The sequence below is a fragment of the Marinifilum sp. RC60d5 genome, assembly GCF_052400665.1.
GTDB lineage: Bacteria > Bacteroidota > Bacteroidia > Bacteroidales > Marinifilaceae > JBQTGK01.
In genome coordinates, this window is sequence record NZ_JBQTGK010000001.1 from 1 (window position 1) to 230,686 (window position 230,686).

Sequence of the window (230,686 nt, forward strand, 5' to 3'; positions counted from 1 at the left end):
CCGACCAAGTCTGGAAACTTTTGTTGATAGAACTCCTGGCTCGTTTATCGAAGAAAAAAACTATTCTCTGGTTTGGCTTTACAGAAAATCAGAACCTGAACAGGGAGAACTAAGAGCTAATGAATTAAAAGATGAACTTACAACAATGATTGCCAACCATAACCTTGAAATTCTTGAAGGGAATAAGGTAATTGAAGTTAAAAGTGGTGGAATTAACAAAGGAATGGCGGCAATTCAATTTCTTCAGAATCAAAATTTTGATTTTATTCTTGCTCTTGGTGATGACTGGACCGATGAATATATGTTTAGAGAATTACCTGAAAATGCAAATACGATTAAGGTAGGATTAAAACATACTGCCGCAAAATACAAGGTTGATTCGGTAAAAACTGTTCGCAGTTTCCTTACTGATTTAATTGAAAAATAAATACATTAAACACACAACGAAGGCGGCTTTTTAGTCGCCTTTGTTATTGGTATTTAATACAATTTACCTCTCCCCGATATAATTTTTCAGTAATTTTTGCCTTTGGATCAAATGAAAATCACTATTTTCGCACGAACCAAGATTTTTCAAAAATGTTACACAAAAAGTTCGATTTTCTGATAATCGGAAGTGGACTAGCAGGATTATATTCGGCTTATACCGCCGCACAGTACGGATCGGTAGCGATTTTAACTAAATCAAAAATAGATGTTAGCAACTCTTTTTATGCCCAGGGCGGAATTGCTGCAGTAACCGATTCTGATGATTTTCCCCAATACCATTTGGAAGATACCTTAACAGCAGGGCGAGGCCTTTGCGACTATACTCCCGTTGATATTCTGGTAAACGAAGGCCCTAAAAGAATTCAGGAATTAATTGATATGGGCATGCAATTTGATACCGAAAATGGAGAACTTTCATTGGGTTTAGAAGGAGGACATCATCGACGTAGAGTTTTACATGCAGGTGGAGATTCCACGGGCCGAGAAGTAATTCAATTTTTGATTAAAAAGGTTTTAGAAACAAAAAATATAGAAGTTTTCGAAAACCAAATGGTGTACAAATTGTTAGTTAACAATGGAAACTGTTTCGGAGCACAAAGTTACGATCCTAAAAACAACTCTAATCTTCATATCAGCAGTCGCTCAACGATATTAACACTTGGAGGAAGCTCAGCAATTTATCAGCGAACTACTAATCCAGAAACAACTGTAGGCGATGGAATTGCTCTGGGATACAGAGCAGGAACCGAAATTGAGGATATGGAATTTATACAATTTCACCCCAGCTCTTTTTACTCTAAAAAAGGATATACTTTTTTAATTAGTGAAGCTGTACGTGGCGAAGGAGCCTATTTATTAAATTCTAAAGGGGAAAGATTTATGACTAAAATTCACCCTTTAGCAGAATTAGCTCCCAGAGACATTGTTGCCCGATCAATTTTCGATCAAATGCAAATGCAAAAAGAAGACTATGTTAGGCTTAGCCTAAAACATCTCGATGCTGATAAAATTAAATCTCGCTTCCCTTCTATTTACGAAAATTGCAAAAAATCAGGAGCCGATTTATGTTCTGAAATTCCTATTGCTCCCGCAGCTCATTATACTGTAGGCGGAATTAAAACCGGAATAAATGGAAATACAAACATCTCAAATTTATATGCTTGTGGCGAACTGGCATCTACAGGAGTAATGGGAGCCAACAGATTGGCATCAAACTCATTACTTGAATGTTTGGTGTTTGGAAAAAGAGCAGTTCAACATGCTATCAAAAATAAGGTAACATCAAACCTCTCATTAAACAATAAAACAAAATTAGGCTGTAATCCTAAACTCGAAAATTTATTTCTAAAATATATAAATTCTCTGTCAATAGAAATGAATACCAAGGCAGGAATCGTAAGAAAGGAAGATAAATTACAGGAACTACTAGGCTTAATAGAAAAAATAAACAAAACTTTTCCTTACGAGGAAAATGAATATTTTAGCTTTCGGATGCAGAATCTAATTATTGTCTGCAAATTAATATGCAAAGCAGCTTTAGCTCGTAAAGAAAGCCGAGGCGGACATTATAGAGAGGACTTTCAATCTGAAAATGAAGACTTTCTTACTCACTCAATACAACAAATTAACAAAGAACTTACTTTTGTTCCTGTAGAACAGAAATCTTAAGAATAATTAATTAAGCCAACATGGAAGAAACCGGATTAAATATTCAGGAATTAGAATATATAATTGAACATGCTTTTCGTGAAGATATTCAGGATGGAGATATCACTACTAATAATTTGGTACCAGAAACAACAACCGCAAAGGCAAGAATGACCGCCAAAGCAGATGGAGTTATTGCTGGCTTACCTATTGCAAAACTTGTATTTAAAAAATTAGATCCGAATATAGAATGGACTCCAAATTTTAAAGATGGAGATTTCATTAAAAAAGGAGATGTTATTGTTGAGATAAGTGGCACATTTAGAGCCTTACTTAGTGGAGAAAGACTAGCATTAAACCTAATGCAAAGAATGTCGGGGATAGCAACCGAAACAGCGAAATACGTAGCCGAAGTTAAAAATACTAAAGTTAAAATTTTAGATACCCGTAAAACTGTTCCAGGCTTAAGAAGCCTTGATAAATATGCAGTTAAAGCCGGAGGTGGAACCAATCATCGAATTGGATTATACGATATGGTGATGATAAAAGATAACCATATAAAAATTGCCGGTAACATTACAACCGCAGTTGAACAAATCAGAAAATCGATCCCCAAAAATATTAAAGTGGAAGTTGAAACCACTAATTTAAATGAAGTAAGAGAAGCTGTAGCAGCTGGAGCTGATATTATAATGCTCGATAATATGAGTAATGAAATAATGGCACAGGCAGTTAAAATAATTAACAATACAGCCTTAAGCGAAGCATCCGGAAATATGAGCCTACCACGCTTAAAAGGAGTTGCTGAAACAGGAGTCGATTTTATCTCCATAGGAGCACTTACCCACTCTGTTGTTGCCTTGGACATTAGCCAGAATATTATTCTATAAATACAAACCTACTTTCCCAAATGGAAAATAAAGAAATAGTCAGACAAATTGAAATTCTGAAAAAAGAAAAAAATGCAATCGTTCTTGCACATTATTACACACATCCCGAAGTACAAGATGTAGCCGATTACATTGGAGATTCACTAGGTTTGGCACGAAAAGCCGGAGAAACAAAAGCCGATGTTATTGTTTTTTGTGGAGTACATTTTATGGCAGAAACAGCATCAATTATATCTCCAAATAAGAAAGTATTAATTCCTGCTAAAAATTGCGGATGTTCTCTTGCCGAAAGTATTACCAGCGAAGATATTCGAAAATGGAAAGCAAATAATCCCGATGGTGTTGTAGTATCCTATGTTAATACGACTGCCGAAGTAAAAGCAGAAACTGATTATTGCTGTACCTCTTCAAATGCAATTAAAGTAGTTGAACATCTAGGTAAAGATAAAAACATATTTTTTACTCCTGATAAAAACCTAGGTGGATATATTGTAAAAAAAACAGGAATTAACATGCACCTTTGGGATGGCGATTGCTGCGTACACGAAAAAATTAGCACAAAAATGGTTTTAGAAATGAACCAAAAATACCCCGAAGCAGATATTTTAATTCACCCTGAAAGTAATTGTGCCTGCGATGATAAAATTTTAAACCTTCCTAATGCCTACTTCTACTCCACTGCTGGCATTATAGAACATGCAGCCAAATCGAACAAAAAACAATTTATAATTGCTACAGAATTAGGTACGCTTCATCAATTAGAAAAGAAAAATCCGACAAAAGAATTTATAGTAATACATCCTAAAACAATTTGCGGATCGATGAAAAAAGTTAATCTGAAAGGAATATACGAAGCCCTTCTGAATGATAAGTATGAAGTAAAAGTTCCCGATAAAATAGCAAATAAAGCTATTCTTTCGATCCAACGAATGCTGAAAATAGGATAAATCATAAAAAAATCTTTCATAAAATATGAAAGATTTTTTTTGCGAAAATAGTAAGGATTACCTAATAAATATTTATCTCTTTTTTCTTTTAAGCAAAAAGAATAAAAACTATATTTGCACTTTAAATTAACAGATTACAACAAAATGAAATTGTATTTTTTAGAATAAAATATATTTCCTCCTATAGTAAGTATTCTAAATTTACATCTAAACAACCATTAACTTATTAGTCATAATTTTAAAGCATAAATAAATTATCATAATGCATCTCCCCCTAAAGCTAGTTTTATTACCCCTATTCATTAGTAAAATAGCACTGGCAACACCTACTCTAGATAAATTTAAAAAGCAAACTGTAGATAGTAAAGAAGAAATAGAATTATATTTGCAACTATCAAAACATTATCAATCTAACAATATTGATAGTGCTATAATTTTTGCAAATAAAGCCCTTGTGTTATCTATGGATAACAAGGATGATAATTTATTACTTAATTCATACTTTCAACTATTCCAAAATTACTCCTTAAATGGAGATAAGGCACAATCGAAACACTACCTCGATAAAGCTTACGTATATGCAGTAAAAACAAAAGATTCTGTAAATACTTCCAATATACTACTAAACTTAGCTGACTATTATTCAATTAAAGATCAGTACGATAGCGCTACTATTTATTATAATAAATGCTACTCACTTTCTAAAAAAATTAGCCTAACATTAAATCATGTTAATACTCTTATCGGACTTGGTGAAATTTCTTACGAAAGAGGCGAGTTGGATCAAGCTTTAAATAAATATCTGGAAGCATATAAATACTCTGAAAATCTGAAAAACGACAACGTAAAAATTAGCCTTCTTATTGACATGGGAAATATTTACGCTGATGATGCACAACTTGAAAAAGCTAAATCCTATTACAATCAGGCAAAAATTATTGCAGAACAACATAAACAAACAAAAGTTCTTTCTGCAATTTATAATAATTTGGCAACTATTTATCAGGAAGAAAAAAAGTATTTAAAAGCTCAAAATTATTTCGAAAAAAGTCTGGAAATAGAGAAAAATAATAAATATCAACCAGGTATAGCATTGGCTTTAAACAATATTGGTGAAAACTATTTTAGAATTGGCAATTATGAAAAAGCAATTAGCTCATTACATGAATCCTTATCTATAAACGAAAAGTTACACCAAAATATTTCTAAAATTTATAATCTGGGCACTTTATCTGAAATCTATTTAAAAACAGGTAATTACACACAAGCATATAAATATATTACTGAAGGAATTAAACTTAGCACAACTTATAAAACCAAAAAGAAAAAAAATGAGTTGTTGTTTCTATTAGCCAAATACTATCACAAAATTGGTGATAATGCAAAGGCTTATGCAACTATGACCAAACACGATGCATTAAAAGATAGTTTGCTAAGTGAATCTAAAACTCAGAAAATTGCTCAATTACAAGCACAATATGAATCAGAAAAACGAGAACAAGAGAATGAAATTCTACGTGTAAAGCATCAGTACGCACAAGAAAAACTAAAAAAAGAAAAAATAATTACCAATTTTTTTATCGTATTCTCAGTTATTGCTCTAGCATTATTAATTCTATCTTATTTTTTATATAAAGCAAAGACTCAAGCTAATCTTAGAATAAATAAGATAAATGGAATGCTTGAAGAATCAAATAAAAAAATGAAAATCTCCAATGCAACTAAAGATAAATTCTTTTCTATAATTGCACACGATTTACGATCTCCTTTTAATGCTATTTTAGGATTTTCAGGACTCGTTAAAGATGAAACCGAAAACTCTAAAGATATTGAAGCAATAAAAGATTATAATGATAATATTTATGAATCGTCGCATAACTTATATACACTTCTCGAAAACCTGCTACAATGGGCAAATAGTCAGCGAGGAAAATTAGAATTCTCTCCGGAACGCTTCAATTTGCATCAGTTAATTCAAGCTAATTTAAATTTGTTTAAATTAAAAGCTAACGATAAATCTATTGATTTGATTTCTGATGTCAAGCCAGAAACAATGGCTTATGGTGATGTAAACATGATAGATACTATCATTCGAAATTTAATTAACAATGCTCTGAAATTTACAAATATAAATGGCAGAATAGAACTACATACCTCTTTTGATAATGACTTTATATTGGTAAAAGTAAAAGATAATGGTATTGGTATAAGTAAAGAAAATCAAGCTAAATTATTCCGCCCGGATTGTAATTTTACCACCTATGGAACAGAAAATGAATCAGGAAGTGGATTAGGATTAATTCTTTGTAAAGAGTTTGCCAGAAAAAATAGTGGAGATATATGGGTTAAAAGCATACTAAATAAAGGCAGCGAATTTATTTTGAAGCTTAAATCAGTCTAAAAAATATTCTTCCTAAAAAAGGCAATTTCACATTGATAAATTGTCTTTTTTATTTTTATAAGATCTCGAATCATAACTTTACAGGGGAATTAATAACAAATGGAGTTAATTAGTATATATCTTATTGCATTAGGCTTATCAGTCGACTCTTTTGCTGCTTCGGTTTGCAGCGGATTAGCCATTAAAAATATTCGATTTCATCAGGCCGTAAAAATTGCATTTTTTTTAGCTCTATTTCAAGGAGGAATGCCAATAATAGGATGGTTTGCCGGCTGGGAATTAAAAGATTTAATAAAAGACTTTGACCATTGGATTGCATTTATATTACTTGCCGGCCTGGGAAGTAGAATGATATATGAAAGTTATAATAGTAAAGGATCTCAGCACAATTTCAATCCATTAAAAACATCCGTTCTACTGTGCATTTCTATAGCTACAAGTATCGATGCTTTAGTGGTAGGTTTTAGTATGGCAATAATTGCTGAACAAATATGGATTCCTGCAATTATTATAGGATCGGTTACTTTTATTGTTTCGATGACAGGCCTGCTTTTGGGCAAAAAAGTAGGATCAAGACTACGCCAAAAGTCAGAATTTTTTGGAGGTTTTGTATTAATCTGCATCGGATTAAAGATACTAATTGAACATTTATTTTTCACTACTTAAATTCGAAGTATTCTACCAATATCTTCTTTTTCACTATCAACTCGCCCTTACTAAGTACTACAAAAACACATACCTACATGTAGGTATTTTACATGCACTACTATAATTCTGTTCTTTGCAAACAACATACAGTTAAGATATTTTAATATTTTTGAAGTAATTGCAATTAATAAAAACCAAAAATGGAATACTTCAATCAATTTTTACGTGATTTTGTACAAATATTAAATGAAATGTCGCCCTATTTAATCTTGGGATTTTTCTTTGCAGGATTATTAAAAGTTGCTTTCCCACAGAAATTTATCGATAAGTATTTAGGTAAAAAAAATAGTAGATCGGTGCTCAATGCTTCTTTAATAGGAATTCCACTTCCTCTATGTTCGTGTGGAGTAATTCCTACAGGCATTTCCTTTTTTAAAAGCGGTGCAAGTAAAGGTTCGTCAGTTTCATTTTTAATTTCTACTCCGCAAACAGGTGTCGATTCCATCCTTGTTACTTATTCGCTTCTGGGATTACCCTTTGCAATTCTTCGCCCTATTATTGCCTTATTCACAGGATTTTTAGGCGGAATACTAACCAATAAAGTGGATGATGATGAATCAAACACTGTAAATACAAATAAAACTACTAATTTAAATGACTGCGACAATAATTGCAATTCAGATAGCAATACAATAGCGATTAAAAGATCTAAACTCTATATTCTTTTTAAATATGCATTTGTTGATTTTTTACAAGATATATCCAAATGGCTAATTATAGGTCTTTTACTTGCTGCTTTTATTTCTGTATTAATTCCCAACGACTTTTTCTCTGATTTTATCGGTAATGATTTTTTAGGAATGATCGTTATTTTAATTGCATCAATTCCATTATACATCTGTGCAACCTCATCGGTACCTGTTGCTGCAGTATTAATGATGAAAGGAATTTCGCCTGGTGCTGCTTTGGTTTTCTTAATGGCAGGCCCAGCAACAAATGCTGCTACCATAACAGTCTTAAATAAAGTACTTGGAAAAAAAACAATGTGGGCCTATTTAATTTCTATAATTACTGGCGCATTATTATTTGGTTTGCTTATTGATAATTTCCTACCTCGAGAATGGTTTACTCTAAGTGGCATTCATCATCATACTGCAGCACACGAAGGCCACTGGATAATACCAAAATACCTGCAATGGGCAAGTAGTATTTGCTTAAGTATACTCATTCTTAACGGATATCTGCAAAAATACCTTTCCCGTAAAAGAAATTTTAAAAACAATGATTCAGAAAAAACCCTTGAAACCTTAACTGTAACAGTTAATGGCATGAGCTGCAACCATTGTAAAAATAGTGTAGAAAAACACATAGGAGCATTAAAACAGATTAGTAATGCCGAAGTAAATTTAGAGCAAAAACGATTATTCCTAAAAGGAGAATCAATCGATATTTCTATCATTAAAAAAGAGCTTAAAAGCTTAGGCTTTGAATATGGCGGCACACTCAAAAATTAACATTTTGTAATCTCAAGATTACAGAAAATGACGTTGCAGTAGATAGAAACTACACCATTTTAGTTCCCAAAAAACGAATATCTCCAAATATTCTAAACTTAATAATTAAAATAAGTGCAAAATATAACCTGCTATTGAGCATGTTTGGCGTTTTTTACCCATTTTTAATATTTTTGGTAGAAACAATTTTACATCACACCTTCACAATACACACACACCTCTACTAAACAGACAATTACCATCATAAAACTGATGGTTATTTTCGATTAACGCATTCATACATCTTTATATTTAATTACTTGAAAACTTCGAATTTTTAATTACTTTTATGTGTTTTACAACACATTTGTGTTGTTCATTATCATTTTTAGTAAAACATTTCACTAACTAACAATAGAATTAATTGACTATAACCAAAGCTTTTTTAAGCTTACAACAAATAACCAAAAATGATCAAGAAAATTTCGAAAGTCCTCATTGCTAACCGGGGAGAAATTGCTCTGCGAGTGATGCGTTCGTGCAGAGAATTGGGAATTTTAACCGTTGCGATCTATTCTGATGCCGATAGAAAATCTATGCACGTTAGATATGCCAACCAAGCTCACCACATTGGACCTGCAGCTTCGTCTGAAAGCTATTTAAACATCGATAAAATTATCGAAGTAGCTAAACTTACAAAAGCTGATGCAATTCATCCTGGTTATGGATTTCTAAGCGAAAATGCTGAACTATCAAAAAGATGTCAGGAAGAAGGTATTATTTTTATTGGTCCCACACCCGAAGTAATTTCAACTATGGGAGATAAAATAACTGCACGAAAAACCATGATAAATGGAGGTGTACCCGTAGTACCCGGAACCAAAGATAATATGGATAATGATGAATCGGCGCTGAAAGCAATAAAAGAAATAGGTCTGCCAGTAATGATTAAAGCTACAGCAGGTGGCGGTGGAAAAGGCATGCGAATGGTAGACAAAGAAGAAGATATTCTTGAAAGTTTACGAGCCGCCAAATCTGAAGCAAAATCAGCTTTTGGTAATGATACGGTTTATGTCGAAAAATATATTACCTCTCCTCACCATATCGAATTTCAAATTCTGGGCGATCAACATGGTAATGTTATCCACCTATGCGAAAGAGAATGTTCAGTTCAACGAAGACACCAAAAAGTGGTAGAAGAAACCCCTTCACCATTAATGACACCCGAACTACGCGAACAAATGGGAAAACATGCTGTTGCTGCAGCAAAAGCCGTTAACTATCAAGGAGCAGGAACTATTGAGTTTTTAGTCGACAATGATCACAACTATTATTTTTTAGAGATGAATACCAGACTTCAGGTAGAACATCCAATTACAGAAAGAACAACCGGTTACGACCTTGTAAAAGAACAAATTCTAATAGCCGAAGGACATAAACTAAAGGTAAAACAAGAAGATGTTTTTCAATTTGGTCACGCAATCGAGTGCAGAATTTATGCAGAAGATACAGATAATAACTTTATGCCTTGTCCAGGCTTAATTACACACATTACCGAACCAATGGGCTTAGGAGTTAGAACAGATGGTTACGTGTACGAAGGGTACGAAATTCCAATTCATTACGACCCAATGATATCTAAACTAATTATTTGGGCTAGAACAAGAGACGAAGCCATTGAAAGAATGCGCCGTGCTTTGTACGAATATAAAATTACCGGAGTTAAAACATCAATTAAATTTCTGGAAAAAATAATGGATTGTAAAGACTTTAGGAATGGGAATTACGACACTCACTTTATTCAAAATAACGAAAAATTTTTATTGGCCGAAGACGAAGCAAAACAACAATTCGAAGATTTGGCAATTGTTGCAGCTTTCCTTGATTATCATCATAAGATAAAAAATGCACAAATAGATCAAACAAGTCACAAACAAAACAAGTGGAAAGAGTTTGGAAAACGAAGAGGCATGTATCGAAGTAGTGAAAATTAAATATTAACAATAAAAAAAGCGTTATGGCACTTGAAATAAAATTAGACGATAGAATTGCAAAAGTAGAGCTTCTTGCCGAAGATGAAAATTTTGTAAAGATAATGGTCGACAATAAAACATACGATTTGGATATGCAGCAGGTTGAAAAAGGTGTGTATTCTGTAATATATAAAGGACATTCCTTTAATGTTGAATTAATTGAAAACGAAACAAAAAAGAAATATAAAGTCAATACTTTTTACCACTCCTACGAGGCCGAAATTATAGATGCCGAAACTAAATATCAACAAGCCAGAAATGCAGGAAATTTAGAAACTGCAGAGAGTACAATAAGCTCTCCAATGCCAGGTAAGATTGTCAAAATACCAGTTAGTTTAGGCGATCAGGTTAAGAAAGGCGACACGGTAATAATTGTTTCTGCCATGAAAATGGAAAGTGAGTACAAAGCCATGAAAGATGGAAAAATACAAGAGATTTTCGTTAATGAAAATGATATTATTGATGGAAATCAACCATTGATATTCATCGACTAAGTGAATTATAAGTTACGATTTAATAATTATGAGACATTAATTATGAATTCCTAAATGAATCAGACTTTCATAATTTTTTCTCAGTTTATAATTGAAAAGAAATGTTGACATTAGAAGATAAAATCAAAAAATTTGAAGAATTAAATAAAGCAGCACAAACAGGTGGCGGACAAAGCAGAATAGACAAACATCATGCTGCAGGTAAAAAAACTGCTCGCGAAAGAATTAAAGACCTTTTAGATACTGAAACCTTTGTTGAAGTAGATAAAATGGTAACTCACCGTTCTACCGATTTTGGAATGGAAAAAAACAAAATAATGGGTGATGGTGTAGTTTGTGGATACGGAAAAATTGATGGTAGACTAGTATATGTATTCGCTCAGGATTTTACAGTTTTTGGTGGTTCCTTAAGTCGGGCTAATGCCGATAAAATTGTAAAAATAACAAAGCTGGCTATGAAAATGGGCGCTCCAATTATTGGACTAAACGATTCTGGTGGTGCCAGAATACAGGAAGGAGTGCAAAGCTTAGCTGGTTATGCCGATATATTTTATCAGAATGTAAGAGGATCTGGAGTTATTCCACAAATCTCGGCAATTATGGGGCCTTGTGCGGGCGGCGCAGTTTACTCTCCTGCCCTTACCGATTTTATAATGATGGTAAAAGATACCAGCTACATGTTTGTGACTGGCCCGGATGTTATTAAAACCGTAACTCACGAAGAGGTTACTAAAGAGGAACTGGGTGGAGCCATAACTCACAATTCGAAAAGTGGTGTAGCCCACTTTACCGCCGAAAACGACGAACAAGCAATGATGATGCTTCGGGAGTTAATTGGCTTTCTTCCTTCTAACAATATGGAAGATCCTCCAACTAAACCTTGCACCGATAATATTCATCGTGAAGATGAAAAACTGCAATCTATTGTTCCGGCCGATCCGAATAAACCTTACGATATAAAAGAAATAATAGAAACCGTAGTCGATGATCATAACTTTTTTGAGGTAATGCCACTATATGCTCCAAATATTACAATCGGTTTTGCCAGACTTGCAGGCAAGCCTGTGGGTATTGTTGCTAATAATCCTGCAAATATGGCTGGTGTTTTAGATATTAACAGTTCTACAAAGGCTGCTCGTTTTGTTAGATTTTGCGATGCCTTTAATATTCCATTAATAACTTTGGTTGATGTTCCTGGTTTCTTGCCTGGAACTGCTCAGGAATATGGTGGAATTATAAAACATGGAGCAAAATTACTTTATGCTTTTGCCGAAGCAACAGTCCCTAAAATTACTTTAATTACACGTAAAGCTTATGGTGGCGCTTATGATGTAATGGCTTCCAAACACATTGGTGCCGATATAAACTACTCATTCCCAACGGGAGAAATTGCTGTAATGGGAGCCGAAGGAGCCGTAAATATAATGCATAAAAATTTATCCGATTCTGAGCGTGCCGAAGCTATAGATGATTACCGGGAGAAATTTGCACATCCTTATAAAGCCGCAGAATTAGGGTATATCGATGAGGTAATTCTACCAAAAGAAAGTCGTTATAAATTGATTCAGGCATTGGAAATGTGCTCCAATAAAAGTGAACAAAATCCACCTAAAAAACATGGAAATATTCCATTGTAATATGTACAAATAAATCAATAGAAAAGCATGGCTGTAGAGTCATGCTTTTCCTATTTAAGCTCATCTTAAATAAGCCCCTGTACTATGCAAACCATTTAGATACACAATGCAAACAATTTCGATGTCAAAAATAACTGCATACATAAATATTTAACTGATTTGTAACATATTGTTAATCCATTAATCATCTGCTATTCGTAAATTTAGTTAACATTTTAACATTAAATCTATGACTATGAATGATCAAAATGAAAAATTACGAGATGTGTGCCTTGAAGCTTTAACCTGCTTAAATAAACCTGGCAATAAAGCTTACGATGAAGTAAAAGCGAAACTCGAATATGTTATTGCCAGCTATAATAACGATAAAAACCCTGTAGGATTATACGAAATTGGTAATATGGCCCTTAGTTCTTTAAAAGAAATTAGTGCCAACAAACCCCGAAAAGTAAAAAAAGTATTATTAAAAAACCTCGAAGATTGCTTAAAAGTTGAAACTCTTGCCTAAATGTTTCTCTTAAAAAAAGAGCTTGTTCCTAAGGAATGGGCTCTTCTTATGTCTACTAAATTTTATTTCTTTCTTTTCCGTCCCCTGCACCTCTAATTACAATATATAGCTGCAAATATTTGAGAACTTCGTATCTTTTTAGGTTAAAATAATATTTGTTACTGCATCTAATTCGGCTATATCCCCAATAAGAGCAAAACAATTTGCATCGTATAGAAGCAGAAATTTATGATATTAAAACAGTGATCTACAGTAATTCCAAACGATAAATATTTGTACTTTCATCGGTTATTTTAAATCTATTATCCATTCGATGCCCCACAACCCAAATAATTTTCCCGCCCGAACATAAAAGCCAGGTATTTTCTTTATCCTGAATTGAAAATTTTCGGTCTATAAAAAAATCTGATATTTTTTTACTCCCTTTCATTCCTAATGGACAAAAAACATCGCCCTCCTTCCATTTTCTTAATATCAGTGGAAACTTTAATTTATCAGCATCGAAACAGGCTATATTAGAATCTTTTGAAAACTGAAAAGAAGAAGTTCTGTCAACAAAAGTCATATTAACTTTTATAGGCACACTTATGTATTCGTCCAATTTCGACACTGAATACTCTTTCTTGTTAATCTCTTGTTTTTCGGTTAAAATTAGAAATTCTCTATCTCTAAGCAATTGATGTGTTGCAGAATAAAACAACTTACCCGATGTTGCATAAATAGAATCTACAATATTTTTTACATCGCGATGATGAAAACCATAAGAAGACAAAATCTCATGTAAATGTGAAATTGGACCTTTAATTTTCTTCAATTCGCAAATAGAAATTAATAAACTATTCTCTTTTTTAATCAGCAAATGCTGGTTATTCTTATCAATTAAATAATTATACATTTCCTCTACTTCGCGAAATCGAGCCACATTTTCGCTCATCGTATTGCGGATTGCCGGATTTATTTTTTCCAAAACTGGCATTACCTGATGACGAATTTTATTACGCACAAAATCGGTTTCCTTATTGGTCGAATCTTCGCGATAAGATAAATTATTTTCACTGGCATACTGTTCCAATTCTTTTCTGGTAAAAGGCAACAATGGACGAACAATTTTTCCCAGTTTAGATTTTATACCCGATAAACCATGAATACCTGTTCCTCGAACCAAATTAATAAGCACTGTTTCGGCTACATCATCGGCATGGTGTCCTACTGCAATATATTGATAAGAATTACTTTTACAAATTTTATCGAACCACTGATAACGCAATTCTCTTGCAGCCATTTCAATTGATAACTTTTTTTCGGCAGCGTATTCTTTTGTATAAAAGTCGATCGAAAAAAAAGGCATGCCGTAGTTTTTTGTAAGATTTTGCACAAAGTCAAAATCTCCATCCGATTCATTGCCTCGCAAATGAAAATTACAATGTGCAACACCACAATTAATTTCCATTTTTTTTAGCAAATGCAATAAAACAACAGAATCAATTCCGCCACTTACCGCTACCAAAATTTTATCATCCCGATAAAATAAATTTTCTTCTTCGACAAAACGGACCAATTTTCGAAACATGCCTTTTTAATTTTATGTAAATATATCTATAAAAATTAAAGCTTTAATATCAGCGTATTCTTATATATTACAAATTATTCTTTAAGTACTTTCATAATCGCTTTTGCCTTTAACAGGCATTCTTCATATTCTTTTTCAGGATTTGATTGCATGGTTATTGCGCCACCAACCATGAATGACAAATAATTCTTTTTCGCATTATATAGAATACTTCGGATTACCACATTAAAGTCGAAATTACCTTCGGGCGAAATGTACCCAACCGCTCCAGAAAATAACCCGCGCTTGCTAGACTCATACTTTTCTATCAGTTTCATAGCCCTAACTTTAGGAGCTCCTGTCATCGATCCCATGGGAAAACAATCACGTATCGCATCTACAAAATGAATATTCGCACGAAGCTCTGAAACCACAGTAGAAATCATCTGATGCACCTGTGGAAATGAATATATACCACACAATTCCTCAACCTTTACACTTCCTTTTGCTGCAGTTCTCGACAAATCGTTACGGACTAAATCTACAATCATAATATTTTCTGCTCTCTCTTTCGGATCCTCATATAATTGCTCTTTTATCAGCTTATCTTCAGCAGCATCGGCACCTCTTTTTGCAGTTCCTTTTATGGGTTGAGAAACTATTTTATTTCCCTCTTTCTTAATAAAACGCTCGGGACTGGCCGATAATAAAAATTGATCCCCTAATTTGTAAAAACAAGCATAAGGAGTTGGCGAAACCTTCATTAATTTTCGGTAAACCTGCTCTGGCTGCAAACTTGTATTATCAGCATAAAATTCCTGACAAAAATTAACTTCATAAATATCTCCTTTACGAATATGTTCTTTCAGCTTCTTTATGGATATAAGATACTCTTCTCTGCTAATTTTAAATTTAATATCATTTATCTTAACCAATTTAAGCTCAGGAATACTTAAGCTCTGAATATTTTGAATCAAAGCTAAAATTTCATATTCATTAAACTCCTCATCATAAAAATGAACAATTAATGTATTTCTATCTAAAATAAAAACCCAGCGAGGACGAAAAAAATTCATTTCAGGAAAATTTAATCCATCGTCATTCTTTGAATCGAGGCTTTCTATTTCATTTTTTAAATCGTAAGCCAGATAACCAAACCACCAATCTTTACTCTCTCTAACTGCTTTTTTTAAGCAGGTAAAACAATCCTTTTTAGGTTCAATAATTTCCATAGCATCAATACCAGCAAGCAGTTCGTAGGTATTGTATTCAACTTTTGAATTTGCTTTTTGGCTCGCATCATTACTATCCAGAATACTGGCATATTCGAACTTTTTGCTCCAAAACAACAATTGTTCTTTAAACTTCTGAGTATCGGGGATATGAAAAGTAAGCTTTTTTCGCATGCAGCAAATTTAAGTAAAAGATAAATAGAATTGCTTTTCGAATGCATCTTAGCATCTGTAAACCGTAAAAAACATTAACACAAAAACCCTTCCTGAATAAACAAGAAGGGTTTAAATATAAATCAGACTAATTTTAGCTACTACTTAGCCTTTGCATCCTCAAGGTGCTCAAGCCAGATTTCTCTGATTTCAGAATAATCTCCTAAACCTTTCATTATACAATTAACGGTATAACCATCAGCTTCTAATCTTTCTCTCCACGATTGCTCTTCTGGATCTGAACTTTCAGTTCTACCATTCATATCGTTATTTGCATGATCACCAGCAATAGACATAAGTGGGGTAATGGTTACCGACGAAGGTTTTGGTGAAATAGCATTTACTTTGGCTAAGATACCTCCAATAGAAGTTTTACCGGCCTCGAAACCAAGCCCTTCAACTGTTCCTACGAAGAAATTTTCATTTATTTTTTGCAATTCAGCCTCTAATTTAGGATACTGTCCATCGGCTTCGTGTGGTGTTCCGTGTCCCATAAACAATACAGGGCCTGCAGCAACTTCATTTGCAAATTTTGCAGCCATTACTTTTGCTACTGCTGCAATATCTTCATCGGTTTTTAACAAAGGAACACCAATTGAAAATTCCACACCCGCATTCTCTTTTTCAATTTTTTCTGTGGCTTCAAGTAATTCATCAAATTCCTCTCCTGGAATAACATGCAAAGATTGCACTGTAAACTTTGAATAACCATCCTCGATCATTAATTTCAATGCTTCTTCAGGAGTATTATTATCAATTACTTTTCCTGCTAAAGATTCTTCTCCATTACCTTTTCGTAATTTATTAATAATTAGATCGGAAGTAAATCCCCAACGAATTTCTTCTCCTGAAAATTTTTCTTTTGCAGCCTTATCCACATTGTCAAATGTAATTTGAGGATCAGGAAAAGAAGAACCAAAGGTAACAAGCAGTATTCCTTCTTTATCACCTAATTTTTTTTCGTCATCATTACTATCACTATCGCAAGCGGAAAATAACAAAGCGGATGCTCCAAGTACTAAAAAAGTTTTTTTTAAGAAGTTCATAATTTTAGAATTTAAATTAATATAGATTATTATTTATTTGATTTATTATCACGGTCTTCTTTTGTGAACTTAAAATTTAAGCCTATAAAAATAGTTCTGCCAGGATTAAGCGTTCCATAATGAGAACCGTAGGGTCTGTCATCTACATAATCAAAAATATTATCTACTCCACCATTTATGCTAAATTTACAGTTCTTAAACTTTTTAATGTTTAATGTTGTTGTCAGTTTCCATAACTGATAAGGATCAGCATAAGTTCTCTCCTCTTCTTCTTCCAAATAAAATTTATCCGATTTATAATTCCCACTTAGGTTCACATTTAACAAATAATTTGACCAATTTTTAAGCCATGTTAGTTTTAATGTTGCACTATGTTCCGATACCCCATTCAGTCTCACTTCCTGTGTTTTATTTCGGGCATCAACGTAACTATATCCGCCAGCAATCGTAAAATTTTTAAATAAAAACGCGTTAAAAGTCCAGTCTAATCCTATGTTTTGTGCGTTATTAATATTATAGCGAAACTTGGTTTCTTCAATTCCTCTTCTTTTGTAATCGTAAATTGTGGGTATAATTTTATAATCAATCATATCCTTTAATTTATTGATATAAAGGCTTAAACTGGTTCTGAATTTTTTATATTTAAATTCTGAAGAAATTGTATAATAATTAGATTTTTGAGGTTTTAAATCCTTATTCCCCAGATACAAACGATATACTCCCATGCGCTCACTCTCGTAGAAGTAATAAAGTTCTTTTAAAGTCGGACTTTTAAAGCCATTGGCATAAGATATTCGGTGGGTAAAATTTCCTATTTTGTACATAGCTGCAATTTTTGGAGTAGCTATTACACCAAACTGATCGTGATGAATAACACGCACACCACCTACAAAATTTATTTTTTTGGATAGTTTAAATTCATCCTGAAGATAAAATGATAAAGTATAAGCACTAGCATCATTATTTATTAAACGATACTTAGCCTCGAGATCGTCTCCTAAATATTCTAATCCGGAACTTATTGTATTCTCCTTACTCAAATGAAAAACCCCTTTTAACTGAAAAGTAAGATTTGTTTGATCTGAATTTTTAAATCGTTCGCCTGGATAGTACGTTTTTTTTACTACTCCATCTTCTGTTATATAACGCTCGCTGTATTTGTATGGATATTCGTTATAATACTTATAGTTACCAAAATCGAAACTAAAGTTGATAAAATCTTTATTCTTTAACTTATACCTAGCAGCAAGCGAAGCACTTTTATTATTGTAGTAATAGTTATGCATTCTTCCTTTAAACGGGAAATATAGCGTTTTTTCATACCATGAAGCATCGGTACTAAATTTCAAATTCTTATTAATATCGTACTTAAACGACTGACTTACTGTATACGATCGCTTTTTATTAACGGGCATATCATAAGTAGCAACCAAGTAGGGCAAGTCATGATTAGATTCCCATTTGGTATTTATTTTCATATTGTTTAACTGATATCCGTCGTTCTGTTTTCTTGAAAATGTTGTTTTACTCGACAAATTACCCTTATTGTAAGTAAAAGTATTTAACTGTTTCCATTCATTATTTGCACCAAATCGGCTACTGTTTGATATGCTGTATTTTCCTTTTGGGCGTTTGCTTATAATATTAATAACACCAGCAATTGCATCAGATCCATACAAGGTAGAAGAAGCTCCTTTTACAATTTCAATTTGCTCAATATCTTCCGAATTAATTCTGCTTAAATCTACTATTCCTCCTACGCTTCCTGTTAACCTTTTCCCATCTAGTAAAATTAAAACGTAGTCTTCTCCAAGTCCGTTAATTTTAATATCTGTACCCATTGAACTAGGCATAAAATCAACCGAAGATGACAAACTGGAAATGATTTCTTCTACACTTCTACCCGAGATTTCCTGAATACTCTTTCCTGAAATAATCTCAGTTTGCACAGGTACATTATCAAGACGATAGCGTGTTCCTGTACCTGTTACAACAATTGGCGAAAGCAATTCAACTGAAGGCACAAGGCTCACGTTTACAATTTTATGGGAAGTTTTTATTTGTATTTTTTGCTGATAAGGTTTATAACCAATACAAGATATGCACAAATTATAAATACCAGGTTTTAAATGTTCAAAGGAATAAGAACCGTCGGTTTTAGTGTAAGATATTACAGAACTAGACAAATAAACATTTGCATATTCAATAGGCTTATGCGATTCGGAATTACTCACCTTACCCGCTAAACCAAACTCCTGTGCATATAACACACTTGTGCATAAACATAATTGCACCAAGGCAATAATAATTAATCGCATCATCGATAAAATCAAAAAACTGTTGATAATATATGTCTACAGTATTAATCCTATCCCGAGACTAATTACTGACAAAAAAAGCATTGCTTTGTAGGTCTTCTGACTTACTCCTGTTTAATCTGCCTTCCCATCGTATTTATGAACAGTGGCTTTGTAGTATTAAACATTATTGCGGAGCTTACAGCTGCGGGTACAGTTTCGGATTTTCACCGAATTCCCTTTATTGATAAGCATAGAAACTAATCAATCACAAAACTGACACAAAAGTATATAAACTTTTTAAAATTAAAACAGCTACGATAAAATAGTATACCTGTTAAACAACACCCCAAAATAAACGCCTTATTTACTGATAATGGGCATAATAGTATAAAATATCCATTTCAATAACTTTATAGATAGTCTTCCTATTATAAAATTATACTATTGACTAAATGCTTAAGTTGGTAGAATAAATACACGAATTACACAAGAATAAATACTAAATTATTGTTAATTATTACGCATTTTTTTACAAATAACTTACTGATAAAATACAGCTTAATTTATCCGGATAAAACAAAATAGTGCATAAAAAAAGACAACCTGCAGGCTGCCTTTATCATACTATATAATTTATTTTCTACAATTTTACAATTACTCGTCCGCGACTTTTTTTCTCCAACATCAAATCGATATAAGTATCCAATTCTTCCAAACTTGATTCTATAACCTGTTCTTTATTTTTATAAACATTCCAATCGGCTGCCAGTTTATCCCAAACTTTTTGTCTTAATTCCATTGGGCAATTCTGCGAATCGATACCAATTAAGCTAATTCCATTTAATATAAAAGGATAAACGGTCATTGCCAAGTCGCCGGACCCTACATTACCACAAGTCGTCACATTTCCTAATGGTTTACAAGCCTTTAGTAAAGTGTGTAAGGTATTGCCACCAATAACATCAATGGCACCAGCCCACAATGGTCTTAATAGAGGTCTTCCCGATTTATCATCAGTAATATCAGTAGAAATTCTGCTAATAGCTCCTAACTCCTGCAATACTGTCTCCCCCCCTGTTGACTCAAAAGTTGCTGCAATTACTTCAAAACCTATTGATGATAATATACTAATGGCAATACTGCCTACACCACCTAAAGCACCCGTAACCACAACAGATCCCATTTCGGGTTTTTGTCCGGCTGCCAACAAACGATACACCGATAATGCTGCCGTAAATCCGGCTGTTCCATATATCATTGCCTGCTTAAAATCTAACTCTTTGGGCATTGCCACTACCCAGGCTTCGGGCACACGAATATATTCTGCAAATCCGCCATCGGTATTCATACCTAAATCGTAGCTAGTTACAATAACTTTATCGCCAGCTTTAAATTTACCACTTGCCGATGATTCTACCACTCCGGCAGCATCAATTCCCGGGGTATGAGGATAATTTCGTGTTACTCCTTTATTGCCTGTAACTGAAAGTGCATCCTTAAAATTTAAAGAAGAATACTTCACTTTTACAATTACATCTCCAATCGGCAGATCGTCAATTTTCAACTTTTCAATTCGTCTTACAAACTTCCCCTCTTTCTCGTAAATTCGAAGTGCTTTAAATTCTTTATTCATATCAGTTGTATTTTTTATTCTTATCTTGCAACAAAAATAAGTCTATTTAATCTATTAATCAAGAACTTACATTTAAGGCAATTACTAACATTTTGTTCTGATTTACTGATTATCAGCAAATAAAAAAAATTAAAAAATTGGAAAAAGGATCTTGTCCCATCGATACATTTATTAATTACGTAAAAGGAAAACGTAAGGCTACGATTGTTTTACACCTAATGCAGGGAACTAAGCGCTATTCTGAACTGGTAAAACTTATCCCTGATGTTAGCGACAGAATGCTCAGCAAAAATCTAAAGGAATTGGAGGAATCGGGATTTATTGAAAGAAAAGTATACCCTGAGGTACCACCAAAAGTTGAATATAGTTTAAGTAAGTTGGGTAAAGAAATTCATCCTGTACTACTTGCTATGTACCGCGCAGGCAGAGTTCTGGAAAAAGAAATCGATTAAATAAAATACTAAAAAAGGCAACCAACAGGCTGCCTTTCCTTACAAATTGATAAGTACAATTATTTTTTTGAAATAAGTTCTACAATTTTCAGAATCACATCAACAGCTTTCTGCATCGATTTTACAGGAACATATTCGAATCGACCGTGAAAGTTATGCCCTCCTGCAAAAATATTTGGACAAGGTAAGCCCATATATGACAAACGACTTCCATCTGTTCCTCCTCGAATAGGAATCACCATTGGATCTACGTCAACCTGTTTCATTGCTTCCTCGGCAATATCAACAATATACTTAACAGGTTCAACTTTTTCGCGCATATTATAATACTGGTTTGTCATTTCTATGCTAGCTGTTCCCTCACCATACCTTTGATTAAAGTCTCCACATAAATCCTTTACAAACTTCTTGCGAGATTCATAATTGTCCATATCGAAATCACGAATAATATACTGTAAACTGGAACTTTCAACTCCACCTTCCATAGAAATAAGATGATAGAATCCCTGATAGTTTTCTGTTTTTTCAGGTACATCTTCTTTTGGCAATTTTGAAATATATTCGTTTGCAATAAGCATTGAATTAATCATTTTATCCTTAGCCATTCCTGGGTGAACGTTGCGCCCTTTAAAAGTAATTTTAGCAAAAGCAGCATTAAAATTCTCATACTGCAACTCTCCTATTTCGCCACCATCCAGGGTATAAGCAAAGTCTGCTCCAAACTTTTGTACATTAAAAAAATCGGCACCTTTCCCTATTTCCTCATCGGGAGTAAATCCAATGTGAACAGGTCCGTGTTTTATCTCAGGATGATTGGCCAAATACTCCACCGCAGTAATAATTTCGGCAACACCAGCTTTATCATCTGCGCCAAGCAATGTTGTTCCGTCGGTAGTTATTAATGTTTGCCCAACATATTGTTTTAAGTCTGGAAAATCTGCCACTTTCATTACAATATTCTCAGCCTTATTTAAAACAAGATCTTCGCCATTGTAATTCTCCACAAATTGAGGGTTTACATTTCTTCCCGAAAAATCAGGGCTTGTATCCATATGGGCAATAAAACCAACTGCAGGAACCTCATAATCTAAATTCGATGGAAGAATACCCATTAGGTATCCATTTTCATCTAAACTCACATTTTCGAGCCCGATCTCTTCCATCTCTTTAGCCAATTCTTTAGCCAATACCATTTGTCCAGGAGTACTGGGTGTTAAACCTGTTTCTGTATCCGATTCAGTATCAAATTGTACGTATCGTATAAACTTTTCTATTACTTTATTCATTCTTATATTTTTTGATATCATTTTAGATACGAGATAATAAAACTGTCAATATCTAAAAAAAGTAATTCTATTTCTGAAACACTGCAATATTAATAAATTGATTGTGCAAAAAAGAATCAATCTAAATGTTCATTAACAAATTTCTAAAGAATTTAAACATCATCCGATTTAAACTGAAACCCCAATCGTTTACCAGTTGGAATGCGAGAATTCTGAATTTTCTCAAAAATCTGAGCTACTGACATAATTTTAACATTATCGTAAGGGGGCACCAGTAAATCGAAATTTAAGGAATAATTAATAGCCGTTTCGACAATTCTTTTCAAACTTTCCTTATTTGCTTTCGAAGCCGATAAATCGGTTTGTAACAATCCCATTTGTCGTTTTCCTTCTACAATAAAATGTTTTTCTTTATTAATAAATATACGTGCCACCAAGTATCCCAAATCATCATAACGAGTATATTTAAACGAATCAGAAAGGAAATTATAAATATTAATAATTCCTGAGTAGGCATTATCTGGATTTGCTTTTACATAGGCCTGTTCCCATACATTATGATCGCGATTAAACTGAAAAACATTGGTATGCAAACTAAACACCAAAATATCTGAAGCTACCTGTATCTGAAACTCAAACTCTCCTTTGTCTTCATATTTCAATATCACATCCTTACTCGAATCCTGCAATTCATCATTGTATTCTGTTACCAGTTCATCTAACACTTCGCGCAAATCTTCAAAAATAAGTTTCGTGTTATGATATACCAGTTGCTTTAAAGTAGCTTTTTCCCTAATGGTATTTAGAATAGCAGCTTTTGTATTTAATATGTTCATTATATAGTTGTTTAAGGTGATGAGTAAATATACAAAAAAACAGTCACCGAAATTCCGATGACTGTTTTATTATAATTGTGTATATTTTTCCTGACTAGTAAGACTTGGCAAAAACAACTCTTCTTTTAGAAGGTTTTCCTGTAATCATACACACACCTTCTTCCTCTTCGGCATCGAAAGGAATACAACGAATAGTTGCTTTTGTTTCCGATTGAATTTTCTCTTCTGTTTCTGGAGTACCATCCCAATGTGCCAAAAAGAAGCCTGTTTTAGTTTCCAAAAGCTCTTTAAATTCATCGTAAGAATCAACTTTAGTTGTTTTTTCTGCTCTAAAATCTAAAGCTTTCTGGAAAATATTATTCTGAATCTCTTCTAATAATTTCTCTATTACTTCTTCAACACCATCAATAGGTAAAGTTTCTTTGCTTAAAGTATCGCGGCGAGCCAATTCAATGGTTCCGTTTTCTAAATCACGGTTTCCAATTGCCAAACGAACAGGTACACCTTTAAGTTCATACTCAGCAAATTTCCATCCTGGCTTACGATTATCACTGTCATCAAATTTAACAGAGATGCCCATTGTTTTCAATTTGGCAACAATAGGATCAATCGCTGCTGTAATTTTTGCTAATTCTTCCTCTTTACGATAAATTGGTACTATTACAACCTGTATTGGCGCTAATTTTGGAGGTAAAACCAAACCTTTATCATCGGAATGAGCCATAATTAATGCTCCCATCAAACGAGTTGAAACTCCCCATGAAGTTGCCCAAACATAATCTTCTTTACCCTCTTTATTGGCAAATTTCACATCGAAAGCTTTAGCAAAATTCTGTCCCAAAAAATGAGAAGTACCTGCCTGAAGAGCTTTACCATCCTGCATTAAAGCTTCAATACAATAAGTATCTAAAGCACCTGCAAAACGTTCCGATTCAGTTTTGTGTCCCTTTAATACCGGAACTCCCATGTATTGTTCAGCAAAATCACCATAAATATCTATCATTTGCTTGGTTTCAACCAATGCTTCTTCTTTAGTAGCATGAGCAGTATGTCCTTCCTGCCATAAAAATTCGGCTGTTCTTAAAAACAAACGAGTACGCATTTCCCAGCGCATAACATTTGCCCACTGATTACAAAGAATAGGAAGATCACGATAAGACTGAATCCAATTTTTATATGTATTCCATATAATAGTCTCAGAAGTTGGACGAATAATTAATTCTTCTTCCAATTTAGCTTCCGGATCAACAACAACACCTTTTCCGTTAGGATCATTTTTTAAACGGTAATGAGTTACTACTGCACATTCCTTCGCAAATCCCTCTACGTGATCTGCCTCCTTACTCAAAAATGATTTTGGTATTAATAGTGGAAAATATGCATTTTGATGACCAGTATCCTTGAACATTTTATCAAGTTGTGCCTGTATCTTTTCCCAAATGGCATAACCATAAGGTTTAATAATCATACATCCTCTTACTGCAGAATTCTCTGCTAAATCTGCTTTGATAACCAGATCGTTATACCATTGCGAATAATTTTCGCTTCTGCTCGTTAAAACTTTTGCCATTCGATATAGTTTTGGTATAGTATTTGCTACTTTTAGGCTGAATAAAATTCATTACAAAAGTATAAAATTATCTTAGATATTCATTAATTGGAGGACAAGCTATGAAAGCCTATTTCAAAATTCTATTAATTACAGCCCTGTTTGCAACAGGATGTTCGCCTTCGTATATGGGAGCTTCCCTTTATGAGGACGATATTTACTTTAATCCCAACGAAGCACCAATGATTGTACAAAAAGCAGAATCGCATAAGGTTATTGTAACGAAAAATGATCCCACTCCTGCTATCTCAACACAAACTCAATCAAAAACCAATCCAAAAATCAGTACCAAAACTACTGAGGATAGAAGTTTTGAGGAAATTCAGGAACAATACACAGCAATATTAGCAGATGATTCTGTTGGTAGTATCGATACTCTTATTTATGAAAATGAAGATTCAGGTTACTATCTTGGAGGATTTTCGGGTTCTGATTACGATCAGGAAGAAGCTGAAAGGCTTAGAGACATGTACCCACAAGGTTTTGGATACTACGATAATAGTGGCTACAATCTGGCAATGTGGCTTGCCGGAGATTCGGACTGGAACGTTTATGTTGATGGCGATAATGTTTGGTGGACTCCTAGCTGGACAAACTACAGACACTATAATTCGTACAGTTACTCTCCAATGAGATATGGAAACTACTATGCTTATAGCTATCCATACGGATACTCAAGCTGGGGTATTGGTTTTGGCCTAGACTCGTGGTATTGGGATATGAATTTTGGCTGGGGAGGTCATTACCCATATAATTACTCTTACTATCACAACCCTTATGGGCCTTATTATGGATATTATAGTCATCAAGGATACTACGGACATGGACACCATAACAGCGGTTATTACAGCAACAGATATTATGGACGAAGAACAACAACTGGATCGAACGTAGGTACTTCATCGTATTATACGAACCGCAGTGTTAATGGCTCTGCAACAAGAACCGTCAATGCAAGTAGAACTGCAAACGCAACAACTACCAGAAATGCAAATGAAGTTAATTCAAGACGTTCGACGACAAAATCTTCAACTGCTGACATTAGAAGAACAAGAGCTGCTTCACGCTACAGTTCAGCAACAAGAAGCTCATATAGAAGTGGAAATGATGTAAGAAATAATTCAACTCGAAGAACTGTTGATGGAACTAACTCTACCAGAAGTAGTGTAAATAGAACAAGTACATCTGCTAGAACCAGATATGGAACTCAAAACAGAAGTACCAATACTAGATCAAGCTACACAAATACAAGAAGAACTAGTTCTCCCAGTTACAACAAAACAAGAAGTGCAACAAGACCAAGCTATAATTCTTCGAACAGTTCAAGAAGCTCAAGAAGTTCTGGATTTTCTAAAGGATCAACTACAAGGTCTTCCTACTCTAAAGTCAGAAGCAGTTCTTCCAAGTCGAAACCTGTCTACCGTTCCAGATCTTCAAGTTCTAGTTCGCGATTCAAGAGTAGTTCTTCCAGATCAAGCGGAAGTTCATATAAACCTTCAGTTCGCAGCTCAAGATCATCAAGTAGCTCAGTAAGATCTTCAAGTAGCAGCTCAAGATCTTCGGGAAGTAGCAGTAGATCTTCAAGCGGATCAACTACAAGAAGAAGATAAGAAATAATAAAAAGGGAATAGCTCCTCCAATATTCCCTTTTTTAATTTAAAATTATAGACAATTACGGAACACTAATCTGAGATTATTACAGACAAAGTTCTCTACTACTATCATAAAAATCTAACAATATGAAACGAATATATATTTTCATCTCACTACTGCTTATTTCGGGAATTACATTTTCTCAAACTGCAGATGACGCATTGCTTTATTCAAAACAATACTATAACGGTACTGCCAGATCTACAGCAATGGGTGGAGCCTTTGGTGCTTTAGGTGGTGATTTTACCGCAATTGCAATTAATCCTGCTGGTGTTGCCGTTTATCAAAGTTCCGAATTTACATTTACCCCTGAGTTTAGTTTTAACGATACGAAAAGTTTCAACATGGATGCTAAAACTACACTGAATGATGACAAATATTCATTTGGTATTTCAAATGTTGGCTTTGTTTCTGCAAACAAACAAAGGCTAAACAGTGGCTCATTAAAGAATTTCAATTTTGCCATTGGATATAACAAATTGAATAATTTTAGAAAAACAGCAATGTCTAGCGCCCCGAGTGCTCCATCATCATTATTAGATGTAATGGTTGCCAATTCTAACGGAAAAAGTCCAAATTCTCTTAATTCATTTAGAGAATATATGGCTTATGAAACATATCTAATTGATGTAATTGAAGATACAGATAATGAATATGAAGCCATCACTGGTGAAACGTTGAATCAGGCACAAACTATTGATGAAAAAGGATACTCTAGTGAGCTTTTGCTTTCGTTAGGAGCTAACTTCGATCATAAATTCTACATTGGTGCTTCTTTAGGTATTCAATCTTTATATTACAAATCAAGGAAAATATTTTCTGAGGAGATTCAAGCTGGTAGCGATTCTGATTTTAATGATTACTCGTTTGAAGAATCTTTTAAATCAACAGGAGTTGGTGCAAATTTCAAATTAGGTATCATTTACAAACCAACTCAAACTGTTCGTTTAGGAGCTTCTATTCATACTCCAACTTTTTATTCTATAGATGAAGAATATCACAGCTCAATGGTTTCTCACTTTAATACTTCTGATGAAAATGGTTATTCAAATTATGCTATAAAATCTCCTGAAGGTGAATATGGATACAAATTTCGTACTCCAATGCGTGTTAATCTAAGTGGTGCACTTGTTGTAAACAAGAGACTGATTCTTAGCGTTGATTACGAAATGCTAGATTATTCGAAAGCTAAATTCTCTGATGGTGATGATGGTGATGACTTCAACGGAAGTGTAGATAATCCTGATACAAATGATATCATTAAAAGTGCATATCAAAACACAGGAAATCTAAGAGCAGGATTAGAATTTCGTGCCACTCCTACATTAAGTGTTCGTGCTGGATATGCAAAAATGGGAAATGCTTTTGATATTTCCGAACTTGATGATTCCTTTGATATTTACTCTGGTGGTTTTGGATTTAAGCAGAACAACTTCTTCTTTGATTTAGCATATAGTTATACAGATAGAGAAAGACAATTCTATTACTACTCTACTCCAGATATCGTTTCTGATAAAATTCAGGAAAACAACAAAAATCATCAATTAAGAATGACATTTGGGTTTAAGTTTTAATATTAAACAAATACATAACTACTACAATGTGAGGGTGGCTTTTTAGTCACCTTTTTTTTGTGCATAAAAAAAGCTGATACCTAAAAAGATATCAGCTTATTATATATGAATTTTGATTTTTTACAAAATCATTCCTGCTGCTACAGTTTCATTAGTACCTTCATCAATTAAGATAAAACTGCCAGTAATTCTGTTCTTTTTATATGAATCAACAAATAATGGTTTTGCCGATTTAAAAGAAATACAAGCAATATCGTTTAAGCCAACTTGTTTGTCGTCTGTAACCTCTTCTAAAGTATTTACATTTACTTTAAATTTAACATCACGAATCATGCAACGAGCTTCGTTAGAAGTATGCTTAATCGTATATTTTCCTCTAGGCATCATAGCCTTTTCGTTCATCCAACATACCATTGCCTCAATTTCCTGCTCTACTCTTGGAGGTTTCGCTGCCGATACAATCATATCGCCTCTCGAAGTATCAATATCTTCGCTTAAATTTAGGGTTACTGATTGAGGAGGAAAAGCCACGTCGACATCGCCGTCGAAAGTATAAATAGACTTTATGGTGGTTTCTATTCCTGAAGGTAATACTTTTACTTTATCGCCTGGATGAAAAACTCCACTAGCAACTCTACCAGCATATCCCCGGTAATCATGATATTCATCAGACTGAGGTCGGATAACATACTGCACTGGAAATCTTGCATCATCATGATTTCTATCATCAACAATTTCTATTGTCTCAAGCAAGTTCAAGAGAGTTTCTCCCTTGTACCAATCCATATTGGTAGATGGATCTACTACATTATCACCATATTTTGCAGAAATAGGAATAAAACGAACATCAGGGATGTTTAATTTCTCAGCTACCTTGATATAGTCTTCTTTTATTTTATTGTAGGTCTCTTCAGAATGATCCACCAAATCCATTTTATTGATACAAACAATAGTATGTGGAATTTGTAGTAGATTTGCAATATAGGAATGACGAAGAGTTTGTTCAATTACTCCATTACGTGCATCAACCAAAATCAATGCTGCATTTGCTGTTGATGCGCCGGTTACCATATTTCTGGTGTACTGAATATGTCCTGGAGTATCAGCAATAATAAACTTACGCTTAGGAGTTGCAAAATATCGGTAGGCTACGTCAATCGTAATTCCCTGTTCGCGTTCGGCTCTTAATCCGTCGGTTAGTAAGGCTAAATCTACTTCTTCGTCGCCTCTTTTTTGGCTACTAATTTCGATAGCTTCCATTTGATCTTCGAAAATGGCTTTACTATCATATAATAATCTTCCGATAAGAGTACTTTTACCATCGTCAACACTACCAGCAGTGGTGAATCGCAAAAGTTCCATATCTAAATATCCTAATGTTTTCTCTGACATTTTTTTTAGCTTTTTGCTATTAGCGGTTAGCCATTAGCTATAAGTTTTATTGTTTAGAAGTGGTAATTTTTCAACCCCTTATATATAAATTCCTTTAAGCTTTTAGCTTAAAAATATCCTTCTTTTTTTCGATCTTCCATTGCTGCCTCGGAGCGTTTATCGTCATGACGAGTACCACGTTCTGTAGTCCTAGTTGCAGCAACCTCTTCGATAATATCCTCAAGAGTATGTGCTTGTGATTCAACAGCACCAGTACAAGTAGCATCGCCAATTGTTCTAAAACGAACAATTCGTTTTTCTACCTTCTCGGTATCTCGCATCGGAATAAAATCTGACACTGACAATAAGTTTCCATGACGTACAAAAACTTCGCGTTCATGAGAGAAATAAATATTAGGAATTTTAATATTTTCAAGATAGATATATTGCCAAACATCCATCTCAGTCCAGTTTGAAATAGGAAAAACTCTAAAATGCTCTCCCATATTCTTTTTACCATTAAAAAGATTCCAAAGCTCTGGTCTCTGATTTTTAGGATCCCACTGACCGAACTCATCGCGGTGAGAGAAGAAACGTTCTTTAGCTCGAGCTTTCTCTTCGTCGCGGCGGCCACCACCCATTGCACAATCGACTTGCAATTCTTCAAGTCCGTCGAGTAAGGTTACCGTTTGTAATTTGTTTCGACTAGCATCAAAACCAGTTTCTTCGATCGCTTTTCCCTGGTCGATAGAATCCTGTACATAACGAACAATAATACGAGTTCCGGTTTCTTTCATCAACTCATCGCGAAATTGTATTGTTTCAGGAAAGTTATGGCCGGTATCTACATGCATTAATGCAAATGGCACTTTTGCAGGGGCAAAAGCTTTTCTTGCCAAATGAAACATTATAATGGAATCTTTTCCACCCGAAAATAACATCACAGGATTCTCAAATTGAGCTGCTACTTCGCGAATTACGAAAATGGATTCCGCTTCAAGTTCTCTTAAATGATTAATATTGTATTCCTTCATTCGAAAATAATTTATTTACTTCTCTACGGGCTATTTGCATTGTTTTAAGCCCAATTAATTGTTTATTCGCGCGTTAGCTGAGGTAAAATTGCATTTACAACTTTTTCTACCGATTCCTCTGCTGTCATATCAGAGGTTTTGATTTCTAAAAAAGGATTTTCCGGAGCTTCAAAAGGAGCATCTAAACCAGTAAAATTCTTTATTTCGCCATTGCGCGCTTTCTTATACAATCCTTTTACATCTCGTTCTTCGCATACTTTAAAAGATGCGTTCACATAAATTTCTAAAAAATCGTCTTCACCAATTATCTCTTTAGCGATTTTACGAATATTGATCGTAGGACTAACAAAACAGTTAATTGTAACAATACCACAATTTAAAAACAGCTTCGAAACTTCGGCTATTCTTCTGATATTTTCGCTGCGATCTTCTTCAGAAAAACCCAGGTTTTTATTTATTCCTGTACGAATATTATCTCCATCCAGAATTTGAGTGAGAATACCTCTTTTTTGAAGTTCTTTTTCGACACCAATTGCAATGGTTGTTTTTCCAGAACCAGAAAGTCCTGTCATCCAAATAACCCTTGATGATTGATTTAGAAACTTCTGTTTTTCGTCTCTACCTAATATCCTGTCGAATACAGGATGAATATTTGTTGCTTTTGTGGTCATCAACAATACTGTTTATATCTGTAAAACTTCTATTAAGTTTTAGAAAATTATGGGCAAATGTACATATTATCACTAGATTTTAAAAATCTATTCCTTTTATAAAGTTTAAGTTTTTGAGTAAAAAAAAATCCAAGTTTAAAAACCTGGATTTTAAGATTAGTATTTAAAATATTTTATTCGTCATCATTGGTCTTAAAACTCTTATTATATTGACTCATTGCTCTAAAGCTCATTCCCATACTCGAAAAACCACCATCGTGAAATAAGTTTTGCATGGTCACTTTTTTAGTTAAATCGGAGAACAGAGTGATACAAAAATTAGCGCATTCCTGAGCATCGGCATTTCCAAGAGGAGACATTCTCTCTGAAAAATCGATTAAGGAATCGAATCCTTTTACTCCACTACCTGCTGTTGTCATTGTAGGCGACTGAGAAATGGTATTTACACGCACACGTTTTTCGCGACCATAAATATATCCAAAACTACGAGCTATAGATTCTAACATGGCTTTTGCATCGGCCATATCGTTGTATTCATACATTGTTCTTTGCGCTGCTGCATACGATAATGCCACTACAGAACCCCATTCGTTAATGGCATCTAGTTTTTTTGCCGCTTGCAAAACTTTATGGAATGATGTTGCTGAAACATCTAAGGTTTTTTTAAGATATTCGTAATTTAAATCATCGTAAGGATTTCCTTTACGAACATTAGGAGACATACCAATTGAGTGCAATACGAAATCAACTTTTCCACCTAAAGCTTCCATCGATTTAGTAAAAAGCTCTTCAAGATCTTTCGGGTTAGTCGCATCGGCAGCAATTACCTGAGCATTGCATTTTTTTGCCAATTCGTCAATTGTTCCCATACGAATTGAAACAGGAGTATTGGTTAAGACAATTTCGGCACCTTCTTCAACAGCCAATTCTGCAACTTTCCATGCAATTGACATTTCGTTTAATGCTCCGAATATAATTCCCTTTTTTCCTTTTAATAAATTATATGACATAAGTTGAATTTTTCAATTTTTCAGGCTGTAAAGATAACCAATTAATTTCATAAGCATTCTAAACAAATCCGTTAATTAAGACTGAATAAATTCTTTAATTAATATTCAAAACGATTACTTAACTATCTAATAGCACTTTAGCATTTTCAAGTGCTGCCTTTGTTAGATCTGCTCCACTAAGCATTTTGGCTAGCTCTTCGAGTCTGCTTTGTTTATCGAGAAGCACAATATTTGAGTAAGTTTCGTGTTCATCGTCTGCCTTATAAACTTTGTAGTGATATTTTCCTTTTCCGGCGATCTGAGGCAGGTGAGTAATGCTTATTACTTGAATATTTTCAGCCATCTGGGTCATCATAGCACCCATTTTATCGGCTATTTCACCAGAAACTCCAGTATCTATTTCATCGAAAACAATAGAAGGCAAAGCTGTAGAGGATGAGATTAAATACTTGATACTCAGCATTAATCGAGACAACTCACCACCTGAAGCAACGCGTTGTACTTCTTCTAAATTTCCATTCTTATTGGCACTAAACAAAAAGCTAAGTTTATCGGCCCCTAAATACTGAAAATCTTCGCTATTTAAAATCTGAACTTTAAAATTTGCATTTGCTATACCCAATTGTACCAATTGATTTACAATTGTTTTTTCGATATTAGGAATCGCTTTTTTCCTAGTATTAGTAAGGCTTACAGCTGCTTTTTCTAATTTTATTTTTTGCTTTTCCAATTGATTCTTCAGATCTTCAATTAAATCATCACCCGATTCAATTTTACTCACTTTTGACTCTAATTCTGTACGAATCTTAATTAAATCGTTAACAGAATCGACTCTGTGCTTTTGTTGTAAAGAGTAAATCGCATCCAAACGTTGATTTAAATAATCTATTCTAGCGGCATCGAATTCTATATTTTCATTTGCCCGATCGATCTCCTGAGCAAGATCCTGAAGTTCGATATATGAACTCTCTAGTCTTTCAAAATAATCGTCAGCATCGGGAAATACAGTTTGAATTTGGCTCAAACAAGTTCGCGCATCTCTTAATTGTGAAATAACTGAAGAATCTCCTTCGTACAAATGCCCGAGAGTAGTAAATAGTCCGGATTTAATTTCTTCAGCATGACTAAGCGTTTCCAACTCATTCTCCATTTCTTTCTGCTCATTTTCGACCAGGTTAGCTTCGTTTAACTGCTCTAACTGAAACTGAAAATAATCCAAATCAGCCTTCTCTTTTTCAGCAATTTCAACCTGTTTTCTTAATTCCTGTTTAAGAATCTGAAACTTATTGTAATGTTTCTGATATTTTAACAGGATATCAGCATTTTTTGCATAAGTATCGACTATTCCAACCTGATATTCAAAGCTTCCTAAAATCAAATTCTGATTCTGACTATGAATATCAACCAAACGTAAGCCTAATTCTTTTAAGGTTTTTAAATTTACTGGCGAATCGTTAACAAAAGCGCGGGTTTTACCATTGGGTAATATTTCCCGACGCAACAAAGTCTCCTCTTCGTAGTCGAGTTCAAAATCAGCAAAAAAAGTTTCCAGTTTATATTTTGAAATGGAAAAAGAACATTCTATAATACATTTTTTATTCCTATCCTTTAGCACATGTCCTTCGGCTCTTTGCCCTAGCACTAAAGATAAAGCTCCAAGTAAAATCGACTTACCCGATCCGGTTTCTCCTGTTATTACAGAAAAACCATCACAAAAATCTATTTCCAATTGGTTTATCAATGCATAATTTTGAATGGATATTGACTGAAGCATAAAATTTAAAATGAAGAATTATTATCGATAAAAATTAAGAATCAAAAAATACACCTGAAAAGGCATTTTTTTATTGACCTATAATTTTATTGTACTTTTTAATATTAGCCGGATCGATTTCACTTAGGATATTGTAAACTCGTTTTTTTTCGTCGTTAAACGACTCGGTAAATATATTTACGATTTCATCTGCTTTAGCATCGAAAAAAATCTGTAAAATAAAAGCCCCAGGTTTAGCTCTGTATGCTTTTTGCAATAGTTTCATACTATCTGCAATTTCGGCTCTCGATTCTGTTAAATGATCAGACATGCGATCTAATCCCAACCTATGATAACGATACAAGCACTCACGAACCGGACTGTAGGAATTATTCAATAAATTCTCAATCAGCCAATATCTGTTATCTCTACTTTCATAGGCTTTCCATCCTGTAACATTAGAGTTTTGCATTTTATTAACAATAGCTTCTGCTTTTGAGTAATAAGGAGCTCCTCCGTCCATTGCAAAAGTATCATAATCAAGACCTAGAATCAGATTTGCATAAAATGCCAGTAATCCGGTTAGGTTAGTAGGAGTAACGGTTTCATTAAAATCAATAGACTGATACTCTACATATTTAAATTGAACATCGTCATCCTTAAAGTTTAGTAAGACCGTATTGTAAGATGAATTAAAAACCGGACGACTTGCCTGAACCTGCAAACTACCTTTAAATTCGTCTGCAGAAATTTGTTCGGTAAGATTAAATAAAAAAGTACATTCTATTCTCTCATCATAACTATAAACATGGTTAGTCCATCTTCTGGAGTTCATAAACTCATTCACTGCCGTCTGCATGGTTCTAAAAACCTGTTTATTGGTTCCTTGTATTTTCTGACTTACAATTTGAATATTACATCTTAACTCTTGAGAAAACGAAGGAAAAGACAACAAACAAGTCAGGAGAAGAATAAAAAGTTTACGCATAGTTATTTTTCAAAAGATTACTGCTAAAGTTATAAATTTAAACGAAACAGTCGAATTATTATTTCTCACAAAAATCAATTAATTCGTTTACAATATCTTTTGCGACCTCTGATTTTTGTTTCAGTTCAAATTCTTTTGGCGCAGCATTAGAGCTAATTATTGATATTTTATTGGTATCGTGCTGAAAACCTGCCCCTTTATCATTTAAAGAGTTTAATACAATAAAATCAAGATTCTTTTTTTTCAATTTTAAATTGGCATTAAACTCTTCATCGTTTGTTTCGAGAGCAAAACCAACTAAAAATTGACTAGCGGTTTTTAGTTTGCCTAAAGAAGCTGCAATATCTTTTGTAGGAGTTAATTCGATTGAATAATTCTCTTTGCCCCTTTTTACTTTTTTATCCACAGGATTTTGAGGTGTAAAATCGGCAACTGCTGCGGTCATAATTCCTCCATCGCATTTCGAAAAGTTTTGAATCGAAGCATCGTACATTTCTTTGGCAGTAACAACATCTACCTTTTCGATATTTGGATGATTTATTTTTAGAGCTGTGGGCCCACTTATTAAAACAACACTAGCTCCTTTATTGGCTAGCTCCTCGGCTATGGCATATCCCATTTTTCCAGATGAAAAATTACCTATAAACCTTACCGGATCAATTTTTTCGTAAGTAGGACCTGCAGTAATTAATATCTTTTTGTTAGTCAGCTTTTTTTTTTAGTCTCAAAAAAATCGACTAATTTCCTAACAATAACTTCTGGCTCTTCCATTCTACCTTTTCCATATAAACCACTTGCTAATTCTCCACTCGATGGTTCAATAAAAATATCGCCATAAGATCTTAGTATTTCCATATTACGAAGAGTTGCCGGATGCTTAAACATATCCAAATCCATGGCTGGAGTATGAATTACCGGGCATTTTGCCGATAGGTAAGTTGTTAAGAGCAGGTTATCACAAATTCCGTGAGCCATTTTGGCCATTGTATTTGCAGTAGTAGGAGCAATTAATAAAACATCGGCCCATAGTCCAAGGTCTACATGACTATTCCAGGCTCCATCATCATGTTTAAAAAAATCGCAAAGAACCGTATTTTTTGATAATGTTGCCATTGTTACTGGCGAAATAAATTCTTTCCCGTAAGGTGTCATTATCACTTTTACAGTTGCACCTTCTTTTACCAATAAACGAACCAGTGTGGCCGCTTTATATGCTGCAATACTTGCAGTAACTCCAAGTAGAATATTCTTACCTTTTAACATAAACTTTCATTAAAATAAAAAAGGTTCCCTAATAAGAAAGGGAACCTGCTAATTATCTAATAATTACTCCTCTGTTTTAGTCTCTTTCGCAGGATTTCTGTAATAGATATCTCCATTGATAAACTCCTCAACTGCTATTAAAGTTGGTTTAGGAAGTCTCTCGTAATATTTAGAGATTTCAATCTGCTCACGATTCTCAAAGACCTCTTCTAAGTTGTCTGTATAAGATGCAAATTCCTGCAACTTCTTATTCAGTTCACTTTTCAGCTCAACAGCAATTTGATTTGACCTTTTTGCCATAATCATAACAGATTCATATACATTACCCACATCTTCACTTAGTTCTGTCATGTTACGGGTAATAGTAGAACTTGCTGCATTTGTTTTTTTGTAATCCATACTGTCTAAGAATTAGATCTATTTTAATTATTCGTATTAAACTTACTTAAGTATGATTCTATTTCTTCAATCATCTTTTCAGCACGCTTTAGGTACTTACTTTCAGGGTACTCATCTACAAAAGAATAATACTCTTCTTTTGCATTGTTATATCGTTCACGTTGTTTAGACGGAATACTTTTACTTGCTAACTGAAACTTCGATTCAAAAAGCATAAACATTAAATTTTCTCGATACGAAGATCCTGGATAATCTTTCAGGCCATTTTGTAAGGCTACAATTGCTGAAGGATATTTTTCTCTATCGTAATAGTTACTTGCACTTAAATAAGATTTATAAACCAATTTATCCTGTAACTCATCAATATACTCATTACATTTTGGTATTCTAGTAGAATTCGGATATCTATTAATATATAATTGTAATGCATCGATGGCATTTGTTGTTGGGCTCTGATCCAGACGAGGCTTAGGCGACTCTAAATAATAGCAATATGCACTCATATACAAACTCTCTTCTGAATAGGGACTATCTGGAAATGTTTTCAGAAAATTTCTAAAATAATACCCTGCCGAAATGTAATCTCCTTGTCCGTAGGAACAGTAAGAAATATAATAACTAATTGTTTCAGCTTTACTTGTTCCTCTGTAAATAGGAAGTAAGTCCTCAAAAAGAGTTGCGGCTTTTACATATTGCTCAGCATTATAATACTCCACAGCTTTTTTATACTTAAGGGAATTATCTGTACTTTTTAGCAACTTTTGATAATCACTACAGCCCGTTAAAACAAAGGCAAAAAGCACAAACAGGAAAATTATTTTTCTCATAGGTTCAGCTACTATATTTTTTTGCATTTTGCAAAGATAAAGTTTTCATTCGAATTATTAAATACTTTCTGTTCATATTATACAATTCTTTAATATTTATTGGTTTAATTTTAAAAAAGATTACTTTTGCAAGCATTATAAGAATATAACTCAAAAAGCATAAATCGTGGATATTTTTGACAAAATAAAAACCCAAAAAGGGAATATCGGACAGTACGCAAAACAAGCTCATGGTTATTTTGCTTTTCCTAAGTTGGAAGGTGAAATTAACTCAAGAATGAAATTTCGCGGAAAAGAGGTTTTAACATGGAGTTTAAATAACTATATCGGATTAGCTAATCACCCGGAAGTTAGAAAAGTTGATGCTGAGGCATCTGAGAAATGGGGTTTAGCATATCCAATGGGAGCCCGCATGATGTCGGGACAAACAAGTCTTCATGAAGAATTGGAATCTCAACTAGCTGAATTTGTAGGAAAACCAGATGCTTTCCTTTTAAATTTTGGTTATCAGGGAATGGTATCAATTATTGATGCTATGGTTGGTCGTCATGATGTTATTGTATATGATTCAGAATCACATGCATGTATCATGGATGGTCTTAGACTTCATCCTGGTAAACGTTTTGTGTTCCCACACAACGATATGGATAACCTTAAGAAGGAATTAGGACGTGCTACCAAATGGGTTGAAAAAACTGGTGGTGGTATTCTTGTAATTACTGAAGGTGTATTCGGTATGGCTGGTGACCTTGGTAAATTGGATGAAATCTGTGCAATGAAAGATGATTTCAATTTCCGTTTATTGGTTGACGATGCTCATGGTTTTGGTGTAATGGGAAAAACCGGTGCTGGAACTGTTGAACATTTTGGTGTTGAAGATAAGGTAGATTTACATTTCAGTACATTTGCTAAAGCAATGGCAGGTATTGGTGCTTTTATCGCATGTAGCGAAGAAGTTGGTACTTATTTAAGATATACAATGAGATCTCAGATCTTTGCTAAATCGTTACCAATGCCAATGGTTGAAGGTGCTATTAAGCGACTTGACTTATTAAAAACAGAACCAGGATTACGTGAACAACTTTGGAGCGTTGCTCATTCTCTTCAAAACGGGTTAAAAGATGCTGGATTAAATATTGGTGTAACAGAATCGCCTGTAACTCCTGTTTATTTATCGGGTAGTGTTGCTGAAGGTACTCAGGTTACTATGGATTTAAGAGAAAATTACAATATCTTCTGTTCAATCGTAGTTTACCCTGTAATTCCTAAAGGTCAGTTGTTACTTCGTTTAATTCCTACAGCTACTCACTCTCTAGAAGATGTTGAATATACTGTAAATGCATTTCAGGAAGTATCCAAAAAACTAAAAGAAGGTAAATACAGCAACGAAAAATTTGCTGATATTTTCAATCAGTAATTTAAGCTGAAGATATATTTGAAACGGTATTCTATTGAATACCGTTTTTTTTATAAAAAAATCCCTGCTATAATTTAGCCGGGATATTTGTTTAGATCCTTACTATTCAAAATCTAAATAATCATCTCATTCGCTTTATTCTCTTTCAGCAAGGAATCTCTCTGCATCCATCGCTGCCATACATCCAGAGCCTGCTGAAGTAATCGCCTGGCGGTAATGAGGATCTTTTAAATCTCCCGAAGCAAATACTCCTGGAACATTTGTCTTTGTTGTATCGGGCTCGGTAAGTACATATCCCTGTTCATCGGTATTAACATATTTAGCAAACACCTTAGAATTAGGAGTATGACCAATTGCCACAAAGTATCCATCAATCTTTATATCTACTTCACTCTCATCAGTTTCACCCATTCTTTTAATCAGCTTTGCTCCCTCTACGACTCCATCGCCATACAATTCTTTGGTGTTGTGCTCGAATAAAACTTCAATATTTTCGGTTTTAAACACACGATCCTGCATTGCTTTCGAAGCACGCAAGTAATCTTTACGTACAATTAAATACACTTTATTACATAATCCTGCCAAATAAGTTGCTTCTTCGGCAGCGGTATCTCCACCACCTACAACTGCAACATCTTTACCGCGATAGAAAAATCCATCGCAAGTAGCACAAGCAGAAACTCCCGATCCCATATATTTAGCTTCGGTTGGAAAACCTAAATATTTAGCAGTAGCTCCTGTTGCCAAAATTACAGTTTGAGCTTCGATTTTTTTCTTACCATCAACAATTACTTTGTGCGGATAAGATGAAAAATCTACTTCTGTAACTACACCCCAACGACAATCAGTACCAAAACGTTCTGCCTGCTTTTTTAAGTCTGCCATCATATCAGGACCTGTAACCCCATCAGCATACCCTGGAAAATTATCAACTTCGGTAGTAGTTGTTAACTGTCCTCCAGGTTGTAAACCCTCAATCACCACCGGACTCAAGTTAGCTCTTGCAGCATAAATAGCTGCCGTATAACCTGCTGGCCCCGATCCAACAATTAAACATTTTACTTTTTCTACTTCACCTTCAGGAGATACCGGCGCACTATCCTTCAAATTCATTGACTTAAATTCCATATATCTTTAATAATTGTGTTTCTAAATAAGATTTTGATAAGCAAATCTACAAAATATCTAGATAACTACAAGTGTGTTTATTTATAGAATAAATAGATATTAACATCAATTAAGTCTAATTTGAAGGCAATATTGTTTTGACAATTTATATACATAAACTATATTTGTTGCCTACAAATCGGGGCGTAGCTCAGCCAGGTTTAGAGTACACGTCTGGGGGGCGTGGGGTCGGAAGTTCGAATCTTCTCGCCCCGACTAGTAAAACCAAGGCTTTCAGAAATGAAAGCCTTTTTATTTTTTAAGAAGTTGCAACATGGTTGCAACAATTTTCTCATTTTATCGCTTTAAAACGTACAGTTCAGAACTTATTTTTGGAGCAACAAAATGCAAGATGTTCTTTTTACAAAATAATATTGAATTCATTTTTTACAAAAAAAATAAAAAGCTGCCACGAAATTTTCGCGGCAGCTTACAGAAAAATTTTCTTTCAAAAAATTAGGTCAGCATGATCGTTTCGTGCAAATCAGAAGAAAACTCACTTCCATCTGCAGCTCCAAAATATGCATACACATGTAACATACCCAGTTCAAAAGGCAGAGTCACATCTGCTGTTTCGGCAGAACGCAAAGTTCCGGGATGCAATACCTGCACCTGATCATCTTTCAGAATCAATAAATGCAACTGATCATCAGCCTGGCCAATTCCATTTGCACTTTCATCGCTCCAGGAAACAGTAATGCCGGAACTCACTTCGGCATCATTCACGATACTCAAATTACCCGGCAGAGCCAAAGAACCTACCGAAGCTTTAAAATCTTCGAACTTAGTTAGCCCACCACTTTCATCGAAAGCAGCAAGATTGGTTTTCACAAACAAATTGTAACCGGTTATTTTCCCGGCTGACAGATTCCATACCGGACGAATCAAACTTGCCAATAGCGAGGAGGCCATTTTGACAACAGACTTAAAGCGACTGCGCTGCACCTGTTGTCTCTCGGTATTGGAGGTGTTAGGACCTGGAAGTGATTTAATGTAATTCACTCCTTTCCAACTGGAACCCACAATGGCTCCAACTTTTCCTGAGAATGGGCCCAGGATCCCTTGAGTGTATTTTCCCATGATGTTTAAAATTAGGGGTTAGTAATTAATAGTTATTTAACATAGAATTGAGACAGATACGGACTTAATTCCCAGCAGGTTCAGACCGTTTTTTTCGTCTCTCTTCTCGTCTTTTCCACCTGCGTTTGAGCAGTGCGATAATTACAGTAGAAATTGTTCCTCCTATAAGCGAAACAATAGCTTCCAAACTATCAATGGGCATTGATTGAGCGGCATCTACAACTTCGGGGTGCAATCCAAGCGATTCAGCCATTCCTATAGTGGAAAGAGTTCCTACTGCAAATGAGGTAATGTTCTTCATAATTAAAATTTTAGATTAAACTCTTTACTTCAACCTACGTAGTTAAATGAAAGAATGTTTTTATAACACTCTCATTTACTTCACTATACACTTATCTACTTTGAATTTATTTTTAAATATGGAAAACGAACAAATTTTATGGCTGCGATTAATCCGATCAGGCTATACCGCTCATGCAACACCAGGAAAATTATATGTCGATGGTGCTTTTTTTGGCTACACGCTGGAGGATACTGTCAGGGCCTGGGGAATTAAGGTTGCTGGTCACACAGCTATTCCGGCCTACATCTACAAAGTAAAGATTAACTACAGTCCTCATTTTAAAAGAAGAATGTCTTTGATTTACAATCAGGATGATGGTAGTATTAAAGCAATGGGCCTGATATTTTCGGGCGTTCGTTTTCATGGGGGAAACCGACACAGCGATACTTCGGGATGTATTCTCATTGCCAGGAACCGGATTTCGGAGGAGGTAATCCAGGGCAGTCTGGAAAAACAACTAACTGCACTGCTTGATCAGGCCATAAAATCAGGAAAAGAGGTGGTGCTGGAAATTATCAACAGCTAAGCCTCATCCACAGTTTTTCCTGCTTTCTGATAAACATCCAAACATCATCCGAAATGCGTGGACTTGTCAAGCTTTTTGGTGGATTTTTTATGCCCCTGAAAATTGTTTGGATCAAAAAATCCATCAAAACTTTGTATAAGCTTGACTTGCTGGTACCATTTGGACCTGCAGACGGGAAAAAACTGTTGATATTGGAACGGACAGAGGAAATATCTTTGTTTATCCGGGAGGAGGAAATGCCTGAAAGGAAAACCTTCGAAGGTGAAAAATAAAAAGGTCAAAGGAAAAAGGGATAAGTAAAAAGTGAAAATATGAATGATAGATATTACTGCGATCAATTGGGAATGAATTATAAACCTGCTATTCAATTTAGAAGTATGATCAGTGTAATTTATTTTTGTTTTTAATGCTTGCATTAAAAATGGGTGGTGGTGGGGTTTGTGGTGGTGATAGGTGCTGTGTCATAAGGGGTGCGAGCCGCCCGCGAGTGGAAGGGTGTGACTGGCAAGTAAAACAGGTTGAAAACCTGTGATTGCCTGCCAGCAGTTTTTGGCGGTTTTTTTGAAGCGGTGTTGGGTGTAACCGGGTGAAGGATGGAGTTTGTGGTGTATCTGGATTTTACGCCTAAATTGACTTTGCACAGATATTTGATTTTGTGCTGATAATCCTTGACCCGGGTGCGTAGCGGAAGGGATTTACCCTGGTAGAAAATTTTGCCTGTAAATACACTTTACTTATTACTTCTCTCTCCTTTCCGATTTTAAACCGAGACGATCTATCTGCAGGATGCAAAATTTTACCAGGGGAAAGTACTGAGCGTGGCCGCTCAAAAAAGATGACAAAAACTGATAGCACCCGACCTAGCAGGCGAGCCTTAAGTGAGCAATGAAGGCTTTTTGCCTGGTGGTATTTTTTTCTAATTTGTATGTTTCCTTTCGATTTACTTCTCCCCTTTCTTTAGTCTACTTAAGTGCGAGGTTGAGACCACGAGGCCGGGAAGCCGGGAATTGCTGTGAGTGACGAGTGGTTGCAGCGCAAAAATTGTGACAGGGTTGCGGGCTTTCCTGCAATTAGCTTAAACATTTTATTGCCTTAACTCTCCCTACAATACTATAATTGACTGGAGATATAGCAATTTTGTGACAAATGCCTTTTGCCCATGAAGACCCTTTACTAGAAGAAGGACTGCCCGTGTTGAAAAACCAGCGAAATGGGCAAAAAGATTTTGGAACCCCTGGCAAAATTTTTGCCAAAACCCGAGGAATGAACGCCTTATTTCCTTTTCAATTCTAATTACATTTTACTGCATACGCAGGACACGAGCTAAAAAAGCTCGCACCATCTGGGGTTGAAAACTCACATTATCGGTGTATTTCAATATTAATTTTATCGATACCCCCGACAAGGATTGAAACGAACTTTAATCTAAAACAAAGCTGTGATAACAAAAGTTAATTATTCGATATTGTCTTTGAAAAATCCATTGTCTTTATCAATTAATAAGCCTCTGTCAAGGAAACTGTTAAATTCCTCACATGATGTTTCAGGCAATAACGAACATGAATAACATGCTGCCATATTTAGTCCTCCTACGCCTTGTCCGTCAATTGTGTTAAAGCAAACTGGGTCAGAAGCACAGTCAGTTGCTCTATAAAGTGCTGATTTTAGTATTCTTTCAAAAATCTCTTCTGTTCCTTGTGAGACTAATCCCCCAAAACTTCCTTCTGCACCTGCAACGGTATAAATTAAAACACCTGACATATCATTCTCGTCAATAAATAATCTTTCGTTTAGTGATGTTGCAGGATAACCAACCAAAAATTCAAATTCCTTGATAAGAATATGTGATAATGAGTGAATCAAAATAAACTTCCCCAAATGTCTGTCACTTTTGAATTTATCATCATCTACAAAATCGTTGTTTTGAATATTTCCTTTGATTGTCTGAATACGATTACTAAATTCTGAGTTCTCAAATACTGCATCAATCCAATCATTTATTTTATCATTGTCAAGGCTTATAAAAATTCCTTCACCAAAGCTTTCTACGGCAGGAAGATATTCGGTTTGATTTGCCCATTTTGATGTGTATTTAGCTTTAATTTTTATATCTTCATTATCACCTTGCAAAAATTCATTTTGGCTTAGTGGTTCTTGTCGAGTATATGCGACTTGAACTGTTGTTAATTTTAGCCGTTTTATTTGAGTTAAGTTTGAAATACCGTATTTCTCTAACACATCTATTTTCTGTCTCTCAAATATTAAATTTCTATTTTCGGTTTCACTTTCAGGATATTTATTTCGGTCAGGCAATGTTATAAAATTATATTCCTTTAAACGGTATTCTTCTTCCTTTTCAAAATCATCTTCTTTTTTACTGTTGATGTAATTTAGTATCGATTCTTCCGAATATTCGTCTTCATAAACTTCAACAATAAATTCTGGAGACTTACCCTTTTCTAACCATTTATCAATTTTTTTCAAATCGTTTCCTTTAATATTCAATTGAGCAGGAAGATAAATACTACTTACCAAAATTGGATAATAAACACTGTTACTACTTCTTATTACAACTTTTCGATTCAGTTTTGTTGATTCATTTACTATAAGGTCTAATTTGAATAAACCTGATAATGTATTTGATTTTTTACAATCAGGATTTGAACAAGATATTCTTATACCTGATAAATCTGAAAACTTTGTTGATTTATAGTATTTCAGTTGTTGATTTTCGCAACAAAGCTCATCATCATCAATTCTGATGGTCAAGCGAGATTCATTGTCTTGACTAACTTTAACTGCAACATTCCATTTTTCCCAAGGTATATCATAAATATCACCATTTGGATGAGTCATAATAAATCTTACTTGCTCTAAATCATAGTAAAATCGTCTTCGTTTTTTATCACCTTTCTGTTTTGATTTTGCACTATCATAGCAATAGAAGCATTTTGGAGCAGAGTAAAATAACTCCCTGATTTTTTCATTTGGCTCTTTATATTTAGCCAGTGTCCTTTTCCAACCTTGCCACCAATCGGAAATATGATGAAACCTTTCACACTTGTTACAATAGAACCATTCAGGAAAGAATTTTGAACTGATGAAGCGATAAGCATGTAAAGGGGCACTTTGATTATTGGGATTTGCAACATTTGATGGAACTCTTAAAAACGCTGATAGTCTCGGAAAACCTTTATCGTTATTTAATCTATTTAACAACCTTGGGTCTTCAATTACATAATCTTCAACTTCGAGTTTATTTTCGATAATAGCATTAAAAAATGGCCATAAATCGAAATTCTCAATCATCATTGCACCCGATGGAGTTTCAATTATTGAACCAACTCCACCATAAGAGCTTATTACTTTGCGGGATTGAATTTCAGTATGTGGCATAATTATTTGTTTCCTTTAATTTGAATGTAAGTATTGGTGTCAACTTCACGCATAGATTGCATTAAAATCCAATCTTCATTATCTCCGTCACGTTCCCCTGGCTTTAATAAAATTTCATCGTATTTTTGTAAATCAACTTGATTAATTTTTGTTTCCCATTCATCAGCCAACCGATTAATTTCATTTTCAAATAATTCAAAATCGTTTGTGTATTTCCCAAATCTATTTTTTATAAAATCTAATAAGGGCGTGATTTTATCTTTTGTGAAATAACCAGCCTGATTGTTTCGATTAAGTTCTCCTGGATAGTTCTGACGAATAAAAGCAACAAGCATACTTGATAACATTTTTTTGATGGTGTTTTCCGTAAATGGTGTAACACTCAATGGCTCCACTGCTTTATAAAAAGTTTGGTGGAATGTTTTAAAATGCTCGAAATATGACTTTTCTCTTGCTCTGTTTGGGTCAAATAAAGTTATTGCAAGTCCTTTTGTGCTGCGACCAACACGACTTGATGCCTGAATATATTCTGCAATATTTTTGGGCATGCCATTTAGCAACATTACATTCAAACGGCTAATATCAATACCTACTGAAATCATATTGGTTGCAAGAATCAAATCCACAACATTATTTAAGTATTTCCGTCCAGACTCATCGGTGCTAAAGCTTTTGTCAGAAAATGTTTTTTCGATTTCGCTTAATGTCTCCTTAATTTTTTCGCTTGGAATACGACTTGTAAGTTCCTTTGTTCTTGAATAAATACCTTGAAAATTGTATTTATAATCATTAATATGACCAGGAAATAAGGCTGATAAACGATTCTGTAAAAATCCTGTGTATGTTGTAATCTCATCCCCAACTTTATTGTTTGTACGTCCGACATCTCTTAAACTGTTGTAATAAGACACAAGGCTCCAATAATTGTTTGCTGAACCTTTTGTTTCTTTATTTAGGAAAACTTCTAAACGAGCAACAAGTAAATGAGCGAGTATTTGTAATTGTGTATCAACGGCAGTTTTTCCAGTAGGCATAAATCCTAAATACCTTCTCTTACTTTTACTTTCTTCTTCTTTAGCGAAGAAACTGTCATCTTGGGTTATACCAGTTGGAGGAAACACATTAACCTCTCGATTACCGTATAATTTTTCAATCTGAGAATCTGTATTTCTTGTTGTTGCTGTTGATGCAATAATTTTTGGAGCATAGCCATTTTTTGTGGACAATAATTCGATTACACTTTCATAGATTCCCGTTATTGACCCCAAAGGTCCACTTAATAGGTGTAATTCGTCCTGAATAATTAAATCGGGTGGAAGTTTGTTGTCATCGTGTGTATTGAAAAACATAAATGCTTTATCTTGCCACGCTAACATTGCAAATTTATCAACTGTGCCAAATAATAAAGTTGGTGGATTTTCATATAGCAGTTCATCGACGACCTGAACTGGAATTTTCTTGTGAAATGCACATTTGGGATTAATACAGTTTATTTTGAAGTCTTGCTTTTTATAATCAAAACCATAATCCCATACACCATTGTTTTTTGATATTAGTTTAGTTCCACACCAAGGACAAGCACTAATTTGAAATACATTTTTTTCTTTTGGGTTACCATTTTTACGGTCGCATTCTTTTTCTATATCATCGACTTTCTTTTTGGCTACTTCAAGTTTATTTGGTGTTGATGCCATTCCGACCCAAAGACCAATTGTTATCGGTTCAGATTTTAATATGTCTGAAAATACAGGTTGTTGGCGTAAAAACTCTAATGCAGAAATTAGTCGAGATGCTCTTTCAAATTGTTGGGCAGTTAAAAGTCGTAATGTATAACGCATTATTACTGTTGTTCCTTCAAAACCCGTTTCATTTACTAACCGTCTCCAAATTATTGTTAATGCTGTTACTGCGAGATATGCTTCGGTTTTACCTCCACCAGTTGGAAACCAAATCAAATCAACAAGTTCTTTTCTCGATTTACTTTGATTATTCACTATACCGTCAAGGCTAAGTAGCATAAATGCCAATTGAAATGGGCGATACTTGGGAATGAACTTAATTTTACCCTGTTTTTTTCTTTCTTCTGCCTTATATTCACTAAAAAAATCGAGGCTATTGTAATCAATTTGGTTGTTAATTTCCGAAAGTTCTTTTTCTCCCTTTCCGAAGTCTATATCATTTGATGTAATCAACTGAATATACATCGCTGTATTAGCTAATTTAAATGCTTTGAAAATATTATCATCTTTTAATAGTTCAATGCTTTCATTCAACCGGTCAAGATTCTGTTTTTGTTTTAAAATAATATCAGAACAGATTTCAGAATCAGCAGCATCAAGGTTTTGACTTTTATTTTCCTGACCAACAATCCATTGTTCGTAAAGAGAAACAAAGTATTTAAGATGTTCGAGAACTTTACTTTTATCAAACCCAAACGTAGAAAGGTTTCTTATGTTAAGGGCTTCATCAAGTTTTAAATCGTTCGCATCATCAAAGTTGTTTTTTACATCTTTAATGTCGGCATAAGGCAGAAAACTGGTTTTAATTTTTGATAAATTCTCATTTTCCCAAAGCACAGCACAATTATGACCAATAGCATACGACTTAATATCTCGGTATATAAAATTTAGCTTTTCAGCTTCTTTATCAAATGGAAATCTTTCGTATTGCGTTTTGTAAGGTAAAATTTCTTCGGATTCAATGCTAATTGCAGATTGAAATAGACATTTAGTGTTTAATTTTTCATTCTTGTTGGAGTACTTATTTTTTGGGTGTGGTTTAGATAGATTGACAAGTTGCACTTTAACATATTTTCTACCTTGGTGCATATACGTTTTAACATTATAACCAACCTTTAATTCTTTGTGAACTTTCTCTGGAAATGTTATTAGAATTGGTTCTTCTGTTGATTCGATTGATATTTTTTGCTTTTGTATGATATCCTTTCTTTTCCATGCCCTACTAATAAGTTTTTCAAGCAATTCTTTGTAATAAAATGCAGAAAAATATCCTCCTCCTTCTGTCTGCCTTTTTAAGTTATTTGTGCTTTTAAATGAATCCCAACCTGTATAATCACCACTACGCGTTTTATCTCGACCTCCTGAATGACCTTCTAAATCTTTTTCCAAAAACATGAATTCCCCATCGAACTTCAGTTTGTCTTTAAATGAAAGTGGTTGGGGAATCCCTTCTTCAAAAAATGACTCATAACCAGCCTGATTAATTCTAATTCTTTTTTCCTTATAACTTGGTTGGTAATAAATACCAAAAGAAAATTCAACATCAATTTCTTTTACAGAATCGGCAAGACAAACAGTTAATCCAATATTGTTGGGAAAGAAACTGTTTTGACTTAGTTTAAGTTCTTCGTGTTCATTTTCCTTAACGGGTTTTGCATCATTGGGAATATCTAAAATTTGCTTTTTTATATTAGATTCTTCAAGCTCATCATATTCACCGCTTTCATTCTCAACAGCTGCGATATCACTATCTAATTGCGAATTAGGATTTGTTTTTTCAGGAAATAGAACGCCAGTAAAATATCTTATTAAAGGATAGTCAGAAATAATTTCTTCCTTATCTTCAACTCCCCAAGTGTCTGAACCTGGACCTAACATTCCTTTTGTAATTCTATCATGAAACTTCTGTCTTGCTTTATTGTCGTCTATATTACTCATGTTCACAATTTTCAAGTATTTGAATATTCTTTACTGTTTGAAGTGGAGCACTCTCGTTTATAAATTTATCAATTTGTTCAGAATTAAAACGTTGTAAGATTTTACCGACAACTTTTTTGTTTGAAATAATATAGTCCATGATTTCATCACTAAGGTCTCGCCCCAACGCAATCATAATGCTCCTGTATGCCTTTTTACATCGCTTAATCTCATCAAACTTGCTGTTTAGTATATCGCAGTCTATTGTTCTCTTTATTGCAATCAAATTGATAATTTGAGATGGGAAAAAATCTTTATCGCTAATATTTAGCCATTTTTTTAGGGTTACTATTTGAATCTTTGCCCCATTGTCTAACAATTCTTTTAAAAGTTGCTCTTCATTATAAGTGTAGGATTTTTTATTGTTGTAGTAATTAATAAGACATTGTTTCCACGTCTTAGAGTTCTCTATGATTTCAACTAATTTCCCTTGTTCATCATTTTCAGAGGCAATTTCAAAAAGTCTTTCCTTTGATGTGTTTTCATATACTCGGACTTTGTCGCCAGAAACAATATTTGAAACTTTTTCTTTCCTTTTTTGATTGTCTGTTAATAATAAAACAGCCTTGCTTCCTTCTAAAACAACTATTTCATCATTTTTAAATGTCAATTTATATTCGATATTTTCAGTGTGTTCGTAGTGATATGTCCTATTTTCAAAGCTATCTTGTTCGTAGAATTTGGAAATTATATCAGAAATATCTTCGTCTTCTTTTATAATCGGATATTCAACATGACTAAGACTATATCTATGCTTTGAACCAAACTGTTCTATTGATTCGTTTTTACATTTATTCAATAGCTTTTCAACCAATTTAATTTCTTCGGGATAAAGAATAAAATAAAAATCATTTGAGGTTTGCTCAATAAAACGTAATATTTCGTTTGGACTATCTGCAAAGCCAAATATTGTGAGAAAGGCAATATTTTTTCTTGTTGTGAATCTATTGTGTAGATTTTTAAATTCCTTGAAACTTAACACCTTTATTTTTACAAGGCTTTTTAGTTCATATAACCAAGTATCTTTAAATCTTTCAGGAACAATTAATATGTCAGCTCTTTCAAGCTTTAAAAAGGAATCCCATTTATCTAAAGGAATATTTGCGATAATACTATTTGCTAACTCCGTTAAAATATCTATGTGAGGTTTTGGGTCTTCATTAATTTCAAAAAATGATTCTGAGACTATACTATATATCTCCTTAGAATAAATGTGACGTAAGTATTCTAATTGACTTACTAAACGGAAATTTTTATTTGGCAATACAGTTGAATAAAGAATCTTTTTTAATCTAAATAGAGTTTTAAGGTTAAAGCAATACTCAGTATCAATCTCTTGAATTTTTTGTTCAAATACCTGAATGCTATTAATAAAGTCAGATGGAGCTGTATTAATTAAGTTGAAAGAACTATCTTCAATTTCATTAAAATAATTCGTTTCAGATTGCGTCCATTTCCATGTTTTAAGATTCTCGATATTGTCGATACCGTTACTACCTATGAATATTGCTTTAGGAATATTACCCTTTCTTAAATCTCGTTTTATTTGTGTTAGAAAAGGTTCATACTTATTTTTTCCAATAAATACTACCGATTCCAAATTTTCAATTTTGTCAAACACAAACTCCTTAAAGGTTTCATAATCAGGCAATAAATAAATCATCGGTTCAATAGGTATAGAATCCGATTCATTTTTATCAAATCCTTTCTTTGTCACCCATTTAAATGGAATAGCTTTTTTTAAGTCAACCTCTGATAGCTTTTTATTTTTTAAGGATTCAAGAAAATCTTTCCTTTCAACAATTATCGCAGCTTTATAAGTAAATTTTGAGGGGACATAATCATCTCCAAATATTAACTTAAAAAGGTTTCTGTAATGATTAAATTTAGTTTTGACTTGTCTTGCTGTAAGAGCAGCTGTAGTAACAATATACTTTTTTATTGATTTGTTTGTTGGATATTTCACTGTTTTAGCAACATCTTCCGATATAATTTTAAAACCATCATCAGTTTTTCCAATAATCCTAAATCGTAATCCATCTTTCTGAACTATTTCACCAATAACATAATCAGTTTTATCATCAACATAATTTTGAAAGAATAAAGTAGATGTAACAGACAAAAGTACTGGTATGTAAAAGTCTCTTTTATCGTCTCTTTGCGGAAAATTAATAGCCAAATTGTAATTATCCTCATTTAGAGCTTTATTAATCAAGAAAAAATTAATAAATTCAAAATCATCGAATTCAAAATCATTGATGTTATAATTCTTTTCTAATTCCGATTTAGAATGGTTCAACAAATTAGAAAGATATACAGTATTAATCATAAACCACGTCTTCAATGTAAAAAATATATTCGTTTATAAAATTAAAAAATTGATCTTAATAAAAGAACTGTCAAGTTTGTCAAGTTTAATTCAATTAAAGTATAAAACCTGATAAGTTATTTTTTATGAAGGAGGCGTTCTTTTATGAGGTTTTATCGGTACTGTTTTAGGACCTGGTTTGGGTGCATGGGGATTTTTTCTTGGTGTTGGGGATGGTGTTGACCTTTTATAAGGTTTTACGGGTACTGTTTTTTTAGTCATCAGTTTGCATTTTTAAGATTTCACAAATTATTCATTTATTAATTCCTGTTTCTTGCCTAAAAAAGTGGTGAAAACAAGAAGAAAAACTCTCCCGAAGGAGAGCTTTAGAAATTTAGTGTAGCTATTCAGTAAATTCGACAACCTGTCCGGATACTGTAAGCTCATACTTTCTAAAAAATGGAAAAAGAGAATGTTTGATCTCCACTGTTTCGTTGATGATGGCTTTAGAAGAACCCATCATATCCGCTTTTCTAAGCATTTTTGATTTTGCTTCTTCTATCATTGCTTGTCTGGCATGTCCACCAATACCAAAAATATAAGTTGCTTTTGATTCTCCCTTCACATTTTTCACAAGCTTAAAGTTCTTTTTAGCTAAAACAACCTGTGTTTCATGGTTGTTTGAATTTGTTGTTAAGCCATTGTGAATGGCACAACTCGAAAATAGGAGTGTGACTCCCACTAGTAAAAAAGATATTTTTTTCAATTTTAAAAGATTTAGTTTTCCTACTCATAAGGCTTTTCGGATTTCGCCCCGTTTTTTATCGTGGTTTCTGGACTCCATCTTAGCAAGCTCATTTACAATCTAGTAAGCCAACTTGTCGTAGGTATATTTCTGCATAGAATAGTCATAAGGGTATTTGCGTACCGCCTTTGTTTTTGCAGAGTAATTGGTTACCGAGTTCATGTAATTCTTTGCTCCCAGTTGCTTATCGTAGGTGTACTTTTGCATGGAGAAATCATTTGGGTATTGGCGAAGGGAAAATTGCTTTACTTCCCTATCGGAGACCGTTTTCATGTAATTTTTTGCAGCCAATTGCTTGTTGTAAGTGTATTGTTGCATGGCGTAATCGTTATAATACTCTCTGGTTGCAATTTTTATCACCTCTGAATCGCTAACCGTTTGCATGTATCGATAAGCAGACATTTGCTTATTATAAACATACGTTTGCATCTTAGTATCTGAAGGATACTCTCTTTTAGCAAATTCTCGGATTTTTGATTCGATAGATTGTGCCATTAGAACACTAAATGAAAATAACAACAGCCCAATAATTAAACTTAATTTTTTCATGATAGATTGATTTTGATTAACACTATTTTTCTAGATATTTCCACTTATCCTCTTTGTGCATAAGTTGCGATTTGTCTTTGAAAACAATAAGAAGAGGTTCCACTTTTAGTCCTGCCATAAGAAAATCTCGCTCGACTTTTTCATCGGCTTTTTCTTTTCCCAATTCGTCCCTTAAAGCCTTTCTCGCATTAACCGGCACTTTGGTATACATAAACTCGGCCACATCATTATATTTTTCGGTGGTTGAGATTTCTATTTCCCCTTTAAAATCATCAGCAACACGATCGGTTAATTTAGATTTCTCATTGAAGAATTCAGAATCGTACTTATTTACATACTTGTAATTCAAAATCAGGTACAGAATTTCTTTATCAAACTGGTTATTAAATTTCAATTTCATATTTAAATATCCTTTGTACTTATCAATAGAAAGGGTTTTCGCATCTGTTAAACTGATAAAATCTTTCAGTTTCTTATTGTTTTCACGAATCAGTAATTTGGATGATCGAATGGAGTCAAAATCAAGAGATAAATCATCAATTTCCTCTTTAAAAGTTGAACTGTTGAGTTCATCCCCCTTCAAGGCTTTTCCTAATTCTGATAAATTGACAAGCATCTCCAACTGGTCGGTGATGTACTTTTTCTTCATGGACGTGTAATTTTCATTCGCCTTCAGAATTTCCTTTACTGCCGGAAAATCTTCCTTGCTTAGCGGTTTTTCCATTGTGTTTGTGCAGGCAGTCATCAATAGGATTGCCATAATCGATAGGCTTAAAATTTTTTGCTTCATTTGATTTTAGTTTTTGTAAATAGATTTTATTACTGGTTTAATTCTAATAACAAATGTCTACCTTAGCAATGCAGTCTTTTTGCATCTGTAAAAAAAACACATAAAAATGCCGATTAACAAAAATGCAAGCTACCGCTACAGACTTATAGATAGTTGCTTATCTCAGAAATATAAAAAATGGAAGTATAAAGATCTGTTGGCTCATGTTTCGGAAAAAGTGGCCGAAGAATTTGACATAGAAAAAGGAATCAGCAAACGACAGTTTGACTACGATATTCAATTGATGCGCAAGGATGCTCCCCAAGGATTTGGAGCACCCATTGTACGAATGAATGAGGAGATTTATTACGAGGATCCAAACTTTTCAATTCTCAACCAGCCATTGCGAGAAGATGAAAAAGCTCAATTATACGAAGCTCTTGGAGTTCTGAGTAGATTTGAAGGCATGCCTCAATTTGAATGGATGGAAGACATTCGCACCAAATTGGGTTTGGGTTTGGAGTCATTAAAAGCAGAGCTGGTTCAGTTTGAGAGTAATCCCTATCTGGAAGGACGTGAATACCTAAGTTTGCTTTTTGAGCACATCCGACAGAAAAACACCATTGAAATCTCCTATCAATCCTTCCGATCAGAGTCTGTGGAATCTTTTCCTTTTTCGCCCTATTTACTGAAAGAATACAACAACCGCTGGTTTCTGTTTGGTCATCGAGAAGGAATTGATATTCTCTATAATGTTCCCCTAGATCGGATCAAAAAAATCACCAATTCAGATTATCCATATATTGAGAATAAGACCCTTGACTTTAGTAAGTATTTTGAAGATGTAATTGGCGTAAGTGTGATGCAGGGCAAGGCGATTGAAAAAGTAGTTCTTTGCGTTTCAGCTCAACATTATCCATATATTAAAACAAAGCCTTTACACGGAAGCCAGAAGGAAATAGAGGTGAACCAAACAACTGCGACCATCAGCATAGAAGTAATTCCCAACTTTGAATTGGAGAAAAAGATTTTTGCGATGGGCGATGATGTTGAAATACTTAAACCAGCCTGGTTTCGCGAGAAAGTAAAGAATAGGATTGAAATTTTGTGGGGAAAATATTTGTAGATATGCAAAAAAAAATGCTCTTCGATCTAAATACGAAGAGCACTCTATTCAATAAAATTATTTTATTTTTTCGGATTTGCCATATCTTCAATTATCTCGGTAGGATTAATGATAGGCAAGTAGATCTTGTTCATAAAACTTCCAATCGTTCTGTTCAATATTATTCCTCTGATCGTTGAAAAGGAAACTCCTAAAACAGTAGCTAAGATTGTTTTATTTTCCAGATCCAAATCATCTTGTTTCACAAATTCAAAAACAGTATCGACATCAATTTTTAAAATTTCCTTTTTCTTGTATAAATAAGTAATCAAAAAGTTTACCTTAATTAGATTCAGTTTTTTATTAAAACCAAAACCTGGCTGAATATTAAATTCAACTAAATTAGGGTCAAAGTCCTGAATTTCTTCTTCAGATAAATTTTGTTCAGAAAACGAATTTGTTTTTAGATCAACTATCTTAAAAGGAAATCTATGTAGCAATTCTTTATTTTCCATTATCAGGCTTTTTTAAGATCAAATTGTTCAAATTCTGCATTTTGTAAAGACACAAAAGATGAGCTATTTTTATATTTAAGAGGCTTCATATGTACCACTTTCATTTGATTCGTTTTTTTAGATTCTATATTCTCAAACGATTCGAAGTTGATAACTGGCACTTTTCCAATTGCTAATGATAACTCAACTAGTTTTGAAATTTTATAATCAAAATCCCCATTTAAAACCTGTGAAATATATCCTTTAGAAACCCCTAATTGCTTAGCAAAAGCAGAGCGTGTCATTTCATTTGTTTCTAAATATTCTGTTAATTGTCGGTATAACTCATTTTGTATTTTACTTACATTATACCCTTTACTTCTAATTAGCTTTTCTCTTTTCATAACTACAAGGTTTTAATGTATTTATCTTTAATCGATCGAAACTTTTTAATATCTTTTTTTTGACGATTTTTATAGCCACCCATTATCACAACTTTTCCATCGGGTGCTTTAATCGCATAAACTCTGAGGTGTTTCGATTTAAACTCATATTCCTTGAATTTTTCTTTTTTGCTGATTGTAATGTCACGGAATTTTTCTTTGGGTAATAGTTTGTTATCGGCAACATCCTCCATCAAGCTATAGATAGCATATAATTCCTCCTCATACTGCCCTTTATTTCCAATTTCCTCTTCAAATTCATCAAACATACACAATTCATCTATATGTAGCTTATAGATGTTCTGTTTGCCCTCAATGCCTTCTATTTCGTTTAATGAATATTTGCTCATATCAAAACTAAAGTTTAGCTCTAACTAAACTTTCTGTAAAATAATACTAATTTATTTAATTTTCCAAATTTATTTTAGCTGCTGCACAAGCTTATTTATTGAGATTAAAAATCCGAAACTCATTACCTGCAGATTACAAATCTGCAGGAGCAGGGGAAAAACTAAACCAATGAATTACTAACAATAAAATACTTACACGTATTTATGTTTACATAATGACAAAAAGTCCAGCCTTTTTTGTCAAAGCATGACAGATATGCATAACACTACTATTAATTGTAAAATGTTAAAACAACACAAAACTTATGTTCGTCAACAATATTACATCTCTTAACAATTACTTAAAATTATTATACTACATAATTAATTTATGGCAAGGAGTTTGGTAAAATGACAGCAGACCGAAGAAATTGTGTTGGTCTGCTGTTTAATCATTTATGACTTTTGTTTTTAGCGACACAAAAATATCATTTTTGACTGAAAGTAAAAAAGAAATCACAATTGCTTGAAGTAAGCTACTTTACAAATTGAAAATCTAAATCTTTAGAATATGTCAAGCACAGGTGAAAAACCAGGAAAAGGTACATACACATGTACTAAGTGTGGACAAAAGGTAAAACTGGATGATAATTCGGATAAGTTACCTCCTTGCCCAAAATGTGATGGTACTGATTACAGACCATAACAAATAAATAGCTCATGGGAACATGAGCTATTAGAGCTTTTTATAGGTTAGTAGACTAGACCTGCAGCTAAGTCAAAAATGGTAAATTTTATAAAATGCCAAGATATTACGTTAATCGAAATGCACAAGCTAATGGAGATCATGAGGTGCATAAAGAGGGGTGCGATTGGATGCCTTCAAGTAAAATTGATTTACGTATTTTTTCAAATTGTGAGTCAGCAGTCGCTGCAGCTGAAAACTATTATAGTACTGCTGATGGGTGTGAACATTGCTGTAAGGCTTGTCACAATAGCTAATTGATCCATAAAAAATACAAGTATCTCAAAAGCTTGTATGTTTAAGCTTAAAATTGGAGAATTAAAAAATGGGATTGAAAAATCCCCTTTTATATTTAATCTTATTATCCTAGATTGTCACCTTGACAAAAACTCTGCGTAGAACACCATTTTTCTCAATATTGTGAACTGATAGATTTAGCTTCTTTTTAGCTGCATGAAATACATTACAATGAACCCTTTTTATGTGTCCTAAATATAACTCTCCAGTAAACACTTTAACCGCCTTAGGATCATTAGGATTATCAGATTCTAGCTCGTAACGTAAAGAGCTGCCCATATCCAAACATTTTGAGTCTACCTTAATTTTAGAAAACCCTGTAATCTCAGTAACAAAAGCTAAACTCTGAATTGGATTAAAATCAGCTAAAAACTCATAGTTATCGGTCGGTAATAAACCTTGAGTATAAGCAAGCATATAATACTTATCACTTATATATTTCCTATCAATCATCCAAAAATCAAGAAAATTACCAATATCGTTACGTTCCGTTTTTATAATGCGTTGCCCAAAAATATCAATAACATTTTCAGTATACTCTTTTTCCAGATCAGGAAAACCTTCATAAGCTGTGAAGCCTTGTTTTTGAGCTTCAGCAACTTCTTTCTGATTATATTGAAAGCGGATTCCTTCTGTAGCATTACGTTTGATAATACCTACAGAAAACCTACGACTCCCTTTGCCTTTTCTCCAAATAAGATGTATGTTTCCGATTGCTTTCATTCTACTAATATAAATAATTTTTCAAGGCGCAAAGTTATTAATTTATGCATTAGTTCTTTCCTTTGTTCACTTAATTTAAATGCATTTAACTTTTCAGGTAATTCTGAATCGATGTTAAAGATGATATTCTTTAATGTTTCCTTGTTGTATTTTTCTTTCACTTCTGCTATTATTTGCTTTACAATCGAGCTATTCTCAACCATTACAAGTTTAACTAAGTCGAAATGATTTACTTTTTTATTCGTATTTTCCCAACGAATTTCAGAACACCCTTTTTTAATGTAAGCCTCTAACATTTGTTCATTTTTCAACATTTCAGCGACCTTACTATCTACCTTCTCACGAGCTAAACAACATCCACTGTCATATATTGGAGCAAAAGAGTTAGGCGCTATCTCATTCTGCACAACCAAAGTACTGTGCTTAATCAGTTGAGGATTATCATGCTGCTTAATTGTTGTTTTAGTCATTGCATGCTTCATCTTCTTAAGAAAACGCTCCAACCAACCATCTTTACCAGCCTCTAAATCTCTTTCATAACTTGCAATGGCCTCTCTAAAATAAGATATTGTTCCCCAGTTCTCTTGATGTCTATCAGAATTCCCAATAATAGAATCGTAAATTATAATTTCAATAATATGGATAATGTATTTATCTAATTTAAAATGAGATAAGGTTTCGCAAATAAATTGAAAGGTGTATTTCTCTTGATCTAATTCAGGATCGTATTGGGCATTATATCCTCTTAAATAAGTTATTCCTTCGGTGAGTTTATTCTCGTCGAACTCAACCATAGATTTAGAAATACAGCCTACTTTTTGACGGTTATTTTCATTGTATGCTATGTTGTAATCCAACATATTAAAACCAAGCAGTTGCCCTATTTTAGATGAAATTATTTCTGACCAAAATTCAGTAGGATATTTAATATTATCGAATTTGTCAATTTTAGAAGCTTTAAAAAAATACTGTTTCTCTGTATCTGGATGGATTGCAATTTCTTTACTCCGTGTACCTCCTGTTCCCACATAACGATTTATGTGCCAAGAACTAATATCTATATAAGTCGCTTTATAATCTTCCATTTTCACTTTTATGAATACTAATTAAGACCTTTTAAAATTGGAAACGTCATGCTTTTTAACTGTTTAAACAAGCGGATGTTGAAGCTTACAAACTGAATTTTATCGACAGCTCCGATTACGGATTATAAATCCTGAACTCTTGCCTGCAAATTGCAAATTTGTGAGAATGTATTTTTCTGCATACGCAGAGCACGAGTTACAAACTCGCGCTAGCACTCTTCTTTTTACGAACCGTTTTGCGCTTAGGCTTAGCTTTCACCTCGGCTTCGCGTAGGGCCTTAATCTTCTCCAACAAAACAGAAGCTGGTTCATCTAAAGGGTTTTGTGCCACCAACTCGCCTTTAAAGGCTTTTGCCAAAATGGCCTGTGGTAGTGTATCTACCTTTTTCTTTAAGCTTTGGTATTGCGCCTCAATGGCATCGGCTTTGGCAAAAAGAGATTCTACTCGGCGGACGATTTCGGTTTGTTCTTGAATTGAAAATATAGGAAATAATAATTCTTTTATTTCTTGAGTATTTATATTATTAACTCCACTAGTAGATCTTGCTTTCTCTATTATTTGACCTCGGAGATAATTACTCTGTAATGCATAATTCAAATACACACCATCTAATCCATTACCTGGTCTTAATCTCACTAAATAACCTGCAAAAGAATAAGAAATATGTTTCTTTCTAACAACAGCAGTTTTACCAACAATAGATATACTTCCATTAGATCGAATAATTAAAACATCCCCCTCTTTTAAATTAAGTTTATCCAACTCTTTATTATCGAGAATAGAATATTTCAAATCTGCTACATTTATCTCCCCATGTTTTATATTAGGTATTCTTAATATAGGTACACCATCGATATTATAATCAGATTTTTTAGAAGTCCCATATTTAACACCCTCTAGCAAAGATCCTAAATTTACAATATCAACATCCTCCAACACCTTACCCTCGCGCCATTGCTCAGTGAGTTTGCCGGTAACGGCTTGGGTGAGGATGGCTTGTTTGAAGTTTTTGAGCAGAGTTGGTATTTTCTCTAAACGTGTTTTGGTGTTCTCCAAAGAGGCAAAAAGGTCATCCAATTTGGCGACTATGCGCTTTTGTTCGGCTAGTGGGGGAAGAGGAATTTTATATTTTCTTACATTATTAACATTTAGATTCTTTAATCCAGATCCAATAGCTCCAACATTCGCTTGAGATAAACCATGGCGACTATTTAAAAAAGCTACTAAATAATCAGCATCAATTAACTCATGAATTGGTTTTATTAATGTTAGACTAACATAAATAGCAAAGTCAAAATCAAAAGGAATTTTTGCAGCTTCACCGCAATTCCCTACACGAGTGTATAGAATATCATTTCTTTCTGGTTTCCCTCCAACTGTTAACGTTTTAAATTGCTTCTCACTAATAAATTTAATTTTATTCAAATTTGTCTTAAATGGTCTTGCGTTTTGAGCAGACAGAAATGGAATTCCCTCTTCAATGTAATCTGGTTTTTTTGCAACTCCACAAGTAACCAGCCACGTAACATCCAATATATTAACCTCCATCCAATTTGAAGGTAAACTATCATTAAAAGAAAAGAACCAATCAAGATCTTTAATTTTGCTTCTTAAATTTAACGATGAAGGAGTCTTTGTTTGGTTTAGAGCTTCAATATATTCTAACTTCAATAATTTTGCTTGCTCTCCCATTATTTCAATTCTTTAATGATGGCATTCAAATCTTTCATGATACTTTCCATTTCGGAAAGGGCTTCCTTGGCAATATCCTGAGGTTCTCCCAGCTCTTCTCCATTGCTTATGCTTTCGTCGGCTATCAGTCCTAAATCGAGAGAGTAGTTTTTCTTTTCGATATCAGCTATAGAAATACAAGAGAAACGTTCGTCTTTCAGCTTTCTACGATCGGCAGCTGTGTAGGCTTTTTCGAAATCGGCAAAGTGCTTTTCGGTAAAAGGGGTTCGCTTGCCAAACTTCGGCATGTTCGTACGCATATCGTAGTACCACACCTCTTTGGTATTGTCTTTGTCTTTTGTACCACGCTCAAAAAAGAGTACGTTGGTTTTTACTCCTGCAGCGTAGAATATTCCGGTAGGCAAACGAAGTATGGTGTGCAAGTTGCACTTTTCCATAAGGTCGCGGCGTATTTTTTGTCCGTCACCATCTTCAAACAATACATTATCGGGTAATACGACTGCTGCTCTTGCTCCACCACGTTGGTGCAAGCTTCGGTATATGCTTTGTAAAAAGTTGAGTTGCTTGTTAGAGCTAGGAAATAGTAAATCGGTACGGGTTGGGTTCTCTCCTCCTTTTTTTGTTCCAAATGGTGGGTTTGCCAATACCAAATCGATATTCTTTGTATCCTCGCCCAAACTGCTTAGCGAATCACCCAAGGTAATGTTACCTCCCATACCATGCAAAAAGGCATTCATCATGGCTAAGCGATGGGTATCCAATACCAACTCGCAACCACTGAACTGCTCTTCCTGTAAAAATTTACTTTTATCAGCTCCTAATGCATAAATATCGTTGTTCTTTAAAATGTGCTGATGAGCCGATATCATGAAACCATAGGTTCCGCAAGCCGGATCGTTTAGGCGTTCGCCTACTTTCGGATCCATCAATCGAACCATCACATTAATTAGCGGACGAGGTGTAAAATACTGCCCAGCACCCGATTTGGTTTCGGAGGCATTCTTCTCCAACAGGCCTTCGTACATATCGCCCAGGCCTTCTTCTCGTGCGTCGAACCAATCTAACTCATCAATATATTTAATTATTTTGCGCAAATTGGCCGGTTGGTTGATGGAGGTTTGTGCGTTGTTGTAAATTTTTTGCACCGCACCTTTTCCTTCCGTACCCAATTTCAGCAGTAATTCGCGGTAAAAGGTCGAAAGTTCAATGCCTTCCTTGCTTTTTAAATCTTCCCAACGGTAACCTTCGGTAATGTCTTCTTCCTTACTGGTTTCTTCTGCCATTTTCAGGAAAAGAATGTAAGTTAGTTCGTTTAGGTATTGGTGGTATGTAATTCCATCGTCGCGCAGTACGTTACAAAGGTTCCAAAGTTTGTTTACGATTTCTTGTGTGCCTAGGGCCATGTTTTATAATTATTAATTGGGCTTCGACAAGCTCAGCCACCGTTTTGTATTTTTTATTCTTATGCTTTGACGAGCTCAGCTACCGGTTATCCTTGGTCCCTGAGCTTGTCGAAGGGCTTTTCGATAAACCCGGTAAATCAGAAAATCGACCTTCTATCAAAGCTAATTTCTTTTTTCTACTCCAACCTTGAATCTGTTTTTCACGATAAAATGCATGGTCAACTCTATCATACTCTTCAAAGTAAACCAATTTAACTGGCAAGCTTTTTCGTGTATGGTAGGATCCCTTCCCTGTTTGATGTTCTTCTATACGACGATTTAAATCATTAGTACTACCTGTGTAAAAACTACCATCAGAACATTCTAATATGTATAGGTATCCTTTCATAGTGTGAACATTTGGGCTTCGACAAGCTCAGCCACCAAGTTTCGAACTTATCGAACGTCACGGTAGCTGAGCTTGTCGAAGCTAGGCATAAAGATACTCGTTTAGTTCATTAATAATGGTGCTAGTTTCGTTTTTGAATGCTTTTTCCATTCGTTTAAGTCCACCGTGTCTATCGAATGGCGCTTTATTTAAATCTTCTATTGTCACAATGTTCTCTGCGAACAATTGTACCTCAATTCGTTCAAGCCATTTTAGTTGAATGCTGTTCCACTGATGTGCTTTTTTTATTCTTTCTATGGCTCTTGTTATTCTTTCCTGATGGCTAATTAAGGGAGAACCCAGAGCTGATGTTCGCACATGCGCAATGATATCGGCCACAATATCCTGATTGGAAATATCTTTGTAAGCGGCATTCAAACTGACTCTGTTAAAGCCTTTCTCATCTAAAATAAGGCGCAATTCTTTTAAATCTTTGCGTGTTAAGCTGCTTGGCTTAGTGCACAAAATATTGATGGCTGCAATTGTATTCTTGTTCTGCTTTATGAAATCGGCAAAGGATTCCAGGTAATCTTTGGGTTTTAGATTCTTTTCGTAAGCTCTTTGCACATCTTCCACCACATCCTCGTGCTCGCTATACAAGGTCGCATAGTTAAAGGCTTTTCCTTTTTCACGATCGAGATAATTCCATAAATGTTCATATTCATTTATGGCTTTGGTCATTTCTGTTGTGTCAGCAGCTTTCAGCTTTTGTCCCAATTCGTTGGCCGTTAATCCCCCAGAAAGATTTTTAAACTGCTCCATTTGATCGCCATTTAGGGAACGTGTTTTGCGCTGTAGTTTGGCAATAATACGATCCAATTTCGCTTCTCGCAGATAGTCGTCTTCTATAATGGCCAACTCCTCGTTTAGATGAGCAAAAGATTTGTTTACGAGTGGTGCCACAGGCTTCATTACAGTCTCCTTAGCCATAATGTCGGTAACACCTACACAATCGTACACTTTAAAAACTTCTTTGCCTATTTCGTCGCATTTTCGGGTCGCTCGTCCCATCATTTGATCGTAAAGAATTCTGGAATTCACCCTTCGCAGAAAAACAATATTGCAGATTGCAGGCACATCAATACCTGTCGTTAACAGATCAACCGTTACCACAATACTTGGGTACTGATCGTTTTTATATCGGTTCAGTAAATCGTCTCTTTCGGGTACTTCTCCTGTAATCTTCACAATGGCATCTGCATCCACATTCTCACCCAGTTCTTCTAGTTCATCGCGAAGAATGGATACTATCATATCGGCATGAATATTTGTAGCTGCAAAAATCAATGTTTTCTTGGGATCATCGGGATGAATACCATAATCGGCAATTAATTTGTTCAGAATATTGCGGTTAAAACTGTCGTTGATTACCTTTTTATTAAAACTCTGAATCTCTACGTGAATTTCATCCTCGGTTACTCCTGCACTTTCAATGGCATTTTCCTCGGGATCGTAAACTTTTACTTCATCGCCTTTTTCCCATACAATGCCTTCTCTGCCAAGTTTTGTTTTGAACACATAAGGTGGTTCAAAATCGATTAAATAACCTTCGACCACCGCTTTTCGGTAAGAATAGGTATAAACCGGTTCCCCAAATATCTCAGCCGTATGAACAGCTGGCGTTGCGGTTAGTCCAATACGATAGGCATCAAAATAATCGAGGACCATTCGATATTTGCTTTGGAAATCTTTCTGGTCGCGAAGGATGAGTTCCTCCTCTTCCATTTCCTTATCTAGAGTGTAGCCACGGTGAGCTTCATCCACCACAATACAATCGTAATCACCTATACTTGGCGGATTTTCAGAATAAGCCACTCTTTTCACCATGCTCTGCACGGTAGCAAAATGAATTTTAGTATCTAGTTCGGCACTTGCTTGCTTTAGTTCTTGCAAGTCGTATATTTCAGCAAAAGTTTGTAAACCTTCAATTTTCACTTCTTTAAAAGAATCGGCTGCTTGCTTGCCCAACATTCTTCTATCTACCAAAAATAGGATTCTACGAAATCGCCCCGATTTAATTAAACGATAGCACATGCCTATCATGGTTCGGGTTTTTCCCGTTCCTGTTGCCATGGCTAGAAGGGCTCTTCGTTCATCTTTATCGGATAAAATTTTACTTTCAACGGCTTTAATCGCTTCAACTTGGTAATCGCGCAAGCTCAATCCATCCTTGTCTTGAAGATAATCGTAAGGACTTTTTGCTAGTTTGTCTTCCCCTTGACTTTGATCGTAATTAATCATTTCGATTAAATCGCGAGGAGAAAACCAATTACGCAAAGCTCGTGGGCTATTGCTTTGTATACGAGCATCCCAAAACCAAATACCCGACATGGTTTTTATTTGCTCTAAATATGCTTTCCCATTAGTTGAGAAAAGAAAAGGCACCTTAAATTTATCGCTATTGGCATGCTCAGGGAAACAGATATCGTTATTGTTATTCACCGAACGGCTGTACCTTTTGGCTTGTTCCAGCACACTCATCACATTTTTATTGTGCTTTTTGGCTTCAACAATTCCAATTAGTTCCATGCCGTTAAACAAAGCGTAATCTGCCCAATAATTATCACATCTCCATTCGGCTATAGCCTTATATTTTCCTTTTTCAGGAAGTGTTTTATGTATTTTATAGTTGATGGTATTGGTATCACACAGCCAACCAGCATCTCTCAGCTGCTTGTCGATTCTCTCGCGGGTTTCAGCTTCACTTTCCTCCATCTTCGAAACAATTCGATCGGCTCGCTCTTTTCTTTCTACTTTCTGATCCTTTGTTAGGGCAGTCAGTTTTTTGACTTTCTCTTCATAATTCTTTACTGCCTCCTTTACTCTTAACAACTCTTCTTCCAAGTCTTTTACCTTAGCAGTATCGTCTGCTTGTTCTAGGGGCATTATAAATTCTTCAGGCGCATTCAGGTTTTCGTAAACTGCAGAAAACCATTTTACCACTTTTACCGTTTGTCGCAAAATATATTTAGCTTCGGCAGCACTTCCTTCGCCAGTATGAGTCGCTTTGTTTCCAGATTTACGAATGATATGCAACAAATCGTTTATTTCTTGAGAAATAACTCCGTTGTTGAACAATAGCTGAATTCTCTTGACCTGATCGGTGTATTCTTGTTCCTCGATTCTTTCGTATTCGAGGATGAATTTTGAAAGCTTCTCGGTCAGTAATCTCAATTTGGAAAGAGAGGTACTGGGATCAATAAAGGTATTGCGTTCAGCTAATTGGCCAATCTTAGCCAATTGTGGGTATTCTTCGGCGAGATAAGTAAAATTTGATTGGTTCATGCGTACTGTCTATTTGATGGTAGATCAATATTCTATTTTCATATTTACAGATCGAAAATCAAAGTTAACAAAAGAAATTAATTGGCATAAAAAAAAGTCCCTCACTATACAAGAGACTAATATATAATATGCACAACTATAAGTGCTATTCAATTCTAATTTTAAAAGTTCTAGATCCATTTCCATCTGAAATTGTTACAGAGGTAGTTGCAGCTATAATATTTCCCTGATAATCTTTTTCAAAAAACAAAGTACCTCCATAATATACATATCCTTCGTTATTATAACCTGTATGAACAGAACCTCCATTTCCAAAATCAATAGCAGTAACAGAATTATACTTAACAGTTACATTTAAAGTGTAGGTTGAAGTCTTATATGTTTCTGCATTAAAATATTTAATTGTTGCCGTATACAATCCATCTTCAATACCATAGGTACCAACAGTAGAAGCAGGCGTTAAACAATTTGCATTAACTTTATTGAATGAAACTTGAAATATATTCAAGAGGATTATACTAAGAATAAGTATTACTTTTTTCATATTAGATTAAACTATTAATAATGAGAAGTTAATATTTTCAATTAAATTTATTTGACTGAATCAATCACATTCTGACTCTCCTTATGGTGTTTCACTTTCATCATCACATCCACAATCGGACGCATAGCTCAAGCATTACTTGCTGAACCCATAGCCTTTCTAGCATAATATTGGGCACCCTCTAGATCATCGTCATAAGATTGAACATTACTCATTTCATTCTAATAATCATCACATTGAGCGAAGACCTTAAAAAAACTACAAATGAATATTCCAAATAATCAGTATTACTTTCATAATTATTTTTTTTATTTTTAATTTTTACGAAAAATAGTTAAAAATAATTTATTTAAAGCCTGTCAAGTTTGCCAAGTTCACTTCTGTTATTATTCTATCAATTTCTACTGCCTCTATTTTAACGAGTTTTCAAAACAAAATTATCAGCCATTTCTTTGATTTCAGCACGAGACTTATAATAATTGCGGGTGAGATACTCATTCAATTGTTCTCTTTTAAAATAAATTTTCTTCCCCGTTTTATAAAAACCTAATTTACCCACTGATGTCAATTTATAAAGGTAACTTTTTGACAGACTAAGGTATTCGGAAGCTTCTTTAAGTGTTAAAATTTCTTTTTGCTGTAATGGAGTAAAGGTCTTCAGCTCATTCTCGATTCCGACCAAACGCTTATTAATAGCTTCGAGCTCATTAAAAAGAGCATGAGTGATTTCATTCGGTGTCATTTGATTTAGATCTTTCATCTTTACAAGTTTTTAGTTGAAAGATCAAGTTACAAAATTGTCATTTCTTTTCATTGAAAATCTTATTTTTCGATTTTTAGAATTTTGAGCGATGCAGCATACTGATTAAAACTCTCAACAATTTCTTCTGTTGATTGCTTTGATGTTTTTCTCTTGTAATTTGCTTGAAATGATGAGGTGTTTTGCTTGTAGAAATGGAGATTTTCGGAAGGAATTTCGGGTGTGATTTTTTGGAGCCACTGCTGGATGTTTTGGCTGTGTGTAGCCAATGATTTCACAAAGAGATGCATTTCCCTGGTGATTTGACGAAGTTCGCTGAGAATGGATTTAATGGCTTTTTGATTCTCTTCTTCAGTCTTGCCTTCTTTTAAAAAATTCAAAATAGTGGTGAGTGCCAGGATGTGCTCCTGGATTTCTTCCTGGAGCAAATCGTAATGGGATAATTCGAGTCGGGTGCTTCTCTCCTCTTCTGCTCCTAACTTTTCGAATTTTAGTTTGTAGAGGTGAATGGCCCGGATAAGGCGGATCTTGTTTTGGAGGTGGCGCAGTGTATTTAGGGTATGGGGTGGCATGGGGTTGAGTTTCGAGTAACAAGGGTGAAGGATAAAGGTTAAAGTAAAAAGGTTAAAGTAAAAAGGATAAAGTGAGAAGGAACAAGATAGAAATTCCAAAATTCAAAAAACAAATTTCAAAAAACAAATTTCAAATTCAAGTAAAAAGGGTAAAGTGAGAGAGTATATTCAGAATTTTTGGTTTAGGGTTGAGAGGATGAATTGCAGGGAGGTGTTGCTTTTGTAGGTATCGTAGAGTAATGTGGTGATGCGGATGTATTCGGCTACGAATACCTCGGGGTATTGGATTTCATAAACTATTTTGGCAATGAAATCGCGGAAGCCTTCTTGTTTGTTTTTCCTGCTTTTACAGATGATTGACTGATACAGGGGTGGCAGGTTTTCGATGAGCTGAATATTAGATTTGTGCATGCTGTCTGCAATTTTATTGGCATAGGCCAGGAAGGTGCTGAATGCGGGTGTTATCTTTCTGAAAGCATCTTGTCGGGTGTAGGTAGATATTAATTTTCCCGGTGAATCGACCATGAAGTATCGTGGGTAATTGGCTACTATTTCGATGGAGTTGATGAGGTATATTTTTCGATCTACTTCTTCTTTTATCTGCATGATGTCTTTTAAATCGAGCTGAGCCTGGTCCATAATCTGAACAAGCTGATGAGAAAGGAGTGCTTCGTTTTCCATATAAAATCCGATAAGGATATTAATTTGGCTTTGGAGGTTTTGGAGGTATGTTTTTAGGGTTTGCATGGTTTAAATAATTAAAAATTAATAATGAAGAATTGATAATTAGCTTTCAGATTAAGTAAAAAGGTTAAAAAAAAAGGATAAAGTGAGAAGGATAAAGTAATAAGGTTTCAAAATTCAAAATCCAAAATTGAAGGATTAAGGATAAAGTAAAAAGGTTCAAAATTCAGATTCTAAAATTTCAGGTTTCGAGTATAAAAGTTAAAGCCTACGGCTTTGGATCCTTGCGGGATTCCGGTATTCTACCGTCTTCCCTTAGGATCCCTTCTTATAACGGGTCCACTTTTTGCAGGTATCGAATGTACTTTTTGAGTGCGGGTTTTGTGCGCAAAACAATATAGGTACTAATAGCATTGGAAAGCTGCACTTTCACCTGGTTGTTGTGAATCACCAGTTGCCAGGCATCTTCATCGCCATAAACACGACAAAATCCGAGTTCTTCGATAGGCATAAAAAGTGGTTTGTACCGGTGCTTCATTTTTATGAATCCGGCATCCCATGCTTTTTGTCGGTATCGAACAATGGTCGATTTTCCGAGGTTTAAAACGGCAGCCAGATATTCTGCAGGCATATCGCGGTAGCTACAATTCGTAGTGGAACGCCCTTTTTTTCGTTCCGATTGTTTTGCCAACCTATGCTTGTACTGTAAATAATAAGTGACTACCGCCGCATAAATGAATGGGCGGAAATTAATAAAATATATGCTACTGAAAATTGCTCCGGTGGCAGAGCGGAATTGGAGCTTTTTGGCGAGCACCAAATAACTGACCACCCGGATTGATTTTCGTTTGGTATTGCTGGTTATCCACTTGTTTTTTAGTAACCACCTAAGGTTACGATCAATGGTCCGAACATCTTTAATGTCCAGATCTTTTTGCACTCTTTCTTTCACTTGTTTTGTCCATGGCAAATATCCCGTACTCTGACTTTTCAGGTATAGAAATAGTCGTACCTGACTGACCTTTCTTTTGGAAAGGGCGTAGACGAGTAGTTCTATGGGGATGTTCATGGTTTGCATTGCAAACAATTAGTAATTGGTAATTAACAATGAATAATTATCTTAGAAAGAGGTAAGTCTAAAGCGAACAGCAGACAGCTTAGCGATTGATTGCTTCCTGGTGATTTTTGTCGAGAACTTCTTTTATGTCGCTGAGTTTATAGAGGGTTTTTCCTCCGAACTGAATGTAGGAAATACTGGCTTCATCGCGATGTTTTTGCAGAGTGCGTTTGCAAATTTTCAGTAGGTCGCAAACCTCATCGGTATCGAGATAGGTATCGCCAAGTGGGTTTCTCTCGTTAAGAGATATTTTTCTGAGTTGCTCCTCTATGGTTTTGGTTTTCTCCAAAAGTGTAAGGAACATTTTTACTAATTCCTTTTCGTGTTGCATGTGATAAAATTTTAAACAATTCAGAACTATTGTTTCACTAAAAATGATATCACAAGTTTAGTAAAGTAAAATTTAACGAGCATGCAGCTTGCATATAGAAAATTTTTTCTGATTTTTTACATTGCAGTCTGTAATCCTAATAAAATAAGGCACTACAGAAGGTAAGATTTTTTTCAGAAAAAGCATATTTGCTTTTAAATGGCTTGATTTGCTTCGATGAATATGCAAGTTGCATACAGCTTGCATGCAAATTGAGGCAAGTTGACTGGGGAATTATGTAATACACTTACATTAATAATTATTTTTCCTATTTGAGATAAATTGAACTTTATCGCGTAAGCGATCGAGGAATGCGGTTGGATTTGCCCTCTTGCACAATTTTGTCATTCTGCTTTCGTAATCAGGTATTTTTTTAACTCCTAAAAATTTTGAAAACTCACTTACCAGCACCTTTTTAGATACGGGTGTACTCTTCTCATCGCCAATGGCTTTTGTGAGATCTAAAGACATTATAAGCTCGAGAAACTCGGCTCTGGATAAGCACCATCTAAGACCTTGTCTTTTATCTTTTTTACGTTTCTTTTTTTTCTGAAGAATAGACCGCCGGGAAGCTTCAATACTGGCTTCGAACCACACATTTATTGGCGAGCTGTAAAGGTCGATGGATTTTCCTCTAAATAGCGGAGTAATCTCTTGTCGCTTGCGTTTTAAAAACTTTATTTTCTCCTCCTGACTGTCTATATCACTTAAGGCTTCTCTGTACTTGCTGAGATAAGGGGCAAACTCAGCCATTACATGCATGCATGCATTATCTTTATTTTTTGCTTCTGTAATATTCTCTTTCATTTTTTGTTTGCAGGATTTAGCTATGCTAATACATTGATCTATAATATCCTTTTTAAGATAAACATAGTCTTTGTGCTGATTTATTTGAGCCTGATTGTAATGAATGTAAGATATATCATTCGACAGATTGTATTCTTCCTTCTTACTATAAATAATAGACTCAACCTCGGATGAGCAAATTAAAGCTTTAAGTATTGCTAAACTTGTTAGTAGCATTTCGAAATAAAGCTCCACATCCTTTTGCGAGGAAATCTTACGAAGATTGTTGTGTATTTCTGTGTTAAATTCAAGCTGCAAACTTATGAGCTTAGATTTAAAGCTTGTAAAAGATGGACATTCAATAACTTCGAGATTACTACCATTCGCTTGTTTTTTTAATGCAAAAACTGCCCTGGAAAGCTCTGCTTTCAGAGCTTCAAAACTCTGATTATTGATCATTGAAATATTTATTTTTAATTCACCATTTTCTTGACAGTTACATAATTTAGTAATTTACAATAAAGTATACAAATTTTATTTTTCAGCTAATTCATACATTATCAATAGATTTAACAAACAATACCCCTAAGATAGTTGAACATAGTTCGATTTAGTTTCTTAATTTAATTGCATAATTATGCAATAAGAAATGAAACAAACTATCTTAAGTTCAAGATATTTACATCACCCATATTACTCGAGTCTGCCTGGCTTTCTGCTAGCATTTTTTTGTTAAAACTTACGCTTTTTTATTGCATCCTGACATGGATCTTAAACAGGAAATTGGAAATTTATTGCTGATTAAAAACTGGAGTCTCTATTGGTTTCTTCTTGTGTGGAAAATTGAAATCTCCTTTAATTTCCCCAAAGGGTTTTTATGAAGTTTATCTTCAACATTTCATCTGACATATTTGAATTCATTTTGTCGTAAATAAGATGAAAATTTGTAACAGATTTAAAGCACGATAAGCTTATTGGCTTCGTCCAAAACTTCATTCTCAAAACTATCGAGATAAATCTGAGTTGTTTTTTCTGTTGTATGTCCAAGGCCTTCGGAAATTACAGCTGTTGGTATTCCGGAACGTTTTGCAATGGTCGCCCATGAATGTCTTGCGACGTATGAGGTTAATGGCAATGACAGATCCAATTTCTTCTGAATTTCTTTTAATCTTTTATTCTGATTTCGCATTTGGGATAAATACAAATCGTAAATACTTGGATGATTCTTGTCTAAAATTGGAAATACAAATTCGTCCTTTTCTTCCAAAGTTGAGTATTTATTGATAATCTCCATGGCAGGCTCCACAATGGCCATATTGTATACTTGTGTTGTTTTTTGCCTGGAATAGTTCAGTCGACCTTTATAAATATCTTTCACTTTGAGATAGGCAATATCAACAAATGCCATTCCCATACAATAAAAGCTAAACATGAATAAATCCCTGGCTCTTTTCTGTGCTGGCTTTTTATCCAAATTAATATCTCGTATTTGAATAATTTCATCTTTAGAAAGGGCTCTTTTTGCAGTCTTCTCTGTTTTTATTTTAATATTTTCAAAAGGATATAAATCTTTTCTGGCAACACCCTCTTTGATCGCTCTATTATATATGGCCCGGAGCGTTTTCAACTGATGAGCTACTCCATTAATACCATTCCCTTTTCGATAAAGTGAAGCCTCAAATTTTTTTACCAGTGAATAAGTAATTTCATCAAAACTGATATCCTTCCCCTTAATAAATTTAGAAAAAACATTCAAATTACTTTGGTAAACACGAGCATTACCATCTTTACCAAGTTCCTTTAATTGCTTTATTACCCGCTCTGTGAAGGAAATGTAATTTGAAGAAGTAACTCCCTTTAATTTTTCGATAACATTGTCTGAGGTATATGTCTTTTCATTTTTTTCAAAATCAAGAATTATACTTTTAGCCCTTACTTGCATTGAATGGAAATGCATATTCATTTCCTGCACAAATCTCTTTTGAGATTTATCAATAGATTTAATCTCTTTATTAATTTCATCCCATCTATCTTCAGTTGTTGAATGATTCAAAGAAAAAATACGTCGTACTCTTTTATGAATTATTTGAAGAACAATTGGAGAAGTTCCATCTTCAAAAACTTTGTGTTTGAAAAATATAATTTTTACTGATGCCATAACTTATGAAATTCTTCTAGTTGCAACATGGTTGCAACATTTATCTCACAAATATACATTTTATTTCTTTAGTAAAGCAAATAATAAAGCAACATAACGCATACAAAAGACTGATAGTTAGACGACAATACACTTCAATAAAATAAACCTCGCAAAAGTAAAAACTATAAATACAAGGCCTGGGGGGCGTGGGGTCGGAAGTTCGAATCTTCTCGCCCCGACTAGTAAAATCAAGGCTTTCAGAAATGAAAGCCTTTTTTAAATCTTCATAGTTTAAATATAGTTTAAACCTTTTTTGCTTTTTTAAACTAGCAAAATAAAAAGCTGCCACGAAATTTTCGAGACAGCTTACAGAAAAATTTTCTTTCAAAAGATTAGGTCAGCATAATCGTTTCGTGCAAATCAGAAGAAAACTCACTTCCATCTGTATCTCCAAAGTATGCATACACATGTAACATACCCAGTTCAAAAGGCAGAGTCACATCTGCTGTTTCGGCAGAACGCAAAGTTCCGGGATGCAATACCTGCACCTGATCATCTTTCAGAATCAATAAATGCAACTGATCATCAGCCTGGCCAATTCCATTTGCACTTTCATCACTCCAGGAAACAGTAATGCCGGAACTCACTTCGGCATCATTCACGATACTCAAATTACCCGGCAGAGCCAAGGAACCTACCGTAGCTTTAAAATCTTCGAAATTAGTTAGTTAACCGCCTTCATCGAAAGCAGCAAGATTGGTTTTCACAAACAAATTGTAACCGGTTATTTTCCCGGCTGACAGATTCCATACCGGACGAATCAAACTTGCCAATAGCGAAGATGCCATTTTGACAACAGACTTAAAGCGACTGCGCTGCACCTGTTGTCTCTCGGTATTGGAGGTGTTAGGACCTGGAAGTGATTTAATGTAATTCACTCCTTTCCAACTGGAACCCACAATGGCTCCAACTTTTCCTGAGAATGGGCCCAGGATCCCTTGAGTGTATTTTCCCATGATGTTTAAAATTAGGAGTTAGTAATTAATAGTTATTTAACATAGAATTGAGACAGATACGGACTTAATTCCCAGCAGGTTCAGACCGTTTTTTTCGTCTCTCTTCTCGTCTTTTCCACCTGCGTTTGAGCAGTGCGATAATTACAGTAGAAATTGTTCCTCCTATAAGCGAAACAATAGCTTCCAAACTATCAATGGGCAAAAGGATTTTGGAACCCCGGGCGAAATTTTTGCCAAAACCCGAGGAGGGAACGCCTTATTTCCTATTCAATTTTTAAGTCCAGGCGCTTTGCACGATCTTTAATTAAATCGACATAGGCTTTTTTCATTTCTGAGGGAAGGAAACTGATTTCAATAATTGTAAACCAGGATGAGATAGTTTTTTCGAATTTTACAAAAGTATTGTTTTGGGTTTTCTCAGGAATCTCGAAAAGATTGAATGCTGAAATAAAATCTTTGCGCTTTATTTTTTTCTTTTTTGCATTCAATGTTAAGGCTAAATCTTCATCGTCTTCCTCCATTACCAATTTCGTTGAAAGCATATCGTAAGCCGGTGTTAACACATATCCCAAAACAGGATTATTAATTAGGGAGAAATTTTTTAAATGCATATCGGCATTGCCTGTTAAAAATGAAAACAGAAGCTGCTCAAAGAAATTGATGAGATCCAAACCTGGGTTGGCAGAATATTTTTGAATGGCTTTTCCAATTTGCTCATAGGATCCACGGTATTTGAATTCTGTTAACCTTTCGGTGAGCTGACACATATCTTCCATGTGAATTTTATTGCCTTCTGTCCGATCGATTCGTTTTGTAATGTAAGCAAGTTTGCCATTATTCAATCGGATTAATGAATGTGGAACGGTATCAATCTTAGATAATGTTGCCAAATTCATGGTAAGATCTTCCAGCTCAGGCAAGGATGGAAATTGTTTTGTTGGTGGCTTTAAGATGTATCCTCCCCATAGACCAACAATTGTAAAACGTCTTCCTTTCTGATCGTCGGGATTCTTGGCAATTTCCAAAGAAAGTTTTGGCTGCACACCTGTTACGGCAATCTGACTTTTAATTACCTGATCGGCTAATTCCAGCATTTGATCTTCGGAGTAATCGAGTACCGGAACATTTTTAGTATTGAATATTTTCTTACAACAAGCTGGATGAAAATCGATTTGATTCTCTTTTAGTGGCTTGTAACAATATAGACAATTGTTCATTTACATGAGATTTGAGAAATGAGATATTAGAAAGTAATTATACTAACTGCACCGATACAATCTTTGCAGCAAGCCATTAAGAGCCCCATTCGATCCGTTTCGCGAAGTTTCCAGTTTTTCTCTGCAATATCAAGTAACCATCCTTCGGGAATCAATCCATCGAAAAATGGAAACATGGTTGCGCTTTTGTATAATTTTTCGCTTAAAGGCAAGGTGAGGCTGACTGATTTCGGATTATCAGACTTTAAATAATCCTCCTCATAAGAAAAGATAAATCCTTCCTCGTTTTCTGCAATGGTTCCTGCCCATTGATTATGCATGTACACTTTTGCTTTTCGCATGACTTAGAACTTTTTATTTACAGATACCGGTCCCAACTCCTGGCCAAACAGATTTAAAACCTGGTTAACTTTGTCCATTCTCAAAGTGAGCTTGCCTTGTTCCAAATCGCGTATGAATCGGATTCCAACCCCAGCTTTATCGGCTAAATCCTGCTGAGTTAGATTTAGTAATTTTCGTTTTTCTTTTATGAATTTAGGTAATGACATGTGCGAAATATTTATACAACTATACCTTATCGGGTATAAATATACGATATTTTGCCTAATTATACCTGTTCGGGTATAAAATATTGTTTTCAGGTGTAGATTATACCTTTTCGGGTATAGTTTAGTTTTTTAATGCTATTACTTAAAACAAAAGGAAGATTTGAATATTATTGATACCCTCACTAGAAGTGAGAACATGAAAATTAAATTCTGATAGTTCAAAATATGCTATTAGGTTGAAATACAGAATCCTGTCAGGAGATTGCTACCTGATAAGATTTTTTGTCAGTGACCAGACTTGGAGTTAGAGAACATCGAGGTTTAAATGTAAATAAACTATTGTTTTTATGAAAACTATAGTGTGTTAATATTATAGCATACGACCCCTTGTATTGTTGAATAATTAGCTCGATAAGCCATACTATTCAAATTTGAGTTTTGTTGTAGAATTATTCAGAGCCTCAACCGAAGTGAGGATCTGAACTATTACTAGTGGTGTAGCAATTTTGTGACAAATGCCTTTTACCCATGAAGACCCTTTACTAGAAGAAGGACTGCCCGTATTGAAAAACCAGCGAAATGAGCAAAAGGATTTTGGAACCCCTGGCGAAATTTTTGCCAAAACCCGAGGAGGGAACGCCTTATTTCCTGTTTATTTTTTCCAATATAGAAATTCTGAACTCATAACTCATAAATTACAAATTGATGGGAAACACTTATAGTAATTCTGCATGCGCAGAACAAGAAATGAAAACTCACGCTATAGTTGAAAGTTCTTAGAATAAATTAGTCAAATATTCTCTCTTTCCCCAATATATCGTTGATATCTTCAATGTGCTTTTCTTGAATATCTATATTTTCTCCGTTCTTTACGGCTTGCTTTAAAATATTTACTACTTCCCTCTTATTTGTATAAGGAGCGGGATCGTTTTCTTTTCGGATCAATTTTAATACCTCAAAGATGCGGGATGATTTTACAATATATGTTCCTTTGGGGACGTAATTAATTTCTTTTAATTCACAATCTCCATAAAAAACAATTATAGAATAAAAGGGAATATTTCTAAATTGCTTCAGCTTTTGTCTTAAGGTTCTTATGTGATTTGCATTTTGCTTGATGGGATTGTAGAAACGATACTTACGCTTACCATGCGCCATAACTTTAGTCCAATGCGAATAATTACCATTCCCAAAAATCCACCCATTGTAATCTTTTACTTCAAATACTATTATGCCCTCTGTAGTAGCCAAAACAACATCAATTTGAGCAAACTTATCATCCTTTCTTTTTATACATAAATCGTGAAATATGGTTTGTGAAGGTATTCCAAGTTTTAATAATTTTAAAACTAAATCACGTTCTGATTTTGTTCCACTATCTAAAGAAGTTACTGTTCTAAGTAATTTTCTATTACTAATCTTAGTGTATATAGGAAATAAAATCAGAAGGATAATTATACCAATAATTACCTCTGAAATAAGATTAGTATTTGTGCTAAAATATATGAAAACACTCATTTTAAAACCTTCAATGTATAAATTACTTACACTATATATATTATCCTTATATATTGTATAATACCAAGTTAAGTTTTGTTTTTTATAGCGACAAGAAGTTTTCTAATTTTATTTAATTCTGAATTAGACATATCTGTTTTACTTCTATTTTGAAATTACTCCTCCACTTCTCTTTCTAAAATAGAAAAAACAAAGAATTAAATAGAAATATAGACTTTACACATTTCAAATTTACGAAAATTGGTATGTTCAATTTGAACTATCTGGTATTTCCGGATAGTTCATTCTAATACCAAAATTAACAGTATTATAAAATAATGAAATAGCCTAAGAATTGCCTATCTATAAAATGGTTTGAAATATGGGATTAAATATCTGTAGATTTACCGTAAGGGTAACTACAGAATTGTTCTATGGAATTAAACATACATTAATATGAACCCTTATCCGGAATTACATGGCGAACACCTCCTTTGGGATTCGGGGTATCTCCTTTATATCTTGGTATAACATGCACGTGAACATGAAATATCGACTGGCCGGCTACCTCCCCAATGTTCACTCCTACATTATAACCATCTGGATGAAATTTTTTATCGAGATATTTTTTTATCAGATTCGTTACCTCGCAAATTTCTTTTTGAACATTCAATTCCAGTTTAAAATAATCGGACTGATGTTTCTTGGGAATAATGAGCACATGACCTTTACTTACTGGATAAGCATCGTATATACAATATAGGTTCGGAGATTCTGCTATATAATTTGACTTGTTTGTAGGTTTACAAAAAATACAAGAAGCATCTGATTCTCGATCTACAAATCTTTGCAAAGAGTAAATTTCACAAAAGTCATTTTTATAAATTGACTTAAATGGTAAATTCACATTTCGCTGATAGGTGGTTTTTTTATGAACTTTATGAGTTCTGTATCCTTCCCTAACGAGATCACGTCGAACGCAAATGTATGCTACTCCATTTTCTGCAAGGAGTTTAGAAATTCGCATAATTATCCTCAACTCATGTTCTTTTTCTAAAACATTAATTACATAATGACAAAGAATTGTATCAAACTTTTCATCAGGAAATTGAGGGTGATAATAAGGATCATATTCTAATGCATTGAACTTTCTTTTTTTTAACTCCTTAACATCTGTACCGTGTCCACTACCAAAATCGAGAACCTTCCCTTTTATTAAATGATTCCGAAGGAGCCAATTTGTTGGAAAAGACATTTTATCGCGTTCCTTAGCAGTTAAATGAAAATGATTAATAGCCATTGGATGATTCGTTAGTGTGAGGTGACCAATATTGAAATCCCAGCTGATTTGCTAAAATTATTTGAGGAGAAATTTGATTCTCGTATAATTCATACAGCTTATCATTACTTAAATTTAATAAATTAGGTATAGATTCACCAAAAATTGAATAATCTTCAAATAATTTATGTTTTTTATTTTTCTGATAGACAACATTTAAGCCAAGCCGCTGCAACGCTACAAATTGCCGTAAATACTCTTCTGTATTTGGCAACTTATTGCTCTTAGATGAATTGATTGACTGATCTGCCGGAATTAAATTCCACAACAAATTATGGGCGGTAAAACTCCAGGGTATATAGTGTTCAACTGCAAAGTCATCAGCTGTTAAAATCTGATTCGAATAAATACAACGAATAGATCCAACACTATCGAAAACCAGATTCCAATAATCACGTTGCTTATTTAAACTTTCCCTCACTGCTGGCTTAATCAGTTTACTTTGAAGACTTGGTACTCCTGGATTTTTATTTTGAAGATATTGTAACAAATTCCAATATCCATAATCGATTAAAATTTTAGAATTTATGCTTAAAAACTCTTTCCAGATAGGATTAATATCAATTGTGTTATTTGACCGATTTATAGCATAAGGTGCTTCATTTTTAAACATTTGAGAATCGGATATAACTTGTGCATCACTTTTATATTTTATCCATGGTGATAAAAAACGAAATGGGACTTGTCTTTTAAAATGCATTATCCAATTGATAATCTTTGAATCTGTTGTAGTATAGAGCAGATCTAAAAGCTCATTTTTTTTGATGTCTGCTTTTAAATTGAGATATTCTTTTATGTTTATGTTATTTTGGCTAATTAGATCTTGTAAACCAAATTTTAATCGAAAAAAATGAATTGGATACCATGAATTTACCAACATGCGTGAGCAAATATTACGTATGGGTATCTGATCCTGTTTTTCCTCAATAAAACATTCAACAAGACCAATCATCCAATAGGCTTTATAGCTAGCAGACATGCTATTAAAAACCATTGGCAACTTTGAGAAAGTATCTTTTTTACACATTCTTTAGTATTAAATAAAGCCAAAATCTGAGAAATAAAAGAAATTAATTTGTAAGATTATTCGAATGTACAAAATAGTTATGAAAACTTAAAGCATCTTAACTTACTCTATGGAACAAAGAGCTAAAAAATTAAATTTCAGACTTCTTTGTAATATTTTGCAAAGAAAATTTCTTTGATTTCATCTTTCTCGTATCCTATATGTTCCAGAAAAGAGTAAATCATTTTAGGAGAGAATTTATCATTCTCCTTATAAATTTTCTCATCTCCTAAATAGGTTTTAAATTCATCAGCTAGTTTTTTATAATTACGTTGATGTAAATATTCTACCAATTCAGCTTTTGTAAATGCTTCCAGTCTGTACCAAAATTCATCTTTTGCCCAAACCTTTACGATATCATAAGCCTGAAAAAGTGTAAAGGTTCTTTTGTTTTGATAGCCTTTTTCTTCAAGGCATTCCCGAAACTTGTGATTGAATGTGTTTTTTGACATTCCCAGATATGCCAAAATAGCTTTCTTTTTAAAACGGAAATTATATAGACTATCGATGATCTTTAATAAATCATCAATTTGAAGATTACGTGGAATTGAATGTTTTCTTAAATTAATCCATTTAGTCAAATGAAGAACATATAAGGTTAAGCGTTGAGAATTCCTAAATTTATCCACATACAGGAATCTAAAGTATAACCAAACTAATACAATCTGGGGCAAAGTTAAATCTGACTTTTCCATTATTCTGTATAAAAAATGCGCTATCAGTATTGAGAACGCATTAAATTTAATTAATTCTTTCGATCCATTCAGTTATTTATTACCTCTACCTTTTCCTGATGGATTTCCTGTTGTACTCGGCGCATTTGGCAAACCACTTGATTTTCTATTCATTTCTTTATGTTTTTAATTAATATTTAATACAAATATGCATGTCATAAAATAAACTGTTCTAAATTTTGATCGTTAGCTTTATTAAAAAACTCACAACAAATCCTCAACAGAAAAAGTAAAATCAAGTTTTTGACTGGCCTTATGCATTAACAAAAGAGAATTAGCATACTGATTAAAACTCTCAACAATTTCTTCTGTTGATTGCTTTGATAATTTTCTCTTGTAATTTACTTGAGATGATGAGGTGCTTTGCTTGTAGAGATGGAGATTGTCCTGAGGAATTTCGGGTATGATTTTTTGGAGCCAGTGCTGGATGTTTTGGCTGTGTGCATCGATTCGTTTTACAAAGAGATGCATTTCCCTAGTGATTTGGGGAAGTTGGCTGAAAATGGATTTAATGGCTTTTTGATTCTCTTCTTCAGTCTTGCCTTCTTTTAAAAAATTCAAAATAGTTGTGAGTGCCAGGATGTGCTCCTGGATTTCTTCCTGGAGCAAATCGAAATCGGATAATTCGAGTCGGGTGCTTCTCTCCTCTTCTGCTGTTAGCTTTTCGAATTTTAGTTTGTAGAGGTGAATGGCCCTAATGAGGCGGATTTTGTTTTGGAGGTAGCGCAGTGTATTTAGGGTATGGGGTGGCATGGGCTTGAGTTTCGAGTAACAAGGGTGAAGGATAAAGGATAAAGTAAAAAGGTTAAAGTGAGAAGGAACAAGATAGAAATTCCAAAATTCAAAAACCAAATTTCAAATTCAAGTAAAAAGGGTAAAGTGAGTGTGTATATTCAGAATTTTTGGTTTAGGATTGAGAGGATGAATTGCAGGGAGGTGTTGCTTTTGTAGGTATCGTAGAGTAATGTGGTGATGCGGATGTATTCGGCTACGAATACCTCGGGGTATTGGATTTCATAAACTATTTTGGCAATGAAATCGCGGAAGCCTTCTTGTTTGTTTTTTCTACTTTTACAGATGATCGATTGATACAGAGGTGGCAGGTTTTCGATGAGGGTGATGTTTGATTTGTGCATGCAGTCTGCAATTTTATTGGCATAGGCCAGGAAGGTCCTGAAAGCTGGATACCTCCATACACAGGCATTGCAACAAAAGAACAAGCCAAAAGAATGGTTTTTATACCATTAGATTCAACCAAATTTGCGACAAAAGTTCCCTTTCCAACTAGTTGCAAATCATAAAAAATTCAATCCTTTAGAGGGTTATTGGAGAGGTCCAGTTTAGTAAGATCAAGCTTACTTTGGTATTAAAGCTTTAGAACAATATGGCTACAATAAGGAAGCTGACGCATTAAGTCAAAAGCTCATACAAAATGCAGAAGGTCTGCTTGGTGATGCTCCTATTAGAGAAAATTACCATCCAACTAGTGGTAAGGGTTTAAATGCCAACCATTTTTCTTGGTCGGCAGCACATTATCTGGTGTTACTTAGCGATGAAAAAAATTAACAATTATAAATTTATTTCAAACTTAAATTCGAGTAACAAATACAACTGAAGTGATTTTAGATAAAAATGAGTTCCCAAAAAAATAGAATAACTTTACTTACACACTTTATGGGATACTACTATTTAAAACTTGAATTCAGGCCAAATTAGTTTTTCTAGAATATATATCGAGCGGAGATATTAATAACTCCGCCCAATAATCTAACGACTCACTTATGAAAAACGTGATTCTTAATTCAACCCTGTTTACAACTTAAATTTATGATATTAATTTTCTACAGGTCCCCAATGTTCGCTCTTCAACCAAAATTGAGATCCTGCTAGGTCTGGGTATTTTACTTTTAAAGCATCATACTCAGGGTTCGTAGCATTATCTCCCCATATACCAAGCATTAGTTTTAAACCTTCTTCGTTTTCAGGATATTGACCTTTATCATCTGTTTCTTTAATCCAGTTTTCTAAAATATCAGCATGTTTCTTTAATTCTGAAGCATATTTAGGATCTAAAGCAAGATTATGAATTTCGTAAGGATCATTTTTAAGATCATAAAGTTCTTCACTAATTCTTTTTTTGGCAAAGAATATTTTCTGGATACTATCTAATTTATTATCTCTATTTAACTCATTCATTGTTTTTACGAAAGCTATACCATCAACATCCATATAAGTAGGTTGAGTATAAGGACGATCTAACATGAAGTTTTTGATATACTTAAAATCCTTAGAACGAACAGATCTAATTCTATCAATAGTAAAATCACAACGGTCTCGAGTCGAAATTACAAATTCTCTTTCTGTGGCATTTTCAGTTAAAATGTCTTTTCCTTCAATATATTCTGGTATTTCAATTCCTGCTAAAGCTAGAGAACTAGGACCAAAATCAATACCACTAATTAAACCATCAAAAGTTTCTCCTGATTTAGTTATTTTTGATTTAGTAAAATCAGCAATAATTAAAGGAACTTTAATGCCTCCTTCGTATAAAAATTGTTTATGACGTGTTAAACGCATTCCATGATCTGAAAAGAAAAATACGATTGTGTTTTCTAAGATCCCATTTTCTTTTAATGTTTCAATTATATTACCAAGAATTTCATCCGTAATTTGAATAGCATCAAGGTGATTAGCATATTCTTCGATAATCACAGGATTGTTTGGTAAATATGGTGGAAGTTTAATAAGAGTTCTATTAACAGGAGTTTTTACTCTTCCTTCAAAATCACCATTAAAAATTTCTTTACCACCATCGAGTTGTATTTGACCAAAGAATGGTGTTTTGCTAGTTAATGAGTCAAGTGGAATTCTTGAACCACCTTTTCCATATAATGGATGAGCTTGATGTTTTTGTGTATAAAGATCTGATCTATTATAAGTGAAGTTATAATCATCTTTGCCATTATTGAAAGTAAAATATCCTGCATCTTTAAACAACTCAGGAATTGTTTTCATATACTCTGGCAGATAAATTGCAGACTCTTTAGTTCTTGCACTATGGTGATTATGACCACCAAATGTTGTAGACATTACTCCTGTAATCATACTAGATCTACTTGCAGAACAAACAGGAGCTGGCATAATCGCATTTGTAAATGTAAGCCCCTCTTTGGCAAGTTTATCAATATTTGGAGTTGAAATAATATCAGTTCCATAACAGCCCATAAGTGGAGCAGTATCTTCTAATACTATCCATAGGATATTTGGCTTTAGTTTACTTTCTTTCTGACAACTTGTAAATGCCATTTGTACGAATACAAACAGAAAAATTAGAATTGCATATTTTTTCATTGTACTGATTTTATAATTCATGAGAAAATCTCATTTTATTTTAACGATTCACGAATAGTATATTTCAAAAATTTCATGCCCCGATCCCAATGTAGATACCATCCGATTTTACACAACCTACTATTATATCCTGATACCAAATTAACCATGAGAACGCATCAAACAATCCGATTCCATATAATAAATACATTTTCATCAGTTTGTAACTTTACTAATTTGACATATAAAATTTATCATGCTAAGAGCTTCATTTCCTCTAAGTAAAAATTCACAATCCATGAATATATCATACGCATTTTTTTAGCAATTACTTTTATTTGATTCAAACCTGTAAAATTTTAAATCATTATAAAAGCAATTGCTATAGGTAATTATTTGATTGGATGAAGCATTGCTGCTATTCCTCCACCTGGATATAGTTTTATTTTTTTCTGGTAAGAACGATCTACTACAAGTTCCTCCATTTTAAAGTCATTCCCATCTCTATCTGCATTAATACCATCTGTATAAATTATCATCTTATACTTTTGCCCTACAGGCAAAAATGACAAATCAAGTTTCAATTCACGTTCTTCCCAATCGGTCATACCGCCAACGTACCACTTTTCACCATTCTGACGTGCCATTAACACATAATCGCTCACCTTTGCATCTAAAACAATTGTTTTATCCCAAACAGTTGGTACATCAGACAAAAAGCTCATACATGCCGATTCACGATAATAGCGAGTTGGACTATCACAAAGCATTTGAATTGGACTTTCGTAAACCACAAACATTGCTAATTGATGACAACGAGTACCATTGCTCATTGGCGTATCAAAAATTGGTTTAAAATCTTTAGCTTGAGCATTGGTCATCGCACCTGGTGTATAATCCATAGGTCCAGCTAACATCCGTCCAAAAGGCAATATTAAATCGTGCTCAGGAGTTTGACGTAAGCTCCATTTAAATTGCTCCCCTCCGTTCACTCCTTCTCTAGTCATTACATTAGGATACATGCGACGCAAACCACAAGGTTTATACGAACCATGAAAATCTACCATTAGTTCATATTCAGCAGCTTTAGCGGCAATACGATGAAAATAATTCACCATCCACTGATCATCTCGATTCATAAAATCAACCTTGATTCCTTTAATGCCTAATTTTTTAAACAAATCAAAAGCCTCATCAATTTGATCGTCCAGTGTTTTCCATACACACCACAACATAACACCCACACCTTTTTCATCGGCATACTGAATTAGCTCTTTCAAATTCAGATCCGCTTTAACAGCAGTAATATCTCCAAGTTCATACCAACCTTCATCAAGCATAATATTTTCTATTCCATACTTCGCTGCAAAATCAATGTAATACTTATAAGTTTCAGTATTAAACCCAGCCTTAAAATCAACCCCGTACACATTATTAGCATTCCACCAATCCCATGCAACCTTACCTGGTCGAATCCACGATGTATCGTCTACTTTGTTTTCTGAAGCCAATAAAAAAGTCAATTGATTCGTCAATAAATCTGCATCATTACGTGCAATGGCAAATATCCTCCAAGGAAAAGTTCTTGTTCCTTTGGTTTTAGCAACATAGCTTTCTCTTTTGGTAATTGGCAATTCCCGATCACTTAATTTATCGAAACTTTTTACTGCCTGAGCAGAAGTTCCACTCAACGAAAGACCTTGAGCTCCTCTTACCCACCATCCTGGGTAATCCACTAAATCTGTTTCTGCAATAACAATCTTTGGTCCATTTGCAGGATTCAATATTAGTGGTAAACTGGCTAAATCATCCTTACCTAACTGCTGTATCGAGGTGTAATCATAGTATACTTGATTATGAGATTGAAATGACCTTTCCCTTCCCCACCAACACATATAGTTTTCTGGAAAAGTATAATTACCCGTTTCGCTAACAACGGTTATCTCACCATCTTTCATTGTCTCAAAACGATAGGCTACCCCCTCATTGTAAGCTCTAAAACTCATTGCATAATTCCCCTCAAAACTAATTTTAAGTTCCTTGTAATTATCCAACACTTTAGCTTCTTTTATTTTCACCACAGGAACTATGGTTTCATGGATACTTTTCTTTTCAACATTCACCACCTTAGGATTCTGACCCAACACCTGATTATTAAGAGTTAAGGCTAAATCAGAAGGACTTATAATTTGTTGTCCATCTTGCTTCACAGCAATCTGAACCTTATTGGAAATGTGAATAATCATCTCAGTAGTATTATCTGGCGAGCTAACCCGATATATTTTCTCTTTTGCACTTCCATTCATAAATGAAAGTGAACAAACAAGAAGTAAAGCAACTTTTAAAATCTTTTTCATTATTGCAAATTAATTTCTATATAATTCTAACTTAACTGATTGATAAGGCGCTGGATATGCCGAAATCCACACTTCAGGTTTCAAATTGAGCTTTTCTTTTTCATAGCCCATTACATATACCTCTATTTCCTTACCAATATCTTCCTTACTAACAGGAATATAATAAGTATAATTCTTATCTCTTATGGCATTTACATACTCCCACGTATTTGACGGGTAAGAAACTGCTCTATCAGGGGCACCTCTTAACTGCCCATCCACTTTAATAGCTGCATATGCACCTTCGAAACCATGCTCCCCATTAATGGCAATACACAAATAACTATTATCTGCCACCTCATCCAGTTGAATTGTTGAAGTCCATGCTTTTTTAGCTATCATTTTATCGCTATGAGCAAATAAATTAGATGCTGTCCACATCTCTCTGTTCACGATACTACCATCTTTAACACCCTCAACTTCCATTATTCGTTGTGGAAAATCTTTAAAACGAAGGTATCGAACTGGCTCATCTAATTCTATAACACATTTCTTTCTGGCCAAATAAGTCAGTTGCTTCCAATTTTTTAAATCAGCCGAAACTTCAACATAGTTACCTTCATCCATTAAAAGTGGCTGCATAGAAAATGCATCTGGCACATACATAATAATTTGGTCAAGACTAAGTACTTCCCCAAAATCAATACGCAAGCAACCTCCCTTAATACGTTGATCTATTTTATACTTTGTAGATGGCCAGTAACCTGTTTTCATATCGCCATCAAACAAGTTCTTATCCCAAATGCCACGTTCAACAAATACTTTTTGCTTAAAAAATGCATCTTGTGCTGCTTTTACTTCTGGTATTGATGAATATCCGGAACGTTTAATTGAACGCGCTTCTAAGGCATTATTATCGGCAGAAAACACTGTTGCTTCATATAATGCCGTTGCGTCCAATGGCACTTCTGTAGCTTGTAGATCTGCTAATTTACGGTGTAACTTTTGAACTAATTTATGCCCCTCGAATTTTACCTTTACACTTTTCCCTTTTAACAGACTCTTATTGAACTTACCTTCCAGTATCGCATTGGAAAATTGACCACAGTTATTTAGAGAAACACTTGCTATTTGTCCTGGTTTACCAAGTAATTCCATCTGAATTGGTTCATTTTCAAGATTACGTATCACTTTATAATCCACACCATTTATCGAGGGTTCATCATATTTTTCGGAAGTAGCAAAAAGCATACATGCACGAAATGGATTAACCTCTATTTTAACTTGATCGCCAAAACGAAATGTTCCAATTACTTTTTCAGTTGGATGCCATTGTACAAGTTTTACTTTGCTTCCTTTTTCAAGACCAATTTCTTTGTCTAATTTTATGGTGTAAACAGTATCTACCCACGAAAGATTACGTAAAGTAATAATTCGCCTGCTCGCATCCCCTCTGCTCACAGCATTAGGTCCATAAGACTTCGGCAATTTCATTCCCTTAACAAGTATTTCTGAATACCTTTTGTGAAGATTAAAATAACGTGCCAATTGAGAAAATTCATCATCGCGAAGCAGCCAGGGATTTCCATAAAGTTCAGGAGCTAAAATCATGGAACGGTTAAATGCCTGTAGTACAATATCATCCTCCCAGTAATCAAGACAAGAGGAAAGACAAACTCCATGATCTTCCGTCAATCTATTCATTTGAGGAGGTAAACCCCTTGTTAATGCTCCAACTCGATGGTGAGGCGCAGTAACATCATTGGTCATAAATACATCAATATATGTTTCATGTCCCTCCCATAAAGATGTAGTAGCATAGGGTTTTGCCTTTTGCAAACCAAGCCTATGATTAAGTAATATCAAATCGGGACTATACTGACGGCACTTAGTCATCATTTCAATAAAGGCATCCTCTTTTTCGAAAGGAAGAGGACCGCAAACTTTATCAAATTTAAAAAGTGCAAACTGATAATCTTTACACAATTTAACCATTTGATCTATGCGTGCTTTTTCATCTTCAGGTGTACTTCCAAAACCATCAGGTCCACCCCAAACTCCCAAACGAATATTCAATTCTCTAGCTTTAGCATAAATTGGATCAAAACCATTAGGAAACTGTTCCTTAAAGCGATCTGAATATATACTCCCGTAAAAACGCTTTCCATCAATTGCACCCGCATCAAAAGCATAAATATCCAATTGCATGCCATAACTTTCTTTTAGCCATTCAAAAAAAGCTAAGTTTATCATGGTTTGCTGCTCGGTTGCCCCTTCGTTAGTATTGTTAATCCATGAAAAATACTGAGCTCTGGATAAAGACTGTTCGTTGGCTCCAGGGAACACCTTTTCCTGTCCTATGACAGGTCGAAAAATACATAAACAACTGATTATTAAAAATATTCTATTCATATTAATTTGTTTTCGTAATTTAATTCTTCTCGCTAACAACTATATGTTTAATAATTTTAGAAATATTTGTTGTTATTAAATATTCCTGAAGTTATCACCTCAGGAATATTTAGTTTAAATTACCAACCAGGGTTTTGCTCAATATGAGTCAAATCAATTTCTGTTTGCGGAATTGGCCACAAATAATGTTTCCCTGGATCAAATGTACGTGTTCCCCAAGAAAGAGTAACTTCTTCATTTGTATCTGGATCAGTATAAGTTAATCCTTTTGGCACTCCCGGCATTACATCTTCAGCTATTTTCCATCGGCGAATATCCAATAAGCGTAAACCTTCGAATGCAAGTTCTACTCTGCGTTCTCTTCTTAGAATTCTTCTAAGTTCTTCCTGATTTTTACCTGGAGTTATAATTGGCATATTAACATCAGCACGTTGACGCACTTCATTAATTGCATCATAAACTGACTGATCAATTTCATTAGCTTCTATCTTCGCTTCTGCATAAGTTAGTAATACTTCAGCATAACGGATCAGAATGTAATGAATGGAACCATTCCACAAATCACCATTATCAACATCCTCTTCAGAAATGTATTTTAACCAATTGTAACCAGTACCCGTTTTATTCCATTGACCGCCAGTTCCATCTGTTAAATCATCGCCAGGAACTATTTCTTTTCCAGGATAATTTGCTCCTGGTATAGAATTAAAAACTCCATCTCTCCAATCATGACCTGGATAAAGAATAGAATAAGTTAATCTAGGATCACGATTTGCATATGGATTATTAGGATCAAACAAGCTAGATTCACTAATAATATGACCATCGATACATTCATAATCATCAACAAGAGACTGCATTGGACAACCACTACTCCAACCTCCTACAGAATTTGGCCCATAGTTCTTTACCGTAAAATTGTACTGCTTTTCTTTTAATTCCTGAAGATCAAATATCACTTCTGAATTTCCAATCCCTTCGTAGGTAAACATCTTTTCGTAACTCGGATAAATTGTATAAACCCCTAAATCCATTACTTCTTTTGCCGCATTAGCTGCTTCTGTCCATTTTTCCTGATATAGAAGAATTCTAGCTTTCAGTGAAACTGCAGCACCTTTTGTTACTCTTCCTTTATCGTCGCTACCATATGAACTAGGTAAAATTATCGCAGATTCCGACAAATCTTTCACAATAGCTTCTAAGATAACATTTTTATCTATTCTCTTACTGTTTTCAGAGGCTAGCTTATTTCCTTCTGAATCTTCATTTGGTTTTGTATCTTCAGGAGTTAGACTAGAGGTTACAAATGGTACATCACCAAACAAATAAACCAAATCAAAATAGAAAAATGCTCTTAAAAATTTGGCTTCAGCTAGCAATCTAGCTTTGTAATCTGCATTTATATCTGTTACACCATCAGCACCTTCCAAAATACGATTAACTCTTTGGATTCCTTTATAGCGCTCCATCCAACGACTTTCAGCATACCAATCATATGCCGAAGCTGTACCATCTGCCAAACGATAACCAGCATTCCAAGAGTGATGATCAAGAGCATTATCTGTAATTGCTTCAATACGCAATAAATCTGTCGAATAACCGTAATTTACACCCCAGTTATTAAAACCAATGGATGAATAAGCACCATTAACTGCATAAACTAAATCTTTTTCTTGAGTAAAGAATGTTGCTGAAGAAACTTGATCACTGGGAGTTCGTTCCAGAAAATCATCACTACAGCCTGCGAATACCATCAAAAAAACTGTGGCTAAGCATATTATATTTGTTTTCATATAATCAATTTTTAAATAATCCGATAACAATCGGGAATTTCACTTATTTCTCTCTTACATTCCATTAAAAACGAACTTGTACTCCAACCGTATAAGTGGAAACAGGAGGATAGTAACTTGGTCTACCATTATAAGTTTCCGGATCAAGTCCTGATTCAACATCTGTAATGGTAAAAAGGTTGGTCGCTCCTGCATAAACTCTAAGTTTCTCAAGTTTTAATTTTTCGAGAACTGTTTCGTCAAAGGAATAGCCAATTTGTAGATTTTTAAGTCTAATATATGAAGCATCTCTAATCCAAAAATCATTATACAAATAATTGTTTTTGTTCGAAGCAGCTTGTAATCTTGGAAAAGATGCGTCTGTATTTTCAGGTGTCCACCGATCTAAAACCCTTTTGGTTGTGAATATTTCATATGATGGACCTTCGTTAGGAGCTCCATAGAAATAGTTCTCAGCGTCTAAAACACCTTGAACAAAAGCACTAAAATCAAAACCTTTGTATTCCAAATATAAATTCAAACCAAAGGTGTAGTGAGGAATAGATGAACCAATCACTTTCCGATCATCATCATTTATTTCACCATCCCCATTTTGATCAACCAACTTGATATCTCCAGGCCTTAAATCTGACTGATTTGGTTGAGTTGCATGTTGATCAATTTCAGCCTGAGTTTGAAACAAACCTTCAGATTCATATCCATAGAAAGAATTAATAGCCTCTCCCTCTTTTAATATATTAAAACCACTTATTGATGGTTCATTTCCTGCAAAATCAATCAATTCATTTTTTACATCAGAAATATTAAAACCCACTGAGTAAGTCAAATCCTTAATCTTATTTCGATGAATAATAGCTAGTTCCCATCCGGTATTTCGAACTTGTCCTGCATTGGTTTCAGAAGCATCTAAACCTGTTAAATAAGAAATTGGTAAATTTAATAACACATCTTTTGTGTCTTTCTGATACCAATCAGCTACAATTTCAATTTTACTATTAAATAAACTTACATCAAAACCAAAATCAATCATCTCAGTAGTTTCCCAGGTTACATCTGTATTCGCATAGTATCTCTGAGAATATCCATTAACCTCTGCATCATTGAAATTATATGAATAATCGGCATACACGGTTGATGTGAATCTATAAAACCCTATATTTTGATTTCCCAATTGTCCCCAACTTGCTCTCAACTTAAGATTATCTATCTTAGTAAAGCGATCCATAAATTTTTCCTCACTCATTCTCCAACCTGCTGAGAAAGATGGAAAAATGCCCCATTTATGTCCTTTTGCAAATCGTGATGATCCATCGTAACGAATATTTCCTTCAAGAAGATATTTCCCTTTGTAGGAATAATTAGCTCTCCCCAAATAAGATAGTAATGACCAATCTTCCTGATAACCATTATTAGTCTGACCTTCAGCATCACCTGTATTTAGCTCATCATAATTATCTGCATATATATTTGTTCTCATACCTCTAAGTACATAGGCTGTATTTTCAGTAACTTCAGAACCTGCTAATAGATCTAATTGATGATCTCCAAACGTTTTATTATAATTTAGTAGGGCTTTAAAATTTAACTCCTCTTGTTTCCAGCGTCTATCAACCAATCTACTCGGCGACCATTTCTGTATAACACTTTCAGTATCTTGTGGATCTACAAAATCGTATTCAGCTCGAAATTCCTTATAGCGATTGTTTATACTCTTGTATGAAAGATCTGTTTTAAAAGTCAAACCTGATAAAATCTCTAAATCAGCACCAATTTTCATATTAAGTGCTTCTTTTACAATCTCATTTGTTCCTCCCACCTCGAGAGAAGCAAGCGCATTTGTATTATCCTTATTTAACCCATAAGCTCCATTTGGATATTTTAATACCGTAACAGGCGATGTATTAATCATTTCATTTAAAGCTGAATTATACCTATATGGCCTTTCATTATCTTTACGACTAAATGAAATATCTGCTCTAACTTTTAAATTATCCTTTACCTGAAAGTCCGTATTCAATCGAAATCCAAATCTTTTTGCCTCTACATTTTTAAGCATTCCCTGTTGATCCATATGATTCAATGATAATGCAATTCTAGACTTTTCATTTCCACCACTTATACGAATTGATTGATTAAAAATTGGAGCCGTTTCAAATAATTCATCAAGAATATTTACATACGGATAGTTAATCGGATCATCTCCAGCTACTGTCTTTCTGATATATTCATCAGTATACTTAGCATTTAAACCGGCATTTACAAGTGCCTCATTAACAAGGTTAAGATAATCTTCAGCACCTACCAATTCAGGAAGTGTTGCGGGAGTTTGCCATCCATAATAGCCGTTATAATCAACTTTATACTCTCCTACTTTTCCTCTTTTCGTAGTAATTAAGATTACGCCATTTGCAGCTTTTGCACCATATATAGACGACGATGCTGCATCTTTTAATATAGATATACTTTCAATATCATTAGGGTTAACATCTCTTAGTAACATTTCAATACCATCAACCAACACTAAAGGTGCTGTTTTTGAAGCATTATTAGCATCTGGGATACTTGCAATTCCACGAATATTGATGTTAAGATTTTCATCTCCAGGAGCTCCTCCTCGATCAACAATTGTTACACCAGTAGAAACTCCTTGAAGAGCCTGACGAGCATCAGTCATTGGTTTCTTAACCATCTCATCTCCTTTAACAGCAGATACAGAACCTGTTAAGTTGGCTTTCTTTTGAGTACCATAACCAACAACTACAATTTCTTCCAATCCAAGAGCATCTTCAATCATAGTTACATTGATTGTGCTAAGATTACTTACATTAAATTCTTGTGTAACATAACCTATATAAGAAAATACCAAAGTTGAGTTCTGAGGAACTACTAATTCATATTCACCATCAATATTAGTAGTGGATCCTATGGTTTTTCCTTTCACAGTAACATTCACTCCAGGTAAACCAAGTCCAGTATTATCAACTACCTTTCCTTGAATGGTTTTTTCCTGACTAGGTTGAATTAAAACGTTTTCGTCATTAGAACTAGCTTTCGCTGGCATCGCCACACCCAATATTGCAATTAGAAACAAGCTAGGAATCCATGAATAACTTTTCTTTAGAAAGCAGATTTGCCTTACTAAACCTTTTAAGATTAGATTCATAAAAATTAGATTAGTTAATAAATAAATTACTTAAAAGAGATTAACTATCTCCTTATAAAATGATGTCACAAAATGACCAACTTGAATTATTCCTCATTTTATTGATCATTCCCAACGATTACAAAACACGCATATTCAGGGCAATTCGACTAGCACAAACTGACCAAAGTAAAGTAATTGCTGACCAATTGTAAGATTTTAAATAAAATAGCTTAAAAGTTGTGGGGGTATCTAAATATGTTCAGTGAATAATTAATCCTATTTCATTTCATCATGAAGAATTAATTCTGTACGATAAATCGACATCCTAAGTAAAAGATGAAGATGAATCATTTTAATTTTTTTGGGAGTTCAGATCAGTAGCTCATTAAAAAATCCAAAGACTGGTAAAGAGCATCCTTAACAAACAAATTTATAGAAATTAAAATTGGAGAAATCCAACATGCTTGTGATCGATCCTTATTTTATTTGTGATTTTTACAACTTGCTTCTCCATGGAACGGGAAACAATATACTCAGCTAATATAACTGTTTATACAAATTTTGCATTTGAAGATTCCTTCAGTCAAACATTCAAGCCTGCAATTTTAAATCTATTCCGGATTCTTAATGAAATTTTCGTAGTATTTTTTATACTCAGATGGTGCAATTCCATATTGTTGCTTAAAACAACGCGTAAAATAGGAAGGTGAATTAAATCCTCTATTGTATGCAATTTCATTGACACTATATTTTGCTTCAATAAGTAATTTAGTAGATCCTACAAGTCGTATAAACCGAATCAATTCATTAGGAGACAAATCTGTCTTTGTTTTTAGTTTACGATAAAAATTAGACTTACTCATTTGCATCCCATCATATAATTCGTTTACATTATAAGAAGTATCAGAGACCTTATTCTCAATTAAAGATATTGCTTTATTCATAAATTCATCGCTCATCCATTCTCTCAAAATTCGCTCTTCGGGAGATTCTAAATTTTCATTTTCCTCAACAACCAGACCGTGAGCATTCCTTCTTTTTTTGAAATTAAAAAACAAATAAGTACCAAGAACAATACAAACCACAAACCATAGTAAAGCAGACAGGTTAAATGAACGCTTAATTTTAAATTCAAAATGTTTTACCTTATCATTTATTATTCCATCTGAATTAATCGCTGTAATATCTATCTGATACTTTCCTTTACTTAAATAGGAAAAATCAAGAATATTTTGGTCTGATGGAAGATAACACCATGTAGAATCTGGATGACTAAAGCAATATGCAATTCCATTATCTTCCTGATTATTAAAAGAATAGTTCCAAATAGTAAAAATACAATTTGTTACTTTATCTTGTTCAACATCAAATAAAGGTTCAGATAAATAGCTATTTGTTTCAGGCGAAATTGAAATAACACCATCGTTACTTCCAAAATAAAATGTACCAGAATGAGTACGCAATAATTTACTATGGTTAAAACTATTTGCTTTGGCTCCTCCAGGAATCTGGTAACTTGCAAATAACTTTAGTTTAGGATCAAAACGATACATCCCCATTCTGGATCCTAACCAATACTGACCTTCTTTGTCTTTTCCAATTGATGTGAATTCAATCACTTTATTAGGTGGGTTAAAAAAAACAGGCTTCGGATTATCGGTTTGAATTAAGGCAAGACCTTTTGAAGTAGCAACCCATATTTCAGTAGGACTATTAATAAATAAATCAAACACTTCAGAACCAAAGTCAAATTTATGCTGGTTGTAATATAATTGAAAATCCCCTGATAAAATCCACGTGTTATTTAAGGAGTCCACATTAATATCAATAGAAGGTATGCTATCTATTTGTGATAAATCGCTGGATTCACCACGACAAACAAAACTTCCCTTATTGGAACAAATATATAATTTATCATTAAATTGTTTTAGTCCATAAATATAATCGTTTTTGCTCAAGCCGGCCTCTGAAGAGAATAATTGCCCAGATGCAACTATTTTATTTGATTTTTTGGGAGGGTAAGAGGCCGTAATAATCCCCATATGTCGTGTACCAATATAAAGTTTATCCTTAAAATGTAATATCGCCTCAATAAATAAATCATTCATATTCCCTTGTAAAATGGGAGCTGACTTTAACTCTTCTTCCTTCTCATTAAGCATATATAAGCCTTTGCCAGAAGTTCCTATCCATATTTTACCATCACGACTCTGGTTAAGCGCATTTATGTAACCTGCTTCACTTTCATTCTCCTGATTAGTGGCCTTGAATTTTCTATATGTAATTTTTTTTCGATCTATTCTATTTAAACCAGCACGATTTGTCCCTACCCAGACAGAACCTGAAATATCACAATAAAGGACATTAACTTGAGAATCATAATAGTCATTAAATGTTTCATTATCTCGATTAATATACTCTTTTAATGAATATTTATTATTTGAATAATAAACTTGCTGAACAAATTCATTGCTTGTTCCCACTATTATCTCATCGTTTAGTGAGATAGTTAATGATGAAAAAAAGTTTGAAACATCATTTTGTGAAATACTTAATGACGAAAATAAATTTGAAGCATCTTTTCTTATTTCTTCTTTACCAGAAATCCAAATCCCTTTTTCTGTTAAATATATAGGGACTCCATTACTCAAGTATTGAATGGATAAGACTTTTTCATTCTTAATATTAGTAAGATTATTGCTAAGAATAAGGACACCGTTATCAAAACTTACTTCTCGAATTCCATTCTTATTTGTACCCAAGAGTATTTTCCCTTCAGAAGAAATTTGTTTACAGGAAATAGATTCATTTGAAACTTTAACACCGATTTTAGTGAGTTTATTATATTCAAAAATTCCAGACTCACTACCGATGAAAATATGATTCTGAATTTGGAAGAGTGTTGTAATTGTAGAATGATTGTTTTCAGGCAGATAAAGTTTAGTATAACTTCTATCGGAAATAGAGAAAATAAAATTCCCTTTATTTGTTCCCAGTAGCAACTGGTTCTTCGAAACTTGATCAATAAAAGATATAGTATATCCTGAAATAGAATCGGACATTAAATAATTCGTAAATTCCTGACCGTTATAACTATTTAAACCTTCTAGAGTTCCAATCCATAATAATCCTGTAGTATCTTGAAATATTGATAAAATGGTATTGTTAACAATACCATGTTCTGTCGTATATTTGGCAAGTTTCTGGAAATACTGATCAGCTAGCAACTGTATACTACAGAGAAAAAATAATAAAAAAATAAAAAATGTTCTTTTCATCGTATACTCTAGGTTAAATTCAAAGGTAGAAAAATAAGAAATATTCACAACACGTACCAAATTGAAAAAATATCAACTTACCCTACAAACCTAATCTTTAAAATTTCATTTATGCCTATGTAATTTCAATTAATTCTCATTGTAAAACCAGTATTTTTCGACTGGATATATCGCTCAAACTTTGTTTTTCGCTTTTTAAGAAAAATCTTCATTTTTACAACTTTTTACAACTCAAATTATCTATATGTGTAAATTATAGTGTAAAAAAAATGTATAACAAAAACAAAAAAGGTACTCCCATCATCATGAGAACACCTTCATTATTTTATATAAACACCACACATACGAACAAATACAAGACAATATATATTTATATAATGATGGTGTTTACCCCTAAAGAACTACCCCCTTTTTCCCAAAGGGTTTTTATGAAGTTTATCTTCAACATTTCATCTGACATATTTGAATTCATTTTGTCGTAAATAAGATAAAAATTTGTGACAGATTTAAAGCACGATAAGCTTATTGGCTTCATCCAAAACTTCATTCTCAAAACTATCGAGATAAATCTGAGTAATTTTTTCTGTTGTATGTCCAAGTCCTTCGGAATATGCTTAGCTTAACTTTGATACGATATTTGCTTTTGCGCTGATAATCCTTGACCCGGGTGCGTAGCGGAAGGGATTTACCCAGGTAGAAAATTTTGCCCGTAAATACACTTCGCTTACTACTGCTCTATTATTTTCTATTCTGAACCGAAACGTTTTTCCTGCAGAATGCAAAATTTTTACCAGGAAAAAGTACTGAGCGTGGCCGCTCAAAAAAGATGACAAAAACTGATAGCACCCGACCTAGCAGGCGAGCCTTAAGTGAGCAATGAAGGCTTTTTGCCTGATGGTATTTTTTCTAATTTGTATGTTTCCTTTCGATTTACTTCTCCCCTTTCTTTATACTATCTATGTGCGAGCTTGAGACCACAAGGCTGTTTACTTACTAGGCAATAAATAGATGCGAAATTTTAAATTAGCACCTCTCTTTAAATAAGCTACATTTACTGTTGAATACTGCTTTTTCTATGAATCGACCATCTTAATATAATAAACCCCATAACTCCCGATACCAGAGAACCTGCAATAATTCCAATCTTAGCTGAATTTATATAAATAGCATTATCGAATGCTAAACCTCCAATAAATAGAGACATTGTAAAACCTACACCTGATAGTATTGCCACTCCCACTATATCAGTAAAATTTGTTTGTTGAGGAAATTCTGCAATCTTAAATTTAACACTTAGATAAGAAAAAAGAGAAACGCCAATTGTTTTTCCTACAAATAACGAAACTGCTATATTAAAAGCAAAGGAAACATCAATAAGCATATCACTTGAAAAATAAACCCCTGCATTTGAAAGTGCAAAAATTGGCATAATCATAAAAGCCACCCAATAATGTAAACGATGCTCCAACTGTTGCAATGGTGATTGTACTTTATTGGTCCATTCCTCAATATTATCAATCGCCACCAACTGGTTTGTTGATAAAATTGGCAGTTTATTTGTATTACTCGATGCTATCAATCTATTTACGATTTCCTGAAGTTGATGCACAAATCTAAATTCTGTTATCTTTTGTCTGATTGGCACAGCAAAGGCAAGTAATATTCCCGCAATAGTCGGATGCACACCCGATTTTAAAAAAAGTACCCAAATAACAAGACCAAAAATAAACAATACAATTTTACTGTGTATTCTTAGATAGGATAGCAAATAAAGAACTACAAGTAATATTCCGGCAACTAGTAACATTAACCACGATATATCGCCCGTATAAAATAAAGCAATAACCAGTACAGCTCCAATATCATCAATTATAGCAAATGCGGTAAGAAATATCTTCAAACTTATTGGCACTTTATTACCAAGCAATTTCAATATAGCCAATGTAAATGCAATATCTGTAGCCATAGGAATACCCCATCCATTTATTGTTTCGGGACTACTATTTAAAACTAAGAAAAGGGATAAAGGGATAAGCATGCCTCCTATAGCAGCAAAAATTGGCAAAGAAGCTTTTTTAAGAGAGTTCAATTCCCCAATCAGGATCTCTCTTTTTATTTCAAGACCAATTAGAAAAAAGAAAACTGCCATCAAGCCATCATTTATCCATAATATCAATGGTTTAACCAGTGTAAAACTATCCGATTTAATTCCAATTTCATAATCCCACACCGAGCTAAAATATTCTCGTATTGGCGAATTAGAAAGTACCAATGCAAGTGCCATTGAAATAAAAAGAAGAACACCACTAAAACTTTCAGCTTTAATAAATTTTTGAATTGGGTTTAAAAAGGTATCACTTTTCATGTAATCGTATTTTTTTATAAATTATTTAATCACACAACAATATATATTGTTTTTAAGAAGTGTGCAATAAAGTTTGATATCTTATGTACCCCATGGCCAATCTGATTCTGCATGAAATTTATAGATTCAAAAGTTCAAACATTAATATTCTCTAATTGACAAAGACAGCTCCCTGGCTGTACTCTGCTTATCTGTATAGCCTTATAAAATTAACGTCCGATTTTAAAACATTCCGCCCTAACTTATTTACATATACTTCTTACTACAAAAAATAGTAAAGGAAAATAAATTTCCCAGGTAAAATTAGGCTCATGAAATGGTATTTTTCGCAAAAAAAATCACAGCACAAAGCTTAGATCGCTTAGTGCTGTGATTCTAAAAATATTGTACGTTAATTGATAGTTTGCGTAACGTACTAATCTCACATAGTTAAGAACACGAATAGCATCACCTTATGGACCATGAACATCTGTCCAAGTATCGCTTCCCATATTTTCCATACAACAACCAAAGGCAACAAAAGCACCACAAATACTGTATCACTTGAACTTTATCCAGTCAATTTTCAAAGAACTACCCTTTTCCCCTTTCAACACAAAGTACAAATCCTTCTTTCCTTTACTACCTTTAAAACCAGTTTTAAATTCCCGAAAAGCTTCCGATGCTGATAATTTTAACTGACCAACAAGTTCACCAACAGGACTTCCCGATCTAATTTCAAGCTCCGCCTTTTTACCATCCAATACTACATTTAAGATAGCTGTTTCATAATCTTTATCGAAGGTAAGATTGGCAAATCTTATCCAATCGCCACTCTGAATATTCGAAAGCACAAAACCATCTTCTCTATTGCCTTGCTTTTTTATATTTCCTGATATTTCATAATACCATTCGGCTTCAATTTTATCCCATGAAGCATTATATTGCCCTACTCCATTTGAAAAATGGGCATCTAAAAATTTGGTGTCGGTAACAATTTTACCATCATCATCTATATGGCAATAAGAAATAACCGACTCCCGATATTTAAAGCCCTGTTTAATGTAATAACACCAAATGTGATAGAACTGACCTTTCCAGTTAAAAAAACTAGCATGAGCAAATTCATCAAGTTGATATCCATTTCCTACAGCTCCTACTGATGTATATGGACCATAAACATTATCTGAAATCGCATAATTGTGTCCCCAGCTTAAATAGTAAGTATCCTTATACTTAAAAATATAGTTTTTATCCATCCAGAAAGGTGCATTTTCCCACTCTTCGCCCTTAATTTTAATCAACCTGGGTTTTTCGGCAAGAGATATCATATCATCATTCAGTTTTACAATATGAAAACCATTCCCATGCTCCTTATCGCCATACACAAGATAAGGAGTTTGATTTTCGTCACTATCTATAAATATGGTAGGATCGTGCATTGGAGAAACAAGAGCCCTGTTAAGCGGATCATTAAAAGGACCATAAGGAGTATCTGCCATCATAACGCCTATTCCGCGCTTCCTGTCCGAAAAATAAAAGTAATATTTCCCATTCCTACTTGCAGCATCACTAGCCCAACAATCTGTGCTATTATCATCCATATAATTGTCCTTTGGAGAAATGGTGTCTTTACTAGTCCAATTAATCAGATCGGTAGATGAAAACACCCGCCAGTCTTTCATTACCCATGTTTTGTCATTAGGACTAGCATCATGCCCGCAATATAAAAATATAGTATCGTTAAAGACCCTAATATGAGGATCGGACATTCCAATATCGCGAATCACAGGGTTTTGGGCAAAGTTTATAAAATTTGAAAAAAGGCAAGCTAAAAAAAGCAGATAGTTTTTATATTTCACGATTCTTGATGTTTATTTAATTGTATCACTTAGTGTGCCACTCATTGCAGCAGGAAATGCAACAATAACTATTCTTTTTAGTGCCAATACATAGTCGATTCCCCAAGGACATTTTTCAAGTAAGCTTAGAATTAAAGCGACAACTAGTAGTGAAATAATATATGTTCCAATTACTCTTTTTATAAAGTCAATTACATATCCTTTTAAGGTCACCTTGTAAAAATTGAAATAAACAAAAACTGAAACCATTGTCAATGAGAGAATCGATATCAGACAAACATTTGAGATTGGCAAGGTTTTGCCAAGATCCCAAGCTTCTTCTGTTAGTGAAACAGGAATTGCCAGCAATGCTGAACCTATAATTACTTGCATTATATCTCGAGGCTTAAATTCAAGCATTAAAGGTTTAAGAGCATAGCTAATTATCTTACCTGATTTGTCAGCTATGGGAACAACTCTATGCAAATAACCACCAATTCTTTTTATAGTCGTTTCTTTAATTTCCACTTTTTGTTCCATTATTTAATTGTAATGGTTACCAATGGCAGTTTGTCTAAAAACTAAAAAAACTGCTTAATTAAAATCTAAATATAGCGGTTTTAAAAATACCTGAAAATTGAAAAAGCGATTTATTGTCTCAATTTCCAAACCATCTGCAATCTGAAATTCTCTCAAGTATAGACACATTTACGTATCAACAACTTATTAAGGTTTTTAGACAGTCTGACGGTTAATATAATAAATGTAAGTGATTTCCAAGCTCTTACCTGTCAAGTAGCACTGAGCCAAATTTGCGTTTTGACACAAATTTATAGTTTTAAACCAAACCGTCAAATCGCAGATTTGGCGGAGGTAATTAAATGCTCGAAAGCTTCGAAAACCACTGAACCACTTATGTTTTTATACATTGTTGCAGGTTCGTGCTTTTTATTTATCAATCAGTCACTTTGATTAATTCAAAAATCAACTTTTCTTTTTTATAATTCCGGTACACCATTTTCACAAAACCATATTCATTAGTAAAAAGTGAATATAGTGTTGATTTTCCAATTGAACTTTTTGATGTACTTTCAATAATCCAGCAATCAATTTTCAATGAAGACAATGTATATTTAGTTCGTCCAGTAATTTTATACTTATTGGCTATTTCTAAATTATTCCACTCTCCCCATCCTTTATTAATTGTCAAACTTGACTTCCATTTCTTTCCTTTTTCAAGCGGAAACCTAACTTCTGGAAATGGAGCTACTTCCGTAAACTTATATTGATTAACTCTGATTGGATGCATCCATACTTCCTCTACATTTTCAATAATTCCCTCAGATTGTTTTCCTGTCCAATTTTGTAGTTCTTTATTAATATTATAGTTACTCAATTTTATAGAATCACTTTTGTAAGTAGGAAATTCATAATAAATCAAATCTTGTTTTTCGGGTTGTTGCTCCCATCTTTCCCCAGTCGAATGAATATTTACTTCATTTTGAGATAATAGTTCACCTTTAGAATTCAGATAAGTTGCTTTATAATTATGAATTCTTCCCTTCTTGAATATGACTCTTTCCTTAGGGATTTTTTTCTCCACCGTTTCCATCCAGGTAGAATCTTCATTAGTCAGAATCTTCATATAACGATTTAAGTCGAACAGTGTATCTGATTTAGTTTGTTTCGTTTCTAGCGGTTGAATTGACTGTCCCTTTACTATAAATTGAAAACCTAAAATTAGAATAAAAAAAGTGGTTAAGATAATAGCTCTATACATCGTTTATTTATTTTTGAATGACCTACAACGGTTTTGCGGTATGAAACGTTGGGGAGTTTGGAGATACTTCACTTTCAAGGTACAACTACCGTTGATGCGAGAATAGAAGTTCAAATAACCACTTCTCCCCCAATGTTTTATGACCGCATGTTGGCGGTAGTTTTTAATTGTTTCATCTAATTAATTCAATTATCTAAATACTATTGTTTTTATAGTTTTCGAATTATTTTACATGGGTTTCCTGCTGCAAATACATCAGACGGAATATCATTTACGACAACACTGCCAGCTCCAATTACAGTGCGATTGCCTATGGTAACTCCAGGACATATAACTGCACTACCACCAATCCAAACGTCTTCTCCAATAGATATTGCTTTACCTAATTCAAGACCTTTTGCCCTTTCTTTAAAATTTATTGGATGAGTAGCTGTATATATTTGAACATTGGGGCCAAACATAGTTCGAGCTCCAATTTCAACTTTCATTACATCCAATACTACACAATTGAAGTTAAAATAGACATTATCTCCAATTTCAATATTTGTCCCATAATCACAGTAGAAAGGAGGTTGTATTGATAAATTATTTCCACTCAAAGGCAACAAATTCCTTAAAATAATTTTTCGCTCTTCTACTTCATCCTCTTTCGAATCATTTAATTCTTTTAAAAGTAATCTGGCATGCAATCGTTCATTAGTCAGTTCCGCATCAGCTGCATCGTATAGTTCACCCGAAAGCATTTTATGTTTCTCTGTTTTCATTTACACCGTTTTTTTAGTTACCGTTTCTGAAATTATCGACTGGAATATTTGAAACAGACATTTCCTCTATAACGCCATTGCAATTATCTCCCTTTGGCGATTGAATACCAAATCCAACAGATATTGATTTATTCATTTCTATTCCAAATGCTCTTACAAATCTCCAATTCGTTCCATCCATTGAATAGTGTAATCCGAAGAAATTATTTTTTCGAGTAATTCGTAACCAACAATTATTTCCTTCCAATAATTCCCCATTTGCATCATCAGACCATTTATCAGTAATGACTGAGACAGTATTGTATCTTTTGTCAACACCTAATTCTACAGCTACCTTTATCCATTTTCTGCTATCTTGACGCACCATTAAAAAAGCAGCGTCAAATGCGCTTGAACCTAATGTTGTTACTTTTGCTTGAATTGTAAAATCTCCCTCTTTTTCTTGATAGTATAATGATGCACTATCTTTAATATATTCCTCATACTTACAGATAAAATCAGTATCTGGATTTGCTCTTAATTTAAATGAATTATTTTCTTCGATTAATTTACAGGGATTTAAAGATTCCATATTTTTTAATTTCATTTTGAAAATGTAGTCTGTTTTTAAATTACCGCCAACTATTCAGCACCCCTACCCATACTATCGATACATTTTCTTTAGGAATGGTTGCTGTTTGTTTTTGTTATAAATATAATAACTATTTTATGTGGCAAAACTATTTTTTTATGAAAACTTTAGTGTGTTACTATTGTAGCATAATCCCCTTTGTATTCTTATAGAATGAGCTAATTAATCTACACGATTTCTAATGTGGGTTTTATTATGAGGCATGCTTTGGAGCCTCAGCTGAAGTAAGGTGGTGAAATGGAATGGTGGTGGTTTTTAATTGCAGATTGGAAATTCTAGACTTTTGCTAGCTTGTATTTTTACTTTTGCAAAGTAAAGCACGAGCTAAAAGCTCGCGCTATTAGTGTAAATAAAGGCTAATGGCATAGCTATGCCTGACATTAAAATTTTATGAAACTAAAACACAAAAAACTGCAAAACAAACTGCAGTTTTACAATGTTTTTTTTTAATGAGAGCTTCTTAAAAACTAATTATTCCCCAATTACAAGTTCCAAAAAGTCTTGTAAAATATATCATTCCCCATAAGCAGTAGATAAATCTCCGATTACGTCAACCCACCGACTGTTAGCTGTGCTGTTCTTCGAAACATGTTGGGCAGTCCCTGCCACACGAACGCTTAGTTGGTAGCATCTGTTATTGATTTCTAATTTTATTACCTAAAATAAACCCAAATATCCCTGTTAGAAGTATACCTATAGTCGTTTGAATAACATTTAGTATGTCTATAAGTGGATTTATACTTTTAATTTCATCAGGTGTCATTGCAACCATGTTTTTAAAGCTAAATCCTATTGCATCAATATATGATGAAATTGAAATAAATGGCAAAGCATAGTAAATATAAGCAAAAGCAACAATAACTATAATATATGTAGTTATCATTTTTCGAATACTTTCACCATAACCAAAAAGTCCATCTAATAAAAGGTTAAAGGCGGACTCAACAATCTTTTTAAATCTAAAATAAATAGGTTTTTTACTATCTTTTGATTCACAAAAAAATAAGCGATTACGTTCCATCCTTTTCCCCTGCACATAAGCCCAATTGGCATCACCTAAAAAACCTTTACTCATCCATAAGCCGTTTAGGTTTTTATAAATATCCTCTGCATCCGAAAATCGATTACTTAATGATTCCTGACCAGACCAATCTGATGTGCTATTTTTTAGATTGTTTTTTCGTACCCCTGTGCCACAAGAATTCCATTCAAATAAAAATTTTTCGTAATTGGACTTGTTTTGTTGCAAGATCTTTCCATTAACCAAATTCTCTTTCCTTATACATGCACCTTCATTAAAATAAGTATAGTAAAAACTACTATTTTGGATCAATGATTTTCTAAAAATCCCTACCCCTAGGAAGAACGCTCTATAAAAATCACAAAAATCTATTGATGCTTCTTCAAAAGTTACTTGGTTAATTTCTGAATACCTAAAATCACTCCAAACTATTCTTGCTTTACGAAAGCGACAATTTATCAACATACTTTTCCTGAAGGATACCTTGGATATATTATCTACTCCAAGATTCTCTGATAGATCAAAACTACAGTTTTCAAGAGTAGCTCCATCAAAAGAGACATTTTCTAGTGTAGAATCTTTAAAATTAATGTTACACAATTTTCTATCATTCTGATCCTCGGTAGCAAAAACTACATTTTTGATTACACATTTAGATAAATCATAACCATCCAAGTCGTGTTTTGAAATATCAGTATTTTCAATTCGTTTCCTTTTTATCTGTTCTTGTAAATTATCTGAATTCATAATCCTACTGCTCTTGGTTTAATAAATGGTAACGGATGATGATATGCAGCGTCTCTACGACGAAGGAGTAGATATGCTGTCATCACCTATTGTTAGGTCTTCGGCTTTTATTTTACTGTTTTTGAATAATCATATTATGTGCCTTGACTAAATTACTAAGTCCCGAGTCCATATTTTTATTCATGAGCCATAAACCTGTTGTTAGATAAGAATTACCTGTAAAATTTTGTTCTGCTGAGACTAAATTTTTACTTTGATTCAATATTAAAAATTTTTCTCCATAACCGTCTGCCCATATATTATTATCATTTGATGAAATCCACCACTGATACCCAAAACCGTCATAACGTCCATAGTTAATCTGGTTTTTCTTTAAATCACTGTAGGACTTGGTACTAGCACTTATCCATTTTTGAGATACTATTTTTTTTCCATTCCAGCGACCGTTATTTGCCACAACAGAACCAATTCTTGCTAAATCTCTTGTACTCAAATAGATGTAATACTGTTTGTGTTTAGATTCTTTTTTAGGGAAGAACCAAGGATCTCCCAGGATTACATTTTTTTCTGAAAAATCTTGAAGCCCAATGGGTTTTGCTAAGTATTCTTCCATAAATTTTCCTATTGTCATTCCTGTTTCTTTAATAAAAATTGTACCCAAGGCGTTAGCGTCAAAATTATTAGCGAAAAAATATTCACCTGGTTTATGACTTTCTCTTTTGGGTCTTTGTGTTATCTGTGAATCGTGCTCACCTTGAGATGGCAGATAAATTCCAGATTTAAACATTAATAGATGCTCAATAGTAGCTGATTTTTCATCTTCCGTTAATGGTACAACTTCATCGATGTTAAGTTCTTTTAGCGTCTTGTTTATATTTATTAATCCTTTATCAACTGCTATTCCATACAATAATCCAAGTATTGATTTACGTATAGAAGCGGTATTCATTATCTTATCTGTAGGTCCATACTCGTATATTATTTTTTCATCTTTAAGTATGATTACAGCTCTTGTTCTTTTGGGTTCTTTTTTTGGAGTTAAGATATTTTTGATTTCTTTATCTATTGGATTTCCACTTTCTAATTCAGTTTGAAATTCTGGAGAAGGATTAGCAACTCTTGGAACTAAAAGGTAAACAAAGGTTATTAAAATTAAAACCCCAATACTGTATGTACTAAATTTTATCACTTTTTTCATTCTAAGCCTTTGAATTCTTGGATAGTGTTTATTTTTCTTTTTTGCTGGGATCTAATGGTAAATTGTATGAGTAGTGGCAGATTGCGGGCTTCTTTCCTGTCAAACCGCTGCGCAGTTTGAGCGGGTTACAAACCTTGATATTTAATACTTTGCCTGCCATTACTTATACAAAATGTTGTGTGTAGTACTTGTTCTACTTCTCTTTTTCTAACTGTTTTAATTTCTCCTCAAGTTCTAGTTTATATTTTTCATCATCACATTTTTCACATGCTAATTTAGCTTGTGAAATAGCTAAATCAATCTTGCCAGAGTGTTTTGCACATTGGCTATATAAATCATGATAACTTGGAATATTGCTAGTTGCATATGAGTCTTTTAATGCAAGATTTAATGCCATTTCAGCAGATTCACAAGCATCAGGATTATTTGTTTTTAGTTGTGCTTCTGATTTTCTATAAATGAGCCAATGATTATGCTTTTCAGGAGGAACTTTATCAATCGCAAGAAGTGCTTTGTCTGGTTTACCACCAACATTATAGGCTTTTGCAAGTACTCTTCCTTGATAATCACTCAACTTCTTAAATTCAAGAATTTTATCAGCAAAAGATAAACTTGTGTCAATTACTCTTTTAGAAAGATTACCTTTTCCCTCTCTAATAGTTGCAATTGCGATATTTGTAAAAGCTTCACAAGCATTTACCCAATTATACTTTTCCAAAGATTCAGGAGGAATTGTTACTAGCTCAGGAAGATTCTCTATTAATTTGATGCAACTATCACTGTGATGGTAACCAAACATTGAAGTAAAAGCAACAAAAGCCTCATAAAATTGACCAAATCCTTCAAATGAAGATAACGCTACGATATTTGCTATCTTTTCGACTTGCTCCTTTGAATCATCTATCGACTTTTTCAGACTTTTATATGACCGGACCTTAGCAAAAGAACCAAGAGAGACTCTTAACGGAACTAATGAATAATCATCTAAAATACTATAAATTAAAGTCTTTAAATGTTCTTCTCCTTGAGTTTTTATAGATTCATCTACGCCATACTGAGAGCCAAGTTGAGCAATCTGAAGGCGTGTTGCGTGTAGGTATGGTGTGACAGAAATAACTTGAAGAAAACAATCTAAAGCTTCTTCCTGCATTCCACAACGTCTATATGTTTTTCCTAAATGATGTAACAATTCTATTTTCAATTCTTCATTAACTGAATTATCCTTTGCAGAAGAATACTCTGCAATACACTCCTTATAATATTTCTCTCTATCCTTTTTATCTTCTATTAAATATGCGTGAGCTTCTTTTGCATCAATTATTGATAAAACGCTTGAGAGTTCCATATCTGCAATAATGCTTTCGCTGGCTAAAGCTTCTTGAATCTCTGTTTTTTTATTTCCTTCAACTTGCAAAATTGCATATGTCAACCAATCTGGTTTACTCTTACCTCTTGAATCATATTCTTGAATAATCGTGTCATAGCACAAATGAATTTCTCTAATAACACTAGGAGACATTGTAGCATCATGTTTTTTTATATATGTCTCAATTGATTGAGATATTTCACTTGAGTTAAGATTATCCTGAACAGACAGACAAACTAAGTCATGAATCTTTAAACAACTAGGTACACTTGCAGGAAGTAATAATGAAAGACGTTGTAAATTACTCCGATTTAATATTTTCAAATAGTGCCCTAAAAACTCAGAATCATGAATTGTAGAACCAGAATTAGCTATTTTCTTTAGAGCTAAAAGCGCATTTGGTTCCAACTTACTTAGAATTCCACCCATGATTGACCTTCCATTATTGTCTATAATGTCATTAGGATATTTTAGAACCTCATTATACAAATCATCTCTTTCAACTCCATCTTCATCAGCAAGACTTCTAATTGTTGATAATATTAAAGGAGAACATTTACAAAAGCCAACCACCTCCTTACATAATTCCGATTCTTCATTTGGTATTTCACCAATGATTCTTACGGCAACCTCGTCAGCAAATTCAGGAACAGAAATGTATAATTCGCTATTCTTTGAAATCTGAGATGTTATTATAAGTTTGCTCCCAAGAGAAAAACCTAATGATAATTCAGATACTGAATTACTATCAATTGCTCTATTGCAATTATCAATAACTAATATAGTTTTAGAAGTATTAAATAATCCAGACACATTTATAGGTGCTCCACCTCTTGTTCTTTGAATACTTGAAAGTGAAGAGTCTTTTAACCAATCTTCACCAGATATCCATAGATAATTTTCATATTGATTTTTTTCTGTGTGGATGTAATCAATAGCCAATTGTGTTTTTCCTGATCCACTAATCCCTGATAGCACACAAATATTCTGATTACTAAAATGATTTTTTATTTGTTCAATTGCATTAAAATCTGAAATATGATTTTCACAAAAGGCAGGAACTTTTCCATAATATTCGTAATTGTCTAAATTTTGAGAGAAATTAGGAAAAAACTGCTTGTAGTAAGAAGCGTAATCAACAGATTCTATTGATTGTTCATATATAAGTTTAGCCAGTTCTCGACTGTCCTTTATTATTACAATATCATTATTTTGCTTAGCTATTGAGGTTGAATTATAGTCACTTCTAAATGAAGGTGGCTCGTTTTGTGAAGTTATTAAATATATCTTAGTTGGTCTTTGTTGACCAGAGTGTTCGTGTGCGTGCTTTATATCATTTTCAATTTTTTCGAAGAATGGAATAGTGTCTTTTTTCTTTTTTTTATCTTCAAAATAACTTTTGTCAGCACTATATTCTGCGATAATTGATGAATCATCTGAAAAACCATCCACCGTATAACCAGATGGTCTATAATCCTTATTAATTCCATGATGAATCATTCTTTTATTCTCAAGAATTGAAATTACGTTAATACCAACTAATTCAAGATGAGTCGCGTCAAGACATTCAATTTCTTCAATCAAACTCTTAACTATTCTTTGTTTAATAAATTCAAACATCATATTATCGTAGGTCTTTTCCTTGTATTACACACAACTATTCAGCACCCCTACCCATACTATCGATACATTTCCTTTAGGAAGAGTTGCTGTTTGTTTTTGTCATAAATATAATAACTATTTTATGTGGCATAACTATAGCGAAACTATTTTTTTATGAAAACTTTAGTGTGTTACTATTGTAGCATACCTCCCTTTGTATTCTTATAGAATGAGCTAGTTACTCTACACGATTTCTAATGTGGGTTTTATTATGAGGTATGCTTCGGAGCCTCAGCTGAAGTAAGGTGGTGAAATGGAATGGTGGTGGTTTTAATTGCAAATTGGAAATTCTAGACTCTTGCTAGCTTGTGTTTTTACTTTTGCAAAGTAAAGCTCGCGCTATCGGGGGCCTAAACTTCGAATTGGGCAGGCTTTCCGTATCTAAAAATAGATGTTCAGTTATACAGACTACTATTTGCGTTACCTGCAATTGTGTTTCCGTTGGTGAAAATAGGGCTTCCGCGACACAAACTTGCTCTTCCGTATGTCACGGAACAAGAAAATCGTGTCACGGAAGGGGTACCTCGTGTCACGGAAAGCAAAAACCCCTGTCACGGAAAGCAAAAAGCTTGTCACGGAACAAGAAAGTCGTGTCACGGAAGGGATACCTCGTGTCACGGAAAGGGGTACCTCGTGTCACGGAAGGGGTACCTCGTGTCACGGAAAGGGTACCTCATGTCACGGAAAGGGTACCTCATGTCACGGAAGGGGTACCTCGTGTCACGGAAGTGACTTCTCCTACAATAACTTCATTCAATCAAACTTTCAAATTAAATCAAAGGAACGCGATACAATCGCGCAACAGCAATGAGATGTTTATTGTTTTCTTGCTAGCGGGAACGAATCCCGAAGGGATTGCAGGTTTATAGTACCGGTTGATAGATGAGGAAATACGATGGCTATTTTTTTAGTTGAGATCTTCTGATTATTTTCACTCTCAAAAGAAGAGCTAAATGTTGTATACAATAATAGTAGTCTGAATTTTTGCAAGTTTGAGTGGAATTGACCGCAACAACAAAACAAGAGAAATAAATGCCAGAATTAAGTAAACTAATAAGTATCAAAATTTAAAAAGATGTAATTTTGTTTGCAGAAGTCTGAATATTGTGATTTTACCTAACACCGGCAAAATTCCCAATTTTTTACCAAATTCAGTTTTATTTTTACAAGATGAAGATTTTAGTTATTGAAGACGAGTTGGAATTGCAAGAGACCATAAAAGCATCTCTTTTACTAGAAAAATATATAGTAGAGGTAGCAGCGGACTTTTATGAGGCTCAAGATAAACTTTTTATTTACGATTACGATTGTATTTTATTAGATATTATGCTGCCTAATGGAAGTGGAATGGATCTCCTTCGAGAACTGAAGAAGATGGGAAAATCAGGAAACGTAATCATTATTTCGGCCAAGAATTCTATCGACGACAAGGTAAATGGATTGGAATTAGGTGCTGATGATTATTTAACCAAACCTTTTCATATAGCTGAGTTAACGGCTCGAATAAAAGCTGTGATTAGAAGAAATAATTTAAATGGTAAAAATCATATCGAAGTAGGAAATATTGTGCTTGATATTGGCGAAAGAAAATTGCTTGTAAGTGAAAAGAATATTCATTTAAACAGAAAAGAATTTGACATTCTGTACTACTTTTTGTTGAATAAAAATCGTTTGATAACCAAAGTTGCTTTAGCGGAATACGTTTGGGGAGATCATATTGATGAAGCCGACAATTTTGATTTTATCTACTATCAAATTAAAAATTTACGAAATAAACTCAGGAAATCTAAAGCTTTACTAGAAATTGAAAGTGTATATGGTATGGGTTATAAATTGAGTGAGAAATGAAATTACTGAACCAATCCTTACTATATGTTACTCTTGTTATGTTTTTTATTATTGGCATTTGGGCTGTGATATTTTACGTTAACTTAAAAGATGAAATTCGCGATAGCATTGATGATGGATTGGAAAATAATAAGTTGTTAATTCTTCAGAAAGTAAGGGTCGATTCAACGCTTTTGCTGCAAAATGAGTTTGGTGGAAATAATTTCGAAATTCACGAAATTTCAAAACAGCAGTCGTTCCAAATTAAAGATAAATACAAGGATACGTTAATGTATCGGCAAAATGAAGACGATTTAGAACCAGTACGTATTTTGCATTCTGCCTTTGAATATGATGCCAGGTATTATAGGCTAAACGTAATATCATCTTTGGTGGAGGAAGACGATTTAATAGAAGATTCCTTTTGGAGTGTTTTTTGGTTGTTTATCATTTTAATAGTTAGTTTAGTAATTATCAACAATATCGTATTCCGTAAAATATGGAAACCTTTTTATGAGATCTTAAACCGATTAAAAACGTATCGTTTAGATAAGAGTGAAACAACGATAAAAGTGCAAACAAATACCAAAGAGTTTATTCAATTGCAAGATGCATCGAATGCATTACTTCTTCATTCTAAAGAAACTTATACCTCCCAAAAACAATTCACCGAAAATGCCTCTCATGAGATTCAAACGCCAATTGCAATCATTATTAGTAAATTAGAATTGCTATTAGAATCGGATGATTTACAAGAAAAAGAGGGGAAAACAATTGTAGAAGTAATAAATATTTCAGAGAGATTAAAAAAATTAAATAATTCCTTACTACTTCTTGCTAAAATAGAAAACAACCAATTTCTAGAGCAAAAAATAATTTCTATATACGAAGTGTCTCAATATTTTTTATCCAGTTATCGGGATTTTATAAATTATAAAAATATTGATTTTAAGATTGATGGGGACGATAGCTTACAGGTTTCGATGAACTTTTCTTTACTAGAAACCCTTATTTCTAACCTAATTAAAAACGCTATTTTCCACAATAAAGAAAATGGCAATGTTAGCATACGCATTACAAAAAAGGAATTTACAATTTGTAATTCAGGAAAATCAACAGCTCTAAATCCTGAAATCATCTTTAATCGTTTCGAAAAAGATGCTTCGAATGGCAAAAGTACGGGTCTTGGTTTGGCCATTTGTCAAGCCATTTGTAAATCATATGGGATCCATTTAACCTATCATTTTAAAGAGAATAAGCATTGTTTTGCTATAAATTTTGACAATTGTAAGGTGTCCAATTAAATTCCAAATTCTTTCCAGTATTGACTTTTATATTTGTGTTATACTTACTTAAAAACATAAATAATGAGAGTAAAATCAATTCACTTAATGGCAATACTTCTTTTATCTACGGGAAGTATTCTGGCCAAGGACATACCTAAAAGTCATGTACCTTCGGTAATCTTAAACAACTTTAAAAAGGAATTTCCTAAAGTAAATGATGTTGAATGGGAACGAAAAGGCGACCATTATAATGTAGAGTTTGAAATAGGTTGGTTTACGGATTATGAAGTTACCTATAATGCAGCGGGTGAGGCTATTAAACACAAGCAAGAAATAAAAAAATCTGATTTGCCAAAAGTTGTACTAGAAGCCATAGAACAGCAATACACAGAGTATCGTATTGATGATGTAGAAAAAATTACAGAAAACGGAGTGGAAATGTACAAAATAGAACTCGAAAAGTGGGGCGAAGATTTTGATGTTATGTATTTAAAAAATGGAATATTAATTAAATAAATTACGATGAAAATAAACATGAAATTATTAGTGGCTGTCTTATTTATTTTTGTAACAAGCTTAAGTTCTTGTAGTGATGATGATGATAATTCAACTGAAGTTCTATTATCTGATACCGAGATACCAACAGAAATTGGTACTTATATTGAAACCCATTTTACAAGTAATACAATAATACAGGCCGAAAAGGAGACTGAAGCCAATACCATTACTTACGAAATATTTTTAAGTGATGATGTAAATTTAGAGTTTGATAGTGAATTAAATGTTACCGAAATAGAAAGCACGCTCGAATTGCCTGATTCGGTGATCCCAGAATTAGTACTCGATTATGTTGCTACTAATTATCCAGATAACTTTATTATAGAATGGGAGTTAGAAACCGATTATCAACAAATTAAATTAGATAATAATGTAGAGTTGGAGTTTGATATGGATGGGGCTTTTATTCGTATCGATAATGATTAAATAGATTTTAATTTATCGATTTATAGGTAAGCCATAGTGGATTTAGCACTACCATTACCTTGACTCGCTTGAAGAAGTGGAGTTACGAATCGATGCTCGATATTTACAAACGAATCACACTTGTTAAACCTGATATATTATTTTCCATAATTTAATGAACCGCCCGGTACGAAGCTTGTATGCTGGTTGGTGCGAGAGCTTTTCCGCCAGGCTAATAGCCTGGCGGTTGCCTACTCGATTGTGGTGTCGTTTTTTAATATTCATACAAAATAGTTTTATCACCCGTAGTGATATTCAATTGAACTTGGTTTCCCTCAACTTGTAAGTTTGAAATGTCAAAGGTGATTTCTTTTGTTATGTATGCTTCGCATAATTCCTCATTTTTTAATGACAATCTTAAATTCCTTTGAGGTGGAAGCGATTCTAGAATATCTCCTGAGTCAATCAATTTTAAGCCCCAGGTATCTCCACTACAACCTCCTGAACTAAAATTAATTTTCAAACAGTTATCGTTTATATCCAGCCTATTAATTGTTAGTTGGTCAGAAGGAGCATTTGCATATTGTTCTGAACTTATCACAGTTTCAAAATCACAGTTCACTGGATTTTCATCATCATCATCTTTTGAGCAGCTCAAGATTGCCAGTCCAATTAAAGTAAAAACCAGTATTTTTTCATTTTAATATGTTTTGTTTTTCTATAGATGACTTTTACATCATATGCTTGCGTCAAATGCACCACGACGGTAAATTGGTCGAATCGTAGCAAATTGCGTGGTACTTTCCTGTCAAACCTAGATATCTGACTCTTTCCCTGCCATTACTTATACAAAATGTTATACCATGTGCTTTATTCTCCAAAATACCTTTGTATCATCTCCTGTAATTCACTTCCATTAACCGGTTTAGTTATATAGTCATTACACCCTGCTTCTATTGCTTTGTCCTTGTCTCCTGTAAGAGCAAAAGCCGTTTGTGCAATAATAATCACGTTTTTATTGAATTTGCGAATTTCGCGAGTTGCTTGATATCCGTTCATTTCGGGCATTTGTATATCCATAAGTACTAAATCAATATCTGAATGCTGACGACAAGTTTCTATCGCATCTATAGCATTTGTTGCTTTAAGTATTTCTTTGCTGAACTTTTTCAGTTCTATCGACATTAACATTTCAGATGCTTCATCGTCCTCGGCGATTAATATTTTCAAGCCAGAAACATCCGAAATTATTGATTTTGTTTCGTTTTCGGGTATTTCATCAATTAAGATATCGTTTTGCACCTTTGAATTGATAATATGAGGAAGAGTAAAAAAGAAGCTTGAACCTTTAGCTTCTTCACTTTCTACCCAAATTCTACCCCCCAGCATTTCAACGTAGGCTCTCGAAATAGCCAATCCCAACCCAGCACCTTGACGAGCCATTTTGTCTGTAATATCAGCTTGAATAAACCGTTCAAATATGGTATCCAACTTTTCTTTTGAAATTCCTATTCCGCTATCTTTCACAAAAAATTCCACTTCTTCTCCTTTAGTAATACACCCAAATTCTATTGTTCCTTCATCTGTATATTTTATGGCATTTTTAACCAAGTTAGAGAGTATGCCATAAAACATTTCACTATCCGTATGAATCGTTGATTCCTTTTCTGGCAACTCACATGTAAAAGATAGTTTAAGATTTTTATAGTCGGCATCGAGTTTTAAAGAATCGTAAACAAATTGCAACTGAGTATTTATGTTTGTTTCGGAAAAGTTAACATCCACAATCCCCGCTTCTATTTTAGAAATGCTTATAATATTATTAATAATATTCAGCATGCGGGCACCGCTTTTTTCGATAATCTGAATATACTTCTGATGTTCTTTTTCAGTTAAATGAGGTTCTTTCAGTAGTTCGGCAAAACCAAGAATACCATTCATTGGAGTTCTGATTTCATGACTCATATTGGCCAGAAAAGCGGATTTTAATTGGTCGCTTTCCTGAGCTTTTTCTTTGGCTACAACTAAATCCTCAATAATTTTTTTTCTTTCCGTAATATCTTCGCTAACAGACACAAAGTTGGTCAATTCCTGGTCTTCGTAAATGGGTGAAATCGCCTTGCTTACCCAATAAAATTCCCCGTTTGTTTTTTTATTTTGAATTTCACCGGACCAGGTTTTTCCGGCAGTTATTGTATTCCACAATTCCTTATAAACCGTATTGGGAGTTTTACCTGATTTGAGCAAGCGTAAACTTTGACCAATAGCTTCATCGGATGAATAACCAGTTATTTTAACAAACGCCTGATTTACATACTCAATAATCCCCTTTCTATCAGTAATTATAATTGCAACCGGGCTTTGTTCAACCGAACGGCTTAGTAAGCGAATTAAATGCTCCTGTTTTTTCTTCTCACTAATATCGTGGACAATGGAATATAAATATTGTTTCCCAGAAATGTTGACAGTACTCGAAAAAACTTCCACGTCAGTAACATCACCATTAGCTTTTCTGTGTTTAAACTCTTGGCGCACTTTTCCTTTTTTTTGGGCCAGTGCAATAATTTTTTTTAGTTCTGAAATTGGCAATGTGTTAATATCGCCAATATTCATTTGGCAAAGTTCCTGTAAACTCCATCCATAAAATGCAGCAGCAGCATGATTGACATCGAAAATTTGTCCGGTTTCAGCACATATTAAAAGCTTAACTGCAGTATGTCCGTAAAATAGTTGTTTAAATTTTTTCTCGCCTTCTTCTGCTTTTAACTTGGCTGTGACTAAATCATGGTTTAATTTTAAAATATCCGAGTTCTGAATTTTAAGTAACTTTTCAATTTTTTTTCTTTTAATAATATTACCAGACAATACAGCAATTAAAACAAGCAATACCGATAAAATCAAAAGCGTAATAAGTATAGCTTGTTTATACTTATTCCAAAATGAAACGGGTTGATTCGTGATGATTGAATTATCGGGAAGTTTAGTAAGTGGAACATTATATCGTATTAGTTGATTGTAGTCAAACATAAAAACATTCGGACTCTTAGTAACTACCCTTATATCGGAAACAGATTTCCCTGAAAGAATATTGCTGACAACTTCTGCCGCTTTTTTTCCTTGGTCGAAATGCGAGATAATCTTCCCACCCAAAACACCATTATCCATCCCATGCTCCCATAAATGGAAAAGCGGTGCAGTAAGGTTTTCATGAAGGATGTGAATTGTATTGCGAAAATCAACGGTGTGATGTGTTTTATCGTTATAGGCAGAAAGAAGCAATACGGGGGTATTGGAGGAGATTGTTTTTAATTTGGCTTTATATTCGGAAAAGGTGAGCTGCGACAGGTTAATTTCTTTGAATTTTGTTTTAGGTATTTGTGCAGAGTGTTGTCGGTACGATTCTAAATCGGACAAACCACTACTAGTACTATCCGTTATACAATATACGCTGCCGGTTTCAGGAAAGAGTCGTATCATAAGTTCAATTGTCTCTTTCATCGAAACAGATTCAACTATTCCTGTTACATAGGGATTAGAATTTTGTTTTAGTGCTTTTTCGATGTTATTTACCCCAAAAAATACAATTGGAATAGATTTAAACAACTCCTCCTCGTATCGCAATACGAAGTTAAAAGCATCGTCATCCGCGGTAAGCACCGCATCATATTTTTCGCTGTTTGCGAGCTTGTTTTTTAGTGATTTGTAGAATAAATCATACGTTGCAGGCTTCGTAAATCTTTTACGATCCATAAACTCAACATCAAGATTAACATCAGTTGTATCTAGAATCGATTTAATACCGTTTATTTGCTGAAAATAAGTCGGGAATCGGGAATTATATGAACTTATAAGCAAAACATTCTTGTTCTCCTGCGCAGATATATCAAACGATAAATGCAGGAAAAAAAATACTAGTAATATGTTCCATTTTTTCATCGTCTTCTATCTTGGTTATAAAAATACGATTTTATCAATAAGCTTTTTATGTACATAATATTTTAGTTTATCTAAAAACACATTAAACGACCGACTTAAAGTATAAATATAACAGTTTTAAGGATACATAAAAATTGAAAATACTTATATTTCTGCGGTTTCTATTCGCAGCTCTTTTCCCGAAAACTACTATAACTTCTGCTGACTTCTCAATACAACTAACTCGTAGTTCTTGAGTCCTCCCCAGGTAAGCGTATTAACTTTCTCTCTATCGCTACCGCATCTACCTAGTCTGCTGTGCTGTAAAATTGGACTTCGGTGTGACGTGCTACCTTATCCTAAGCAAACACCCGCCTCTATATGCGATTTCTGTCCGTCAGTACAGAGGTTTGCAGTCTGGCTGCCTACATGCGACACTTCACAATGTTACACTTGCCACTTGCTAATGTTGAGTGTATGAGGCGTAGCTTGTGTTGCGCCTGCGGCAAGCTATGCCTTATGACCGCTTGTTACCATTCGTTGTTTTCTTCGTCAGTAATACAGTTGATTAATTTTAATTTGATTTCCTCTGAGTAATCTTCTTCATATACTAAAGATTCAACTAATTCTTGTAGAAACTCTTTTTCAATCCTGCCAGCCGCAAGATGATAACTGATAGTCTCCATTTTATATAAAAATCTTTGAGCTGCTTCTAAATAACCATTCTTAAGAAGAAACATACTTCCTAAAGAGATTGCTATTCTTTTATTCCCATCTTGGAAACAATGGCTTTTATTTGCTGCAAAAAATAGATGAGTAAGTTTCTCTATAAAAGTCGGATAATATAAATCATTCTGAATATGTTCTATTACAGATTCTAACAATCCAATATTAATAATCCCATCTGTTCCGCCGCCGCTTATTTCGATAGTTTTCCGATGGATATTAACAACCTCTTGTATGTCGGTAATGTAGATAATTTCACTCATTCTGCATCTTTTAAACGTTTGAAAACATCCTTTGCTTCCTCTAGTTGTTTTTCAAAGTCTACACTTTGTTCTCCAAGGAATCGTTCAAAATCAGCAGGAGATATTGAATGTATGTATTCTTCTAATTTCTTATGAAAAGCATCTCTAAAATGCAAATCTCGGGATGCCATTTTAGTCCGTGCATCATCTATATGTGGTCTTTGTAATGGATGCTCTGAGAAATATTTAAATATATTATCTACTTCTTTCTGTTGTAATTTACGTCCTATTTGTTGGTGTTTTTTTTCAAGTTCAAATGCAATTCCTGTTTCAAAAGAAGCAACAAGATTCAATATTTCTGAATACATTGTATCTCTTGCATTTTCTTTTGTTTCAAGTTTTAAGATTTGTTTATACTCCTTAGCATTCTCCTTAAAAATGCACTGATAGATTCTGTCTGTATATAGAGAGTATTTATAATTTCCCATATCTACATATCTGCTAAGTGCCGAGGTGAACTCTTTTCTGTATTTACTTTCTTTAATTGCAGTTGGCAAATAATCTGAGTCTTTTCGATTTATATATTTGGTTCCACCTCCTGTTTTTTCATTAATAGTTTCAATTACAATATCAAGCATTTTTGACCTAAGATGTTTTGCATTTTCGCTTTCTGCGAGTAACATTCCTAGATTTAAAAATGCTCTAAAGTTAAATAAGCCTAGTTGGGTTGTTTTGCTCGGGACATTGATGACATGACCAAATTGTAACTTCAACTCTTTTAGCTGTTTACCCTTGCTTAAAATATATCCATTGTGTTTTAACTCATGGTCATATTTTTCTAAATACCGTTTAACTGTTCTTTCATCAATATCATAAAAGTCAGCTACCATTTGGGTAGTAAATTTATATTCGCCCTCAAATAACAATCCAGGTAAACCAATATATTCTTGAACTTTTTCAATCGCAAAACGATTATTTAATATATTTTGTCTATCAATATTTGAATTTGTCAAATCTCTCATATAAAATCTTTTTTATAAAGATACATATTTCCTACAATGCTGTTTTCAATGAATGGTAACGGTTAGTATAAGAAACGTAAGTGATTTCGAAGCACTTAACTCTCAATTTACACTGAGCCAAATTTGCGTTTTGACACAAATGTATTGATTCAAAACAACCCGTCAAATCGCAGATTTGGCGGAGCTGCTTAAATGCCATACCGTTTCGTAAACCACTGAGCCACTTATGTTTTTTATATATTGTTACCGCCTGTTTGTTCTATAAATCAGGCAATTCCTCCTTCAATTTACTTTCAGCCGTATATGGCATTTCATCATTCAAATTTTCTTGTACTTTCTTTATATTTTCTTGTAGCCTTTCAACTTTTCGCTTTTTATAATCAGGTAGACCATATGTAGGTAGTCCATTTACAGCAGAGAAGAAATAGTCTTTCAAGTTTGTGTCAAAAAAATAGAGTTTATCAACAATATATTTTTCAAGTTCATAAGATGTATAAACCTTACCATTTAAAACATTCCAATATTTTAAAACTCGTACAAGGGGTTTGATTTTATAGTTGCAATTAGTATTCTTATTTGTTAAATCAGTTTTCATCTGACTTGGGTTTGTTGAAGTCCAGTCTTGATAATCTGATGAAGGAGCAGGAATATAAATAGTACCCCAACTTTTATAAGCAGGCACTAACTCAAATTTTATATGATTAAGTTTCAAAACCATAGTTGGCGAAGATTGAAAAACCTCAGATGTTGAATAATAAGTATCTACGAACCTTTTAAGCCTAGAGAGTAATGTCTGTGGTTTGAAATCACCTCCATCATTAAAAATAATCATATAATCTATATCACTATTAGAATCAACAGACCGAGGCAGAATTGTTACTCTGTCATATGAACCAAAAACAAAAGAAGATTCAATAGTGTTAAAATAGTAACCGAGCCTGGTTTCTAATGTTGAAATTGATGTTGTAATACTCGATTTTTCATTTGTGCTTAAAATTAAGTTACTACCTAATTTATCCAGATGTGATAATACTGACATATTTAATTATTTAATTTCGTTAATTTTCATTTTTATTGAACTATCAGTAAGTAATTCATAAGAATCTTTGAAATACCTATAAAACCAATTTGGAATTTTATTTACATGGACTCTCAATGAATAGATTGAATTTTGTATTTCACGTAAATCTGAATAGTCTGGTACACTTTTATCAATTTTATAATTAGAAAGCAACGAGTTTATTTTTCCAATAATTCGCTCCTTTTTCATTATTACTTCTTTTTGGTTACTTATTAATTGTATTTGAAATTTTAAGAATGTCAAGGACGGTAAAAAGATTAAAGTAAAAGATTCAAATGGCAGGTTTTTAATAAAACCAATTGTTATGATTGTCAAGTAATATAAGCCAAGTATTAGATACAGAGCTACACTATATTTCTTTCTTAAATCTTTATCCCAGAATACATTTGTTTTTTGACAGAAAAGCACTGCAATTTCATGTTCAAGTTCTTTCTTTATTTCTAACGAGTACCAATCAGTTAAATCACTCTTTTTATATTTTTGAGCAAGTCTTATTATATCTTCGTTCTCTACTTTATTTTCACATAAAAGATTATTCCATGCCAATTTAAAAAGGCTATTGTCAAACTGTTCTTGGATTTTTGCAGCAATAGAAGTTTTATTTTTCATCAAACTATCCAGTAAGATGGAGGCAATCATTAAAAGACCAGATAAAATTACAACACTACTTTGTTGATTTAAACTGGGTATAAAAATTAAAATCAAGGGAAAAATCATTGATATACTTATAATCAAATATTCAGTGATAGAGCAATTTTTTGAAATAGTATATGCTGTTCTTTGAGCTTTTAGTAACTGAATAAATTCAGGTTTATTTTGATTAAGTGTTATATCGTTCATTGTTTCTGTTTTCAAATTGGCGGTAACTAATCAGTAACCCTACCCATACTATCGATACATTTCCTTTAGAAAGAGTTGCTGTTTGTTTTTGTTATAAATATAATAACTATTTTATGTGTATAACTATAGCAAAACAATTATTTTTATGAAAACTTTAGTGTGTTACTATTGTAGCATAATCCCCTTTTTATTGTTATATAATGAGCTAGTTAATCTACACGATTTCTAATGTGGGTTTTTATTATGATGGATGCTTCGGAGCCTCAGCTGAAGTAAGGTGGTGAAATGGAATGGTGGTGGGTTTAATTGCAGATTGGAAATTCTAGACTCTTGCTAGCTTGTGTTTTTACTTTTGCAAAGTAAAGCACGAGCTAAAAGCTCTCGCTATCGGGGTTCCTGCCACACGAACGCTTAGTTGTTAGCGGTAGTTGTTATTTCTTTCAATAGTAATAGAATCTGTCCTTCACCCTTGCTATAATGATATTGCTCCGCATTAGGATTAGCAGCAAATATCGACATTGAGTGTAAAGAGTAATCCCTATAAGAGTTGTCTCTAAAAGACGCTTCTAATGCCTCTACTCTTTCTTCATTAAAGAAAACTCTTGCATAAATATCGTATTCCTTACTTTTATCAAGTTCTAAAAACTCTTCAAGTTGTTTGTTTTCAATAAATATATTCTCAAAATTATCGAAATTCACCTTTAATCTAGGCTTAATTATTTTCATTTTAGCACCTATTGTTTTCCCATAACTCAATCCAAATTTTGAACATAAATCTTTTGAGGCAGGAAAGGGCTCATCTTTGAATTTTACTTTCAGTTTAAGCTCTTTTCCAGAATAAATTTTGGGCGTTAAGAAAAACCTATTTATTAGCTTTTCACTTTTCTCAAAATCATCCTCATTATCAACATCTTCTATTTTTTCATCTAAATATTCTTTAAATTTTCGATTTAGCTTATCAACTAGATCAATGGAGTCTTTAAAGAAATCAACAGTATGATTTTCTTTTAGTTTGTCTTTAAAAATATTTAACTTTTCTTGTTGTGGAAAATCGAAATAACTAGGTGACACTTTAGCATTATCATTATCTATAAGATAGATAAGTACAGTTTTATTTAATTCTATTGCTTTTTCATATTCAAGTTGAGTGTATGATTTGTTTGTTTCTTTATCTATTGAACCAAATCTAACCCCTATTATTCCAATATAGATATCAGCTTGCTCTAATTCATTTAAACACGTTGTTAATGAGTCTTCTGGTCTAGCTCCAAAATCCTCCATGCCCTTCACTATTACATTAAATTTATTTAGAGCATTTCAAATTTCTTTTCTTTCCTCTTGTAAATCAAGAAATGTAGATGATATAAAAACTGTTTTTTCATTGGTTGTTTAAATTTCTATTACCGCTAACGTGTTTGTATATGGTTTGTTGCGTGGTTTAAGCATTAAAGTTAGCAAATAAATCACAGATAGAAAGTCCGCGAGGACTTTCGTAAGTATGCTTTAACTAGCAATGAATTATAAACGTTGTTGTGTGCTCGTGCTTTCTTACTTAGTTCCCATTAAAAAAAATGTTCTTGTTTTTAGAAAAAAAATCTATCAATTTTGGAATTTTCTAGACTTTTAGGAGCATACGATAATCCTATTTCTCTAAAATTCGTTGGTCCATCATGTTTTTTTATTTTAAACCCTGTCCAGTCACTTACAAAAAATTCTGGTAAAAAAGTAATTCCTAGGCCAGACATAAGTATGGTTAATACCTCGTTTTTACTTTGACAATTAGCAATTGAATTCCATTTCAGGCCTGAGTTATTCAATATGGAAAGGCTTTGTTGGTGTGCCTCACAAGGAGGACAATGAATAAATGGTTCTCCATTTAAATCCTTTATCTCTACGATGTCTTTTTTAGCCAATCGATGGTTTTCGGGAACACAAAGCACGTAGTTTTCTCTAATAAGTGGTAAGAATAAATGTTCTTCAAATTTCCACTCTCTAATTAGTAAATTTATTTCGCAATCATGACCAATTGGTCTAATATCCCATTCAATATTACCTAGCACTTTAGAAGCTGTCCTAAAAAACTCGTTTTTAAGTTGTTGAGGAAGACTATCTGCTATACCAATTATTATTTTAGGTTTAAAGTTTTCATCTTTAAACATTTCGGGTATTGCGTTTAATTCTCCCAATATTCTTTTAGCAATTGGATATAAATAATGCGCATCCTCTTTTATTTCTACACCTCTTTTGTTTCTTAAGAATAGTTGTTTTCCAATTATTTCTTCTAATTGTTTTAATCCATTTGATATGTTAGGTTGTGATACAAAGCACTTTTCAGCAGCTCTTGTTAGATTTTTTTCTTCGTAAACAGCAACAAAAAATCGTAGTAACCTCTCATCCATAAGTAATTGTTATAATAGCTATTTATAATTAGTATTTTGACGATGTAAATATACAGTCTATTTTCGCAAAATCTTTAAAAATAAACCTTATAGGTAGTAAAATCTGAAAATATTTATCATCATGAAAACTAATAACAAATTAATTGTAATCACGGGAGCAAGTTCAGGGTTTGGTTTAGAAATGGCAAAAGAATTTGCAAAAGATGGCTATTCATTACTTTTATTGGCACGAAGAATTGAAAAAATGGAAGCATTAAAACTTCCAAACACAATGTGTAGAAAAGTAGATGTTACCCATAAAGATGAATTCGAGGCTGCAGTTCGTGAAGCTGAAGCTAAATATGGCAAAACAGATTTAATTGTCAACAATGCAGGTGTTATGCTCTTAGGTGATATTGCAACACAAGATGCTAAAGAGTGGAAAACAATGTTAGATGTAAATATCATGGGCGTAATGAATGGAATGCAAATCGTTATGAATGATATGAAAGAGAGAAAAAGCGGAACAATTATTAACGTTTCTTCAATTGCAGGCGTTATTCCATTTGACAATCATGCAGCATATTGTGCAAGCAAATTCGGAGTAACAGGATTAACTAGAGTAGCGCGCGGAGAAATGTCTCCTTTTAATGTCCGAGTATTGTCAATAATGCCTGGAGCCGTTAAAACAGAACTTTTAGGACATACAACCGACCAAAGTATTATCGATGGTTATAATGATTGGAAAGAATCAGTTGGAGCGGTTAACATCACAGCTACTGATGTTGCCCAAACCATAAAATATGCCTACGAACTCCCTCAAGCAGTTTCTTTACGCGAAATTATTATTACCGATACCAAGCAAGATGCGTAATACTTAACATTATGCAGAGTCATTCTATCATTTTTTGATAGAATGATTTCTTTAGTTTCCTTTTTTTTGCATGAAACACAACGAGAGTATAAAAGAAGTACGGATTTGACAACTTCTACATCTTGCGTCTATTTATTAGTTAATTTAATTCGAGTCCAATTTAAGAAAATAATTGCTCAGCGAGAAATTAAATTAACGCTGGTTCAAACAACTACTACCCTTCCGGAAAGCACGTTTTACCGTATTTATTTTATACAGTGTTGTGGTTAGTTTTTTTGTGTTTTAAGTGAAAATATAAACCAATACCAATTATGGTTAATATTTCTGCAGTTACCGATAAAATAGACCCCTCAAAACCAAATGCTCCACCATTTAATAAATTCCCTTCGTAAATTTTGAACTCAACAATTGAATACGTTTCTTGACCACTGACATTAAATCCTAGTAGTGATTGAAACAAATTCCAACTTAAATGCATGGCAATAGGAAACCACAAATTTCTAGTATAAATATATGATAAACCAAGAACCAATCCCGCTAAAAATAGATCTAGCAGTGACAGTGTGCTAATGCTTGGATTAAAACTGTGCATTAAGGAAAAGATAATTGCTGATATAACGAGAGCAACATATTTATTAATTGAGTCCATGAGGTTTCTCAAAATATATCCTCGAATAAGGATTTCTTCAACAATAGCAACAATCACATAAATGATTATTAGAAAAATCAATTCTTTAATATCAAAATTGAATCTAATGAATTGTATTTCTTCCAATTGAACTAGGATAATGAATCCTAATATCATTATAACTAATCCAATAACGATACCCGCGATAAAATCACTTAATCTATTTTTTGTTTGAAACCCCAATTTAACAAATGGTTCCTCATCAATAAATTTCATAAAGAGCCATATCACAAGAAGATGTCCAAATAAATTAAATAAACTTAGAATTAACTGTTGAATAGAATTTCTTTCGGATTCTAGATTCATAAAATCCACATCCGCTATAAGTCCACCAATTAGTTGAAAGATTCCAACAATAATGAAATAAGGTATTATAATTAATAGTATTCTATGCCAACCTTTCATTGTATTTGCTATTGATTTTTTTTCAAATTAACCACAACTATTCAGTAACCCTACCCATACTATCGATACATTTCCTTTAGGAAGAGTTGCTGTTTGTTTTTGTTATAAATATAATAACTATTTTGCGAGGTATAACTATAGCGAAACTATTGTTTTTATGAAAACTTTAGTGTGTTACTATTGTAGTATAATCCCCTTTGTATTCTTACATAATGAGCTAGTTAATCTACACGATTTCTAATGTAGGTTTTTATTATGATGGATGCTTCGGAGCCTCAGCTGTGAGGTATCGGAATGGGAATGGTTTTAATTGTGGATGAAAAATCCGGGGCTCGTTGTTTGCAGACTACAAATCTACGGGAACTGTTTTTTATTTGACCTTCTTAAAAACCACTTATTCCGAATTATAAGTTCCAAAAAGCCTTGTAAAATACATCATTCCTCATAAACAGTAGATCAATCTCCGCTTACGTCAACCCACCGACTGTTAGCTGAGCTGTTCTTCGAAACCTATTGGGCAGTCCCTGCCAAACGAACGCTTAGTTGTTAGGCACTGGCTATTTCTTTATTTTTTCTAAGTTATTAATTAATGGTAATATTTCTTTTTCATAATTTTTTATTCCTGTGTTTCTTGCTATATATACAATGATAAAAAGAATAATTGTAGAAAAATGGAGCATTAGTCTATTTGAATTTTCAAATCCATTAAAAGCACCTAAAAAAGCAATGTTTAACCCTAAAATAAAAAATATGATAAAAATCAATAAGTAAACTTTCGGGATAAGTAATTTTTTTTTCAAATAATAAATTTGACTTTCAACATATTTATTTGTGCTTTTATTCTCGGTAATTTTGTTTCTAAATAATGGAACGCAAACAAATAAAAAACCTAAAAAAATTAGAACTACTGAAATAATATTATACCAATTTAATGAAAGGCGAGTAACCATTAAATATGTTGAAAATACTAAAACAAACAACCATAGGAATTTTTGGAATTTAGTAATTCTTTCTATTTTGATTAATTGATTTGATAACCTATCAATATCAATATCACTAGCTTCTTTTTTTTGCCACAAATATTCCCATTCGTGCATTTCATTTTCCATAACTATTCATTTTTTTAGTCAAGGTTTTTTTTATTCTACTTATTCTAACCCCTACATTGGATATATTCATTCCTATAATTTCAGCAATTTCAGAATAACTATTTTTTTCTAATAGTAAACTTATGATTATTCTATCCTTTTCTTTTAGATTTGATATTGTCTGGTATAATTTTACAATCATTTTATCTGAATATAAACTCTCACTATTATCATTAACCAATATCATATTTTCAACTTCTATTTGGTCATTTTTATTACTTAGCTTAGTTTGTTTACTGACGAATACAATTGCAGTATTTGATGCTATTCTATAAATCCAAGTATTTATATTGCTTTCATCTCTAAAGCTTTCTAAATTATTCCAAACTTTTATATATACCTCTTGAAATAAGTCGTCAGCATCCATCTTGTTTCCTGTAAACCCTAAACAAAGTCTATAAATTTTATCTTTCGAATTTTCGTAAACATTTTTGAATTTTGCTTTCTTATTTATCATTTAGCAATTAATATTCTTTCATTACCTGTTTGAAGTATTTTTTTTCAATTTAGTCACCTTGAATATGCCGAGAAACATAACTCCTAATATCATTCCAAATAGTCCACCATAAATATAATCTGGTGCTTCTATAAAATGTTGGATAATTTGTACTGCGGACATTAATAATAATCCACCAAAAACCATTTTTTTTATTTTACTTGTTTCCATATTTATTGTCTTTTAACTTGTTCTTTTACTCTTTAGATTAGTTTAGGCAAGATTTATTACACTTTTTATGGGGTATTTTTAGAATTCAGATTTTTTTTGCTTGGCGGTAACGGCAGTTTGTCTAAAAACTAAAAAAACTGCTTAAGTAAGATCTAAACATAGCGGTTTTAAGGATACATAAAAATTGAAAATACTTTTATTTCTGCGGTTTCTATTCGCAGCTCTTTCCCCGAAAACTACTATGACTTCTGCTGACTTCTCAATACAACTAACTCGTAGTTCTTGAGAGCTCCCCAGGTGAGCGTATTAACTTTCTCTCTATCGCTGCCGCATCTACCTAGTCTGCTGTGCTGTAAAATTGGACTTCGGTGTGACGTGCTACCTTATCCTAAGCAAACACCCGCCTCAATATGCGATTTCTGTCCGTCAGTACAGAGGTTTGCGATCTGACTGCCTTCATGCGACACTTCACAATGTTACACTTGATACTTGCTAACAGTTCCTTTTACCTAGGCCTGTTCGGGACTTTCACCCTATAGTTAATAGGCATGCTGGGCACACGGTTTGAATATGGGGCGTTTGGCATTTTGAAACTCCAACCTGTCAAACCGATATATATTTTATTAAATGTTACCATACTCAAATTTAGAACTATCCGCCAAATGACCTATATTTTTTGTTGTAGGGCGTTTTTGTTGTTTTTCTGAATTATAATTTTCAGTTAAATTACCTTTGCACTCTTACCAATATTTGAGTGATTTCGATCAGTATTTTATTTCTTAAACTTGCTAAAAACCAATTAAGTTATAACCTCACAACAGGCATGATTCGACATATCGTGTTGCTTTTAAAATTTGACTTAAAATTATCGTACTAGTTTCATTCTGTTTTTTTCTTCATCATCAACTTCTTCTTCTTACTCTTTTGCATAAAATAAACAAACCAACTTACAATACATGCAAGCAGGATTAACAATAGAATAAGATTACCTTCAAGTAATTCGGCACTTTTTCCAGATGGTGCTAAACTCCAAATTGTAATTAGTGTCATAAACACAGGTTGCCATATAGTTACTTTCATAATTAAATTATTTTATTAGTTAGTTATTCTGCCAATGAATGGCAACCATTCAGTAACCCTACCCATACTATCGATACATTTCCTTTAGGAAGAGTTGCTGTTTGTTTTTGTTATAAATATAATAACTATTTTGCGAGGTATAACTATAGCGAAACTATTGTTTTTATGAAAACTATAGTGTGTTACTATTGTAGTATAATCCCCTTTGTATTGTTATATAATGAGTTAGTTAATCTACACTATTTCTAATGTAGGTTTTATTATAAGGTATGTTTCGGAGCCTCAGCTGTGAGGTATCGGAATGGGAATGGTTTTAATTGTGGATGAAAAATCCGGGGCTCGTTGTTTGCAGACTACAAATCTACGGGAACTGTTTTTTTATTTGACCTTCTTAAAAACCACTTATTCCGAATTATAAGTTCCAAAAAGCCTTGTAAAATACATCATTCCTCATAAACAGTAGATCAATCTCCGCTTACGTCAACCCACCGACTGTTAGCTGCGCTGTTCTTCGAAACCTATTGGGCAGTCCCTGCCAAACGAACGCTTAGTTGTTATTTGCAGGTTTTTTACTTTTATATTCATCACGGTCAAGTTTCTCGATGGTTATTTGCATCAAACAAAAAAGCAAATCTCTTTATCTATTTTCTATTCTGGTAAGTGTCCAAATTTAGTTATTTCTTCCAACGAATCATCCCAACTTGCTTTGTTTGAGATGAAAATATGTGCATCAGGTCGTTTTTCTAATTTTGTATCTAAACATCCTGCTGGAACTACTAAAAGTTTACCATCCATTTGTAAATTAGGTAGAGCTGAACCACAATTTGTACAAAAAGCTCTCACATGATTACTCTTATATGGTTGATATGTTTTAATTTCAGTTTCTGTTTTTATCCATTCTAGTTTAGCTGTTGTAGAAAATAAATTTGCAGCATGTGCAGACCCTGTATCTTTCCTACAATATCTGCAATGACATAAATAAAAACTCTCAAAATCACCTATTACTTTAAATTTAATTCCTTTGCATAAACAAGAACCCAAGTATTCCATTTGATAAGTCCCTTCTTAAAATTATAATTTTAGTGAAATCTATTTTCAATTATTTTCTCACTTGCACTTTCCAATCTTTTCTTTTAGCAGTACAAGTCTCTCTGTTAAATTAAGCACAACGACTGAGTGTATGGTGCAGTAAGGGATTGCGGACTTTAAACCTGTCAAGTTACCACAAAAAATGATGCGGGTGATACTGCTCGAATACCTCTGAAACCCTTATGCACAATACACATTGTTAGCTTTTCGTTGTTTGTTATTCTAATTCATTTTCTTCATCGGCATTCTTTTCCCCAAGTTCTTTTGCATTAAGTGGAGATATTACGTTTTTCCCTGTCTTTTCTTCAATTTCTTTCCTTGTATTTCCAGCAATTGTTCCACCTTGTCTGGCAATATTCTTACTTTCTGAAAATGTATTTGGTTTCTTCTCTTTTGAAATTTCAGTTGTAGTGGCTTCTGCTAGCATATTCAAAACCAATTAAAGATTTGTCATATTATCCCTTAAGTTTTCTTTCTTCAAATCTTTAAGGTCTTTGTATTCTCTGGTTGTAAACCCAGTCCATGCTTTTGTAATTTCATCAGTTAGGATTGCATATTCTAATCCTTTTTTCACTCCTCTTGCTTCCCACTCATCAGTCAACTCTTTTCGGACTTCAATACTTTTCAGTCTTTGATTTATCCAATTCGTTGAATAGCCTTTTTTTAAGTAGGTTTCCATTGCTCTTTCAAAAGCTTTTTCGGGGTCTTCCGTTTCCTCAATCCGTTCGTAACCAACTTTTGCTAGCCATATTTTAAAAGGTTCAGCATTGGGCGAAGGGATTGATTGTATTAATCGCAATAATTGCTCTGTATCAGCAACATCTGTCATCCTCATCTTTCCATCAACTGCTTTCATTTTCAACCCGTGACAATTCGTCACGGTTTCATTTCCTTCCTTTTTAAGCCGCTCCTTTAGTTTTCTCCAGTATGCTTGAGGATTAACACTTCCTGATAAAACACCGACGACATCAACAATTGAAAAGTACCATTTTTCTTGGTCGTTATCCCAATGAACTCGTACCCTTTGGTCTTGAAATAATCTTATTGCAGTTTCTTTTGTCATATTATCAAACTTTCAATTCCAAAGATAAATAAACAATTCTTTATTCAGGAATTTTTCATTCTTGCAGTTTCGTTTTTGCAATGAAAGCTAACTAATCAGTAACCCTACCCATACTATCGATACATTTCCTTTAGGAAGAGTTGCTATTTGTTTTTGTTATAAATATAATAACTATTTTATGTGGCATAACTATAGCGAAACTATTTTTTTATGAAAACTTTAGTATGTTACTATTGTAGCATAATCCCCTTTGTATTGTTATATAATGAGCTAGTTAATCTACACGATTTCTAATGTGAGTTTTATTATGAGGTATGCTTCGGAGCCTCAGCTGAAGTAAGGTGGTGAAATGGAATGGTGGTGGGTTTAATTGCAGATTGGAAATTCTAGACTCTTGCTAGCTTGTGTTTTTACTTTTGCAAAGTAAAGCACGAGCTAAAAGTGCGCGCTATCGGGGGCTTAAACTTCGAATTGGGTAGGCTTTCCGTATTTAAAAATAGATGTTCAGTTATACAGGCTACTATTTGCGTTACCTGCAATTGTGTTTCCGTTGGTGAAAATAGGGCTTCCGCGACACAAACTTGCTCTTCCGTATGTCACGGAATAAGAAAGTCTCTGTCACGGAATAACTTTTTGCTGTCACGGAAAGCAAAAATCGTGTCACGGAACAAGAAAATCGTGTCACGGAAGGGGGTATCACGTGTCACGGAAGAGCAAAAGCTTGTCACGGAAAAGCTTTTTTATGTCACGGAAGAGGTAAGGTCTTGTCACGGAAGGGGTACCTCGTGTCACGGAAGTATTGGGAGCAGGGCGAGCACAGATAGGCTTTTCAACACAAACACATCGAGAATAGTTGGCTCTAAAGGAGATTTCACTATTGAGTTGACGAAGCTTGCAGGCCCTGGCAGGGATTGCAGCGGTAGCTTGCCGCAGCGCTTAAGTGTGACGACCAGCAGGTGTGAGCGACCAGAGGAGCTCCACAGCTGATGTTGTCGGAAGGGTAAAGCGCAAGGGAACTTTAGCGAAAAGCCCGGCAGCCAGCAAAAAATACTCAACTTTATTTATCACTCACTTCGCCTAAATTTAAACTGTTTTGGATAAAGGCAATGCTCAATTCTCGTGTTTCAAAATAGCTAAGGCTATTTCTGCGAGGCTTAACACTGTGCTTCGCTTTATTTGCTCCACCACAGGCAGAACAATTTGGTTTCGATAGCCATTTTGCTGGCAAACAAAAATGCATGGTTTCAACAAGCATTTTAACAAAATGTCGACAATTGTTTCAACTCGAAGAAGACCTGCTACCTACATTTTATCACGAACAAATTAATTCTGTGGCAACTTAAAAAAAATCATGGTTTAAAATAAGGTAGCTATTTTTAGAATACTGGGAATTTACGCTACCTTTGGCACATAAACTTCCTGTTGTTTTTAATCGATACTGCATGCATAAAAATACATCTATTAAAATTTGGCCATTACTTATCTTATTCCATTTGCTGCTCCTTTCAACGGATGTTTACAGTTTGAACCGTGCAATTACAAGCACCGACAGCTTGCGCACTTTATTGGCTACTAAAACGGGAAGTGCTAAAATTGCGATTCAACTCGACATTGCGCACCTCTTTAAAGATAGTGACATTGACGAGGCAAAAAGCCTAGCTCATGCGGCATTAGACAACGCAACTAAAGCCAAGGACAACAACCTGATAATGCGCGCTTATTTGGCCCTTGGAGATATCTATTTAAGAATAGACAATTCGCAGTCGGTTGCCTATTTAGAAAGTGCATTATTACTGGAAGAAGCGACCGAATACTCTTGGTACAAAGGAGAAATACTGTACAAAATTGGTGTGAATAAATACAGAATAGGTGAAAATATTGTAGCTCTTGAATCGTTTAATGCTGCTATCCAAGCCTGCCGGGAGTCTAAAAATTTCAGGACAATGGGTGCTTCGTACTCTATGATGGGCTCTACTTTTAGAATGAACGGGCTGTACGATCGTGCTATTGAATACATCATAAAAGCAAAATTAAATTATAAAAAAGCAAATTTTACTGAGGGGAGTGCATGGTCGGCTTATTTGCTGGGGCAGATATACTTTAATTTAAAAGTTCCAGACATTGCGCTCGACTATACGCAGGAAGCTCTTGCTATTTACCTGAAACAGGCAAGTCTCGATGGCAACCAGAATGGCGTTGCCATGTGTTACGAGCAGATCGCACTAATTTATTTAGAATTGGACAATTTCGAAGAAGCTCGTAAAAACATTGCTTACACGTTAAAAATACACACAAACGACTCCTCTGCCCTGGGCATATCGAATGTGCATAAAAATATGGGTAAAATAGAATATGCCATGGGTAATTATAAACTGGCAGAAAAGTATTTAAACCAAGCCGTACAGGTGCAAGAAGCAGGCAAATACCAACGAAGCCTCCCCAGCTCTTATGAATACTTAGGTTTAATCCTAATTAAAAGAGGCCGCGTAGAAAAAGGGTTCGAAACCATTTACCGAGGGTTAGAACTAGCCATATCGAACAACCAGAAAAAAATTGAGTTAAACATTTATTCAAAGTTAGGCGAAGCGTATTTAGCAGTAAAAGATTATAAAAATGCCATTCGTTGTAAAAACAAACAAATCGAGATTCAGAGTTTACTTCTTTCGGGTAATGCTTTTATAAAAACAGAACAACTGCAAACAATTTACGAAATTGATGAAAAAAACCAGCAGATAGCAGGACTCGAAAAGCAGAATAAAATTAATGCCTTAAATATTAAACAGCAAAAGACCACTCGCAATGCGATGATTTTAGTGATTATACTGATCGTTTTAACTGCAACAATCATATACTATTTTTACTATAAACTGCGCCAGAAAAACTTCGAACTACACGAAATTAATGCAGCCAAAGATAAATTTTTTGCAATTATTGGACACGATTTACGTGGCCCTACAGGAACGCTTGCCTCGCTGCTCGAGCATCTTAATTCCAGCTTCGATGATTTTAGCGTTGATGAACTTAAAAACTTGTTGTCTATTTTGCATAAATCGGCAGTAAATGTAAGTAAGCTTCTCGAAAACCTGCTTATATGGGCACAATCGCAAGTGGGTAAAATTGAATACACACCAACAGTGTTAGTGCTTGACGATGTTTTTCAACATGAACTAAAGAACCTAAAACAATCAGCCGACACTAAACAAATCGACATCAGGCTCGAATTAAACAAGCCAATTTCGGTACTTGCCGATTTAAACATGCTACAAACCGTAGTACGTAACATTATCAGCAATGCCATTAAGTTTACACACCGCAATGGTACAATCCTTGTAAAATCGAAGATCAAAAACAAGGATACAGCTCTCGTTCAAATTATTGATAATGGGGTGGGCATAGAAAAAGAAAACCTCTTAAAAATATTTGAAACAAACAACACTTTTCATACCAAAGGGACAGAAAACGAGCAAAGCACGGGGCTGGGCTTACTACTTGTAAAAGATTTTATTGAAAAAAACAAAGGGATTTTATCAATTGAAAGCGAATTTGGCCAGGGAACAACTGTTTCGTTTACCCTTCCCATAAACAACACCAATTCCACTTCTAAATAAGCAATAAGCTAAAGGATTCCTACATTTATCTATTCTGAATTCAGACTTCTTTAAACACTATATGTCGCAAGTCTGTGACTTGTGGTTTTAGAGCAAAACAAGATCAATTAATCCCTTTTCCTCTTGCATAATCTATTGCGCTACTGTATTTGTATTCCTTTATCCTTAATACAATGATATACCTATCTCCAGGTGTATTTTTGTATTGTACAAGGTCTAAATACTGCTATCCAATATACCGTAGCAAAGCTTATAAAATAAGGTTTTTCCTGATCTCGAAATTTGTAATTACGCCTTATTGTCAATGTTTAATTCTGGATATCTTCTTATAAGTAAACATTGAGCTTACACACTTTGTTATTTTCACAATTTACAGACTTGCGGCAGATTGGTGGCAGCTTTGATTTGATTGCAGATTGGAAATCATGCTCGTTATTTGCAGACTACAATCCTACGGGAACTGTTTTTTTTATTTGACCTTCTTAAAAACCACTTATTCCCAATTTACAAGTTCCAAATAGTCTTGTAAAATATATCATTCCTCATAAGCAGTAGATAAATCTCTGGAACCATCAACCCACCGACTGTTAGCTGCGCTGTTCTTCGAAACATGTTGGGCAGTCCCTGCCACACGAACGCTTAGTTGTTGGCAACTGGGCTTTGTTCTTACTTAACATCTTGATTCTGTCTTGTTTTATGTTTGTGTTAATGTTTTACAAGTCTGTCGAACAGTTTTAGAATATTGTTCTTTTAACGTCTATGTTTACCGAATTCTTTTCTGCCTTAGTCATATTCTTGTCGAAGGATGAGAATCATTAACGAAGAATGACGAACATTTCACCTTATATCAGAATCTATTTATTTTTTTTTAATAACCGAATTCCAACAGCTGGAAATGCTACTGCTGGAAAGACTACTAAAGGAATTGTTTCATTTTCAAATTCGTAAAAATGAAAGCCTTTTGCTAATAATAGAATCATCGATACTAAACCAATAATTATCAAGAAAAATCCTGTAGCCTTATTGTATTTTTTCATAGGCCTTAGTTTTGTTATTGTATTATTAAATTATTTTGTTTCTGCCTTGTTGCCTAACGGATGGCGGTATGAAACGTTGGATTGCGGGATACTTACTGTCTAATTACACCGAACTTGATGCGTGGTAGGATGTTTTATTATCCACCTAAACCCCAAAGTTTTATACCGTGCTAGGCTATAAATAGTTGCCGATTACGAAACACTAAATTTTCAATTTAATATGCACTTCATTCGAGCTGTAATGCCCAAATTTACTAATATTACGGCAATTATTTATGAGCCTGTGTTATGCCCTGTTTTTCTTTAAAATCTACTATCAATTTGTATATCTCTATCTAAACTATTTAATAGATTTTCAAATGTTTCGTTAGGTGATAATCCACCAGTTAAATTATTTACCATACTTTTTATATTAAATTTACAATAAGTACCCTTCCTTGGATTATATAACCCAGCATAATTCCATATCATATTATCTGACACCTGCCCTAAAGCAAGATAAATAAAAAGTTGTTTTAAGTCACTTGATTTAAAATTTCTATTTACTGTTTTAATCTCATAAAGAGTATCATCAATTGAGATATCTGCTTCTAAATCTGGGAAAATACCATATCCTTTTAATGTAGGCTTAAATTGGACTGATTCTTTTTTATTGATTTTAATAAACTCAAATATATTCTTACTTATTGAAGATATTTCTTCAATTTCCACTTTACTTAAAACCAAGTCTTTTTTAGTGTAATTACCTGATTTCCAGATTATGAATGCAGTTTGAGTTATTAAATCTAACAAATTAGTTTTATCTGATAAGAACTCTTCAATAGCACAATCATTTTCTATTAATTTATTAGTTAAAATAAATGCTGCTTCAGACACTAAATCGTATTTAATATTCTCCTTTATAGGAATAGGAATCTTATTTAGTTGTTTAACTTGAGATTCATTAAACATTCTCATAAAATTCGAATTCAACAGAGGAAAATGTTGCTTCCAAACAACACTAAATTTTTCTGCAATATCTCTTTCTGTAATCATACTAAAATTAGTTTATTGGACTGTTGCCTTTGTGAGCACCAGTCACGCATAAGTATTTCTTCTTTACTAAAAAGACTTTTATTGTGATTTCTCCAATGTTTCCCTTCATCACCAAGAAAATAGGATGCGTAAATAAATGCTCGCCTTTCCCAAATTGTCATTGTTGTAAATTGATTTTTAATATCAACAAGCCAATAATGACAATTCCAATTTGCCATAGCTATTATTATTTGTCGTTTAAGAAAATGATTTGGTACTGATTCATAAAGTTGAACAAATAATTCTTCTTTTTCCTGTGAATGAGTTATAGATAAAATCTGAACGATATAATTCAAATTTATCTCAACCTTAGTTAAATAGTTCTCGTTTTTAAAAAGTTCTAACAAGGATTTATCAATTAATTCCTTTCCACTCTTGTTAAGGTCATCATAAATACTTCTCATTGAACGCATAATCGTTGTAAATACTGACGAAAGAGTTAATAGATTATTTTGGTCAAGTAGGATTCTTACAGCCTGAATTTGGTTTTCCTTTGTTAAGGCTTTGATTGAGTTAATTGCTTGTTTTGTAACTGTTTGGTCTATCCTTGTTTTATTCACTTCTTTGGACAGAATACCAACAATATCAATTTCACGAACTGCTTGTTTTAGAGACTCGTAGTCATCAATTGCAGTTGCAGAATATGGGTCAAAACGAATTGAAATATTTAACAACTTTTGTTCTTCATCAGAGCTTTCCTCTTTTGGTTTTGGGTCTAAAAAATTATGAATATCTCTGAATTCATCAGTTTTCATAATTTTAGTTTTATTTTTTTGTAACCCTAATTGGTCATTTGAAAGTTTTTCAGAAAGAAGTATTAAGGTTTTATATGCTTCTGATTCAGAATTACAAAAGATTGTATAATCGTCAACATATCTACAAAATACAATACCTTTTGATTTAAGATGTGAATCAGTATGATTAAGAGCTAATTCTGCTAATATTCTCGATGCAGGCCCACCAACAGGTAATCCATACGATATTGTTCCTGAGAACAGTCCAAGTAGTTTAATAATTTTCTTTGCAATATCAGATGTATTATCAATTCTCTTTAATTCATTTTCCAATTTATGATGATTAATTCTTGGATAAAAATTTGATATGTCAGTTTGCAGCACATAATCATATGATTGAGATAATTCAATACATTGCTTTTTATAGTCAATCCAATTTGCATCTGTAAAAAGAGAACTCTTTTCATTATTCCATTTATATCGATACGAAAAAACTGTTTTATCATTTTCTTTAATTCTTGATTTCTCAATTTCTTCTGCTAATGAAATAACTAAACCTAAAAAATAAACATTCCAAAATGGCTCTATCAGAGTAGCACTTCTGAAACCATAGTAACCAACTTGACTTAATTTTACAATAGTCAATGGTGGAAACCTACTTAATGCATCATCAAGATTATTATGTATCTCCATTAGATTATCTAATGTATCTTCAAGTTTTTCATCAAATAAATATCTTTCGAAAGGAAAAGGAAATATGTCAGTATCTCCAAACCTAATTACATTCTGAACAGCTTTATTAAAATTATCTCTCATTGTTAATTGGTCTTTCAGTTTTGTTCATTTAAATAGGGCATAACGGTTAGGCTATGAAGCGTACTTTTTTGTGTTGCGCCTGCGGCAGAAAAGTATGATTTATGAGCCATTGTTAGCATTAGTTTTTGTTCATTTTTTCTCTTTCATATTGTCCCAAATTATTAATAAGTATCCAACTTTTACTATCGGGGTCAATTATACCATAAATAGTTCTATTTCTACTTGGTTCCAAATTGTTTAAATACTCAGTTAAAGAATTGTTTTTCGCATTTTCATAGTGGTCTTCAATTAGATGTAAAAAATCAATAGTTGATTGTTGCCAAGTATCTAAGTCAAGATTATTGTCATATAGTAGTTTAATCACAATTCCATTCTTGGTTTGAATGAAGATTGAAATTGCCTTCGATTGTGTATTTGAGGTGTCAATTTTATTTGTTGTTTCTTTGGCAGTTATTGTATTAACATTCATATTCTTAGTTTTCGCAAGAATGCTGTTAAGTTTATTCTTTAGCAACAAATAATGGTCTTTACCTGCTTCTTTAAGAAAAGCTTCAAAATATGGTTTAAGGATATATACTGCTACGATTCCTGGGATTATCCATTCGCTAGCTGCCCAAGCAGTTGGTTCTTTTCTTTCAACTCTTAGATCCAAAAGTTCGTTTTCAATTCCATCAACGATAAATTCATCAAAGTTATCAGGAAAGTAGTCTGGAAATTCAATTGCGATATGTGGTATGTCTTTTTTCATTTTTTAATAGTCTGATAAAATTTGCTCGGTTGAACATATTTTGCTTAACAAAATATCTAACTCTTTCCCTGAATACTGCTCATAATGAAGTTGTCTTAAAACTTTAACAACCTGAGGGATTTCTTCTGTCCTTTCTACAATTATATAAGAGATGTCTTGAATTTCAAATTTGTACCTACAATCAATTAGTTCTTTGTTGTATTTCTCTTTATCACTATTATATGCTTTCAGACTGATAGAAAAGGGTTTATTGTTTATTTTATCTTTTGGAGGGATTAATCTCCATTCTCTTTCGTTATAATAATTATAGTTTTTCTTATCAAGCTTTCCTGTTCTTTTTAATGTACCAGAATAATTCTTTGCATAACTTTTAATTTGCAAGATTTCTCTTTTTTGTGCTGATGTTAAGTTACTATCTGTTTTTCTTCTGGCTTTAATTAGATTGTAAATACTTTCTGCGATTAATGAATTTCTATCAATATATAAAACAGGGTTAACTCCATTTCTTACAGCCCATTCTTTTGTTAGTCCTATTCCATATTTGCCATATGCTTCAAAATGCTGTGACGAACTTGAAAGTGGAATATCACAAAAAGAAATCATTGGATGAGCTGCTAATGAACTTCCTTTTTTACCCAATAATAATACTTCAGCACAATATTTTATTCTAAATCCTTCTTTTAAAATTGACGAAAGGATGTCAAATGATTTAGTGTAATGTATTATTGAATTTGTACTTATTGCCATATCGGTCGTTTAAATTAATGCCAACTATTCAGTAACCCTAGCCATACTATTGATACATTCCCTTTAGGAAGAGTTGCTGTTTGTTTTAAATATAATAATTATTTTACGAGCAATAAAAGTAACCAAAGGATATTGTCTGTTAAAATTATAATCAATTAAACTAAAAATAAATTCAACTCGCTACCTACTACTAAAGAGCAGGGTAAGCGACCTTCATCGTTGTGAAATAGCATTTGAGCAGTAACTCCTTTTATTTTATGAATATTAAAACAAAAAAATATCCTTATAGTACTTAACAATACGAGTAGGCTGAATAAAGTTCTATACTCGAAAAATTAATACGATTTAGCTTTTAATCCTTCGGGAAGATTCGGAGCCTCAACTTAAGTAGAGATTCGAATTTCGATTAATTTGGCAACTAGAAGGCTTTACGACTAAGCTTTTATTGACAGCTTATTCGCGATACGGTAAGTCGATACCTGCAAATTGCAATTTTGCAGGAACAATTAAAAAAATAGGACTGTAGATTTGCGTTTATATCGGCGAAAGCTAAGAACATTTCACCAACTGATTAAAGAGATGCTTAAGAAGCACAAGACTATTCGCTAAAAAAAAGACTGAATATCTTATTTAAAGTTTAGATTACTTTTTGATATCGGTGATTTTCTATCCACGTTTCTACCTCATTTATGTCGGATAGGGGAAGTTTAAAAAATTTGAAAGCAGTTTTAAAGGTACTGGCAACTTTAATATTTATGGGTAAGTTTCTCTTTTGCATATCTACCCCCAGTCCTACTACAACCTGTTCTGGTGTTTTCGCTAAAACAATTGATTTTCTTTTGCCTACACATTTTGTATCGTTCTCTAAAAACTCTACATATTTGGTAATTTCATCAAAAGAAAAAAGAAATATAGCATCCCGTATATCATGAAGAACATGATAATTAGGATTGTATTCTTCATTGTTTGCAATATCAAATTTATGGGCAATCAACTCTTCAACCAAAAACTCTCCACAATAATATTCCACGATCAATTTTTTATCAGGATCGATAAAATACTCCACTTTATTTTCCATACCCTCTGTTTGGTTTCTTACAAAAATTAATTTTCCAATTAAAAATTGCTTTTCGTAATTGACTCATTATTATTTTGAGTGCAAAGATATTAAAAAACACAAATTACCTAGCAAAACAATGTACAATATTAAAAACACCCCCTGAAAATAAATTCAGGGGGTGTTAACTCAATAATTAAATAGTCATTAGGCTTTTGGCTCTATTACTAAAAGCAAATCGCCTTTAGCAACAGAATCACCAGAATCACATTTAATTTCTTTTACAGTACCTTCAGCTTTAGCATCAAGATTATTCATCATCTTCATTGCTTCAAGTACTACTAATGTATCTCCTACTTTAACTTCATCACCAACTTTTACTTTGCACTCAACAATCATACCTGGGATTGGAGCAACAACGCTACCTGATTCCATTTCGTCTTTGGCAGCATCCTTTTTCTTACGACCTTTAAATTGAGGTGTAGCAGGACCGTTAGGATCGTTAATTTCCACAGTAAAGGTTTCGCCATCAACAGTAACTTCAAGCTCACGACCGTTACCTTTTCCTTTAGAAGTAAGTTCTCCAGAAAGGGCTTTTCTTACAAGCTCCTGTTCTTTTTCAACCTCTGCCATAGTTTTAGCTTTTACATCAGCTGGAACTTCTTCTACACCATATTTCCATTTTAGGAAGCGTTTTCCTGTAATAGGGTAAAGTGCGCATAAAACTTCATCATCAATATCTTTGGCAAGATCTCCGAATTCAGCTTTCACAGCATCCATTTCTGGCTCAAGAATAGATCCTGGACGAGCTGTAATAGGCTCCTCACCACGAGGATAATCCTTAAGCGCTTTCTTCTGAACCTCTGGGTTGATTGGATGAGTAGTTTTTCCATACAATCCGTAGCAAAGATCTTTTACCTCTTTGGTAATTTGTGCATATTCTCCTTCGTAAGAATCGAATAGTACATTATTTACTGTTTGTACACCAACAATTTGAGATGTAGGAGTAACCAATGGAATATTACCAAGATCTTTACGAACTTTAGGAAGTAAACGATATACTTCTGGTAATTTATCCAATGCATCCATAGCTTTCAACTGATTTACAAGGTTAGAAAGCATTCCACCTGGAGTTTGGTGTAATAATACATTGATATCAGTAGTAGCATACTTAGGACTATTGTCTAAGTGCTTGTATTTAGGAATGTATTTCTCCATTTCAGCAGCAATCTCATTAATCTTATTAATGTCCATTCCTGAGTCGCGGTTTGTGCCTAATAATGACATAATCATTGGCTCAACTGCGGGGTGAGAAGTACGGTAAGCATAAGGTCCGATACAAGTATCAACGATATCTACACCTGCTTCGATAGCTTTGAAAATTGCCAGGTCACCCATACCTGAAGTAAAGTGTGTATGCAAGTTAATTGGTGTATCAGTAAATTTCTTGATTTCGCGAACCAAATTGTAAATATCATAAGGAGCTATCAATCCGGCCATATCCTTGATACATACAGAATCAACACCGAATTCGATAAGGTCTTTTACTTTATTAATGTAGTATTCCATATTGTATACTTCACCACCCAAACGAGGTTGGTTCAAAGTATAACATACCACACCTTGTAAATGTTTTTTGTTATCCTTAATAACTTTAGCTGCAGTTTCGAAATTTCTAAAATCGTTCAATGCATCGAAACAACGGAAGATATCCATACCGTTATCAATTGATCTTTGAACAAAAGATTGAACTACATCATCAGCATAGTTACGGTATCCTACCACATTCTGTCCACGAAGAAGCATTGAAAATGGTGTTTTAGGCATGTATTTTTTTAATACTCTTAGACGCTCCCATGGATCTTCACCCAAGAAACGGTGCATCGTATCAAAAGTAGCTCCACCCCATGTTTCAACAGCATTATATCCTGCTTCATCAATCATTTCTGCTACTGGCAACATATCTTCAGTACGACCGCGAGTTGCGAATAATGACTGGTGGCCATCACGTAAACTTACGTCGTTAATTTTAATTGGATTTTCAGCTTTTGGACGATCGCTGCCATAATTCATTTGGGTCATTTGTAAAACCCCGTGCTTATCGAATATCATGTTTTTATCTTTTTATTTTTCTTAAATTAATACGTTTCCCAATAAACAGGAAAATAGAATTATGCACTTCGCAAACTACGACCACGAAGCTGTACAATCTTACGTTTGGCCATATTCATTTTTATGCCCGTACGTGACCAAGAACCATTAGTCGAACTTTCAACTTTTACTACTTCAGCTTTCTCTAATTCTATGTGGTGAGCAACTGCTACAAGAACTGCTTTTTTAATCTTTTCTTCTCGTGTCATAATTATTGGTATTAATAATTAATTTATTAAAAGTCTTTTTTTTTACAATGGAATATTTCCGTGCTTCTTAGCTGGTAAAACTTCTGCTTTTGTATGCATAGCTTTCATCGCATCAATTAATCTTGCACGAGTTTCGCTAGGAAGAATTACATCATCGATATGTCCACGTTGAGCTGCCAAATAAGGAACGTTAAATGCTTCTTCGTACTCCTTAATTTTCTCAGCAGTTTTAGTTTGTCTATCATCAGCAGCAGCAATTTCTTTTTTATAAGTAGAAATTACTTCAACAGCACCCTTAGCACCCATTACTGCAATTTCGGCAGTTGGCCATGCAAATACCATATCAGCTCCTAATGGCTTAGCACACATTGCTAAATAAGCTCCACCATAATCTTTACGTGTTACCACAGTAAATTTAGGTACAGTAGCCTCAGCATAACTCCAAAGTAATTTTGCTCCGTGACGGATAATACCACCTAGCTCTTGCTGAACTCCTGGAAGATATCCTGGAACATCTACAAATGTGATCAATGGAATATTAAAAGCATCGCAAGTACGAACAAAGCGAGAAATTTTATCAGAAGCATCAATATCTAAACAACCAGCCTGAATTAATGGTTGGTTTGCGATAATACCTACCGATTGGTTGTCTAATCGACCAAAACCAACAATTGCATTCTCGGCATAGTACTCGTGTACCTCGTAAAACTCACCCTGATCAAGAACTGATTCGATAACAGCCTTCATATCGTAAGGTGTTTTTGGATCATCTGGAATCATTGTATCCAGTTCTTCGCAAACACGCTCAGGATCGTCACCCATTGGCAACTGAGGAGTTTCCTCTAAGTTATTATTTGGTAAGTAACCTAAAATATCGCGAATTGACTCAATAGTTTCTTCATCTGAATCGCAGGCAAAATGTGCGTTACCACTTTTAGTATTGTGGGCCATAGCACCACCAAGCTCTTCAAAAGTAGTTTCTTCACCGGTTACTGTTTTAATTACATAAGGAGATGTAATAAACATGTGACTTTGCTTTTTAACCATGTAAACAAAGTCAGTCATTGCTGGAGAATAAACTGCTCCACCGGCACAAGGACCTAAAATAGCAGAAATCTGTGGAATTACTCCTGAAGCTCTTGAGTTACGCATGAAAACATCACCATAACCTTTTAAAGCATCAACACCTTCTTCAACACGAGCTCCACCCGAGTCGTTAAGTCCAACAATAGGAGCACCAGCGCTTACTGCCAAATCCATTATTTTACAGATTTTTGCAGCGTGCATTTCACCTAAAGATCCTCCGCGAGAAGTAAAATCCTGAGAGTAAGCAAATACAGGACGACCATTAACTAAACCATGGCCAATAATTACACCATCAGCAGCGATTTCGGTTGCTTCAAAACCAAAATTTACACAACGATGTTCCACAAACATATCCAATTCTCTAAAACTTCCTTCATCAAAAAGCAAGTCTATTCTCTCGCGTGCAGAAAGCTTACCTTTTTCATGTTGCTTAGCAACACGAGCATCTCCGCCCATCTTTTTAACTTCTTCTCTTTTTTTCTTTAAGAGATCTAATTTTTCAGATACCTTCATTTTATATTTTTTTTCGAGTAATATGCTTAGAAAACCTCAAGGAATTTCTATTTTACTTCAATTGCTATTCTATTTTTACAATTTACATTTCAATTGCGGAACTAAACTTTTCACCTCAATTCATATAAATCTGCCTATTTAATCTTTAAAACCGTTTAAAGAATTATTTCATTATTTAATGGCGAATATATATACTTTCATTGTAGATACGAAACTGTTTAAAAACAGCAGTTTGCAAGCGTAAACGTTTGAATCCACATTTAGCTTCCCTTTTTTAGTATATAAAACACTATTTATCAATCCATTACGAGTATCTGTTCATATTCAAGAAAAAATTTAAAAAAAACACATAAGATATTGTAAAACATATAAAAAACGGGTTCAAAAAGGATAATATCCCTTGTTTTTAACTTCATTTTTTGTCTATGAAGGATAGAATTTATATTAATTTTTTCTCTTCGGATAATTAAATTCGATATGGAGGCAATTAATTATAAACTACCTACTAATGGGTATAATTACCCATTAGTATCAATCTAAGAGTAATTCAAATTTTTGATGCAAATTTATAGTGCACCAGTCTACAGATTAACATATAATGATGAAGTTATTTGAATTAAAAATCACTCCTAAGAACTAGAAAAAAAAAAGAATCAAAACATTGTGAATATATCCGAGGAGTTTATGCTATTGAAAGTCTAATAATTAAGGATTTTTTTCTTTATTAACTTGTGCCTTTCAGATGCTTTCTTTGTTCCTAAAGCCTTCTTTATCGATTTTTTAAGTTATTTATTTGAGCAGATAAATTAATGCAATCTAACGAAATAGTATCGCTCACTTCTATTTCTTTATGGCACATCATAAAATTCCCAAACGATTCTATTTTAGTCTTTGCACAATCAATCGTTTGGAATTTATAATCCACAAGTATAAAATGATACCTAGACTCTCTTAATTTTTACAAGCCCTTTGCGGTAAGCTTCGAGTAAACGGTTTAAATCCTGAATTTGCTGGCGCAGATTTTCACCAATTATGGTATCTCCAACACGAATTCGCGTAGTTGCATGTTCAATCATACTTCGCGTTGATACAATATCGATCTCGTCGAGTATGGCTCTCTGCTTCGATTCAAATGAGGTGTGTTCTGCAAGAATTAAACTATAAGAATCATAAATTAAAGTATAACCTGCAATACCAGTTACTTTTTGGTAGGGTTTCGACATACCACCATCAATCACGAAAAGTTTTCCTTCTGCTTTTACCGGACTTTCGCCTTTTGCTACTTTTACCGGTACATGTCCATTAATAATGTGTGAAACTTCAGGATCGAGACCAAATTCTTTTAGAATACGAGCACAAGCATCCTTATCGTCTCTTAATTTATAGTACATATTACTCTCCTCTCGCTGCGCATCTTTATCGTCTAGAAAATAACGTTCGAAAGTGGCCATTTTCTTTTTTCCGAATAATGGTGAATATGCACCACTCCATAAATACCACATGTAAGCCCGGTCTTTACTGGTTCTTTCGGGATGTTCGCGATTAAAGTACGCTCGGCGACAAATTAAATCGAACTGATCACAAAGAGATTTTCCCTTATAGGTTTCACCTTGCAAAGTCAATTCTTTAAATTCTGCATGTTCATCGAGAGGAATACATCCATGAAACAAAAGATTCGAATTATAAGAGAGATAAGTTCCGCCTTTCGAAAATAAGGTTTTGATGTGTCGCTGCAACTTTTCGCAATACAAAAAAGAATAACGAAGCTTCTCTGCCAGTTCTTCCTCCTCTTTTGTTAATTGATACGGATTTTGAGGATCTATGGTAGGAAATGATTTATCATTTAATGGCAATTCCCGGCCATCAATAGTAATGCTACCTTTTTCGTAATCGATTTGATCGAGAAGTAATCGATCGTCCATTTCCATTTCGGGACTACGCCTTATTATTTCACCAGCCAGTTTCATTTCAATCACCATTATGGCCTTGTGCATCTTACTCGTCAGTTTAATCTGCGTAGAGCCAGTGTTTTCCTTTGGTGTATTTTTAGGAATAAAAGCTTCACATGGATCGTTCTCATAAGCTTTCATTGCGAAAGTCGCCAATGGCATCAAATTAATTCCATAAGCATCTTCCAGGGTATCCAGATTATTGTATCGGGCACTTAAACGAATTACCGCGGCAATACTAGCGCGAATTCCCGTAGCAGCAGCCATCCATACAATATCATGATTTCCCCATTGAATGTCTACCGAATAATGATCATGAATCACATCCATAACTTTATCGGCAAATGGTCCACGATCGTATATATCACCAATAATGTGTAATCGATCGATCAGCAATCGCTGTATAAATTTACTGATTGCCACAATAAACTGGTTGGCACGATTCACATCAATAATAGATTGAATAATGCAATCGAAATACTTTTCTTTCTTGGCAGTAGGCTCATTCAGTAATTCATCGATTACGTAGGCAAAATCGGCTGGCATGGCTTTTCTCACTTTCGATTGCGTGTACTTGTCGGCAGATACACGAGCCACCTCTATCAAACGACGAAGTGTTATCGAGAACCACTCATTTAAATCACTCTGTTCGTTTGTAATGAGTTTTAACTTCTCTTCCGGATAGTATATTAATGTTGCTAGTTGCCTTCTCTCTTTCTCACTAAGAACACCTTGAAACACAACATCAATTTTCTTGCGCACCATTCCCGAAGCATTTCTTAATACATGACTAAAAGTCTCGTATTCACCATGGATATCTGTTAGAAAATGTTCAGTACCTTTCGGCAGATTTAGTATAGATTCAAGATTTATTATTTCGGTACAAGCCGCTTGAACAGTAGGGAATTTTTCGGCTAGCAAATTTAAAAATCGCAATTCATCTTCACTGTAATTGTTTTTCAACAATGGATCTTTCTCATAGTTATGCATCATTTCGCGTTGTATCTGTTCGTTTTTGAATCTAATCTGCTCACAAATAAAGCATAAAAATACATACTTTAAACCAATAGTAAGATGTTGAAGAAGTGAAATTATTAATTTATTGAAACAAAATCGGCATCCAAAAAATGCATTCCATCTTGCAGAGATTTTCAAATAAAAAATACAAAAAGATGGTTTACCTCGAAATAAAATCGGAATTCCCAAAACTGAAAATTCCGTTTCAAGCGATATTTATAATCGTTAACTTACAATGTTTTGGCAAACTCCTGACTTGCTTCCTGAAGATAAACTCCGGCCTTTTTAATGGAATCGTTCAAATTTTTAGCATAATCTACCATTTGAGAAATATAATCGATTTTTACTTTTTCAAGATCCTCTTTTTTTAAGTCAACCACTCCACAAAACAAAGCTAATTTTTGCGATGTGATAGAGTCTAATACTCCACGAATAACCTTGCCCGAGAAAGTTTGAGAATCCAGTTTTCCTTCCCCCGTTATAATCCAATCTGATCCCATAATTTGTTCATCAAACCTGGCTTCCTGCTTAATTAAATCGATACCAGAATTTAGCCTGGCCTTTAAAAACAGAATGCATCCAGCTCCCAGTCCGCCAGCTGCTCCAGCTCCTCTTACCAATTGAAAATCTGCATTAAATTGCTTCTTTACCACCTCATTAAAATTTTGTAATCCAGCATCTAAGGCCAGCACCATTTGGGGGCTCGCCCCTTTTTGCGGAGAATAAATATAGGCGGCACCATTTTCGCCATACAAAGGATTATCTACGTCGCAGGCTACTTCGAATTTTACCTCTTTTAATCTTGGGTGGATAGTTGAATTATCAATAGAATCTAAAGCAATTAAATCTTCGCCAAGACCTTTTAATTGTTCTTTATTCTGATCAAAAAATACGAATCCTAAAGCTCTTGCCATGCCCAAACCGGCATCGTTGGTGGCGCTACCTCCAATTCCAAGTATAATGTGCTGTACACCTTTGTCTAAAGCATCTTTAATTAGCTCTCCTGTTCCGTAGGTACTCGTTAGCATCGGGTTGGCTTCATCACCTTTCAGCAAGCTAATTCCTGAAGCTTCAGCCATCTCGATGTAAGCGGTCTTCTTCCCTTCGGAGTACAAATAAGAAGCTTTCACAGATCTTCCTAACGGATCATTTACATTTCGAAAAATTAACTCACCCTCTAAGTAGTATTTTAAAACCTCAACGGTTCCATCCCCTCCATCGGCAAGTGGTAGTTTCACTATTTCTGCATCTGGAATGTATTTTAGTAAGCCTTTTTCTACGGCATTGCAAAATTCCAATCCGCTTAAGGAACCTTTAAATTTATCGGGAGCTACAACTATTTTCATCAGCTTAGTATTTTCAATAAGGAAATTAATAGAAACAAGAATACAAAAAAAACTCACACATTATGCTCATATATCTATAAATGAGAAATTAAAAAATCGACCTAAAATTAAAAATGGCCATTCGATTTATTCGAACAGCCATTTTTTTAAGTTCTGTATTTTTTTATTCTTTTAATATTCCACCTGTCATTCGAACCAAGGCAGTTCTCGATTGAACCAAATTAAATATTGCATTCAATCTTCCAAGTGCAGCATTCTGATAAATAATTTGAATATCGCGGTAATTGAAGGAGTTAATGCTTCCCGACTCGTATTTATCTTTTGAGATCGAAAGATTTAATTCGGCAGCCTCCAAATTCTCCTGAGCCAACTTGTACAATTCTAAGCGAACATTATACAACTCGAACTGCTGAGCCAAAAGATTTGTTAAAGAATGCTTTATATCCTGGGTTTGAATTTTCCCTATTTCTTCTTCAATTTTTGAAATTTGAAGGGCACGACGGTTTGTATTGCCATTAAATATCATAAAACTAAGACTTACATTGGCATAAAAATAATGCGCATCGGAAGTACTCGATGATGATCCATCATATTTAAGTTTAGTACGGCTTCCCTGAAAACCGGTACCTAATGATAGGTTTGGATAAAAATTACTTCTTGCCAAATCAATATCTCGCTTTAGTATCATTTCCTGAATGTAGCGATTTTTCAAATTACTGTTACCTGCCAGCATTTTATCTAACAAATCAGCTAATTTAAATTCATCTACAACAGGTTTAAATTCATCGGTAAACTGATAAGTTTTACTCTCCTGAACTCCTAATAGAAAATTTAAGTCGCGAACAGAATTGTTAAAATTCACTTCTTGTAACAAGAAGGAAGAACGATCTTCCAACCAGGCATTTTTAGCTTGTAGTAGATCATAAGTAACCGAACTACCAATCTCTTTCCCAATTTTTTTTGTTTCATATCTATCAGCCGACAAATCCATAATTTTTCGACTCACTTCTACTCTTTCCTTCTCAAGTAAAATTTTGTGATAAGCCAGAATAATCAGTTCTATTTTATTTTCTATAGCAACAATCGTGTTTCCTTTAGAAAGTTGTTCTAAATCGTCAAACTTATCTTTTCGTATATTCACAGCAAAACCATCAAACAAGGTCCAACTCACATCCAGTGATGGTGTTAAGCTAAGACTATTATAATCATTTGTTTCATTATAATTTTTAATTTCTTGTCCCACAAGATTAAACTGAACTTTTGGGTAACGCCCAACGGCTCCCCATGAATTATTCAACTTGCTTATTTCCTCGTTTTTTCGGAATATTTTTAATTCATAATTATTCTCTAATCCTACCTGAATAGCTTTAGATAAACTTAACTCTTCCTGGGCATTAACTGCACAAAAGGCATAGATTGATAAGAATAAAAGGAATGATATTTTTTTTATCATTTAATTATTGTTTTATCCCCGAAACATAAGTTCGGGGAAATTGATTTTTAATCCATATTAACTTTCGATTCTCTAATTTTTGGCTCAACATCACGAGCTGTAATTTTTTCTCCTTCCCAAAAACTCTGAGTAATTCTTTTTACATCATTCAGAATCATAATTACAACAGGGAAAAACATTAAAATAAACATGGTTCCCACCAAAACCCCATAAGCCAATGCAATGGCCATAGGTTTTAAAAATTGGGCCTGAAACGAAGTTTCCAAAATTAAAGGATATAATCCTACGGTAGTTGTAATTGTTGTTAAAACAATGGCTCTAAACCTTGCTTTACCAGCCTCTTTTACTGCATCTACAGGTTCCAAACCTTCATCTAATAATGAATTATACTTGGAGAGAAAAACAACCGCATCGTTTATAATTACCCCCGAGAGAGCAACCATTCCCCATACACTTAACATGGAAACAGGAAACCCTTCTAAACCGTGCCCCCAAGCCGATCCTAACCAACCCAAAGGAATCATTAACAATACAATTATTCCCTGTGTAAAACTCCTAAAGTGAATCATCACAATAAAAACAATCAACATAAAAGCAATTGAAAAATAAATCTTCAGCTCCTCGATATCTTCGGCCGATCGCTTTTGCTGACCTTGATATTCGGGACGAATATCTGGAAAGCGGGCTTCCAATTCGGGTAAAATATTTACATCGATGTATTCTAAAATTGGCGGAACTGGCTCGCTAGGATCAATTAATTCGGCATCGACACGTATTTCTCGTGCTCCGTTATAACGCTGAATACTTACCGGGCCTCTTAGTATTTCATATTCGATTAACTCGGATAAAGGAAACTCTCCTTTTGGAGTTCGAATTCTCATATCTTCCATTTGACCAATAAAAACCCTATCGGTTTTTGGATAACGAACCCATACTTTAATTTCATCTTTTCCTTCCTGCAAACGCTGTGCTTGTCCTCCAAAAAATCCCTGACGAATTTGCGATGTAATAGAGCGTAAGTTCATTCCTAAATAGTAGGCTTTAGGCTTTAATTTTAAACGAACCTCTCTACTTCCTAATGGATTATTATCATTTATATTATACAGAGATGCCATTTTTCGCAGCTCTCCCTGAAAGAAATCATTAGCCTGATTTAATTGGTTTAAATCTTTTCCTAGCAGTGATATGGAAACAGGAGCTCCCCAACGATTATTGGCACCTATGGTAAATTTCTCAACTCCGGTTACTTCTCCAATTTTATCTTTTACCCTGCTGGTTATGTCGAAACTGGAAACGGGCGCTCCTTCCATATCACGCAAAGTTACCGATAGATTACCTGCATGTGGACCAGATTCTTGTCCGGAGAAGGCATTTCCGGAAGATAAGTTTGTGTATTTAATAAAAGTTGCAGTATCCTGAAACTCCTCCATTAAATCATCGTTTACCTCCCATACTGCTTTTTCGAATTCTTTTAATTTACCAATGGTAATATCCTTATTACTACCAGGTTTAAAGGCTATATTTATTGCAAAAGTATCGAACGACACATTTGGGAAAAATGTACTTTGTATTAGACCTCCACGAAACAATCCAACTGTTATAAACAAAAGAGCAAGTGGAATAAAAACAACAAACCATCTCCAGCGAACCACACGATTTAAGATGCCTGTATAAACATGATCCCGTACGTAAATAATTCCTTTTTCGATTTTCTTTCTAAACCGGTTAAAGAAATTATCCTTTCGGTTACGGTTTAAAACAACTTCGTTTCCTACGTGTCCGGGCAAAACAAAAAGACTTTCGAATAATGATAAACCCAAACAGGCAACAACTACAAAAGCCATTTCGTACATAAACTCCATATTCCCTGTAACCAATAGAAGTGGCGAAAACGCAACCATTGTGGTAGTAACCGATGTTAACACGGCAGGTACCACTTCAACGGTACCATCAACTGCAGCACGTCTTGGACTCTTTCCTTTTTCGAAATGGGAGTAAATATTTTCTCCAATCACAATTCCATCATCCACCAAAATACCTATGATGAGAATCATTCCAAAAAGAGAAATCATATTAATGGTAACTCCCATTAAATTTGCAAGGATAAACATTCCCAAAAAGGAAGCTGGAATTCCCCAGGCTACCCATAAAGACAAACGAAAACTTAGAAAAAGAGCCAAACAAACAACAACCAGAAGTAATCCGTATCCTCCATTTCTATAAAGCAAGGAAAGTCTGGATTGCAATAAATCAACAAAATCGAAAGTAATCTCTAAACTTGCATCATCATTTTTTGCATTGAACTTCTTCGCATATTTATTACAGAAATCTGAAATTTCATCTAAATCTTCATCATTCAACTTGTTAACGCTAATCGAAATCGCCGGATTTTTATTCATGTACGATGAATTGGGTACATCCTGAAACTGGAAATGAATATTTGCCACATCCCTGATTCGTATGTAACTACCATCGGGATTAGCTTTTAAAATAATCTCTCCAATTTGATCAGGATTAACCGAACGATTGCGTGTTCGAATTAATATTTCTTCGACTTCATTCTTTATGGCACCACCCGAAATATCAATATTATTATTGGCTATTGCTGCCGAAATCTCACTAAACGTAAGCTGATAACGGCGCAAATTATCTTCTTTTACTTCTACCGACAATTCCAATTGGGGAAAACCCGAAAGCGTAATTTGCGACATCACCTTAGAACGCATCAAATCGTCATAAATATCGTCAGCATATCTCTTTAAGGTTAGCAAGTCGGCATCGCCGGTCACTGCCATTCGTATGGCTGGTGTTGTTGCTCTTCGCTTAGCAATCACAGCTTTTTCGGCTCCAGAAGGAAAGGATGGAATCCCATCAACAGCGTTCTTAACATCGGCAAGCGTTTCGTCGAGATCATAATCCCCAGTAGTGGTTATGGTAAGACGAGCGTATCCCTCCGATGAAACAGAGTTCATTTCCTTTATGCCAACAATTCCCCGAACAGCATCTTCCATTCTGGAAGTAATTCCCTCTTCTACCTCTTTGGGTGAAGCTCCCGGATACACCATGGAAACGGAAATTGTTTTTGATTCATTCTCAGGAAAAAATGACTTTTTCATAAAAACTAAAGAAGTAGAACCAGCTATTACCATTAAGGCAATAATCATTTTTCCGTAAAACGGATATTTTACAAATTGTGATATAATATTTCTCATTATGCTCTATTTCTGAATTTTTACTTTCATGTTTTCAGTTGCTTTAACAGGAGGTTCAACCACAAGAATTTCACCCTCTTTTAGACCATTAAACACCAAAGTATTTTCATTTCGCTTAATAACCGAAATCTCCTTCTCTTTCATTACATCACCTTCAACAACAAATACTTTATTCGAACTAAATACTGCATTTCTAGGAATCTCCATTGCATTCGCAATCATTTTTCCATTAAAACGAGCAGTTAAAAATTGTCCCTGATATAATTCCTGATTGTTTGTTTTTTCAATTTTTACAAACACAGAAATCGACTGTGTGCCCTGATCCACAAAATCTGATTTTCGCACTAACTTTCCTGTACAAAGCACATCGCCATTAGCATTAAGAATATCAACTTTTTCGTTAAGATTTAGCCATCTAACATCACTAGATTCAAGAGGAACCTGAAGCTCTAAATTATTTGATTGAATAATTCCGGCAAGCTTAGATCCCATTCCAGCAACCGAGCCAATTTGCGTATTTACTGCTACATAAGAACCATCAAAGGGAGCATATATTTTTCTTTTCTCCAGCTTTACTTCGGCACTTTTAATTGCATAATAATCGGCTAAGATATTTCTGCTGGCCATGAATACTTTTTCCTGATCGGATTTTACTGTTGGCAATTCAGAAATTGGCAGATCCAGATTAATTGAATTAAAAAAGCTCATCCATTCGTCGAAATTGTCAGCATAATCAACTTTTATATCTGGTAAATTTTCGGCAAGTTTATTTAAAAACCGACTTTTCTGAGCACGCAGATCCATTTTTGCATCTTCCTCGTAAATACGAATCAACAACTGTCCTTTTTTAAATTTTTGTCCAACCTTCAAAGGAACTCCGGCTTCAACAATTCGCCCCGCTACTTCAGAACTTAAGTTCACTTCAAGATTGGAAGCCAATCGGCCTTTTTCCACAATTGGAGCAGAAATAGAATGGTAGGCAACCGGCTCAACTCTTACCACAGGAATTTTTTTCCTGTCGAGATTCTTCTTCGGATCCTTTTTTAATCCTGCTAATATTTCCATTACAAAAAATGCAACGACCAAAGTTACAATGACCGATAATACAATAATTACTTTTCTATTCATCTAGTATTTAAGTTAGTGTAGTTTTTATGTGGTATAAAAATAAATGACCTATTTATAGAAATGTAAAGATAATATTTAAAGGTAAATACATAACATTTTATACCCTCTTAACAAATAATTAAATAAAACCTCCCTATTACAGCAAAAACAAAGCATTAACAATTTATTCCAGTTTCTTCTAAAAAGTTATTGTGAGGATACAGAAAAAAGTGCGATTTTTGTTCTCTCTAAAAAAATCGATAAAATGGATAAGGAAAAATACAACAGAATTAAACAGCAATTATTTGAGTCGACAAAATGGCCTTCCCTATATATGTTTAAATTTATTGTTCCCAATAATGAAGACAAAATAAATGCTGTTAAAAATCTGTTTCCCACAGATACAAAATTCACATACAAAACATCGAAAGATATTCGTTATATTGGAATTACCGTAAAAAAAGTAATGAACTCGGCTGATGATGTTGTTGAAATATATGCCAGAGCACAAGGAATAAAAGGAATTATGGCTTTGTAAATTCATGAAACAAAATTTCACAATTAGGCTAAATTAAAATCAGTCTTTTTTTTGATTCTCTTTACAAACATGATATTTCTCAAATAAATTATCTAAATAGATATATCAGGAATATGAAAAATAAATTTTTCATATTATTACAACAGCAATAATACTAAGCATTTAATAATAAAATAAACTAAAAATTTAAATTTATTTTGACATTTTTTAACATACTAGTATGTACTGGTAGTTATTTTTATATATATTTGTTGCAAAGGTTTTCGTTTAAACCTATAATTGAATTATTGAGGTGAATTTTTAACTAATCATTTTCGTGAATTCATAACCATGCAAACACAGTCATTTATAAAACTTGTTTACAGACATTCTCATCGAGGACTTTTTGAATGTCTGATTTGTTGATACCCCTTATCATTTTTTTAGGTAGCTACCACCTAGCCTAAAAATTATTGCCATTCTTCAAAGGCAACCAATTCATTATACATATTAGTACTTAAATAGCATCAATATAATTGTTCTTTTTAAATAAGAACAATTGTATTTTACTAGGTATTATTTAAAGTAAAACGAAATTATAGGAAACAGAGAATGCTACCAACATTCTCCGTTCTCAAATACTAATCGTTTGTTGTTCTATGCTTGAAACTAAAGAACAACAAAACTAATTTTTAACGCATCTAAATATATGAAAAAAAATGCAAAAACTACTGTACATTGTAGATCTGTGCAGTCGAGCTATGTTTCATGGATCATGAAATTATGCATTCTAATCGCAGTTATTGGGATCTTCCCTTTTAATGCTGTAAGTTCCAACAATTTTACAAACCTGCAAGAAAATCAGAAAACAATTTCTGGAACAGTTATCGATGATCAAGATTTACCTTTAATCGGTGTTAACATCATTATAAAAGGCAGTTCCATTGGTACAGTTACCGACTTAGATGGTAATTTTCAACTATCAGTGTCTGAAAACTCTGTACTTAAATTCTCATTTATCGGTTACATCGATCAGGAAATTGTAGTAGGGAATCAGACAGATTTCAAAATTATTCTTAAAGAGGACGTACAAGGTTTGAACGAAGTTGTAGTTGTTGGTTATGGTGTTCAGAAAAAATCTGATTTAACAGGTGCTGTTGCATCTATAAAAGCCGAAGATTTGGCAAAAACACCATCTTCAAACCCTGTAAATGCATTACAAGGTAAAGTAGCGGGGGTAACCATTACCAAATATGGTGGAGCTCCTGGTGCAGGTTCTAATATTACAATCCGAGGAATTGGTACTATTGGTAACAACAATCCATTGTACATTATTGATGGATTACCTGGTTCAATGTCTCTGCTTAATCCTGATGATATTGCCTCTATTGAAGTATTGAAGGATGGAGCGGCTGCTGCAATTTATGGTTCTCGTGCTGCAAATGGTGTGGTTTTAATCACTACAAAAAAAGGAAAAGCTGGTAAGGTAAATGTTGATTTCAACATGCATGTGGGATCTGTTAAAGCAATTGATGAATTGGATTTATTGGATTCTGAAGGATATGTAAAAGTACATAGAATGATGTATGAGAATGCCGGAGAAGATTTAAAAGCCTATATTACAGATCCTATTATAGCAAATACTGACTGGCAAAAGGAAGTATCGAGAACAGCGATGCAACAATTCTATAACCTTAGCATTAATGGTGGTAACGATTTGGGTTACTTTGGTATTTCAGGAAGTTGGAACGATGAAGAAGGTACTTTAATTGGTGGAGAATACCTTAAGAAAACTCTTCGTGCAAAACTTGGAATGGAAAAAGGCCGTTTGAAAATAGATGCAAACATTTCTTATGCAGAAACCAACTCAGAAGGCCATAAATTCTCATTAAGGGACACTTACAACATTACCCCTTTAATTTCTCCATTTGATGAAGAAGGTAACGTACAATTAACTTCTGGTGATATGCCTGCCAATGCAAATCCATATGCAAACCACATCAACAATAAAGGAGAAAAAGATTTACAATATTTTACTGCAAATGTAACTGGTCGTCTTAAAATTACTGATTGGTTATCATACCAGGTAAACTTAGGCTTGATTAATAGCAATGATATTGAGTGGAGCTATCATCCAAAATTCCAACGAAGCCCGAAAGATGCTGAAGATTGGATTTACTATGGTGAAGAACGCAACAACTACTGTTCACAGATAATGGAGCACTTGATCAATTTCAATAAAGATTTTGAAAAGCACTCTGTAAGTGCTGTAGCTGGTTATACAGCATCGAAGGAAACTAACAAATGGATCGGAGCAAATGTAACTGGTAAAAAAACAGAGTATTCTGCAGAAGATGATAATGTAATTACAAACGATGTTCCTGCTGGCTTCCTTGATCCAAACTTTATGACCTTAAATGGAGGTGAAGGTGGTACCTATAATGCTTCTGGTAGCAATAATAAATACACACGTACATCTATTTTAGGTCGTATCAACTATTCATTTGATAGTAAGTATCTTGTACAAGTAACAGCTCGCCGTGACGGTTCTTCTAAATTTGGTAAAAATGAGAGATATGGAACCTTCCCTTCATTTGCTTTAGGGTGGAGAATTACAGAAGAAGATTTTATGTCATCATATGATTTTATCGACAATTTAAAATTGCGTGCTTCATGGGGTAAATTAGGTAATGAGATCACACTGGGATTGTACCAGTATGAGACTTTGATTTATTCAGGTACAGGCGAAAATACTGGATATGTTAGAGGTACCGGGGCTAACCCTTGGACGGGTAGTACAGCCTGGGATGTAGCAAATCCAGACCTTAAATGGGAAACTACTATTTCGAAAAACTTAGGTTTGGATTTTGCCATGTTTAATTCTAAAATTACTGGTACTGCAAACTACTACAACACAACCACAGAAGATATGCTAGTAGTTAATAAGTTAGCAGGATCAGCAGGTATAAATGATCCGATAGTTAACGTTGGGGAAATTGAAAACAAAGGTCTTGAGTTAGAGTTAGGATATCATAAAAACCAAGGTAATTTCACTTTTAATATTAATGGTACATTAACCACCATAAAAAATGAAGTTCTAAGTCTTGCTAATACAGATCAGGCTCTATTTGGAGAAGGTTTGAAATTTGGAACCTCTCACTTCCCAACACAAACTAAAGTTGGTACCGAGATTGGTGCTTTTTATTTATACCAAGCAGATGGAATTTTCCAATCAATGGATGAAGTTAATGCCCATGTTAACTCAGAAGGCACATTATTACAAAAATCCGCAAAGCCAGGAGATATCCGCTTTAAAGATATGAATGGTGATGGTGTAATCGATCCAAAAGATAAAGTATATTCAGGTAGTGGAATTCCAGATTTCACCTATTCTTTAAGCTTCGATGTAAAATACATAGGATTTGACTTTTCGATGATGTTCTACGGTTCTCATGGAAATGATTTGTACAATGGTAATCGCTATTATTTGGAAAACATGTCCGCAGGTCAAAACTTCCTTGCTTCCACTTTAAATGCATGGACCGAAGACAATCAAAACACAAGTATGCCTAGAGCAATTCTTGGTGACCCTAATAGAAACACCCGTGAATCCACCAGATATTTAGAAGATGGCTCGTTCTTAAGATTGAAGAACATTGAATTGGGATATACATTACCAAAAGAGGTGATTAGTAAAATTGGAATTACAAAATGTAGAGTATATGTAAATGCACAAAACATTTGGACAAAAACTGATTACTCGGGTATTGACCCTGAAGTAGGGCGCAGCGGAGTTTTAAATCAAGGTATTGATCGTAGCCTCTATCCTATTAACAAGTCATTCTTTGCAGGAATTCAATTATCATTCTAAACAAAATCGAAAACATGAAAAAATTAATATATCTACTTAGTGCCTGTGTCTTAATTGGGCTATCGTCGTGTGACGATGACTTCATGGAGACGAAGTCACCAGACAAACTAACAAGTGATAACTTCTGGAGAAATGCCAGTGACGCAGAAGCAGGGATGGCATCTGCATATTCTCACCTTGAATGTGCAACCGATTATTGGGGCTTTGCTGAGGTAAAGTTTCCAGTAGAGCTGTACCCTTCTGATTTGGTACAAATTGGAGGAGATGCATACAATTATGAAGATTGGTTAACTATTTATAATTATAATGTGAATTCTGCCAATACTCAAATTTCATCTTATTGGGATATTCATTACAGAGGTATCAACTTTACTAACCAAGTATTAGAAAATTTGATAAAAATGACCGACGAACAAATTGATTCTGAAAAAAAGAAAGAATTGATTTCAGAGGCCCACTTTTTAAGAGGCTATTATCACTTAAAATTGCTTCTTGCATGGGAAAAAATTGTTCTTCGTGATAAATATCCTAAAAGTATACCTGAAACTCACAAAACATTAAGTGAAAGATCTGCATGCTGGGATTTTGTTATAACTGATTTTGAAGAAGCTTCTAAAAATCTGCCAAGCTCTTATGATGCACAAAATGTTGGTAGAGCAACAAAATGGGCTGCCTTTGCATACCTTGGAAAAGCAAACCTTCATCGTGCTGGAGAAGATAACGCAAATGCTAAGCAATATTACACAGCTGCAAAATCAGCTTTAGCTAAAGTTGTAAATTCAAACAATTTCTCACTGGTAAATAACTTCATAAGCATTTTTGATGGTACCAATCAAAACTCAAGCGAAGCAATATTTGAATTACAATTATCAAATAATACGGATAATGGCGCTTGGTTCAAGTTCCCCCATCACAGATGGCTTAAACCTAAAGGTTTATTTGGTTGGGACGAAATTGCTGGTAGCCACTTTTTATTAGAAGAGTTTAAAAAAGAAGGCAAAATTGCTTCTGATGGTCGATATGATCACCGCTCGTATGCTACATTATTTTTTGATGATGAGTATTTTAACGATACAGATAATCCAAGGGTATACGGATATACATACAGAGATTGGTGGAATGCTAGTAATACTGCTTATGACTACACCGGTTTCAGAAAGTATTTACCTGCAACAAAAAGTGAACTAGATGCATCCAATCAAGGTAACAACATGCCATTAATGAGATATGCCGACGTATTGCTAATGTATGCAGAAGTATTAAACGAATTAGATGAAACATCAACAGCAATACCACATATTAATAATGTTAGAGCTAAACATGGTGGATTACCAGCTATGACAGGAAACAATAAAGCTGCAGTAACAACCCAAATTGAACATGAAAGAATTTGTGAATTTGCTATGGAAGGCTCACGTTTCCATGACCTACGTCGTTGGGGAAAACTAAATGAAACTATGACAGCACATGGAAGAACTGGAGTAGCTGATGCCTCACACTTCTTCCCAATTCCTGAATCAGAAGTAAACTCAAACAATGAAATAAATTAGATTAGGTAAGTATTTATGATTAGCTTGAAGTGCCCTCATAAAAGGAGGGCACTTCTTCTAAATTAATAGTCACTAAAATTTAAGTAAATTCACTCCTCAAAACAAAAAGATAAATTCATAATGATTACAGTTTTAGTATTAATGACCTTGGGTATTGGATTAGGATTTTTTGTTGGGAAGTTTCCCAAAATCATTAAAGGGGTTGATAAAATGACCACCTGGTCCATTTATTTGTTGCTGTTCCTGTTAGGAATAGGTGTAGGATTAAATGAGAAAATCATAAACAATTTGCATACAATTGGTTTGCAGGCACTAATACTAACCATAGGAGCAGTATTAGGCAGTTTGATTTTCGCTTACATTACCTACAGATTATTTTTTAAAAGTAAATAACCAAACTAACAGACTTCTCTGAACCATGAAGAACAGCTTAATTATACTTGGATTTTTTGCTTTAGGATTAGTATTAGGATTAACCAAATTTCTACCTGAAGTAATAATGGAATCTGATTTTTCTATGTACGCACTTTACTTGCTCATGTTTTTGGTTGGAATTGGTATAGGCGCCGACCGATCATCTTGGAAAGTAATTAAAGAAACCAACATTAAAATTATTCTCGTACCACTTTGTGTAATTGTTGGATCATTAGTTGGAGTAGGTGTAATTTCAATTTTCACTCCTGAAATTCAACTAAAGGAAGCATTGGCCGTTGGCGCTGGATTTGGCTACTACAGTCTGTCTTCAATTTTCATCACACAAATTAGTGGTGAAACATTAGGAGTAATAGCTTTACTTTCAAACATATTACGCGAAATAATAACATTACTTGCGGTTCCTATTTTTGTAAGATATTTTGGAAAATTGGCTGGCATTGCATCAGGTGGAGCAACTGCAATGGACACAACACTTCCTATTATCTCTAAATACACAGGAAAAGAATGGGCCATTATTGCAATATTTAGTGGAATTGTACTAACCATACTTGTACCATTTCTAGTACCATTTATATTGAAAGTACTTTAATTCCATCATTATTCAAACACACAACGAATCCGATTCTTTTTGTTTTTCAAATAAATAATGATTGTATTACAGAAAAAATTTATTCATCAGAACATTAATCTTGTATTTGGACTAGTAAACATGAAATAATAGTTTTTTAAGCCTTCCCGTTTAGGCAAAGTCGAAAATATTAATTTTTAAGCTTTACCAGTATGCTTACAACTAAAACATTTTTTAATAATTACCATTAGAATCGATATTTAACTATAATAACCCATGAATTATCAATTCAATAAAAACAGTAACTTTTTACCTGATTAATAAATATTTAATCGAATGTGTTTTTTACAAATTTAAAATTATTATTTGCGTTTTTTTTCTAAATTCACCTTGAACAAATTCAAATGTATGTTTCTTTTTAACGACTACATAACTCACTACAACAATTCGTACAAAGGTCTGTACGAATGCTGGATTTGTTAATCCCCCCTCCTTCTTTTTTTACATCAGAAGTATTTATTTCTTAATATTTTTTCAATTTCAGAGGAAAACTTATATCCCCTGGAATTTAACCAAACACCTTAAATCAAACTCTTATGTTCACAAGAGAGACTTATCAAAAACGCAGAGAATTACTAAAATCAACTATAAAATCAGGTATTCTACTATTTTTAGGTAATGATGAATGTGGAATGAATTATGCCGATAACACATATCATTATCGTCAGGATAGTACCTTCTTATATTTCTTCGGATCGGATTATGCAGGTTTAAATGCCATAATCGATATTGATGAAAATCGAGAAATTATTTTTGGCGATGAATTAACAATTGACCACATTGTTTGGATGGGAACCCAACCAACCATTCGTGAAAAGAGTGCTTCTGTTGGAATCAATGAAACTGCCCCTGCAGCTAATTTGAAATCTTATTTAGAAAAAGCCGTAAAACAAAACAGACTAGTTCATTACTTACCCCCTTATCGACCTGAGCATCAAATAAAACTATTTGATTTGCTACAAGTTCACCCAAATATTGCTGCTAAAAATTCATCGGTAGAATTTATTAATGCCGTTGTAAACCAAAGAAATTACAAATCTGCTGAAGAAATAATTCAGATAGAAAAAGCCGTAAACATTACTGCTGACATGCACCTTACAGCAATGAGAATGGCAAAACCCGGAATGAAAGAATCGGAAATTGCTGCTGCTATTCAGGAAGTTGCCATTGGAGCCGGAGGACAGCTTTCTTTCCCAACTATTGCAACAATTAACGGTCAAACACTGCATAATCATTATCATGGAAATACATTAAAAAGTGGTGATATGATGTTAATTGATTGTGGTGCTGAAAATGCCATGCATTATGCCGGAGACATGTCCAGTACTTTCCCGGTGGATAAACAATTTACTCAAAGACAAAAAGAAATTTATCAGATTGCTCTAAATGCTCACGAAGCAGCAATTGCAGAATTACGTCCTGGTATCAAATTTAAAGATGTGCATTTAAAAGCAGCAAGAACAATTGCTGATGGAATGAAGCAAATGGGTTTTATGAAAGGAAATTTAGATGATGCAGTACAACAAGGTGCTCACGCTCTATTCTTCCAATGTGGATTGGGACACATGATGGGAATGGATGTACATGATATGGAAAACTTAGGTGAAGTTTATGTTGGATACAATGGAGAAGCTAAAAGTACACAATTCGGATTAAAATCATTGCGTTTAGGCAGAGAGTTGGAACCAGGCTTTGTTTTGACCATTGAACCTGGAATCTATTTTATTCCCGAATTAATTGATATGTGGAAGGCCGAGAAACGCTTCACTGACTTTATTAACTACGATAAAGTTGAAGAATACAAAGATTTTGGTGGCTTACGAAACGAAGAAGATTTTCTAATTACTACAAATGGATCTCAACTTCTTGGTAAACCAATTCCTAAACGTATTGATGATGTTGAAGCTCAAAGAAATTAATCCACAAAAAAGATCAGATGAACAAACATATTATAAAAACAACATTACTACTATTTTTTCTTAGTATTGGCTTATCGGCATGCTTTCAGAGCAAACCTCTAACACTTGTTGAGAGTTTAAAACAAATTCCCAATGTAACAGTTAAGAAGATTTTGGGAGATACAACTTATACCAGTTATTACGAATTGTATTTTACTCAGCCGCTGGATCACGAGAATCCAGAAGCGGGTACATTTAAGCAAAGAGTTTTATTAGGTCATCATGCTGTAGAGAAACCAATGGTAGTTGAAATTCAAGGTTATAATATTTGGACAGAAAAAGCAGGTGAATTAAGTAAACTATTAAATGCAAATCAGTTAACTATTGAACACAGATACTTTAAAAATTCAATACCCGACAGTTTAGATTGGCAATACTTAAATATCAAACAAGCTGCTGCCGATCAGCATGTTGTAATTCAAGCTCTGAAAAAAATTTATAAGAACAAATGGATTACGACTGGAATAAGTAAAGGTGGACAAACAACCATGTACCATCGATACTTTTATCCAAATGATGTTGATGTTAGTGTTCCCTATGTAGGACCACTCAATTTCGCTCGTGAAGACAAAAGAATTCATAAACATCTTTCAACTGTTGGTAGTAAAGAGTGTAGAGATAAAATCTACCAGTTCCAAATGGCTTGTTTCAAAAATAAAAAGGAAATTCTACCATTGGCAAAAACTCATGTTAAAGAAAAAGGATATTCATTTTCGATGGGATTAGAAAAAGCTCTTGATTTAAGTATTTTGGAATACTCATTTGCATTTTGGCAATGGGGCGGCGTTAAATGCGAAGATATTCCTTCTTCAAATGCGAATCCTGAAGAACTATTTAAGCATTTAAAACGTGTGTCAGGTATGGATTTCTTCGATGAAAATAGTCTTAAACCAAGTCTTGCTTTTTATCATCAGGCACTTACTGAAATTGGAATGTACAGCTATAAAGTTGAACCTTTTAAGCAATACATCAATTACAAAAAAGATTTGACTTTTGATCATGTATTTCCGAATGATCCAATAAGGAAATTCAATCCTGAATCTATGCAAAAAGTAAACAAATGGTTGCAATCAGATGCAGATAAAATGCTTTTCATTTATGGAGAATGGGATACCTGGTCAGCAACTGCTGTTGATTTGAAAAACAATACCAAATGTAAAAAATTTGTGAATCCAAAAGGAGCTCATAGCACAAGAATCAGACATTTCCCTCCTGAAATGAAAAAGGAAATTATTCAGACTCTGGAAGAATGGCTGGAAATGTCAATTCGTAATGAATAATTAATATTAAAGAATACTGTCTAACGACTAATTACTCAAAACTAATTACTGATATTATGAATAAACTATTATTACTAAGCTTACTTACTTGCATACTTTTTCCTAGAAGTTACGCTTGCACAGATATCGTAGCTGGTAAAAAAGCAACTATTGATGGTTCAGTTATTACCTCGCACACCTATGGTGGTAATGATACCAGAATTCGAGTTGTACATGGTAAAAAGTATCCTGCAGGATCAAAAACTGCCGTTCACTATGGATTACAAGAAATTAATGGTGGATTAAACGAATATGGTGAAATTCTTGGATACATTCCTCAGGTTCAGCAAACTTTCACCTATTTCCACTCTGCTTATTCACATATTAATGAGTTCCAATTGGCAATTGCTGAAAGTACCTTGAGCCAAAGAAAAGAATTGCAAGTTGACCGTGAAAGTGGCAAACAAATCATGACTGTGGAACAAGCTCAGATATTTGCCTTACAACGCTGTAAGACTGCTCGCGAAGCCATTAAATTAATCACCTCTTTAATGGAAGAATACGGTTTCCTTCCGTCTTGTGGACCAGAATCAGAAGCATTATGTATTGCGGATCCTAACGAAGTTTGGGTTTTGGAAATTGTGGCGGTTGGAAAAGATTGGGAACCAAATTCAGGTAAGTCAGGTGCCATTTGGGCTGCACAACGTGTCCCAGACGATCACATTGCTATTGTTCCTAACTGGAGTATCATTAAAAAGATTGATTTGAGTCAACCAGAATGGTTCATGGCTTCAAAAAATTATCAACAAATTGCTATTGATAAGGGTTGGTACAATCCTAAATCAGGCAAACCTTTTATATGGCAAGAAGCATACAGTCCAACGCTACGCGAATGGTCAAGTGGCAGATTCTGGCTGTTCTATTCACAATTTTCTCCAAATCTTAAGGAATGGCCCAATAGAAAATTAAGTGATCCTTTTAAAGGACAAGATGCCTATCATCAATACGTTGAAGATATTTCTATGTATCCGTTCTCTGTAAAGCCAGAGAAAAAGATATCTGTCAAGGATATTATGGCTTTCCAGCGATCAACTTTTGAAGGTACCATTTACGACAAAACATCCGATCCTGATTGGTATGTTCCAAACAAAGAAGGTAAGCTGGTAAAAAGCCCAATGACCACCCCATTCCCAACCAAGGCAATGAGAGAATTATTGGATATTACCAATCGAAGAAATGTATCCAAGGGGAATTATGGAATGATTTGTCAGTTGAGATCGTGGTTACCTGATCCAATTGGTGGAATTTACTGGGTTTTTCAAGATAATCAGTACACATCGCCATACATTCCTATTTACTGTGGAACACAAGAAATACATGAATCTTACAAAATTTATGATCCCAATCAATATGATCCTCGATCGGCACGTTGGGCAATTGATTTTGTAGATAATCTTCTCTACTTACGTTGGCAAGATGCCGTTGAAGATTTATTTAAAATAAGAGAACCTCTTCAAAATGATTTCTTTCAGCAAATTGAAGAAAACGACAAGCAAGCAAAAGCACTTTACGATAAAAGCCCAAAAAAGGCAAAAGAATTCCTGACCAAAAAATGCCACGAAAACATGCAAAAAGTTGTTAACGTGTACAAGCAAATCAGGAATACATTAATTACTAAATACACAAACAACAAACAAGGATCTTAACAGATTCTAACACTAATGAAAGAAAAGGGATTTCCGGAAGCTTGCATTCATTTTTATCCGGAATTCTTTTTCAACTCAGCAAAAAGAAAATAGATAACTTCAAACTTGATAACGCAAATAATGAGAACACTTTTAACAATCATGCTAATTCTCTTCTACCAGGGTATTTTTGCCCAAGAGAAAACAAGCAACAACGACTGGGAAAATCCTCAAGTAGTTGGAATTAACAAAGAGAATGCAAGAGCTTCTTTCTTTGCCTATAAAACAGAGAAAAATGCGATTCTAAACGATAAGGAAAATTCACCTTATTTTATCAATTTAAATGGCATCTGGAAATTCAATTGGGTAAGAAAACCAGCCGATAGACCAGTAGATTTCTACAAAATGAACTATGATGTTTCCAAGTGGAACGATATCAAAGTTCCAGCTCACTGGGAATTGGAAGGTTACGGCGTACCAATTTATACCGATGTCTCCTACCCTTTTCCAAACAATGAGCCATACATTCCTCACGATTACAATCCTGTTGGATCATACAAACGTATTTTTACAATTCCTAAAAGTTGGAAAAGCGAAGAAATTTACATTCATTTTGGTGGAATTAGATCTGCGGCATACATATGGGTAAATGGTCAAAAAGTTGGCTATACTCAGGGAAGTAAAACTCCTGCTGAATTCAACCTAAGCAAATATGTGAAACCAGGTAAAAACCAATTGGCTGTTGAAATTTATCGCTTTAGCGACGGGAGTTACCTCGAAGATCAAGATTACTGGAAGGTAAGTGGTTTTGAACGAGATGTGTACTTGTATACCCGTCCTAAAACTCATATCAGAGATTTCTTTGTGCAAGCTGGATTGGACGAAAACTATACAAATGGAACATTCTCATTAGATGTTAAAGTGAATCAAACTTTAACCAAATCGAACAGCAGAGCTATTCATGTTAAAGTATTGGATGGAAATAAAACTCTTATCGATTTAAATTCAGAAATCAATTTAAAACTTGGAGATAACCTATTTACTTTTAAAGGTAACATCCCAAACGTTCGTAAGTGGACCGCCGAAACTCCAAACTTATACACCCTACAAATAAAATTAAAATCAGAAAATAAAACAGAAGAAGTAATCCGAAGAAAAATTGGTTTCCGCACAAGTGAAATCAAAAATGGATTACTTCAAATCAATGGTGTACCAATCACTGTTCGTGGAGTAAACCGACATGAACACGATAAGGATAACGGACGTGTAATTACTGAAGAATCAATGATTCAGGATATCTTGTTGATGAAGCAATTCAACATCAATTCGGTTCGTAATTCACATTATCCAAACCGTGAACGATGGTATGAATTGTGCGATGAATATGGTTTGTATATGATTGATGAAGCCAATATTGAAGCTCATGGATGCGAACCTTACAACAAAGAAAAAACCTTGGCAAACAAACCGAATTGGAAGAAAGCATTCATGGACAGAACGGTTTCCATGGTAGAAAGAGACAAAAACCACGCATCAATCATTATCTGGTCACTAGGAAATGAAACTGGACGTGGACAAAACTTCCATGCAACTTATAAATGGATAAAGGAAAGAGATAAAAGCCGACCAGTTCAATCGGAAGATTCGGGAAAAGAATTTAACACTGACATATTCTGCCCAATGTACGATCGCATGTGGGAGATGGTAAAATATGTTGAACATGTACAAAAAAGACCTCTAATCCAATGTGAATATGCTCATGCTATGGGTAATAGTGTAGGAAACTTAAAAGATTACTGGGATTTAATCTACAAACATCGTCAGCTCCAAGGTGGATTTATTTGGGATTGGGTAGATCAAACATTCAAAAAAGTAACTGAGAAAGGCGATACAATTTTTGCCTATGGTGGAGATATGGGCGTATACAAAGTAAAAAACGATTCTAATTTTTGTGCTAACGGATTGGTAACTGCAGATAGAAAACTTCATCCACACATTTGGGAAGTAAAGAAGGTATATCAGCCGATAGCCATTAAGAAAATTGACCACACTACGAATAGATTTAAGCTGATCAATCGATATGATTTTATCAATCTTGACAATATTGAAATTAGCTGGAATCTGAAAGAAGATGCAACAGAAATTGCAAGAGGAACAGTTAATTCTTCAGACTTGTCAGCTCATAGTAGCAGAGAGTTTGAAATTGAACTTCCTAAAATTGAAGCAAAACCTGGAAAGGAATATTTCATTTTATTTGAAGCGCACAGTACTCAGGAAGAACCAACAATTCCCAAAGGACATCGAATTGCCTGGGAACAATTCCAATTGCCAATTCACAAAGCTTTCAAAACGGTAGATGCAAATCAATTGAATGATTTGAAAATGAATGAAAATGCAAATGAAATCAAGATAAAAGGAAAAGATTTTAATCTTGTCTTTTCAAAAGAAGATGGTAGCATTACATCCTATAAAATTGATGAAACAGAATTAATCGAAAAAGGTTTGAAACCCTTATTCTGGCGGGCAGTTACCGACAATGACTTAGGGAATGGAACCCCTGCCAGATGTAAGATCTGGAAAGACGCTGGAGAAAAACGTAAGTTGGTTTCAATTGACATTAACCAAGGTATTCCTCAGCAAATTGAAATTCTTGTGAAGTTGGATCTTCCAACAGTATCCAGCAAATATGAAAGTAAATACATTGTTTCAGGAAATGGTGATATCTCTATTGAAAATACTTTTGTTCCTAAATCGAATGATTTGCCAATGATTCCACGTTTGGGAATGCAATTGCAATTGCCAAAAGAATTTTCCAAGCTGGAATGGTTTGGAAGGGGGCCTCAGGAAACTATGGAAGATAGAAAATCATCTGCTATTGTAGATCATTACAAAGGAAGTGTTTGGGAACAATATCACCCATACGTGCGCCCACAGGAAACTGGCAACAAAACTGATGTCCGTTGGATTGCTTTGACAAACAATAATGGCAAAGGATTAATGGCAATTGGAACACCTTTACTTTCTGCTTCTGCCTTAGGATTTGATTACAAGCAATTGTTCCATGGTGGCAAAGACAAGCCTAACAAGCATGGAAATGAAATCAAACAAGGAGATCTTATCAGTTTCCAAATAGATTATAAGCAAATGGGAGTTGGTGGAGATAATTCCTGGGGAGCTCCTGTTCATGCAGAATATTGCATTCCTTCACAAGCCTATCATTACAGTTTTGTTCTTAGACCAATTAATGGTGAAAAAAACTTGAATGATCTAAGTAAAAAAAGAATAAAATAATTTCTCACTCAAAATTCTATGTCCCCTTCTCTATAAGGAGAGGAGACATAGAATGAGATCAACAAAAAAAATGAAGAATATTAAAACAAAAATTAGCCTAAGTATATTAGCAATTCTTTCCCTTACTTCCTGTAAACAAGAGGTCAAAGAAAATCAACTAATAGATTTGCAGAATAAATACACCAACGTACTCAACATACAGGGAATTCCAGCAAATCAATACGATTTAAAACCATTTGGTTTTTCCGATATGGGTGCCTGGCATGGATACGCTTTACCTCATCAGGATAGTACAAAATATTATGGCGGATTTACTGGTCCTTTAAGTATGAAAATGTGGGGACAATGGCTGGGTAAAAATCTTTGTCAATTAAAACTGACCAATGCAAATAACAAGGAAATTATTGATCTGAGTACTGCCAAAGCGGAGATGATTTACAAGCCTGGAATGCTTCAGCAGATTCTTAAGCTTACAGATTTAACAATCGATATACGCCTGATATTTACAAGCAACAGAACTTCTTTATTGCAAACATCTATCATCAATAATTCTAAAAAAGAATTAGCACTGCAAATTGGATGGAAAGGAAGGCTGTTTGAAAAAAACTTGCAATTAGAAACAAGTACCAACGGCATTCTAGTAAGATATGAAAAGAGTGAAGAGGTATTCCTAATTCAAAACCACCAGGAAAAAGAAGTATTTGTCGCTGAAGACAAACTTTCTTATAAAATGAACCTGAAGCAAACACAGGAAATTAAAGCTGGGGAGCAATTGGAGTTAACTTTGCTTCACTCCCACTATTTCAACAATCAGGAAATCATAGCTGAAGCTAATCTATTAAAGGATTGGTTAGAAAATTCACAACAAGTATTTGCGGCAAACAAAACCCGTTGGAATAAATATCTTGCCAAAGCCCTAGATAGCAAAAACACTTTGCTTGATAAAGAAGAAAATAAACGCTTAGCTGTAAAGTGTGTGCAAACACTAACAAGCAACTGGAGATCTCCTGCAGGAGATTTACAACACGATGGTGTATTTCCTTCGGCAGCTTATCAGGGATTTTACGGATTTTGGTCGTGGGATAGTTGGAAGCAAGCTGTTGCCTTAGTTCGATTCAACCCAGAACTGGCAAAAAGTAATTTACATTCAATGTTCCAATATCAGGATGAAATGGGTATGGTAGCCGACTGTGTATATTTCGATCCAAAAGAGAATAATTGGCGCGATACTAAAGCACCTTTGGCTGCCTGGGCAGTATTGGAAATCTACAAAACAACTCAGGATCTGGAATTCGTTCGTGAAATATATCCCAAACTGGTAAAATATCATAAATGGTGGTACAAGTATCGCGATCACGACCAGAATGGATTGTGCGAATATGGATCAACAGATGGTTCTTTAATCGCAGCCAAATGGGAAAGCGGAATGGACAATGCAGTTCGTTTCGATAAGGCTAAAATGTTAAAGAATAACAATCACGGATGGTCTATGGATCAGGAATCGGTTGATTTAAATGCTTATTTGTTCGCAGAAAAAGAACAATTATCTCATTTGGCTACACTTTTGAACAAAACAGAAGATGCAAATACTTTTGGGATACAAGCTTTTAAATTAAAAGAAAGAATTGCCGCAAATTTTTACGATAAAAACAGAGGATTCTTCTACGACAGAACCATAAAGACTGGTAAGTTACTTACCGTTCAAAAAGGTCCTGAAGGATGGATTCCATTGTATACAAAAATCGCTAATCAGGAGCAGGCAAAGAATGTAAAATCTTTACTTACAGATAGTACAAAATTCGCAACAAAAATGCCATTTCCTACCTTAGTTGCCGATCACAAAAAGTTCAATCCTTTAAAGGGATATTGGAGAGGTCCGGTTTGGTTAGATCAGGCTTATTTCGGTATTCAGGCATTAAAAAACTATGGATTCGATAAAGAAGCTAAGAAATTAACTCTACAATTATTACAGAACGCTGAAGGTTTATTGCAAGATGCTCCTATCCGCGAAAATTATCATCCAATTACCGGAAAAGGCTTAAATGCTAATCATTTTTCGTGGTCAGCAGCTCATTATTTGATGTTATTGACAGACGAAAATTAAAATACAACAACAAGCACTGCTCAACTTTAATGAGCACAAAGTAGATTAGTTGCACCTTGATTTCCTTTCGAAATTGAGGTGTTTTTTTTATTGCTTTATATTTCTAGTTAAAACTATTTTAAGTATCTCTGGAAAAACCCATCATATCATTCTATTCCCCCAATGGGTAATAGATGCAAATAAAAAAAGGAGCATCAAACGATGCTCCTTTACTATTTAACAAGTGAAAATCTGTTTATTCCTCTTCTTTATTTTCTTTATCAGAAACATCTTCGAAATCGACAGTTTCGTTATTTCCTTCTACTTTTTTACCAAGATAAGTAGGCAATTCCATTCCTGCCATTTTAAACAATTCTTCCATTGGAGGAATCGATCCCATCATACCCTGCATAAAGTTAGCGGTTGATGTTTTACCATCTTTACCACCACCATTTTCCCAAACGGTAACTTTATCAATTTTAATGTTTTTGATTGCCTCAACCTGAGTTGAAACAAGCTCTGGCAATTTATCAGCAATCATCAACATTACAGCATCTTTTGCATCGCTACCAGCTGCATTTACAATCTTATCGAAACCATCAGCCTGCTTGCTCAAAATCTCATAAATACCTTTCGCTTCCGCTTCCATTTTCATATAAATTGCATCAGCCTCTCCTTTCGCATGTCGGCGAGTTTGCTCTGCAATTGCTTCTGCAGCAATCTCAATTTTCTCTTTATCGATTTGAGCAGGTACAACAATATCGGCAGTTTGCGATGCTTTATCACGAATAGCACGAGCAGTCTCGGCTAATTGCTCAGCTGAATAAGCTTCCTCTAAAGCACGGGCCTGAGCTACTTTCTCGGCAGCAACAGCCAAACGCTCTGCTTCTGCTTCTTTCTCTCGTCTGCCAGCATCTGAATTGGCTATGGTAATTTTCGCAGTATTTTCCCCTTCAACTGCCGACGCATCTGCAGCTGCAACCTGCACACGTTGTTCCTGATGAGCATTTGCCTCTCCAATAGAACCATCACGATTTTTCTCAGCAACCGTTTTTTTGGCATCATTAATTGCTTTTGCAGCAGCTTCTTTACCCAAAGCTTCGATATATCCCGATTCATCGTTAATATCGGTAACATTTACGTTAATTAGTTTTAAACCAATTTTCTTTAACTCGGCCTCTACATTTGAAGAAACAGCAGCCAGAAATTTATCTCGATTGCTATTTATTTCCTCAATATCCATGGTTGCAACAACCAAACGCAACTGACCGAAAATAATATCTTTCGCCAAATTACTGATATCTTCTTGAGATAAGCCCAACAAACGCTCTGCAGCATTGGTCATGATACCTCCTTCGGTAGAAACTCCAACCGTAAAACGCGAAGGAACATCAACACGAATATTTTGCTTACTTAAAGCATTAGTCAGGTTAATTTCAATTGAAATTGGTGTTAAATCAAGGAAAGCATAATCCTGAATTATTGGCCAGACAAAGGCCGCTCCACCATGAATACACTTGGCCGAACGCGATTCCTCACCACTGCCTTTTCCAACTTTACCATACACAACCAATACCCGGTCGGACGGACAACGCTTGTATCTTTTAAAAAAAGATACAATGAGTACGAAAATAAATATTACAATTGCTGTAACTAAAAGAACTATATATTCTCCCATAATGATTTATTAATTAATTGGGTTAAACTATTTTTTAAACTGGATATACAACCAGAATTTGATCATTTAAGATGTCAACAACTTCGACCACCGCCCCTGTCTTAATATCTTTCTCAGCATCGGTAATCGCTTCTAAAGTTTGCAAACCCTGCACTTGTATTTGAACCTTTCCCATTCCTTTTCTACCTGCCGGAATTGTTAAATAAACATTACCAACCTTACCAATGGCATTGCTTAACTTAAGTGTTCCTTCTTCGGTAAGCTTCCCCATAAAGTACAGAATAGAAGCCATTACAACCATCATTAATAATCCAGCGATACTGGCAATAAAAGTAGACAATACAGTCCCTAATCCTGAGTGAAGACAGATAATACCAGTCCAACCAAAAATAGTGAAAAAAGCAATTAAGTTTTTCAAAGTAAGAAACTGAAAATCAATACCTATATCTCCATCCACAGACGTGTCAGCATCAGCAGAAATATCATCAAGATCTCCTCCTATAAAAGTCATTACCATTTGAATGAGAAATAAAACAGAAAAAGGAATAGAAATTCCCCAAAATATTTTTTCCACCAAATCCATCGTACTCCACCAATCAGACATAAGTAGTATCATAATTTTAATTTATATTTTGGTCTAAAATAATAAGAAATGATGACCTAACACTAATTATGCTCAATTGATTTTCACTTTTTAGTCGTAATCTAATTTTTACATGTTTTAATTAGATTTTTGTGGGACAAAAATTAGTTAAGGTAATTGCAATAAAACCTCCTCTATAATTAATTTTGAAAAGAATAATTTGAACAAGAACTCTTACAACTTTTAATAAACTTTAGAAAAATACATAAGTATATTCTAACAAAAAAAAGGAGCATCAAACGACGCTCCTTTACTATGATATCAGCCTTTATTGAATAAATTTTAATTATTTCACATCTTCTTCGATCCATTCGGAACGATTTGGATCTGCTGGTGCGCTTATGTTTTTCTTAGGTGTATTTTCCAATTCTTTTAACAGCTCTTCTACTGCTTTTTTAATACACGGATCAATACCTTTGGCAACCAAATGTGGCTCATCGTATACTTCAATATCAGGATATACCCCAACACCTTCGATAATCCATTTCTGATTTTCATCAAAAATACCAAAACGAGGAACAGCAATATAACCGCCATCAACTAAACCAGCATTGCCCGACATACCAACTAATCCACCCCAGGTACGGGTTCCGATTAATTTTCCAAGGCCTTTCTTTCTGAAGTAATATGGAAAAGCATCTCCTCCCGATGAAGAATATGAATTAATCAACATGGCTTTGGGTCCGTCATGAGCAACACCTGGAGTTTGAGAAGCCTCTAATCCTCTACGATGCCAGTACGACAAAACATCTCTGTCGAGCAAATCAGCCATGTGATCTGGAATAAATCCTCCACCATTATAACGGTCATCAATAATTAAAGCCTCTTTATTGTGATAAGCATACATGCCCCGGTGTAATTCCCGGTTTCCTTCCACTGCCGTATTGGGAACGTGAATATAGCCAATTCTGCCATTCGATAATTTACTTACCATCTCGCGACGCTCGTTCACCCAATTTAGATACATTAATTCCAACTCACTTGCAATGGGCTTAATGGTATATGTTCTTGCACCTTCAAAACTTGGTTTACTATTAACCGTAATCTCAAGCATTTTTCCAACCTGATTTTCCAGATACAAATAAGGATTTACATCTGTACTTAAATTATGCCCATTAATACTAAGCAAATAATCACCTTCGCTCACCTTTACACCTTGCTCCGTTAAAGGAGAACGTCTGCTAGGATTCCAGTTTTCACCCTCAAATATTTTTGAGATAATATATTTCTTATTACCAAGATCAGCTTTAAGCTTTGCGCCCAACAATCCGGTTTCCACGGATTTTACCTTCTCAAAATCGCCATAATTCACATAAGCGTGACCAGTATTGGTTTCCGAAATAATCTCCCCTAAAATATAATCCAAATCAGCACGATGACTAACATAAGGCATTAACAAATTGTAGTTTGCTTTAATCTGAGCCCAATCTACACCATGCATATTTTCCACATAATAATAATCACGGAAAATACGCCATCCATCTGTATAAATCTGATTCCACTCTTTAACAGGATCTATTTTCATATCTAAATCATCCAAAGATAATTTTCCAGCATCTGGCTCTTGTCTTGCCGATAAATCGGTAATACCATAAGTGGAACCTGTACGATACATGATTTTATTAGCATTTCCTGACAGCAAATAGTCTGAAACACGATCAAAAATCACCTCATCTTTTTCCTTTTTAATATTGTAACTATGCAAACTACCATTTGTAGTGTAAAGAATTCCTCCTTCAATAGCATTTAAATTGCCATAATTACCCGATGAAAATGGGAAAGCAGTAATACGATTTGTGATGCCATCAAAATCAATCTCTACCTTTAATTTTTCTTCTTTAACTTCTTCTTTTTTTCCTTTTTTATTTGATTTAGGAGCTTCTTTTATTTCTTCTTTAAACTCTTCAACATCGTTCTTTAGAGGAAACAACTTAGGACCATCAGCTTTTAAAGCCATTGCAAAAATCCGAGTCGCTCTATTGTATAAATAATTAAATTCAAAGCTTGAGAAACTCAGGTTAAAATCTCGGTTAGAGGTAAAGAAAATAAAGTTTCCATCAGTTGAGAATACTGGTTCCGAATCGCTAAAAGTATCATCAGTAAGCTGAGTATTCCTGCCTGTAGATATTTCATGTACCCAAACTGCTCCCTGATCGTTTTTACTGTTCTTAACGTATGTAATCCACCTGGAATCAGGAGAAAAATTATAGTTATCAATTTCGCTTCTGGAAGCTACATCGGCCACTTTAACAATGCCTGTTTCAACGTTAAGATATTTTAATTTTAAACTACGATCGAAGAATAGCAAATATTTACTATTTGGCGACCATTTTGCATCGTACATCCAAGCCGTAGAACCTGTAGTAATTTGCTTTGCCTTCGCACCCTTTTTATTTTCTAAAAGGTAAATTTCATATTCCCCACTTGCATCAGAATAGTAAGAAATGTATTTTCCATTTGGCGACCAGCTTGGCGAAGTTTCTCTTACGCCTTGTGTTTGTGTTAGGTTTATGCTTGGACCATTTTTAGCTGGAACTGAAAAAATATCGCCACGAGCATCGAACAAGGCACGCTTGCCCGATGGGGAAACTGCCATTCCGTTAATAAAATCCTTTACATTTTTGAAGTAAGGAAGAATATTAGGATTATCGAAGTTGATATTTACAATTACGCGCTCCTCCTTACCTGTTTCCAGATTTAACTTAAACAACTGTCCTCCATTCTCATAAACCAACAGTCCGTTTTCCCCTGAAGGCCACATCACATCAAAAGTTTTGTGATGAGTCATTTGACTAATTTCTTTGGTAGCCAAATCGTATTTATAGATATTTAACTTTAGATCGCGATCGGAAGCAAAGTAAATAGCATTTTTATACCACGATGGAATTTGATCTGACCCTACAAATTTTGTAATTCTCTCCGACTGATCATTCTCTAAATCGTAAATCCATAAATCAGCAGCACGACCACCTTTATAGCGCTTCCAAGTTCTAAATTCTCTACTGATTGGTGCAAAACACATTTTTTTAGCATCAGGAGAAAATACACCAAATCCACCTTCAGGAATTTGCAATGGCTGTTCTAGTCCGCCATTAATACTCACCTTATAATAAGTACCATTTCGCTCACCAAAAGCAGTACGATTCATACGAACCAATATAGATTTGCTATCTGGTGTCCAGTCTAAAATAGCATTATCGAATCCTCCACGTGGAGGCATCATTTTAACCGAATTATAGTAAGTTAATTGTTTTGGAGTTCCTCCTGTGGCAGGCATTACATATACCTGTCTACTACCAGAATATTCTGCAGAAAAAGCAATCCATCTTCCATCAGGCGATATTTTAGGAAACAATTCCAATCCTTTGTGGGAAGTTAATCGTTTGGCATCGCCTCCATTTGAATCTACAGTCCAAATATCGCCTGCATATACAAAAGCAATTAAATTTTTGTTCACATCAGGATAACGCATTAAACGCACATCCTTTTTTGCAAAAGCACTTCCCATGGTTCCCAACAGGACAAAACAAAATGCTGCAATTCTTACATTCAATTTTAACATTGTAATTTATAGTTAGTAAATTAATATTGTTTGGTGTAAAACTTATCCTTTCTAAAAATAGAAAGTCTTGATTTTAAGTAGCATGTTAATTTATCTTCATAAAATTAAGTATGCGTGAAGCTACAAAAAAAGTGACATTCCTAAAAATATGGAATGCCACTTTTAAATTATTATACCAATTCGCATTAAAAATAAGGCCTATCAGCGCAAGCTTGCTATTAATTGATATATATTGGCATTATACCTGCGTGCATATATTTCAAAATGGTATAAAACTTTAAATATTATAATTCGATTAAACTAATAGCAGCTCCTCCACCTTCTGCCAAATGAAACTCTAAATTAGATTCACTGCTTACTTCTTTAGTAAGAACCTGAAACTCGGTAGGATTATTATTCCAATGTGCATTTTTGCCATCTAAATAAAGAGTTGCTTTGTATTTCTTTCCTTCCGTAAGAAAATCCAGTTTAATATTCATATCGCGAGCATTTTCATCGGTAATAGAACCAATAAACCAATTTTCCGATTCACGATCTTTACGTGCAATGGTAACAAAATCGCCAACTTCTCCATTAAGTACTTTGCTGGTTTCCCAGTTAACGGCCACATCGCGAATAAACTGAAAAGCCTCATTGCCTTTGTAATTTTCAATTAAATCGGGTACCATCTGAATTGGGCTGTTAATTACCACATATAATGCCAACTGCTGTGCAATAGTTGTATTCACCTGATTATTTGGTTTATGAGGAGTCAATTTGATATTAAAAATTCCTGGAGTATAATCAATCGGTCCGGCTAACATTCTTGTAAATACTACAATTGGCAAATGCTCAGGAGGATTTCCTCCATCGCTGGCCCAGGCATTAAATTCCTGTCCGCGCAAGCCTTCTCGAGCAATCACATTGGGGTAAGTTCTGCGCAAACCAGTTGCCTTAATTGGCTCATGTGCATTAACAGCAACTTTATATTTCGCACCCATTTCAACAGCTCGTCGATAATTATTTACCATCCATTGTCCGTGGTGATATTCTCCTTTCGGGATAATTTTTCCAACATATCCGGTTTTTACCGAATGTATTCCCAAGGAATTCATTAACTGATAGGCCGTATCCATTTGCTGGTTGTAAGTTCGTGGTGCCGCCGATGTTTCGTGATGCATGATTAATTCAACACCTTTTTCTTTTCCGTAACGCACCACTTCTTTCAAATCGTAATCCTTATAAGGAGTCACAAAATCGAATACGCCTTCGCGATCTTCAAAGCCGATCCAATGTTCCCAGCCAGTGTTCCATCCTTCAACCAAAATTCCACCAATAGTATTTTCAGCAGCAAAATCGATCAATTCTTTTGCGTACTTGGTAGTCGCACCATGTTTTCCACTTGCCATATCCCAGGATTTTGTTCCCAGATGCATATCCCACCATATACCAACATATTTCATGGGCTTAAAATAATCAACCGATCCAATTTTATTGGGTTCATTCAGGTTCACAATCAAATCGGATTCTATTAATCCTCCGGCATTTTCAGATATTTGAATGGTTCGCCAGGGAGTAGAAAACGGAAGCTCTCTCTTTACTTTATATCCAGTTCTGTCCGATCCTACCAACCCACTTTCCAGCATCAACTCTTCTTTGTTTACTTTCAAAGTCATGCCTGCGTAATTGGTTAAATTTGCTTCATGAAAACTTAAGTAAACACCCTCTGCTGTTTTCATGGTAACAGGAGTATTTACCGCATTTTCGGGAATCGAAGTCTGCGCTAAATTATCATTTGCGCGTAAAGCAGTTGCATCGATACCTGTAAACTGTGTTGTATGGTACAAATGCTCATAAATATCCCAATCGCCGGGAATCCACCATACTTTATGATCTCCTGTTAAATTGAACTGTGTATTTTCATCGGTAATTATCACTTCAGTCATGGCTTCCTGTTTGGGAAACTCATAACGAAATCCAAGTCCGTCGTTATATACTTTAAACACCAAATTCATTATTCTATTTGGAGCTTTTTCTTCTTTCAAATTAATTAATAACTGATTAAAATTATCTTCAACCACTCTTTTCTCTCCCCATTGCATTTCCCATGTTGACTTACTTGAAGAAAGCTTAGTAGAAACAATTTTCCACCCTTTTTCAATAGATGGCAAATTTTTAAAATCGAAACCCAATGTGGAAGGTTCAATTACTGCTTTTCCATTGAATGAAACCATGTAAGAAGCTTGTCCTTCTATCATACTTAATTGAACGCCAATTTTACCATCGGGCGATTCAACTTTTCTCACTAGTTGTTTATTGGAACAGGATGCCAATATCATTGCCAAACCAGCAATAAGCCAAAAAATTGTTTTAAATTTCATACTTGATTGAAACTAATTGTTAGTAATTAATAATATCCAAACCTTATGTTTTAATTGGTAAGTTCGGAATTTAGTTTCAAAATAAAGACAGAATAAGAGAATTAACTAAATACTAATAAGAAATATAGACTACCCTCCTCGAATCACAGAGTTAAAATAATATAGAACAACAAGTTACACCAAAGAGTATATTTAAAAAATATAGATAATGTATTGAGTTAAACGGATTTTATTTCCATGATTTTTTTCTCAAAATCGTCGTTTAGAACAAAAGAACGATTCTTAATCTTTGTTTTGTAGGTGTAAATAGTATTGACTGAAAAGTTAAGAATACTGGCAATTTTTTCATTGTCGTTTATGCCTAAACGTATCAAAGCAAAAATCCGCAAATCGGTATTTAAACTTTGATTATTTTTTAAAATAATTTTATTTTCCTCTTTAAATAAGAGATTAAATCTATGCACAAAATCGGGAAATAACTTTAGGAAAATACGATCAAAATCTTCGAATAAATATTTGCGTTCCTTCTTCGGATTGTAATTTTTTAATTCACTTTCAATTGCATCGTACTGCTTTGTTATTAACTGTCGGGAAATGGCTTTTTTCATTCCCTCCATTTTCTCGATAAACTGAGAACTAAAATTGAAATAATATCCTACGTACTCTTCCTTAATCTTGCTTACTTCGCGCAAACTTTCATTTACAACTTTCAAATTTTCGTTGCGTTCGATAATTTCTTTTCTGGCTCTTTTTAATTCCTGCAATTGTTTAAAAAATACCAGAGCCAAAACAATAATTACAAACAATAAAATTAAGATTACAAATCCTACCCTAATAACCTGCTTTTTCTCCTTCTCGAGCTCACCAACTACAGCTGCTTCAATTTCTGGTTGAATAAATGAAATTTCGAGTCTTCTAGCATTACTACCATAAAATTCAGCATCTTTTCTTGCCTCAGAAATATACAAATCAGCTTTCTCCAGGTCTCCTTCGTGAAATAGCATTTCGGCTAACATTTTAGCGGCCAATGTTTCTTTTGTAGCCGATAAAATATCTCCAATAACGGCTTTTTTCATGCACTTTTTTGCCTGCTCTAACTTTCCCAAGCGTCCAAAAGCAACACCCAATCCACTTTGGCAAATTGCTATTTGATGTGGTCCTAAATCAAACTCGTTTACTAACTTTTCGTAATACTTCACAGCTAATTTATCTTCCTGATGATTCAATGCTTTTAAAGCCCGAGCAAGATTGTACTGAAATGAATCAGGATTAGCTTCTCTTACAATTTTTGAAACATATTTATCACCCAACTTACGATATTTTGGAGCATAATATCCCCATCTGGAATTCGATAAATCGTAATATGCCCTATATGTTACCGCAAAAAAATCAATTCTTTTTTGCTGAGATAAATGGGAACTCTTAATTGATTGAAGCGTATCTATAGTTTCTTTGTACAATCCCTTAAGCAATAATACCAAAGCCAAATTCGATTTCGATTCTGCAATTTTTGTTTTATCATTTAATTGATAAGAAAGTTTAAGCGCACGATTTCCATAGTAAAAAGCCGAATCGTAAACAAAATATTCATATTCTTTGGCCAGTTTAGTTAGCAGATCTAGTTTGTTTCTATTTGATGATTGAGTACTGTAAAAGGATAATGAATCGGTTAAAATCTTAATTTTCTCCTTCTTGGCATTATCAATACTATCTTTTAACTGCAAATAATAACTTAAATTCTTTACCTGATTATTAGAACTGTTAAATTGGGAATACGAAGAATTTATTCCGTAAAAAATTAATAAAACTAGAACAAGTAAATTTCGGAGCATCTTTTAGCAGATTAAGTATCTATTGCTCTCAAAAGTATAATATTTCTTTATCATTGAAAAAATGATAAAGAAATAAAAAAGAGCTTATCCAATTAAGAAAAGCTCTCTAATTAAATCGTAAACTTATTTTTAAACTATAAACTGAAACAAATCAGTTTTATCATTTAAGTATTCGAACACAAAATTTCGCTCTGCCATTCGTTTTTGTAATCTCTTTAAATCCTTTGGATTTTGTACTTCAATACCAATAACAGCAGGACCTTTTTCGCGACTGCTTTTTTTGTAGTACTCAAAATGAGTTATATCATCGCCACTATCGAGAACATCGTTAACAAATTCTTTTAAAGCACCCGAACGCTGCGGAAAACGTACCAAAAAATAATGTTTTAAACCTTCAAACAAAAGGCTACGTTCTTTGATCTCTTCCATTCGGGTAATATCGTTATTACTTCCACTAAGCACGCAAACTACATTCTTTCCCTTAATTTTATCTTTCATTAAGTTCAATGCTGCAATGGAAAGTGCTCCGGCTGGTTCTGCAACAATTGCATCTTCGTTATACATTTGAAGAATTGTAGAACAGATTAAACCTTCGGGAACTACCACAACATCATCTAATACTTTTTCGCAAATTTTCCAGGTAAGATCGCCCACTTTTCGTACGGCTGCACCATCAACAAAACGATCAATGCTATCAAGTGCGACATTACAATTCTTCTCAAAAGCTATTTTCATGGAAGGAGCACCTTCTGGTTCGACACCAATAATTTTAGTATTCGGACTAAATTCTTTTATCCATGCACCCACACCAGAAGCTAATCCACCACCTCCAATTGGTAAAAACAGATAATCGATTGGCTCAGTTAATTGTTGCAGTATTTCAAGACCAATGGTTCCTTGTCCTTCTATAATTTTAGGATCGTCGAAAGGATGAATAATGGTTTGAGAATGTTCTTTTGCATCGGCCATTGCTTTAGCAGCAGCATCGTCGAAGGTATCGCCCGACAAAACAATTTCTACAAATTCGCCACCAAACATTTTAACCTGTTTAATTTTTTGACGAGGAGTTGTTTCGGGCATATACACTTTACCAAAACATTTTAGTTTATTACAGGAATAGGCCACTCCCTGAGCATGATTACCCGCACTGGCACAAATAATTCCCTTGGCTAATACTTCTTTTGTTAGAGATGAAATTTTAGTAAAGGCACCTCTAATTTTATAGGAACGAACCAATTGCAGATCTTCCCTTTTTAGGTGAACATTTGCCTGAAACTTGACAGACAAATTCATATTTTTTAAAAGAGGAGCTGTGTGTGCTACCTCCTGAACCACTCTACTTGCTTTTACAATATCCGCCATAAGCGGATAATAATTTTCTTTAGACATATTCCCCCTTTTTAAACTTAAAATAAGCCTGAGGTTAACCAATTTCCTCAGGCTTATGAGCACTTATGATGTGTACTAACTATATATTCGTAATGTAATTTGCCAGCCAATCGCCAACTTCACTTGTTGAGTATGCTTTTTTACCATCGGCAATATCTTCTGTTACTACTCCTGCTTCCAGAGCTTTATCAACAGCTTCGCGAATTAAGGCTCCCTCCTTCATCATGCCAAATGCATATTCAAACATCATGGCAGCTGAAAGAACCGTAGCACAAGGATTAGCTATATTTTTACCTGCTGCTTGCGGATAAGAACCATGAATTGGCTCAAAAACAGAGGTATGAACTCCAATGGATGCTGATGGTAGCATTCCCATAGAACCGGAAATTACACTCGCCTCATCGGTAAGAATATCTCCAAACATATTTTCTGTAACCATTACATCGAAACGTTTTGGCCAGGTAATTAACTGCATTGCTGCATTATCAACAAACATATATTCTACTTCAATTTCTGGAAATTCGGGCTCTATTTTTTGAGCTGTTTCTCTCCATAATCGAGATGTTGCCAACACATTTGCTTTATCTACAATGGTTAACTTTTTACGACGCTTCCCTGCATATTCAAATCCTAAACGCACAATTCTTTCAATCTCTTCTGCTGTATAAACACAAGAATCGTAAGCTGTTTGTCCATCTTCGGAACGCCCTTGAGGACGACCAAAATAAATTCCTCCTGTTAACTCACGAATACACATAAAATCGGCACCATCGACTAATTCTGTTTTTAAAGGCGATTTGTGAATTAATGATTTAAACGTATTTACCGGACGAAGATTAGCATACAAACCCAATTTTTTACGCATGGCTAATAAACCTTGTTCCGGACGAACTTTAGCTGATGGATTATTATCGAACTTAGGATCGCCAATGGCACCAAAAAGAACAGCATCCGATTTCATACACAATTCATGCGTATCAGCAGGATATGGATCTCCTACCTGATCGATGGCAGTAGCACCTACCAGTGCTTCGGTATATTCAAAATCGTGACCAAATTTTTTAGTAATCGCATCGCTTACTTTTCTTGCTTGTTCAACTATTTCCGGACCAATTCCATCGCCGGCCAATACTGCTATTTTATAAGTCATTTTATCTGAAATTTGAGATATGAGTTGTAAGTTTCTAAGAAAATCAACTCATTAAAATATTCATTTTATTTTGTACTGTTTACTAATTGTTTACTACACTTATTATCCTGCTGTTCGAGAAGATTAAGCATTCGGGAAGTTGCCTTTATTGCTGCTTCGAGTTGATCGGGATCCAAACCCCTAGTTTTAAACTCCTTGCCTTTATAATTCCAGGTGATTAGAGTTTCTACCAAAGCATCAGTTTTTCCACCAGGAGGAATACGCACCAAATAATCAGCTAAAATCGGACGATCTTTTCCCATTTTTTCATAAATACTCCATATTGCATTCATAAAAGCGTCGTACTGTCCATCGCCCGAAGCAGTTCCCTCGTGCATTTTTCCATTAATTTCGAGATTAACAGATGCAAAAGGGCGCATTCCTTTCGAAAGAGATAAAGAATAATGTTTAATTTGAATTGGCATTTCCTCAACTGTATGGTTCAATACATCAGAAACGATATAAGGAAGATCGTCGGTTGTTACCCTTTCTTTCTTGTCGCCTAATTCAATTACCCGCTTGGTTACCATTTTCATGATTTCCTCGTCGAGAGTCATGCCCAATTCTTCCAGATTCTTTTTGATATTGGCTTTCCCCGATGTTTTTCCTAGGGCATATTTTCTCTCGCGACCAAATCGTTCGGGCATTAATCGGTTAAAATACAAATCGTCTTTTGAATCACCATCAGCATGCACACCACAGGTTTGAGTAAACACATTTTCGCCAACCAAAGGTTTGTTTGCAGGAATTCTTATGCCCGAAAAAGTTTCTATAATACGGCTAACAGTATTAATTTTTTCTTCGTTTACATTAATCTTACGAGACAAATGATCTTTAACAACGCCTACAACTGATGCAAGCGGCGCATTACCTGCCCGCTCTCCTAATCCGTTAACAGTAGTATGAATTCCATGTACACCTGCAAGCACTGCCGAATACACATTTGCCAATGCCAAATCATAATCGTTATGAGCATGAAAATCGAAATGCAAATTAGGATACCTTTCGCAGCAGGCATAACAAAAATCGAATGATTGAACTTGATTCATAACCCCTAAAGTATCGGGCAACATAAATCTTTTAATATTTTCCTTCTGCAATTCGTCTATTAAATACCAAACGTAATCACGAGAAGTCATCATACCATTGGACCAATCTTCTAAATAAAGATTTACCTCTATTCCCAGACTATTCGCATAGGCAATAGCACTTTTAATATCCTTAACATGTTCTTCTTTCGATTTTTTTAGCTGTCCTTTCAAATGCTTTAAAGAACCTTTAGCCAGTAAATTAACAATTTTAGCTCCACTCTCATAAATCCAATCGATAGATTCTTTTCCATCAATAAAACCCAAAACTTCTATTCTATCTAAACAGTTATTTTCTTTGGCCCATTTGGTAATTCTACGCACTGCTTGAAATTCTCCCTCCGAAACTCTGGCAGAAGCAACCTCTATCCGATCAACTTTTAAGGATTGTAACATTAGTTTTGCAACCCCAAATTTTTCATCAGCATTAAAACTTACTCCGGACGTTTGCTCTCCATCCCGAAGAGTGGTATCCATTATTTCTAAGCTATGCAATTCGTTCATTTTTATTATTCGTTAATGAGTTTTGAATAAATGTTTTAAAGAGTAAGTGAAAAAAATTTGCAAGTGAATACTTCTTCGAAGTATTCTGCAATTTTTCCGTTCCCTAATTTTACTTTAAGAATACCTTACTCCATCATTCAATTCTTCTCAAATTGTACTATATTTTCTTTTTTATCTAAGAGATAATCGATATCATCGAAACCATTCAATAAGCAATTCTTTTTATAAGGATTTATTTCAAATTCCTCTTTTTCACCATTCAAAGAAATGCTTTGTTCCTGAAGATCAATAACAATTTTTTGATTGTTATCTTTCTCAACAGCTTGAAATATTTTATCAAGAAACTCAGCAGAAACAATTACAGGCAAAACCCCATTATTTAATGCATTATTCTTAAAAATATCTGCAAAAAAGCTACTCACAACTACCTTAAATCCGTAATCGTGAACTGCCCATGCGGCATGCTCTCGTGATGATCCGCTACCAAAATTTTTTCCGGCAACAAGAATTTTACCTGAGTAATTAGGCTTATTTAAAACAAAATCTTCAACCGGACTTCCATCGGGAGCAAATCTCCAATCTCTAAAAAGGTTCTCTCCAAAACCTTCGCGGCTGGTTGCTTTTAGGAATCGTGCAGGTATAATCTGATCGGTATCTACATTTTCTACCGGAAGAGGTACATAAGATGATTCCAGTACAGTAAATTTATCTATTGGCATTTTTTTATATTTTGAGCGATTAGCTTACAGCTATCAGCCTTCAGCTAAAAACTATGTATAAATATTTTATTAAAACAATTCTCTAGGATCTGTTATTACTCCTGTAATAGCTGCTGCAGCAGCCGTTAGCGGACTAGCCAGCATTGTTCTTGAACCCGGTCCTTGTCGGCCTTCAAAATTTCTATTTGAAGTAGAAACGCTATACTTTCCTGCCGGAATCTTATCATCGTTCATTGCTAAACATGCCGAACATCCTGGCTGACGCATTTTAAATCCTGCTTCCTCTAAAATTTCTACCAATCCTTCTTTTTGGGCCTGTTTTTCAACTTGCTTCGATCCTGGAACAATCCAAGCTGTTACAGATTCTGCTTTTTGTTTTCCTTTTACAGCCGAAGCAAGAACACGAAGGTCTTCGATTCTTCCATTGGTACAACTGCCTACAAATACATAATCTACTTTTTTGCCCAATAATTTATCGCCCAACTTGTAGCCCATGTAATCCAAAGATTTTTTGAATGTTGGCAATTCACTACTTTCAATATCTTCAGCTTTAGGAATGCTGCCCGAAATTGCTGTTCCCATTCCAGGATTGGTACCGTAAGTAAGCATTGGTTCAATATCCGAAGCCTTAAAAACATACTCTTTATCGAAGGTTGCACCCTCATCGGTTTTTAACTCCTTCCATTTGGCAACAGCTTTAGTCCACTCTTCGCCTTTAGGAGCAAATTCACGTCCTTCTACATAATCAAAAGTAGTTTGATCTGGAGCAATCATTCCTCCACGAGCACCCATTTCGATACTCATATTACAAACTGTCATGCGTCCTTCCATGCTTAGACTACTAACTGCAGAACCTGCATACTCTACAAAATATCCGGTTGCACCGCCAGTTCCCAGCTGCGAAATCACGTAAAGTGTAAGATCTTTAGCTGTAACCCCTTTTTGCAATTTACCCTCAACAGTAATTCGCATTTTTTTAGGTTTAGGCTGCAAAATACACTGAGTTGCCAATACCATTTCAACCTCTGAAGTACCAATACCGAAAGCTACAGCTCCAAAAGCACCATGCGTAGAAGTATGACTATCGCCACAAACCAAAGTCATTCCTGGTTGAGTATGTCCTAATTCGGGACCCACAACATGCACAATTCCATTGTATGGATGATTTAAACCGTAAAGAGTAATATTATTATTTTCACAGTTTGCTGTTAATGTTTCAACCTGCTTTCTCGAAAGCTCGTCTTTAATTGTTAGATGTTGATTTTCGGTAGGAATATTATGATCTGGTGTTGCAATGGTTTTTTCAGGGCGAAACACTTTTAATCCTCTTGCTTCCAGTCCGGCAAAAGCCTGCGGACTTGTAACTTCGTGGATTAAATGTTTGTCGATGTAAAATACGCTAGGACCTCCATCAATCTTCTCAACTACGTGAGCATCCCATACTTTATCAAATAGTGTTTTTGGTTCCATATTTTTATTAAACTGTTAAGCTTGATATTCTCAGTTATGGTGAGCTTATCAATTATTCAATATTAATTTTAATGAGAGCTTCGTAAGTAATAAGCATCTCATGAAATCGAAGATGACTAATAAACAATCTTCGCAAGTGCATCAACCAAAGCTTCGACCGAGGCTGTAATTATATCTACATTCGCGCCAAAACCATAGGCTACTTTTCCATTGTGCTCTACCTGAACATGAACTTTTCCAAGATCATTGCTACCGCGGGTTAGTGCCTGCACAAGGAATTCTCCCAATGTAAATTCCTGAGATATCAGTTTTTTAACAGCAGTAAAACAAGCATCAATAGGTCCATTTCCTTCTGCTGTAGCAGCACAACTTTTCCCTTTAATTTTAAGGTGAACTGTTGCCATTGGGATAGTTGATTTTCCCGAAACGACTTGCAATAATTCCAATTCAACTGATTTTTCAAGATCTTTAGTTTCTCCCATTAACTCTGAAAGATCTTTTTCTGTGATATTCTTTTTTTGATCAGCCATTACCAAAAATCTGCTGTAAGCATCATCCAATTGATCTTTTGATAACTCATAACCCATTTGGCTTAGGTGGTGATTTAAAGCTGCTCTTCCACTTCTGGCTGTTAATACAATTGCAGATTCTTGAATTCCAACATCAGCAGGATCAATAATTTCGTAGTTTTCTCTATTCTTTAAAACTCCATCCTGATGAATACCGGAAGAATGAGCGAAAGCATTTCTACCTACAATTGCTTTATTTGGCTGAACTGGCATGTTCATTAATGAAGAAACCAATCGGCTGGCACCAATAATTTCCTGCGACTTAATATTCGTTAAGAAAGGCAAATCGTGATGAGTTTTCACTGCCATAACTACCTCTTCGAGAGAAGTATTTCCGGCCCTTTCGCCAATACCATTAATGGTTACCTCAACTTGTCGAGCTCCATTAATAACCCCACTTAAGGAGTTTGCTGTTGCCATTCCTAAATCGTTATGACAATGAGTTGATAAAACTGCCTTATGAACATTTGAAACGTTCTCCATCAAATACTTAATTTTAGCACCATACTCCGACGGCAAACAGTAACCTGTTGTATCCGGAATATTTATAACTGTAGCTCCTGCAGCAATAACAGCTTCCACAACTCTTGCCAAATATTCATTATCTGATCTTCCAGCATCTTCGGCATAAAACTCCACATCTTCGACATAACGCTTGGCATATTTTACTGCACGAACAGCACGCTCAAGAATTTCATCGGGGTTAGAATTTAATTTCGATTTGATATGATAAGGTGAGGTTCCTATTCCTGTATGAATTCTTCCTCGTTTTGCAAATTTTAAAGCCTCGGCAGCAACATCAATATCTTTTTCAACAGCACGTGTAAGTGCACAAATTGTAGGATTACTTACTGCTTTAGCTATTTCGACGACCGATTGAAAATCTCCCGGACTTGAAACAGGAAAACCCGCCTCAATAACGTCAACTCCAAGAGCTTCCAGAGTTTTGGCAACTTCAATTTTTTCAATTGTATTAAGCTGACATCCCGGGACTTGTTCACCATCTCTTAAAGTGGTATCGAAAATAAATAATTTATCACTCATATTTCGTGTTTTGTTACGTGATTGACTATTAGTTTTTGTTGAAACACTCCTTTTCTATTGAATAAAAGTATGTTTCGCCGATCATTATTTTATTTGTTCTATCAGACTTACTATTTTTCTGATCGGTATAAAAAAAAAGTTCCTCCATTTTGGAAGAACTTAGTATTATGATCGTTTTCTATATTCAGATTATAACACAGTCTTCCTTATTGATCCATCAAGAATGAGGTCAAGAATGAGAATAAAACTTATAATAATTGAGTTCGGATTCATCTCGATTTTGTTAGCTGTGATTGTTTACTGAGGATTCTCTCAAATCCTTAACAAACCTATAAACTTAAGTCTGTAGTGGAAAACAATAATTCATTCACAATTACGATATTCAAATGCTGTAGCAAATTACTTACACCCAATTATTTTATCGCAAAATCACTAATTAACAAACACTTAAAAACTTCACTCCTTTTAAAAAAATGGGATATTCAAGGCCTATCAGCGTATTAAAAAATGTGAATAGAGTGAATGAGTTCAGAATCTATTTTTAAAGGTTCCATTAACACATTCACTCAATTGCTATTTAGTTGTTTTCCGGACGAAGCTTACGAACAGCAGTACCTGCCTGCCACATTTCGCTCTCACGAAGTTCTTTTAATTCTGCTTCTAATTTTACACGGTAATCTTCTTCGCTATTTGAGTCGATAGAACGCTGTGCTTCATTTCCTGCGGCAACTTCGCTATACAATTTCTCAAAAACAGGTTTTGTGGCATCACGGAAAGGCTTCCACCAGTCTAGCGCACCACGCTGAGCTGTAGTAGATGTATTTGCGTACATCCAATCCATTCCATTTTCTGCTACTAATGGCATTAAACTTTGAGTTAACTCTTCTACAGTCTCATTAAATGCCTCAGAAGGAGTATGTCCATTCGCGCGAAGCACTTCGTATTGAGCAGCAAAAATTCCCTGAATACATCCCATTAATGTTCCACGCTCACCTGTAAGGTCGGAATATACTTCTCTTTTAAATGTAGTTTCGAACAAGTAACCCGAACCCACACCAATACCTAAAGCTACCACTCTATCGAAAGCTTTTCCTGTAGCATCCTGAAAAATTGCATAAGAAGAATTCAGACCACGTCCTTCCAAAAACATTCTTCTTAAACTAGTTCCCGATCCTTTAGGAGCAACCAAAATTACATCAACATCGGCTGGAGGAACAATTCCTGTACGCTCTTTGTATGTGATTCCGAAGCCATGTGAAAAATATAATGCTTTACCTGGTTTCAAATATTTCTTAACTGTTGGCCAAACTGCAATTTGTCCTGCGTCAGATAACAGGTACTGAATAATTGTAGCTCTGTCTAAAGCCTCTTCTATTTCGAAAAGAGTTTCTCCAGGAACCCATCCATCAGCAACAGCTTTATCCCAGGTTTTAGAATCTTTTCGCTGTCCAACAATTACATTAAAACCATTGTCTTTTAAATTTAAAGATTGACCGGGTCCTTGAACTCCGTAACCAATTACTGCAATAGTCTCGTCTTTTAATACTTCGCGAGCTTTTTCCAATGGAAATTCTTCACGAGTTACTACTTGCTCTTCTACGCCGCCAAAATTAATTGTTGCCATTTTATTTCTTTTTAGATATTAGATTTGAGATATAAGATTTCAGATTAAAGAGGCGTGAAAAAGAGTTTCTCACATCACATTTCTCTTATCTCATATCTATTTTATTAATTTGATAATTCTTTTAAATAACTAGTGAACTCTTTCTTCTGACAGGAAACTGCCACTCTACCCGAACGAGCAAACTGTAATACTCCGTATTGTTCCAGTTCATTAAAAAGCTCCTGATTTTCTGCCTTATAACCTACTTTTTCAATAACTAAAAAATCGGGATTTACGGTTAATATTTTGGCATTCTGATTTCTCACCAAGGCTTCTAATTTTCCATTTAGCTTAGACGAATTGGCTATTTTAAACAAAGCAACTTCCTGATGTACTATCTCTTCCTCTTCGAAGTAAAGAGCTTTAAAAACACCTATAATTTTTTCAATTTGTCTAACTACATTTTCAATCAGATTTTCATCGATAAAAGCTACAATCGTATATCGTGATACCCCTTTTACTTCCGACTCGGAAACTGTCAAGCTTTCGATATTAATTTTTCTACGCGAAAAAACGATAGTTACCTCATTTAAAAGACCTATGTTGTTCTCAGAAAAAATCGTTATTGTATATTCTTTCATTTTAATTTAGTATTTAGTAACCAGTATCACGTAAAAAGATGATTTACAATCCATCTAATCACTTATTTATTATTAATTACTTATTCTTAATTACTAATTATTCTATTCAAGTCTCATTTCAGAAACTGCTGCTCCAGGTGCAATCATAGGCAGAACATTACTTTCTGTTTCAACTACTACCTCTAAAAAATAGGCTCCCGGTGTTTCCAACATTTCTTTAATGGCTGCTTGTAAATCTTCTCGTTTACTCACCCTTTTTGCTGTTATTCCATATCCATCAACAATTTTCACAAAATCGGGATTGTCCATTTGTGTATATGAGAATCGCTGATCAAAAAACAAATCCTGCCATTGGCGAACCATTCCTAAGAAAGAATTGTTCAATACAATTGCTTTAACCGGAAGTTTATATTGTCTGATTACGGCCAACTCTTGTATTGTCATTTGAAATCCACCATCACCAGAAACCGAAACAACAGCCGAATCGGGTGCTCCTACTTGCGCACCAATTGCGGCAGGCAAACCAAATCCCATAGTTCCCAATCCTCCTGATGTAACAAGTGTATTTGGGTTTTTAAATTGATAATAGCGAGCACTTGTCATCTGATGCTGACCAACATCGGTACACAAAATAGCTTCTCCATTGGTTTCTTCGGATAAGGTGTTTATCACCTCTGCCATATTAATATTATCACTATTTGAGTGAATTTGATTTTCGATTACTTTATCAAATTCTAACTGATAATAATCGGTAAAAGTCTTCATCCACTCTTTTCTATCACTTCCACTCACCAACTTATTTAATGAATTTAATGCTTGTTTTGCATCAGCCAATACTGGGATATCAACAATTATATTTTTATTGTGCTCCGATCTATCAATATCGATATGAATAATTTTCGCCTGTTTTGCATATTTTGAAGTATCACCAGTAACACGATCATCGAAACGCATTCCTACAGCAATTAAAACATCACATTCGTTGGTATTCATATTAGGACCATAATTCCCATGCATTCCTAACATTCCTACATATAACGGATGATTGGTTGGAAATGCCGATAAGCCCAGTAAAGTACAGGCAACTGGTGCCTGTGTTTTTTCTGCAAACTCAATTAGCTCTTTTTCTGCTCCGGATAACAAAATACCCTGTCCGGCAAGGATTAATGGTTTTTTTGCAGTGTTTATTAATGAGGCCGCTTCTTCGATTTCGGACTGTTTAAGTTTAGGTATTGCCTGATAAGAACGAATTCCTTCGCATTTTTTATAATTATATTCTGCTTTTGCAATCTGTGCATCCTTGGTAATATCAATTAATACTGGCCCCGGACGACCAGAACGGGCAATATAAAAGGCTTTTGCCATTATTTCCCCAATTTCGTCGGCTTTAGTTATCTGGTAATTCCATTTGGTTACCGGCATTGAAAGTCCAACCATATTTGTTTCCTGAAAAGCATCGGTTCCTAATAAACCACTTGCTACCTGACCGGTAATAACTACCATAGGAGTAGAATCCAAATAGGCATCAGCTAAACCGGTAATCACATTGGTTGCTCCCGGGCCCGATGTGGTAAAACACACTCCAACCTTCTTGCTTATTCTGGCATAAGCCTGTGCACTATGCGTAGCTCCTTGTTCGTGGCGCGACATAAAATGCTTTAGCTCTTCCTGATAATCATATAAAGCATCGTATACAGGCATAATCGCTCCTCCAATGTATCCAAACATTGTATCAACACCCTCCTGAATCAAGCTTCGAACTAATATCTCCGCTCCTGATATATTTTCACCGGTACTCTTCATCCCTTTTATATTTTCGGTTTTTGCTGCTATTTCCATAGTGTTTGTTTTATAATATTATCAACACTAAAAAGTTTTTGATTAAATAAAAAACCCCTTTTTGTTCTATCGAACATCCCCTTTATAAAGGGAGAACATGATGTTTTATTTTTTCTTTTATTCTTTTCACCATTTCCTTTAAACTTATAACTGGCGAATAGCTCCTTTATCTGCTGATGAAACCAACTTTGAATAAGCTTGAAGTGCTTTCGACACTTTTCTTCCTCTTCCTCTTGGTGTAAATGCTTTATCGCCAAAGCTCTCTTCCTCTTTTCTTCTTGCTTCTAATTCTTTATTTGAAATACAAATATTTAGCGTTCTATTGGGAATACTAATTTCAATTTGATCTCCTTCTTTTATTAAAGCAATAGCACCTCCTGCTGCTGCTTCGGGCGATACATGCCCAATTGATAATCCTGAAGTTCCTCCTGAAAAACGACCGTCGGTAATCAGAGCACATTTAGCCCCCAATCCCATGGCTTTTAAATAAGAAGTTGGATATAACATTTCCTGCATTCCCGGTCCTCCGGATGGTCCTTCGTAACGAATTACCACAACATCACCAGCATTAACTTTTTTTGTTAAAATTGCTTCGCAAGCTTCTTTTTGCGACTGATATACTTTTGCTACTCCTTTAAAATTAAAGACCTCTTCGGCTACCCCTGCTGTTTTCACTACACAACCATCGGGAGCAATATTTCCGAATAATACAGCCAATCCACCATCTTGTGTGTAGGCATTCTTCATATTACGAATGCAACCATTTTCTCTATCCCGATCTAAATCGGCATACTTTTCGTTCTGAGAAGCCAATTTTAGGTTACGTCCATTTTTCCCCGGAGCCGAATAATAATTCTCTAGAATTTTATCAGATACTTTATCAGAAAAAAGGTTACAATCCTGTAAAGCTGTTTTCAGGTTTGGATAATCAACACGATAGACCTCTGTATTTAATAAACCTCCATTTGCTAATTCCCCCAGAATACTCATAATTCCACCTGCTCGATTTACATCTTCGATATAATATTTTGGAGAATTTGGAGCTACTTTACACAGATTAGGTGTTTTTCGTGATAACTCATCCATATCTTTCATGGTAAAATTCACCTCTGCTTCGTTAGCAATTGCCAATAGGTGAAGTACAGTATTTGTAGATCCTCCCATTGCAATATCCAAGGTCATTGCATTTTTAAAAGCCTCGAAACTTGCTATAGATCTAGGTAAAACTTTATCGTCACCCTCTTTATAGTATTTGTTTGTGATATCAACAATACAAGCGGCTGCATCAATAAATAATTGATTACGATTTTTGTGCGTAGCCAAAACAGTTCCATTGCCAGGTAATGCTAATCCTAAAGCTTCGTTTAAACAATTCATTGAATTTGCTGTAAACATTCCCGAACAAGATCCGCAAGTTGGGCAAGCCGATTCTTCTATTTCCTGCATGCGTTCATCGCTTATGCTATCGTCGCCGGCTTTTACCATTGCATCCACCAAATCTAATCTCTCACCTTTCGATTCTCCTGCCTCCATTGGTCCTCCTGACACAAAAACAGCTGGAATATTTAAACGCATAGCTGCCATCATCATTCCCGGAGTAATTTTATCACAATTGGAAATACAAATCATAGCATCAACCTTGTGTGCATTACATACATACTCAACGCTATCAGCAATCACATCTCTCGAAGGCAAAGAATACAGCATACCATCGTGCCCCATGGCAATACCATCATCAATGGCAATTGTATTAAATTCAGCAGCAAAATATCCTGCTTTTTCAATTTCCTTTTTTACCATCTGACCAACATCTTTAAGATGAACATGTCCTGGCACAAACTGTGAAAATGAATTTACTACTGCAATAACAGGTTTACCAAACATTTCCTCTTTCATGCCATTGGCACGCCAAAGACTTCTGGCTCCGGCCATTCTTCTTCCCTGAGTAGTTTGATTGCTTCTTAGTTGATTTTTATACATTTTGGCTAATACATTAAATAGTTATTTTTTGTTTGTTTTCATTTATCTATCTCTTTTCAATAATAATTGAGATAAAAAAAGCGCCCCTTCCATTAGGAAAGAGCGCTTATAAATTCGTTTGTTGCGAAATTATTGTTTTAGCACATCTTTCCTCACCGTCCTACTAATAATGACGATGGAAATAATAATGACGATAATGACTACCTTAAATGATAACATACAATAACCTGATCAACAAAAAAGCCTCTTCATTTGGAAGAGGCTTATGATATTTTGTAAAATTAATTTCGTTTAATTTAAATATGCTCAGCCTCGATTCGTGTCCAGAAGGACGCGAATAATGACGTTAATAATAATGGCTGAATTAAATTGCATATTTTTTTTACTTGTTTGAATCTTTACAGATTCTTATTGTTTTTAACTTTGTCAACGAACATTTACAATCTCTCTTTCGATCCGATTACGCTAACAAATCTATATGACAAATGTATGTGAAAAAATCAATTATTTCCAATTCTTACGATTCCCAATAGCTTTTTAGATCTAAAAAAAATCTAAATAAGCAACCTATATATCTGCTAATCAGTATTTTTTATTTTAATAGACTTAACATTCAAATGTAATTTTCAATTCATAAAAATCTCACCAATTTTCATTGTTTTTTTTTATGCAAAGCATTGCAAAAACACAAGTTTCATTCAAATCTAATTTTTCCATTCAATTATTCAGCAAAAAAAAATTTTGATTTTTTATTGAGAAAAGAGGCGTTGATCTCTATCAGATTCAAACGCCTCCATTTTGTATTTTACTATATTTATTCACAATACTATATTTCTATTCTTCTAACTTTTGTTCCTGCCTACTTGGCTCTAAATTTGAGTTTCTCCAAATGAATCGAGTTACAAACTTAGCTATGTAACTGCCTACATTATCCTTAATTATATTTTCGAGTCGATAACTATTTCTTGTATTTCGATAAAAATATTTTAGTTTATGATTTACCAACTCTTTTTCAAGGTATAAACGATACCTCTCTCTTTCAATATCTTTAAGTGAATAATAACGCCTCATTTGATCTCTTTTTGTTACAAAATTTAATAGTTATGAACTTTCACAATAAAATACATTTCACAAACTCAAAGTTCGATTAATAAAAACAGTTTACTTTTCTGTTCTATCCTCTGCTTTGTATAAAAATCGATGAAAATACTTAATCAGCGGACGCTCTAATAATGGAGCTCTTAGCAAATAGATGATTAACAACAAAAGCAAGAAAAACAGAGCCACTAAAAAGTAAGCCAAAACATCGTTTTCAAGAATATTTCCAAGCCACATAGCAGCCGAAAATCCCATAAAAATAGATACAAGCATAAATAATACAAGAAATATTGCGGCAAAAGAAATTGCAATAACAAGTCTTATTAATTTTTCGAAACCTGCAAACTTGTAATATTCCACATTGGCATCGAAATATTCTACCAATAACTCTTTTAGCTGCCTGAATTGTTCTGTAATTTTTTCCAATTATTTTTTATTTTAGTACACTGTTTTAAACCAATCTAACTCATTTATACTATCTAAAAACTATACTAACTCCTCTTTTTCCTTTTCAGATTTTCTAAAGTCAGACAATTTTTTTTCAAGCTCTACAATAAGTTCGTCCATCTTTGTACGCATTTTCTCAACACTTTTGTCAAAGGCATCATCTAATTCATCTACCTTTTTTTTCGCTGTCTCTTTTACCTTTTTACGAGTTACTTCCCCTTTATCAGGAGCATACATAACCCCTAATCCAATACCAATAGCACAACCCGCTAACACACCTGCAATAATTCCTCCTGTACTTGACATATCGTATAATTTTTAAATGAAACAATAAAATAAGAATATAATAATCTGAAGTGTAACACTTTATATCAAGTTAAGAAATTTACAGGCATGAGTCAATTTTTTTTATCGGCTAATGATAATTTTTCAATTTATTTTATCTTTTTAAATAATTAAAAGCATCATACAATTACATACAAAAAGAGTCAATATCATAATGATATTGACTCTTTTAAAAATTTTAAATCAAAAAAAATTAATGAGTACAACTATGTCCATCTTCGTGGGTATGACTGCAAGAAGAACCACTATCGCTTACTTGTCCATCAACAAATAATTTTACTACCTCCTGAGCAGTTCCTGAACAACCACGAATTACTTCAATTCCATTTTGATTCAGGACATTAATAGCTCCATTCCCAATTCCGCCTGCAAGCATAACTTTTACACCTGCCTCGGCCAAAACAGATGCAATATTCGACTTGCAACCACACCCTTGTGGCGAATCCATTCTTTCTGCATCAACAATTTCATTGGTTTCGGAAATTGTATAAATATTATAAAACTCACAATGACCAAAATGACCATCGATTTGATTACTGCCTGTAACGGGAACTGCTATTTTCATTTTACTAGATTTCATGATTGATAGAACTGATTTTTTATTTTTTCAAAAATAAAAAAACAATAATGATAAGACTGAATTTTGATTCTCAGAATAGTTCCAAATAAGGAATGGTCAATTCGTTAAATACAACCATTAAGCAAATGCTTCTTGCCCAACTTTAGTTTTTCCATATTCTTCACGCAATGTTTTTATTGCAACAAGCCTAAGTGCTTCCTTTATAAAATCAATAATCTATTTTCAAAAACAAATCTATCAATCGCCTAGTATTAGTTTTCCCAATATTTATTTCAGTTGTTGTCCCAATTCAACTCCTAATTCAAATGCTTTATCCATCGTCTCATTTTGCTTTTTTACAGCTCCTTTTTCAAATGAATTAAATATTGGAATAGTTCCAACAATATCAAAACCTAAAGCTTCCATAGGCCTTTGCATTGCCTCAATAGCAAATCCCAAATCTTCTAAACTTTCTTGCTCACAAACAGCAGCAATTACAACTTTTCGATTTTGATTTGCCAAATTGGAACTCCATTTTCGTGGTCTTGTATTATTGTCAAATTCATAAAAACAATACAGACGATCGATAAAAGCTTTCATCCACGAAGTTATATTGTAATTATGGACTGGAGAAACTAAAACTAATCCTTTCGAATCAATAATACTTGGATACAAAACTGACATTCCATCTTGGAGCATTGTACAGATTTTATCCTTTCTACACTTTTCACAACCAATACATCCACTAAAATCTATACCCTTAAGACTTACACTTTCTGTTGGAATGCTCTCAGATTTCAATCCTGAAACAATTTGCTTCAGGATAATATCTGTATTTCCTCCTTTTCGTGGACTACCCGAAATGGCTAAAACTTGCTGAAGTGGATTTTCAATCTCTCTGGCTTTCTTTATAAGCTCCTCAAAATATGTCATATTTCCTTATTCTATTTTGTTTAAAACTACACTCCTTTTCAGGAATTCAATTCTTACCCCCCAATTCCTCTACCGTTTTAAGTCTTGACGCAAAAATATTAAATTCTTAACCAGAAAGAGATAAATAATGGCTATTCGTTTCCTTTCTTAAAAATCTTTATGCTCGTTTCTTTGAATAATTTCATTTTGTAGATCTTCTCCTAAATCATTAAAATAATCGCTGTAACCAGCCACCCGAACAATTAGATCTTTGTAATTCTCCGGGTGTTTTTGAGCGTCTCTTAAAGTATCTGCACTCACCACATTAAACTGAATGTGATGTCCGTCCATCCGAAAATAGGAACGCACCAAATTCATTACTTGCCTAATTCCTGCTTCATTATCCATAAAAGAAGGACTAAATTTTTGATTCAGCAAGGTTCCCCCTGTTCGTAAATGATCAATTTTAGATGCTGATTTTACCACCGCAGTTGGTCCTTGTGTATCGGCTCCCTGAAATGGAGATATTCCTTCGGACAATGGCTTTTCGGCCATACGACCATCTGCCGATGCACCCATTACATTTCCAAAATAAACATGACAAGTTGTTGGTAACATGTTTATTCTAAAAACACCACCTTTTGCTGTAGGTCTCCCATTTATCGCCGAATAGAAGGTTTCGAATATTGCAATTGCCTCATTATCGGCATAATCATCGTCGTTACCATACTTTGGAGTATTGTAAATCAAATTACTTCTCAGTTCATCGTAATCTTCAAAATTCTGATCGATAGCATATTTCAGTTCTGGCAGACTAAGATTTTTATGATCGAAAACCTGATACTTAATTGCCGAAAACATATCTGTCAAACTTCCCAAGCCAACTCCCTGAATATAGCTTGTATTGTAGCGAGCTCCTCCTGCATTGTAATCTTTTCCTTTCGAGATACAATCTTCAAGCAAAACCGATAAAAATGGAACAGGCAAATAATTGGCATACAAGCGCTCAATCACATTATTTCCTCGAATTTTGATATCCGCAAAGTAATTGACCTGCTTTTGCCAGGCAGTAAAAACATCTTGATAAGAACTAAAACTTTCAATCTTACCTGTTTCCAAACCAATTTGTTTCTTTGTTCGAGGATCGAAACCATTGTTCATTGTCAATTCCAAAATCTTAGCCAAATTAAAATAACCACTCAGCGAATAATTCTCGGTTCCAAAAGCCCCAGTTTCTACACAGCCACTGCACCCGCCGTTACGAGCATCTTCAATACTTTTTCCCTGTCGAAGCATTTCCTGAATAATTGCATCGGTATTAAATATAGATGGTTGTCCGAAACCGGTTTTTAAAATCTTTAAAGTGCGCTTAATAAAACGATCTGGATTTTTCTTGCTAAGCTGAATCATTGAACTTGGTTGCAACAATCGCATTTCTTCAATCACATCCAAAAGCACATAAGACATGTCATTCACAGCATCTGAACCATTTTCCTTTAAACCTCCCAAATTAATTAGGCAAAAATCGGTATACGTATTACTTTCTTGTGCAGTAACGCCCATTTTTGGTGGTGCCGGATGATTGTTGAATTTTATCCAAAACGCCTGAAGCAATTCGTACATATCCTCTTTCGATAGCTTATTGCTTAAAACTTCTTTCTCATAAAAAGGCTGTAAATGCTGATCTAACCTTCCTGGATTAAAGGAATCCCATGGATTTAATTCGGTAATTACACCCAAATGAATGAACCAATAATGCTGCAATGCTTCGTGAAACGTTTCGGGAGCATGAGCAGGAACCTTGCGACAAACTCTTGCCATTTGTTCCAATTCTATTTTGCGCTTTGCATCTTTTTCCAACTTAGCCAATCCCTCCAATTCTTCGGCATGACGATTCGCAAACAGAATAATTCCATCGCAAGTAATTGCCATTGCTTTAAGCTCTTCTTGCTTTTCGTATGCTTGAGGATCTTCGAAAAAATCCAATTGATCAATAGCTGTTTGAATTTCCTTTTTTACATCCAGAAATCCCTTTTGGAACATTTTTTTCCCTAAAACAGTATGTCCAGGTGCACGTTGCTCCTGAAATTCGGTAAATATTCCCGCTCCATAAGCATCTAACCATTCCAGAGTCATGTTGGAGATTAATCGATCGCGATTCGTTTTACCTTTCCAAAATGGAATGATAATGTCTTTATAAATCGTTCTGGTTTCCTCATCAACATGAAAAGATACCTTTTCGCGATCGTTCAAAATCTGTAAATCATCCAAAGAATGGATGCAGATTTCGGGAAAGGTTGGACAAGCTTTTGGTGCTGGTCCGCGCTCTCCAACAATCAATTCGTTGTCATTTATGCAAATTTTCTTGTTGGCAAATAGGTATTTAAAAGACAAAGCTCTTTTAACTGGCGTTGATACCATTTGTGCTTCATCTGATTTATAAAATTCTGTCGTTAACAATGCTCTTTCTGGGGATATGCTGTTAATGGCATTTATACTTTGATCGCGTAATTGTTTTATTCTTTTGTTCATCTTTTTAAGCATCAAATAGAAAGTAATAAGTCCAAAGTTGATTTACTTCTTCAAAAATTCTTTCGTTTATTATTAATTGATAACTGTTCTTTGTTAACTAAATTTCATCCTCCAATACTTACCTTAAATCCTGCCTGTTCGAAAAGCTCTTTAGCCCAAACGGTATCTTCCTCTTTCATTGAAGGTATTTCAGGCATCCTATTTTCTTTATTAAAACGAGCATACTTATCTTTCCCTATTCGGTGATAAGGTAAAATATGAATTTCGGCCTGTGAAGTTAGATTTGTTAAAAATTCTATCATTTTCATGACATTGACTTTAGAATCATTAAAACCTGGAATCATAGGAAAACGAATAATTAAATTTGTTTTCTGCTCGATTAGGTAACTTAAATTATCTAAAATTTGTTGGTTGGATACACCAGTTAATTGACGGTGATCCTTATCATTCATTTGTTTTAAATCGAACAAAAAGAGATCTACATTTTCACTAATTCGCTGCAAATTTTCCTTGGGTGCAAAACCCGAAGTATCAACAACTGTATGAATATCCATTTGCTTGCATTCCTTTAGCATTACTTCTAAAAAATCCAGCTGTAACAATGGTTCTCCGCCAGAAAAAGTTACTCCTCCTTGCGACTGATCAAAAAACAATTGATCCTTTTCAATTTCTTTAACTAATTGATTCGTCGTATATTCTTTCCCAATTTTAACTCTAGTCGTCACCGATTTTTCAGCCAATCTATTCGTTTGATTGAATTCTTCGATTTTCGGAGAAAAACTTTCTGGATTGTGACACCACAAACAGCGCAAAGGACAACCTTTCAGGAATATTGTTGTACGAATTCCCGGGCCATCATGTACAGCATATCGCTTGATATCAAATACGATACCATTCATATTATTTTGTCATTAATACATTAGACAATAGAATGCAACCAAATAAACTTGGACATTCGTTAAACTGTAAAAAATGTAGATAGTTCCCTCTTATTATGGGAATAGAAGTATTACTAGATCAACAAATCCAGCATTCGAATAGGCCTTTGTAAGAGTGCCTGTGGAGTATGGAAAGAATTCTATTCATAAATTTATTCTCGCTTGCTGTAAATCTATGATTTTTTTTTAATCTAACAAAGCATGATAATTTGCTAAGATATTGATTTAAACTGGTTCTAATTAAACACCTTATCTCCTAAGGGATATTCATTATACTAAGCATTATTTTCTATAGCTCTGTCTTATAGCTAGATGGGCTTCTACTTTTTGATTCATTCATAATTGTCACGAGTATTCATGATCTTACTTCGTTCGGTACATGGATAAAAGAGTAGATAAAAAATCATTAACAAAGTACTCAATCACCCGTTATCAGTTTTATGACTAAAAAAAGAAGCTTCCCTTTCGAGGAAGCTCTTCAAACTATATTACAATAAAGGATTTTATTTGAACTCTTTTTTTAATTGCTCAACCCAAGCTTCAATTCTTTCAGGCGATAATGCTGCCTGATTTTCAATATCAAGAGCTAGTCCTAAAAATTTGCCATCACGTAAAGCAACCGACTTTTCAAATTTATAACCTTCTGGAGATGTTAAACCAATTACTTTTGCACCTCTATCTTCCAGTGCAATTGCCAAAAGACCAATGGCATCTACAAAATTTTCAGGATATCCGACCTGATCACCCAAACCAAACAAAGCAACTGTTTTGCCTTTTAGTTTTAGATCTTCAATAGCAGGCATAAACTCGTCCCAGTAGTTTGGCAATTCTCCATCGAACCAAGTTGGCACACCTAGCACCATATTGTCGTAGGCCAGAAAGATATCTTCATCCACTTCCTCAACATTTACACTTTCAACCTCTACGGAAGTACCAAAAGCTTTTTTTATCTTTTCAGCATTCTTAGCTGTTTTGTTTGTATTGAAACTATAAAATAATCCTATTTTTTTCATGTGTTATTTTTTAGAAGATGAGGTTTAATAATCGATTAGTTCTTTAGCTGCTGCATAAATTTTATCATTATTCGGTAGAACTGCTTTCTCCAAAATACGATTAAAACCAACAGGTGTAAATTCTGAACCTACGCGTTTTACAGGTGCATCTAATTTACTAAAAGCCAATTCGGTAATGGTAGCTGAAATTTCAGCTCCAAAGCCTGAAAACACTTTATCTTCATGCACAATCATCACTTTGTTTGTCTTACCTACAGATTTTACAATTGTGTCTGTATCCATTGGTACCAGTGTGCGAAGATCAATAACCTCAATCTGTTTACCTGTATCTTCGGCTAATTTATCGGCAACCTCAACACACATGTGAGTTGTGTTACCATAAGTTACGATTGTTAGATCTGCACCTTCTCTTCTTACTCTTGCTTTTCCAAAAGGAACTTCGAAATCCTCTGGTACTGCAGCCGATGCTTTGGGATCATTATACAAAGCTTTTGGCTCCATAAAAACAGTCATTCCTTTCGAACGAATACTTGTACGTAACAAACCTGCTGCATCATCAGCATAAGAAGGATAAACAATACGAACACCAGGGAAAGTTGCCAAAGCACCTTCGATATTCTGAGAGTGATACAAACCACCACCAATGTATCCGCCAGAAGCTAAACGCACGGTAATATTTGGAGAATATTGACCCTTGGTTCTCCAGTATTCATGAGTCGTTTCTACAAACTGCTCCATAGCAGGCCAAAAATAATCTGCAAACTCTGCACCTTCAACAACAATTCTAATTTTGTCATTGAAACGACTCATTCCATTTGCTGTTCCCATAATGTAGTCTTCGGCAATAGGAGCGTTAAATACTCTATCTTTACCGAACTCTTGTTGCATTCCTTTGGAAACATTAAAAATCCCACCTTTATCTTTATTGGCAATATCCTGTCCCCAAATAAATGTATCTGGATTATGACGGAATTCTGCTTTTAAAGTCTCATTTAATCCTTCGATTAATTTCTTATTGTTACCATCAAAATTGTGTAATCCTTCAGGATATTTTTCAGAAACATAAGGCTCTGGGATAACAAATTCGTGAATTGATTCAGGTGTTGGATGGGGAGCCGCTAAACCCGCTTTGTGAGCCTTTTTAACTTCCAACTTTACTTCTGCTTCGATAGCTACCAACTCCTCTTCAGTAAAACGCTTGTAACGAACTAATAGTCTGCGAAACTTTGCCAATGGATCATATTCGGTTACGTAATTTAATTCTGCGTTATCGCGATACAATTCATGCTTATCAGAATTAGAGTGCGATCCCATTCGAACGCAGTTTGCCTGAACAATTACAGGTGTTGAAGTTTCCAAAGCAATTTTCTTTGCTTCTGTCATTGCATTCATAGAATCGAAAACATCTTTTCCATTGCAATGAATGATTTTTAAGTATTTCATTCCACGGAAGTTATCGGCAACTTTTCTATTAGCTGTCTGATCTTTTTTAGGAACCGAAATTCCATATCCGTTATCCTGAAATACAAATACCACAGGAAGCTGCTCATTTGTAGCTCCGTTAATAGCCTCGTACACGTATCCTTCCGACACGGATGATTCTCCCTGAGAACTAAAAACAACTCCTTTGTGATTGTATTTTTTTACTGCACGTCCTAAACCAACTGCATGAAGCGTATGGTTACCCGTACATGATGATACATTGTGAACATTCCATTCTGGTTTTGCAAAATGATTCGACATGTGTCTACCACCTCCTGCTACATCAGTATCTTTTGATATTCCATTAAATATGATCTCTTCAGCTGTTAATCCTGCCGAAATGGAAGTAAGCATGTCTCTATAATATGGAAATAAATGATCTTTCGTACGATCAAAAACCTGCCCTATTGCAAGTTGAATTCCATCGTGACCTGCATAAGGAGCATGGTAAGACCAACCCATTGCCTGCTTAAGGTAATTGGGTGCTTTTTCATCTAATGCTCTTCCCAAAGTCATCATGTGAAACCACTTCGATAGCAATTCCTTTGACGTCTTTTTAATGCTAAATTTTTTACTTTCAGTCATCTTTTCAGTTTTGTTTGTTTTGTCTACGGATTTTATTTCAAGTGTTTCCATGATTTAAAATGCTCGGTTACTATCAAAATCTTCCAAATAATCTGCAATTTTTCTTAAGAATGCTCCACCTAAAGCTCCATCGACAACTCTATGATCATAGGAAAGGGAAAGAAACATTTTCTGGCGAACAACAATTGCATCTCCAGCTGGAGTTTCAACTACTGCAGGTTTCTTTTCAATGGTACCTACCGCTAAAATTGCCACTTGTGGTTGATTGATAATTGGTGTTCCCATTACATTTTTAAAAGATCCGAAATTGGAAATCGTAAATGTACCTCCCGAGATATCATCAGGACCCAATTTATTATTTCGTGCATCAGTTGCCAAACGATTCATATCACTTGCCAAACCAATTAAATTTTTCTGATCAGAATTCTTTATTACAGGAACAATTAAATTTCCACTTGGAAGAGCCACAGCAACACCAATATTGATGTTTTTTCGAAGAATAACATTGTACCCATCAACAGAAGCATTTACTCCTGGAAATTCACGTAATGCCTTCGAAACGGCTTCGATAATAAGAGGCATAAAGGTAATTTTTGTTCCTTCTCGTTTCAGGAAAGCATCTTTTACTTTATTTCTCCAATTTACCATATCGGTAACATCGGCTTCGACCATTGCGGTTACGTGTGGAGACGTTTGTTTTGACATTACCATGTGATCGGCAATAATTCTTCTCATGCGATCCATTTCCACAATTTGATCTTGTGCACCAATTGACATGGACACCTTTGGTTTTTCTGCAACAGGAGTTGGTGCTGGCTCAGAACTTACTGCTATTTCTTTAGCAGGTGCAGAAACTGTAGAAGCATTGCGCTGAGCAAGAAAGTTAAGAACATCTTGTTTCTGAACTCTTCCATCGATTCCATTTCCACTAATTGATTCTAATTCCTGAACGGAAATATTTTCACTAGCTGCAATACTTTTTACTAAAGGAGAATAAAAACGACCCGAAGTTGACTGAATATCGGATGTGCTAACACTTTCTACCGATTCTTGAGTAGAACTTTCTGCAGCAAAATCATTTGTAGATTCTGCTATAGGTTCGTCAATATCATCAACATCGCCCAAAGCTATTAATGCAACAACCTCGCCAACGGGAACAACATCACCTTCATTAAATCGAATTTCAATTACTTTTCCATCGACTGGGCAAGGGATTTCAGAATCCACTTTATCAGTAGCAATTTCAAAAAGCATATCATCTTCTTCTACTTGATCATTCAACTTCACGAGCATTTTCGTGATAGTAGCCTCTTGTACACTTTCACCTAATTTAGGCATTATGATTTCAAAGCTAGACATATATCTTATGGTTTAATATTTATACTCTTATCTAAATGTATCGATACAAATATAAAAAATTATTCTTATTTAGACTGATTTAAAACTAAATATTTTGTAATCTCTAGATTACAATTATTTAATTGTTGATTTTTTCTAATCTAGAATCATATTTCCTTTACAAAAAATGATCGTTTTTTAAATAATTCGAACTAATTTTGGAGCTGCTAATCCTACTTACTACTATGAAAGAATTTAATTGTAATTATAATATCGGCGCAAGCCAGGAAGAAGTTTTTAATGCTTTTACCAATTCGTTCCAAATTGAGCTATGGACAGGCTATCCTGCAAAAATGGACGACAAAGTTGGCACAATATTTTCTTTATGGGAAGGAGATATTACCGGATGTAATCTTGAAATTGTTAAAGATTATAAATTGGTACAAGAATGGTTCTTTGGTGAAACAGAACATCCTTCTATTGTAACTATTCTTCTTAAAAAATCAGGAAAAGATACTAGAATTGAATTAAATCATACTAACATTCCTGATGATGCTTATGAGGAAATTGTTGAAGGTTGGGAAGAGTATTACTTAGCATCGATAAAGAACTTTTTAGAGTTTTATTAGATCGATATTACTATAATAATATAATAGATTTTTATTACTAAAAAAGCGCAAATACAATAAAGTACTTGCGCTTTTTTAATTTTTCAGGATGAATTATTCTACAATAATTATCTCATCGAAAATTTCTATTTTATCTCCAGGACGAATTTTAGCTCTTTTTCTGGTTTCAATTTCTCCATTTCGAATTACAATACCATCCTCGACAAAAATTTTCGCCTGCGCTCCGCTTTCACTAATATGAGTAGCTTTTATCAATTTAATCAACTCTATATATTCTGTTTCAATTTTAAACTTTATCATATCCATATTTTTAAGGGGAGCAAAGGTAAGTCAAATCCTTATTTAATGAAAGAAAAGATAAGCAATTGCTATGGCTGCAATTATTCCTGCAAAATCGGCAATTAAACCACAGGTAACAGCATATCTTGTATTTTTAATTCCTACTGAACCAAAATAAACTGCAATAATATAAAAAGTGGTATCAGTAGCTCCTTGTAATGTCGATGATAATTTTCCTACAAAACTATCTGCTCCATGAGTCTGCATTGCATCCACCATCATTCCTCTGGCACCACTACCACTCAAAGGTTTCATCATCGCAGTAGGAAGTGCTTCCACAAAATCAGGATTTACACCTAAAGCCAAACAAATCCAACGTGCGCCATCTATCATCAGATCCATTGTTCCTGATGCTCTAAATACCCCAATGGCAACCAATATTGCCACTAAATACGGAATAATTTTAATTGCTATGGTAAAACCTTCTTTTGCACCATCTATAAAGCTTTCGTATACATTTACTTTTTTCCGAACTGCCAAAAGAATAAATGCGATTATAATAGAAAACAAAAACACATTACTTACTACTGTGGAAACTGCGGTTATTTGTTCCTTTTCTAAAGATGAGAAATAGGCAATAACAGCAATAATAAAAGCTGTTAATCCTCCCAAATAAGCAAGAACCACCTTATCCCAAAGTTTTATTTTCTGCATGATGGCAACACTTATTAATCCAGCAATGGTAGAAAAATAGGTAGCCAATAGTATAGGAATAAATATATCTGATGGATTTACAGCTCCCAATTGAGCACGATAAACCATAATAGAGATTGGAATAATTGTTAAGCCTGAGGTATTTAAAACCAAAAACATAATTTGCGCGTTAGAGGCAACATCTTTTTGTGGGTTGACCTCTTGCATTTGATTCATAGCTTTTAAGCCTAAGGGCGTTGCTGCATTATCCAAACCAAGCATATTAGCTGCCAAATTCATCATGATTGAACCATGTGCATCGTGTCCTTTAGGGATTTCGGGAAATAGCTTGTTAAAAAAAGGCCCAATTAAACGAGAAAATACTTTAATAATTCCCCCTCTTTCGCCAATTTTCATAATTCCCAACCAAAGCGTTAATACTCCTGTTAATCCAAGAGAAATATCAAAACCTGTTTTGGCCATATCGAAAGTTGCGTTTACCATATCGGGAAATACTCCCATATCTCCCCAAAAAATCAGTTTAATTAAACCAACTACGAAGGCAACAACAAAAAAGAATATCCAAAGGTAATTTAATGCCATAAAGTGTATTTTTAATAGAGAATGTGATGCAAAATTACTTTTTGCTTTGTTTTGATCGAATCATTTTCAACTTTTCTTTAGGATAAGTTTCATTTGGTTTTAAGCTCAAAGCTTTTTTATAATAAAACTTAGCTATTGTTAAACTACCTTTATTAAATGCATTATCCGCTTTGTGAATTTGTTCCTTATACTCATTATCAATTTTCTGATTCTTCTGATAATTTACCAATTCATCAATTTTAAGCAATTGTGATTTTGGATATTTCTCGGATGAATTTAATTGAATTGCTTTTTTGTAATAGAATCTGGCAACCGAATATTGTTTATCAACCAACTCTTTATCGGCAAGAGCAATTAGTCGGCGATATTCTTTTGTAAGAACAGAATCTTTACCTTCCCGAATTAATTTTTCAATCTCTTTAACCTTATTTTTAGGATATTCGCGATCGAATAAATTCAGAGCTCTCTCGAACATTACCTTAGCAACCGTATATTCTGATTTTTTTATCGATTCGTCTCCTTTTTCAATAAAATTAGCATATTCCCGCTCTCTTTTTATGGAAAGTTTATTTTCAAAATTTGTAGGATTATCCTCTATAGCCACTTGCTCGGATAATTTCAATGCTTTTAATCGATCTACAATTTCGGCCAACTGTTCTTTTGGATATTCAGCTTCTTGTTTAATCTTAAGAGCTGCTTTATAATGATATCTGGACACACTATATTTCTCCTCGCTAAAAAATCCATCAGCTAATTCAATCTCCTTGTCATATTTCTGATTTAATTCTTTTTTCTTTTTCTCAGCAAGTGCTTCTCTTTCCATTAAAACCTCAATTCTTTTGATCTGATTTTTCGGATAAGATTCTTTGGGTTTTAATTTTAAAGCTTCCTGATATTTTAAAACAGACAAGGAGTATTCTTTATTTTCCAGTCTTTCATCTGCCTCTTTTATAAACTCGGCATATTTATATTTTAAAGTTTCTTTTTCCTTATTCTTGCGCTCTATTTCAGCCAAAATTATATTAATTTCTTCCAGCTTATTTTTCGGATAAACTTCTTCCGACTTTAATTGTAATGCTTCTTTGTAATCTTTTGCCGCAGACTGCCATCTCTCGTTATTAAAATATTTATCGGCAGTTTGAATTAATGAATTGTATTTAGCATCATTCAATTTCTGTTGAGCTAATAATTTGGCCTTTTCTTTGGCTTCCAATTCTAACTGCAACAGTAAATCATCAATCTTTTCAATTTGAGTTTTAGGATAAACTTCATTAGATTTTAGTTTTAAAGCATCGGCATAACTTAATTTAGATGTGCTATAATCGGCAGCTTCAAATTGTGAATCGGCCTTACTAATTAGTGCATCATACTTTTGATCCAAGACTTTTTGCTCGGCTGCTAATCGCGCTGCTTCTTCTGCCTGTTTTTGCTGTTGGGCCAGTAATTTGGCCTTTTCTTTGGCTTCCAATTCTAATTGCAACAGTAAATCATCAATCTTTTCAATTTGAGTTTTAGGATAAACTTCATTAGATTTTAGTTTTAAAGCATCGGTATAACTTAATTTAGATGTGCTATAATCTGCTGCTTCAAATTGTGAATCGGCTTTACTAATTAGTGCATCATACTTTTGATCCAAAACTTTTTGCTCAGCAGCTAATCGCGCTGTTTCTTCTGCCTGTTTTTGCTGTTGGGCCAATAAAACATCAATCTTTTCAATTTGAGTTTTAGGATAAACTTCATTAGCTTTCAGCTTTAAAGCATCGGTATAATTCAATTTAGACGCATCAAAATCGGACAATTCGAACTGCGCATCAGCCTTAGCAATTAAGGCTGCATACTTCTCATTCAAAGCTTTTTGCTCAGCAGCTATTCGCGCTGCTTCTTCGGCTTGTTTTTCTTGTTCTGCCAATAAAACATTAATCTTTTCAATTTGAGTTTTAGGGTAAACTTCATTGGCTTTTAATTCTAAAGCACCGGCATAATTTGATTTAGAGTCACTATAATCAGCTGCTCCAAATTGTACATCGGCCTCAGCAATTAGTGCATTGTATCGCTGATCTATTGCTTTTTGCTCAGCTACCAAACTTGCTGCTTCTTCGGCTTGTTTTTGCTGTTCCGCTAATAAAGCATCAATTTTTTCAATTTGAGATTTCGGATAAACTTCATTGACTTTTAGTTTTAAAGCATCGGCATAATTTGATTTAGATGCATTATAATCAGCTACTCCAAATTGTGCATCGGCCTGAGCAATTAATGCATCATACTTCTCATTCAAAGCTTTTTGCTCGGCAGCTAAACGAGCTTCTTCTTCGGCTTGTTTTTGCTGATCGGCCAATAATTTATCAATTTTTGTAATTTGTTTTTTCGGATAGGGCTCCCCTTCTTTGATACTTAAAGCATCGGTATAACTAGTTTTCGATGTATTATAATCTCCGGCTTCGAATTGGGAATCGGCTAAAGCAATAATAGCTGCATATTTTTCGTCGATAGCTTTTTGCTCGGCAGCCAAACGCGCTGCTTCCTCTAATTCTGCTTGCATTCCAATTAGTAACTCATCAATTTTTGCAATCTGAGATTTCGGATATTCTTCATCTGGTTTTATTACTAACCCCTCATTATAGGCCAATTTAGATTCCTCATATTTTTTAGCCCGAAAATTAATATCTCCCTTTTGAATTGCCTCTTTATATGCTTTCTCTCTTGCCAATCGCTGAGCTTGAAGCTCTTCAGCACGCTTTCTAGCTTCCTCCTCAGCTTTGCGTATTGCATCTCTAATTTGAGAATCATAATCGCGATCATAATCAAAATCATCCAGCTCCTTATCGTACATAATTATCCCCATTGGCTGATCAAATATGGATAAGTCTAAACCTTTATATGCTGGAAATAGAGAAATTTTGAATTTAAAGGGAGGAAATTGACTATCTCTACTTAAGACTTCATCTGGTACAAATGTAGATATGCTCACTTTTTTTGTGACAAAACCCTCTTTTGAAAATTCAAAAATATAATCATTTCCAAAATCTAACTCATAACTAAATTTACCAGTGCTTTCAACGACTTTACTTCCCTGTTTTTCGGCATTTTTAAATAGGCTTATAATTGTATTTTCAATAGTTCCATGCTCTATTATAACCTTACCTGTTATAGAATATTTTTCTTGAGCCGAAGCAAATAGCCCTCCAATAATTAAGCTAAATAATAATATAAATTTAAAAATCGAAGTATAATTATATCGAATACTATTCATATTTCCTGTTCTTTGTTTAGGGACAACGGAAGTTAAGTAATATATATTACTTAGGCATAAAAACGCTAAATACTCTAATTTTATTACCTGGTAATCATATAAAAAATCACAAAACAATACTAATTTTTAATTGCCTGTGAGTGTAAAGTTAAAATTTTGAAACGGAAACAAAACATATAAACAAAATAAAGCTGCTTGCAAATGCAAACAGCTTTATTTAGCGTGAAAATTAATAGGTTATTATACTGATAAAGCATCTAAAGCATAATCCGAAGGATGATTTTTTAAAATTCTACGTTCTTCGGATAAGCAGATATCTTCTTTTACTTTCTGATTAATGGTGTTATAATAATTGGCCATTTTCCTGTGCAATCCAGTAGTACACAAATGATAATTTGCATATTCGCTTATCTCAATTGCCTTATTAAAATATTCCTCTACTTTTAAGTAGTGATTTCCTGCTAAGGAACAACTGCTTAAAAATGAATAATAGTAAATCTGCAAATAATAATTATTTGAAGATTTTACAATTTGCAAATTAGTTAACAAATAATCTATTTTAGGCTTATCGATTTCTAAACCTAAAGCTTTCTGAGCAAATATTTTATAACATTGTAATAGTTTATAATTATTAGAGTTTCGCTTTCTTCTATCTTTATAATACAAATGCTCTGTATCATCAATAAGCTGAATAACTTTATGATATGATTTTATATAAATTAAAGCCATACACATTATTAATTCAAACTCACCATCGGTACCACTTCTATTTTCATCGTAATTAACAAAAGCCATTTCTCTATAATAAAAAAGCCTTAACAACTCAACACAAGTTTCTTCGTTATCTATAAAATAACGATACATAGCAATACTAGCTAACCTTATGGCAATTGCAGATCCGGAACAGGATGTATCTGCTTCCTCTGTTAATAATTCCTGTAAATATTTTTTTGCATTTTTCACATCAAACGAAAAAATTGCAGAAGTCAAAAGCAAACCTATTGATTTTATTTTCAAACTCTTACTGATAGCATTTCCCGCTACAATATCTAATAAATATTTATCATTAACATTTAGCGAAAGCTTTTCTTCGAAAGCCTTAGATAACAATCTATTAACTTGTTTATTTAGGGCTTTTTCTCCAATAAAATCGAACTTAAATTGATCTGTATGAATAGCTGATTTTAATATCGTTTCGAGCACATAAGGATCTGAGAGAGTATCCTCACTTAAAAGTAAAATATTATCAAGACTTAAATATTTTTTATTAAATAATTCAGATGAGATTAAAGATGATATCAAGCGATTTTTTAACTCATACCCCTGATATCTTTGATCTACTTTTTTAACCAGCTCAAAATCAACTCCTTTATTTTCCTCAATAAGGCTAGTCGTAATTAAAGCCTCGAATAGCATTTCATTGGTAATTTTTACATACTTACAATAACTATTGAATTCGTTTGTTGAAGTGTATTCCGAAATTATTCCGTAGGATACTAACTCCTGATAAGCATTATAATAGTTCCCTGCAGTTTTTAAATGTATTGGAAATAGTTCTCTTAAAGCCCATTTTTTTGCAGCTGTACCATTTATTCCGTGTTCGATTAAATCTAATATTCCGTTAAGAATATCTACTTTTTCTTCCGAGAAACGCGAATAGAAAATCTTATTTTTTATGTATTCTTTCATTAATTCTCCTCCCTCACTTAATTTATAAGTTCGGTTAGGAGAATAAAGTTTAACAAACAGCTCTAAAAAAAATGGATTTGATATCACCCTTTTATGAGGATATGCCAATTCTTCAACTTTAAGTATAGATTTATATTGACAATTTATCGTATTATTAAGCACGAACTGTATTTCATCTTGCTTTAGAGTGTAAAGGTTAGCCTCGCTAATTTCTTCTAAATTATCATACAAATCGTACCAACAGTCTTTTAACTCGTTGCCTTTCATAACAAAAGGCATAGCAAATTTTCCCCAGGTTGAATTCCGGGATGTAATAATCAGTTTAAATTTACTGGAATCTTTATAATTTAAAATAAACTGATTAATTTGAATAAAAAGTCGTTCTAATTTTAAATTATCGTAGGTAATTTCATCTAATGCATCAATAACAAAAATTATTCTACTTTCACACTCTTCGGAATGCTCCAAATAAAATTTAAGTGCATCTTGATTATCCAAGCCTAATTTCTCCTGTATCCAGGTATCTAACTTAAAATCGACATTTAAGAAATTAATCATTAAGGATGCATTCAAAAATAATATCGCATCATTACTTTGCTTTTTTATCCAATTATTTTCGAACCACTTGGCTAGCATACTAGATTTTCCAAATCCTCCGGGAGCGATAAAACTGAGTGCAGAATTAGAAGAGTTTAAAAACCGATCGATTCGATTCTCGGCATCCTTTCTGCTTACAACGGCATTAAAAGGTATTCCCGACTGACCGGCAATCATCTTATAAGTTTCTTTACTAAAAGAGAGGGCTTTGTTATGAAAATCAATCCAATTTTCTTTAGATATGGCAGTAGATCTTGGTTGTTTCTGCTTATACTTACAATATTGCATCCAATCTTTAAATCCAACAAAACCGGCTAAAATATTTAAAGTATATTTTCCAGGTACCGTTGTCGATTTTAAAAATCCATAAAGTCTTCGAATTGTTGTAGTACTTATTCGGCTTCCTGTTTCCTGACAAATTGTATCTGCCAAAATTTTACAATCTTTCGTATAAACGAGCTCCCTTCCAAACTTCTGAAGAATTTCCTCTTTAATGCGTTCAATCATACTTATTATTTGATAAAATCAAGATTATTTGATCTCAACGACCAAAATAGATAAGAAAAACAATCAAATCAACCTAAAATTTATCAATGGGGGAAATAAGTTAGTATCTGTGTAGTTTCATCCAATAACTGCGTAATGAAAAAAACCCAATACTATTTCATAATTACACTATCATTCTCTTTGGAAAAAGAATATGCAATACTTTTTAAATGTTCTAAAAACTCTTTTTTCTTCCTTTCAGATACATCTACAGAACTTCCATCATTTAGAATAATTATACCACCTCGTCCTTTTATGTATTTATTAACATAATTTAAATTAACTAAATGCTTGTTATGAACCCTACAAAACGTTTGTTTGGGAAGAAGATGTATAAAGCTTGACATAGGTTTCGATACAACAATTCGTTCGTCATCTACCATATGAAAATTTGTATAACAACTATGTGCCTCACATCTTATTATATCATTGGTATTAACTAATCTGAAACCAAACACATCGGGTAACATTATACGAGTAGAATCCAGATTTTGCTTTTCAAATAAATTTTCTAATTGTTTAACAGAATAACTTGACCGCTTAATTTTAAAACGATTGACTGCATTTACAAACTGCGATTGCACAAACGGTTTACTGATACAATATAAGGCTGAATATTTAAATGCTTCAATTGCAAATTCTGAATCTTCGGCAATAAAAACGATTTCGAAATTTCTAAAACCATGCTTAAGAAATGGTAAATCAGCCCCCATAAGCATACTTGCATCCATAAATACAAGGTCAGGCGAATGCGCAATCACAAGATCCTCTATACGTTCCAGTTGCGTATCGCCACCAACAACATTTACATCATCGCATTCTTGTGCAAGAATTTCAGCAATGATTTCAATATTAGTTTTATTACGATCAAAAATAAGAATTGAAATTTTATTCCTAATTTCCATAACCAAAAATTTTCCCAACCTTATAGTATAAGGCTGGGAAGTTTTAATAAATTAGTAAATACACTACTACTACTAAAATATCTTAAATCCTATTTTAAATTTAGGATAAGAGAAAGCATTCATCGATGTAGTACTTTGATCTGCTCCCTGAACCCCTGGTGCGATTACAATCTCGGTATGTTGATACATGAAGTTAAAGGCATTCACTTCTAATCCCATGTATATAGCATTCGAAAAATAATAATCAACACCGGCAACAATAGCTCCACCAAGCCCTAAAGCTTCGGCAGTTGCGGTTCCAGCATCACCTGATTCAACCAAGTATCCCTCTTCTCCACTAGTCAACCATGAAGTCTGAGTTTTTTCTAAACGTTCATACGCATAGTTAACACGGACTCCTAAATAAAAATCAACATTTTTTAATGCTTTAGCATCCTGCTCGAATTTAAAATGATAATCCGCACCTGCAGAAATATAAAGTTTATAATTATCTGTTTCTGGACTTCCCTGTATTGCAGGTATCTCAGTTCCACTAATAGAATGACCGTCTGTATCTATTAATGCTTTCACTCCTGAATAAGCATCTTCTCCTGCCACTGAACGTGAACCATAAGATCCAAACAAGCTTAAGGAAATTTTATCTGTCAAAAAATAATTTAACGAAATACCAGCCATATTCGTAATTGAAGCTGCTTCCTTCACTGAAAAAGTATCATCAGCTCCCAACCTATTTACAACAGATTCCCTACTACTATAATAGAGTGAATGGTTTGGCAAAACATTAGAATTGATTGCAGTAACATTATTGTTGCCCAATACCAAAGATGCGGTAAAATTGCCTTTTTTTGGTACAAAACTCAAACCTTCATCTACCGAATTAGTTTGCGCAAAAATAGCTGAGCCACACAAAAGTGATAGGGAAATCAAAGAAATAATTTTTCTATACATAACTCTTTGTTTTTGAATTTGATTTCAAAAGAGTCTCCTCATAAAGAGAAGACTCTATATTTTCACTTCTAGTTTAATAATGCTTGATATGCTGCTTCTGCAGTATCTAATTTTGTTTTAGCAACCGCAAGTTCTGCAGTAAGCTTAGATATTTTTGTTTCCAATATTTCGATAGCAAGTTCTGCATCTCTAACAGCATCAGCTTGAGTATAATTACCTGCTTCTAAATTTGTAAGCACGTCATTAGCATCTACAATAGCTTTTTCTACAACAAGAATATCACTTTTTGTATCATCAATCAAATCAGCCAACTTCTCAGAAGCATCTACAGTACCTTCTGTAACATCAGTATCGATAACAAATTGCAATGCTTCAAGCTTATCAATATCAGCAGATAGTACGTCTAATTTAGCGCTATTTATAGCTAAGTCATCGCTTATAGGTTCCATAGAATTAAGCGCAGCAACATAAACAGAATTTAAAGATCTTAGTACTGCACTTGCAATAGTATAATTATATGCATTAAGCTCTGCTATTGCCTCATTGTATACTACTAATGCATTATCATAAGCTTCTTTAATAACATTATAACTACCATCAGTAGTCTCTACAGCTTCTAAATTTGCTTCTGCAGCTTCCAAGTCAGCAGCTGGAGCAATTGTATCATTAACCAAAGCATCTCTATGAGCATTAAATGCAGCAGCCATTTCGATGATTCCTTTATCTGAATCAATTGAAACATTACCTACTAGATCATAATCTTCAATCCATTGTTCTAGTGATTCATAAGCAGTATTAACTTTTACAGATGCACGACCAAGACTTGCCATAAGGTTATCATTCTCAGCTTTCAATTCTGCTTTTTCTAGTTTTTTTGCAGCTACTTGCTCAGCAACAGTAGTCCATTCGTTAGATGCCTGCAATGCTTCATAAGCTTCTAGTTGAGCATTCAAATCAGCTAATTCGCTAGTTTGAGTAGTTACAAGCAAATTTTTAGCAGCAGTTTCTGTAGCTACAAAATTTACATCAGCCATATTTGCACTAGCCAAAGCCATATTTGCACTTACCAAATCATTCTGTGCTGTCAACAAATTATCTGATGTAGTATTCCAATCATCATAAGCTGTTGTATAATCAGCATAAGCACTTGTCAATATGTTATCCTCTAAATTTAACATATTCTGTTTTTGCTGTGCAATTTCATATTCAAACTCAGCTTTTGCTTCTTCAAGAGCAAGTCTAGCCTCTTCTAATTGCAATTCCAATTCTTCAATTTGCTTAGCATTTCTAGCTTCTGCATAAGCATTTGCCACCAATTGTCCTGCTGTTTGTGCTTCTTGATATGCAGCTTGTGCATTTTTATAAGCTGTTTGTGCAACAACATACTCAGTTCTTGCATTTCTCATTGCTGCAACTGATTCTGATTCTTCGTAAGAATCACAAGCAACAATACTTAATGCTAACAATCCTAGAGATAAAAATTTTAACTTCATGGTAATTTAAATTTTACATTAAAAATCTAGATAAATAAAGAATCTACATGAATAAAGGCAATTAGGATCGCCTCTATTACATTTGATTCGATGCGAATATACACTCTCTTACTTCTGTAGACAACCTATATTATGTAGATGAGTAATATAAAACAATAACTGCGTAATTTATTTAGTTAACTGCGTAATCTCTAAAAATAAAGACTTAAATGTATTTATATTTTAGAAGAATAAATAACACAAATAACTATATATCAATCAACAAAAAAAATTAACAACTATAAATTAAGGCTAAAAGTACAATTTATATTTATATATAAAGTATCATACACCCCTCATTTAATCAATAGATTTGTTAAACACAAAAAAAAGAAGCGCTAACGCTTCCCTTCTTATGATATATAAAACAGCTCTTACCTTTTTCCATTTGCTAAAGAATGAGCTAATTCCTTTAATTTTTTTAAAAAATCTTTCTTTCTACTTTCCGAAACTTCAACTTCCTTATCATTTAATAAGACAATACGTCCCCCTCTACCTTTAATATATTGGCTGATATAATTTAAATTTACCAAATGCTTACTATGTACCCTACTGAACAAATTAGGAGGCAATAATTCTTCAAAACTTGATAAAACTCTTGAAACCATTATTACCGAATCATCTTCTAAGTGAAAATTAGTATAACTACCATCCGCTTCACAACGAATAATTTGATTTAATTCGATTACCCTAAGACCATTTAAAGTAGGTAAAATAATTTTTTGATATTGATTATTTAAGCTATCATAAAGCACTCTAATTTTCTCATTTAAATCTATATCTTTTGAATTTTCCTGATACCTATTTACAGCATCCTGAAGTTCCAGATAGTTAATAGGCTTTAATAAATAATGTAGCGCCGAATACTGAAAAGCCTTAATTGCATAATCATTAAATGCGGTTGTAAAAATAAGTTCAAAATTACGATTTTTGACACCTTTTAAAACGTCAAAACCATCTCCATCGGGCATAGAAATATCTAGAAATACCAAATCGGGTGTTAATTTATTAATAGCCTCTATAGCTGTTTTTACGTTATTAGCAAATCCAATTACCTCTACCTCTGGACAATACTTGCTTATTAGTTTATTGAGAGTTGTTTGACTTTTAATTTCGTCATCAACTATTAAAGTTCGAATCATATTTGTAGTAGCCTTTATATTCTGGATTTAAAGATACAAAAAAAGCACCCAATTGGGTGCTTAAATTGAACATTCAATTATTTATTATTCATTTATTCCTACAAGATCCATTACAAACGCATATTCTAATGCAACTTCGTGCAAACGCTCAAATCTTCCGGAAGCTCCGCCATGACCAAAGTCCATATTGGTTTTTAACAGTAAGCGATTATGATCTGTTTTCATGTCTCGTAATTTTGCGACCCATTTTGCCGGTTCCCAATACTGAACCTGAGAGTCGTGCAAACCGGTTGTTACGAGCAATGCCGGATAATCCTGAGCTTTTACATTATCGTAAGGAGAGTAGGACAGCATATAATCGTAGTATTCCTTATTTTTCGGATTTCCCCATTCATCAAATTCACCAGTTGTTAAAGGGATTGATTCATCTAACATTGTAGTGACAACATCAACAAAAGGAACAGCAGCAATTACCCCTTTATAAAGCTCGGGCTTCATATTAACAATTGCGCCCATTAATAAACCTCCTGCACTTCCACCCCATGCGAACACCTTATCTTTAGAAGCATATCCTTCGGTTATTAAATATTCAGCACAACTATTAAAATCAGTAAATGTATTTTTCTTTTTTAAAAGCTTTCCATCCTCATACCAATATCGTCCCATTTCCTGTCCTCCACGAACATGTGCAGTCGCTACAACAAACCCTCGGTCCAGCAAACTTAAACGAACAGAACTAAAATACACATCAGAATTTGAACCATAAGAACCATAGGCCGACAACCAAAGTGGATTTGTACCTTTTTTAAACTTATCCTTACGATAAACCAATGAAATTGGCACTTTTGTTCCATCCTTAGCAATTGCCCACAAACGCTTCGATTCATAATTCTCTTTATTAAAATCGCCCAAAACTTCCTGTTGTTTCAAAAGAGTTTTCTCTTTGCTTATCATATCATAATCGATAGTAGAGGAAGGAGTGGTTAATGAAGTATATCCATAACGAAGAATATTTGTCTCAAATTCAGGATTTGCTGAAATCCACGCATCATAAGTTTCTTCACCAAAATCTAAATAGTGTTCTTCATCGGTCTTCCAATTTCTTATTCGCAGTTGATTTAATCCATTTTTTCTTTCTCCAACTACTAAATAATTCTGAAAAATCTCAAAATTACTCAAAAATACATCCTCTCGATTTGGAATCATTTCTACCCAATTATTCTTATCTGTTTTATTAACTGGTGTTTTCATTAACCTGAAATTCTTGGCCAAATAATTTGTTCGAATATAAAAATGATCTTTAAAATGATCTATTTCATATTCTAAATCTCTTTCTCTTGCCTGAAATACCTTGAATTTACTATTAGGCTTACTTGCATCAATATATCTATATTCGGTAGAAACAGTGCTACTTACTCCTATCATGATATATTTTTTTGATTTGGTTTTATAACAGAAAGTATAAAATGTATTATCCTTTTCCTCGTAAACCAATTCATCTTTATCGGCCGAAGTTCCTAGTACGTGCTTATAAACTCTATAGGGTAATAGGGTTTCTGGGTGCTTTACTGTATAAAAAATTGTTTTGTTATCGTTCGCCCAGGTAATTCCTCCTGTGGTATTTCCAATTTCATCAGAATATACTTTATTATCAATCAAACTTTTAAACTTAATTGTATATTTTCTGCGGCTTAAGGTATCTTCTGAGTAAGCTAAAATTTTATTATTCTCACAAACCGAATAATTTCCGATACTAAAATAACTATATCCCTTAGCCATTTTTGGAACATTTAGCATGATCTGCTCATCGGCTTTCAAACTTTCTTTTTTCCGACAATAAAAAGGATATTCTGCATCACCTTCTGTTCTGCTATAATAATAGAATCCATTTAACTTTACAGGTACCGATTCATCTGTTTTTTTTATACGAGCCACCATTTCATCAAACAATTTGGTTTGAAAATCCTCGGTATGCTGCATTATTGCATCGGTATATTCATTTTCGGCAGTTAGATAATTAATTACTGCAGAATCTTCACGCTGATTTAACCAATAATAATTATCGATTCTGGTATCGTTATGAATCGTAAGTTCTTTAGGAATTTTTTTTGCAACCGGAGCCTTAGGCATAGTAGCTTTTTGAGTACAAGCAACTGCCATTAAACAAAGGACAGCAATACTTAAAATAGATTTAGTGTTCATGTTTAGTTAAATTTTTAAAAAGTATTTAGTTCATATCAGAAAATAAATCTTCGATAAAATGGTTCTAATGAGCCAAATACTAATTTAACAAAAACATTTCTTCAATCAGTAAAAATTTCGACAGAAAGCTTATGATAACGATTAAAGTCTACTATTTCACGATGAAACCACTTTTAAATACGATATTACCAAACGAATTTTATAGTACTCTACTTCCTCATTCATGTAAAGATAAAGTTCTTTTATATTCTCGGTTTTGTTTAATGATCTATAAGCATTTTCTATTTGTTCCAACTCCGAAGAATTAAAAAATTCAGAAAGGTCAACATCAGCACCTTTTTCATAAAGAGATGCCAAATGAGAATATATGGTTACAGGGTTTATTTTTCGGATATTTGCAATCTCATTCACAGAAAATCCCTGTTTGTAATATTCATAAGTTTTATAAAATGACTCGCCACTTTTCTTTGCCTCCTTATTTTTAGCTTGCACATATCCTAATATCTCATTTATAAACAAAGCGCCATACAATTGATATTTTCTCACACCAACCCCCGAAATCAATTTCATCTCAAATTCACTTGTGGGCTTTTCTTCGGTCATTTGCTTCAATGTTGCATCAGAAAAAACAAGATAAGGAGCAATATTTTCTTTGCGCGAAATGCGAAGTCTTAGTTTTCTTAATTCCTCAAACAATCCTTCCCTTGCCAATTGTTTCTCTGTTTTCACAATTGGTTTTACCTGAGGGTCTGATTTCATCGAAGAAAGATGTACCAGATTTACCAAACGCTCACCTAACAAAACTTCACGTCCTTGCTCACTTAATTTTAATGCATTCCCATTTTCATAAGCAACAGATATATACCCAAGATTTAACAACTGTAATATATATTGCTGCCAATCGGAATGGGCAATATCTTTTCCTGCTCCATAAGTTTTAATTCGATTATATCCTTTATTAATAATCTCCTGTCTAAGTGATCCTCTTAGTACATCAATCAAAATACCAGCTGCAACTTGTTCTTTTAAGCGAACAATTGCCGAGAATGCTTTTTGAGCAATTATTGTTCCATCGAACAAGCGAGGTGGATTTTTACAAACATCACAATTGCCACAATCTTCTTCGAGATGCTCACCAAAATAGCTTAATAGAATCTTTCGTCGGCAAATTTGGGCATCGCAAAATTGTTGTATTCTTTCCAATTTAGCATTAGACACTTCTTTTAATGCCGATTCTTCAATAAACCTGCGATGCACAATAACATCCGAAAAACTATAAAACAGCAAAGTATCTGCTTTTAAGCCATCTCTTCCGGCACGACCAATTTCCTGATAGTACGACTCGATATTTCGCGGTAAATTGTAATGAATTACCCAACGAACATTAGATTTATCGATTCCCATTCCGAATGCAATGGTTGCACAAATAATTGGTATCTCATCATTTATAAAATCCTCTTGTCTTTTGGCACGATCGTCGGGTGATAAACCAGCATGGTAATGCGATGCATTAATTCCTGCATTTCGTAATTTTTCGGCCAGACTTTCGGTAGCTTTTCTACTTAGGCAATAAATAATTCCAGATTGATGCGGACGCTGCCGTATAAAACCAAGAATGGATTTAAACTTATCTCTCCCTGGTGCCACAGTTAAACTTAAATTAGGCCTGTCGAATGAAGAAATAAACTGTTCAGGATTTTCCAGTCCTAACTGATTAATAATATCTTTCTGCGTCAAGTTATCGGCTGTTGCTGTTAAAGCAATAACCGGAATGTGTGGAAACTGTTTCTTCAGATAAGACATTTTTGTATATTCCGGACGAAAATCGTGCCCCCAAACCGAGATACAATGTGCCTCATCAATGGCAAATAAATTTACTTTCATTTGTAAAAGCAAATAGTAAAAGTCCTGACTTACCAGTTTCTCAGGCGAAACATATAAAAGCTTAATTTTTCCTGCTGTGATATTCTCCAATACCTGTGCCTGCTGATACGAAGTTTGTGAGCTATTCAAATAATCGGCATAAACTCCATTGGCACGCAATCCTTCTACCTGATCTTTCATTAGGGCAATTAAAGGAGAAACTACAATAGTAACTCCCTCCATTATAATTGCGGGAATTTGATAACACATCGATTTTCCACCTCCCGTAGGCATAATTACCATTGCATCGTTGCCCTTAAGCACCGACTGAATAATTTTCTCCTGTAAAGGGCGAAACTGATCGTATCCGAAATATCTTTTTAAAGCGTGTTTTGCTGCCGACATTGATAATATTTAATTGGGAAGACAAAGCTAGCATATTTCAACAGAAGAATAAAGAAGATTTTATCAACAAATTATATCTAAACCTTATTCTATTGATGATAAAAAATGGAATTATAAATATGTATTTGCAACATATTTATTTATTTCTAAAACTGATAAAGATCATGTAAAAAAAAGTTACGGAAACCATTGCAAAAATTTACATTTGCAGCAAACAAACACACAAAAACAAGAGTACTAAAATGAACGCAATTAAGTCGATTAAGGAAACGAATTTTTTGAAGCAACGGCGCTACGAAGCAGTTCTGTTTCTTCTAACATTTTTCGGAATTTTCGGGTATATGGGTCACACCATGGGCGTATCCAACATGCTGAACACTATAATGAACACAGCATGGGATCTTTTAATGAATACGGTATTCTATATTATGGGAATTACCGTTCTTTCGGGAGCTTTAGGAAAACTTTTAATTGAATTTGGAGTCGTTCGTCTGCTCGAAAAAATTCTTGCTCCTTTAATGAAACCCCTGTTTAATTTACCAGGTGTAGGTGCACTTGCGGGAGTGTTAACTTTCTTATCGGATAATCCTGCTATTATTAGCCTTGCAAACGATAAAAATTTTAGCAAATACTTTAAAAACTATCAGCTGGTTTCCCTAACCAATTTCGGAACTGCTTTTGGCATGGGTTTAATCGTAATCACCTTTATGTCTACTTTAAGAATTCCGGGAAGCGAAGAAAATTTATTTATTCCTGCATTAATTGGACTTGTGGGTGCTTTATTCGGTGCTATTGTATCAACTCGATTAATGCAACGATTAATTAAAGGTCATATTCCTGTGCGCGAAAACAAGAATTATGAAGGAGCTACTGAAAAAATCAGTTTTAAATCGGAAGGTAGTGTATTTCTACGATTTTTAAACTCAATTTTAGATGGAGGAAAATCGGGTGTTGATTTAGGACTTGCAATTATTCCCGGAGTTTTAATTATATCAACCATGGTAATGATGCTGACTTTTGGTCCGAAAGATGCCGTTGCAGGATATCAGGGATTAGCATACGAAGGAGTGCCAATTTTACCAGAGCTGGCTGGATATGTTTGGTGGTTTTTTGAAGGTTTATTCGGTTTTAAACATCCCGAATTAATTGCTTTTCCTGTCACATCGCTAGGAGCTGTAGGTGCTGCCTTATCACTTGTAAAAGCTTTTCTTGCCAAAGGTATTATCGATGGAAATGTTATTGCAGTTTTCACAGCAATGGGAATGTGCTGGAGTGGTTATTTAAGCACACACACAGCAATGCTTGACACATTAAACTATCGCGAATTAACATCCAAAGCTCTTCTTTCTCATACCATTGGAGGAATAATGGCTGGTACATTTGCACATTATCTATACTTACTCTTAAGTATATTTATTTAAAAATACTTCACACCAATTACTTTAGGGCCATTTCTTTATGAATGGCTCTTTTTTCTACCTCACATTTTAAACCCAAACCTGCAAATAAAATTATATTTCCAGATACCTGACAGAAACATAAAAAAAGGAAATCAAATTCCTCTGATCTCCTTTCTCGCCTCCTATCTTTTTCAAATTATTCCATAGTTACTACCGTAATTCCAGAGCCACCCATCTGAAGTTTTTCATCCCTGAAATTTCTTACCAAATCAACAGTTTGAAGATAATCCCGAATTAACTGTCGCAAAATACCATGGCCAGTACCATGTAAGATTCTAAATTCACGAACCTCAAGCATTATTGCTTCATCTACATGATCCATTACAATTTGTAAAGCTTCATCTCCTCTCATCCCTCTAACATCAATATCCTGACGAAAACTAAGTTTTCGTTTCGATATACGTTCCTGCACCAATGCCGAAGTTTGATTGTAGGTTTTTTCCTCTTTTTTTAATTGCGATTTAGAAACCTTTGACAAACGAGTTGCTTTTACAGAAGTTAAAATACTTCCAAACGCAACTACTGCAGTTTTATTATTGATTTCGATTACCTCTCCCACCGAAGTTTGGTTATCGAGTTTTACCATGTCACCTTTCTCAATAATATCAGGATTAAATTGCTTATTAAGTTTTACGATAGATTTGTTAAGATTCGATTTTTCTGTTATTTCTGTTTGCTTAGTGCCTTTATTTTTTCGCTTTTCGCGATTCTTCAACTTCTGAATCTTACGATTAATTCGATCTTCCTCCTCCAATTCGGTTTGAGTAAGCTCTACTTTCGTTTCTTCAAACGCTTTTCTTACTTTTTTGGTTTTCTCTTTTTCGGCTTTGCTTTCCTTAATTTCGCGAATGGTTTTTTCTATCGTTTTATTAGCATTTTGAAGCAAATCTTTTGCCTCTTGCTGAGCCTTTTCGATAATATCCTTTCGCAGTTTACTGGCATCTTTTAACTCCTTATCATACTGTTCTACCAGCTGATTTAATTTCTTTTCGTTTCGTCGAATTTTATCTCTTTTGCTCTCCCAGTAACGCTTATCCCGGACAATATCACGCAAATGCTTATCGAAATTAATATGATCTTCACCTACTTTATCGGTAGCCGATTTCAAAATTTCTTCGGGTAATCCAATTTTTCTTGCTATTTCGAAGGCAAAAGAAGAACCAGGTTTTCCGACCTGCAACTGAAACAATGGGCGCATTTGATGCGCGTCGTAAAGCATTGCTCCATTTTCGATACCATCTGCCTCTGAAGCAAAGTGTTTTAAGCCTGAATAGTGCGTTGTAATTACACCACGAACTTGCTTTCTATTCAGTTTATCAAGTATTGATTCGGCGATTGCCCCTCCTAAAGCTGGTTCAGTTCCGGTTCCAAATTCATCAATCAGCACCAAGGTATTCGTATCAGAATTACGAAGGAAATGCTTCATATTCATCAGATGAGAACTATAGGTACTCAAATCGTTTTCGATGGATTGCTCATCACCAATATCAATGAAAATTTTATCGTATATTCCAATTTTAGATTCCTCTTCTAAAGAAACAAGGAAACCACACTGAAACATATACTGCAGTAAACCAACTGTTTGCAAACAAACCGATTTACCACCTGCATTGGGACCCGAAATTAAAATGATCCTCTGATTATCGTCAATCTCAAGATTTAGAGGAACAACTTTTCGGCCTTCATTATTTAAAGTAAGGTATAAAAGCGGATGCACAGCTTTTTCCCATAATAATGTTGGTGTTTTTACCATTTTTGGCAAAAGAGCATTCACCTTAATGGCAAACATTGCCTTTGCACGGATAAAATCCATATTTGCCAAAAACTCATAAGCCAAAAATAAATCGTTAATATACGGACGAAGCTGAGCTGTAAATTCCTGTAGAATTTTTATTATTTCTCTGCGTTCGGCATATTCAAGTTCGCGAATTTCGTTGTTTGTTTCTACAATTTCGGCAGGTTCTATATAACTTGTTTTTCCGGTTGCCGATTCGTCGTGAACAATTCCTTTTATTTTTCTTTTGTAAGCCGATGGAATCGGAATCACAATTCTGCCATCACGAATAGAAAGTGACATATCTTTGTCGACCCATCCTTCTTTCTGTGCAGCTCTCATCATCGATTGCATTCGCTTAGAGATAGAAGATTGTTTCTGAATTAACGAACTGCGAATATGCTGTAATTCGGAAGATGCATTATCCTTAATTCTACCATTCTTCGTGATAATACCATTAATTCTGTCAAAAATGTAAGGATACATTCTCACATTACCTGTTAATTTTTGAAGATATGGATATTCGTCTTGTTCCTTCTTTTGAAAAAAACGAAGTATGGCCGAAATTGATTCTAAAGATCGCTTTAAATTGTACAATTCTTCCAGTTCCAGATAAGTTCCGTCAATTCTAATTTTCTCTAAACTTCCTCTTACATCAATAAAATAACCAATTGGGAAAGCCTCCTCTTCCTGACAGATGGTTTTAAATTCGTTGGTTTCATTGACCAAACGCTTTACTGTGTGGTAAGAATTCGAAAAACGAATTTCATCGACCAAATCTCGCCCAAGCGAACTTAGGCATTGTTTTTTAACTAGTTCTCTAACTTTATCGAACCTAAGTTTTGTTTCAAAATTTTCCGGATATATCACGTGCTAACTTTCAATCTTTGTTAATTCTCTGCAAAATTAACAAAACTGACGGATAGGCAAAAAGAAAAGGAATAGCACACCAATACTATTCCTTTACTATTCTAAAGTTTAATTAACTTCTTTTACCTGACAATTCTTTTCCCAATACTGCTTTGCAGTATCGGATCCTAACTCCATAGCAGATTTCCAATCGGAACAAGCATCTTCAATTTTCCCTGATTGAAATAAACTAATTCCCCTATTTATATACGCTTGAGTATATTCCGGCTTTAGCTGTAAAGCATAAGAATAGTCTACGACAGCAGAAGAAAATCTATTCTTTTTAAGTAATATTGTAGCCCTGTTAAAATAATAATGAGGAACTAAATAAAAATCAGAGCCATTTATTTTACTATAAGCTATTGCTCTACTGTATTCCATTATTGCTCTATTCAAGTCTCCTTGCATTCTATAAACCTCTCCTACATAATAGCAAATCTCATCATCTTGCTGGAATAATTGCTTTGCTTTTTGTAAGAACATCATTGCAGAATCTCTAAATTCTTCTTTTTCTGTTGCCAATGTATAAAGATACAAGTATGGCTTTCTCAATGTTGAATCCAAAGAAATAGCTTTTACCATCAATGGAATAGCAGCATCATAATTTTGCTTTTGAATATTTCTTATGGCACTATCAGCCATATCAATAGCCATATTCCTCTCTTCGCCTGTAATTGTTTTTTGTTGGCTAATAGCTGATGAATACATAAATATTAATAGAAAAGATAGTAGTACTTTTAGTTTCATTAATTATTTTTATATGTATAATACTATTAATATATCCCAAAATATTATTTATTCTCAATATGAATAAAATAGAAAGTTTGTACAATTAGACAAACTTTCCATTACTAATATTTAATGACTAGCAGCTTATTTCTTATTTTTCACATACGTTTCCAGCCACTTATCCTGCTCCCAAAGCATGTGCATAATATTTTCTTTAGATCGGTAAGAGTGACTCTCTTTGGGTAACATTACCAAACGAACTGTTGCTCCTAATCCTTTTAAAGCATTAAAATATCGCTCACTTTGCATAGGATAGGTTCCTGAATTATTATCGGCCTCGCCATGCACCAAAAGAAGTGCGCTCTTCATTTTTTCGGCATGCATAAATGGTGACATATTGTAGTAAACCTCAGGTGCTTCCCAATAGTTTCTTTCCTCACTCTGAAAGCCAAAGGGAGTTAAAGTTCTGTTGTAAGCCCCACTGCGCGCAATACCAGCTGCAAATAAATCAGAATGAGTTAATAAATTAGCAACCATAAATGCGCCATAGCTGTGTCCTCCGCAAGCAACTCTTTTTCTATCAATATAACCTAATGCATCAACCGCATCGATAGCTGCTTTGGCATTTGCAACCAATTGTGTACGGAACGAATCATTTGGCTGTTCATCTCCTTCTCCAACAATTGGGAAAGCTGCGTCATCTAGAAC

176 protein-coding genes, 1 tRNA gene, 2 pseudogenes and 1 riboswitch (1 of these 180 cut by a window edge) are annotated in these 230,686 nt (G+C 34.1%); of the genes and pseudogenes, 41 read left to right on the forward strand and 138 right to left on the reverse strand.

Translation table 11 applies throughout. The annotated features are described in order from the left end of the window. From otsB to ACT3CE_RS00055, 11 genes are all read left to right on the forward strand, one after another. A partial coding sequence (gene otsB / locus ACT3CE_RS00005; protein ID WP_444707711.1) for a trehalose-phosphatase occupies positions 1-427 on the forward strand: 427 nt, incomplete at its 5' end. Positions 428-579: 152 nt separating this feature from the next. Beyond that, positions 580-2,157: an L-aspartate oxidase gene (gene nadB / locus ACT3CE_RS00010; protein ID WP_444707712.1), complete on the forward strand. Its 1,578-nt coding sequence runs from the start codon at positions 580-582 to the stop codon at positions 2,155-2,157. Between the two features lie 20 nt (positions 2,158-2,177). Then, a complete protein-coding gene (nadC, locus tag ACT3CE_RS00015) occupies positions 2,178-3,026 on the forward strand; it encodes a carboxylating nicotinate-nucleotide diphosphorylase (RefSeq protein ID WP_444707713.1) in 849 nt (282 codons plus the stop codon). Positions 3,027-3,046: 20 nt separating this feature from the next. After that, positions 3,047-3,973, forward strand: coding sequence for a quinolinate synthase NadA (gene nadA, locus ACT3CE_RS00020; RefSeq protein WP_444707714.1), 927 nt, complete (start codon positions 3,047-3,049; stop codon positions 3,971-3,973). 262 nt (positions 3,974-4,235) lie between these two features. Continuing rightward, positions 4,236-6,374, forward strand: coding sequence for an ATP-binding protein (locus tag ACT3CE_RS00025; protein WP_444707715.1), 2,139 nt, complete (start codon positions 4,236-4,238; stop codon positions 6,372-6,374). Positions 6,375-6,473: 99 nt separating this feature from the next. Further along, complete coding sequence (locus ACT3CE_RS00030) at positions 6,474-7,040, forward strand: manganese efflux pump MntP (protein WP_444707716.1); 567 nt, start codon at positions 6,474-6,476, stop codon at positions 7,038-7,040. Between the two features lie 182 nt (positions 7,041-7,222). Next, positions 7,223-8,536 carry an SO_0444 family Cu/Zn efflux transporter gene (locus ACT3CE_RS00035; RefSeq protein WP_444707717.1) on the forward strand — a complete coding sequence of 438 codons (1,314 nt, stop codon included), beginning with the start codon at positions 7,223-7,225 and terminating at the stop codon, positions 8,534-8,536. Between the two features lie 449 nt (positions 8,537-8,985). Then, entirely contained in the window at positions 8,986-10,509 is a 1,524-nt protein-coding gene (gene accC, locus ACT3CE_RS00040) for an acetyl-CoA carboxylase biotin carboxylase subunit (protein WP_444707718.1), read from the forward strand. A 23-nt stretch (positions 10,510-10,532) separates the two neighbouring features. After that, positions 10,533-11,042 (forward strand): biotin/lipoyl-containing protein, encoded by a 510-nt coding sequence (locus tag ACT3CE_RS00045; protein ID WP_444707719.1) that lies wholly within the window; start codon positions 10,533-10,535, stop codon positions 11,040-11,042. Between the two features lie 101 nt (positions 11,043-11,143). Beyond that, positions 11,144-12,679 carry an acyl-CoA carboxylase subunit beta gene (locus ACT3CE_RS00050; RefSeq protein WP_444707720.1) on the forward strand — a complete coding sequence of 512 codons (1,536 nt, stop codon included), beginning with the start codon at positions 11,144-11,146 and terminating at the stop codon, positions 12,677-12,679. 235 nt (positions 12,680-12,914) lie between these two features. Continuing rightward, entirely contained in the window at positions 12,915-13,187 is a 273-nt protein-coding gene (locus ACT3CE_RS00055; RefSeq protein ID WP_444707721.1) for a hypothetical protein, read from the forward strand. A 247-nt stretch (positions 13,188-13,434) separates the two neighbouring features. Here the strand turns inward: ACT3CE_RS00055 and tilS are convergent, their stop codons facing one another. The 5 genes from tilS to ACT3CE_RS00080 all read right to left on the reverse strand — a co-directional run bounded on the left by tilS (position 13,435) and on the right by ACT3CE_RS00080 (position 21,160). Further along, complete coding sequence (tilS, locus tag ACT3CE_RS00060; RefSeq protein WP_444707722.1) at positions 13,435-14,757, reverse strand: tRNA lysidine(34) synthetase TilS; 1,323 nt, start codon at positions 14,755-14,757, stop codon at positions 13,435-13,437. 74 nt (positions 14,758-14,831) lie between these two features. Continuing rightward, positions 14,832-16,142, reverse strand: a complete 1,311-nt coding sequence (gene pabB, locus ACT3CE_RS00065; RefSeq protein ID WP_444707723.1) for an aminodeoxychorismate synthase component I — start codon at positions 16,140-16,142, stop codon at positions 14,832-14,834. A 140-nt stretch (positions 16,143-16,282) separates the two neighbouring features. Next, positions 16,283-17,227, reverse strand: coding sequence for a sirohydrochlorin cobaltochelatase (locus tag ACT3CE_RS00070; RefSeq protein WP_444707724.1), 945 nt, complete (start codon positions 17,225-17,227; stop codon positions 16,283-16,285). A 29-nt stretch (positions 17,228-17,256) separates the two neighbouring features. Beyond that, the gene (locus ACT3CE_RS00075) at positions 17,257-19,548 is read right to left on the reverse strand and encodes a TonB-dependent receptor (RefSeq protein WP_444707725.1); all 2,292 of its coding nucleotides are present in this window, start codon (positions 19,546-19,548) and stop codon (positions 17,257-17,259) included. A gap of 69 nt (positions 19,549-19,617) precedes the next feature. Then, positions 19,618-19,815: riboswitch (cobalamin riboswitch) on the reverse strand. Between the two features lie 352 nt (positions 19,816-20,167). Further along, entirely contained in the window at positions 20,168-21,160 is a 993-nt protein-coding gene (locus ACT3CE_RS00080) for a YhdH/YhfP family quinone oxidoreductase (protein WP_444707726.1), read from the reverse strand. 137 nt (positions 21,161-21,297) lie between these two features. Here ACT3CE_RS00080 and ACT3CE_RS00085 point away from each other — a divergent pair, with 137 nt between their 5' ends. After that, positions 21,298-21,612, forward strand: coding sequence for a winged helix-turn-helix transcriptional regulator (locus ACT3CE_RS00085; RefSeq protein WP_444707727.1), 315 nt, complete (start codon positions 21,298-21,300; stop codon positions 21,610-21,612). A gap of 59 nt (positions 21,613-21,671) precedes the next feature. On the opposite strand, the gene pepT is transcribed toward ACT3CE_RS00085, so the two are convergent. From pepT to proS, 3 genes are all read right to left on the reverse strand, one after another. Beyond that, entirely contained in the window at positions 21,672-22,898 is a 1,227-nt protein-coding gene (gene pepT, locus ACT3CE_RS00090; protein ID WP_444707728.1) for a peptidase T, read from the reverse strand. Between the two features lie 152 nt (positions 22,899-23,050). Next, positions 23,051-23,734, reverse strand: coding sequence for a hypothetical protein (locus tag ACT3CE_RS00095; protein ID WP_444707729.1), 684 nt, complete (start codon positions 23,732-23,734; stop codon positions 23,051-23,053). A gap of 94 nt (positions 23,735-23,828) precedes the next feature. Beyond that, positions 23,829-25,304, reverse strand: coding sequence for a proline--tRNA ligase (proS, locus tag ACT3CE_RS00100; protein ID WP_444707730.1), 1,476 nt, complete (start codon positions 25,302-25,304; stop codon positions 23,829-23,831). A 101-nt stretch (positions 25,305-25,405) separates the two neighbouring features. Between proS and ACT3CE_RS00105 the strand changes: the two genes are divergently transcribed. Both ACT3CE_RS00105 and ACT3CE_RS00110 read left to right on the forward strand, forming a co-directional pair. Beyond that, positions 25,406-26,953, forward strand: coding sequence for a hypothetical protein (locus ACT3CE_RS00105; protein WP_444707731.1), 1,548 nt, complete (start codon positions 25,406-25,408; stop codon positions 26,951-26,953). A 129-nt stretch (positions 26,954-27,082) separates the two neighbouring features. Then, on the forward strand, positions 27,083-28,570 hold the full coding sequence (locus ACT3CE_RS00110; RefSeq protein WP_444707732.1) for an OmpP1/FadL family transporter: 1,488 nt from the start codon (positions 27,083-27,085) through the stop codon (positions 28,568-28,570). Positions 28,571-28,690: 120 nt separating this feature from the next. Here the strand turns inward: ACT3CE_RS00110 and cysN are convergent, their stop codons facing one another. The 10 genes from cysN to ACT3CE_RS00160 form a co-directional block, all read right to left on the reverse strand. Further along, positions 28,691-29,962: a sulfate adenylyltransferase subunit CysN gene (gene cysN / locus ACT3CE_RS00115; protein WP_444707733.1), complete on the reverse strand. Its 1,272-nt coding sequence runs from the start codon at positions 29,960-29,962 to the stop codon at positions 28,691-28,693. Between the two features lie 107 nt (positions 29,963-30,069). Then, positions 30,070-30,975 carry a sulfate adenylyltransferase subunit CysD gene (gene cysD, locus ACT3CE_RS00120; RefSeq protein WP_320118677.1) on the reverse strand — a complete coding sequence of 302 codons (906 nt, stop codon included), beginning with the start codon at positions 30,973-30,975 and terminating at the stop codon, positions 30,070-30,072. A gap of 62 nt (positions 30,976-31,037) precedes the next feature. Continuing rightward, positions 31,038-31,646 (reverse strand): adenylyl-sulfate kinase, encoded by a 609-nt coding sequence (gene cysC / locus ACT3CE_RS00125; RefSeq protein WP_444707734.1) that lies wholly within the window; start codon positions 31,644-31,646, stop codon positions 31,038-31,040. Between the two features lie 173 nt (positions 31,647-31,819). Continuing rightward, entirely contained in the window at positions 31,820-32,656 is an 837-nt protein-coding gene (locus tag ACT3CE_RS00130; protein WP_444707735.1) for an enoyl-ACP reductase FabI, read from the reverse strand. Positions 32,657-32,774: 118 nt separating this feature from the next. Beyond that, positions 32,775-34,430, reverse strand: coding sequence for a DNA repair protein RecN (recN, locus tag ACT3CE_RS00135; protein WP_444707736.1), 1,656 nt, complete (start codon positions 34,428-34,430; stop codon positions 32,775-32,777). A 70-nt stretch (positions 34,431-34,500) separates the two neighbouring features. Continuing rightward, entirely contained in the window at positions 34,501-35,397 is an 897-nt protein-coding gene (gene porD, locus ACT3CE_RS00140) for a type IX secretion system protein PorD (protein WP_444707737.1), read from the reverse strand. Positions 35,398-35,455: 58 nt separating this feature from the next. Then, the gene (locus ACT3CE_RS00145) at positions 35,456-36,106 is read right to left on the reverse strand and encodes a phosphopantothenoylcysteine decarboxylase domain-containing protein (RefSeq protein WP_444708531.1); all 651 of its coding nucleotides are present in this window, start codon (positions 36,104-36,106) and stop codon (positions 35,456-35,458) included. Beyond that, positions 36,103-36,660, reverse strand: a complete 558-nt coding sequence (locus ACT3CE_RS00150) for a flavoprotein (protein ID WP_444707738.1) — start codon at positions 36,658-36,660, stop codon at positions 36,103-36,105. Before ACT3CE_RS00150 ends, ACT3CE_RS00145 begins: the two co-directional genes overlap by 4 nt. Before the next feature lie 63 nt (positions 36,661-36,723). Continuing rightward, positions 36,724-37,059, reverse strand: coding sequence for a DNA-directed RNA polymerase subunit omega (locus tag ACT3CE_RS00155; protein ID WP_444707739.1), 336 nt, complete (start codon positions 37,057-37,059; stop codon positions 36,724-36,726). 23 nt (positions 37,060-37,082) lie between these two features. Beyond that, a complete protein-coding gene (locus tag ACT3CE_RS00160) occupies positions 37,083-37,886 on the reverse strand; it encodes an outer membrane protein assembly factor BamD (protein WP_444707740.1) in 804 nt (267 codons plus the stop codon). A gap of 166 nt (positions 37,887-38,052) precedes the next feature. Between ACT3CE_RS00160 and ACT3CE_RS00165 the strand changes: the two genes are divergently transcribed. Next, on the forward strand, positions 38,053-39,303 hold the full coding sequence (locus tag ACT3CE_RS00165) for an aminotransferase class I/II-fold pyridoxal phosphate-dependent enzyme (RefSeq protein ID WP_444707741.1): 1,251 nt from the start codon (positions 38,053-38,055) through the stop codon (positions 39,301-39,303). A 135-nt stretch (positions 39,304-39,438) separates the two neighbouring features. Here the strand turns inward: ACT3CE_RS00165 and trxB are convergent, their stop codons facing one another. Beyond that, positions 39,439-40,431: a thioredoxin-disulfide reductase gene (trxB, locus tag ACT3CE_RS00170; RefSeq protein WP_444707742.1), complete on the reverse strand. Its 993-nt coding sequence runs from the start codon at positions 40,429-40,431 to the stop codon at positions 39,439-39,441. Between the two features lie 179 nt (positions 40,432-40,610). Between trxB and ACT3CE_RS00175 the strand changes: the two genes are divergently transcribed. Next, positions 40,611-40,686: transfer RNA gene (locus ACT3CE_RS00175), tRNA-Pro, on the forward strand. A 240-nt stretch (positions 40,687-40,926) separates the two neighbouring features. Here the strand turns inward: ACT3CE_RS00175 and ACT3CE_RS00180 are convergent. Further along, positions 40,927-41,550, reverse strand: coding sequence for a DUF6266 family protein (locus ACT3CE_RS00180; protein ID WP_444707743.1), 624 nt, complete (start codon positions 41,548-41,550; stop codon positions 40,927-40,929). Between the two features lie 64 nt (positions 41,551-41,614). After that, positions 41,615-41,851 carry a hypothetical protein gene (locus tag ACT3CE_RS00185; protein ID WP_444707744.1) on the reverse strand — a complete coding sequence of 79 codons (237 nt, stop codon included), beginning with the start codon at positions 41,849-41,851 and terminating at the stop codon, positions 41,615-41,617. 118 nt (positions 41,852-41,969) lie between these two features. Here ACT3CE_RS00185 and ACT3CE_RS00190 point away from each other — a divergent pair, with 118 nt between their 5' ends. Beyond that, positions 41,970-42,419: a DUF5675 family protein gene (locus ACT3CE_RS00190; protein WP_444707745.1), complete on the forward strand. Its 450-nt coding sequence runs from the start codon at positions 41,970-41,972 to the stop codon at positions 42,417-42,419. 53 nt (positions 42,420-42,472) lie between these two features. After that, positions 42,473-42,691 (forward strand): hypothetical protein, encoded by a 219-nt coding sequence (locus ACT3CE_RS00195; protein WP_444707746.1) that lies wholly within the window; start codon positions 42,473-42,475, stop codon positions 42,689-42,691. Between the two features lie 1,183 nt (positions 42,692-43,874). Here ACT3CE_RS00195 and drmB read toward each other — a convergent pair. The 6 genes from drmB to ACT3CE_RS00225 form a co-directional block, all read right to left on the reverse strand. After that, complete coding sequence (gene drmB, locus ACT3CE_RS00200; protein ID WP_444707747.1) at positions 43,875-45,815, reverse strand: DrmB family protein; 1,941 nt, start codon at positions 45,813-45,815, stop codon at positions 43,875-43,877. A gap of 2 nt (positions 45,816-45,817) precedes the next feature. Further along, positions 45,818-49,492 (reverse strand): helicase-related protein, encoded by a 3,675-nt coding sequence (locus ACT3CE_RS00205; protein ID WP_444707748.1) that lies wholly within the window; start codon positions 49,490-49,492, stop codon positions 45,818-45,820. After that, positions 49,485-51,860, reverse strand: coding sequence for a hypothetical protein (locus ACT3CE_RS00210; protein WP_444707749.1), 2,376 nt, complete (start codon positions 51,858-51,860; stop codon positions 49,485-49,487). The genes ACT3CE_RS00205 and ACT3CE_RS00210 overlap by 8 nt, the downstream gene beginning before the upstream one ends. 382 nt (positions 51,861-52,242) lie before the next feature. Beyond that, on the reverse strand, positions 52,243-52,605 hold the full coding sequence (locus ACT3CE_RS00215; protein ID WP_444707750.1) for a DUF6567 family protein: 363 nt from the start codon (positions 52,603-52,605) through the stop codon (positions 52,243-52,245). 99 nt (positions 52,606-52,704) lie between these two features. Beyond that, complete coding sequence (locus ACT3CE_RS00220; protein ID WP_444707751.1) at positions 52,705-53,193, reverse strand: hypothetical protein; 489 nt, start codon at positions 53,191-53,193, stop codon at positions 52,705-52,707. Between the two features lie 22 nt (positions 53,194-53,215). Beyond that, positions 53,216-53,983, reverse strand: coding sequence for a hypothetical protein (locus ACT3CE_RS00225; protein WP_444707752.1), 768 nt, complete (start codon positions 53,981-53,983; stop codon positions 53,216-53,218). Between the two features lie 106 nt (positions 53,984-54,089). On the opposite strand from ACT3CE_RS00225, the gene ACT3CE_RS00230 reads away from it, so the two are divergent. Next, positions 54,090-55,088, forward strand: coding sequence for a helix-turn-helix transcriptional regulator (locus ACT3CE_RS00230; protein ID WP_444707753.1), 999 nt, complete (start codon positions 54,090-54,092; stop codon positions 55,086-55,088). 62 nt (positions 55,089-55,150) lie between these two features. Here the strand turns inward: ACT3CE_RS00230 and ACT3CE_RS00235 are convergent, their stop codons facing one another. The 3 genes from ACT3CE_RS00235 to ACT3CE_RS00245 are packed head-to-tail and all read right to left on the reverse strand — an operon-like array spanning position 55,151 to position 56,354. Further along, complete coding sequence (locus ACT3CE_RS00235; protein WP_444707754.1) at positions 55,151-55,582, reverse strand: hypothetical protein; 432 nt, start codon at positions 55,580-55,582, stop codon at positions 55,151-55,153. Positions 55,583-55,584: 2 nt separating this feature from the next. Beyond that, entirely contained in the window at positions 55,585-55,965 is a 381-nt protein-coding gene (locus tag ACT3CE_RS00240) for a helix-turn-helix domain-containing protein (RefSeq protein WP_444707755.1), read from the reverse strand. Positions 55,966-55,967: 2 nt separating this feature from the next. Then, on the reverse strand, positions 55,968-56,354 hold the full coding sequence (locus ACT3CE_RS00245) for a hypothetical protein (protein WP_444707756.1): 387 nt from the start codon (positions 56,352-56,354) through the stop codon (positions 55,968-55,970). A 550-nt stretch (positions 56,355-56,904) separates the two neighbouring features. Between ACT3CE_RS00245 and ACT3CE_RS00250 the strand changes: the two genes are divergently transcribed. Next, positions 56,905-57,039 carry a zinc ribbon-containing protein gene (locus tag ACT3CE_RS00250; protein ID WP_444707757.1) on the forward strand — a complete coding sequence of 45 codons (135 nt, stop codon included), beginning with the start codon at positions 56,905-56,907 and terminating at the stop codon, positions 57,037-57,039. Positions 57,040-57,134: 95 nt separating this feature from the next. Continuing rightward, positions 57,135-57,335 carry a hypothetical protein gene (locus ACT3CE_RS00255; protein WP_444707758.1) on the forward strand — a complete coding sequence of 67 codons (201 nt, stop codon included), beginning with the start codon at positions 57,135-57,137 and terminating at the stop codon, positions 57,333-57,335. Between the two features lie 109 nt (positions 57,336-57,444). Here ACT3CE_RS00255 and ACT3CE_RS00260 read toward each other — a convergent pair whose 3' ends face one another. From ACT3CE_RS00260 to ACT3CE_RS00345, 18 genes and pseudogenes are all read right to left on the reverse strand, one after another. Next, positions 57,445-58,098 carry a hypothetical protein gene (locus ACT3CE_RS00260; protein ID WP_444707759.1) on the reverse strand — a complete coding sequence of 218 codons (654 nt, stop codon included), beginning with the start codon at positions 58,096-58,098 and terminating at the stop codon, positions 57,445-57,447. Next, positions 58,095-59,183: a hypothetical protein gene (locus ACT3CE_RS00265; RefSeq protein ID WP_444707760.1), complete on the reverse strand. Its 1,089-nt coding sequence runs from the start codon at positions 59,181-59,183 to the stop codon at positions 58,095-58,097. The genes ACT3CE_RS00260 and ACT3CE_RS00265 overlap by 4 nt, the downstream gene beginning before the upstream one ends. A gap of 196 nt (positions 59,184-59,379) precedes the next feature. Further along, on the reverse strand, positions 59,380-60,876 hold the full coding sequence (locus ACT3CE_RS00270) for a restriction endonuclease subunit S (RefSeq protein ID WP_444707761.1): 1,497 nt from the start codon (positions 60,874-60,876) through the stop codon (positions 59,380-59,382). Beyond that, positions 60,876-62,279, reverse strand: coding sequence for an N-6 DNA methylase (locus tag ACT3CE_RS00275; RefSeq protein WP_444707762.1), 1,404 nt, complete (start codon positions 62,277-62,279; stop codon positions 60,876-60,878). The genes ACT3CE_RS00270 and ACT3CE_RS00275 overlap by 1 nt, the downstream gene beginning before the upstream one ends. A gap of 79 nt (positions 62,280-62,358) precedes the next feature. Continuing rightward, positions 62,359-62,667, reverse strand: a complete 309-nt coding sequence (locus ACT3CE_RS00280) for a GIY-YIG nuclease family protein (protein ID WP_444707763.1) — start codon at positions 62,665-62,667, stop codon at positions 62,359-62,361. Between the two features lie 81 nt (positions 62,668-62,748). Further along, positions 62,749-65,991, reverse strand: coding sequence for a type I restriction-modification system endonuclease (gene hsdR, locus ACT3CE_RS00285; protein WP_444707764.1), 3,243 nt, complete (start codon positions 65,989-65,991; stop codon positions 62,749-62,751). A 145-nt stretch (positions 65,992-66,136) separates the two neighbouring features. Further along, positions 66,137-66,535 carry a hypothetical protein gene (locus ACT3CE_RS00290; RefSeq protein WP_444707765.1) on the reverse strand — a complete coding sequence of 133 codons (399 nt, stop codon included), beginning with the start codon at positions 66,533-66,535 and terminating at the stop codon, positions 66,137-66,139. A gap of 415 nt (positions 66,536-66,950) precedes the next feature. Then, positions 66,951-67,295 carry an excisionase family DNA-binding protein gene (locus tag ACT3CE_RS00295; RefSeq protein WP_444707766.1) on the reverse strand — a complete coding sequence of 115 codons (345 nt, stop codon included), beginning with the start codon at positions 67,293-67,295 and terminating at the stop codon, positions 66,951-66,953. A gap of 62 nt (positions 67,296-67,357) precedes the next feature. Further along, entirely contained in the window at positions 67,358-67,867 is a 510-nt protein-coding gene (locus ACT3CE_RS00300; protein WP_444707767.1) for a hypothetical protein, read from the reverse strand. Between the two features lie 168 nt (positions 67,868-68,035). Next, positions 68,036-68,548 carry a hypothetical protein gene (locus ACT3CE_RS00305; protein WP_444707768.1) on the reverse strand — a complete coding sequence of 171 codons (513 nt, stop codon included), beginning with the start codon at positions 68,546-68,548 and terminating at the stop codon, positions 68,036-68,038. Between the two features lie 331 nt (positions 68,549-68,879). Next, entirely contained in the window at positions 68,880-69,242 is a 363-nt protein-coding gene (locus ACT3CE_RS00310) for a hypothetical protein (RefSeq protein WP_444707769.1), read from the reverse strand. A gap of 466 nt (positions 69,243-69,708) precedes the next feature. After that, the gene (locus ACT3CE_RS00315; RefSeq protein ID WP_444707770.1) at positions 69,709-69,999 is read right to left on the reverse strand and encodes a helix-turn-helix domain-containing protein; all 291 of its coding nucleotides are present in this window, start codon (positions 69,997-69,999) and stop codon (positions 69,709-69,711) included. Positions 70,000-70,290: 291 nt separating this feature from the next. Continuing rightward, positions 70,291-71,283 carry a hypothetical protein gene (locus tag ACT3CE_RS00320; protein ID WP_444707771.1) on the reverse strand — a complete coding sequence of 331 codons (993 nt, stop codon included), beginning with the start codon at positions 71,281-71,283 and terminating at the stop codon, positions 70,291-70,293. A gap of 496 nt (positions 71,284-71,779) precedes the next feature. Further along, entirely contained in the window at positions 71,780-72,982 is a 1,203-nt protein-coding gene (locus tag ACT3CE_RS00325) for a phage integrase SAM-like domain-containing protein (RefSeq protein ID WP_444707772.1), read from the reverse strand. A 374-nt stretch (positions 72,983-73,356) separates the two neighbouring features. Then, a pseudogene (locus ACT3CE_RS00330) lies at positions 73,357-73,980 on the reverse strand (DUF6266 family protein). Positions 73,981-74,243: 263 nt separating this feature from the next. Next, positions 74,244-75,197, reverse strand: coding sequence for a HipA domain-containing protein (locus ACT3CE_RS00335; RefSeq protein WP_444707773.1), 954 nt, complete (start codon positions 75,195-75,197; stop codon positions 74,244-74,246). A gap of 26 nt (positions 75,198-75,223) precedes the next feature. Next, positions 75,224-75,538 (reverse strand): HipA N-terminal domain-containing protein, encoded by a 315-nt coding sequence (locus tag ACT3CE_RS00340; protein WP_444707774.1) that lies wholly within the window; start codon positions 75,536-75,538, stop codon positions 75,224-75,226. A 3-nt stretch (positions 75,539-75,541) separates the two neighbouring features. Beyond that, positions 75,542-75,745 (reverse strand): helix-turn-helix transcriptional regulator, encoded by a 204-nt coding sequence (locus ACT3CE_RS00345; protein ID WP_444707775.1) that lies wholly within the window; start codon positions 75,743-75,745, stop codon positions 75,542-75,544. A 515-nt stretch (positions 75,746-76,260) separates the two neighbouring features. On the opposite strand from ACT3CE_RS00345, the gene ACT3CE_RS00350 reads away from it, so the two are divergent. Next, positions 76,261-76,467, forward strand: a complete 207-nt coding sequence (locus ACT3CE_RS00350; RefSeq protein ID WP_444707776.1) for a hypothetical protein — start codon at positions 76,261-76,263, stop codon at positions 76,465-76,467. 64 nt (positions 76,468-76,531) lie between these two features. Here the strand turns inward: ACT3CE_RS00350 and ACT3CE_RS00355 are convergent, their stop codons facing one another. The 6 genes from ACT3CE_RS00355 to ACT3CE_RS00380 form a co-directional block, all read right to left on the reverse strand. Continuing rightward, positions 76,532-77,263 (reverse strand): nuclease-related domain-containing protein, encoded by a 732-nt coding sequence (locus ACT3CE_RS00355; RefSeq protein WP_444707777.1) that lies wholly within the window; start codon positions 77,261-77,263, stop codon positions 76,532-76,534. Between the two features lie 430 nt (positions 77,264-77,693). Beyond that, positions 77,694-78,542, reverse strand: a complete 849-nt coding sequence (locus ACT3CE_RS00360) for a bifunctional class I SAM-dependent methyltransferase/HIT family protein (protein WP_444707778.1) — start codon at positions 78,540-78,542, stop codon at positions 77,694-77,696. Further along, on the reverse strand, positions 78,532-79,608 hold the full coding sequence (locus tag ACT3CE_RS00365) for an HNH endonuclease domain-containing protein (RefSeq protein ID WP_444707779.1): 1,077 nt from the start codon (positions 79,606-79,608) through the stop codon (positions 78,532-78,534). Before ACT3CE_RS00365 ends, ACT3CE_RS00360 begins: the two co-directional genes overlap by 11 nt. Before the next feature lie 137 nt (positions 79,609-79,745). Next, the gene (locus tag ACT3CE_RS00370; RefSeq protein WP_444707780.1) at positions 79,746-80,342 is read right to left on the reverse strand and encodes a hypothetical protein; all 597 of its coding nucleotides are present in this window, start codon (positions 80,340-80,342) and stop codon (positions 79,746-79,748) included. 243 nt (positions 80,343-80,585) lie between these two features. Beyond that, entirely contained in the window at positions 80,586-81,134 is a 549-nt protein-coding gene (locus tag ACT3CE_RS00375; protein ID WP_444707781.1) for a hypothetical protein, read from the reverse strand. A gap of 268 nt (positions 81,135-81,402) precedes the next feature. Next, the gene (locus ACT3CE_RS00380; RefSeq protein ID WP_444707782.1) at positions 81,403-81,675 is read right to left on the reverse strand and encodes a hypothetical protein; all 273 of its coding nucleotides are present in this window, start codon (positions 81,673-81,675) and stop codon (positions 81,403-81,405) included. Positions 81,676-81,746: 71 nt separating this feature from the next. On the opposite strand from ACT3CE_RS00380, the gene ACT3CE_RS00385 reads away from it, so the two are divergent. Then, entirely contained in the window at positions 81,747-81,947 is a 201-nt protein-coding gene (locus tag ACT3CE_RS00385; protein WP_444708532.1) for an MGH1-like glycoside hydrolase domain-containing protein, read from the forward strand. Positions 81,948-82,214: 267 nt separating this feature from the next. Here ACT3CE_RS00385 and ACT3CE_RS00390 read toward each other — a convergent pair whose 3' ends face one another. The 15 genes from ACT3CE_RS00390 to ACT3CE_RS00460 all read right to left on the reverse strand — a co-directional run bounded on the left by ACT3CE_RS00390 (position 82,215) and on the right by ACT3CE_RS00460 (position 109,990). After that, positions 82,215-83,753, reverse strand: a complete 1,539-nt coding sequence (locus tag ACT3CE_RS00390; protein WP_444707783.1) for a sulfatase family protein — start codon at positions 83,751-83,753, stop codon at positions 82,215-82,217. Between the two features lie 350 nt (positions 83,754-84,103). After that, entirely contained in the window at positions 84,104-86,068 is a 1,965-nt protein-coding gene (locus ACT3CE_RS00395; RefSeq protein WP_444707784.1) for a glycoside hydrolase family 97 protein, read from the reverse strand. A 9-nt stretch (positions 86,069-86,077) separates the two neighbouring features. Beyond that, entirely contained in the window at positions 86,078-88,459 is a 2,382-nt protein-coding gene (locus ACT3CE_RS00400; protein ID WP_444707785.1) for a hypothetical protein, read from the reverse strand. A 119-nt stretch (positions 88,460-88,578) separates the two neighbouring features. Next, a complete protein-coding gene (locus tag ACT3CE_RS00405; protein ID WP_444707786.1) occupies positions 88,579-90,252 on the reverse strand; it encodes a RagB/SusD family nutrient uptake outer membrane protein in 1,674 nt (557 codons plus the stop codon). A 64-nt stretch (positions 90,253-90,316) separates the two neighbouring features. Beyond that, positions 90,317-93,415, reverse strand: a complete 3,099-nt coding sequence (locus ACT3CE_RS00410; protein ID WP_444707787.1) for a SusC/RagA family TonB-linked outer membrane protein — start codon at positions 93,413-93,415, stop codon at positions 90,317-90,319. Positions 93,416-94,008: 593 nt separating this feature from the next. Further along, positions 94,009-96,723, reverse strand: coding sequence for a helix-turn-helix domain-containing protein (locus ACT3CE_RS00415; RefSeq protein WP_444707788.1), 2,715 nt, complete (start codon positions 96,721-96,723; stop codon positions 94,009-94,011). 1,003 nt (positions 96,724-97,726) lie between these two features. Then, the gene (gene nhaA / locus ACT3CE_RS00420) at positions 97,727-99,040 is read right to left on the reverse strand and encodes a Na+/H+ antiporter NhaA (protein WP_444707789.1); all 1,314 of its coding nucleotides are present in this window, start codon (positions 99,038-99,040) and stop codon (positions 97,727-97,729) included. A gap of 539 nt (positions 99,041-99,579) precedes the next feature. Then, complete coding sequence (locus tag ACT3CE_RS00425; RefSeq protein ID WP_444707790.1) at positions 99,580-100,881, reverse strand: family 43 glycosylhydrolase; 1,302 nt, start codon at positions 100,879-100,881, stop codon at positions 99,580-99,582. A 12-nt stretch (positions 100,882-100,893) separates the two neighbouring features. Further along, positions 100,894-101,400, reverse strand: coding sequence for a DUF2391 family protein (locus ACT3CE_RS00430; RefSeq protein WP_444707791.1), 507 nt, complete (start codon positions 101,398-101,400; stop codon positions 100,894-100,896). Between the two features lie 415 nt (positions 101,401-101,815). Next, on the reverse strand, positions 101,816-102,505 hold the full coding sequence (locus ACT3CE_RS00435; protein ID WP_444707792.1) for a hypothetical protein: 690 nt from the start codon (positions 102,503-102,505) through the stop codon (positions 101,816-101,818). Positions 102,506-102,849: 344 nt separating this feature from the next. Beyond that, positions 102,850-103,404 (reverse strand): sugar O-acetyltransferase, encoded by a 555-nt coding sequence (locus ACT3CE_RS00440; protein WP_444707793.1) that lies wholly within the window; start codon positions 103,402-103,404, stop codon positions 102,850-102,852. 13 nt (positions 103,405-103,417) lie between these two features. Next, entirely contained in the window at positions 103,418-103,990 is a 573-nt protein-coding gene (locus ACT3CE_RS00445; RefSeq protein WP_444707794.1) for a DUF1349 domain-containing protein, read from the reverse strand. A gap of 679 nt (positions 103,991-104,669) precedes the next feature. Beyond that, on the reverse strand, positions 104,670-105,803 hold the full coding sequence (locus ACT3CE_RS00450; protein ID WP_444707795.1) for a pentapeptide repeat-containing protein: 1,134 nt from the start codon (positions 105,801-105,803) through the stop codon (positions 104,670-104,672). 112 nt (positions 105,804-105,915) lie between these two features. Further along, positions 105,916-107,001 carry a serine hydrolase domain-containing protein gene (locus ACT3CE_RS00455; protein WP_444707796.1) on the reverse strand — a complete coding sequence of 362 codons (1,086 nt, stop codon included), beginning with the start codon at positions 106,999-107,001 and terminating at the stop codon, positions 105,916-105,918. Between the two features lie 193 nt (positions 107,002-107,194). Beyond that, positions 107,195-109,990: a hypothetical protein gene (locus ACT3CE_RS00460; protein WP_444707797.1), complete on the reverse strand. Its 2,796-nt coding sequence runs from the start codon at positions 109,988-109,990 to the stop codon at positions 107,195-107,197. Between the two features lie 1,209 nt (positions 109,991-111,199). Here ACT3CE_RS00460 and ACT3CE_RS00465 point away from each other — a divergent pair. From ACT3CE_RS00465 to ACT3CE_RS00480, 4 genes are all read left to right on the forward strand, one after another. Next, positions 111,200-111,877: a response regulator transcription factor gene (locus tag ACT3CE_RS00465; RefSeq protein ID WP_444707798.1), complete on the forward strand. Its 678-nt coding sequence runs from the start codon at positions 111,200-111,202 to the stop codon at positions 111,875-111,877. Further along, positions 111,874-113,160, forward strand: coding sequence for a sensor histidine kinase (locus tag ACT3CE_RS00470; RefSeq protein ID WP_444707799.1), 1,287 nt, complete (start codon positions 111,874-111,876; stop codon positions 113,158-113,160). Before ACT3CE_RS00465 ends, ACT3CE_RS00470 begins: the two co-directional genes overlap by 4 nt. Positions 113,161-113,223: 63 nt before the next feature. After that, complete coding sequence (locus ACT3CE_RS00475) at positions 113,224-113,658, forward strand: PepSY-like domain-containing protein (RefSeq protein ID WP_444707800.1); 435 nt, start codon at positions 113,224-113,226, stop codon at positions 113,656-113,658. Positions 113,659-113,664: 6 nt separating this feature from the next. Continuing rightward, positions 113,665-114,126, forward strand: coding sequence for a PepSY-like domain-containing protein (locus tag ACT3CE_RS00480; protein ID WP_444707801.1), 462 nt, complete (start codon positions 113,665-113,667; stop codon positions 114,124-114,126). A 253-nt stretch (positions 114,127-114,379) separates the two neighbouring features. On the opposite strand, the gene ACT3CE_RS00485 is transcribed toward ACT3CE_RS00480, so the two are convergent. The 8 genes and pseudogenes from ACT3CE_RS00485 to ACT3CE_RS00520 form a co-directional block, all read right to left on the reverse strand. Further along, positions 114,380-114,763, reverse strand: coding sequence for a hypothetical protein (locus ACT3CE_RS00485; RefSeq protein WP_444707802.1), 384 nt, complete (start codon positions 114,761-114,763; stop codon positions 114,380-114,382). A 212-nt stretch (positions 114,764-114,975) separates the two neighbouring features. Beyond that, positions 114,976-118,041, reverse strand: coding sequence for an ABC transporter substrate binding protein (locus ACT3CE_RS00490; RefSeq protein ID WP_444707803.1), 3,066 nt, complete (start codon positions 118,039-118,041; stop codon positions 114,976-114,978). 509 nt (positions 118,042-118,550) lie between these two features. Then, entirely contained in the window at positions 118,551-119,009 is a 459-nt protein-coding gene (locus ACT3CE_RS00495; protein WP_444707804.1) for a type II toxin-antitoxin system death-on-curing family toxin, read from the reverse strand. After that, positions 119,006-120,010: a hypothetical protein gene (locus ACT3CE_RS00500; protein ID WP_444707805.1), complete on the reverse strand. Its 1,005-nt coding sequence runs from the start codon at positions 120,008-120,010 to the stop codon at positions 119,006-119,008. The genes ACT3CE_RS00495 and ACT3CE_RS00500 overlap by 4 nt, the downstream gene beginning before the upstream one ends. Positions 120,011-120,269: 259 nt before the next feature. Next, positions 120,270-121,049: an SMODS domain-containing nucleotidyltransferase gene (locus tag ACT3CE_RS00505; protein WP_444707806.1), complete on the reverse strand. Its 780-nt coding sequence runs from the start codon at positions 121,047-121,049 to the stop codon at positions 120,270-120,272. Between the two features lie 6 nt (positions 121,050-121,055). Further along, the gene (locus ACT3CE_RS00510; protein WP_444707807.1) at positions 121,056-121,931 is read right to left on the reverse strand and encodes an S-4TM family putative pore-forming effector; all 876 of its coding nucleotides are present in this window, start codon (positions 121,929-121,931) and stop codon (positions 121,056-121,058) included. A gap of 411 nt (positions 121,932-122,342) precedes the next feature. Continuing rightward, positions 122,343-123,233, reverse strand: a pseudogene (locus ACT3CE_RS00515) (DUF4062 domain-containing protein); the annotation flags it as partial. Between the two features lie 281 nt (positions 123,234-123,514). After that, positions 123,515-124,330 carry a LysR family transcriptional regulator gene (locus tag ACT3CE_RS00520; RefSeq protein WP_444707808.1) on the reverse strand — a complete coding sequence of 272 codons (816 nt, stop codon included), beginning with the start codon at positions 124,328-124,330 and terminating at the stop codon, positions 123,515-123,517. A gap of 121 nt (positions 124,331-124,451) precedes the next feature. Between ACT3CE_RS00520 and ACT3CE_RS00525 the strand changes: the two genes are divergently transcribed. Then, on the forward strand, positions 124,452-125,183 hold the full coding sequence (locus tag ACT3CE_RS00525; RefSeq protein WP_444707809.1) for an SDR family oxidoreductase: 732 nt from the start codon (positions 124,452-124,454) through the stop codon (positions 125,181-125,183). Positions 125,184-125,433: 250 nt separating this feature from the next. On the opposite strand, the gene ACT3CE_RS00530 is transcribed toward ACT3CE_RS00525, so the two are convergent. The 9 genes from ACT3CE_RS00530 to ACT3CE_RS00570 all read right to left on the reverse strand — a co-directional run bounded on the left by ACT3CE_RS00530 (position 125,434) and on the right by ACT3CE_RS00570 (position 132,578). Continuing rightward, on the reverse strand, positions 125,434-126,276 hold the full coding sequence (locus ACT3CE_RS00530; RefSeq protein ID WP_444707810.1) for a lysostaphin resistance A-like protein: 843 nt from the start codon (positions 126,274-126,276) through the stop codon (positions 125,434-125,436). A gap of 557 nt (positions 126,277-126,833) precedes the next feature. Then, positions 126,834-127,385: a hypothetical protein gene (locus ACT3CE_RS00535; RefSeq protein ID WP_444707811.1), complete on the reverse strand. Its 552-nt coding sequence runs from the start codon at positions 127,383-127,385 to the stop codon at positions 126,834-126,836. Continuing rightward, a complete protein-coding gene (locus ACT3CE_RS00540) occupies positions 127,375-127,881 on the reverse strand; it encodes an RNA polymerase sigma factor (RefSeq protein WP_444707812.1) in 507 nt (168 codons plus the stop codon). The genes ACT3CE_RS00535 and ACT3CE_RS00540 overlap by 11 nt, the downstream gene beginning before the upstream one ends. A 21-nt stretch (positions 127,882-127,902) precedes the next feature. Further along, entirely contained in the window at positions 127,903-128,091 is a 189-nt protein-coding gene (locus ACT3CE_RS00545; protein WP_444707813.1) for a hypothetical protein, read from the reverse strand. 879 nt (positions 128,092-128,970) lie between these two features. After that, positions 128,971-129,171, reverse strand: coding sequence for a hypothetical protein (locus ACT3CE_RS00550; RefSeq protein ID WP_444707814.1), 201 nt, complete (start codon positions 129,169-129,171; stop codon positions 128,971-128,973). A gap of 648 nt (positions 129,172-129,819) precedes the next feature. Continuing rightward, positions 129,820-130,221 (reverse strand): GFA family protein, encoded by a 402-nt coding sequence (locus ACT3CE_RS00555; RefSeq protein ID WP_444707815.1) that lies wholly within the window; start codon positions 130,219-130,221, stop codon positions 129,820-129,822. A 256-nt stretch (positions 130,222-130,477) separates the two neighbouring features. Then, entirely contained in the window at positions 130,478-130,687 is a 210-nt protein-coding gene (locus ACT3CE_RS00560) for a hypothetical protein (RefSeq protein WP_444707816.1), read from the reverse strand. A 12-nt stretch (positions 130,688-130,699) separates the two neighbouring features. Further along, on the reverse strand, positions 130,700-131,323 hold the full coding sequence (locus ACT3CE_RS00565) for a BRO-N domain-containing protein (protein ID WP_444707817.1): 624 nt from the start codon (positions 131,321-131,323) through the stop codon (positions 130,700-130,702). Between the two features lie 1,057 nt (positions 131,324-132,380). Further along, positions 132,381-132,578, reverse strand: coding sequence for a hypothetical protein (locus ACT3CE_RS00570; RefSeq protein ID WP_444707818.1), 198 nt, complete (start codon positions 132,576-132,578; stop codon positions 132,381-132,383). Between the two features lie 187 nt (positions 132,579-132,765). Between ACT3CE_RS00570 and ACT3CE_RS00575 the strand changes: the two genes are divergently transcribed. After that, positions 132,766-134,931, forward strand: coding sequence for a tetratricopeptide repeat-containing sensor histidine kinase (locus ACT3CE_RS00575; protein WP_444707819.1), 2,166 nt, complete (start codon positions 132,766-132,768; stop codon positions 134,929-134,931). 854 nt (positions 134,932-135,785) lie between these two features. Here the strand turns inward: ACT3CE_RS00575 and ACT3CE_RS00580 are convergent. The 14 genes from ACT3CE_RS00580 to ACT3CE_RS00645 all read right to left on the reverse strand — a co-directional run bounded on the left by ACT3CE_RS00580 (position 135,786) and on the right by ACT3CE_RS00645 (position 155,208). Beyond that, positions 135,786-135,968 (reverse strand): hypothetical protein, encoded by a 183-nt coding sequence (locus ACT3CE_RS00580; RefSeq protein WP_444707820.1) that lies wholly within the window; start codon positions 135,966-135,968, stop codon positions 135,786-135,788. Between the two features lie 303 nt (positions 135,969-136,271). Further along, positions 136,272-137,003 (reverse strand): hypothetical protein, encoded by a 732-nt coding sequence (locus ACT3CE_RS00585; protein ID WP_444707821.1) that lies wholly within the window; start codon positions 137,001-137,003, stop codon positions 136,272-136,274. Then, positions 137,000-138,592: an RNA-directed DNA polymerase gene (locus ACT3CE_RS00590; protein ID WP_444707822.1), complete on the reverse strand. Its 1,593-nt coding sequence runs from the start codon at positions 138,590-138,592 to the stop codon at positions 137,000-137,002. The genes ACT3CE_RS00585 and ACT3CE_RS00590 overlap by 4 nt, the downstream gene beginning before the upstream one ends. Before the next feature lie 118 nt (positions 138,593-138,710). After that, positions 138,711-139,340 (reverse strand): hypothetical protein, encoded by a 630-nt coding sequence (locus ACT3CE_RS00595; RefSeq protein ID WP_444707823.1) that lies wholly within the window; start codon positions 139,338-139,340, stop codon positions 138,711-138,713. 3 nt (positions 139,341-139,343) lie between these two features. After that, entirely contained in the window at positions 139,344-140,087 is a 744-nt protein-coding gene (locus tag ACT3CE_RS00600; RefSeq protein WP_444707824.1) for an abortive infection system antitoxin AbiGi family protein, read from the reverse strand. A gap of 637 nt (positions 140,088-140,724) precedes the next feature. Next, positions 140,725-141,165: a hypothetical protein gene (locus tag ACT3CE_RS00605; RefSeq protein WP_444707825.1), complete on the reverse strand. Its 441-nt coding sequence runs from the start codon at positions 141,163-141,165 to the stop codon at positions 140,725-140,727. Between the two features lie 186 nt (positions 141,166-141,351). Then, positions 141,352-143,256, reverse strand: coding sequence for a pyruvate carboxylase subunit B (locus ACT3CE_RS00610; RefSeq protein ID WP_444707826.1), 1,905 nt, complete (start codon positions 143,254-143,256; stop codon positions 141,352-141,354). A gap of 59 nt (positions 143,257-143,315) precedes the next feature. Then, the gene (locus ACT3CE_RS00615; protein ID WP_444707827.1) at positions 143,316-143,504 is read right to left on the reverse strand and encodes a hypothetical protein; all 189 of its coding nucleotides are present in this window, start codon (positions 143,502-143,504) and stop codon (positions 143,316-143,318) included. 42 nt (positions 143,505-143,546) lie between these two features. Further along, positions 143,547-145,103 carry an acyl-CoA carboxylase subunit beta gene (locus ACT3CE_RS00620; RefSeq protein ID WP_444707828.1) on the reverse strand — a complete coding sequence of 519 codons (1,557 nt, stop codon included), beginning with the start codon at positions 145,101-145,103 and terminating at the stop codon, positions 143,547-143,549. A gap of 941 nt (positions 145,104-146,044) precedes the next feature. Further along, positions 146,045-148,045 (reverse strand): fructose-1,6-bisphosphatase, encoded by a 2,001-nt coding sequence (locus tag ACT3CE_RS00625; protein WP_444707829.1) that lies wholly within the window; start codon positions 148,043-148,045, stop codon positions 146,045-146,047. 254 nt (positions 148,046-148,299) lie between these two features. Continuing rightward, complete coding sequence (locus ACT3CE_RS00630) at positions 148,300-149,415, reverse strand: glycerate kinase (RefSeq protein ID WP_444707830.1); 1,116 nt, start codon at positions 149,413-149,415, stop codon at positions 148,300-148,302. A gap of 163 nt (positions 149,416-149,578) precedes the next feature. Continuing rightward, positions 149,579-150,868, reverse strand: a complete 1,290-nt coding sequence (locus ACT3CE_RS00635; RefSeq protein WP_444707831.1) for a TolC family protein — start codon at positions 150,866-150,868, stop codon at positions 149,579-149,581. A gap of 47 nt (positions 150,869-150,915) precedes the next feature. Beyond that, complete coding sequence (locus ACT3CE_RS00640) at positions 150,916-154,080, reverse strand: efflux RND transporter permease subunit (RefSeq protein WP_444707832.1); 3,165 nt, start codon at positions 154,078-154,080, stop codon at positions 150,916-150,918. Positions 154,081-154,086: 6 nt separating this feature from the next. After that, on the reverse strand, positions 154,087-155,208 hold the full coding sequence (locus ACT3CE_RS00645) for an efflux RND transporter periplasmic adaptor subunit (protein WP_444707833.1): 1,122 nt from the start codon (positions 155,206-155,208) through the stop codon (positions 154,087-154,089). 244 nt (positions 155,209-155,452) lie between these two features. On the opposite strand from ACT3CE_RS00645, the gene ACT3CE_RS00650 reads away from it, so the two are divergent. From ACT3CE_RS00650 to ACT3CE_RS00695, 10 genes are all read left to right on the forward strand, one after another. Next, entirely contained in the window at positions 155,453-155,725 is a 273-nt protein-coding gene (locus tag ACT3CE_RS00650) for a hypothetical protein (protein ID WP_444707834.1), read from the forward strand. Between the two features lie 688 nt (positions 155,726-156,413). Next, positions 156,414-159,575: a SusC/RagA family TonB-linked outer membrane protein gene (locus ACT3CE_RS00655; RefSeq protein ID WP_444707835.1), complete on the forward strand. Its 3,162-nt coding sequence runs from the start codon at positions 156,414-156,416 to the stop codon at positions 159,573-159,575. Between the two features lie 14 nt (positions 159,576-159,589). After that, complete coding sequence (locus tag ACT3CE_RS00660; RefSeq protein WP_444707836.1) at positions 159,590-161,125, forward strand: RagB/SusD family nutrient uptake outer membrane protein; 1,536 nt, start codon at positions 159,590-159,592, stop codon at positions 161,123-161,125. A 120-nt stretch (positions 161,126-161,245) separates the two neighbouring features. Further along, positions 161,246-161,518, forward strand: a complete 273-nt coding sequence (locus ACT3CE_RS00665) for a LysO family transporter (protein WP_444707837.1) — start codon at positions 161,246-161,248, stop codon at positions 161,516-161,518. Positions 161,519-161,543: 25 nt separating this feature from the next. Continuing rightward, on the forward strand, positions 161,544-162,149 hold the full coding sequence (locus tag ACT3CE_RS00670; RefSeq protein ID WP_444707838.1) for a lysine exporter LysO family protein: 606 nt from the start codon (positions 161,544-161,546) through the stop codon (positions 162,147-162,149). Between the two features lie 575 nt (positions 162,150-162,724). Then, positions 162,725-164,107 (forward strand): aminopeptidase P family protein, encoded by a 1,383-nt coding sequence (locus ACT3CE_RS00675; protein WP_444707839.1) that lies wholly within the window; start codon positions 162,725-162,727, stop codon positions 164,105-164,107. 17 nt (positions 164,108-164,124) lie between these two features. Then, the gene (locus ACT3CE_RS00680) at positions 164,125-165,426 is read left to right on the forward strand and encodes a S28 family serine protease (protein WP_444707840.1); all 1,302 of its coding nucleotides are present in this window, start codon (positions 164,125-164,127) and stop codon (positions 165,424-165,426) included. Between the two features lie 56 nt (positions 165,427-165,482). Further along, on the forward strand, positions 165,483-167,111 hold the full coding sequence (locus ACT3CE_RS00685) for a dipeptidase (RefSeq protein ID WP_444707841.1): 1,629 nt from the start codon (positions 165,483-165,485) through the stop codon (positions 167,109-167,111). A gap of 120 nt (positions 167,112-167,231) precedes the next feature. After that, positions 167,232-170,381: a glycoside hydrolase family 2 TIM barrel-domain containing protein gene (locus tag ACT3CE_RS00690; protein WP_444707842.1), complete on the forward strand. Its 3,150-nt coding sequence runs from the start codon at positions 167,232-167,234 to the stop codon at positions 170,379-170,381. Between the two features lie 70 nt (positions 170,382-170,451). Beyond that, the gene (locus ACT3CE_RS00695) at positions 170,452-172,485 is read left to right on the forward strand and encodes an MGH1-like glycoside hydrolase domain-containing protein (RefSeq protein ID WP_444707843.1); all 2,034 of its coding nucleotides are present in this window, start codon (positions 170,452-170,454) and stop codon (positions 172,483-172,485) included. A gap of 235 nt (positions 172,486-172,720) precedes the next feature. Here ACT3CE_RS00695 and ACT3CE_RS00700 read toward each other — a convergent pair whose 3' ends face one another. The 25 genes from ACT3CE_RS00700 to ACT3CE_RS00820 all read right to left on the reverse strand — a co-directional run bounded on the left by ACT3CE_RS00700 (position 172,721) and on the right by ACT3CE_RS00820 (position 207,844). Beyond that, positions 172,721-174,142, reverse strand: a complete 1,422-nt coding sequence (locus ACT3CE_RS00700) for a flotillin family protein (protein WP_444707844.1) — start codon at positions 174,140-174,142, stop codon at positions 172,721-172,723. 34 nt (positions 174,143-174,176) lie between these two features. Beyond that, complete coding sequence (locus ACT3CE_RS00705; RefSeq protein WP_444707845.1) at positions 174,177-174,758, reverse strand: hypothetical protein; 582 nt, start codon at positions 174,756-174,758, stop codon at positions 174,177-174,179. Positions 174,759-175,071: 313 nt separating this feature from the next. Then, a complete protein-coding gene (locus ACT3CE_RS00710; protein ID WP_444707846.1) occupies positions 175,072-178,347 on the reverse strand; it encodes a S41 family peptidase in 3,276 nt (1,091 codons plus the stop codon). Between the two features lie 284 nt (positions 178,348-178,631). After that, a complete protein-coding gene (locus ACT3CE_RS00715) occupies positions 178,632-180,707 on the reverse strand; it encodes a glycoside hydrolase family 97 protein (protein WP_444707847.1) in 2,076 nt (691 codons plus the stop codon). 218 nt (positions 180,708-180,925) lie between these two features. Beyond that, positions 180,926-182,539, reverse strand: coding sequence for a DUF6377 domain-containing protein (locus ACT3CE_RS00720; protein WP_444707848.1), 1,614 nt, complete (start codon positions 182,537-182,539; stop codon positions 180,926-180,928). 129 nt (positions 182,540-182,668) lie between these two features. Further along, the gene (ilvA, locus tag ACT3CE_RS00725) at positions 182,669-183,928 is read right to left on the reverse strand and encodes a threonine ammonia-lyase IlvA (protein ID WP_444707849.1); all 1,260 of its coding nucleotides are present in this window, start codon (positions 183,926-183,928) and stop codon (positions 182,669-182,671) included. Positions 183,929-184,007: 79 nt separating this feature from the next. Beyond that, the gene (gene leuB, locus ACT3CE_RS00730) at positions 184,008-185,078 is read right to left on the reverse strand and encodes a 3-isopropylmalate dehydrogenase (RefSeq protein WP_444707850.1); all 1,071 of its coding nucleotides are present in this window, start codon (positions 185,076-185,078) and stop codon (positions 184,008-184,010) included. A gap of 65 nt (positions 185,079-185,143) precedes the next feature. After that, entirely contained in the window at positions 185,144-186,709 is a 1,566-nt protein-coding gene (locus ACT3CE_RS00735) for an alpha-isopropylmalate synthase regulatory domain-containing protein (protein WP_444707851.1), read from the reverse strand. Between the two features lie 137 nt (positions 186,710-186,846). Continuing rightward, entirely contained in the window at positions 186,847-187,428 is a 582-nt protein-coding gene (gene leuD / locus ACT3CE_RS00740; RefSeq protein ID WP_444707852.1) for a 3-isopropylmalate dehydratase small subunit, read from the reverse strand. Positions 187,429-187,497: 69 nt separating this feature from the next. After that, positions 187,498-188,898: a 3-isopropylmalate dehydratase large subunit gene (gene leuC, locus ACT3CE_RS00745; RefSeq protein WP_444707853.1), complete on the reverse strand. Its 1,401-nt coding sequence runs from the start codon at positions 188,896-188,898 to the stop codon at positions 187,498-187,500. 116 nt (positions 188,899-189,014) lie between these two features. Next, positions 189,015-190,511 (reverse strand): 2-isopropylmalate synthase, encoded by a 1,497-nt coding sequence (locus ACT3CE_RS00750; protein ID WP_444707854.1) that lies wholly within the window; start codon positions 190,509-190,511, stop codon positions 189,015-189,017. 577 nt (positions 190,512-191,088) lie between these two features. Further along, on the reverse strand, positions 191,089-192,135 hold the full coding sequence (gene ilvC, locus ACT3CE_RS00755; protein ID WP_444707855.1) for a ketol-acid reductoisomerase: 1,047 nt from the start codon (positions 192,133-192,135) through the stop codon (positions 191,089-191,091). A gap of 104 nt (positions 192,136-192,239) precedes the next feature. Beyond that, positions 192,240-192,755, reverse strand: coding sequence for an acetolactate synthase small subunit (gene ilvN / locus ACT3CE_RS00760; RefSeq protein WP_320118613.1), 516 nt, complete (start codon positions 192,753-192,755; stop codon positions 192,240-192,242). A 102-nt stretch (positions 192,756-192,857) separates the two neighbouring features. After that, on the reverse strand, positions 192,858-194,594 hold the full coding sequence (gene ilvB, locus ACT3CE_RS00765; RefSeq protein WP_444707856.1) for a biosynthetic-type acetolactate synthase large subunit: 1,737 nt from the start codon (positions 194,592-194,594) through the stop codon (positions 192,858-192,860). A 144-nt stretch (positions 194,595-194,738) separates the two neighbouring features. Continuing rightward, positions 194,739-196,574 carry a dihydroxy-acid dehydratase gene (ilvD, locus tag ACT3CE_RS00770; RefSeq protein WP_444707857.1) on the reverse strand — a complete coding sequence of 612 codons (1,836 nt, stop codon included), beginning with the start codon at positions 196,572-196,574 and terminating at the stop codon, positions 194,739-194,741. An 834-nt stretch (positions 196,575-197,408) separates the two neighbouring features. Beyond that, positions 197,409-197,645 carry a hypothetical protein gene (locus ACT3CE_RS00775; RefSeq protein WP_444707858.1) on the reverse strand — a complete coding sequence of 79 codons (237 nt, stop codon included), beginning with the start codon at positions 197,643-197,645 and terminating at the stop codon, positions 197,409-197,411. A 90-nt stretch (positions 197,646-197,735) separates the two neighbouring features. After that, positions 197,736-198,098 carry a hypothetical protein gene (locus tag ACT3CE_RS00780; RefSeq protein WP_444707859.1) on the reverse strand — a complete coding sequence of 121 codons (363 nt, stop codon included), beginning with the start codon at positions 198,096-198,098 and terminating at the stop codon, positions 197,736-197,738. 60 nt (positions 198,099-198,158) lie between these two features. Further along, positions 198,159-198,425: a YtxH domain-containing protein gene (locus tag ACT3CE_RS00785; RefSeq protein WP_444707860.1), complete on the reverse strand. Its 267-nt coding sequence runs from the start codon at positions 198,423-198,425 to the stop codon at positions 198,159-198,161. 232 nt (positions 198,426-198,657) lie between these two features. Then, positions 198,658-199,029 carry a NifB/NifX family molybdenum-iron cluster-binding protein gene (locus tag ACT3CE_RS00790; protein ID WP_444707861.1) on the reverse strand — a complete coding sequence of 124 codons (372 nt, stop codon included), beginning with the start codon at positions 199,027-199,029 and terminating at the stop codon, positions 198,658-198,660. Between the two features lie 282 nt (positions 199,030-199,311). Next, on the reverse strand, positions 199,312-199,956 hold the full coding sequence (locus tag ACT3CE_RS00795; RefSeq protein ID WP_444707862.1) for a flavodoxin family protein: 645 nt from the start codon (positions 199,954-199,956) through the stop codon (positions 199,312-199,314). A gap of 147 nt (positions 199,957-200,103) precedes the next feature. Beyond that, positions 200,104-202,467, reverse strand: coding sequence for a trans-4-hydroxy-L-proline dehydratase (hypD, locus tag ACT3CE_RS00800; RefSeq protein ID WP_444707863.1), 2,364 nt, complete (start codon positions 202,465-202,467; stop codon positions 200,104-200,106). A gap of 104 nt (positions 202,468-202,571) precedes the next feature. Continuing rightward, a complete protein-coding gene (locus ACT3CE_RS00805; RefSeq protein ID WP_444707864.1) occupies positions 202,572-203,366 on the reverse strand; it encodes a glycyl-radical enzyme activating protein in 795 nt (264 codons plus the stop codon). Between the two features lie 542 nt (positions 203,367-203,908). Further along, positions 203,909-204,418, reverse strand: a complete 510-nt coding sequence (locus ACT3CE_RS00810) for a flavodoxin (RefSeq protein WP_444707865.1) — start codon at positions 204,416-204,418, stop codon at positions 203,909-203,911. Positions 204,419-204,442: 24 nt separating this feature from the next. After that, positions 204,443-206,536: an alpha-ketoacid dehydrogenase subunit alpha/beta gene (locus ACT3CE_RS00815; protein WP_444707866.1), complete on the reverse strand. Its 2,094-nt coding sequence runs from the start codon at positions 206,534-206,536 to the stop codon at positions 204,443-204,445. Positions 206,537-206,539: 3 nt separating this feature from the next. Beyond that, positions 206,540-207,844, reverse strand: a complete 1,305-nt coding sequence (locus ACT3CE_RS00820; RefSeq protein ID WP_444707867.1) for a dihydrolipoamide acetyltransferase family protein — start codon at positions 207,842-207,844, stop codon at positions 206,540-206,542. A 224-nt stretch (positions 207,845-208,068) separates the two neighbouring features. Here ACT3CE_RS00820 and ACT3CE_RS00825 point away from each other — a divergent pair, with 224 nt between their 5' ends. Continuing rightward, entirely contained in the window at positions 208,069-208,452 is a 384-nt protein-coding gene (locus tag ACT3CE_RS00825; RefSeq protein WP_444707868.1) for an SRPBCC domain-containing protein, read from the forward strand. A gap of 93 nt (positions 208,453-208,545) precedes the next feature. Here ACT3CE_RS00825 and ACT3CE_RS00830 read toward each other — a convergent pair whose 3' ends face one another. From ACT3CE_RS00830 to recQ, 10 genes are all read right to left on the reverse strand, one after another. Continuing rightward, a complete protein-coding gene (locus tag ACT3CE_RS00830) occupies positions 208,546-208,752 on the reverse strand; it encodes an RNA-binding S4 domain-containing protein (RefSeq protein WP_444707869.1) in 207 nt (68 codons plus the stop codon). Between the two features lie 42 nt (positions 208,753-208,794). Then, positions 208,795-210,027 (reverse strand): nucleoside recognition domain-containing protein, encoded by a 1,233-nt coding sequence (locus tag ACT3CE_RS00835; RefSeq protein WP_444707870.1) that lies wholly within the window; start codon positions 210,025-210,027, stop codon positions 208,795-208,797. A 34-nt stretch (positions 210,028-210,061) separates the two neighbouring features. After that, on the reverse strand, positions 210,062-213,277 hold the full coding sequence (locus tag ACT3CE_RS00840) for a hypothetical protein (protein WP_444707871.1): 3,216 nt from the start codon (positions 213,275-213,277) through the stop codon (positions 210,062-210,064). 240 nt (positions 213,278-213,517) lie between these two features. After that, the gene (locus ACT3CE_RS00845; protein WP_444707872.1) at positions 213,518-216,070 is read right to left on the reverse strand and encodes a hypothetical protein; all 2,553 of its coding nucleotides are present in this window, start codon (positions 216,068-216,070) and stop codon (positions 213,518-213,520) included. 152 nt (positions 216,071-216,222) lie between these two features. Then, on the reverse strand, positions 216,223-217,014 hold the full coding sequence (locus tag ACT3CE_RS00850) for a LytR/AlgR family response regulator transcription factor (protein WP_444707873.1): 792 nt from the start codon (positions 217,012-217,014) through the stop codon (positions 216,223-216,225). A 72-nt stretch (positions 217,015-217,086) separates the two neighbouring features. Further along, positions 217,087-217,962, reverse strand: coding sequence for a BT1926 family outer membrane beta-barrel protein (locus tag ACT3CE_RS00855; RefSeq protein ID WP_444707874.1), 876 nt, complete (start codon positions 217,960-217,962; stop codon positions 217,087-217,089). A 68-nt stretch (positions 217,963-218,030) separates the two neighbouring features. Then, entirely contained in the window at positions 218,031-219,455 is a 1,425-nt protein-coding gene (locus ACT3CE_RS00860) for a hypothetical protein (RefSeq protein WP_444707875.1), read from the reverse strand. A 413-nt stretch (positions 219,456-219,868) separates the two neighbouring features. Further along, on the reverse strand, positions 219,869-220,636 hold the full coding sequence (locus ACT3CE_RS00865; protein WP_444707876.1) for a LytR/AlgR family response regulator transcription factor: 768 nt from the start codon (positions 220,634-220,636) through the stop codon (positions 219,869-219,871). An 84-nt stretch (positions 220,637-220,720) separates the two neighbouring features. After that, entirely contained in the window at positions 220,721-222,838 is a 2,118-nt protein-coding gene (locus ACT3CE_RS00870; protein ID WP_444707877.1) for a S9 family peptidase, read from the reverse strand. A gap of 156 nt (positions 222,839-222,994) precedes the next feature. Next, on the reverse strand, positions 222,995-225,106 hold the full coding sequence (recQ, locus tag ACT3CE_RS00875) for a DNA helicase RecQ (protein ID WP_444707878.1): 2,112 nt from the start codon (positions 225,104-225,106) through the stop codon (positions 222,995-222,997). Positions 225,107-225,348: 242 nt separating this feature from the next. Between recQ and ACT3CE_RS00880 the strand changes: the two genes are divergently transcribed. Next, positions 225,349-226,527, forward strand: coding sequence for a CD0519/CD1768 family membrane protein (locus tag ACT3CE_RS00880; protein ID WP_444707879.1), 1,179 nt, complete (start codon positions 225,349-225,351; stop codon positions 226,525-226,527). Between the two features lie 175 nt (positions 226,528-226,702). Here ACT3CE_RS00880 and ACT3CE_RS00885 read toward each other — a convergent pair whose 3' ends face one another. From ACT3CE_RS00885 to ACT3CE_RS00895, 3 genes are all read right to left on the reverse strand, one after another. Then, on the reverse strand, positions 226,703-229,210 hold the full coding sequence (locus ACT3CE_RS00885) for an endonuclease MutS2 (RefSeq protein WP_444707880.1): 2,508 nt from the start codon (positions 229,208-229,210) through the stop codon (positions 226,703-226,705). Positions 229,211-229,318: 108 nt separating this feature from the next. Continuing rightward, the gene (locus ACT3CE_RS00890) at positions 229,319-229,996 is read right to left on the reverse strand and encodes a tetratricopeptide repeat protein (RefSeq protein ID WP_444707881.1); all 678 of its coding nucleotides are present in this window, start codon (positions 229,994-229,996) and stop codon (positions 229,319-229,321) included. A 126-nt stretch (positions 229,997-230,122) separates the two neighbouring features. Continuing rightward, positions 230,123-230,686, reverse strand: partial view of an alpha/beta hydrolase family protein gene (locus ACT3CE_RS00895; protein ID WP_444707882.1) — the 3' portion only. It continues 1,851 nt past the right edge of the window; 564 of the gene's 2,415 nt are visible here — the last part of the coding sequence; its start codon lies off the right edge, out of view — the gene reads right to left on this strand; it ends in the stop codon at positions 230,123-230,125.

Bases quoted from the DNA above. Each gene is read 5' to 3' on its own strand.
- ACT3CE_RS00030 (WP_444707716.1), top strand. From the start codon at position 6,474: ATGGAGTTAATTAGTATATATCTTATTGCATTAGGCTTATCAGTCGAC.
- ACT3CE_RS00490 (WP_444707803.1), bottom strand. From the start codon at position 118,041: ATGAAAAAATGGAACATATTACTAGTATTTTTTTTCCTGCATTTATCG.
- ACT3CE_RS00245 (WP_444707756.1), bottom strand. From the start codon at position 56,354: ATGAGCAAATATTCATTAAACGAAATAGAAGGCATTGAGGGCAAACAG.
- ACT3CE_RS00505 (WP_444707806.1), bottom strand. From the start codon at position 121,049: ATGTCAGTATTATCACATCTGGATAAATTAGGTAGTAACTTAATTTTA.
- ACT3CE_RS00790 (WP_444707861.1), bottom strand. From the start codon at position 199,029: ATGAAAATAGCAGTTCCCGTTACAGGCAGTAATCAAATCGATGGTCAT.
- ACT3CE_RS00880 (WP_444707879.1), top strand. From the start codon at position 225,349: ATGAACGCAATTAAGTCGATTAAGGAAACGAATTTTTTGAAGCAACGG.
- ACT3CE_RS00550 (WP_444707814.1), bottom strand. From the start codon at position 129,171: ATGAAAGTAACTATATGGCAACCTGTGTTTATGACACTAATTACAATT.
- ACT3CE_RS00160 (WP_444707740.1), bottom strand. From the start codon at position 37,886: ATGAGAAAAATAATTTTCCTGTTTGTGCTTTTTGCCTTTGTTTTAACG.
- hypD (WP_444707863.1), bottom strand. From the start codon at position 202,467: ATGAACAAAAGAATAAAACAATTACGCGATCAAAGTATAAATGCCATT.
- ACT3CE_RS00605 (WP_444707825.1), bottom strand. From the start codon at position 141,165: ATGGAAAATAAAGTGGAGTATTTTATCGATCCTGATAAAAAATTGATC.
- ACT3CE_RS00155 (WP_444707739.1), bottom strand. From the start codon at position 37,059: ATGGATTACAAAAAAACAAATGCAGCAAGTTCTACTATTACCCGTAAC.
- ACT3CE_RS00710 (WP_444707846.1), bottom strand. From the start codon at position 178,347: ATGTTAAAATTGAATGTAAGAATTGCAGCATTTTGTTTTGTCCTGTTG.
- ACT3CE_RS00695 (WP_444707843.1), top strand. From the start codon at position 170,452: ATGAAGAATATTAAAACAAAAATTAGCCTAAGTATATTAGCAATTCTT.
- ilvA (WP_444707849.1), bottom strand. From the start codon at position 183,928: ATGTCTAAAGAAAATTATTATCCGCTTATGGCGGATATTGTAAAAGCA.
- ACT3CE_RS00620 (WP_444707828.1), bottom strand. From the start codon at position 145,103: ATGAAGGTATCTGAAAAATTAGATCTCTTAAAGAAAAAAAGAGAAGAA.
- recN (WP_444707736.1), bottom strand. From the start codon at position 34,430: ATGCTTCAGTCAATATCCATTCAAAATTATGCATTGATAAACCAATTG.
- ACT3CE_RS00045 (WP_444707719.1), top strand. From the start codon at position 10,533: ATGGCACTTGAAATAAAATTAGACGATAGAATTGCAAAAGTAGAGCTT.
- ACT3CE_RS00320 (WP_444707771.1), bottom strand. From the start codon at position 71,283: ATGATCAATAATCAGAGTTTTGAAGCTCTGAAAGCAGAGCTTTCCAGG.
- ACT3CE_RS00225 (WP_444707752.1), bottom strand. From the start codon at position 53,983: ATGAAGCAAAAAATTTTAAGCCTATCGATTATGGCAATCCTATTGATG.
- ACT3CE_RS00840 (WP_444707871.1), bottom strand. From the start codon at position 213,277: ATGAATAGTATTCGATATAATTATACTTCGATTTTTAAATTTATATTA.
- ACT3CE_RS00130 (WP_444707735.1), bottom strand. From the start codon at position 32,656: ATGTCATATAATTTATTAAAAGGAAAAAAGGGAATTATATTCGGAGCA.
- ACT3CE_RS00570 (WP_444707818.1), bottom strand. From the start codon at position 132,578: ATGCTTGTTGAAACCATGCATTTTTGTTTGCCAGCAAAATGGCTATCG.
- ACT3CE_RS00860 (WP_444707875.1), bottom strand. From the start codon at position 219,455: ATGAAGTTAAAATTTTTATCTCTAGGATTGTTAGCATTAAGTATTGTT.
- ACT3CE_RS00440 (WP_444707793.1), bottom strand. From the start codon at position 103,404: ATGAAAACAGAGAAACATAAAATGCTTTCGGGTGAACTATACGATGCA.
- ACT3CE_RS00345 (WP_444707775.1), bottom strand. From the start codon at position 75,745: ATGTCATTACCTAAATTCATAAAAGAAAAACGAAAATTACTAAATCTA.
- ACT3CE_RS00445 (WP_444707794.1), bottom strand. From the start codon at position 103,990: ATGAAATTAAAAAATATGGAATCTTTAAATCCCTGTAAATTAATCGAA.
- pepT (WP_444707728.1), bottom strand. From the start codon at position 22,898: ATGAATAAAGTAATAGAAAAGTTTATACGATACGTACAATTTGATACT.
- ACT3CE_RS00260 (WP_444707759.1), bottom strand. From the start codon at position 58,098: ATGAAAGCAATCGGAAACATACATCTTATTTGGAGAAAAGGCAAAGGG.
- ACT3CE_RS00850 (WP_444707873.1), bottom strand. From the start codon at position 217,014: ATGGAAATTAGGAATAAAATTTCAATTCTTATTTTTGATCGTAATAAA.
- ACT3CE_RS00670 (WP_444707838.1), top strand. From the start codon at position 161,544: ATGAAGAACAGCTTAATTATACTTGGATTTTTTGCTTTAGGATTAGTA.
- hsdR (WP_444707764.1), bottom strand. From the start codon at position 65,991: ATGAACCAATCAAATTTTACTTATCTCGCCGAAGAATACCCACAATTG.
- ACT3CE_RS00095 (WP_444707729.1), bottom strand. From the start codon at position 23,734: ATGAACATATTAAATACAAAAGCTGCTATTCTAAATACCATTAGGGAA.
- ACT3CE_RS00375 (WP_444707781.1), bottom strand. From the start codon at position 81,134: ATGCCACCCCATACCCTAAATACACTGCGCTACCTCCAAAACAAAATC.
- ACT3CE_RS00455 (WP_444707796.1), bottom strand. From the start codon at position 107,001: ATGAAAAAAGTGATAAAATTTAGTACATACAGTATTGGGGTTTTAATT.
- ACT3CE_RS00600 (WP_444707824.1), bottom strand. From the start codon at position 140,087: ATGGCAATAAGTACAAATTCAATAATACATTACACTAAATCATTTGAC.
- ACT3CE_RS00865 (WP_444707876.1), bottom strand. From the start codon at position 220,636: ATGATTCGAACTTTAATAGTTGATGACGAAATTAAAAGTCAAACAACT.
- pabB (WP_444707723.1), bottom strand. From the start codon at position 16,142: ATGCGAAAAAAGCTTACTTTTCATATCCCCGATACTCAGAAGTTTAAA.
- ACT3CE_RS00685 (WP_444707841.1), top strand. From the start codon at position 165,483: ATGAATAAACTATTATTACTAAGCTTACTTACTTGCATACTTTTTCCT.
- ACT3CE_RS00370 (WP_444707780.1), bottom strand. From the start codon at position 80,342: ATGGAAAAGTCAGATTTAACTTTGCCCCAGATTGTATTAGTTTGGTTA.
- cysD (WP_320118677.1), bottom strand. From the start codon at position 30,975: ATGAAGGAATACAATATTAATCATTTAAGAGAACTTGAAGCGGAATCC.
- ilvN (WP_320118613.1), bottom strand. From the start codon at position 192,755: ATGAAAGAATATACAATAACGATTTTTTCTGAGAACAACATAGGTCTT.
- ACT3CE_RS00350 (WP_444707776.1), top strand. From the start codon at position 76,261: ATGCCTTTTACCCATGAAGACCCTTTACTAGAAGAAGGACTGCCCGTA.
- ACT3CE_RS00855 (WP_444707874.1), bottom strand. From the start codon at position 217,962: ATGTATAGAAAAATTATTTCTTTGATTTCCCTATCACTTTTGTGTGGC.
- ACT3CE_RS00810 (WP_444707865.1), bottom strand. From the start codon at position 204,418: ATGAAAAAAATAGGATTATTTTATAGTTTCAATACAAACAAAACAGCT.
- ACT3CE_RS00025 (WP_444707715.1), top strand. From the start codon at position 4,236: ATGCATCTCCCCCTAAAGCTAGTTTTATTACCCCTATTCATTAGTAAA.
- ACT3CE_RS00625 (WP_444707829.1), bottom strand. From the start codon at position 148,045: ATGATGCATAACTATGAGAAAGATCCATTGTTGAAAAACAATTACAGT.
- ACT3CE_RS00870 (WP_444707877.1), bottom strand. From the start codon at position 222,838: ATGAACACTAAATCTATTTTAAGTATTGCTGTCCTTTGTTTAATGGCA.
- ACT3CE_RS00835 (WP_444707870.1), bottom strand. From the start codon at position 210,027: ATGGCATTAAATTACCTTTGGATATTCTTTTTTGTTGTTGCCTTCGTA.
- ACT3CE_RS00495 (WP_444707804.1), bottom strand. From the start codon at position 119,009: ATGAGTGAAATTATCTACATTACCGACATACAAGAGGTTGTTAATATC.
- ACT3CE_RS00650 (WP_444707834.1), top strand. From the start codon at position 155,453: ATGGATAAGGAAAAATACAACAGAATTAAACAGCAATTATTTGAGTCG.
- ACT3CE_RS00565 (WP_444707817.1), bottom strand. From the start codon at position 131,323: ATGACAAAAGAAACTGCAATAAGATTATTTCAAGACCAAAGGGTACGA.
- ACT3CE_RS00610 (WP_444707826.1), bottom strand. From the start codon at position 143,256: ATGATATTCGATAAGCACGGGGTTTTACAAATGACCCAAATGAATTAT.
- ACT3CE_RS00845 (WP_444707872.1), bottom strand. From the start codon at position 216,070: ATGATTGAACGCATTAAAGAGGAAATTCTTCAGAAGTTTGGAAGGGAG.
- ACT3CE_RS00390 (WP_444707783.1), bottom strand. From the start codon at position 83,753: ATGAATTATAAAATCAGTACAATGAAAAAATATGCAATTCTAATTTTT.
- ACT3CE_RS00305 (WP_444707768.1), bottom strand. From the start codon at position 68,548: ATGGAAAACGAAGCACTCCTTTCTCATCAGCTTGTTCAGATTATGGAC.
- ACT3CE_RS00430 (WP_444707791.1), bottom strand. From the start codon at position 101,400: ATGGAACAAAAAGTGGAAATTAAAGAAACGACTATAAAAAGAATTGGT.
- ACT3CE_RS00340 (WP_444707774.1), bottom strand. From the start codon at position 75,538: ATGCGAAAAGCAAAAGTGTACATGCATAATCAATGGGCAGGAACCATT.
- ACT3CE_RS00240 (WP_444707755.1), bottom strand. From the start codon at position 55,965: ATGAAAAGAGAAAAGCTAATTAGAAGTAAAGGGTATAATGTAAGTAAA.
- ACT3CE_RS00180 (WP_444707743.1), bottom strand. From the start codon at position 41,550: ATGGGAAAATACACTCAAGGGATCCTGGGCCCATTCTCAGGAAAAGTT.
- ACT3CE_RS00110 (WP_444707732.1), top strand. From the start codon at position 27,083: ATGAAACGAATATATATTTTCATCTCACTACTGCTTATTTCGGGAATT.
- ACT3CE_RS00575 (WP_444707819.1), top strand. From the start codon at position 132,766: ATGCATAAAAATACATCTATTAAAATTTGGCCATTACTTATCTTATTC.
- ACT3CE_RS00525 (WP_444707809.1), top strand. From the start codon at position 124,452: ATGAAAACTAATAACAAATTAATTGTAATCACGGGAGCAAGTTCAGGG.
- ACT3CE_RS00050 (WP_444707720.1), top strand. From the start codon at position 11,144: ATGTTGACATTAGAAGATAAAATCAAAAAATTTGAAGAATTAAATAAA.
- ACT3CE_RS00675 (WP_444707839.1), top strand. From the start codon at position 162,725: ATGTTCACAAGAGAGACTTATCAAAAACGCAGAGAATTACTAAAATCA.
- ACT3CE_RS00820 (WP_444707867.1), bottom strand. From the start codon at position 207,844: ATGTCTAGCTTTGAAATCATAATGCCTAAATTAGGTGAAAGTGTACAA.
- ACT3CE_RS00545 (WP_444707813.1), bottom strand. From the start codon at position 128,091: ATGGAAACAAGTAAAATAAAAAAAATGGTTTTTGGTGGATTATTATTA.
- ACT3CE_RS00645 (WP_444707833.1), bottom strand. From the start codon at position 155,208: ATGAATAGAAAAGTAATTATTGTATTATCGGTCATTGTAACTTTGGTC.
- ACT3CE_RS00400 (WP_444707785.1), bottom strand. From the start codon at position 88,459: ATGAATAGAATATTTTTAATAATCAGTTGTTTATGTATTTTTCGACCT.
- ACT3CE_RS00405 (WP_444707786.1), bottom strand. From the start codon at position 90,252: ATGAAAACAAATATAATATGCTTAGCCACAGTTTTTTTGATGGTATTC.
- ACT3CE_RS00700 (WP_444707844.1), bottom strand. From the start codon at position 174,142: ATGGGAGAATATATAGTTCTTTTAGTTACAGCAATTGTAATATTTATT.
- ACT3CE_RS00080 (WP_444707726.1), bottom strand. From the start codon at position 21,160: ATGAATAAAGAATTTAAAGCACTTCGAATTTACGAGAAAGAGGGGAAG.
- ACT3CE_RS00335 (WP_444707773.1), bottom strand. From the start codon at position 75,197: ATGAACAATTGTCTATATTGTTACAAGCCACTAAAAGAGAATCAAATC.
- leuC (WP_444707853.1), bottom strand. From the start codon at position 188,898: ATGGAACCAAAAACACTATTTGATAAAGTATGGGATGCTCACGTAGTT.
- ACT3CE_RS00360 (WP_444707778.1), bottom strand. From the start codon at position 78,542: ATGGCTATTAATCATTTTCATTTAACTGCTAAGGAACGCGATAAAATG.
- ACT3CE_RS00035 (WP_444707717.1), top strand. From the start codon at position 7,223: ATGGAATACTTCAATCAATTTTTACGTGATTTTGTACAAATATTAAAT.
- ACT3CE_RS00355 (WP_444707777.1), bottom strand. From the start codon at position 77,263: ATGAGTGTTTTCATATATTTTAGCACAAATACTAATCTTATTTCAGAG.
- cysC (WP_444707734.1), bottom strand. From the start codon at position 31,646: ATGACCACAAAAGCAACAAATATTCATCCTGTATTCGACAGGATATTA.
- ACT3CE_RS00280 (WP_444707763.1), bottom strand. From the start codon at position 62,667: ATGAAAGGATACCTATACATATTAGAATGTTCTGATGGTAGTTTTTAC.
- ACT3CE_RS00720 (WP_444707848.1), bottom strand. From the start codon at position 182,539: ATGCTCCGAAATTTACTTGTTCTAGTTTTATTAATTTTTTACGGAATA.
- proS (WP_444707730.1), bottom strand. From the start codon at position 25,304: ATGGCAAAAGTTTTAACGAGCAGAAGCGAAAATTATTCGCAATGGTAT.
- ACT3CE_RS00585 (WP_444707821.1), bottom strand. From the start codon at position 137,003: ATGATTACAGAAAGAGATATTGCAGAAAAATTTAGTGTTGTTTGGAAG.
- ACT3CE_RS00190 (WP_444707745.1), top strand. From the start codon at position 41,970: ATGGAAAACGAACAAATTTTATGGCTGCGATTAATCCGATCAGGCTAT.
- ACT3CE_RS00825 (WP_444707868.1), top strand. From the start codon at position 208,069: ATGAAAGAATTTAATTGTAATTATAATATCGGCGCAAGCCAGGAAGAA.
- porD (WP_444707737.1), bottom strand. From the start codon at position 35,397: ATGCGTAAACTTTTTATTCTTCTCCTGACTTGTTTGTTGTCTTTTCCT.
- ACT3CE_RS00270 (WP_444707761.1), bottom strand. From the start codon at position 60,876: ATGGGAGAGCAAGCAAAATTATTGAAGTTAGAATATATTGAAGCTCTA.
- nadB (WP_444707712.1), top strand. From the start codon at position 580: ATGTTACACAAAAAGTTCGATTTTCTGATAATCGGAAGTGGACTAGCA.
- ACT3CE_RS00290 (WP_444707765.1), bottom strand. From the start codon at position 66,535: ATGAAAAAAGTAATACTTATTCTTAGTATAATCCTCTTGAATATATTT.
- ACT3CE_RS00705 (WP_444707845.1), bottom strand. From the start codon at position 174,758: ATGATACTACTTATGTCTGATTGGTGGAGTACGATGGATTTGGTGGAA.
- ACT3CE_RS00210 (WP_444707749.1), bottom strand. From the start codon at position 51,860: ATGATTAATACTGTATATCTTTCTAATTTGTTGAACCATTCTAAATCG.
- ACT3CE_RS00750 (WP_444707854.1), bottom strand. From the start codon at position 190,511: ATGAGTGATAAATTATTTATTTTCGATACCACTTTAAGAGATGGTGAA.
- nadC (WP_444707713.1), top strand. From the start codon at position 2,178: ATGGAAGAAACCGGATTAAATATTCAGGAATTAGAATATATAATTGAA.
- ACT3CE_RS00735 (WP_444707851.1), bottom strand. From the start codon at position 186,709: ATGAACGAATTGCATAGCTTAGAAATAATGGATACCACTCTTCGGGAT.
- ACT3CE_RS00690 (WP_444707842.1), top strand. From the start codon at position 167,232: ATGAGAACACTTTTAACAATCATGCTAATTCTCTTCTACCAGGGTATT.
- ACT3CE_RS00555 (WP_444707815.1), bottom strand. From the start codon at position 130,221: ATGGAATACTTGGGTTCTTGTTTATGCAAAGGAATTAAATTTAAAGTA.
- ACT3CE_RS00805 (WP_444707864.1), bottom strand. From the start codon at position 203,366: ATGAATGGTATCGTATTTGATATCAAGCGATATGCTGTACATGATGGC.
- ACT3CE_RS00435 (WP_444707792.1), bottom strand. From the start codon at position 102,505: ATGAAGATTCTGACTAATGAAGATTCTACCTGGATGGAAACGGTGGAG.
- ACT3CE_RS00220 (WP_444707751.1), bottom strand. From the start codon at position 53,193: ATGAAAAAATTAAGTTTAATTATTGGGCTGTTGTTATTTTCATTTAGT.
- ACT3CE_RS00475 (WP_444707800.1), top strand. From the start codon at position 113,224: ATGAGAGTAAAATCAATTCACTTAATGGCAATACTTCTTTTATCTACG.
- leuD (WP_444707852.1), bottom strand. From the start codon at position 187,428: ATGCCAATAGATAAATTTACTGTACTGGAATCATCTTATGTACCTCTT.
- ACT3CE_RS00070 (WP_444707724.1), bottom strand. From the start codon at position 17,227: ATGAACTTCTTAAAAAAAACTTTTTTAGTACTTGGAGCATCCGCTTTG.
- ACT3CE_RS00775 (WP_444707858.1), bottom strand. From the start codon at position 197,645: ATGAGGCGTTATTATTCACTTAAAGATATTGAAAGAGAGAGGTATCGT.
- ACT3CE_RS00460 (WP_444707797.1), bottom strand. From the start codon at position 109,990: ATGATGTTTGAATTTATTAAACAAAGAATAGTTAAGAGTTTGATTGAA.
- nhaA (WP_444707789.1), bottom strand. From the start codon at position 99,040: ATGAAAAGTGATACCTTTTTAAACCCAATTCAAAAATTTATTAAAGCT.
- trxB (WP_444707742.1), bottom strand. From the start codon at position 40,431: ATGGAATTTAAGTCAATGAATTTGAAGGATAGTGCGCCGGTATCTCCT.
- ACT3CE_RS00315 (WP_444707770.1), bottom strand. From the start codon at position 69,999: ATGCAACACGAAAAGGAATTAGTAAAAATGTTCCTTACACTTTTGGAG.
- ACT3CE_RS00540 (WP_444707812.1), bottom strand. From the start codon at position 127,881: ATGATAAATAAGAAAGCAAAATTCAAAAATGTTTACGAAAATTCGAAA.
- ACT3CE_RS00580 (WP_444707820.1), bottom strand. From the start codon at position 135,968: ATGAAAAAATACAATAAGGCTACAGGATTTTTCTTGATAATTATTGGT.
- ACT3CE_RS00500 (WP_444707805.1), bottom strand. From the start codon at position 120,010: ATGAGAGATTTGACAAATTCAAATATTGATAGACAAAATATATTAAAT.
- ACT3CE_RS00275 (WP_444707762.1), bottom strand. From the start codon at position 62,279: ATGGCCCTAGGCACACAAGAAATCGTAAACAAACTTTGGAACCTTTGT.
- ACT3CE_RS00480 (WP_444707801.1), top strand. From the start codon at position 113,665: ATGAAAATAAACATGAAATTATTAGTGGCTGTCTTATTTATTTTTGTA.
- ACT3CE_RS00660 (WP_444707836.1), top strand. From the start codon at position 159,590: ATGAAAAAATTAATATATCTACTTAGTGCCTGTGTCTTAATTGGGCTA.
- drmB (WP_444707747.1), bottom strand. From the start codon at position 45,815: ATGCCACATACTGAAATTCAATCCCGCAAAGTAATAAGCTCTTATGGT.
- ACT3CE_RS00530 (WP_444707810.1), bottom strand. From the start codon at position 126,276: ATGAAAGGTTGGCATAGAATACTATTAATTATAATACCTTATTTCATT.
- ACT3CE_RS00510 (WP_444707807.1), bottom strand. From the start codon at position 121,931: ATGAACGATATAACACTTAATCAAAATAAACCTGAATTTATTCAGTTA.
- ACT3CE_RS00265 (WP_444707760.1), bottom strand. From the start codon at position 59,183: ATGGAAGATTATAAAGCGACTTATATAGATATTAGTTCTTGGCACATA.
- ACT3CE_RS00830 (WP_444707869.1), bottom strand. From the start codon at position 208,752: ATGATAAAGTTTAAAATTGAAACAGAATATATAGAGTTGATTAAATTG.
- ACT3CE_RS00465 (WP_444707798.1), top strand. From the start codon at position 111,200: ATGAAGATTTTAGTTATTGAAGACGAGTTGGAATTGCAAGAGACCATA.
- ACT3CE_RS00520 (WP_444707808.1), bottom strand. From the start codon at position 124,330: ATGGATGAGAGGTTACTACGATTTTTTGTTGCTGTTTACGAAGAAAAA.
- ACT3CE_RS00365 (WP_444707779.1), bottom strand. From the start codon at position 79,608: ATGTGTAAAAAAGATACTTTCTCAAAGTTGCCAATGGTTTTTAATAGC.
- ACT3CE_RS00640 (WP_444707832.1), bottom strand. From the start codon at position 154,080: ATGAGAAATATTATATCACAATTTGTAAAATATCCGTTTTACGGAAAA.
- ACT3CE_RS00295 (WP_444707766.1), bottom strand. From the start codon at position 67,295: ATGAAAGATCTAAATCAAATGACACCGAATGAAATCACTCATGCTCTT.
- ACT3CE_RS00630 (WP_444707830.1), bottom strand. From the start codon at position 149,415: ATGAAAATAGTTGTAGCTCCCGATAAATTTAAAGGTTCCTTAAGCGGA.
- ACT3CE_RS00655 (WP_444707835.1), top strand. From the start codon at position 156,414: ATGAAAAAAAATGCAAAAACTACTGTACATTGTAGATCTGTGCAGTCG.
- ACT3CE_RS00250 (WP_444707757.1), top strand. From the start codon at position 56,905: ATGTCAAGCACAGGTGAAAAACCAGGAAAAGGTACATACACATGTACT.
- ACT3CE_RS00450 (WP_444707795.1), bottom strand. From the start codon at position 105,803: ATGAATTCAGATAATTTACAAGAACAGATAAAAAGGAAACGAATTGAA.
- ACT3CE_RS00105 (WP_444707731.1), top strand. From the start codon at position 25,406: ATGAAAGCCTATTTCAAAATTCTATTAATTACAGCCCTGTTTGCAACA.
- ACT3CE_RS00590 (WP_444707822.1), bottom strand. From the start codon at position 138,592: ATGAGAGATAATTTTAATAAAGCTGTTCAGAATGTAATTAGGTTTGGA.
- cysN (WP_444707733.1), bottom strand. From the start codon at position 29,962: ATGTCAGAGAAAACATTAGGATATTTAGATATGGAACTTTTGCGATTC.
- nadA (WP_444707714.1), top strand. From the start codon at position 3,047: ATGGAAAATAAAGAAATAGTCAGACAAATTGAAATTCTGAAAAAAGAA.
- ACT3CE_RS00665 (WP_444707837.1), top strand. From the start codon at position 161,246: ATGATTACAGTTTTAGTATTAATGACCTTGGGTATTGGATTAGGATTT.
- ilvC (WP_444707855.1), bottom strand. From the start codon at position 192,135: ATGGCAACAATTAATTTTGGCGGCGTAGAAGAGCAAGTAGTAACTCGT.
- ACT3CE_RS00195 (WP_444707746.1), top strand. From the start codon at position 42,473: ATGCGTGGACTTGTCAAGCTTTTTGGTGGATTTTTTATGCCCCTGAAA.
- ilvD (WP_444707857.1), bottom strand. From the start codon at position 196,574: ATGTATAAAAATCAACTAAGAAGCAATCAAACTACTCAGGGAAGAAGA.
- ACT3CE_RS00715 (WP_444707847.1), bottom strand. From the start codon at position 180,707: ATGAAATTTAAAACAATTTTTTGGCTTATTGCTGGTTTGGCAATGATA.
- ACT3CE_RS00680 (WP_444707840.1), top strand. From the start codon at position 164,125: ATGAACAAACATATTATAAAAACAACATTACTACTATTTTTTCTTAGT.
- ACT3CE_RS00150 (WP_444707738.1), bottom strand. From the start codon at position 36,660: ATGTTAAAAGGTAAGAATATTCTACTTGGAGTTACTGCAAGTATTGCA.
- ACT3CE_RS00890 (WP_444707881.1), bottom strand. From the start codon at position 229,996: ATGAAACTAAAAGTACTACTATCTTTTCTATTAATATTTATGTATTCA.
- tilS (WP_444707722.1), bottom strand. From the start codon at position 14,757: ATGTTTCGAAAATTGGTCCGTTTTGTCGAAGAAGAAAATTTATTTTAT.
- ACT3CE_RS00410 (WP_444707787.1), bottom strand. From the start codon at position 93,415: ATGAATCTAATCTTAAAAGGTTTAGTAAGGCAAATCTGCTTTCTAAAG.
- ACT3CE_RS00255 (WP_444707758.1), top strand. From the start codon at position 57,135: ATGCCAAGATATTACGTTAATCGAAATGCACAAGCTAATGGAGATCAT.
- ACT3CE_RS00300 (WP_444707767.1), bottom strand. From the start codon at position 67,867: ATGCCACCCCATACCCTAAATACACTGCGCCACCTCCAAAACAAGATC.
- ACT3CE_RS00535 (WP_444707811.1), bottom strand. From the start codon at position 127,385: ATGGAAAATGAAATGCACGAATGGGAATATTTGTGGCAAAAAAAAGAA.
- leuB (WP_444707850.1), bottom strand. From the start codon at position 185,078: ATGACTTATAAAATAGCAGTATTGGCCGGCGATGGAATTGGTCCGGAA.
- ACT3CE_RS00560 (WP_444707816.1), bottom strand. From the start codon at position 130,687: ATGCTAGCAGAAGCCACTACAACTGAAATTTCAAAAGAGAAGAAACCA.
- ACT3CE_RS00795 (WP_444707862.1), bottom strand. From the start codon at position 199,956: ATGACATATTTTGAGGAGCTTATAAAGAAAGCCAGAGAGATTGAAAAT.
- ACT3CE_RS00635 (WP_444707831.1), bottom strand. From the start codon at position 150,868: ATGATAAAAAAAATATCATTCCTTTTATTCTTATCAATCTATGCCTTT.
- ACT3CE_RS00595 (WP_444707823.1), bottom strand. From the start codon at position 139,340: ATGAAAAAAGACATACCACATATCGCAATTGAATTTCCAGACTACTTT.
- ACT3CE_RS00055 (WP_444707721.1), top strand. From the start codon at position 12,915: ATGAATGATCAAAATGAAAAATTACGAGATGTGTGCCTTGAAGCTTTA.
- ACT3CE_RS00815 (WP_444707866.1), bottom strand. From the start codon at position 206,536: ATGGAAACACTTGAAATAAAATCCGTAGACAAAACAAACAAAACTGAA.
- ACT3CE_RS00785 (WP_444707860.1), bottom strand. From the start codon at position 198,425: ATGTCAAGTACAGGAGGAATTATTGCAGGTGTGTTAGCGGGTTGTGCT.
- ilvB (WP_444707856.1), bottom strand. From the start codon at position 194,594: ATGGAAATAGCAGCAAAAACCGAAAATATAAAAGGGATGAAGAGTACC.
- ACT3CE_RS00235 (WP_444707754.1), bottom strand. From the start codon at position 55,582: ATGGAAAATAAAGAATTGCTACATAGATTTCCTTTTAAGATAGTTGAT.
- ACT3CE_RS00615 (WP_444707827.1), bottom strand. From the start codon at position 143,504: ATGACACGAGAAGAAAAGATTAAAAAAGCAGTTCTTGTAGCAGTTGCT.
- ACT3CE_RS00325 (WP_444707772.1), bottom strand. From the start codon at position 72,982: ATGGCATCAGTAAAAATTATATTTTTCAAACACAAAGTTTTTGAAGAT.
- ACT3CE_RS00230 (WP_444707753.1), top strand. From the start codon at position 54,090: ATGCCGATTAACAAAAATGCAAGCTACCGCTACAGACTTATAGATAGT.
- ACT3CE_RS00470 (WP_444707799.1), top strand. From the start codon at position 111,874: ATGAAATTACTGAACCAATCCTTACTATATGTTACTCTTGTTATGTTT.
- ACT3CE_RS00395 (WP_444707784.1), bottom strand. From the start codon at position 86,068: ATGAAAAAGATTTTAAAAGTTGCTTTACTTCTTGTTTGTTCACTTTCA.
- ACT3CE_RS00075 (WP_444707725.1), bottom strand. From the start codon at position 19,548: ATGATGCGATTAATTATTATTGCCTTGGTGCAATTATGTTTATGCACA.
- ACT3CE_RS00205 (WP_444707748.1), bottom strand. From the start codon at position 49,492: ATGAGTAATATAGACGACAATAAAGCAAGACAGAAGTTTCATGATAGA.
- accC (WP_444707718.1), top strand. From the start codon at position 8,986: ATGATCAAGAAAATTTCGAAAGTCCTCATTGCTAACCGGGGAGAAATT.
- recQ (WP_444707878.1), bottom strand. From the start codon at position 225,106: ATGTCGGCAGCAAAACACGCTTTAAAAAGATATTTCGGATACGATCAG.
- ACT3CE_RS00185 (WP_444707744.1), bottom strand. From the start codon at position 41,851: ATGAAGAACATTACCTCATTTGCAGTAGGAACTCTTTCCACTATAGGA.